Source organism: Micromonospora sp. WMMA1923 (assembly GCF_049179195.1).
Taxonomy (GTDB): Bacteria; Actinomycetota; Actinomycetes; order Mycobacteriales; family Micromonosporaceae; genus Micromonospora; species Micromonospora yangpuensis.
The window spans coordinates 1825275-2054964 of sequence record NZ_JBMHLZ010000001.1; the positions used below are offsets into that span (position 1 = coordinate 1825275).

213 protein-coding genes, 2 tRNA genes and 5 pseudogenes (2 of these 220 only partly in view) are annotated in these 229690 nt (G+C 71.5%); 140 read left to right on the forward strand and 80 right to left on the reverse strand.

Translation table 11 applies throughout. The features are described 5' to 3' along the window. Positions 1–20, forward strand: the final stretch of a protein-coding gene (locus ACN28G_RS08290; RefSeq protein ID WP_229688664.1) for a VOC family protein. It extends 430 nt beyond the left edge of the window; 20 of the gene's 450 nt are visible here — the last part of the coding sequence; the start codon falls outside the window, past its left edge; the stop codon is at positions 18–20. A 222-nt stretch (positions 21–242) separates the two neighbouring features. After that, the gene (locus tag ACN28G_RS08295) at positions 243–1745 is read left to right on the forward strand and encodes a multicopper oxidase family protein (protein ID WP_421478822.1); all 1503 of its coding nucleotides are present in this window, start codon (positions 243–245) and stop codon (positions 1743–1745) included. Here ACN28G_RS08295 and ACN28G_RS08300 read toward each other — a convergent pair whose 3' ends face one another. After that, complete coding sequence (locus tag ACN28G_RS08300; protein ID WP_091436909.1) at positions 1746–2783, reverse strand: medium chain dehydrogenase/reductase family protein; 1038 nt, start codon at positions 2781–2783, stop codon at positions 1746–1748. It lies immediately after the preceding gene. Positions 2784–2799: 16 nt separating this feature from the next. After that, positions 2800–3240 (reverse strand): hypothetical protein, encoded by a 441-nt coding sequence (locus tag ACN28G_RS08305; protein ID WP_139135643.1) that lies wholly within the window; start codon positions 3238–3240, stop codon positions 2800–2802. A gap of 387 nt (positions 3241–3627) precedes the next feature. Here ACN28G_RS08305 and ACN28G_RS08310 point away from each other — a divergent pair, with 387 nt between their 5' ends. Genes ACN28G_RS08310 through ACN28G_RS08320 form a run of 3 tightly spaced genes read left to right on the forward strand, consistent with a single transcriptional unit; the run spans position 3628 to position 7625 of the window. Beyond that, complete coding sequence (locus tag ACN28G_RS08310; protein ID WP_421478823.1) at positions 3628–5430, forward strand: hypothetical protein; 1803 nt, start codon at positions 3628–3630, stop codon at positions 5428–5430. A 49-nt stretch (positions 5431–5479) separates the two neighbouring features. Further along, positions 5480–6433, forward strand: coding sequence for an McrB family protein (locus ACN28G_RS08315; RefSeq protein WP_421480881.1), 954 nt, complete (start codon positions 5480–5482; stop codon positions 6431–6433). Positions 6434–6452: 19 nt separating this feature from the next. Next, positions 6453–7625 (forward strand): McrC family protein, encoded by a 1173-nt coding sequence (locus ACN28G_RS08320; RefSeq protein WP_421478824.1) that lies wholly within the window; start codon positions 6453–6455, stop codon positions 7623–7625. 12 nt (positions 7626–7637) lie between these two features. Here the strand turns inward: ACN28G_RS08320 and ACN28G_RS08325 are convergent. Then, positions 7638–7892 (reverse strand): annotated as a pseudogene (locus tag ACN28G_RS08325) (DUF4291 family protein); the annotation flags it as partial. A 102-nt stretch (positions 7893–7994) separates the two neighbouring features. Here ACN28G_RS08325 and ACN28G_RS08330 point away from each other — a divergent pair. Next, positions 7995–8237, forward strand: coding sequence for a hypothetical protein (locus ACN28G_RS08330; RefSeq protein ID WP_421481000.1), 243 nt, complete (start codon positions 7995–7997; stop codon positions 8235–8237). A 33-nt stretch (positions 8238–8270) separates the two neighbouring features. Here the strand turns inward: ACN28G_RS08330 and ACN28G_RS08335 are convergent, their stop codons facing one another. Next, a complete protein-coding gene (locus ACN28G_RS08335; RefSeq protein ID WP_421478825.1) occupies positions 8271–8876 on the reverse strand; it encodes an AAA family ATPase in 606 nt (201 codons plus the stop codon). Between the two features lie 608 nt (positions 8877–9484). Here ACN28G_RS08335 and ACN28G_RS08340 point away from each other — a divergent pair. After that, positions 9485–10120 carry a class IV adenylate cyclase gene (locus tag ACN28G_RS08340; protein WP_421478826.1) on the forward strand — a complete coding sequence of 212 codons (636 nt, stop codon included), beginning with the start codon at positions 9485–9487 and terminating at the stop codon, positions 10118–10120. A gap of 461 nt (positions 10121–10581) precedes the next feature. Here the strand turns inward: ACN28G_RS08340 and ACN28G_RS08345 are convergent. After that, positions 10582–11492, reverse strand: a protein-coding gene (locus ACN28G_RS08345) for an IS5 family transposase (RefSeq protein ID WP_421480882.1) whose coding sequence is annotated in 2 segments (ribosomal slippage) — positions 10582–11063 and positions 11063–11492 — 912 coding nt in all. Because the reading frame shifts where the segments join, the coding sequence is not laid out codon by codon here. Between the two features lie 222 nt (positions 11493–11714). On the opposite strand from ACN28G_RS08345, the gene ACN28G_RS08350 reads away from it, so the two are divergent. Further along, positions 11715–12630, forward strand: a protein-coding gene (locus ACN28G_RS08350) for an IS5 family transposase (RefSeq protein WP_421478827.1) whose coding sequence is annotated in 2 segments (ribosomal slippage) — positions 11715–11882 and positions 11884–12630 — 915 coding nt in all. Because the reading frame shifts where the segments join, the coding sequence is not laid out codon by codon here. Between the two features lie 108 nt (positions 12631–12738). After that, positions 12739–13654 (forward strand): IS5 family transposase gene (locus ACN28G_RS08355; RefSeq protein ID WP_421478827.1). Its coding sequence is split into 2 segments (ribosomal slippage): positions 12739–12906 and positions 12908–13654, totalling 915 coding nucleotides; the frame shifts between segments, so codons are not numbered across the junction. Here ACN28G_RS08355 and ACN28G_RS08360 read toward each other — a convergent pair. Beyond that, positions 13651–13932: a DUF1877 family protein gene (locus tag ACN28G_RS08360; protein WP_421480883.1), complete on the reverse strand. Its 282-nt coding sequence runs from the start codon at positions 13930–13932 to the stop codon at positions 13651–13653. The two genes, ACN28G_RS08355 and ACN28G_RS08360, sit on opposite strands and share 4 nt — an antisense overlap. Before the next feature lie 81 nt (positions 13933–14013). Between ACN28G_RS08360 and ACN28G_RS08365 the strand changes: the two are divergent. The 21 genes and pseudogenes from ACN28G_RS08365 to ACN28G_RS08465 all read left to right on the forward strand — a co-directional run. After that, positions 14014–14850: pseudogene (locus tag ACN28G_RS08365) on the forward strand (Mu transposase domain-containing protein); the annotation flags it as partial. Between the two features lie 748 nt (positions 14851–15598). Then, the gene (locus ACN28G_RS08370; protein ID WP_421478828.1) at positions 15599–16555 is read left to right on the forward strand and encodes an ABC transporter permease; all 957 of its coding nucleotides are present in this window, start codon (positions 15599–15601) and stop codon (positions 16553–16555) included. Between the two features lie 53 nt (positions 16556–16608). Beyond that, positions 16609–17385, forward strand: coding sequence for an ABC transporter ATP-binding protein (locus ACN28G_RS08375; RefSeq protein WP_421480884.1), 777 nt, complete (start codon positions 16609–16611; stop codon positions 17383–17385). Further along, positions 17382–18203 (forward strand): ABC transporter permease, encoded by an 822-nt coding sequence (locus ACN28G_RS08380; protein WP_091436923.1) that lies wholly within the window; start codon positions 17382–17384, stop codon positions 18201–18203. Before ACN28G_RS08375 ends, ACN28G_RS08380 begins: the two co-directional genes overlap by 4 nt. A 19-nt stretch (positions 18204–18222) precedes the next feature. Then, positions 18223–19401 (forward strand): ABC transporter substrate-binding protein, encoded by a 1179-nt coding sequence (locus ACN28G_RS08385; RefSeq protein ID WP_217628794.1) that lies wholly within the window; start codon positions 18223–18225, stop codon positions 19399–19401. Positions 19402–19513: 112 nt separating this feature from the next. Further along, positions 19514–20305 carry an IclR family transcriptional regulator gene (locus ACN28G_RS08390; RefSeq protein ID WP_175440512.1) on the forward strand — a complete coding sequence of 264 codons (792 nt, stop codon included), beginning with the start codon at positions 19514–19516 and terminating at the stop codon, positions 20303–20305. Positions 20306–20363: 58 nt separating this feature from the next. Continuing rightward, positions 20364–21848 carry an NAD-dependent succinate-semialdehyde dehydrogenase gene (locus ACN28G_RS08395; RefSeq protein ID WP_091436928.1) on the forward strand — a complete coding sequence of 495 codons (1485 nt, stop codon included), beginning with the start codon at positions 20364–20366 and terminating at the stop codon, positions 21846–21848. Beyond that, positions 21842–22711 carry a nitrilase family protein gene (locus tag ACN28G_RS08400; RefSeq protein ID WP_091436930.1) on the forward strand — a complete coding sequence of 290 codons (870 nt, stop codon included), beginning with the start codon at positions 21842–21844 and terminating at the stop codon, positions 22709–22711. The genes ACN28G_RS08395 and ACN28G_RS08400 overlap by 7 nt, the downstream gene beginning before the upstream one ends. 129 nt (positions 22712–22840) lie before the next feature. After that, positions 22841–23404, forward strand: a complete 564-nt coding sequence (locus ACN28G_RS08405; protein WP_421478829.1) for an amino acid synthesis family protein — start codon at positions 22841–22843, stop codon at positions 23402–23404. Positions 23405–23434: 30 nt separating this feature from the next. Continuing rightward, positions 23435–24796 carry an aminotransferase class III-fold pyridoxal phosphate-dependent enzyme gene (locus ACN28G_RS08410; RefSeq protein WP_421478830.1) on the forward strand — a complete coding sequence of 454 codons (1362 nt, stop codon included), beginning with the start codon at positions 23435–23437 and terminating at the stop codon, positions 24794–24796. A 48-nt stretch (positions 24797–24844) separates the two neighbouring features. Further along, the gene (hydA, locus tag ACN28G_RS08415) at positions 24845–26260 is read left to right on the forward strand and encodes a dihydropyrimidinase (protein ID WP_091436934.1); all 1416 of its coding nucleotides are present in this window, start codon (positions 24845–24847) and stop codon (positions 26258–26260) included. 42 nt (positions 26261–26302) lie between these two features. Next, on the forward strand, positions 26303–27310 hold the full coding sequence (locus ACN28G_RS08420; RefSeq protein ID WP_091436936.1) for an LLM class flavin-dependent oxidoreductase: 1008 nt from the start codon (positions 26303–26305) through the stop codon (positions 27308–27310). Positions 27311–27314: 4 nt separating this feature from the next. Continuing rightward, positions 27315–28010, forward strand: coding sequence for an NADPH-dependent F420 reductase (npdG, locus tag ACN28G_RS08425; RefSeq protein WP_091436938.1), 696 nt, complete (start codon positions 27315–27317; stop codon positions 28008–28010). Beyond that, positions 28007–28837: a nitrilase-related carbon-nitrogen hydrolase gene (locus tag ACN28G_RS08430; protein WP_421478831.1), complete on the forward strand. Its 831-nt coding sequence runs from the start codon at positions 28007–28009 to the stop codon at positions 28835–28837. Before npdG ends, ACN28G_RS08430 begins: the two co-directional genes overlap by 4 nt. After that, positions 28834–29532, forward strand: a complete 699-nt coding sequence (gene cofC / locus ACN28G_RS08435; protein WP_421478832.1) for a 2-phospho-L-lactate guanylyltransferase — start codon at positions 28834–28836, stop codon at positions 29530–29532. Before ACN28G_RS08430 ends, cofC begins: the two co-directional genes overlap by 4 nt. A gap of 69 nt (positions 29533–29601) precedes the next feature. Then, on the forward strand, positions 29602–30594 hold the full coding sequence (locus ACN28G_RS08440) for a DMT family transporter (protein ID WP_091436946.1): 993 nt from the start codon (positions 29602–29604) through the stop codon (positions 30592–30594). Positions 30595–30751: 157 nt separating this feature from the next. Then, positions 30752–31036 carry a hypothetical protein gene (locus ACN28G_RS08445; RefSeq protein WP_421478833.1) on the forward strand — a complete coding sequence of 95 codons (285 nt, stop codon included), beginning with the start codon at positions 30752–30754 and terminating at the stop codon, positions 31034–31036. Positions 31037–31184: 148 nt separating this feature from the next. After that, positions 31185–32360, forward strand: a complete 1176-nt coding sequence (locus tag ACN28G_RS08450; RefSeq protein ID WP_421478834.1) for a metallophosphoesterase — start codon at positions 31185–31187, stop codon at positions 32358–32360. Between the two features lie 1005 nt (positions 32361–33365). Continuing rightward, positions 33366–34276, forward strand: a protein-coding gene (locus ACN28G_RS08455; protein WP_421480882.1) for an IS5 family transposase whose coding sequence is annotated in 2 segments (ribosomal slippage) — positions 33366–33795 and positions 33795–34276 — 912 coding nt in all. Because the reading frame shifts where the segments join, the coding sequence is not laid out codon by codon here. Between the two features lie 100 nt (positions 34277–34376). After that, positions 34377–35051, forward strand: a complete 675-nt coding sequence (locus ACN28G_RS08460) for a metallophosphoesterase family protein (protein WP_421478835.1) — start codon at positions 34377–34379, stop codon at positions 35049–35051. Then, the gene (locus tag ACN28G_RS08465; protein ID WP_421478836.1) at positions 34936–37146 is read left to right on the forward strand and encodes an RHS repeat-associated core domain-containing protein; all 2211 of its coding nucleotides are present in this window, start codon (positions 34936–34938) and stop codon (positions 37144–37146) included. Before ACN28G_RS08460 ends, ACN28G_RS08465 begins: the two co-directional genes overlap by 116 nt. 493 nt (positions 37147–37639) lie before the next feature. Here the strand turns inward: ACN28G_RS08465 and ACN28G_RS08470 are convergent, their stop codons facing one another. The 3 genes and pseudogenes from ACN28G_RS08470 to ACN28G_RS08480 all read right to left on the reverse strand — a co-directional run. Beyond that, a complete protein-coding gene (locus tag ACN28G_RS08470; protein ID WP_091436954.1) occupies positions 37640–38599 on the reverse strand; it encodes a tyrosine-type recombinase/integrase in 960 nt (319 codons plus the stop codon). A 114-nt stretch (positions 38600–38713) separates the two neighbouring features. Next, a tRNA-Pro gene (locus tag ACN28G_RS08475) sits at positions 38714–38787 on the reverse strand. A gap of 261 nt (positions 38788–39048) precedes the next feature. Continuing rightward, a pseudogene (locus ACN28G_RS08480) lies at positions 39049–39594 on the reverse strand (ATP-binding protein); the annotation flags it as partial. Here ACN28G_RS08480 and ACN28G_RS08485 point away from each other — a divergent pair. The 15 genes from ACN28G_RS08485 to ACN28G_RS08555 all read left to right on the forward strand — a co-directional run bounded on the left by ACN28G_RS08485 (position 39485) and on the right by ACN28G_RS08555 (position 56936). Then, complete coding sequence (locus ACN28G_RS08485; RefSeq protein WP_139135644.1) at positions 39485–39907, forward strand: hypothetical protein; 423 nt, start codon at positions 39485–39487, stop codon at positions 39905–39907. The pseudogene ACN28G_RS08480 and the gene ACN28G_RS08485 sit on opposite strands and share 110 nt — an antisense overlap. A gap of 414 nt (positions 39908–40321) precedes the next feature. Then, the gene (locus ACN28G_RS08490) at positions 40322–41509 is read left to right on the forward strand and encodes an SfnB family sulfur acquisition oxidoreductase (protein ID WP_421478837.1); all 1188 of its coding nucleotides are present in this window, start codon (positions 40322–40324) and stop codon (positions 41507–41509) included. A 4-nt stretch (positions 41510–41513) separates the two neighbouring features. Beyond that, positions 41514–42683, forward strand: a complete 1170-nt coding sequence (locus ACN28G_RS08495) for an LLM class flavin-dependent oxidoreductase (protein ID WP_421478838.1) — start codon at positions 41514–41516, stop codon at positions 42681–42683. Continuing rightward, positions 42680–43192 (forward strand): NADPH-dependent FMN reductase, encoded by a 513-nt coding sequence (locus ACN28G_RS08500; protein ID WP_421478839.1) that lies wholly within the window; start codon positions 42680–42682, stop codon positions 43190–43192. The genes ACN28G_RS08495 and ACN28G_RS08500 overlap by 4 nt, the downstream gene beginning before the upstream one ends. 290 nt (positions 43193–43482) lie before the next feature. After that, positions 43483–44715 (forward strand): vanadium-dependent haloperoxidase, encoded by a 1233-nt coding sequence (locus tag ACN28G_RS08505; RefSeq protein WP_091436963.1) that lies wholly within the window; start codon positions 43483–43485, stop codon positions 44713–44715. 328 nt (positions 44716–45043) lie between these two features. Further along, positions 45044–45580, forward strand: coding sequence for a flavin reductase family protein (locus tag ACN28G_RS08510; RefSeq protein ID WP_421478840.1), 537 nt, complete (start codon positions 45044–45046; stop codon positions 45578–45580). A gap of 119 nt (positions 45581–45699) precedes the next feature. Beyond that, on the forward strand, positions 45700–46608 hold the full coding sequence (locus ACN28G_RS08515) for a zinc-binding dehydrogenase (RefSeq protein ID WP_421478841.1): 909 nt from the start codon (positions 45700–45702) through the stop codon (positions 46606–46608). A 409-nt stretch (positions 46609–47017) separates the two neighbouring features. Further along, a complete protein-coding gene (locus ACN28G_RS08520; protein WP_421478842.1) occupies positions 47018–48661 on the forward strand; it encodes an ABC transporter substrate-binding protein in 1644 nt (547 codons plus the stop codon). Between the two features lies 1 nt (position 48662). Next, a complete protein-coding gene (locus ACN28G_RS08525; protein ID WP_091436970.1) occupies positions 48663–49598 on the forward strand; it encodes an ABC transporter permease in 936 nt (311 codons plus the stop codon). A 2-nt stretch (positions 49599–49600) separates the two neighbouring features. After that, positions 49601–50491 carry an ABC transporter permease gene (locus tag ACN28G_RS08530; protein ID WP_421478843.1) on the forward strand — a complete coding sequence of 297 codons (891 nt, stop codon included), beginning with the start codon at positions 49601–49603 and terminating at the stop codon, positions 50489–50491. Continuing rightward, a complete protein-coding gene (locus ACN28G_RS08535; protein ID WP_421478844.1) occupies positions 50488–52137 on the forward strand; it encodes a dipeptide ABC transporter ATP-binding protein in 1650 nt (549 codons plus the stop codon). The genes ACN28G_RS08530 and ACN28G_RS08535 overlap by 4 nt, the downstream gene beginning before the upstream one ends. Positions 52138–52149: 12 nt before the next feature. Beyond that, positions 52150–53358 carry an LLM class flavin-dependent oxidoreductase gene (locus ACN28G_RS08540; RefSeq protein ID WP_421478845.1) on the forward strand — a complete coding sequence of 403 codons (1209 nt, stop codon included), beginning with the start codon at positions 52150–52152 and terminating at the stop codon, positions 53356–53358. Positions 53359–53373: 15 nt separating this feature from the next. Continuing rightward, positions 53374–54729: an NtaA/DmoA family FMN-dependent monooxygenase gene (locus ACN28G_RS08545; RefSeq protein ID WP_421478846.1), complete on the forward strand. Its 1356-nt coding sequence runs from the start codon at positions 53374–53376 to the stop codon at positions 54727–54729. Continuing rightward, positions 54726–55790, forward strand: a complete 1065-nt coding sequence (locus tag ACN28G_RS08550; RefSeq protein WP_421478847.1) for an LLM class flavin-dependent oxidoreductase — start codon at positions 54726–54728, stop codon at positions 55788–55790. The genes ACN28G_RS08545 and ACN28G_RS08550 overlap by 4 nt, the downstream gene beginning before the upstream one ends. An 18-nt stretch (positions 55791–55808) precedes the next feature. Then, complete coding sequence (locus tag ACN28G_RS08555) at positions 55809–56936, forward strand: MsnO8 family LLM class oxidoreductase (RefSeq protein WP_421478848.1); 1128 nt, start codon at positions 55809–55811, stop codon at positions 56934–56936. A 4-nt stretch (positions 56937–56940) separates the two neighbouring features. Here ACN28G_RS08555 and ACN28G_RS08560 read toward each other — a convergent pair whose 3' ends face one another. The 6 genes from ACN28G_RS08560 to ACN28G_RS08585 all read right to left on the reverse strand — a co-directional run bounded on the left by ACN28G_RS08560 (position 56941) and on the right by ACN28G_RS08585 (position 61414). Further along, on the reverse strand, positions 56941–57792 hold the full coding sequence (locus ACN28G_RS08560; protein ID WP_091436987.1) for a TauD/TfdA dioxygenase family protein: 852 nt from the start codon (positions 57790–57792) through the stop codon (positions 56941–56943). Continuing rightward, entirely contained in the window at positions 57789–58559 is a 771-nt protein-coding gene (locus ACN28G_RS08565; RefSeq protein ID WP_091436989.1) for an ABC transporter ATP-binding protein, read from the reverse strand. Before ACN28G_RS08565 ends, ACN28G_RS08560 begins: the two co-directional genes overlap by 4 nt. Next, positions 58546–59568 (reverse strand): ABC transporter substrate-binding protein, encoded by a 1023-nt coding sequence (locus tag ACN28G_RS08570; RefSeq protein WP_421478849.1) that lies wholly within the window; start codon positions 59566–59568, stop codon positions 58546–58548. The genes ACN28G_RS08565 and ACN28G_RS08570 overlap by 14 nt, the downstream gene beginning before the upstream one ends. 10 nt (positions 59569–59578) lie before the next feature. Next, positions 59579–60445, reverse strand: coding sequence for an ABC transporter permease (locus tag ACN28G_RS08575; RefSeq protein ID WP_421478850.1), 867 nt, complete (start codon positions 60443–60445; stop codon positions 59579–59581). Positions 60446–60566: 121 nt separating this feature from the next. Further along, positions 60567–60830, reverse strand: coding sequence for a hypothetical protein (locus ACN28G_RS08580; RefSeq protein ID WP_421478851.1), 264 nt, complete (start codon positions 60828–60830; stop codon positions 60567–60569). After that, positions 60827–61414: a TetR/AcrR family transcriptional regulator gene (locus tag ACN28G_RS08585; RefSeq protein WP_091436997.1), complete on the reverse strand. Its 588-nt coding sequence runs from the start codon at positions 61412–61414 to the stop codon at positions 60827–60829. The genes ACN28G_RS08580 and ACN28G_RS08585 overlap by 4 nt, the downstream gene beginning before the upstream one ends. Positions 61415–61541: 127 nt before the next feature. Here ACN28G_RS08585 and ACN28G_RS08590 point away from each other — a divergent pair, with 127 nt between their 5' ends. Next, entirely contained in the window at positions 61542–62561 is a 1020-nt protein-coding gene (locus ACN28G_RS08590) for an aldo/keto reductase (RefSeq protein WP_421478852.1), read from the forward strand. 74 nt (positions 62562–62635) lie between these two features. Here ACN28G_RS08590 and ACN28G_RS08595 read toward each other — a convergent pair whose 3' ends face one another. From ACN28G_RS08595 to ACN28G_RS08610, 4 genes are all read right to left on the reverse strand, one after another. After that, positions 62636–63466 (reverse strand): alpha/beta fold hydrolase, encoded by an 831-nt coding sequence (locus ACN28G_RS08595; protein WP_091437001.1) that lies wholly within the window; start codon positions 63464–63466, stop codon positions 62636–62638. 14 nt (positions 63467–63480) lie between these two features. Then, positions 63481–64692, reverse strand: a complete 1212-nt coding sequence (locus ACN28G_RS08600; RefSeq protein WP_217628797.1) for a cytochrome P450 — start codon at positions 64690–64692, stop codon at positions 63481–63483. Between the two features lie 173 nt (positions 64693–64865). Continuing rightward, entirely contained in the window at positions 64866–65561 is a 696-nt protein-coding gene (locus ACN28G_RS08605) for a TetR-like C-terminal domain-containing protein (protein WP_091437003.1), read from the reverse strand. Between the two features lie 24 nt (positions 65562–65585). Beyond that, positions 65586–67055, reverse strand: a complete 1470-nt coding sequence (locus ACN28G_RS08610; protein WP_229688484.1) for an MFS transporter — start codon at positions 67053–67055, stop codon at positions 65586–65588. 818 nt (positions 67056–67873) lie between these two features. On the opposite strand from ACN28G_RS08610, the gene ACN28G_RS08615 reads away from it, so the two are divergent. After that, positions 67874–68671: an AfsR/SARP family transcriptional regulator gene (locus tag ACN28G_RS08615; RefSeq protein WP_421478853.1), complete on the forward strand. Its 798-nt coding sequence runs from the start codon at positions 67874–67876 to the stop codon at positions 68669–68671. A gap of 101 nt (positions 68672–68772) precedes the next feature. Here the strand turns inward: ACN28G_RS08615 and ACN28G_RS08620 are convergent, their stop codons facing one another. Then, on the reverse strand, positions 68773–68922 hold the full coding sequence (locus ACN28G_RS08620; protein WP_421478854.1) for a hypothetical protein: 150 nt from the start codon (positions 68920–68922) through the stop codon (positions 68773–68775). Between the two features lie 18 nt (positions 68923–68940). Next, a complete protein-coding gene (locus ACN28G_RS08625) occupies positions 68941–69939 on the reverse strand; it encodes a bifunctional lysylphosphatidylglycerol flippase/synthetase MprF (RefSeq protein WP_421478855.1) in 999 nt (332 codons plus the stop codon). 197 nt (positions 69940–70136) lie between these two features. On the opposite strand from ACN28G_RS08625, the gene ACN28G_RS08630 reads away from it, so the two are divergent. From ACN28G_RS08630 to ACN28G_RS08725, 20 genes are all read left to right on the forward strand, one after another. Continuing rightward, a tRNA-OTHER gene (locus ACN28G_RS08630) sits at positions 70137–70224 on the forward strand. Between the two features lie 34 nt (positions 70225–70258). Then, positions 70259–71230, forward strand: a complete 972-nt coding sequence (locus ACN28G_RS08635) for a diacylglycerol/lipid kinase family protein (protein ID WP_091437007.1) — start codon at positions 70259–70261, stop codon at positions 71228–71230. 15 nt (positions 71231–71245) lie between these two features. Then, a complete protein-coding gene (locus ACN28G_RS08640) occupies positions 71246–72796 on the forward strand; it encodes an MmgE/PrpD family protein (protein ID WP_421478856.1) in 1551 nt (516 codons plus the stop codon). Positions 72797–73090: 294 nt separating this feature from the next. Next, on the forward strand, positions 73091–74674 hold the full coding sequence (locus ACN28G_RS08645) for an aldehyde dehydrogenase family protein (RefSeq protein ID WP_229688486.1): 1584 nt from the start codon (positions 73091–73093) through the stop codon (positions 74672–74674). A 66-nt stretch (positions 74675–74740) separates the two neighbouring features. After that, the gene (locus tag ACN28G_RS08650; RefSeq protein ID WP_091437014.1) at positions 74741–75883 is read left to right on the forward strand and encodes an acyl-CoA dehydrogenase family protein; all 1143 of its coding nucleotides are present in this window, start codon (positions 74741–74743) and stop codon (positions 75881–75883) included. A gap of 30 nt (positions 75884–75913) precedes the next feature. Next, positions 75914–77206, forward strand: coding sequence for an aspartate aminotransferase family protein (locus ACN28G_RS08655; RefSeq protein ID WP_091437017.1), 1293 nt, complete (start codon positions 75914–75916; stop codon positions 77204–77206). 1 nt (position 77207) lies between these two features. Next, a complete protein-coding gene (locus tag ACN28G_RS08660; RefSeq protein ID WP_091437019.1) occupies positions 77208–77699 on the forward strand; it encodes a type II toxin-antitoxin system RatA family toxin in 492 nt (163 codons plus the stop codon). 17 nt (positions 77700–77716) lie between these two features. Beyond that, complete coding sequence (locus ACN28G_RS08665) at positions 77717–78220, forward strand: hypothetical protein (protein WP_091437021.1); 504 nt, start codon at positions 77717–77719, stop codon at positions 78218–78220. A 62-nt stretch (positions 78221–78282) separates the two neighbouring features. Continuing rightward, on the forward strand, positions 78283–78864 hold the full coding sequence (locus ACN28G_RS08670) for a flavin reductase family protein (protein WP_175440514.1): 582 nt from the start codon (positions 78283–78285) through the stop codon (positions 78862–78864). 60 nt (positions 78865–78924) lie between these two features. Then, positions 78925–79905: a VlmB-like protein gene (locus ACN28G_RS08675; protein WP_091437026.1), complete on the forward strand. Its 981-nt coding sequence runs from the start codon at positions 78925–78927 to the stop codon at positions 79903–79905. Next, on the forward strand, positions 79902–80921 hold the full coding sequence (locus ACN28G_RS08680) for a beta-ketoacyl-ACP synthase III (protein ID WP_091437029.1): 1020 nt from the start codon (positions 79902–79904) through the stop codon (positions 80919–80921). The genes ACN28G_RS08675 and ACN28G_RS08680 overlap by 4 nt, the downstream gene beginning before the upstream one ends. Before the next feature lie 75 nt (positions 80922–80996). Continuing rightward, positions 80997–81227 carry an acyl carrier protein gene (locus tag ACN28G_RS08685; protein WP_091437031.1) on the forward strand — a complete coding sequence of 77 codons (231 nt, stop codon included), beginning with the start codon at positions 80997–80999 and terminating at the stop codon, positions 81225–81227. Beyond that, the gene (locus ACN28G_RS08690) at positions 81227–82447 is read left to right on the forward strand and encodes a beta-ketoacyl-[acyl-carrier-protein] synthase family protein (protein ID WP_091437033.1); all 1221 of its coding nucleotides are present in this window, start codon (positions 81227–81229) and stop codon (positions 82445–82447) included. Before ACN28G_RS08685 ends, ACN28G_RS08690 begins: the two co-directional genes overlap by 1 nt. 113 nt (positions 82448–82560) lie before the next feature. Continuing rightward, positions 82561–83673: a fatty acid desaturase family protein gene (locus ACN28G_RS08695; protein ID WP_421478857.1), complete on the forward strand. Its 1113-nt coding sequence runs from the start codon at positions 82561–82563 to the stop codon at positions 83671–83673. Between the two features lie 86 nt (positions 83674–83759). Further along, positions 83760–84104, forward strand: a complete 345-nt coding sequence (locus ACN28G_RS08700) for an acyl carrier protein (protein ID WP_091437039.1) — start codon at positions 83760–83762, stop codon at positions 84102–84104. Next, entirely contained in the window at positions 84101–89863 is a 5763-nt protein-coding gene (locus ACN28G_RS08705; RefSeq protein ID WP_421478858.1) for an SDR family NAD(P)-dependent oxidoreductase, read from the forward strand. The genes ACN28G_RS08700 and ACN28G_RS08705 overlap by 4 nt, the downstream gene beginning before the upstream one ends. Positions 89864–89886: 23 nt before the next feature. Beyond that, the gene (locus tag ACN28G_RS08710; protein WP_421478859.1) at positions 89887–91587 is read left to right on the forward strand and encodes a long-chain-fatty-acid--CoA ligase; all 1701 of its coding nucleotides are present in this window, start codon (positions 89887–89889) and stop codon (positions 91585–91587) included. Between the two features lies 1 nt (position 91588). Then, positions 91589–92587, forward strand: coding sequence for an LLM class flavin-dependent oxidoreductase (locus ACN28G_RS08715; RefSeq protein ID WP_421478860.1), 999 nt, complete (start codon positions 91589–91591; stop codon positions 92585–92587). Between the two features lie 20 nt (positions 92588–92607). Continuing rightward, on the forward strand, positions 92608–93396 hold the full coding sequence (locus ACN28G_RS08720; RefSeq protein WP_091437045.1) for a thioesterase II family protein: 789 nt from the start codon (positions 92608–92610) through the stop codon (positions 93394–93396). Positions 93397–93504: 108 nt separating this feature from the next. Beyond that, positions 93505–93933 (forward strand): PaaI family thioesterase, encoded by a 429-nt coding sequence (locus ACN28G_RS08725; protein WP_091437048.1) that lies wholly within the window; start codon positions 93505–93507, stop codon positions 93931–93933. A 19-nt stretch (positions 93934–93952) separates the two neighbouring features. Here the strand turns inward: ACN28G_RS08725 and ACN28G_RS08730 are convergent, their stop codons facing one another. Together ACN28G_RS08730 and ACN28G_RS08735 are read right to left on the reverse strand one after the other, a co-directional pair. Beyond that, entirely contained in the window at positions 93953–95365 is a 1413-nt protein-coding gene (locus ACN28G_RS08730; RefSeq protein ID WP_229688487.1) for an MFS transporter, read from the reverse strand. A 289-nt stretch (positions 95366–95654) separates the two neighbouring features. Continuing rightward, positions 95655–96020, reverse strand: coding sequence for a nuclear transport factor 2 family protein (locus ACN28G_RS08735; RefSeq protein WP_091437053.1), 366 nt, complete (start codon positions 96018–96020; stop codon positions 95655–95657). Positions 96021–96232: 212 nt separating this feature from the next. On the opposite strand from ACN28G_RS08735, the gene fabI reads away from it, so the two are divergent. The 10 genes from fabI to ACN28G_RS08785 all read left to right on the forward strand — a co-directional run bounded on the left by fabI (position 96233) and on the right by ACN28G_RS08785 (position 105264). Beyond that, complete coding sequence (fabI, locus tag ACN28G_RS08740; protein ID WP_091446353.1) at positions 96233–97084, forward strand: enoyl-ACP reductase FabI; 852 nt, start codon at positions 96233–96235, stop codon at positions 97082–97084. Further along, positions 97084–97578: a MaoC family dehydratase gene (locus tag ACN28G_RS08745; protein ID WP_421478861.1), complete on the forward strand. Its 495-nt coding sequence runs from the start codon at positions 97084–97086 to the stop codon at positions 97576–97578. Before fabI ends, ACN28G_RS08745 begins: the two co-directional genes overlap by 1 nt. Then, entirely contained in the window at positions 97578–98429 is an 852-nt protein-coding gene (locus tag ACN28G_RS08750) for a helix-turn-helix transcriptional regulator (RefSeq protein WP_091437057.1), read from the forward strand. The genes ACN28G_RS08745 and ACN28G_RS08750 overlap by 1 nt, the downstream gene beginning before the upstream one ends. Before the next feature lie 155 nt (positions 98430–98584). Further along, on the forward strand, positions 98585–99019 hold the full coding sequence (locus ACN28G_RS08755; protein ID WP_091437059.1) for a hypothetical protein: 435 nt from the start codon (positions 98585–98587) through the stop codon (positions 99017–99019). Between the two features lie 298 nt (positions 99020–99317). Next, a complete protein-coding gene (locus ACN28G_RS08760) occupies positions 99318–100058 on the forward strand; it encodes a class I SAM-dependent methyltransferase (protein WP_091437063.1) in 741 nt (246 codons plus the stop codon). A gap of 139 nt (positions 100059–100197) precedes the next feature. Further along, the gene (locus ACN28G_RS08765; RefSeq protein WP_421478862.1) at positions 100198–100968 is read left to right on the forward strand and encodes a hypothetical protein; all 771 of its coding nucleotides are present in this window, start codon (positions 100198–100200) and stop codon (positions 100966–100968) included. Continuing rightward, complete coding sequence (locus ACN28G_RS08770; RefSeq protein WP_421478863.1) at positions 100955–101971, forward strand: pyridoxal-phosphate dependent enzyme; 1017 nt, start codon at positions 100955–100957, stop codon at positions 101969–101971. The genes ACN28G_RS08765 and ACN28G_RS08770 overlap by 14 nt, the downstream gene beginning before the upstream one ends. A 66-nt stretch (positions 101972–102037) precedes the next feature. Continuing rightward, complete coding sequence (locus ACN28G_RS08775; protein ID WP_091437070.1) at positions 102038–103288, forward strand: ATP-grasp domain-containing protein; 1251 nt, start codon at positions 102038–102040, stop codon at positions 103286–103288. 65 nt (positions 103289–103353) lie between these two features. Beyond that, on the forward strand, positions 103354–104388 hold the full coding sequence (locus ACN28G_RS08780; protein WP_421478864.1) for an enolase C-terminal domain-like protein: 1035 nt from the start codon (positions 103354–103356) through the stop codon (positions 104386–104388). Positions 104389–104499: 111 nt separating this feature from the next. Continuing rightward, positions 104500–105264 carry a class I SAM-dependent DNA methyltransferase gene (locus tag ACN28G_RS08785; protein ID WP_091437075.1) on the forward strand — a complete coding sequence of 255 codons (765 nt, stop codon included), beginning with the start codon at positions 104500–104502 and terminating at the stop codon, positions 105262–105264. Here ACN28G_RS08785 and ACN28G_RS08790 read toward each other — a convergent pair. Then, positions 105224–106474 carry an MFS transporter gene (locus ACN28G_RS08790; protein WP_421478865.1) on the reverse strand — a complete coding sequence of 417 codons (1251 nt, stop codon included), beginning with the start codon at positions 106472–106474 and terminating at the stop codon, positions 105224–105226. The two genes, ACN28G_RS08785 and ACN28G_RS08790, sit on opposite strands and share 41 nt — an antisense overlap. A 279-nt stretch (positions 106475–106753) precedes the next feature. Here ACN28G_RS08790 and ACN28G_RS08795 point away from each other — a divergent pair, with 279 nt between their 5' ends. Together ACN28G_RS08795 and ACN28G_RS08800 are read left to right on the forward strand one after the other, a co-directional pair. Further along, complete coding sequence (locus tag ACN28G_RS08795; RefSeq protein ID WP_421478866.1) at positions 106754–107881, forward strand: FecCD family ABC transporter permease; 1128 nt, start codon at positions 106754–106756, stop codon at positions 107879–107881. Continuing rightward, complete coding sequence (locus ACN28G_RS08800) at positions 107882–108661, forward strand: ABC transporter ATP-binding protein (RefSeq protein ID WP_421478867.1); 780 nt, start codon at positions 107882–107884, stop codon at positions 108659–108661. It begins immediately after the preceding gene. A gap of 54 nt (positions 108662–108715) precedes the next feature. Here ACN28G_RS08800 and ACN28G_RS08805 read toward each other — a convergent pair whose 3' ends face one another. Then, entirely contained in the window at positions 108716–109711 is a 996-nt protein-coding gene (locus ACN28G_RS08805; RefSeq protein ID WP_091437087.1) for an ABC transporter substrate-binding protein, read from the reverse strand. Positions 109712–110169: 458 nt separating this feature from the next. Here ACN28G_RS08805 and ACN28G_RS08810 point away from each other — a divergent pair, with 458 nt between their 5' ends. Then, on the forward strand, positions 110170–110424 hold the full coding sequence (locus ACN28G_RS08810; protein WP_091437095.1) for a DUF418 domain-containing protein: 255 nt from the start codon (positions 110170–110172) through the stop codon (positions 110422–110424). A 175-nt stretch (positions 110425–110599) separates the two neighbouring features. Then, positions 110600–111337: an SDR family NAD(P)-dependent oxidoreductase gene (locus tag ACN28G_RS08815; protein ID WP_229688490.1), complete on the forward strand. Its 738-nt coding sequence runs from the start codon at positions 110600–110602 to the stop codon at positions 111335–111337. Here the strand turns inward: ACN28G_RS08815 and ACN28G_RS08820 are convergent. Then, a complete protein-coding gene (locus tag ACN28G_RS08820; RefSeq protein ID WP_139135645.1) occupies positions 111322–112146 on the reverse strand; it encodes a Crp/Fnr family transcriptional regulator in 825 nt (274 codons plus the stop codon). The genes ACN28G_RS08815 and ACN28G_RS08820 overlap by 16 nt on opposite strands. A gap of 269 nt (positions 112147–112415) precedes the next feature. Between ACN28G_RS08820 and ACN28G_RS08825 the strand changes: the two genes are divergently transcribed. The 6 genes from ACN28G_RS08825 to ACN28G_RS08850 all read left to right on the forward strand — a co-directional run bounded on the left by ACN28G_RS08825 (position 112416) and on the right by ACN28G_RS08850 (position 117096). Beyond that, the gene (locus ACN28G_RS08825; protein WP_175440516.1) at positions 112416–112808 is read left to right on the forward strand and encodes a nuclear transport factor 2 family protein; all 393 of its coding nucleotides are present in this window, start codon (positions 112416–112418) and stop codon (positions 112806–112808) included. 121 nt (positions 112809–112929) lie between these two features. Continuing rightward, complete coding sequence (locus ACN28G_RS08830; RefSeq protein WP_175440517.1) at positions 112930–113496, forward strand: RNA polymerase sigma factor; 567 nt, start codon at positions 112930–112932, stop codon at positions 113494–113496. After that, the gene (locus tag ACN28G_RS08835; RefSeq protein WP_091437109.1) at positions 113493–114296 is read left to right on the forward strand and encodes a hypothetical protein; all 804 of its coding nucleotides are present in this window, start codon (positions 113493–113495) and stop codon (positions 114294–114296) included. The genes ACN28G_RS08830 and ACN28G_RS08835 overlap by 4 nt, the downstream gene beginning before the upstream one ends. A 78-nt stretch (positions 114297–114374) precedes the next feature. After that, positions 114375–115175 carry an ABC transporter ATP-binding protein gene (locus tag ACN28G_RS08840; protein ID WP_421478868.1) on the forward strand — a complete coding sequence of 267 codons (801 nt, stop codon included), beginning with the start codon at positions 114375–114377 and terminating at the stop codon, positions 115173–115175. Continuing rightward, complete coding sequence (locus ACN28G_RS08845) at positions 115172–116509, forward strand: hypothetical protein (RefSeq protein ID WP_421478869.1); 1338 nt, start codon at positions 115172–115174, stop codon at positions 116507–116509. The genes ACN28G_RS08840 and ACN28G_RS08845 overlap by 4 nt, the downstream gene beginning before the upstream one ends. Next, on the forward strand, positions 116506–117096 hold the full coding sequence (locus tag ACN28G_RS08850) for a hypothetical protein (RefSeq protein WP_421478870.1): 591 nt from the start codon (positions 116506–116508) through the stop codon (positions 117094–117096). Before ACN28G_RS08845 ends, ACN28G_RS08850 begins: the two co-directional genes overlap by 4 nt. Here the strand turns inward: ACN28G_RS08850 and ACN28G_RS08855 are convergent. The 5 genes from ACN28G_RS08855 to ACN28G_RS08875 all read right to left on the reverse strand — a co-directional run bounded on the left by ACN28G_RS08855 (position 117093) and on the right by ACN28G_RS08875 (position 121322). Beyond that, complete coding sequence (locus ACN28G_RS08855) at positions 117093–117500, reverse strand: nitroreductase family deazaflavin-dependent oxidoreductase (RefSeq protein ID WP_421478871.1); 408 nt, start codon at positions 117498–117500, stop codon at positions 117093–117095. The genes ACN28G_RS08850 and ACN28G_RS08855 overlap by 4 nt on opposite strands. A 116-nt stretch (positions 117501–117616) precedes the next feature. Beyond that, a complete protein-coding gene (locus ACN28G_RS08860; RefSeq protein WP_421478872.1) occupies positions 117617–118351 on the reverse strand; it encodes a histidine phosphatase family protein in 735 nt (244 codons plus the stop codon). Next, complete coding sequence (locus ACN28G_RS08865; RefSeq protein WP_421478873.1) at positions 118258–119472, reverse strand: serine hydrolase domain-containing protein; 1215 nt, start codon at positions 119470–119472, stop codon at positions 118258–118260. Before ACN28G_RS08865 ends, ACN28G_RS08860 begins: the two co-directional genes overlap by 94 nt. A gap of 141 nt (positions 119473–119613) precedes the next feature. Continuing rightward, positions 119614–119799 (reverse strand): hypothetical protein, encoded by a 186-nt coding sequence (locus ACN28G_RS08870; protein WP_421478874.1) that lies wholly within the window; start codon positions 119797–119799, stop codon positions 119614–119616. Positions 119800–120377: 578 nt separating this feature from the next. Next, positions 120378–121322, reverse strand: coding sequence for an SDR family oxidoreductase (locus ACN28G_RS08875; protein ID WP_421478875.1), 945 nt, complete (start codon positions 121320–121322; stop codon positions 120378–120380). Positions 121323–121514: 192 nt separating this feature from the next. Between ACN28G_RS08875 and ACN28G_RS08880 the strand changes: the two genes are divergently transcribed. Further along, positions 121515–122354 carry a helix-turn-helix transcriptional regulator gene (locus ACN28G_RS08880; protein WP_421478876.1) on the forward strand — a complete coding sequence of 280 codons (840 nt, stop codon included), beginning with the start codon at positions 121515–121517 and terminating at the stop codon, positions 122352–122354. Positions 122355–122367: 13 nt separating this feature from the next. On the opposite strand, the gene ACN28G_RS08885 is transcribed toward ACN28G_RS08880, so the two are convergent. The 3 genes from ACN28G_RS08885 to ACN28G_RS08895 all read right to left on the reverse strand — a co-directional run bounded on the left by ACN28G_RS08885 (position 122368) and on the right by ACN28G_RS08895 (position 124519). Next, positions 122368–122943, reverse strand: a complete 576-nt coding sequence (locus tag ACN28G_RS08885) for an MOSC domain-containing protein (RefSeq protein WP_421478877.1) — start codon at positions 122941–122943, stop codon at positions 122368–122370. A 98-nt stretch (positions 122944–123041) separates the two neighbouring features. Then, positions 123042–123644, reverse strand: coding sequence for a hypothetical protein (locus ACN28G_RS08890; protein WP_421478878.1), 603 nt, complete (start codon positions 123642–123644; stop codon positions 123042–123044). Next, positions 123644–124519: an ABC transporter ATP-binding protein gene (locus tag ACN28G_RS08895; RefSeq protein ID WP_421478879.1), complete on the reverse strand. Its 876-nt coding sequence runs from the start codon at positions 124517–124519 to the stop codon at positions 123644–123646. The genes ACN28G_RS08890 and ACN28G_RS08895 overlap by 1 nt, the downstream gene beginning before the upstream one ends. Before the next feature lie 310 nt (positions 124520–124829). Here ACN28G_RS08895 and ACN28G_RS08900 point away from each other — a divergent pair, with 310 nt between their 5' ends. Further along, on the forward strand, positions 124830–125297 hold the full coding sequence (locus tag ACN28G_RS08900; RefSeq protein WP_091437135.1) for a MarR family winged helix-turn-helix transcriptional regulator: 468 nt from the start codon (positions 124830–124832) through the stop codon (positions 125295–125297). Between the two features lie 108 nt (positions 125298–125405). Further along, the gene (locus ACN28G_RS08905; RefSeq protein ID WP_091446356.1) at positions 125406–125714 is read left to right on the forward strand and encodes a GNAT family N-acetyltransferase; all 309 of its coding nucleotides are present in this window, start codon (positions 125406–125408) and stop codon (positions 125712–125714) included. A gap of 62 nt (positions 125715–125776) precedes the next feature. On the opposite strand, the gene ACN28G_RS08910 is transcribed toward ACN28G_RS08905, so the two are convergent. The 4 genes from ACN28G_RS08910 to ACN28G_RS08925 are packed head-to-tail and all read right to left on the reverse strand — an operon-like array spanning position 125777 to position 128563. Then, a complete protein-coding gene (locus ACN28G_RS08910; RefSeq protein ID WP_091437137.1) occupies positions 125777–126205 on the reverse strand; it encodes a Rid family hydrolase in 429 nt (142 codons plus the stop codon). Between the two features lie 44 nt (positions 126206–126249). Then, complete coding sequence (locus ACN28G_RS08915) at positions 126250–126939, reverse strand: GOLPH3/VPS74 family protein (RefSeq protein ID WP_421478880.1); 690 nt, start codon at positions 126937–126939, stop codon at positions 126250–126252. Further along, positions 126936–127655, reverse strand: a complete 720-nt coding sequence (locus ACN28G_RS08920) for an ABC transporter permease (protein ID WP_421478881.1) — start codon at positions 127653–127655, stop codon at positions 126936–126938. Before ACN28G_RS08920 ends, ACN28G_RS08915 begins: the two co-directional genes overlap by 4 nt. Positions 127656–127681: 26 nt before the next feature. After that, positions 127682–128563: an ABC transporter ATP-binding protein gene (locus ACN28G_RS08925; RefSeq protein WP_421478882.1), complete on the reverse strand. Its 882-nt coding sequence runs from the start codon at positions 128561–128563 to the stop codon at positions 127682–127684. A 107-nt stretch (positions 128564–128670) separates the two neighbouring features. Between ACN28G_RS08925 and ACN28G_RS08930 the strand changes: the two genes are divergently transcribed. Both ACN28G_RS08930 and ACN28G_RS08935 read left to right on the forward strand, forming a co-directional pair. After that, positions 128671–129825 (forward strand): sensor histidine kinase, encoded by a 1155-nt coding sequence (locus ACN28G_RS08930; protein WP_421478883.1) that lies wholly within the window; start codon positions 128671–128673, stop codon positions 129823–129825. After that, positions 129822–130424, forward strand: a complete 603-nt coding sequence (locus ACN28G_RS08935; RefSeq protein ID WP_091437148.1) for a response regulator transcription factor — start codon at positions 129822–129824, stop codon at positions 130422–130424. Before ACN28G_RS08930 ends, ACN28G_RS08935 begins: the two co-directional genes overlap by 4 nt. 60 nt (positions 130425–130484) lie before the next feature. On the opposite strand, the gene ACN28G_RS08940 is transcribed toward ACN28G_RS08935, so the two are convergent. Further along, positions 130485–131021 carry a TetR/AcrR family transcriptional regulator gene (locus tag ACN28G_RS08940; protein ID WP_091437150.1) on the reverse strand — a complete coding sequence of 179 codons (537 nt, stop codon included), beginning with the start codon at positions 131019–131021 and terminating at the stop codon, positions 130485–130487. A gap of 86 nt (positions 131022–131107) precedes the next feature. On the opposite strand from ACN28G_RS08940, the gene ACN28G_RS08945 reads away from it, so the two are divergent. Together ACN28G_RS08945 and ACN28G_RS08950 are read left to right on the forward strand one after the other, a co-directional pair. Next, positions 131108–131998: an NmrA/HSCARG family protein gene (locus ACN28G_RS08945; RefSeq protein ID WP_421478884.1), complete on the forward strand. Its 891-nt coding sequence runs from the start codon at positions 131108–131110 to the stop codon at positions 131996–131998. Positions 131999–132216: 218 nt separating this feature from the next. Next, positions 132217–132939, forward strand: a complete 723-nt coding sequence (locus ACN28G_RS08950) for a flavodoxin family protein (protein ID WP_421478885.1) — start codon at positions 132217–132219, stop codon at positions 132937–132939. On the opposite strand, the gene ACN28G_RS08955 is transcribed toward ACN28G_RS08950, so the two are convergent. The 7 genes and pseudogenes from ACN28G_RS08955 to ACN28G_RS08985 form a co-directional block, all read right to left on the reverse strand. Then, positions 132882–133415, reverse strand: coding sequence for a hypothetical protein (locus ACN28G_RS08955; protein WP_091437157.1), 534 nt, complete (start codon positions 133413–133415; stop codon positions 132882–132884). The genes ACN28G_RS08950 and ACN28G_RS08955 overlap by 58 nt on opposite strands. Beyond that, a complete protein-coding gene (locus tag ACN28G_RS08960) occupies positions 133405–133797 on the reverse strand; it encodes a carboxymuconolactone decarboxylase family protein (RefSeq protein ID WP_421478886.1) in 393 nt (130 codons plus the stop codon). Before ACN28G_RS08960 ends, ACN28G_RS08955 begins: the two co-directional genes overlap by 11 nt. Positions 133798–133835: 38 nt before the next feature. Next, the gene (locus ACN28G_RS08965) at positions 133836–134348 is read right to left on the reverse strand and encodes an aromatic-ring-hydroxylating dioxygenase subunit beta (RefSeq protein WP_091437161.1); all 513 of its coding nucleotides are present in this window, start codon (positions 134346–134348) and stop codon (positions 133836–133838) included. Next, a complete protein-coding gene (locus ACN28G_RS08970) occupies positions 134345–135664 on the reverse strand; it encodes an aromatic ring-hydroxylating oxygenase subunit alpha (RefSeq protein ID WP_229688491.1) in 1320 nt (439 codons plus the stop codon). The genes ACN28G_RS08965 and ACN28G_RS08970 overlap by 4 nt, the downstream gene beginning before the upstream one ends. Next, a complete protein-coding gene (locus ACN28G_RS08975; RefSeq protein ID WP_421478887.1) occupies positions 135661–136827 on the reverse strand; it encodes a glycosyltransferase in 1167 nt (388 codons plus the stop codon). The genes ACN28G_RS08970 and ACN28G_RS08975 overlap by 4 nt, the downstream gene beginning before the upstream one ends. Positions 136828–137199: 372 nt before the next feature. Next, on the reverse strand, positions 137200–138975 hold the full coding sequence (locus ACN28G_RS08980; protein WP_421481001.1) for a hypothetical protein: 1776 nt from the start codon (positions 138973–138975) through the stop codon (positions 137200–137202). 120 nt (positions 138976–139095) lie between these two features. Then, a pseudogene (locus tag ACN28G_RS08985) lies at positions 139096–140037 on the reverse strand (BTAD domain-containing putative transcriptional regulator); the annotation flags it as partial. Between the two features lie 593 nt (positions 140038–140630). On the opposite strand from ACN28G_RS08985, the gene ACN28G_RS08990 reads away from it, so the two are divergent. The 8 genes from ACN28G_RS08990 (at position 140631) to ACN28G_RS09025 (ending at position 146935) form a co-directional block, all read left to right on the forward strand. Further along, on the forward strand, positions 140631–140819 hold the full coding sequence (locus ACN28G_RS08990; protein ID WP_421478888.1) for a hypothetical protein: 189 nt from the start codon (positions 140631–140633) through the stop codon (positions 140817–140819). A gap of 261 nt (positions 140820–141080) precedes the next feature. Beyond that, positions 141081–141308 (forward strand): hypothetical protein, encoded by a 228-nt coding sequence (locus ACN28G_RS08995; protein WP_421478889.1) that lies wholly within the window; start codon positions 141081–141083, stop codon positions 141306–141308. 1638 nt (positions 141309–142946) lie between these two features. After that, positions 142947–143150: a hypothetical protein gene (locus ACN28G_RS09000; RefSeq protein WP_421478890.1), complete on the forward strand. Its 204-nt coding sequence runs from the start codon at positions 142947–142949 to the stop codon at positions 143148–143150. A gap of 12 nt (positions 143151–143162) precedes the next feature. Beyond that, positions 143163–143387, forward strand: a complete 225-nt coding sequence (locus tag ACN28G_RS09005; protein ID WP_421478891.1) for a hypothetical protein — start codon at positions 143163–143165, stop codon at positions 143385–143387. A gap of 428 nt (positions 143388–143815) precedes the next feature. After that, positions 143816–144256: a pantetheine-phosphate adenylyltransferase gene (gene coaD / locus ACN28G_RS09010; protein WP_421478892.1), complete on the forward strand. Its 441-nt coding sequence runs from the start codon at positions 143816–143818 to the stop codon at positions 144254–144256. Between the two features lie 101 nt (positions 144257–144357). Beyond that, complete coding sequence (locus ACN28G_RS09015; protein WP_091437176.1) at positions 144358–145068, forward strand: ThuA domain-containing protein; 711 nt, start codon at positions 144358–144360, stop codon at positions 145066–145068. Beyond that, positions 145038–146165: a Gfo/Idh/MocA family protein gene (locus ACN28G_RS09020; protein WP_421478893.1), complete on the forward strand. Its 1128-nt coding sequence runs from the start codon at positions 145038–145040 to the stop codon at positions 146163–146165. The genes ACN28G_RS09015 and ACN28G_RS09020 overlap by 31 nt, the downstream gene beginning before the upstream one ends. Before the next feature lie 14 nt (positions 146166–146179). Then, a complete protein-coding gene (locus ACN28G_RS09025) occupies positions 146180–146935 on the forward strand; it encodes a thioesterase II family protein (RefSeq protein WP_091437183.1) in 756 nt (251 codons plus the stop codon). On the opposite strand, the gene ACN28G_RS09030 is transcribed toward ACN28G_RS09025, so the two are convergent. The 5 genes from ACN28G_RS09030 to ACN28G_RS09050 are packed head-to-tail and all read right to left on the reverse strand — an operon-like array spanning position 146923 to position 153896. Continuing rightward, positions 146923–148170 (reverse strand): cytochrome P450, encoded by a 1248-nt coding sequence (locus ACN28G_RS09030; RefSeq protein ID WP_091437186.1) that lies wholly within the window; start codon positions 148168–148170, stop codon positions 146923–146925. The two genes, ACN28G_RS09025 and ACN28G_RS09030, sit on opposite strands and share 13 nt — an antisense overlap. Next, positions 148167–150548 (reverse strand): SDR family NAD(P)-dependent oxidoreductase, encoded by a 2382-nt coding sequence (locus tag ACN28G_RS09035; protein WP_091437189.1) that lies wholly within the window; start codon positions 150546–150548, stop codon positions 148167–148169. Before ACN28G_RS09035 ends, ACN28G_RS09030 begins: the two co-directional genes overlap by 4 nt. Positions 150549–150573: 25 nt before the next feature. Next, positions 150574–152844 carry a beta-ketoacyl synthase N-terminal-like domain-containing protein gene (locus tag ACN28G_RS09040; RefSeq protein WP_091437191.1) on the reverse strand — a complete coding sequence of 757 codons (2271 nt, stop codon included), beginning with the start codon at positions 152842–152844 and terminating at the stop codon, positions 150574–150576. A 3-nt stretch (positions 152845–152847) separates the two neighbouring features. Further along, positions 152848–153108 carry an acyl carrier protein gene (locus tag ACN28G_RS09045; protein WP_091437193.1) on the reverse strand — a complete coding sequence of 87 codons (261 nt, stop codon included), beginning with the start codon at positions 153106–153108 and terminating at the stop codon, positions 152848–152850. A gap of 2 nt (positions 153109–153110) precedes the next feature. Continuing rightward, complete coding sequence (locus ACN28G_RS09050) at positions 153111–153896, reverse strand: ACP S-malonyltransferase (RefSeq protein ID WP_175440520.1); 786 nt, start codon at positions 153894–153896, stop codon at positions 153111–153113. 627 nt (positions 153897–154523) lie between these two features. On the opposite strand from ACN28G_RS09050, the gene ACN28G_RS09055 reads away from it, so the two are divergent. The 4 genes from ACN28G_RS09055 to ACN28G_RS09070 all read left to right on the forward strand — a co-directional run bounded on the left by ACN28G_RS09055 (position 154524) and on the right by ACN28G_RS09070 (position 159566). Further along, positions 154524–155072, forward strand: coding sequence for a dihydrofolate reductase family protein (locus tag ACN28G_RS09055; RefSeq protein ID WP_091437197.1), 549 nt, complete (start codon positions 154524–154526; stop codon positions 155070–155072). 269 nt (positions 155073–155341) lie between these two features. Continuing rightward, on the forward strand, positions 155342–156589 hold the full coding sequence (locus tag ACN28G_RS09060) for a cellulose-binding domain-containing protein (RefSeq protein ID WP_421478894.1): 1248 nt from the start codon (positions 155342–155344) through the stop codon (positions 156587–156589). A 166-nt stretch (positions 156590–156755) separates the two neighbouring features. Next, complete coding sequence (locus ACN28G_RS09065; protein ID WP_091437201.1) at positions 156756–157811, forward strand: SMP-30/gluconolactonase/LRE family protein; 1056 nt, start codon at positions 156756–156758, stop codon at positions 157809–157811. A 30-nt stretch (positions 157812–157841) separates the two neighbouring features. Continuing rightward, the gene (locus ACN28G_RS09070; RefSeq protein ID WP_421478895.1) at positions 157842–159566 is read left to right on the forward strand and encodes a PQQ-dependent sugar dehydrogenase; all 1725 of its coding nucleotides are present in this window, start codon (positions 157842–157844) and stop codon (positions 159564–159566) included. Between the two features lie 15 nt (positions 159567–159581). On the opposite strand, the gene ACN28G_RS09075 is transcribed toward ACN28G_RS09070, so the two are convergent. Continuing rightward, complete coding sequence (locus ACN28G_RS09075; protein ID WP_421478896.1) at positions 159582–160457, reverse strand: alpha/beta fold hydrolase; 876 nt, start codon at positions 160455–160457, stop codon at positions 159582–159584. 124 nt (positions 160458–160581) lie between these two features. Between ACN28G_RS09075 and ACN28G_RS09080 the strand changes: the two genes are divergently transcribed. Then, positions 160582–161601, forward strand: coding sequence for a methyltransferase (locus tag ACN28G_RS09080; protein WP_421480885.1), 1020 nt, complete (start codon positions 160582–160584; stop codon positions 161599–161601). 147 nt (positions 161602–161748) lie between these two features. On the opposite strand, the gene ACN28G_RS09085 is transcribed toward ACN28G_RS09080, so the two are convergent. The 3 genes from ACN28G_RS09085 to ACN28G_RS09095 form a co-directional block, all read right to left on the reverse strand. Then, on the reverse strand, positions 161749–162945 hold the full coding sequence (locus ACN28G_RS09085) for a cellulose binding domain-containing protein (RefSeq protein WP_091437209.1): 1197 nt from the start codon (positions 162943–162945) through the stop codon (positions 161749–161751). A 224-nt stretch (positions 162946–163169) separates the two neighbouring features. Beyond that, a complete protein-coding gene (locus ACN28G_RS09090; RefSeq protein ID WP_091437211.1) occupies positions 163170–163775 on the reverse strand; it encodes a YdeI/OmpD-associated family protein in 606 nt (201 codons plus the stop codon). A 34-nt stretch (positions 163776–163809) separates the two neighbouring features. Then, positions 163810–165774: an ABC transporter ATP-binding protein gene (locus ACN28G_RS09095; RefSeq protein WP_421478897.1), complete on the reverse strand. Its 1965-nt coding sequence runs from the start codon at positions 165772–165774 to the stop codon at positions 163810–163812. A 307-nt stretch (positions 165775–166081) separates the two neighbouring features. Here ACN28G_RS09095 and ACN28G_RS09100 point away from each other — a divergent pair, with 307 nt between their 5' ends. Then, the gene (locus ACN28G_RS09100; RefSeq protein ID WP_139135648.1) at positions 166082–166960 is read left to right on the forward strand and encodes a hypothetical protein; all 879 of its coding nucleotides are present in this window, start codon (positions 166082–166084) and stop codon (positions 166958–166960) included. On the opposite strand, the gene ACN28G_RS09105 is transcribed toward ACN28G_RS09100, so the two are convergent. Then, positions 166953–167627, reverse strand: a complete 675-nt coding sequence (locus tag ACN28G_RS09105; protein WP_091437217.1) for a response regulator — start codon at positions 167625–167627, stop codon at positions 166953–166955. The two genes, ACN28G_RS09100 and ACN28G_RS09105, sit on opposite strands and share 8 nt — an antisense overlap. Before the next feature lie 186 nt (positions 167628–167813). On the opposite strand from ACN28G_RS09105, the gene ACN28G_RS09110 reads away from it, so the two are divergent. The 14 genes from ACN28G_RS09110 (at position 167814) to ACN28G_RS09175 (ending at position 184076) form a co-directional block, all read left to right on the forward strand. Then, the gene (locus tag ACN28G_RS09110; protein WP_421478898.1) at positions 167814–168047 is read left to right on the forward strand and encodes a hypothetical protein; all 234 of its coding nucleotides are present in this window, start codon (positions 167814–167816) and stop codon (positions 168045–168047) included. 56 nt (positions 168048–168103) lie between these two features. Beyond that, on the forward strand, positions 168104–169570 hold the full coding sequence (locus ACN28G_RS09115; RefSeq protein WP_217628803.1) for a glycoside hydrolase family 5 protein: 1467 nt from the start codon (positions 168104–168106) through the stop codon (positions 169568–169570). Between the two features lie 34 nt (positions 169571–169604). Continuing rightward, positions 169605–171941, forward strand: a complete 2337-nt coding sequence (locus ACN28G_RS09120) for a 3-dehydroquinate synthase family protein (protein WP_421478899.1) — start codon at positions 169605–169607, stop codon at positions 171939–171941. 25 nt (positions 171942–171966) lie between these two features. Further along, entirely contained in the window at positions 171967–174147 is a 2181-nt protein-coding gene (locus ACN28G_RS09125; protein WP_421478900.1) for an ROK family protein, read from the forward strand. After that, entirely contained in the window at positions 174144–175631 is a 1488-nt protein-coding gene (locus ACN28G_RS09130) for a hypothetical protein (RefSeq protein ID WP_421478901.1), read from the forward strand. Before ACN28G_RS09125 ends, ACN28G_RS09130 begins: the two co-directional genes overlap by 4 nt. 1 nt (position 175632) lies before the next feature. Continuing rightward, complete coding sequence (locus ACN28G_RS09135) at positions 175633–176277, forward strand: HAD family hydrolase (protein ID WP_421478902.1); 645 nt, start codon at positions 175633–175635, stop codon at positions 176275–176277. Next, entirely contained in the window at positions 176270–177037 is a 768-nt protein-coding gene (locus ACN28G_RS09140; RefSeq protein ID WP_421478903.1) for an ABC transporter ATP-binding protein, read from the forward strand. The genes ACN28G_RS09135 and ACN28G_RS09140 overlap by 8 nt, the downstream gene beginning before the upstream one ends. After that, positions 177034–177852: an ABC transporter permease gene (locus tag ACN28G_RS09145; RefSeq protein WP_175440522.1), complete on the forward strand. Its 819-nt coding sequence runs from the start codon at positions 177034–177036 to the stop codon at positions 177850–177852. The genes ACN28G_RS09140 and ACN28G_RS09145 overlap by 4 nt, the downstream gene beginning before the upstream one ends. A gap of 7 nt (positions 177853–177859) precedes the next feature. After that, complete coding sequence (locus ACN28G_RS09150; protein WP_421478904.1) at positions 177860–179245, forward strand: hypothetical protein; 1386 nt, start codon at positions 177860–177862, stop codon at positions 179243–179245. Between the two features lie 12 nt (positions 179246–179257). After that, positions 179258–180298, forward strand: coding sequence for a Gfo/Idh/MocA family protein (locus ACN28G_RS09155; protein ID WP_139135651.1), 1041 nt, complete (start codon positions 179258–179260; stop codon positions 180296–180298). Beyond that, positions 180295–181200: a sugar phosphate isomerase/epimerase family protein gene (locus ACN28G_RS09160; RefSeq protein WP_091437236.1), complete on the forward strand. Its 906-nt coding sequence runs from the start codon at positions 180295–180297 to the stop codon at positions 181198–181200. Before ACN28G_RS09155 ends, ACN28G_RS09160 begins: the two co-directional genes overlap by 4 nt. Before the next feature lie 8 nt (positions 181201–181208). After that, the gene (locus ACN28G_RS09165) at positions 181209–182099 is read left to right on the forward strand and encodes a hypothetical protein (protein WP_421478905.1); all 891 of its coding nucleotides are present in this window, start codon (positions 181209–181211) and stop codon (positions 182097–182099) included. Positions 182100–182163: 64 nt separating this feature from the next. Beyond that, positions 182164–183753, forward strand: coding sequence for a potassium transporter Kup (locus tag ACN28G_RS09170; RefSeq protein ID WP_421478906.1), 1590 nt, complete (start codon positions 182164–182166; stop codon positions 183751–183753). 8 nt (positions 183754–183761) lie between these two features. After that, entirely contained in the window at positions 183762–184076 is a 315-nt protein-coding gene (locus ACN28G_RS09175; RefSeq protein ID WP_217628806.1) for a KUP/HAK/KT family potassium transporter, read from the forward strand. Between the two features lie 92 nt (positions 184077–184168). Here the strand turns inward: ACN28G_RS09175 and ACN28G_RS09180 are convergent, their stop codons facing one another. Beyond that, on the reverse strand, positions 184169–184621 hold the full coding sequence (locus ACN28G_RS09180; protein ID WP_421478907.1) for a hypothetical protein: 453 nt from the start codon (positions 184619–184621) through the stop codon (positions 184169–184171). Positions 184622–185282: 661 nt separating this feature from the next. Between ACN28G_RS09180 and ACN28G_RS09185 the strand changes: the two genes are divergently transcribed. The 6 genes from ACN28G_RS09185 (at position 185283) to ACN28G_RS09210 (ending at position 196726) form a co-directional block, all read left to right on the forward strand. After that, complete coding sequence (locus ACN28G_RS09185; RefSeq protein ID WP_139135653.1) at positions 185283–187070, forward strand: hypothetical protein; 1788 nt, start codon at positions 185283–185285, stop codon at positions 187068–187070. Next, on the forward strand, positions 187067–190507 hold the full coding sequence (locus ACN28G_RS09190) for an AMP-binding protein (RefSeq protein ID WP_421478908.1): 3441 nt from the start codon (positions 187067–187069) through the stop codon (positions 190505–190507). Before ACN28G_RS09185 ends, ACN28G_RS09190 begins: the two co-directional genes overlap by 4 nt. Before the next feature lie 30 nt (positions 190508–190537). Further along, the gene (locus ACN28G_RS09195; protein WP_421478909.1) at positions 190538–191512 is read left to right on the forward strand and encodes a hypothetical protein; all 975 of its coding nucleotides are present in this window, start codon (positions 190538–190540) and stop codon (positions 191510–191512) included. 5 nt (positions 191513–191517) lie between these two features. Then, on the forward strand, positions 191518–193437 hold the full coding sequence (locus ACN28G_RS09200) for an ABC transporter ATP-binding protein (protein WP_421478910.1): 1920 nt from the start codon (positions 191518–191520) through the stop codon (positions 193435–193437). Between the two features lie 4 nt (positions 193438–193441). After that, the gene (locus ACN28G_RS09205; RefSeq protein ID WP_091446366.1) at positions 193442–195217 is read left to right on the forward strand and encodes an ABC transporter ATP-binding protein; all 1776 of its coding nucleotides are present in this window, start codon (positions 193442–193444) and stop codon (positions 195215–195217) included. A gap of 201 nt (positions 195218–195418) precedes the next feature. After that, complete coding sequence (locus ACN28G_RS09210; protein ID WP_091437247.1) at positions 195419–196726, forward strand: hemolysin family protein; 1308 nt, start codon at positions 195419–195421, stop codon at positions 196724–196726. A gap of 40 nt (positions 196727–196766) precedes the next feature. On the opposite strand, the gene ACN28G_RS09215 is transcribed toward ACN28G_RS09210, so the two are convergent. From ACN28G_RS09215 to ACN28G_RS09225, 3 genes and pseudogenes are all read right to left on the reverse strand, one after another. Next, on the reverse strand, positions 196767–197543 hold the full coding sequence (locus ACN28G_RS09215; RefSeq protein ID WP_091437250.1) for a hypothetical protein: 777 nt from the start codon (positions 197541–197543) through the stop codon (positions 196767–196769). A gap of 103 nt (positions 197544–197646) precedes the next feature. After that, a pseudogene (locus tag ACN28G_RS09220) lies at positions 197647–197904 on the reverse strand (hypothetical protein); the annotation flags it as partial. A gap of 151 nt (positions 197905–198055) precedes the next feature. Further along, positions 198056–198235 (reverse strand): hypothetical protein, encoded by a 180-nt coding sequence (locus ACN28G_RS09225; RefSeq protein ID WP_091437253.1) that lies wholly within the window; start codon positions 198233–198235, stop codon positions 198056–198058. Positions 198236–198410: 175 nt separating this feature from the next. Here ACN28G_RS09225 and ACN28G_RS09230 point away from each other — a divergent pair, with 175 nt between their 5' ends. The 3 genes from ACN28G_RS09230 (at position 198411) to ACN28G_RS09240 (ending at position 199790) form a co-directional block, all read left to right on the forward strand. Further along, positions 198411–199286 (forward strand): helix-turn-helix domain-containing protein, encoded by an 876-nt coding sequence (locus tag ACN28G_RS09230; protein WP_229688495.1) that lies wholly within the window; start codon positions 198411–198413, stop codon positions 199284–199286. An 11-nt stretch (positions 199287–199297) separates the two neighbouring features. Next, a complete protein-coding gene (locus ACN28G_RS09235) occupies positions 199298–199489 on the forward strand; it encodes a DUF397 domain-containing protein (RefSeq protein ID WP_091437257.1) in 192 nt (63 codons plus the stop codon). Positions 199490–199601: 112 nt separating this feature from the next. After that, positions 199602–199790 (forward strand): DUF397 domain-containing protein, encoded by a 189-nt coding sequence (locus tag ACN28G_RS09240; RefSeq protein ID WP_091437259.1) that lies wholly within the window; start codon positions 199602–199604, stop codon positions 199788–199790. Between the two features lie 70 nt (positions 199791–199860). Here ACN28G_RS09240 and ACN28G_RS09245 read toward each other — a convergent pair whose 3' ends face one another. The 7 genes from ACN28G_RS09245 to ACN28G_RS09275 all read right to left on the reverse strand — a co-directional run bounded on the left by ACN28G_RS09245 (position 199861) and on the right by ACN28G_RS09275 (position 206589). Beyond that, complete coding sequence (locus tag ACN28G_RS09245) at positions 199861–200628, reverse strand: sulfite exporter TauE/SafE family protein (RefSeq protein WP_373868378.1); 768 nt, start codon at positions 200626–200628, stop codon at positions 199861–199863. Positions 200629–200691: 63 nt separating this feature from the next. Next, positions 200692–202263, reverse strand: coding sequence for a hypothetical protein (locus tag ACN28G_RS09250; RefSeq protein WP_091437261.1), 1572 nt, complete (start codon positions 202261–202263; stop codon positions 200692–200694). Beyond that, positions 202263–202562, reverse strand: a complete 300-nt coding sequence (locus tag ACN28G_RS09255) for a YciI family protein (RefSeq protein ID WP_091437263.1) — start codon at positions 202560–202562, stop codon at positions 202263–202265. Before ACN28G_RS09255 ends, ACN28G_RS09250 begins: the two co-directional genes overlap by 1 nt. Next, positions 202559–203878, reverse strand: coding sequence for a hypothetical protein (locus tag ACN28G_RS09260; protein WP_091437267.1), 1320 nt, complete (start codon positions 203876–203878; stop codon positions 202559–202561). Before ACN28G_RS09260 ends, ACN28G_RS09255 begins: the two co-directional genes overlap by 4 nt. A gap of 44 nt (positions 203879–203922) precedes the next feature. Next, on the reverse strand, positions 203923–204684 hold the full coding sequence (locus tag ACN28G_RS09265) for an SDR family oxidoreductase (protein WP_091437269.1): 762 nt from the start codon (positions 204682–204684) through the stop codon (positions 203923–203925). Further along, the gene (locus ACN28G_RS09270) at positions 204681–205661 is read right to left on the reverse strand and encodes an alpha-ketoacid dehydrogenase subunit beta (RefSeq protein ID WP_217628807.1); all 981 of its coding nucleotides are present in this window, start codon (positions 205659–205661) and stop codon (positions 204681–204683) included. Before ACN28G_RS09270 ends, ACN28G_RS09265 begins: the two co-directional genes overlap by 4 nt. Beyond that, the gene (locus ACN28G_RS09275; protein ID WP_217628930.1) at positions 205654–206589 is read right to left on the reverse strand and encodes a thiamine pyrophosphate-dependent dehydrogenase E1 component subunit alpha; all 936 of its coding nucleotides are present in this window, start codon (positions 206587–206589) and stop codon (positions 205654–205656) included. Before ACN28G_RS09275 ends, ACN28G_RS09270 begins: the two co-directional genes overlap by 8 nt. Positions 206590–206719: 130 nt before the next feature. Here ACN28G_RS09275 and ACN28G_RS09280 point away from each other — a divergent pair, with 130 nt between their 5' ends. Then, a complete protein-coding gene (locus tag ACN28G_RS09280) occupies positions 206720–207850 on the forward strand; it encodes a mandelate racemase/muconate lactonizing enzyme family protein (protein WP_421478911.1) in 1131 nt (376 codons plus the stop codon). A 106-nt stretch (positions 207851–207956) separates the two neighbouring features. Here ACN28G_RS09280 and ACN28G_RS09285 read toward each other — a convergent pair whose 3' ends face one another. From ACN28G_RS09285 to ACN28G_RS09310, 6 genes are all read right to left on the reverse strand, one after another. Next, positions 207957–208385 (reverse strand): L-rhamnose mutarotase, encoded by a 429-nt coding sequence (locus ACN28G_RS09285; RefSeq protein ID WP_421478912.1) that lies wholly within the window; start codon positions 208383–208385, stop codon positions 207957–207959. Further along, positions 208382–209215: a carbohydrate ABC transporter permease gene (locus tag ACN28G_RS09290; protein WP_091437274.1), complete on the reverse strand. Its 834-nt coding sequence runs from the start codon at positions 209213–209215 to the stop codon at positions 208382–208384. The genes ACN28G_RS09285 and ACN28G_RS09290 overlap by 4 nt, the downstream gene beginning before the upstream one ends. After that, complete coding sequence (locus ACN28G_RS09295; protein ID WP_421478913.1) at positions 209212–210168, reverse strand: carbohydrate ABC transporter permease; 957 nt, start codon at positions 210166–210168, stop codon at positions 209212–209214. The genes ACN28G_RS09290 and ACN28G_RS09295 overlap by 4 nt, the downstream gene beginning before the upstream one ends. 64 nt (positions 210169–210232) lie before the next feature. Then, on the reverse strand, positions 210233–211531 hold the full coding sequence (locus ACN28G_RS09300) for an ABC transporter substrate-binding protein (protein WP_421478914.1): 1299 nt from the start codon (positions 211529–211531) through the stop codon (positions 210233–210235). A 15-nt stretch (positions 211532–211546) separates the two neighbouring features. Beyond that, on the reverse strand, positions 211547–212551 hold the full coding sequence (locus ACN28G_RS09305) for a Gfo/Idh/MocA family protein (protein ID WP_421478915.1): 1005 nt from the start codon (positions 212549–212551) through the stop codon (positions 211547–211549). Then, entirely contained in the window at positions 212548–213924 is a 1377-nt protein-coding gene (locus tag ACN28G_RS09310) for a M20 metallopeptidase family protein (RefSeq protein WP_421478916.1), read from the reverse strand. Before ACN28G_RS09310 ends, ACN28G_RS09305 begins: the two co-directional genes overlap by 4 nt. 113 nt (positions 213925–214037) lie before the next feature. On the opposite strand from ACN28G_RS09310, the gene ACN28G_RS09315 reads away from it, so the two are divergent. Continuing rightward, entirely contained in the window at positions 214038–214865 is an 828-nt protein-coding gene (locus ACN28G_RS09315; RefSeq protein WP_421478917.1) for an amidohydrolase family protein, read from the forward strand. Positions 214866–214925: 60 nt separating this feature from the next. Here the strand turns inward: ACN28G_RS09315 and ACN28G_RS09320 are convergent, their stop codons facing one another. The 3 genes from ACN28G_RS09320 to ACN28G_RS09330 form a co-directional block, all read right to left on the reverse strand. After that, complete coding sequence (locus tag ACN28G_RS09320) at positions 214926–215483, reverse strand: hypothetical protein (protein WP_421478918.1); 558 nt, start codon at positions 215481–215483, stop codon at positions 214926–214928. Positions 215484–215552: 69 nt separating this feature from the next. Beyond that, a complete protein-coding gene (locus ACN28G_RS09325; RefSeq protein WP_421478919.1) occupies positions 215553–216317 on the reverse strand; it encodes an ABC transporter permease in 765 nt (254 codons plus the stop codon). Continuing rightward, positions 216314–217045 carry an ABC transporter ATP-binding protein gene (locus tag ACN28G_RS09330; protein WP_421478920.1) on the reverse strand — a complete coding sequence of 244 codons (732 nt, stop codon included), beginning with the start codon at positions 217043–217045 and terminating at the stop codon, positions 216314–216316. Before ACN28G_RS09330 ends, ACN28G_RS09325 begins: the two co-directional genes overlap by 4 nt. Before the next feature lie 112 nt (positions 217046–217157). Between ACN28G_RS09330 and ACN28G_RS09335 the strand changes: the two genes are divergently transcribed. Next, positions 217158–218267: a sensor histidine kinase gene (locus ACN28G_RS09335; protein WP_421478921.1), complete on the forward strand. Its 1110-nt coding sequence runs from the start codon at positions 217158–217160 to the stop codon at positions 218265–218267. Further along, a complete protein-coding gene (locus ACN28G_RS09340; RefSeq protein WP_091437290.1) occupies positions 218264–218908 on the forward strand; it encodes a response regulator in 645 nt (214 codons plus the stop codon). Before ACN28G_RS09335 ends, ACN28G_RS09340 begins: the two co-directional genes overlap by 4 nt. Here the strand turns inward: ACN28G_RS09340 and ACN28G_RS09345 are convergent. From ACN28G_RS09345 to ACN28G_RS09360, 4 genes are all read right to left on the reverse strand, one after another. Next, a complete protein-coding gene (locus ACN28G_RS09345; protein WP_421478922.1) occupies positions 218841–220100 on the reverse strand; it encodes a GlxA family transcriptional regulator in 1260 nt (419 codons plus the stop codon). The two genes, ACN28G_RS09340 and ACN28G_RS09345, sit on opposite strands and share 68 nt — an antisense overlap. A gap of 58 nt (positions 220101–220158) precedes the next feature. Beyond that, positions 220159–221649, reverse strand: a complete 1491-nt coding sequence (locus tag ACN28G_RS09350) for a CoA-acylating methylmalonate-semialdehyde dehydrogenase (RefSeq protein ID WP_091437297.1) — start codon at positions 221647–221649, stop codon at positions 220159–220161. A gap of 110 nt (positions 221650–221759) precedes the next feature. After that, on the reverse strand, positions 221760–222209 hold the full coding sequence (locus ACN28G_RS09355) for a dimethylsulfonioproprionate lyase family protein (protein ID WP_091437299.1): 450 nt from the start codon (positions 222207–222209) through the stop codon (positions 221760–221762). Further along, on the reverse strand, positions 222206–222994 hold the full coding sequence (locus ACN28G_RS09360; RefSeq protein WP_175440525.1) for a cupin domain-containing protein: 789 nt from the start codon (positions 222992–222994) through the stop codon (positions 222206–222208). Before ACN28G_RS09360 ends, ACN28G_RS09355 begins: the two co-directional genes overlap by 4 nt. A gap of 369 nt (positions 222995–223363) precedes the next feature. Here ACN28G_RS09360 and ACN28G_RS09365 point away from each other — a divergent pair, with 369 nt between their 5' ends. The 5 genes from ACN28G_RS09365 to eutM all read left to right on the forward strand — a co-directional run. Next, a complete protein-coding gene (locus ACN28G_RS09365; RefSeq protein WP_421478923.1) occupies positions 223364–223630 on the forward strand; it encodes a hypothetical protein in 267 nt (88 codons plus the stop codon). Between the two features lie 145 nt (positions 223631–223775). Next, on the forward strand, positions 223776–225389 hold the full coding sequence (locus tag ACN28G_RS09370) for an ABC transporter substrate-binding protein (protein ID WP_175440526.1): 1614 nt from the start codon (positions 223776–223778) through the stop codon (positions 225387–225389). Between the two features lie 35 nt (positions 225390–225424). After that, positions 225425–227485 carry a hydantoinase/oxoprolinase family protein gene (locus tag ACN28G_RS09375; RefSeq protein ID WP_217628809.1) on the forward strand — a complete coding sequence of 687 codons (2061 nt, stop codon included), beginning with the start codon at positions 225425–225427 and terminating at the stop codon, positions 227483–227485. Beyond that, a complete protein-coding gene (locus ACN28G_RS09380) occupies positions 227482–229509 on the forward strand; it encodes a hydantoinase B/oxoprolinase family protein (protein WP_091437314.1) in 2028 nt (675 codons plus the stop codon). The genes ACN28G_RS09375 and ACN28G_RS09380 overlap by 4 nt, the downstream gene beginning before the upstream one ends. A 90-nt stretch (positions 229510–229599) precedes the next feature. After that, positions 229600–229690 carry the beginning of an ethanolamine utilization microcompartment protein EutM gene (eutM, locus tag ACN28G_RS09385; protein ID WP_217628932.1) on the forward strand. 209 nt of this gene lie beyond the right edge of the window, so only the first 91 of its 300 coding nucleotides appear in the window; the start codon lies at positions 229600–229602; its stop codon lies beyond the right edge, outside the window.

Consider the following 229690-nt stretch of genomic DNA (forward strand, 5'->3'; position numbering starts at 1 on the left):
TGTTCGAGCTGCCCTCGTAGCCGCGTCGGCCCTCCGGGCGTCAGCCGACGGACGGGCAGGCGGCCGACCGCCTGCCCGTCCGTCGCCCCGCGATCCCGGTGAGCACCCGGCCGAGAAGCAGGCCATCGTCGACCGGCACGGTCCGTCATCGACGGCCAGGGCGACGGCCGCGCGGGGCCGCACCCGCGGCTACGCAGTTGTCGCCGATGCGACGACACCACCCACCACGAAACGGTTGTCCCATGAGGCGTCGTGCGGTGCTGAAGGCATTCGGGTGGGGAATCGGGGGCGCGGTCGCCCTGGGTGGCGGAGGCTTCGGCGCCTACTACCTGAGCGCGAAGCGGGACACCGTCGGGAAGATCGCCTTCGACACGGCACTGTCGATTCCCGCCCTGGCCGAGTCGAGGACGGACGCCTCGGGGACCCGTGTCTTCACCCTCGACATCCAGCCGGGCGAGACCCGGTTCAAGGCCGGGAAGGCCACCCGCACCTGGGGTGTGAACGGCACCTACCTGGGCCCGACGATCCGGGCTCGACGCGGCGAGCGGATCGAGTTCGCGGTGCACAACGGCCTCGACGAGGAGACCTCGCTGCACTGGCACGGCATGCACCTGCCGGCGGTGATGGACGGTGGCCCGCACCAGACGATCGCGGCCGGGGCGACCTGGGAACCGCGATGGACGATCGACCAGGCCGCCGCGACGCTCTGGTACCACCCGCACGTGCACGGTGCGACCGCCGACCACATGTACCGGGGCCTGGCGGGCCTGTTCATCGTCGACGACGACCGGGTCGAGGCGCTGAACCTGCCGTCGGACTACGGTGTCGACGACGTCCCGATGATCGTCCAGGACCGCGCGTTCGACGGAGACCAGCAGTTCGAGCAGCGGGAACCACTGGCGGGCTCGCTCGGGGTGATCGGCGACGAGATCCTCGTCAACGGCACGATCGGGCCGTACTTCGACGTCACCACCCGGCTCGTGCGGCTGCGGCTGCTGAACGGTTCCCACGCGCGCCTGTACCACTTCGGATTCTCCGACGACCGGCGTTTCTCGCTCGTCGCCACGGACGGTGGCCTGCTCGCCGCGCCGTGGGAGACCGACCGGCTGTACCTCTCGCCGGGGGAACGCGCGGAGATCGTGGTGGCCTTCGAGCCGGGAGAGCGGGTCGAGCTGCGTTCCTATCCGGCGGAGCACGGCGGGGTGCTGGGACGGCTCGACGGCTTCGACGACCGCTTCGACATCTGCCAGTTCCGGGCCGCGGATTCGCTGTCCGGCGACGCCGCCGTGCCCGCCGTGCTCGGCGTCGCCCCGGACCTCGCCGCCCGGCCGGTCGCCCAGGAGCGTTCCTTCGTGCTCGCGTCGAACCGGATCAACGGACGGTCGATGGCCATGGACCGCATCGACTTCGGGGTCCGGGAGGGCACCGTGGAGGTGTGGGAGGTCACCAACGACAACGGGTATCTGCACAACTTCCACGTCCACGACGTCCAGTTCCAGGTGCTGACGGTCGACGGCAGGGCGCCGGAACCACCGCTGCGCGGCTGGAAGGACACCGTCCTGCTCGTCCAGGGGAAGCGGTACCGGCTGGCGCTGCGCTTCCGGGACCACACCGACCCGAACATGCCGTACATGTACCACTGCCACCTGCTCGCCCACGAGGACGACGGCATGATGGGCCAGTTCGTCGTCCTGGGCGAGGGCGAGCAGGTCGGCGTCCCACCGGGCCACCACCGGCACCCGTGATCAGGGCACCAGGATAACTTTGCCGGCGACGGTGCGGGACTCGGCGAGCATCAGCGCCGACGCGGCCTCGGCCAGCGGGATCTCCGCGGCGATCTGCGGGTGGAGGACGCCGTCGGCGAGCAACCGGAACACCTGGGTCAGGTCCTCGGCCAGGTTCCGCCGGAAGGTCGCCAGATCGCGGTGGCCCGCCCAGAAGTTGTAGAAGTAGGCGCTGCGGTGGTTGGGCAGGGTGTGCCAGAGCTTCAGCTGCGCGAACAGCTTCAGCACGGGCAGCCGCGAGTTGCCCGTCTCGTCCTTCGTCGCCGCCGTGCCGTAGGACACCAGCGTGCCGCCCTTGCGGAGCAACTGCCAGGACCGTTCCACGCCGGGGCCGCCCACGTGGTCGAACACCGCGTCCACCCCGTCCGGCGCCAACGCCCTGATCCGCTCGTACATGCCCGGGTCGCGGTAGTCGACGGGGGTGGCGCCCAGCGCGCGTACCGCGTCGTGGTGTCGCGTCGACGCGGTGCCGATCACGCGGATGCCGGCGTGCCGGGCCAGCTGGACGAGCGTGGAGCCGACCCCGCCGTTGGCCCCCAGCACGACGATGACGCCCCCGGCGCGGACCGTGGCCAGCCGGTGCAGCATCTGCCAGGCGGTGATGCCGTTGACGACCACGGTCTCCGCGGCGGCGGGGGACACCCCGTCCGGCACCGGGACCAGGTCGGCGGCCTCGATGAGCACATGGGTGGCCCACGCGCCGATCTTGGTGACGGCGGCGAACCGGCGTCCGGTCAGGCTCGCGTCCACGCCGGGCCCGCCGGCGGTGACGGTGCCGACCAGGTCGTACCCGGGTACGAAGGGGAACGGCGGCTGGTCGTAGTACTTGCCCCGGCGCATCTGCTGTTCGGCGAACGACACACCGGTCGCCGCCATCCGCAGGACGACCTGTCCCGCAGCCGGCGCAGGCAGCTCGCGGGTGCGCACCTCCAGCCCGGTCGGGTCGACCACGCCCGGTAGGACTATCTCGGTCGTGCTCGTGGTGACGGCGTTGGTCATGACGGCATTCCTCCGGTCAGCGGTTGTCGTTGGGTCCCAGCGCCCCGCGGTGCCAGGTGTGCCAGCCACGGCACAGCAGGTAGCCGGCGATGGTGGTCGTCGAGACGAGCCCGTCGGCGATCAGGGTCAGGAGTGCGTTCGGGACGTCGAGGATGAAGGCGGCCTGGATGGTGACCGCGATCTTGTGGATGAGCAGGAGTTCCCACATGCCGCGTTGCTTTCGGGGTGCGAGGGCCAGCATGGCCCACATTCCGGCGAAGACGATGTAGGCGCAGGTGCGCCAGTACTCGGTCAGGATCAGGTCGTCGGAGAGGCCGCCGAGGCGGTAGACGCCGTCGACGAACGGCACCAGGGTGGCGGCTGCCGTGATCGCCATCAGGATGCGGCCGGTCCGATCCTGCCAGCGAGGCGGCGCCGCGGCCGGCGCTTCTACGGCGACCTCAGTGTGGGCTGTCATGAAACTCTCCCGTTTGCTCGATCATCTGTGGGCAGACAGGGAGACCATCCGTCACCGGCGTTCGGCCTCGCGTCGGTGGGAATTGCGTAGCCGCCCGCGTGGTCCGGGGCGCTCCGGGTATGACCTCCGGACGTCAGGGGCGTAGTTCGAGCGGGTTCACACTCTCTGAAGCGGCCATCGCGTCCTCATCTCCTTCTCTGACTTGGTCGTCTTGACGGATCGACGCGATGGCCGTCTCTCATCTACGCAACACGCCCAACACGGGCAAGTCGTACACCACTCCCGTGGACGCAACCGTTTCGTCTGTTAGCTGGCGGAACGATCGTGGGATGCTCTCGTGTGCCGTGGTTGCGGCATGGAGCCGATGACAAGGACGAGTGAACTTTGGTGATCCATCCCGACGACCTGCCCCGGTGGCGGCGCAAGCTCGATCAGATCGAGGCGGCCGTGGACCTCGACGAGGAAGTGAAGCAGCGCTGGGCCAAGGCGGATGCGCTGCGGCCCACCCGAGATGCCGAGGCCCGCTATCTGGTTTCGGAGCTCATCGCCAGCCGGGATTTCGCGGCGTTCCGGGCAGGCTCGGATAAGTGGTCGCGCCAGGAGGGTCCGTACAACGCCTTCTCGGGTTTCGGTCAGATGTGGCTCAACCAGGTCGCCAACAACCTGCCCGATGACCCCGAGGCGCTGAACGTGCTGGTCCGCGCCTTCACCACGCCGGCCACCGTGGATGAGGCGCGCTCCCGGTTCGCCGAGGTCGAGCGGGTGACCCGAGACCTGGCGAGCAAGGGGCAACCGGCCGTCGGGCGAATCCCGTACGTCTTGTCGGTCTTCTGGTCGACGGACGATGTGCAGCCGGGCTGGCCGGTGATGTGGAAGAGCGCGCCGGAGCGGATGTGGGCGCTGGGTTGGCTGCGGACGTGGGAGAACGCCGACCGCTACCTAGCGGTGGTTGAAGCGGCACGCACGTTCTATCCCGACGATGTCCACCGGTTCGAGCGATTGATGTGGTTCCTATCCGAGCGCCAGGGGTTCGTGGGAGTCAACCCCGCCGTGCGGGCGATGTGCGACGAGGCTGCCGGCATCATGGCCACCTACGAGGTGGGCGCGCGCTATCCGGACGAGGAACGTTCGAGTCGGGCAGCCGCTCTCGCCGCCCAACTCAAGGGTGAGCTGCACATCGCCGCCAAGGGGCTTCTGGCGGACTTACGGGCCGCCACGGGACTCGAGCTGGAGACCTCGCAACCGCAGGACCGGATCGCCTCGGACAAGGGGGCTGCGTATCGCGCAGACGCCTACGCCACCTGGTCGCTGCCCGGGGCGGTGTCTGCGGCCGGCCTACGGCTGTGGGCCACGCGGTCGGGGCTTGCGGTCGGCCTGTATGACTGGCGGAACCCGGGCGCCGGTGCAGCGCTTGCCACGGGTCCGCTCCCCTCCGGTCACCGGTTCTTCGAGATCCGGCTCCACCTCACCGGAGACCGGCTCGTTCCGGTCGACGCCGATCCGGGTGGAAGCACGTTCGTGGGGAAGTGGTGGCCCTGGTCCGAGGTTCCCCGGGGCGGTGACCTGAGGGACGCGATACTCGAGGAGGTGGGTCGGCTCAAGCCTCTGGTGAGGCTGGTCGCCGGCCAGGGAGAGGCCGTGCCGGCGACGACCCCCGAGGGGGAGGATCTGGCGGCGGCGCTTGCCAGATTCAAGGCTGAGCGCCCTTACCCGAACGACAAGGACGAGTGGCATGCCGAACAGCGACAGCAGTTCGCTGAGGCCCTCTCACCCGAGAACCTGACCATCTTTGACTTGGACCAGTTCCGGCTACTCGTCAACGGCAAGCGCTACGGCAACCCGGGTCCCCAGTCGGTACTCAACGCAAGCCTTTCGGGCATGGACTCGGTCGCCCTCGACGCCTTCGCCAACAAACTGCGTGAGATCCTCTTCGGTGACGGGGAGGTCGCCACCCCGCATCGACCGAGGCCTGGATTGGAAAGACCTCGGCACGAAAGGGCTGGGCGAGAGCGTGCTGCTGAAGCTGTTCGCCGTCACCGATCCCCGGCGCTTCCTGCCGATCTTCCCGCTGACGGGTCCAATGGGAAAGATCGCCATGCTTCGCCGGTTCGGGCTTACGGAGCCGGACGGCGCGCTGAGCCGCGGTCAGCAGCACGTCGAGGCGAACGATCGGCTGCGGGCAACCCTTGAGCAGTTGCTGCCCGGCGATCCCTGGGGGCAGGGCCAGTTCGCCTACTGGATGCTCAACCACGACGCCGTGGAGCCGGTCGAGGAGGAGGACCACATCGCCCGGACCGCGCAGGATCTCCTCTTGCCTGAACCGTTCCTGCGCGAGCTTGCTGAACTGCTCCACGAGAAGGGACAACTCATTTTCTACGGCCCTCCGGGCACCGGCAAGACCTACCTGGCGGACCGGCTCGCCGGCGCCTTGCAGCAGGACCCGGAAAGGCGGATGCTCGTCCAATTCCATCCGTCCACCTCGTACGAGGACTTCTTCGAGGGCTACCGGCCACGCACCGATGAACGGGGGCAGCTGACCTACGAGCTTCGCTCCGGGCCGCTTGCGCTGATGGCAGAGAAGGCCGAGAGCAACCCCGGCGTGCCGCACTACCTGATCATTGACGAGATTAATCGGGCCAACCTGCCGCGTGTCTTCGGCGAACTGCTGTTCCTGCTGGAATACCGGAACAAGGCCGTACGTACCGCCTATCGGCCCGACGAACCATTCGAGCTGCCGCGCAATCTCTTCTTCATCGGCACCATGAACACCGCTGACAGGTCGATCGCGATGGTGGATGCGGCCCTGCGTCGACGGTTCCATTTCATCCCGTTCATGCCGCACGAGGGAGCGATGCGGTCGCTGCTCGCCGACTGGTTGAAGAAGAACGGGGAGCCGGTGTGGGTCGCCGGACTGGTGGATCAGGTAAACGAGCGGCTCCGGGTCCTCCTGAAAGGGCCGCACCTGCAGATCGGTCACAGCCACTTCATGAGACAGGGCCTCACCGGCGAGCGACTCGCACGCATCTGGGATTACGACGTCTACCCCTTCATCGAGGACCAGTTGTACGGTCGGCCCGACCAGCTGGAGCAGTTCGCCTGGGCGAAGGTGCACGCCGCGTACGGGCCGTCCTCCGCTTCGGGGAGCGCGGCCGTGGATGCCGCCTCGGACGATTCCGATGAGTCTCCCTTCTGAATCCCGGGCCGCTGGCGTAGTGAGGCTTCGCGAGTACGAGACCTTGCCGCGGCCCGTAGCTCTCAACGTCGCGGAGGTGTCCCTGCTCCGCGGCCTCCCCGGCGGCCGCCTCGAACTCACCCCGTCGGACGAGCCCGGTTCGTACTTCCTCCAGGCCACCTCCTGGGTGGGCGCCGTAGTTCTACCTCGGCTGACCATTCAGATCCTGCCCAAGGTGCGTGACCTGCGGACCGTTCTGACCATGTTCACCTCCGGCGTAGGCCTGGTCGAGTGGGGAACCGACGCGGCGGCGTACGACCGAAGTGACTTCGTCGAAGGCGTCGCGGAACTGGTACTACGGGCGATCAACGGGGCGACCCTCCGTGGTCTCGTCCACGGCTACCGTGCTGTCGACCAGCGACTCCCAGTGATCCGTGGACGCCTGGACGTCCAGCAGTTGGCCGCACGGCCGTGGGACTCCTGGCCAGTGCCGTGCCGCTTCGACGACTTCACCGCGGATATCCCCGAGAACCGGATCCTGCTGGCGGCCGTTCGGCATGTCGTGCGGTGGCCAGTAGGCCCCGTCCTTCGTCGCATGGGGGGTGAGCTGCTCCAGCGCCTTGAAGGAGTGGGTGACTCACCGGTCGCGCTGACCGAGTGTGACCTGATCCGGCGCACACCGCTCAATGAGCACTACCAACCGGCTCTTGCCCTTGCTCGGCTGGTCCTTGAGAGCTTCGGCCTCACCCAGGGCGTGGGTGGACTGACAGCGCAGAGCTTCCTGGTCGACATGAACAAGCTATTCGAGAAGTGGATCGGGGACGAGTTACGCGCAAGGCTCTACCCCACGATCGAGGTCCTTGAGCAGTTGCCCGTTCCCCTGAGCGTCTCGCCACGCGTCACCATGAACCCCGACCTGCTCTTCCTACGAGGCGCGGAGGTCGTTTTCGTTGCGGACGTCAAGTACAAGCTGACCGGGGGAGGTCTAGCGCGTACCAGCGACTATTACCAGCTGCTGGCCTACACCACGGCCCTGCGACTACCGCACGGCATGCTCATTTACTGCCGTGCCGACCTCGCTCCGGACCGAGTCATCACAGTGGTCGGAGGCAACCAGCGCCTGCACACCCATCCCATGGATCTGAGTGGGTCGCCTGAAATGGTGGCCGAGGCGCTTGACGTGGTCGCGGAGTCGATCAGAAAGCTGGCCTGACGGCCTACACGGAAGCGCCCACTCGAAGCCGTCCCGGGTGATCTCGACGGCCAGGACGTGTTCCTGTCCGGGTTTGGTGGCCCAGCCGCAGCGGTACATCAACCACAGGAACGACGGCTTGATCCAGGTCATCCGTTCCCGCTTGAACGGGGCCACGAACCGCCCGGTCGCCACCGCCGGCACCGCGATCTGCGGCGGGTACGCCTGGTAGACGGTGATGGAGTCGGCCGAGTAGCGGGCGCGGACCTGACGCACGGGAACAGACACGACCCGATCCTCACCGACCAACGCCGGGCCGATCCACTGAGATTCGGCGTCGAAGGCCGGCCTGCGGATCGGGGACTGGGTGTACGCGACCAAGGCGGCGTCGTGGGTGAACTCGCGCTGCTCGTGCCGTGGCTGATCGATGGCGGCCATACCCCGCGGCAGGCGGAGGACTGGTTGGCCGGGTTCTCCGCCTGGTCCGCGACCGACGCCGATGTGCTGGACGGTTTCGCGTCGAGGAACGCCTCGAAGTGGTCAGTCCGGTCGAAGCGGAGCACCGAGCCATGGATACATGATCTTGCGGTCTGGAGTGGCCGGTGGGCTGTCTTCCGGGCGTGCCGGCGGTGAGCAGGCCGCGCGGACGGGACCGGTGGGTTGGTCTCAGGGTGCGGTGGTGCTGTCCGCCCGGTCGGGTGCGGTGCAGTGTCGGCAGCGTCGTGGACAGGGTGTGTGGGCGGGGGTGGTGGTGAGGCCGCTGGTGTGCAGGATCGTGGTGACGGTCTGGTCGAGGGTGTGGTGTTCGGGGATGGTGATCTCGTCGGGGGTGCCGAGGAGGTCGAGGTGGGTGTACCAGTGGCGCATCTGGTCGGGGGTGACGGGGATGGGTTCGGTGCGGGTGGCGTGTCGGCGGAGGGTTTCGTCGTACGGGACGTCGAGGTAGTAGACGGCGGTGGGGCCCGGGTGGCGGTCGATGAGGTGGTGGAGGGCTGGTGCGTAGCGTTCGGTGTGCAGGATGCCTTCGAGGATGACGTGGTAGCCGAGGTCGAGGGCGGTGCGGGCGGTCGTGGTGATGAAGGTGGGGGCGACCGGGTCGATGTGGGTGCTGTCGTGTTCCCGCAGGATGATCCGGCGGAGGTAGTCCTGTTCGAGGAGGGCGGCGCCCCGGCCGTAGCGGCGGCGTACCTCGCGTGCGGTGGTGGTCTTCCCGCTTCCTGAGTTACCCCGGATGATCACCAACGTCGGTGCGGTGGAGTCGGGTGGTTCCATGTCGATCCTTATGCGATATTGGCGCAGCTGAGCGCGACGGCTCGTCCGGAACGTGGCCGCGAGCTCGGGACTCTACGAATAGTGGCGTTAGTCAGTGCCTGCATCCGCAAGGCCGTCCGCGACGGTGCCGACATTGTCCACCCGCTGGCTGCGTTGCGGGGTCACCGGCCGCCAGCTCGACATGGGTTTCTGGTCGGGTCTTCGTGAAGGCGGCTTCCCGCGACATGGGCGTCCGGTCGTTGCGCTACGAGGTGGCGGCGACGAGGGCTGTCGGCGGATGTGCGCCTACGGTGCTGTGGGATTCCGACTGGTCCGCGACCGACGTCGATGTGCTGGACGGTTTCGCGTCGAGGAACGCCGCGAAGTGGTCCACCAGGTCGAAGCGTAGCGTCGAGCGCTGGGTGCATGATCTTGCGGCCTGGGTCAGCGGGTGGGCGGTCGACCGGGCACGGCGGCGGTGAGCGGGAAGCGTGAGATGGTTTCCGCTCCGCAACGCGGAGCGCGAGATGACGGAGGCATCTGCCGCGAGATTGGGATGGCTCCTTGGCGCGCGGCTGTCGGCGCGGCAACAACCTGCCCAGTGGATCTCGGGCGTAGGGTGCGACGACGTGACGGGCATCGACACACTCCTGACGGCGGACATTCCCGAGCCACCCGCGTGCGAGGTGGAGGTCAAGTACCGGATCGGTGACCTACCCGCGGTGGAGGCGGCTCTCGGGGCGTGTGGTGCCGTCCTGTCGCCGCCGGTGGTGCAGGACGATCAGGCCTACGCTCGGGTCGGGTGGGTGTACGGCCAGTCGAAGATCGGGGTTCCGTTCGCCCGGCTGCGCACCGAGCGGGGGCGGCATCTGTTGACGGTCAAGACGCCGGTCGCCAACGAGCTGTCGTGTGTCGAGCATGAGACCGAGGTGGCCGACCGGCAGCAGATGGACGCCGCGCTCCGGCAGATGGGCTTCTATCCGACGGTACGCATCCGCAAGTCCCGCCGTACGGCGGCGCTCGGACCGATGTCGTTGTGCCTCGACGAAGTGGACGACCTCGGGGCGTTCCTGGAGATCGAGCAGATCGTCGCCGCCGGTGAGCAGGGCGAGCGGGTCCAAGCCGACCTCGACCGGTTCGCCGCCACGCTGGGCGTGTCCCTGGAACGCATCACCGATACCTACGATTCGCTGATCAGGGCTGGACGAGCCGGGCCCGGTGAACTTCGTGGTCAACCCGTTAGACCGCCTCAAGTCGTCCGGTAGCTCGGCCGTAGAGCGCAGGTGTGCTCGTTGGCCTCGTCGTGGGAGACATCGAGGAGATCCCGGCTCCTCGTACACCAGGAGATCTGGCCCTGGCTGCTGGTCCACTCCGCGATGAGCGTGCTGACCACCCGCGCAGCCAAAGCCGACATCGGCCGGGTCCGGACCGGACCAAGTTCACCACAACCCTGCGCATCGTGCGTCGTACCGCCACCGGTACGGGGACCATTCCCCCGACGGACTGGACTGACGCCCTACCCGCCATCCACGCCCAGATCCCGAGCAAACTCACCGCCACCAACCCCGCAGCGCGGGGGCATGACCAGCGACTACGACCCGCGAGCCTTAGTGGATCATGAAGCGGATGTCCTGTTGGAATGCTTGGCCGCAGCCAGCTGGTACAGCCACTTCAGGATCGCCTCGGTCGTTTCCTCCGGGGGCCCTAGGCCCTGTGTCGAAGTTGGTCACAGCCACTCGTTGATCGCGGCGATGTGCACGGTGGCCTCGTAGCGCACGGCGAGCTTGTCGAAGCGGGTCGCCACAGCGCGGTTGCGCTTGAGTCTGTTGATGCCGCACTCGACTGCGTGGCGCTGCTTGTACCGCTGCGGGTCGAAGGCCGGTGGCCGGCCGCCCTTCGACCCCTTCTTACGTCGGTTGGCGTCCTGGTCGGCCTTGCTCGGGATGGTCGCGGCGATCCCGCGTCGGCGCAGGTAGGCCCGGTTCGCTTTCGAGGTGTAGGCCCTGTCGGCCAGGACCCGGTCCGGGCGGGTCCTGGGTCGGCCGGTCACCAGGCGGGGAACGCGGATGGCGGCCAGGACGGGGATGAACTGCGGGCTGTCGCCGCGCTGCCCGGCAGTCAGCACCATGGCGAGGGGCTTCTGCCCTTGCTCGCAGCCCAGGTGCAGCTTCGTGGTCAGCCCACCGCGGGAGCGGCCGAGCGCGTGGTCGGCCGGTTCGACGGTGACGCCGCCGGGTGGTTCGGCCTGCAGATCCCCCTTTTCCTCGCCCCGGCCGCGTGCTGGTGAGCGCGGGCGCTGGTCGAGTCCACGGACACGTCCCAGGTGATCCTGCCGGCCGCGTCGGCGAGGGCCTGCAACGCCGTCAGGACCTGCTGCCAGGTGCCATCGCGCTGCCAGCGGCGGAACAGGGCATACACCGCCGACCAGGACCCGTACTGCGGCGGCACGTCCCGCCACGGGGCACCCACCCGGATCCGCCACCGGATCCCATCGATCAACTGCCGCCTACTCCATGACGACGGTCGACCTGGCCGCTTACCCGCAGGCAGCAACGGCTCCAGCACCGCCCACTGCACGTCGGTCAGGTCGAACCGCCTCGTCACCGCTAGGGTGTCCACGAGGTCTCCGGTTTTCAGGTTCTGCTTGGTCGCTGAACCATCTACCGGAGGCCTCACTCTTTTTCGATCTCCGACACGCGAAGATCCTCAAACCAGCTCAAGCCCTGGCACCGACTTCGACACAGGCCCTAGGTCGTGTTTCGTAGGGCGGCGTTGTTGGGGCGTGGCGGTGGTCGCTAATGGGAGAGGTCTCCGGTAGTTGGTTCAGCGACCAAGCTGGAACTTCACACCGGAGACCTCGTGCCGAGCGTAGCGGCAGCGAGGCGACATGACCTGACCGACGTGCAGTGGGCGGTCCTCGAGCCGTTGCTGCCTGCGGGAACGGGTCATGCTCGGCCGCGCAGATGGACCATGAGAGTGATCATCGACGGGATCCGGTGGCGGGTCCGGACCGGATCACCATGGCGGTGTCGTGCCCGCGTCCTACCCGCCGTGGCAGACCTTGTACCGGTGGTTCCGGCGCTGGCAGCGCGACGGCGTCTGGGCGCAGATTCTCACCTCGTTGCAGGCCCTGGCGGACGCGGCGGGGTTGATCGGCTGGACGGTGAGCGTGGACTCGACCATCAGCCGCGCCCACCAGCACGCCGCTGGGGCCCGCCGTGACGGGCAGGCGCAGAAGGAGCCGCCCGGTGGTGTGCAGACCGAGCCGGCAGATCACGGCCTCGGCCGGTCAAGGGGCGGCTGGACCACCAAGACCCATCTGGCCTGCGAGCAGGGCCGCAAACTGATGGCCATGGTGGTGACCGCCGGACAACACGGCGACAGCCCACAGTTCATCCCCGTACTGGCCAAACTACGTGTCCCCCGCGCCGGTGGCGGCCGGCCCCGGACCCGCCCCGACATGGTGCTGGCCGACAAGGCGTACACGTCCAAAGCCAACCGAGCCCACCTGCGATCCCGGGGCATCCGAGCGTGCATCCCGAGCAAGGCCGACCAGGACGCGCACCGCAAGGCCAAAGGGTCCAAAGGCGGACGTCCACCCGTCTTCGACCCCGAGGTCTACCGCCTGCGTCACGCCGTGGAGTGCGGCATCAACCAGCTCAAACAACACCGCGCCATGGCCACCAGATACGACAAACTCGCCGTGCGCTACGAAGCCACCCTCACCATCGCCGCCATCAACCAATGGCTCCGCGCACTACGAAACACGGCCTAGGTCGTGTTTCGTAGGGCGGCGTTGTTGGGGCGTGGCGGTGGTCGCTAATGGGAGAGGTCTCCGGTAGTTGGTTCAGCGACCAAGCTGGAACTTCACACCGGAGACCTCGTGCCGAGCGTAGCGGCAGCGAGGCGACATGACCTGACCGACGTGCAGTGGGCGGTCCTCGAGCCGTTGCTGCCTGCGGGAACGGGTCATGCTCGGCCGCGCAGATGGACCATGAGAGTGATCATCGACGGGATCCGGTGGCGGGTCCGGACCGGATCACCATGGCGGTGTCGTGCCCGCGTCCTACCCGCCGTGGCAGACCTTGTACCGGTGGTTCCGGCGCTGGCAGCGCGACGGCGTCTGGGCGCAGATTCTCACCTCGTTGCAGGCCCTGGCGGACGCGGCGGGGTTGATCGGCTGGACGGTGAGCGTGGACTCGACCATCAGCCGCGCCCACCAGCACGCCGCTGGGGCCCGCCGTGACGGGCAGGCGCAGAAGGAGCCGCCCGGTGGTGTGCAGACCGAGCCGGCAGATCACGGCCTCGGCCGGTCAAGGGGCGGCTGGACCACCAAGACCCATCTGGCCTGCGAGCAGGGCCGCAAACTGATGGCCATGGTGGTGACCGCCGGACAACACGGCGACAGCCCACAGTTCATCCCCGTACTGGCCAAACTACGTGTCCCCCGCGCCGGTGGCGGCCGGCCCCGGACCCGCCCCGACATGGTGCTGGCCGACAAGGCGTACACGTCCAAAGCCAACCGAGCCCACCTGCGATCCCGGGGCATCCGAGCGTGCATCCCGAGCAAGGCCGACCAGGACGCGCACCGCAAGGCCAAAGGGTCCAAAGGCGGACGTCCACCCGTCTTCGACCCCGAGGTCTACCGCCTGCGTCACGCCGTGGAGTGCGGCATCAACCAGCTCAAACAACACCGCGCCATGGCCACCAGATACGACAAACTCGCCGTGCGCTACGAAGCCACCCTCACCATCGCCGCCATCAACCAATGGCTCCGCGCACTACGAAACACGGCCTAGCCCCAGTCGTCGTCCAGGTTGTCCAGGAAGTCGAACATCTCGTCGCTGTCGGGTTCGACATCTGGCAGTTCCACGAACTCCTCCGCTCCCAGGACCAGCGGGATGTCGACGCCAAGCCGGTCGAGCAGGAAGTCGAGTCCGTTCCATGCCTTGTCGGTGGCGCTCCAGCGGTCGGAGTCGTCGTCCCGATGCGTCATGGCCAACCCGTACGCCCAGGCGAGGTCAGCTCTGGCCTGCTCCAGCTCGGCCGGGGTAACACGCAGCCAGTTGCCGTTCATGCTCACGCCGCCAGCCTAAGGATCGACTACGACAGTTCCCTGCCAGGACGCGTCGACCGTGGCGAGCCGTCGGCGGCATCCGGACCTGCCGCAACGCCAGTGATCAAGAACCCGTGGGCGGTCGGTAGGTCGGTGATGGTGTCGGGGTATTCGCGGTGGTTGTCGGCGGTGATGATCCCGTCGCGGCGGTCGACGGATCTGCTGGGCGGGCACTGGACGTTGATCTCCGGCTGGGGGCGGGTGCCGAAGGCGTTGGTGTGGGACAACGAGTCCGCGGTCGGGCAGTGGCGGGCCGGCAGGCCGCAGTTGACGGAGGCGATGAACGCCTTCCGCGGCACTCTCGGCATCAAGGTGATCCGGTGCCGGCCGGCGGATCCGGAATCGAAGGGCCTGGTGGAGCGGGCCAACGGCTATCTGGAGACGTCGTTCCTGCCCGGACGCCGTTTCGCCTCACCTCAGGACTTCAACGCCCAGCTCACCGACTGGCTGGTGCGGGCGAACCACCGCCAACACCGGATGCGGGGCTGCCGCCCGCTGGACCGGTGGGACGCCGACCGGGCCGCGATGCTGTCGCTGCCGCCGGTCGCGCCGGTGGTTGGCTGGCGGCAGACCACCCGCCTGCCTCGGGATCATTACGTCCGGTTGGACAGCAACGACTACTCGGTGCACCCGGCGGCGGTGGGCCGACGAGTCACCATCGTCGCCGACGCCGACCGGGTGCAGGTGTTCTGCGAGGACCGCCAAGTCGCCTGGCATGACCGGTGCTGGGCGAAGCATCAGAGCATCACCGATCCCGCTCACCGCCAAGCCGCCGCCGATCTGCGGACAGCGGCCCGGCAGGCGCCAGCGCCGGCAGTCACGACCGAGGTGGAGCACCGCCAGCTGGCCGATTACGACCGCCTGTTCGGCCTGGATGTCGAGGTGGCCGTCGGCGATCCATCGGGTGACGACTGCGGGGTCTGCGCCGGTGTCGAGGGCTGCGCGGTAGCGGTCGAGTCGGTTGGTGCGGGTGGTGAGGTTCTCCCGGGCTGCGGGGATGCGCTGCTCACCGCCTGGGGTCGGGCCTGGCTGCCGTTCCAGATGCTGGCCGCCGCCCACACGTACGGGCTGCTGTTGAACCTCTGGTTCTGGCCGCCCTGGTTCTGGCCGCCGGCCGGGCCGCGTTCGATGCCCCGGTGACCTTCGCCGCGCCGGTCGGCGGTCGGGCCGGTACGCCCGGCGGCGGGCACGGTGTCGGGCCCGACGCGGTGCGGACCGCCCCGCCGGGAGGAACCGGGGACGGGGGGCGCCACCCGAACGATGGGCCGGGGTGCCCGGACGGCGTACGGGTCTGCCCGGGCGCGGTCCGGGGCCGACGTCACGGTGCCCGCAGCGTCAATGACCTCCCGGCGTCCGGCGTCGGAGAGGCCGTCTGCGCGCGTGGTGCAGGAGGCGTCACGGAGCGTGGCGGCGGTGGGTGGGCGAGGGCCCGGATTGCGGTATCCGCAGGTGAGCGTGGGTTGCGAGGTCACAAATCGTGATCCGAGGTCGGCTCAGAACCGTTGACGTGGCCTGGCTCACGCTCCTAGGGTGAACCACCAGTTCACTGAGTGATCCGATCCGGGTGATGGAAGCCCGGGGGATCCCACGCCAGACGACGCTTCCGAGGGATTCGGAGAGTGCCTGCATGACCGCGACAAGAACGACCACCGCCGCGGTGGCCGCCCAGGGCGGACCCACCGGTCGGGTGGACCCACCGACACCACGCCGCCGAAACGCCCGACTGGCCGCCGTGGGCAGACGCGGTCGCGACGGCGTCGGAGCCGTCCTCGTGGTGACAGCGCTCGCCGGCCTGTGGGAGGGCTACAAGGCGGTGGGCCGAGCCGTCGGCGACGTCGTGCCCGGCACTGGGATCGCCTTCCCCGTCGCCACCGACGACCTGTCGATGCCGCACGTGTGGACGATCCTCGGCGCACTCGTCGAACCGGCCCGGCGCGGCGACGCGGCCACACTCGGCGTCTATCTGCTCGGCGAGACCAGCGTGACGCTGCGCGAGGCGTTCTACGGCCTGGTGGCCGGCGCGTCGCTCGGTCTGCTGCTCGCCGTCCTCTTCCTGAACGTGGTGCCGCTGAGCAAGGGGCTGATGCCCTGGCTGGTGGCGTCGCAGACGGTCCCCCTGGTGGCCATCGCACCGATGATCGTGATCTGGGGCGGCCAGGCCGGCGCACCCCCCTGGGTGGCGGTCACCGGCATCGCCGCCTACCTCGCGTTCTTCCCGGTCACCATCAACACCCTGCGCGGGCTGAAGTCGCCGCCGAAGGTCCAACTGGAGTTCATGCGCAGCGTCGGTGCCGGCCGTTGGCAGGTACTCGGGTGGCTGCGGATGCCCGCGGCGCTGCCCTTCGTCTTCGCCGGCCTGCGCCTCGCGGCGACCGCGAGCGTGGTGGGCGCGATCGTCGGTGAGCTTTCCGCAGGCACCGGCCGGGGCATCGGCCGGGCCATCCTCACCTTCGCCTACTACTACTCCAACGGCCCCGAGAAGTTGTACGCGGCCGTCCTGGTCGCGGCGGCGGCCGGCATCGTCTTCGTGCAGTCCCTGGCACTCATCGAGCGCATCGCGCTCCGGAACCGGCAGACCCGGTGACCACCCCTTCCGCCTCCACAAGACCTGGAGAGACGCTGATGTCCGAGGCCGCGATCATTTCCGTGCGAGGAGTCACCAAGCAGTTCACCGGCGGAGACCGCACGGTGACGGCGCTTGAGGACATCGACCTGGCGATCGAGCGGGGTGAGTTCGTGTCCCTGCTGGGTCCCAGCGGCTGCGGCAAGAGCACGCTGCTGCGGATCCTGGCGGACCTCACCGAGCCGACCAGCGGCACGGTGTCGCTCAACGGCAAGACGCCGGCCGCGTCCCGGTTGGACCGGGACTACGGGATGGTCTTCCAGCAGGCCGGACTCTTCGAGTGGCGGACCGTGCAGCGCAACGTCGAACTGCCGTTGCAGGTGGCCGGAGTGGACAGGTCGACCCGGCGGGCCAAGGCCCACGAGATGCTGGAGCTGGTCCGGCTCACCGACTTCTCCCGCCACTTCCCCTGGCAGCTCTCCGGTGGCATGCAGCAGCGGGTGGCGATCGCCCGCGCGCTGTCGGCGGACCCGGAGATCCTGTTCATGGACGAGCCGCTGGGCGCGCTCGACGAGATGAACCGCGAACGCCTCCAGGGCGAGCTGCTCCGGATCTGGTCGGACACCCGGACCACCGTCGTCTTCGTGACGCACAGCATCTCCGAGGCGGTCTTCCTGTCCTCGCGGATCGTCGTGATGTCCGCCCGGCCCGGCCGCATCGCCGCCAGCATCGACGTCGACCTGCCGTACCCACGGACCGCCGCGACCCGGACCACCGAGGCGTTCTTCGCCAAGGTCACCGAGGTACGCGCGGCGCTGCACGGCGCCCCGGCCGAGCAGGCGGCCCGATGAGCACCACGCCTCTCGCGCGGCGGACCCCGGCCGCCGCCGGGCTCCGGACGGCCGTCGGCCGGTTCCTGCCGGTCGTGCTCACCGCGGTGCTGATCCTCGGCTCGTGGCAACTGGTCGTCACGATCTTCGACGTCCCGTCGTTCATCGTGCCGGCGCCGGTGGAGATCTCGTCCGCGTTCCGCTCCGAGTTCGGCACGATCATGTCGGCCTCGGTGGTCACCGTGCGGGCGGTGCTCCTCGGCCTCTTCCTCGGCGCGGTCGCCGGGGTCACGGTGTCGCTGGCGCTCAGCCGCTTCCCGGGTGTGTCCGGCCCGGTGCTGACCGCCGCCGTCATCATCAACTGCGCCCCGATCGTGGCTCTCGCGCCGATCTTCAACAACTGGTTCGGGGTCACCAACCCGATGTCCAAGGCGGGCGTGGCTGCGGTGATGGTCTTCTTTCCGGTCCTGGTCAACACCACCAGGGGCCTCCTCCAGGTCTCACCCCTGCACCTGGAGATCATGCAGTCGCTCGCGGCACAGCCCCGACAGGTGGCGCTCATGCTGCGGCTGCCCAACGCGTTGCCGTACCTGTTCAACGCGCTCAAACTCGGCAGCACGCTCGCCGTGATCGGCGTGATCGTGACCGAGTACTTCGGTGGACCGAGCAACGCGCTCGGGGTGTACATCGCCTACCAGGCGGCCCTGCCCCGCTTCGAGTTCGCCTGGGCGGGGATCGCCGTGGCCAGTGCCCTCGGTCTGCTGCTGTTCGGTGCCACGTCCCTGCTGGAACGCCTCCTGATGCCCTGGCACGAGTCCCTGCACGACAGCGACTCCTGAGAGCCCGGATCCCCACGAAATGTTGGAGTCAGACATGGCCCTGCACCTACGGCGGACCTCGCGGAGGAACCGCCCGATCACGATCGCCGCCACCCTCACCGCCGTCCTGCTCGCCGCCTCGGCCTGCGGTGGCATGTCCGACGGCCCGAGCGAGTCCGCGGCCGAGGCCGCCAAGAACTGCGAGACGACCACCAAGGTCCGGGTGGTGCTCCAGTGGGTCGCCCAGGCCCAGTTCGCCGGCTACTACGCGGCCAAGGAGAAGGGGTACTACGCCGAGGAGTGCCTCGACGTCACCATCCAGGAGGGCGGCGTCAACATCGTCCCCCAGCAGGTGCTCTCCGCCGGCAACGCCGAGTTCGCGGTCAGCCACGTCACCAAGACGATGGTCACCCGGGAACAGGGCGCGGACCTGGTCAACATCGGCCAGGTGTTCCAGCGCGGCGCGTACCTCCAGGTCGCCTGGGCCGACTCCGGCATCAAGGAGCTGACCGACCTGAAGGGCAAGAAGGTCGGCAGCTGGGGCTACGGCAACGAGCTGGTGCTGTTCGCCGCGATGAAGGACGCCGGTGTCGACCCGACCAAGGACGCCGAGATCATCCAGCAGCCCTTCGACATGTCGCTGCTGCTGCGCAAGGAGGTCGACGCCGCCCAGGCCAAGACCTACAACGAGTACGCCCAGTTGCTGGAGACCAAGAACCCGGACACCGGCCAGCTCTACCAGCCGTCGGACTTCTCCGTGATCAACCTCCAGGACGCCGGCTACACCAGCCTGGAGGACGGCGTCTACGCCCGGGGCGACTGGCTCAACGAGCAGGTCAACCAGGACACGGCGGTGAAGTTCCTCAAGGCGTCCTACCGGGGCTGGGGCTTCTGCCGCGACGAACTGGACGGCTGCGTGGACATCGTGCTCAACGCCGGCAGTGCCCTGGGCAAGGGCCACCAGACCTGGATGCTCAACGAGATCAACAAGCTGATCTGGCCGGCCGCCAACGGCGTGGGAATGATGGACCAGGCGGCCTGGGATCAGACCATCAAGATCGCGATGGGTGGCGGGGTGCTCAAGGGCGTGCCGGACTCCGACGCGTTCCGCACCGACCTGTCGAAGCGCGCCAACGACGAACTCGGCGCCGACGGCTTCGACGCCAACGGGAACTCCTACACACCGGAGACCGTGACGATCACGGAAGGCGGCAGCTAGGCGGGCGGCCGGGTGCCGGCGGCTCCCGCCGTTCGGCACCCGGCCGCAGCCGGTGGCTTCTGCCAAGATGTGGGCCGTATCCCACGGCTGACGGCGATTGATGGAGGTAGCGATGGCGCCCAGTGAGGCGGGCCTGGTGCGACGTACGATCTGGCTCCTGCGGGCCGTGGCGGCGCACCCGGAGGGTGTCGGGCTCAGCGAGGTCGCCCGCGAGGCGGGTATTCCCAAGGCCACCTGCTACCGCGTGCTCACGGTGCTGGAGCGGGAGAGCTGGCTCACCCTGGATCCGATCACCCGCCGCTACCGGGTGTCCCTCGGTCTGCTCTCGATCGTGGGGGGACTGCTCGACGGCGGTGGCGCCTACAGCCACATGCGGGAGGTGCTGCGCAACCTCGCCGAGGAGACCCGGGAGACCGCTGGCTTCGACGTGCTGCTGCCGCCGCAGGTGATGGTCGTGGCGCAGGTGCCGGGTCCGTCGCTGATCGGGCAGACGCTCAAACCGGTACCCCGTACCCAGCCGGTCTGGGCCACCTCCACCGGCAAGGTGCTCCTGGCGGCGCTGAGCGCGGAGTCGGTGTGGGAGGACTTCACCGAGGAGTTCGCCGAGCACGCCCCGCCGGAGGTGGGCGACCTGGAGTCCTTCGTGGCCTCGTTGGACGCGGTCCGGGAGCGCGGGTTCGCCTTCGCGTACGACGAACTGGAGGTCGGGGCGGCGTCGGTCGCGGCGCCGGTGCGGCTGCGCGGCAACACGCCGTACGCGGTCTGGATCGGCGGGCCGACGTACCGGATCACCCGCGAGCGCATCGACACCATGGCGGAGTCGGTGATCAAGGCGGCCCGGCAGCTCACCGAACTGCTCAGTAACGCAGACATCGACATTCCGAGTGCCTTCGCCAGACGCTAGGGCACCCGCCGACCGCACCGGCTCGTCCACGGCGAGGTGTGCGGTGAAGGAGGAGACAATGGCCGTACCAGCCGAGGTGTTGGCGGCGGCACTGACGGTGGTCGACAGGACCCCCAAGGGACTGTACGTCGACGGCGAGTGGCGCGCGGGTCGGGACGGTGCCGTCCTGCCCGTGGAGGATCCGGCGACCGGAACGACCGTCGCCGAGGTGGCGGACGCCTCGGTCGAGGACGGGCGGGACGCGTTGGCCGCCGCCGCCCGGGCCCAGGCCGGGTGGGCCGCGACCGCGCCCCGGGAGCGGGGCGAGGTGCTGCGCCGGGCGTTCGACCTGATCATCGAGCGCCGTGACGACCTGGCCCGGATGATGACCCTGGAGATGGGCAAGGCGTTCGCCGAGTCCCAGGCCGAGGTGAGCTACGCCGCCGAGTTCCTGCGCTGGTTCGCCGAGGAGGCGGTCCGCATCGACGGTGGCTACCTGCCGGCGCCGGGCGGCAACTCGCGGGTCGTGGTGATGCGCCAACCGGTCGGCCCCTGCCTGCTGGTGACCCCGTGGAACTTTCCGATGGCGATGGGCACCCGCAAGATCGGTCCCGCCCTGGCAGCCGGGTGCACCGTCGTGGTCAAGCCGGCCAAGCAGACCCCGCTGTCCATGCTGGCGCTGGTGGGGATCCTGGAGGAGGCCGGCCTGCCCCGGGGCGTGGTCAACGTGATCACCACCTCGCAGTCCGGGCGGGTCACCTCGGCCCTGCTCACCGACGAGCGGCTGCGCAAGCTGTCGTTCACCGGTTCGACTCCGGTCGGCCGGACCCTGCTGGCCCAGTCCGCCGACCGGGTGCTGCGGACCTCGATGGAACTGGGCGGGAACGCGCCGTTCCTGGTCTTCGCCGACGCCGACCTCGATCTGGCCGTCGAGGGGGCGGTCCAGGCCAAGATGCGTAACGTGGGTGAGGCGTGCACCGCCGCGAACCGGTTCTACGTGCACCGCTCGGTGGCGCCGCACTTCGTCGAGGCGCTCGCCGAGCGGCTGGGTGGGCTGCGGGTCGGGCACGGGCTGGACCCGTCGACCGACGTGGGGCCGCTGATCGACGGCGTCGCGGTGACCTCGGTCGCCGAGCTGGTCACCGACGCCACACAGGCCGGTGCGGCGGTCGTCACCGGTGGCGGGCCGGTCGGGGGAGCGGGACACTTCTTCGCGCCTACCGTGCTCTCCGGTGTGCCGGACGATGCCCGGTGCGTCCGTGAGGAGATCTTCGGCCCGGTCGCCCCGGTGGTGGCCTTCGACGACGAGGACGAGGCGGTCGGCCTCGCCAACGCCTCCGAGTACGGCCTGGCCGCGTACGTCTTCACCGAGAACCTGGGCCGTGGTCTGCGGGTGACCGAGCGGCTGGAGAGCGGGATGGTGGGGCTCAACCAGGGCGTCATCTCCAACCCGGCGGCCCCGTTCGGCGGCGTCAAGCAGTCCGGTCTGGGACGTGAGGGCGGGACGGTCGGCATCGACGAGTACCTCACCGTCAAGTACGCGGCGGTGCGGGCGCCATGGTGACCCGCTTCCTGCTCGCCGGGGTGCAGATGGCCCCGGTCTTCGGTGACGTCGCGGCGAACGTCGCCAGCACGTCGGCCTGGATCCGGGCGGCGGCCGACCGGGGTGCCCGACTCGTGGTGCTGCCCGAGGCGGCCTCGGCGGGGTACGTCTTCGCCGACCGGGCGGAGGCCGCCCGGTACGCCCAGCCGGTGTCGGACGGGCCGACGGTCACCGCGTGGGCGCGGCTCGCCGCCGAACTGGACGTGTGGATCGTGGGTGGGGTGACCGAGCGGGACGGCGACGCGGTCTTCAACTCGGCGGTGCTGCTCGGTCCGACCGGCCTTCTCGGCACGTTCCGCAAGGCCCACCTCTGGAACGACGAGAAGGAGATCTACGACCGCAACGACGACGGCTTCCCGGTGTTCGACACGCCACTGGGTCGGATCGGCATCGGGATCTGTTACGACGCCTGGTTCCCCGAGACGTTCCGCAGCGCCGCGCTGCAGGGCGCCGACCTGGTGGTGCTGCCGTCGAACTGGGTGCCGGTGCCGGGGCAGCCGACCGGGACGCCGGCGATGGCGAACCTGATGTGCATGACCGGGGCGCACTCCAACCAGTGCTACGTGGCCGGGATCAGCCGGATCGGGGCGGAACGCGGCCAACCCTTCGTCGGCCGGTCCGTCCTGGTCGGACCGGACGGCTGGCCGATCGCCGGCCCGGCCAGCGGGGACCGCGAGGAACTGGTGCTGGCCGAGGTGGACCTGATCGGTACGCGGGCGCACCGGCGGCACAACCCGTTCAACCAACCGCTCGCCGACCGGCGGACCGATCTGTACGTGACCGACGGACCGGCCGTGCCCACAGCGTTCTCGTCGCGGCCCTGACCTGGGCGGACGGCGAGAGATGAACCTCGCCGGATAGCCGGATACGTCCCTCGGAGCTATTGACTCGCACCCGCAGCAACGCCAGTATATGAACCAATGGTTCATCCAGTGAACCACTAAGGAGTGATCGTGAGCATCCGGGTTCGCAAGCTGATCCGTCACCTCGAAGAGACGCGGCTGGAGAACGGCAGAGCGGTGCAGCCGGTGCACCGGGTCGCCTTCGCCGGCGTGGTCATCGAGAACCCCTACCCCGGCGAGTACGTGCAGGACCTGGTTACCCTGGCCGACGAGATCGGCCAGGAGATCGGCGAACTGGTCGGCCCCGCCTGCGTGGAACTGCTCGGCACCGAGGTCGAGGCGTTCGGCAAGGCCGCGCTCGTCGGCATCGACGGCGAGGTCGAGCACGGCTCGGCGCTGATCCACAACCTGCGCTTCGGCAACGTCTTCCGCACCGCGGCCGGCGGCACCGAACTGCTGCCCGCCGCCGAGAAGGTCGGCGTGCCCGGCAGCCCGATCGACATTCCGCTCAAGCACAAGCTGGACTCCAAGACCCGGTCCCACCACCAGACGGTGACCCTCCAGGTGGCCGACGTGCCCCGGCCCCGGGAGATCCTCGTGGTCTGCGCCGCGTCGAACACCGGACGCCCGCTGGCCCGCCTCGCCGCCTTCGGCGCCGAGCTCAAGAGCAACTGACCTGAGCGCGCGACGGGACGGAGCCAGCCGATGACCATCACCGACACCGACACCACCACCTGGACCAGCCAGCGGCTCAAGGAGACCGACAAGGAGTACGTCATCCACTCCTGGTCGGTGCAGGGCAAGCTCGACCCCATCCCCGTGGCCGGCGGATCCGGTTCGTGGTTCTGGGACTACGACGGCCACCGGTACCTCGACTTCCAGTCCCAACTGGTCAACCTGAACCTGGGTCACCAGCACCCCCGACTGGTCGAGGCGATCCGCGCCCAGGCCGAACAGCTCTGCTACATCGGACCCGGCTTCGCCGAGCGGTCCCGGGCGGAACTGGCCGAGATGATGGCCGGGATCACCCCCGGTGACCTCAAGATGACCTTCTTCACCACCGGCGGCGCGGCGGCCAACGAGAACGCCGTCCGACTGGCCCGGCACGTCACCGGCCGACAGAAGGTCATCGCCCGGTACCGCTCGTACCACGGCGCCACGGCGGGCGCGATGTCGCTGACCGGCGACCCGCGCCGGTGGGCGGCCGAGCCGGGGATGAGCGGCGTGGTGCGGATGCTCGACCCGTACACCTACCGCTGCCCGGCCGGGCACCCCGACCCGTGCCCGGTCTGCTCCGGCGGCCCGCACCTGGAGGAGATCCTCCGCTACGAGAACCCGGAGACCGTCGCCGCCGTGATCGTCGAGCCGGTCACCGGCACGAACGGGCTGCTCTACCCGCCGGACGGCTACCTGCGCTCGCTGCGGGAGGTCTGCGACAAGTACGGCATCCTGCTCATCTTCGACGAGGTGATGGCGGGATTCGGGCGTACCGGGGAGTGGTTCGCCTGCGACCACTGGGACGTCGTGCCGGACATCCTCACCACCGCCAAGGGCCTGAACTCCGGGTACGTGCCGCTCGGCGCGATGACCGTCTCCACCCGGATCTCCGAGTGGCTGCGCGACAACATGTTCTGGGGCGGCCTGACGTACGCCGGGCACCCGCTCGCCTGCGCCTCCGGCGTGGCGTCGCTGCGGATCATGCAGGACGAGGGCGTGGTGGAGAACGCCCGGACGATGGGGGAGCGGCTCGGCGCCGGTCTGGCCACGCTGGCCCAGAGACACCCGAGCATCGGCGAGATCCGGGGCCGGGGGCTGTTCTACGGCGTGGAGCTGGTCCGCGACCGCGACACCCGGGAACCGCTCGTGCCCTTCAACGCCAAGGGTCCGGCCGCCGCACCGGTCGGCCGGCTGCTCAAGGCCGCGATGCAGCGGGGCGTCTACCTGACCGCCAACTTCAACGTCCTGCGGCTGACCCCACCACTGGTCATCACCGCCGACGAGATCGACCTGGCGCTCGGCGTCCTCGACGAGGTGCTCGACCTCGCCGACGAGCACTACCAGAACTGAGCGACGGCGCGGCGGGTGACGGACCCGCCGGGGGAGAGGAGAGGCACGATGCCGACGACGCTGATCACCAACGGCACGGTCGTCAACGCCGACGCCGCGGTCCGCGCCGACGTGCTGGTACGCGACGGCCGGATCGTCGCCCTCGGCACCGGGACGGACTGGACCGCCGACGACGTGGTGGACGCGACGGGCAAGCTGGTCCTGCCCGGTGGCATCGACGCGCACACCCACCTGGAGTACCCGGTCGACGGCTTCAGCACCCACACCGCCGACGACTTCCACAGCGGGACGGTCGCGGCGGCGTGCGGCGGCACCACCACGGTCATCGACTTCGTCAAGAAGGAACCCGACCGGACGCTGTACGACACGTACCTGCGGCGGCGGGACACGGCGGCGGCCAAGGCCGTGGTGGACGTCGGTCTGCACGCCATCGTCCCGCCCCGCGCCGCCCAGCCGGACGTCCTCGCCGACCTGCGCCGGCTGGTCGGCGAGGGCGCCACGAGCTGGAAGTTCTTCATGGCCTACCCGGGCCAGATGGTCGCCGACGACGAGCTGCTCGACGGCTTCGAGCTGGCCCGCGACCTCGACGTGCTGCCGATGGTGCACGCCGAGAACGGACACATGGTGGCCCGTGAGGTGCGGCGTCTGGTGGACAGCGGCCGGACCGCCGAGAGCTTCCACCTGCGGGCGCACGGGCACGACTCCGAGGCCGAGGCGGTGCACCGCGCGGTCGTGCTCGCCGACACCATCGGCACACCGCTGTACGTGGTGCACGTCTCCAGCGCGGAGGCGGCCGACGAGATCAGTCGGGCCCGCGCCGCCGGGTCCCGGGTCTACGGCGAGACCTGCCCGCAGTACCTGGTGGTGGCCTACGAGGACTACGCCGACCTGGGGGAGCGGGCCGCCGCGTACGTCTGCTCCCCGCCGATCCGGGAACGCAGCAACCAGGACGGTCTGTGGCGGATGCTCGCCACCGGCGCCCTGTCCACCGTCGCCACCGACCACGCCGGCTTCTGCCTGCACCAACCCGACGACCTGCCGCCGCAGAAGCTGCGCAGCCCCGGCTACTTCCCGAAGGTGCCCAACGGTGTCCCCGGCGTCGAGGACCGGCTGATGGTCCTCTGGCAGTCCGGCGTGGTGAGCGGGGTGATCGACCCGTGCCGCTTCGTGGACCTGGTCGCCGCCCGCCCGGCCAAGCTGTTCGGTCTCTTCCCCCGCAAGGGCGTCGTCGCGGTCGGGGCGGACGCCGACCTGGTGGTCTGGGACCCGGCCGCCGACCACGTGATCACGGCGGCGGGGTCGCACACGCGCACCGACTACAACATCTACGAGGGCATGCGCGTGACCGGTCGACCGGTGCACGTCTTCTCCCGGGGCGAACACCTGGTCGACGCCGACGGCCTGCGGACCGACACCCCCGGCCGGGGCGCCTTCCTGACCCGCGACGCGCCGCGTCTCCTCTGACCCACCGAATCCCCTGCACCACGTACGAGCGGAGCTGGACAGATGACACTTCCCCTGGGTATCCACGTCGGTGAGCGACTCAGCCTGGAACAGACCTACGGGCAGGCCGAGTTCGCCGACCAGAACGGGTTCGAGTCCGTGTGGGTCGCCGAGGGACGACTCGCCCGCGACGGCATCGTCCCGGCGGCGATCATCGCGAGCCGGACCCGGAACGTGAAGATCGGCACCGGTGTGGTCAACAACAAGAGCCGCAACGCGGCCCTGATGGCCGTCACCTTCAAGACGCTGGACGAGGTGGCACCGGGCCGGGCGATCCTGGGCATCGGCGCCTGGTGGGAGCCGCTGGCGACCAAGGTCGGCCAGCCGCTGTCCAAGCCGCTCAAGTCGATGCGCGAGTACATCACCGTCCTCCAGACGTTCTTCCGCAACGAGGTCGTCAACTTCGACGGCGAGTTCGTGCAGATGCAGGACGTGCGCTTCGACAGCATGTACCGGGAGAACAAGCCGGTCGACATCCCGATCTACATCGGCGCGGTCGGTCCCCGGATGCTCGAACTCGCCGGTGAGATCAGCGACGGCGTGCACATGGACTTCCTGCTGCCACCGTCGTACATGGTGGGTGCCCGGCAGGCGATCGACCGTGGCGTGGCCAAGCGGACCGACGGCCGCGACGGCATCGACCTGACCCAGATCGTCTCGTGCAGCGTCAACGACGCCGACCCGCAGGAGGCCATCGACGCCTGCAAGGCGTTCCTCACCCTCTACCTGTGCCAGCAGCCGCACATCGCCGAGCACTGCGGGGTGGAACGGGAACTCGTCGACCGGTTGCAGGAGATCGCCGGCTGGCCCGCCACCCCGGAGGACATCAAGCGGGCGATGCACCTGGTCCCCAACAGTCTGGTGCAGAACGTCACCGCCTGCGGCACCACCGATGACGCCTTCCAGAAGCTCCAGGCGTACCAGGAGGCCGGGGTGCGCTGCCCGATCATCTCCACGCTCGGGGACAAGGAGCAGACGCTCACCCGGCTGGCCCAGGCCGCGAAGGCGTGACCCGATGACCGCCCATCCCTCCTGTCGCATCGCCGTGGTCGGCGGCACCGGCCCGCAGGGCCGTGGCCTCGGCTACCGCCTGGCCCGCGCCGGACACCTGGTCGTTCTCGGCTCCCGCGACGCCGGACGCGCCGAGGCCGCCGCCGAGGAGCTGTCCCGCCAGGTCGGTGCCGCCCGCGTCACCGGCGCCACGAACCTGGCAGCGGCGACCGACGCCGACGTGGTCCTGCTCGCCGTGCCGTACGACGGGCACGCCGACCTGGTCACCGGTCTCGCCCCGGCCCTGGCCGACTCGCTCGTGGTGAGCTGCGTCAACCCGCTCGGCTTCGACCGCCACGGCCCGTACGGCGTCGCCGTGCCGGCCGGCAGCGCCGCCGAGGAGGCCGCCGAGCTGGTCCCCTCGGCCACCGTGGTGGGCGCGTTCCACCATCTGGCCGCTCCCCTCCTGCTCGACCCGGACGCGGACCTCAGCCACGAGGACGTCCTGGTCTGCGGTGACGACGTCGTCGCCAAGGAGCGGGTGATGGCCCTCGCGGTGGACGTGACCGGTGGCCGCGCCCTCGATGCCGGCCGGTTGCGACTGGCCCGCCAACTGGAACCCCTGACCGCAGTCCTGATCAGCGTCAACAAGCGGTACAAGACCCGCTCGGGGCTGGCTCTGACCGGCCTCGCCCCGGCGGTCGGAAAGGTCCCCGCGTGAAACTCGCCGCCCTGCAACTCCGCGCCACCGACGACCGGACCGAGACGATCGGCCGCGCCGCCGACCTGATCGACGCCGCCGCCGACCAGGGCACCCGGATCCTGCTGCTGCCGGAACTGTTCGCGGTGCCGTTCGTCCAACCCGAACCCGACCTGGACTACTTCCGGTACGCCGAGGGCCTCGACGGTCCGTCGAACCGGATGGCGGCCGAGCGGTCGAAGCGGCACCGGATGACGGTCGTCTCCTCGATCTTCGAGGCGGGCCAGGTCCCCGGCGTCTACCACAACACCGCCTGCACCTACGTCGACGGTGAACTGAAGTCGGTGTACCGCAAGTCGCATCTGCCGTTCTCCAACGGCTTCCCGGAGAAGTTCTACTTCCAGCCGGGCGGCACCGAGCCCGACGTGGTGCAGACCGGGGAGACCGGGGTCGGCACCATCATCTGCTACGAGCGGCACTTCCCCGAACTCAGCCGCGTGGTGGCCCTGCGCGGCGGCTCGGTGCTCTGCGTACCGGTCGCCTCGGCGAGCGCGCCGATGCGCGAGGTGTTCCAGTTGGAACTGCGGGCCCACGCGGTGTTCAACGGGCTCTTCGTCATCTGCGCGAACCGGGTAGGCACCGAGGGGACCAAGGAGTACTTCGGCCTCAGCGCGGTCTACGGCCCCGACGGTGACGTGCTCGCCCAGGCCGCCGACGACCGGGACGACATCGCGGTGGCCGAGGTGGACCTGGACCTGGTCGACCGGTCCCGCCGTCGCCGCCCGTTCCTGCGCGACCGCCGGCCCGAGTTGTACGGCCGGTTGACCCGGATGGAGCCGGAGACGTGACATCCGGCCCGTGGGTGGTGGTCGTCCCCGCCAAGTCCTTCGCGGCCGCCAAGACCAGGTGCGTGGGCCTGGCCGCCGCCGACCGTGCCGCGCTGGCCCGGGCGATGCTGACCGACGTGGTCGGTGGGCTGACCCGGGCCCGTCGGGTCCACGCCGTGGTCGTCGCCACCACCGACCCGCAGGTCACCGGTACGGCGTTGGCCTGCGGCGCCGTGGTCGCCGGCCGCGTCGGCCCGCCGGACCTGAACGAGGAGGTCCACGCGGCGCTCCGGCTCGCCGGCGAGGCGTACGGCGACGCGCGCCTGGCCGTGGTGATGGCCGATCTCGCCGCGGCCCGGCCGGCGGAGTTCGATGCGGCGCTGGCGGCGGCGGGACCGTACCCACGGGCGGTCGTGGCGGACGCCGACGGCACCGGCACCACTCTGCTGGCACTCACCGAGGCCGCCGACTTCCGTCCCTACCTCGGGCCCGGCTCGCGCCGTCGCTTCCTCGCCGACGGCTACCACGACCTGCCGGTGCTCGCGCCGGGACTGCGCCGGGACGTGGACACCGTGGCCCACCTGCTGGACCTGCGAGTCGGTGACCTCGGGGCCGGCACCCGCGCGTGGGCCGCGACACCGTCGCCCGCCGGCCCACCCGGCGTCACCCGGCCCGATCGTCGGGCCCACCCGCAGCGCACCCGGCATCCGGCCTGAGGCCGTCTCGGCCCGGACCGTCGAGAATGATCCACTGATCACGAGGTCGGCACCCACCGGAGGAACACGATGAGCCCGCCCACCAGCCGGGCCACCGGCGATCGCACCTGGCTGGTCGCCGTGGCCGCCAGCCTCTGGGGCTTCTCCAGCCTGCTGCGGGAACCGCTGGCCCGGGAACTCCCCGCGTTGAGCGTGGTGCTGGCCGAACACGTCGTGCTGGTGCTGTTGGTGTCACCCTGGGTGGTCCCGGCCCTCCGCGCGCTGGCCCGGTGCTCGGTGCGGACGAAGTTGGCCGTGCTGGTGATCGGCGCCGGTTCCTCGGCGCTGGCCACCACGCTCTTCACCGCCGCGTTCCGGCTGGGCGACCCGATCACCCCGCAGGTGTTGCAGAAACTCCAACCGGTGCTCGCCCTGGTCCTGGCCGCGCTGCTGCTGGGGGAGCGGGTCGGTCCCCGGTTCCCGCTGTTCGCGGTGCCCGCGCTCGTCGGCGCCTGGCTGCTGGCCTTCCCCGACCCGCTGTCGGCGCAGCCGCGCGGCCTGGCCGCAGCCGCACTCGCCCTCGGCGCGGCGGCGCTCTGGGCGGCCGGGACCGTCCTCGGCCGGATGGTCAGCGCCGAACTCTCCTTCCTGCACGTCACCACGCTGCGGTTCAGCGTCGGCCTGGTCACGCTGGCCACCTTCGTGGCGGCCACCGGCACCCCGGTCGGCGTGCCGATCGAGCTGGTGCCCCGGCTGGTGCTGCTCGCCGCGGTTCCCGGCCTGCTCGCCCTGACGCTGTACTACCACGCCCTGCGTCGTACGCCCGCGTCCAACGCGACCCTCGCCGAACTGGCCTTCCCGCTGACCGCCGCCCTGGTCGGGCTCACCCTGCTCGACGGGCGGCTCGGTGCCAGCCAGTGGGTCGGCCTGGCGCTGGTGCTGGCCTCGGTGGTCCTGCTCGCGCTGCACGAGAACCGCAGCTCCCGGCCGGCGGTGCGGCACCCGGAGCAGCGGGTGCCGCAGGCCGTCGGCACCTTCGGCAGCACCGCCGGGAGGTCCCGTCCGGGCGCAGCCGGCCGGTGAGGTCGACCGCCTCGCGGCTGTTCCCGCACTCGCCCACCACCGGTAGTCGGATTGTGGACCGACGAACAGTGCTCCTCCCCGGCTTAGCATGTACCGCAACGTTTCATCGACGGACGCCCACGGTCGAACGTTGGGCCTGGGGCGTGGGAGGAGCCTGATGCGCAAAAAATCCCTGCGGCAGCGACTGGCCCAGACCATGGTGGTGGTCACCTTGGTGGCCAGTGGCCTGGGCATGACGGTCGGGGCTGCCCAAGCCGCCCCGGTGCCCGCCGTCAACGCGGCTTCGAGTGTGGTTCCCGTCACGATGGCGGCGGGTGGGTGGGGGCTTCAGGGTGTCTTTCCCGACCCGATCACCTGCCACATCGCCGGAATCGCTTCCGGGCGGGAGTACGTCTGCGTCTGGTACGTCCTGGCCTGGGCACTGAACGTCTGGCAGGACTAGGTCAAACGGCTCTTCACGGTCGTACCCGGGTCGTGGTGCTCCCGGGTCGCGGATCGATCTCCTACGGGCCCAGTCCGTTCCGGTTCTCGGGCGTGGTCGATGCGGTCCGGTTCGTGTCATGCTGCACGGACCCGACGGGAGGACGGCGATGGCTGCTGGCGATGCCGTACAGGTGCGACCGACGCGGGGGTTGCTGCGGCCGTTGGTGTTCGGGGTGACGCTGGTCGGGGTCCTGGCGTTGCTGTTCGGGTTGCCATGGTGGACGTTGACGGTGGCGGCGCGGTGGCCGGCGCCGGTGGTGGCTGCCGGTACGGGCGTGTTCGTCGTCGCGTTGGTCGCGTTTCCCGTTCTGATGTTTCTCGGGCATGGCCGGCGGCGGTTGGACGCGGCGGCCCGTGCGGGGGACACGCTGCTTGGGCTGGTGTGGATCCTGTTCGTCTGGGCGTTGATCGGTAATGTGGCTCGGCTTCCGCTGGCCGCGGTGGGGGTCGCCGAGCCGGTGCGGTCGCGGTACGTGGCTGCCGGCGCGGTGGTCGTCTCGGTCGTCCTGGCTGTCTGGGGTTACGCCGAGGCGATGCGGGTGCCCCGGGTTCGGCGGGTAGACGTCACCATCGGCCGGTTGGGAGCCGGTCTCGACGGGGTTCGGGTGGTGTTGCTGACCGATACCCACTACGGCCCGATCGACCGGGCCCGCTGGTCCGCCCGCACGATCGAGGTGGTCAACGGCTTGGCTGCCGACATCGTCTGCCACACCGGCGACATCGCTGACGGTACGGTCGACCAGCGGCGGGCGCAGGCAGCGCCGCTGGGTGTCGTCCGGGCCGGGCTGGCCCGGGTGTACGTGACGGGCAACCACGAGTACTACGGCCAGGCGCAGGGCTGGGTGGACCACATGCGGACCCTCGGCTGGGAGCCCCTGCACAACCGGCACCTGGTGGTGGAGCGGGACGGTGCCCGGCTCGTGGTCGCCGGGGTGGACGACGTGACCGCCGCCTCGTCCGGTGTCGCCGGTCACCGCGCCGACCACGCCGCGGCGCTTGCCGGCGCCGATCCGCGGCTGCCGGTGCTGCTGCTGGCGCACCAGCCGAAGCAGATCGACGACGCGGTCGCGGCCGGTGTGGATCTGCAGCTGTCCGGGCACACCCACGGCGGCCAGATGTGGCCATTCCACTACCTGGTCCGGCTCGACCAGCCGGTCGTGCAGGGCCTCAGCCGGCACGGCAGGACCCAGCTCTACACGAGCCGCGGCACCGGCTTCTGGGGTCCACCATTCCGGATCTTCGCGCCGAGCGAGATCACCCTGCTCACCCTCCGGGCAGGGTAGCCCGGACGATGAGCGACGAGCCACCGCCGGGAACCGCTCGCCGAGATGACCGTTGCGATCCCTCCAGGGACGATGAGCGACCTGCCGCACCCCCTGGGGATGGGACCCGGAGCACACGTTGCGATCCCTCCAGGGACGATGAGCGACGTACGCAGCAGCCGATCGGGGCCACGAAGCTCTACGTGTTGCGATCCCTCCAGGGACGATGAGCGACCCTCGACCTGGACGGGGCCGACCCCTCCTACGATTTGTTGCGATCCCTCCAGGGACGATGAGCGACTCGACGCGGTGCCCGCCCACGGCCAGCTCTGGGCCACGTTGCGATCCCTCCAGGGACGATGAGCGACTCGACGCGGTGCCCGCCCACGGCCAGCTCTGGGCCACGTTGCGATCCCTCCAGGGACGATGAGCGACGTCGAGAATCTGGCGAGCGCCCTGGTCTCCGACATGTTGCGATCCCTCCAGGGACGATGAGCGACCCGAACCTTAAGTTGCAGGTCAGGGTAGGTGTCGATGCGCCTGCTGGTGCCATTTTTGCAGCGGACCGGCGGTTGTGCATCTGTGCTGGTGAGAGCGCTGACCAAGGTGAGTCCGGTCAGGTGGAACCCCAAGCCGTCCGGGGCGCCGCCGGCCAACCTCCGCCCAATTGGACCTTCACTGCCGACGCCGAGGGTGGCAGAACAGCGATGGACTGATGACGATGCGGCATTGGTGATCACCGGGAAGTGGCCGTACCCGATCTTCTCTGCTCGGTGAGCGTCGAAACGTGGGCGCTCGGGTTGGCTCTCGTCGTGCGCTCGTGAACTGCCGGCCGGTAGGTGGCGACCTGCATCGCCCCCTCACGAAGCTGGATCATGCCGGCTGGATCAACACCGCAGCAGCCTCTGTCGACTAGGGCCTGTGTCGAAGTCGGTGCCAGGGCTTGAGCTGGTTTGAGGATCTTCGCGTGTCGGAGATCGAAAAAGAGTGAGGCCTCCGGTAGATGGTTCAGCGACCAAGCAGAACCTGAAAACCGGAGACCTCGTGGACACCCTAGCGGTGACGAGGCGGTTCGACCTGACCGACGTGCAGTGGGCGGTGCTGGAGCCGTTGCTGCCTGCGGGTAAGCGGCCAGGTCGACCGTCGTCATGGAGTAGGCGGCAGTTGATCGATGGGATCCGGTGGCGGATCCGGGTGGGTGCCCCGTGGCGGGACGTGCCGCCGCAGTACGGGTCCTGGTCGGCGGTGTATGCCCTGTTCCGCCGCTGGCAGCGCGATGGCACCTGGCAGCAGGTCCTGACGGCGTTGCAGGCCCTCGCCGACGCGGCCGGCAGGATCACCTGGGACGTGTCCGTGGACTCGACCAGCGCCCGCGCTCACCAGCACGCGGCCGGGGCGAGGAAAAGGGGGATCTGCAGGCCGAACCACCCGGCGGCGTCACCGTCGAACCGGCCGACCACGCGCTCGGCCGCTCCCGCGGTGGGCTGACCACGAAGCTGCACCTGGGCTGCGAGCAAGGGCAGAAGCCCCTCGCCATGGTGCTGACTGCCGGGCAGCGCGGCGACAGCCCGCAGTTCATCCCCGTCCTGGCCGCCATCCGCGTTCCCCGCCTGGTGACCGGCCGACCCAGGACCCGCCCGGACCGGGTCCTGGCCGACAGGGCCTACACCTCGAAAGCGAACCGGGCCTACCTGCGCCGACGCGGGATCGCCGCGACCATCCCGAGCAAGGCCGACCAGGACGCCAACCGACGTAAGAAGGGGTCGAAGGGCGGCCGGCCACCGGCCTTCGACCCGCAGCGGTACAAGCAGCGCCACGCAGTCGAGTGCGGCATCAACAGACTCAAGCGCAACCGCGCTGTGGCGACCCGCTTCGACAAGCTCGCCGTGCGCTACGAGGCCACCGTGCACATCGCCGCGATCAACGAGTGGCTGTGACCAACTTCGACACAGGGCCTAACCGACAACCCGTCGCGCTGCTGGCGAGGTGAACCGGTGGGCTTGCTACGTTTTCCTGGCGCGGGATACCAGAACCGTCGTGTTCGGACTGCCCGGACACGCTCGATTTTCGGACGGGACTGTGGTCGGCTGGGTTGATGTGCGGCGGTCGATGGGTGTCCTAGCGTCACCGCTCGTGCGTTTCCTTCACACCTCGGACTGGCATCTGGGTCGTCAGCTGCACGGCCTCAGCCTGCACGATGCCCATCAGGCGTTCGTCGATCACCTGGTGGACGTCGCCCGCAGTGAACGGGTCGATGCGGTGCTTATCGCCGGTGACCTCTACGACCGGGCGGTGCCACCGCCTGACGCTGTCGGTCTGTGGGACCAGGCGCAGACCCGGCTGGTGGTGGAAGCGGGGACCTCGGTGGTGGTCATCGCGGGGAACCATGATTCGCCGGCCCGGCTGGGGGTTGGCTCCCGGTTGTTGGAACGCGCCGGGGTCCACGTGCGGGTGGGCACGGCGGCGGTGGGTACGCCGGTGCTGTTGGAGGACGACGAGACCAGGGTCGCGTGTTACCCGATGCCGTTCCTTGAGCCCGCGTCGGCGGTGACCGAATGGGCGGTGGAGGAGCGCAGCCACCCGGGAAACGAAGGGCATGCAGATCGACGGCTACCCCGACGCCGACGTACGGGTCACCAAGACCAGTTACCAGGCCGCTCATGGAGGGGTGTCCGGTTGGACGTTGAAGAAGGCCACCAGTCGGACGGTTGACGCCGTCACCGGCGGCGAGAACCTCACCTCCCACACCGTCCACGATGCTGCGGGGCGGGTAATCAAGCTGCTGGAGGTCGGCTCAACGGGAAGCGATGCGAAGACACGGGAGACCATCTACTACACGGCAGGGGCGAACGGGTCGGACAGCGCCTGCGGCAACCGGCCGGAGTGGGCTGGGCAGCCATGCCTTACGCGTGCAGCAGGGGCGGTCACCGGACATGATCCGGCAAGGATGGCCACCCATTTGCCGGTCCGGCGGGTTACCGCCTACAACCGTTACGCCAACGAAGCCGTCGTGACCGAAACTGCGGCCGGCAAAACCCGAACCACCACCACGGCCTACGACACGGCGGGACGGACGACCAGCAACGCGATCGTCTCCGACGAAGGGGCGGCAGTCGGCACGATCACGACCACCTACCACCCGGAGAACGGACAAGTCGCCACCACGATGGGAACCGGCACCATCAGTCAGCAGTACGACAACCTCGGCCGGCTGGTGTCGTACACCGATGCCGACGGGGCGACGACCGTGACGGAGTTCGACCGTTTCGGCAACCAGGTGAAGGTGTCGGACCCTGCCGGGCACAAGACATACGCCTACGACAGGACGGCCGAGCCGCGCGGCCTGCTGACCAACGTGACCGATAGTGTTGCCGGAGCCTTCGCCGCCAAGTACTCACCCGACGGACATCTGACTGAGATGACCTACCCCGGCGGACTGACCCGCACGGACCGCTTGGACGCGAACCTGCAGCCGGTGGAGCGGACCTACACCCGCGACTCCGACGGCGAAGTCATCTACTCTGAATCGGTGGTGGAGAACACTACGAGCCAGTGGGTGAACCATACGTACACCGGTGGTAGCAAGCAGCATCGGTACGACCGGCTGGGTCGCCTGACGCGCACGCAACACGACACCGCCCTGACCGAGGGTTGCGTCACCCGAACTTACCGCTACGACGACCGCTACAACCGGCGCGACGTATGGGCCTACTCCCCAGGCGAGGGCGGCGAGTGCCAACAGGACACCGGCGCCGAGTACGAGCAGGCTGGCTACGATACTGCCGACCGCCTGACCAACGCTGGATACGTCTACGATGCATTTGGCCGTACAAGCGAAATTCCAGGCGGGTTGAGTAACTCCTACTTTGCCAACGACTTGGTGCAGCGGCAGCAACTCGGTGACTCGCGCCAGACCTGGTTTCTGGACCCTGCGCTTCGTTTCCGGTCGTCAACCACGGAAACGCTGGTGGATGAGGAGTGGGGTGACGCAATAGCCAAGGTGAACCACTACGGTGACGACTCCGACGAGGTGGCGTGGGTTGGCGATGGCTCGACCGGCAGCGTCGCTCGTAACGTGTGCGGCCCGGACGGTGACCTCGCAGCAACGACATTTGCGGCCGGTGATGTGGTCCTCCAGTTGACAAACCTGCACGGCGATGTCGCGGTAGCCATCGATGTCACCATGACTGAACCGGAGTTGTTCGATTACGACGAGTTCGGCATGCCGATGGCGGCACAATCCAATCAGCGTTACGGATGGCTGGGTGGTAAGCAGCGTTCCAGCGAGGCGCTGGGCGACAGCATTCTCATGGGTGTGCGTCTATACAGCCCGGCGCTGGGGCGATTCCTTCAGATCGACCCGATCTATGGTGGAAGCTGCAACGCATACGAGTACACCTGCGCCGATCCCGTCAACGCGACCGACCTGGACGGCAAGCGGAGATGCTCGAGATGGGCCAGGTGGGCTTGCCGGACCTACAATAAGGCGCAACGCGCGGGACGTGCCACTCGAAATGCCGCACGCTTCTCGAGTCGCAATTACCGAGCGAATCGGTCCTGCTGGTCTGGAACGTCGGGCAGCAACTGCGGACGCAACAGTTACCATGCCAGGGTCGGTCGCTCCATGAACCGTAGCGTCAAACGTGCCTGCCGGGTCTACACCAGTGGCCCGTCTCTGGGTTGGGCAGGTGGCGCCATGGGTTATGGAGCGGCTGCGGCAAAGTGGGGGTGGCGAGGGGCGCGTCTAGCCGGAAGGGCGGGTTGGGCCGGTTGGGCGATCGAGGGCGTATGTTTCCTGCACAGGTAACGAGGGCGTGAAAGTGACGAGAATCGGCTGGATCTTATTGGGTGTAGGATTTTCGCTCTGGGCGCTTTCGCCTTTACTTTGGGTCGGAGGGATATTTGATCGGGATGTCAGTTTCTTCCTCGGTTCTACCGCGTTGCTGCCCTGGGCGACGTATCTAATAATAAAGCGCCCCGGTGAGCGTAAAGGTCAATAACTCGACGGTCTTGACTGGCCGTTTTCAGGGTCGTAGCTTCATCTGACGTGGCAGCCACCCCGCAGTCCCTTCTAGGGCTGCGGGGTGGCTGATCGCGGTCACCCCTTCGCTTGTCGGGTCATCCTGTTCCCGGCCAGGGATTCCCTCTTCCTCACGGTTGGCCTACCAGATGCTGAGGCTGGACCCGGACGGGGTTTTCACGTTTTGCATGAATGAGAGGTCGAACTCGTCTCGAATCCTTGATCCGCGGCCCGTCAGTCGACCACGCAATCGCCCTGGGTGCCGCGCCAGTCGCCGGGCTTACACCCGCTCGCCGATGCCCAGCCGTGCCTGCGTCTCCTGGGCCCGTTCGGCCGCCGCGCTGGCACCGTAGTGGCGGGGCATGTCCTCGGAGGTCCAGCCCAGCAGGAGCATCAGGTCCCCGGTGTCGCCCCCGGCGCGCTTCCACTCGTGGGCGAAGTTGTGCCGCCACCGGTGGGCGTGTACGTCCGGCACCCCGGCGGCCTTGCCCAACCGCTTGAGCAAGATCTTGATGCCGTTTGGCGTCAACGGTGCCTGTCCCCGTGCGGCGAGCCACAGGTTTGGCAGGTCAGCGCCCTTGTGTTTGTCCCGGGCCCGTAGATACCGCGACAGCGCCCGGGCGGTCTTGGGCCCGAACCTCACCCGCCGGTCCTTGGCGCCCTTGCCGTGGAAGCGTACCGACTCGGTGTTCAGGTCCAGGTCGGCGACCAGGAGGTTGCCAACCTCTGACAGGCGGGCGCCGGTGTTGCAGTACAACCGGATCAGCGCTTCGTCGCGCAGGTTGGTGAAGCCCTTGCCCTTGCAGGCGTTCAGGAGCTTGCTGGTGTCTTCGTCGCCCATGACCGGGATCAGCTTGCGCGGGGTCTTGGGCTGCCGGACCCGGTCCATCGGCGTCCGGTCGATGGCCTGTTCGTCGATGAGCAGCCATTTGAAGAACTGCTGCAGGCCCTTGTGCTTGTTCAACGCGGTCGATGCCGACCGGGTCTGGATCATCCAGGCCTGGAAGGCCTCCACGTGTCCCCGAGTCACCGCGCACGGGTCTTCGGCGGCCTCCTCGGCGTCCGGGTCCGGCGAGTGTTCCGCGAGGTACCGGCCGAGCTGCGCGGCGGCCAGGAGGTAGTTGTAGCGGGTGGTCTGGGGGTAGTTCCCGGCCCGTAGCGACCGGTCCCAGTCCCGCAGGTACCCGGACCAGGTCCGGGACAGCCCGACGGAGAGCTTGGAAAGATCGAGAAGCGGCATTCGGCACCTGCCCGAGTCAAGGGGTCCAACAGCGGCGTGCTAGACCAGGCATCCATGCCGAGCAATGAAAAGAGGGTCTCCGCAAGTCTGTGACCTGCGGAAACCCTCTCGCCGTCGGGACGGCCGGATTCGAACCGACGACCCCTTGACCCCCAGTCAAGTGCGCTACCAAGCTGCGCCACGTCCCGATGCGCCGCGTGGGCTTCCCCCTGCGACAGCCGGTACAGCTTAGCGCAGGATCCTCTCGGGGGTGCCGCAGCCCCCCGGCAGCCGCTGGGGTTAGAGCTGAGTAGCCCGGTCGCACTCCGGGAACCTACGTGCCGGCTTTGACTTGCCGTGTCCAGAGGTCCCTGATCCGCGAAGAGCCACCCGTGGTGATCGGCGAGCCGCGTCGCAGGTAGGCGCACCGTGAAGCGGGGGCCCTGGGCTGGATGGCCCTCGGCCGCGATCGTGCTGTGGTGGCTCGTGACGACCTCCTGGAGCAGGGCCGGTCCCAGGCCGAACCGGCGGTCTCCGGAGGCTGCGCCGCGGTGGAACCGGTCGAAGATCCGTCGGGCATCCGTCTGGTCGAAACCCTCGCCGGTGTCGGTGATCACGAGTTCGGCGCAGGTGTCGACGGCCCGGGGCGTCACGGTGATGCGGCCTCCTGCGGGGGTGTGGGCCAGTGCAACGCCGGACGGCTGCGTGTGCTGGTGGCGCAGGCGCTGGGGGAGTCGTCGGCCCCGCAGGCGATCCAGTCGATCGACCGGGTTCTGGTGGGGCCGAGCGGAAAGCCGGACAAACGCGCCCTGCCTGCAGTGGATCGAAGTTAATAGATTGGCAACAGTGGCCGATTGCCGTCTGGGCAGGGTGTGACGGCCGATCACGGTGTGGTGTGGAGGATGCGTGAAGACTCTGGTGTCCCGCTCGGCGTGGGATGTGCGCAAGGAGCAGTACCGCCGGTATGCCGGTCTCCTCGCCAGTCTCGTGCTTGCGATCTCCGCGTTGGTGATCATCCCCGCATCTCCGGCAATGGCAGGCTGCGCCCGCACGTTCCTGTTCGGCGGTGCGCAGGTGCAGATCGACAACTGCCCCGGTAACGGCGCGGCGAGTTGGGGCTGGGTGTACGGCAGTCCGGACTACAGCTGGACCGATGTCTACGTCAGGTTTCCGAGTGGCACCGAGCTGACGCTGACTGCCGGCTCCGGCACCGCCAACACTGCCAACTGGTACGAGGACGTCAGTACGGTGGCGATCTGCAACACCAAGTTCTTCTCCTGGCTCCCGCCCGCCCCGATCATCCACTGCTCGGAGCGCGTGCCGGTCTGACCTCCTCGGCCGCGCTGACTGGTCCTCGCGAGATCGGCGCTGGGGTCGCCGGCGGCACGACCAGCGCCGACGCCACCTTGCTTCACCCTCCGGCCACTGCTGGTGCACCGTCGATCCGCCGCCTGCGTACGGGGCGCAGAACAGCTGCACGGCGGCCATCGGGTGGACGCTTCCTCGGAGCTCACCGTCGCGCTGGTCGACCGGTCGGCGCTGAGCTGCCCAGACGCCATCCCGCACCTCCCATTTCTCCTATAGGTTCAGTAGACTTCGCCTCATGTGTGGGTCTGGATGGCGCAGCAACTGCTCAAGGAACCGTTCGGCGCGCTGGACGCGCTCAAGGAACGACCGGATCGTCGTCCGGGAGGACAGCCGGTGCCCCCGGCGGGTTCGCACCGTCGTCCGGTGGGGGCGGGTATGACGAACGTTGCCGTCCTTTCCTCGGCCGAGGCGGTCGCCCTCGCCGCCGAGTTCGCCGCCGGGTTCGCCCGGGACGCGGCCGACCGCGACGCGCGGCGCGTCCTGCCGCTGACCGAGGTCGACCAGATCAGCGCGGCCGGGCTGCTGGCGATCACCGTCCCGGCCCGGCACGGCGGGGCCGACCTGCCGACGGAGACGGTCGCGGAGGTGTTCCGGCTGCTGTCCGCCGGTGACCCCAACATCGGCCAGATTCCGCACAGCCACTTCGTCTATGTCAACCAGCTGCGTCTGCGGGGCACCGACGGCCAACAGAAGCTTCTCTTCGGTGAGGTGCTGGCCGGCCGCCGCTTCGGCAACGCGCAGTCCGAGGCCGGCACCCTACACGTACGCGAGATCAAGACCACGCTGACCGCCGACGGCCCGGGGTGGTGGCGACTCAACGGCCGCAAGTTCTACGCCACCGGCGCCCTGCTGGCACACCGGATCCCCGTGCTCGCCCACCTCGGGCCGGACGGGCCGCTGCACGTCGCCTGGGTCGACCGGCACGCCGGGGGCGTCGACGTCGTCGACGACTGGAACGGGCTGGGCCAGCGCACCACCGCCAGCGGGTCGGTCGTCCTGCAGGACGTGCCGGTGCCCGACGAGCTCATCACCCCGTACGCGGTGACCTTCGATCAGCCGCAGACCTACGGCGCGTTCGCGCAGGTGCTGCATGCCGCGATCGACGCCGGCATCGCACGGGCGGCCCTGACCGACGCGGCGTGGTTCGTCCGCCACCGGAGCCGACCCTACCCGGACGCGAACGTCGATCGGGCGGCCGACGATCCCCTCGTGGTGCACGCCTTCGGGGAGATGGAACTGGCCGTACGCGCAAGCGAGGCCCTGCTGGCCGAGGCTGCCCGGGCCATCGACCGGGCCAGCGCCGACCTGACCGCCCGGTCCGCGACGGACGCGTCGCTGGCTGTCGCCGCGGCGCGGGCCGCCACCACCCACGCGGCCCTGCAGGCGAGCAGCCGGCTCTTCGAGGTGGCCGGCACCCGGTCCGCCAGCGCCACGCACCACCTCGACCGGCACTGGCGTAACGCGCGCACCCACACGTTGCACGATCCGGCGGCGTGGAAGCTCCAGCACCTCGGCCGCTGGGTCGTCGACGGCACCCCGCCCCCCAGCCACGGACAGGTGTGAGCCGATGACCGCTCTGCAGTTCCACTGGTTCCTGCCTACCAACGGCGGCGACGGCCGGCAGATCGTCGGCGGCGGCCACGGCACCCCGGCCGACGTGGGCGCCCGGGCTGCCTCCGTGGCCTACCTCGGGCAGATCGCCCGCTCGGCCGAGCAACTGGGCTTCGAGGCCGCCCTGACCCCCACCGGTGCGTGGTGCGAGGACGCCTGGATCACCACCGCGATGCTGAGCAGCCTGTCGGCACGGCTGAAGTTCCTCGTCGCGTTCCGCCCCGGTCTCACCTCGCCGTTCCTCGCCGCCCAGATGGCCGCCACCTTCCAGAACCTCTCCGGCGGCCGGTTGCTGCTCAACGTGGTCACCGGCGGCGAGAGCCACGAACAACGGATGTACGGCGACTTCCTCGACAAGGACGCCCGTTACCAGCGGACCGGGGAGTTCCTGGAGATCGTCCGCGCGCTCTGGACGGGGCAACCCGTCGACGTGCGCGGACGGCACTTCCAGCTCGCCGAGGCGGTCCTGACCCAGCTTCCCGACCCCGTGCCGCGGATCTACTTCGGTGGATCGTCGCCGGCGGCCCTGGAGGTGGCCGCCCGACACGTCGACGTCTACCTGACCTGGGGTGAACCGCCGGCCGCGGTCGCCGAGAAGGTACGCCGGGTTCGTGAACTCGCCGATCGGCAGGGCCGGGCCCTCTCCTTCGGCCTGCGGGTGCACACCATCGCCCGGGACACCGCGCAGGAGGCCTGGGCGGAGGCTGACCGTCTGCTGGCCGGCATCTCCGCGGAGCAGATCCGCCAGGTCCAGGCGGGCCTGCGGCGTAGTGAGTCCGAGGGGCAGCGCCGGATGCTCGCCCTCAACGGCGGCACCAAGGACGGGCTGGAGATCCATCCCCACCTGTGGGCCGGTGTGGGGCTGGTGCGTGGCGGCGCCGGCACCGCGCTCGTCGGCGACCACCGGCAGGTCGCCGACCTCATCGAACAGTACGTCGAGGTGGGTGTCACCGAGTTCGTGCTCTCCGGTTACCCGCACCTGGAGGAGGCGTACCGCTTCGGTGAGGGTGTGCTGCCCGAGCTGTCCCGTCGCGGTCTCTGGCAGCACCCGGCGCCCGTGCGACACGCGGCGCCGGTCGTACCCTTCGCTGCGGCACCGGTGGCCGAGAGGTCGGTGGCGGGGTGAGCGCCCGGGTCGCCGTCGTGGTCGGCAACCCCCGGCCGGCCAGCCGCACCCTCGCCGCGGCGCACTACGTCGCCCGGCAGCTCACCGGCCGCGAGCCGGAGCTGACCGTCGATCTCGCGACCCTGGGCCCGGCGCTGCTGGACTGGGACGACCCCGGCGTGGCCGCCCTGGTGGCCGAGATCGGTGCGGCTGACCTCGTGGTGGTGGCGAGCCCCACCTACAAGGGCACCTACACGGGGCTGCTCAAGCTCTTCCTCGATCGGTTCGCCACCGGGACGGGGCTGCGCGGGATCGCTGTTCCGCTGCTGGTCGGGGCCGCGCCGCAGCATCACCTGGCCGCGGAACTCACCCTGCGCCCGGTGCTCACCGAGATCGGTGCGACCGTGGCCGGACGCGGCCTGTTCGTGATCGACCGTCGGTACGACGATCCTGCGGCCTACGCGGAGTGGCTCGCCGCGACGACCCCGGTCGTGGCGGCTCTTCTGCGGAGCCGGCCGGCGTCCCATTGACTGAAATCCCTATTTAGTCTGTAGGTTTTGCCGGTTAGGCTACCGATATGGCCAGCCAGGCAACCCCGCTCGACGCCACCGCGGTCGCGGTGTCGCGGGGTTGCTGTCGTGGCTGGACCAGTGCGCGCGGCTGCTGCCGCTGAGCGCCCACCTCTGATCCGTTCCCGCCCCGCGCCGCCGACTCGACGACGACCGGCGGCGTCCCGGTACCGGTGTCACCTTCCATGTCGTGCCCCGCCCACACCTGCCCGGCGCGTGCTCGCCCCCTCTCCGAAAGGTGCAACCACGTCATGACCCTGCTGACCGTAGGATCCCGGCACCGTGGCCTGGCCGGGATCGTCGCCGCCGCGCTGCTCGCCGGCGTATCCGCCACCGCACCGGCTGCCGCCGCCGCGAAGGTCGACACCGCCCTGCAGTGGTACGACGTCACCGCGGCCGCCATCGCCACCAGTACCCGCCCCCAGGTCACCAACAGCCGGGCCTGGGCGATCAGCTGGCTCGCCGCCACCCGCGCCGTGCGTACCGCGCCGGTCGGCACCGCGCGCCACTACCAGGACGCCGCGCTCGCGTCCGCGGTCCACACCGCGCTGAGCAACCTGACACCCGAGGCTGCCCCGACGCTCGACGCCGCACTCCAGGCCACGTTGCGCCGGATCCCCGACGGACGGGCCGAGGAGCGGGGCATCGCCGCCGGCCAGGCGCAGGCGCGATCGTTGCTGGCCCAGCGCACCGGTGACGGTCTCGATCCCGCCTCGGTCAACCCCGCCTATCCCACGCCCGAACCACGGCCCGGGATCTGGCAACCCACCCCGCCGAGCTTCGGCACCGCCCAGCAGGCCGGCAACCGCCTCGCCACGCCGTTCCTGCTCGACCGGGTGGACCGCTACCGGCCCGGTCCACCGCCGGCCCTGACCTCGAAGCGATACCGGACGGACCTGGCCGAGGTCCGCGCGTACGGCGCCGCCGACAGCGTGGTACGGACACCGCAACAGACCGACACGGCCACCTTCTGGCTCGGTTCCTCGCTGACGCTCTACACCGGGATCCTGCGCGCCGCGCTCGCGCAGTCCACCCATCCGGTCGCCCGGCGGGCAGGCCTCGTGGCCATCTTCCACGTCGCCCTCGTCGACACCCAGATCGCGACCTCCGACGCCAAGTACGCCTACCTGCGCTGGCGACCGGTCACCGCCCTGCGGGCCGACACCGATCCCGACTGGACGCCACTGCACACCACGCCCGCCCACCCGGACTACCCGAGCGGACACAACACCTACTCCGGCGCCGCGGAGCAGGTGCTCACCGCACTGGTGGGGCCACGGGCCCGACAGCCGTACACGATCGACAGCCCCAGCCAGCCAGGTGCCACCCGGACCTACCATGACTGGCGGGGTCCGACCCTGGACAACGTCGACGCCCGCGTCTGGTCGGGGATCCACACCCGTACCGCCGACGAGGTCGGGGTCGAACTCGGCCGTGACGTCGCCGAGCACGCCGTCCGCCACGCACCACGGCTGCTCCGCTGATGAGCGCCGAATTCCTCTGGTACATCCCGAACCAGGTAGAGCCCGGGCACCGTGGCGACGACATCGTCGACGACCACAACAGCCTCGACACCCTCACCAGGCAGGCGCAGGCGGTGGAGGAACACGGGTGGGGCGGCGCGCTCATCGGCACCGGCTGGGGCCGGCCCGACACCTTCACGGGCGGCGGCACTGCGCGGGTACCAGTCGCTCGGCGTCACCCACTTCGTGCTCTCCGACACGCCCTACCTACGGGAGGTCACGCGCCAGGGCGACCAACTGCTGCCCCTGCTGCGCGCTGACGGCCCGGTTGCCCTCGGAAAGGAAGACCATGCCCCAGTCCGCTGACAGCCCCACGTTGGTCGACGCCGACGCGCAGGCCCTGCGCGGGTTGCTGCGCCATCAGGCCAGCACCGTCACCGTGGTCACCGCATCCGGCGATCCGGCGGTCGGCTTCACCGCCACGTCGTTCACCTCGGTGTCCCTGGATCCACCGGTCGTCTCGTTCTGCCTCGACCTTCGGTCGTCGAGCTGGCCGACCGTGTCCCGCAGCCGGCACGTGGGGGTTCACCTGCTCGGCCACCACCAGCAGGATCTGGCGCGGACGTTCGCGACCAGCGGGGTCGATCGGTTCGCCGCGCCGACCCGCTGGCGGGTCGGTCCCGAGGGGGTACCGCTGATCGAGGACACGCTGGCCTGGCTGTTGTGCCGGGTGGTGGAACGGGTGACCGTCGGCGACCACGCCATCGTCCTCGCCGAGCCGGAACTGCTGCAGCAGGCCGTCGTCGGCTCGCCGTTGCTCTACCACCGCGGCCGGTACGCGGGCCTGGCCGAGTACCTCGAACCGCCTGCTCGCCGCGCGGCCTGACCAGTCGCGGCGGGCCGGTGTCGCCGCCGGTGGCCGGTTTCGCTGTGCGGGTCGGCGGCGCAGGCCCCGCTCGCGGCGGCGATCAGCGACCGCCGTTCCGGATCGTCTGTAGGAGTTTCATGCGTGCGATCATCGCCACCCCTGACGCAGGCCCCGGCTATCGGCCGGACGAGGTTCCCGATCCGGTCGCGGGCCCCAGCCAGGTCCTGATCGCCGTTGAACACGTGTCGGTCAACCACGGCGAGGTCCGCTATGCCCGCGCGTTTCCGGCCGGGACCGTGCTCGGGCATGACGCTGTCGGGCGCGTGCTACGAGCCGCCACCACGGGTACCGGCCCGCGCGTCGGTGCGTGGGTGATCGCCCTCGGTGCCGGTGCCTGGGCACACCGGATGGCCGTCGATGTCGGCGCCGTCGCCGAGATCCCCTGCGGGATGGACGTCGCCGAGTTGGCTGTCCTGCCGACCGTCGGGGTGACCGCCCTCCGTGCGCTGCGCTCCACCGGGCCACTTCGCGGGCGGCGCGTGCTGGTGACCGGCGCGTCCGGGGGAGTGGGCCGCATCGCCGTGCAACTGGCAAGCAGCCAGGGTGCCGAGGTGATCGCGGTGGTCGGATCCGCCAGTCGGGCGGATGGTCTGGCGTCGCTCGGCGCGAAGGAGGTCGTGGTCGGCATCGATGCCATCGCGGGCGAGGTTGACGTGGTCGTCGAGACGGTGGGTGGGGTCGTACTGCCGGCCGCCTGGCGGCTGTTGTCTCCGGGCGGCGTGCTGCACAGCATCGGGTGGGCCTCCGGGGAGCCCGCGACCTTCCCGGTGAACTCCACCTTCGCTCCCGGGGCGGCGCGGTCCCTGCGGTCCTTCGGTGATGTCGCCTCGCCCGGTGCGGACCTGGCGTGCCTGCTGGGCCTCGTGCGTGACGGTGCGCTCCGGGTGCCGGTGGGCTGGCGCGGCTCCTGGCGGCACCTCGACGAGGCCGCGGCGGCGTTGCTCGGGCGCCGGGTGGCCGGCAAGGTGCTGCTCGACGTGGACTGACCGTGGCTCGCGAAGGGGAGCGGCGGGTGGCTTGTACCCGGGGTCCACGAGCCGCGCTTAAACCCATAAACCCTATATGAAAAGTAGTTTATTGGTCAACGGATCGGTGGCCACGCGTGCGAAAGACGACATCCGTGGATGCTTTCGTTGACATCTCCACCGCTGCGCAGTGAACTCATCTCATGTCCAGTGAGCTGCGGTTGACCACCCGCGGTCACATCGACTTCGGTCGAGTGTGGTCCAGCTCCTGTCTGCGCTGACCGGCACCCACTCCCACGGGTCTGCCCCGGCCCACCGAGGTGGGGCTCACCGTCGAGCCGACCGCCCCTTTCCTGCACCCTGACCCGCGCCACCGGCGCGAGGGGCCTCGCCGTACCCGCTTCCGCCTGCCTGGACAGGAGACTCCCGCATGCTCGCGCCCCGCCTGCGTACCCTGACCGCCGTCGCCCTCGCCACCCTGCTCGCCGGCGCCGCCGGTTGCTCCACAGGCCCCGCGCCCGCCTCCGAACCGGCCGGCCTACCACGCTCCGGCGGCACCCTCACCTGGGCCGTGGAAACCGAACCGATCACCCTCAACCCGCACCTGTACGCCCAGGCGAAAGCCCGCCTGCTGGTCTGGAACACCTTCGAGTCCCTGCTCGGCTACGACCAACAGGGCAAACTGGCGCCCTGGCTGGCCACCGGCTGGCAGACCACACCGGACGGTCGCTCCTACACCTTCACCCTGCGCGACGGGGTCACGTTCTCCGACGGCACCCCGTTCGACGCCACCGCCGTCAAGGCCAACATCGACAAGCTCCGGGAACCCGGGTACACCCCGGCCGTCGCCGCCGTGCAGCTACGCCATCTCGACACCGTCGAGGTGGTGGACCCGCGCACGGTGCGCTTCACCCTCACCGAACCGGACGTGCTCATCCTCGACTTCCTCGCGTCTCCGCAGGGCGCGCAGGTTTCCCCGAGATCACTGCGGGAGGCGAAGAACCTCAAGGCCGGCGGTGTGGACCTCGCCGGCACCGGCCCGTTCGTGCTGGACCGGTACGTGCCCGGTCAGGAACTGCACTACACCCGCAACCCCGACTACGACCGGGCGCCGCCCGGGGCCACCCACACCGGCCCCGCGCACCTGGACGGCATCACCTACCGGTTCCTCAAGGAGTCCGCCGTCCGGATCGGCGCCCTCACCTCCGGTCAGGTCCAGCTCGTCGAAGGTGTGCCCGCCACCGACCAGCCGTTGATCACCGCCAACCCGAGGCTGCGCCTGATCCGGCAGCTCAACTCCGGATCGGCCTACTCCTACTACTTCAACACCTCCCGGGCACCCTTCGACGACCTGCGGGTACGTCAGGCCTTCCAGGAAGCCGTCGAGGTCGACACCGTGCTCAGGTCCGTCTACCGCGACACCGCCGTCCGGGCGTGGAGCGTCGTCAGCCCGTCGGGTCCGCTGTACGACAAGCGACTCGAAGGCGGCTACGGCGGCGACGCGGCCACCGCCAACGCCCTACTGGACCAGGCCGGCTGGACCCGGCGCGACGCCGACGGCTACCGGGTCAAGGACGGCGGGCGGCTCACCGTCCGGCTGGTGCAGGCCGCCCCGTACGTCCGGGACCGCCGCGACGTCCTGGCCCAGGCCATCCAGGCCGCCGTCAAGGCCAGCGCCGGCATCGACCTCAAGGTCTCCCTGGTCGACCAGGGCACCGCCCAGGAGGCCTTCGACAGCAACCAGTACGAGGTCTTCGACAACTCCCGCGCCGACACCGACGCGGGCGTCGCACTGAACCTTCTGCTGCACAGCCAGGGCGGCGTCAACCGGACCAGGGTCGACGATCGGCGCATAGACCAGCTGCTGGAAGCCGGTCAGGCCACCGCCGACCCCGCCGGACGCGCCTCGATCTACGCCGACCTGCAGCAACGCGTCGTCACCGAGCAGGCGCTGCTGCTGCCCCTCTACGCACCGGCCGACCAGATCGCCGCCAGCACCACCGTCGGCGGGGTCCGGTTCGAACCCACCGCGGGCGTTCCGGCCAGCGCCTACGACCTGTGGATCGGCAACTGACATGCGCCAGCCACACCTGCGTGCCGTGACCCGCCGGCTCGGTACCGGCCTCGTCGTCCTCTGGGCCGCCAGCAGCGCCGCCTACCTCGCGCTGCTGGCCGCGCCCGGGGACACCGTCGACGCCATCGTCGGCGACGGCGCCGACACTCCACAGATCCGCGCCGAGATCATCAGCGAATGGGCCCTGGACCGGCCGGCGGCCGTCCAGTACCTCGACTACCTGCACCGTCTCGCCGGCGGTGACCTGGGCCGGTCCTACCTCCTGCAACGTCCCGTCGCGGAGGTGATCGGCGAGCAGCTCGCCGCCACCGTCACCCTCGCGGGGACCGCTGCCGGCCTCGGCGTGCTGCTGGCCCTCGTCCTCGCCACCACCACCGCCGGCAGTCGTCGGCCCTGGTTGCGGCGCGCCAGCTCCGGGCTGGAACTGGTGCTGGTCTCCACCCCGACGTTCCTCATCGGCATCGTGCTGCTGACCGTCTTCTCGTTCCGGCTGGGTCTCTTCCCGGTGGCTGGCGACCAGGGTTTCGCCGCCCTGGTGCTCCCCGCCGTCACCCTCGCCCTGCCCATCGCGGGCCTGCTCGCCCAGATCCTGCGGGACGCGCTCGACCGCGCACTGGACGAACCGTTCGTCCTGACCGCCCGCGCCAGGGGAACGCGGGAGAGCGCGGTGCTGCTGCGGCACGCCCTGCGGCACGCGCTGCTGCCCACGATTACGCTGGCCGGCTGGCTGTTCGGGATCCTGCTCGGCGGGGCCGTCATCGTCGAACAGGTCTTCGGCCGTCCCGGACTCGGCCAGGTCACCCTCGCCGCGGTCCTCGGCAAGGACATGCCGGTCGTGCTCGCTGTGGTGACCCTCTCCGCCGCCGTCTACGTGGTGCTCAACACCGCCGCCGACCTCGCGTACCTGCTCGTCGACCCGCGCCTGCGGAGGAGCTGACGATGACCGCGACCCTGACCGGCGTGCCCGCCGGCCCCACCACCGCCCGCGACGGCGATTCCGGCCATCCGGCCGGGCGCCGGTGGCGGCTCCGACCGGGCCCGCTGGCCGCCGGCGGGTTTCTGCTCCTGCTGCTGGTAGCCGCGGTCCGGCCGAGTCTGCTCGCCCCCGGCGACCCCCTCGCCGCCGACCCGCTCACGGTGATCGCCCCACCCGGCGCGGCACACTGGCTCGGCACCGACCACCTCGGCCGCGACGTGTGGACCCGGGTGGTGCACGGCGCCGGGCACTCACTGACCATCGGCGTCGCCGCCACCGCCACCGCGGTCACCGCCGGAGTGCTGCTCGGCCTGCTCGCCGGCCTCGCACCACGGATCGCCGACGAGGGACTCAGCCGCTCCTTCGACGCGCTCTCCGCGTTCCCGATGCTGCTGCTGGCGTTGCTGCTCATCGCCATCGTCGGTCCCGGCACCACCAGCCTCGTCGTCGCCATCGGCATCGCCACCCTGCCCCACCACGCTCGGGTGGTCCGCGCGCAGACGCTGCTCGTACGCCGCGCCGGCTACGTCGAGCAGGCCGTGACCTTCGGCCTGTCCCGGACCCGGCTGGTGGCACGCCATGTCCTGCCCAACGTCCTCGGCCCCGTCCCGGTGCTGGCCGTGATCGGACTCGGCGAGGCGGTCCTCGCCGCCGCCGGCCTGAGCTTCCTCGGCATGGGACCGCAACCACCCGCACCGGAATGGGGCGCGATGCTCTCCGAGGGCCGCAACTACCTGCAGGTGGGCTGGTGGATCAGCATTCCGCCGGGTGTCGCGGTCACCCTGACCGTGCTGGCGTCGACCGTCCTCGGTCGGCAGTGGCAGTCCCGCTTCGACGGGCGGCAGAGCCGATGAGTCCGCTGGTCGCTGTCGAGGACCTGCACGTCGCCTTCCCCACCTCCGGCGGCGAGGTGCGGGCCGTACGGGGGGTCGACCTCACCGTCGAACGCGGCGAGTGCGTCGCGATCGTCGGTGAGTCCGGCTCCGGCAAGAGCGTCACCGTCCGTACCCTCGTGGGGCTGCCCGGTCCCGGCGCCCGCGTCACGGCCGCCCGCCTCGAACTGGCCGGCCAGGACGTACGCGGCCACCGCCCCCGCGACTGGCGGCGCATCCGTGGCCGGCTCGCCGGCCTCGTACTCCAGGACGCGCTGGTCTCCCTGGACCCGCTGCGCACGGTGGGCGCGGAGATCGCCGAGGTCCTCGCCACCCATCACGTCGTCCACCGTCGGCAACGCGCCGGCCGCACCATCGACCTGCTCGACCAGGTCCACGTGCCGGAACCGCGACGCCGGTCCCACCAGTACCCCCACCAACTCTCCGGCGGACTACGCCAACGCGCCCTGATCGCCTCGGCGATAGCCGGGGAACCGGCCCTGCTGATCGCCGACGAGCCCACCACCGCCCTCGACGTCACCGTGCAGGCACAGATCCTGGGTCTGCTCGCCGAACGCCGGGCCGCCGGCCTGAGCCTCCTGCTGGTCAGCCACGACCTGGCCGTCGTCGGCCAGATCGCCGACCGGATCCTGGTCATGCGCGACGGTCAGGTCGTCGAAGAGGGACCGGCCGGCCGGGTACTGCACACCCCGTCCCACCCGTACACCCGGCAGCTACTCGACGCGGTGCCATCGGCCTCCTCACGTGGCCGTCGGCTGAGCACGCCCGCCCACGGCGCTCCGTCCCGCACCGTCCCGGTGCGTGCCCAGGCCCCACTGCCGGCCCGCGAACCGGTCCGCGCCGACGACACCGTGCTCACCGCGGCCGGCCTGACCAAGCGGTACGGCGGACACACCGTCGTCCGGAACGTCTCGTTCACCATCTCCCGCGGCGAGACCCTCGGTCTGGTGGGGGAGTCCGGCTCCGGCAAGAGCACCCTCGCCCGGATCGTCGCCGGTCTGCTGCCCCCCGACACCGGCGAGGTCACCTTCGAACGAACCCCGTGGTCCGCTGCGGTGGAACGGCACCGGCGTCCGCTCCGACGCCGGCTCCAGGTGATCTCGCAGGACCCGACGAGCTCCTTCGACCCCCGCTACGACGTCGGGCAGGTGATCGCCGAGAACCTGGATCCCGGACTGACCCGCGCCGCGCGCGCCGACCACGTCGTGGACCTGCTGCGCCGCGTCGGCCTCGGACCGCAGCTACGCGACCGGCACCCCCGGTCACTCTCCGGCGGCCAGCGCCAACGCGTCGCCATCGCCCGCGCTGTCGCCCCCCGACCCAGCCTGATCGTCTGCGACGAACCGGTCTCCGCCCTCGACGTCTCCGTCCAGGCACAGGTTCTCGACCTGCTGGCCGAGCTGCGTGCCGCCGACGGCACCGCGCTGCTGTTCATCTCCCACGACCTGGGCGTCGTGCATCACCTCGCCGACCGGGTGCTGGTCATGAACGACGGCGACATCGTCGAAGCCGGCCCGGTCGGTGACGTCTTCACCTACCCGCGCCACGACTACACCCGGTCGTTGCTCGACGCGCTGCCCGACCTCGTCACCGCCGGCCGACCGTAGGAGGAACAACCGATGCCCGACCCCACTGTCCAGCTGGCCGTGGCCCTCGACGGACTGGGCTGGCACCCGGCCGCCTGGCGGCTCTCACCCGCCGACCCCACCGCGGCGCTGTCGCCCCAGTGGTGGGCGGCGCTGGCCGCAGAGGCCGAACGCGCCGCGCTGGACCTGCTCACCCTGGAGGACGGCAGCCCCCTGCCACCAGGTGCGGCCGACGGACCGGACGGCCGCACCGACCAGCTGCGCGGGCGGCTGGATCCGCTGCTCGTCGCCGCGCGGATCGCCCCGCTGACCCAGCACATCGGACTGATCCCGACCATCGGTGTCACGCACACCGAACCGTTCCACGTCTCCACCGCGGTGGCCACCCTCGACCACGTCAGTGGTGGCAGGGCCGGCTGGCGGCCCCGGGTCTCCGTACGCCGGTCGGAGGCTCGCCACGTCGGCCGCCGTGACCTGCCCGACCTGGATCCGGCCCAGCTCGACGATCCGGCGACGGTACGGATCCTCGGCGACCTGTTCGCCGAGGCGGGCGACGCGGTGGAGGTCGTCCGGCGACTCTGGGACAGCTGGCAGGACGACGCCGAGATCCGGGACGTCGCCAGCGGCCGGTTCGTCGACCGGGACCGACTGCACTACATCGACTTCACCGGCCGGTGGTTCTCCGTGAAGGGACCGTCCATCGTTCCCCGCCCACCACAGGGCCAGCCGGTGGTGGCCGTCCTCGCCCACTCCTCGCTGCCGTACGCCTTCGCCGCCCGGCACGCCGACGTCGTCTTCGTCACCCCCGCCGACGCCGCCCACGCCGCGGCCATCGTCGCCGAGATCCGGGCCGCCGAGGAGATCGTCGGCCGCGTCGGGCCACCGCTGCGCATCCTCGCCGACCTGCTCGTCCTACTCGACCAGACACCGGCCCTGGCCCGTCAGCGCCGGGCGCGCCTGGACAGCCTGGCCACCACTGACGGGCGCTCCGACGCGACCGCGTTCACCGGCACCCCCGGGCAGCTCGCCGACCTGATCGAGCAGTGGCACCGGACCGGTCTGGCCGGATTCCGGCTGCGCCCCGCCGTGCTTCCCGACGACCTCACCGCGATCACCCGGGCGCTGGTCCCCGCCCTACGCGAGCGGAACCTGTTCCGCGCCGGCTACCCCGGTGGGACGCTGCGCGACCTGCTGGGCCTGCCCCGCCCGGCCAACCGGTACGCCGCCGAGACGCCCGCCTGACCACTGGAGGTCTCCGTGCCCAAGCAGATCATCCTCGCCGCGCACTTTCCCGGCGTGAACAACACGACGGTGTGGAGCGACCCCGACTCCGGCAGTCAGATCGACTTCGCCTCCTTCGTCCACCTGGCCCGTACCGCCGAGCGGGGGCTGTTCGACTTCTTCTTCCTCGCCGAAGGGCTGAGGCTGCGCGAGCAGCGTGGCCGCATCCACGAGCTGGACGTGGTGGGTCGCCCCGACACGTTGACCGTGCTGGCTGCCCTGGCCGCCGTCACCACCCATCTCGGGCTCGCCGGCACCCTCAACACGACCTTCCGGGAGCCGTACGAGTTGGCCCGGCAACTCGCCACCCTGGACCATCTCTCCGCGGGCCGGGCCGCCTGGAACGTGGTCACCACCTCCGACGCCTTCACCGGGGAGAACTTCCGCCGCGACGGCTACCTGGACAGATCCCTGCGGTACGTGCGGGCCGCGGAGTTCGTCCGCACCGCCCGCCTGCTCTGGGAGTCCTGGCCGGCCGATGCCGTGGCCGGTGACCGTGCCGGTGGGCGGTACCTGAACACGGCAGATCCGGGGGCCTTCCGCCACCGCGGTGACCAGTTCGACATCGCGGGCCACTTCACCGTGCCGCGCAGCCCGCAGCTGCATCCGGTGATCCTGCAGGCCGGGGACTCTCCCGACGGGCGGGAGTTCGCCGCCTCCAGCGCCGACGCGATCTTCACCCGGCACGGCACGCTGGACGCCGGGCAGGAGTTCTACCGCGACGTCAAGGCCCGGCTGGCCCGCCACGGTCGCGAGCCGGACGATCTGAAGATCATTCCCGGGGTGTCGGTCGTCCTCGGCGACACCGACGCCGAAGCCCAGGAGAAGGCCCACCACATCCGCCGTCAGCAGTTCAGCCCCCAGACGGCCCTGTTGCTGCTGGAGCAGGTGTGGAACCGCGACCTGTCCGGATACGACCCCGACGGGCCGTTGCCCACCACCGATCCGGACGTCTCCGCCGCGGCGATCAGCCGGGGACGGACCAGCGGGTACGGCGACCCGGTCGCCACCGCGCGCCAGTGGCGGACCCTCGCCACGGAGAAGCACCTGGGCATCCGCGATCTGATCATCGAGGTCGCCGGCCGGCAGTCCTTCGTCGGCACCCCGCAGCGGGTCGCCGAGCGGATGAACCACTTCGTGCAGGCCGACGCCGCCGACGGTTTCATCCTGGTGCCGCACCTGACCCCGGGTGGCCTCGACGAGTTCGTCGACCGGGTCGTGCCACTGCTGCAGGAGAAGGGGGTCTTCCGCACCCGCTACACCGGCACCACCCTGCGCGAGCACCTCGGTCTGGGCGCCGCACGTCGCCACCTGCGGAGGGCGGCGGTGTGAAGTTCCTCCTCATCACCCTCATCACCCACCTGCCCGACCCGGTCACCGGGCGGTCCAGGAGCACCACCGAACGGTTCCGTCAGGTGGTCGATCACGCGGTACTCGCCGAGGAGCTGGGGTTCGACGGGTACGGCGTCGGTGAACGCCACGAACGGCCCTTCATCTCCTCGTCACCGCCGGCGGTGCTCAGCCACATCGCCGCCCGCACGTCCACCATCCGCCTGTTCACCGCGGTCACCACGCTCAGCCTGCTGGACCCGGTACGGGCCTACGAGGACTACGCCACCCTGGACCACCTGTCCGGAGGCCGGCTGGACCTGATCATCGGCAAGGGCAACGGTGCCGCCCAGGCCCAGTTGTTCCACGTCACGGCGGAAGACCAGTGGGAGCGCAACCGGGAAGGCTACGAGCTGTTCCGACGGCTGTGGCGGGAGGAAAGGGTCACCTGGTCCGGCCGGTTTCGGCCGCCGCTGGTCGACGCCGAGACCTGGCCCCGGCCTCTGCAACAACCCATCCGGATCTGGCACGGTAGTGCCACCAGCCGGGAGTCCGTGGACCTGGCGGCACGCCACGGCGACCCGCTCTTCTCCGCCAACGTCACCAACCCGATCGAGCCGTACGCGCAACTGATCCGGCACTACCGCGAGCGCTGGGCGTACTACGGTCACGACCCGGCCGACGCCCTGGTGGGTGCCGGCAGCGCCGGCTACTACGCGGCGCGCACCTCGCAGGAGGCGATCGAGACCTACCGGCCGATCTTCGACGCCCGGAACGCGGCGTGGCGCAGGACCGGCCTGCGACCGGTCTTCGAGACCCTCGAGGACGCCGTCGAACGCAGTTCGATCCTGGTCGGCAGCCCCGCACAGATCATCGACAAGGTGCTGCGCTACCACGAGCGGTTCGGCCACGAGGTGATCCATCTGCCGGCCGACTCCGACGGGCTCACCGACAGGCAGCACCGGCAGACCCTCGAACTGTTCCAGACCGAGATCGCTCCGGCGCTGCGTCGGGCGATCCCCAGCCGTCCCCTGCACCGACCGTCGTCCGTCGCCACCGCCTGAGCCGAATCGGGGAACACCATGTCATCGACCCCACTGTCCGTGCTCGACCTGTCCCCGGTGCCCGCCGGCGGCACCGTCGGCGAGGCCCTGCGCAACACCATCGACCTCGCCCGCCGCGCCGAGCAGTTCGGATACCGACGGTACTGGTTCGCCGAACACCATTTCGCCCCCGGAGTGGCCAGCGCCGCCCCGACGGTGCTGATCGGGCAGGTCGCCGCCGCCACCCGCCACATCCGGGTCGGCTCGGGAGCGGTCCAACTCGGCCACCAGACCGCGCTGACGGTGGTGGAGCAGTTCGGCACGCTCGACGCCCTGTACCCGGGCCGGATCGACCTCGGCCTCGGCCGTTCCGGTCAGCGCCGTGCCGAGGCCGCCCGGGAACTCGCCGCCGACGCCCCGCCCACCGCCGTCGAGGCACGGGTGGTCGACGGACTACTCATCCCGCCGCCGTTCTCGTTCGCGAAGATCCTGGCCACACCCCGGGCCGCGCTGCAGGCGGCGCTGCTGCAACAACCGGGTGCCCAGCCACCGGCCTTCGCCGAGCAGGTCGGGGACCTGCTCGCCCTGTTGCGTGGCGACTACCGCGACGCCGACGGACTCGACGCGCACGCGACACCCGGCGAGGGCGCCGACGTGCAGGTGTGGTTGCTGGGCAGCAGCGGGGGAGAGAGCGCCCGCCTCGCCGGTGGACTCGGCCTGCCGTTCGCCGCCAACTACCACGTCAGCCCGGCCACCGTGCTCGACGCGGTGCGGGCGTACCGGACGGCGTTCCGGCCTTCGGCGACGCTGGCCGAGCCGTACGTCGTCGTCTCCGCCGACGTGGTCGTCGCATCCGACGACGCCACCGCACGCCACCTCGCCACGCCCTACGGCCTCTGGGTGCACAGCATCCGCAGCGGACGTGGCGCGATCCCGTTCCCCAGCCCCGAGCAGGCCGCCGCGCACACCTGGACGCAGGAGGACGCCGACCTGGTGGCCGACCGGGTCGACACCCAGTTCACCGGCTCGCCCCGCACCGTGACGCGTCAGCTGCGGACGCTGCGCGACGTCACCGGCGCGGACGAGCTGCTCATCACCACCATCACCCACGCACACGCCGACCGGGTCGACTCCTACGAGCTGTTGGCCAAGGAGTGGCACGGGTGACCGGTTACCGCTGTGGCCCGCGGGGAATGTCGCCGCGCAGGGTGATGCGGTGCATGACCCGCCGAGCGGATCCGTAGTCGCGGTTGGCGTAGTGGGCGGTGCTGCGGTTGTCCCACAGTGCCACGTCTCCCAGACGCCAGCGGTGTCGCACGATGTGCTCCGGCTTGGTGAGGTGGGCGTAGAGCAGGTCCAGGAGGGCCCGGCTCTCGGCGTCGGACACGCCGACGATGTGCGAGGTGAACCCCGGGTTCACGAAGATCCCTCGACGGCCGGTCTCGGGATGGACCCGGACGACCGGGTGCTCGACCGGGTCCAGCCGTGACACCCGCTGGCCCTCCCACACGTTGCCGCCGCGTTGGGCCAGGTAGTAACCGAACTCGCGGGTGCCGTCGTGTACGGCGGTGAGCTGGTCGACAAGCCGCCGTACCGGTTCGCTGAGCGACTCGTACGCCAGTTGCGCGTCGGCCCAGTTGGTGTCGCCGCCGGTCGGCGGAAGGATGACGGGGCGCAGGATCGACCCGAGCGGCGGTCGCCTCATGAAGGTGACGTCGGTGTGCCACACGTCGGCGAAACCGTTGTCGGTGCTGTCCAGGGCGTAGATCTCGGGGTGCGCGTCGTCGACACCACCGACGACCGGGTGCGACGCGGTCAGTTCCCCGATCCGGCGACCCAGGCGCACCTGACCGTCGTCGTCGAGGCGCTGACCGCGCAGGAAGAGCACCTTGCGGTCGACCAGGGCGGCGCGCAACGCGACGATCTCCTCGTCGCTGGCGCCGGCCAGGTCCAGGCCGAGGACCAGGGCGCCGAAGTGCGGTCCGAGTGGTTCGAGGTCGAGGTGGGTGTCTACCGTGGTCATGCGGATGCTCCCTCACTTCGGACAGCGTGTCCGATCTCGGCTCGCAGGGCGGCGTACTCGGGCAGTCCCCGTAGGTCGTCCGGGGTGATGCCGGTGCGGGGCAGCGGGATGGGCAGGTCCAGGACGATCCGGCCGGGGCGGGGGCTGAGCACCACCACCCGGCTGCCGAGAAAGACCGCCTCGTCCACGCTGTGCGTGACGAAGATCGAGGTACGACCGGTCGCGGTGCTGACCGAGCGCAGGTCCTCCTGGAGGCGCTCGCGGGTGAGCGCGTCGAGCGCGGCGAACGGCTCGTCGAGCAGCAGCAGTGGACGGTCGGCGGCGAGGGCCCGGGCGATGGCGACGCGCTGCTGCTGGCCGCCGGAGATCTGCCAGGTGCGGCGCTTGGCCACGTCCTGCAGCCCGACCCGGTGCAGCAACGCGTCGGCGCCGTCGGTGGGCCGCCCGGCGTAGCGTAGGGCCAGCTCGATGTTGCCGCCGACGGTCTTCCACGGAAAGAGCCGGGGTTGCTGGAAGACCAGGCCGGCGCCGCGTCCTGGGATCGGTGGCACGCCGCCGGTCAGGACCGTACCGGTGGTGGGTCGTTCGAAGCCGGCGATCAGCCGCAGCAACGTGCTCTTGCCGCATCCGGACGCGCCGACCAGGACGAGGAACTCGCCAGGCGGCACCGTCAGGTCGAGGGGGCCGAGGGCGACGACGTCGCCGTACCGGTGCGCGACGTCGGCGACGGCGACCGCCGGGGTGCCGGCGGACTCAGCCGAGGGCATCGGGTAGCCCGTCGGTGTAGATCGCGGCCTGCACGGTCGCCAGGTCCGGCACGGCGTCGATCTTCTGCTGGTCCTTGAGGAACTGCGCCGCGCTGACCAGGTTGTCGGCGAGCTTGCCCTTGGCCGCTGAGGTGCCCAGCCACGCGGGGCCGGCCAGCTCCGCGGGCCTGAGGAAGACCCCCTGCGAGAGCTGCCGCTGCGCCTCCTCCGGACTCAGGTTGAGCTCGGCGCCCACCGACTTCGCCGCCGCGGCGGGGTCGTCGTGGATCAGGTTCAGCGCCTGGGACTGGGCCTTGCGCCAGGCGTCCACCGCCGCCGGGTGGGCCCGGACGAACTCCGTGGCGACGACGCCGAGGTCCAGCGTGGGCTTGCCGGCGGTGGCCAGCTCACGACTGGTGACCAGCACGGTACCGGTCTTGCGGAGTTCGTCCAGCGACGGCAGCCAGGAGTAGGCCGCGTCCAGGTCGCCCCGGGTCCAGGCCGCCAGGATGTCCTGGGGTTCCAGGTCGACGAGGGTGACCTCCGATTCCTTGACGCCGGCCCGGTCCAGCGCGGCCAGCAGGCTGTAGTGGGCGGTGGAGGCGAAGGGCGTCGCGACCTTCTTGCCGCGCAGGCCGGCCACGTCGGTGACGCCCGAGCCGGTGCGGGCCACCAGTGCCTCGTTGTCGCCGGCGACGTCGAGAACGAAGGCGACCTGGTACGGAATGTTCAGTGGCGCGGAGAGACCGCGCGCGACCGGACTCGACCCGATCGCCGCGATGTCGACGCTGCCGGCGACGAAGGCGGTGTTGATGCTCGCGCCGGAGTCGAACCTGGTCCAGGTGATCCGGTAGTCGGGAAGAGCGTCCTCCAGCAGTGCCCGGTTCTTCACGATGAGGTCACCGCTCGGGAATGCCTGGTAGGCGATCCTGATGGTCTTGCGGGCCGGGTCGCCGCCGCTGGCGGCGCCGTCTCCGCAGGCGGTCAGTAGCAGGGACACGGCCGCCAGCAGGCCGACCAGCTTGCGCATCTGTCGTCTCCTAGATCTGGCCCCGCCACGGGATGAGCCGCTTCTCGGCGCTCCGCAGCAGGGCATCGATGATGAGGCCGGACAGGCCGATGGCGAAGAGACCGAGGATGACGACGTCGGTCTGGGAGTACCGCTGGGCGTCGCGGACCATGCCCCCGATGCCGGGCACACCGTTGATCGTCTCCGCGGCGACCACCGAGGAGTACGCCACCCCGACGGCGATCCGGACGCCGGTGAAGATCTCCGGTAGCGCGTGGGGTAGCACCACGTCGCGGATCACCCGAGCACGGCCTGCGCCGAGCGCCCGCGCGGCCTCCACCAGGCCGGTCGGTGCGGAGTGGACGGCGGCCGCCGTCGCGACCGCCACCGGCGGCAACGCCGCGATGGAGAGCAGCCAGAGCTTCGGTGTCTCGTCGATGCCGAACCAGATGATGAAGAGGCTGAAGTAGGCAAGTGGCGGTAGGGCCCGGACGAAGGTGACGACCGGTTCGACCACCACCCGGATCCCACTGACGGTTCCCATCACGACACCGAGGAGCACCCCGCCGGCGACGCCGATCACCGATCCGATCAGGATGCGCCGCAGGCTGACACCGAGGTGCTCGATGAGCAGGTGGCCGCTGTAGCCGCGGATTCCGTCGTGGGTGGTCGACGTCTGGACCAGCTGGTGCCACACCGCTCCGGGCGGCGGAATGAAGGTCGGATTGCCGGTGACCCGGGCGGCGACCTCCCAGAGCCCGTAGAGCACGACGAGGGCGAATAGTCGGAGCAGGAGTCGGCGACGGCGTCCGCCCCGGGGTGCCGGAGTCCGCCGGGCAGCGGTCGGCACCCCGATCGAGTTCGCCGCGGCGGGCGGTGCGGGGACTGTCGATGTCACCCACTTTTCCTATAGTGCAAGTAGGTATTATGGCAAGGGGAGATCGAAGTACGGGACAACGGCTCGCGCATCGACCTGGATCAGAGCCGTCCTCGGTGGACGGTGTGCGGTTCGGCCTGGCCTACTGACTGGCGGCCACGATGCGTGGCTCGACCACCGCGAGTCGGATGCCGACGGAGATCACTCCCCCCGAGTATCCGACCGGGCCGCCGATCTCGGGCAGCGCCAGGAGAGCGTCCAGGGCGGCCCGCCACTCCGGGACCGTCCTGTCGGCCAGCGGGAGGACGAGGGCGTCGATGATGTCGTCGCTGACCTTCTCGCCGGCCGCCATGGCCCGGCGCTGGTCGGCGCATCGGGCTGCCCGGCCGGCGGTCTCGGTCTTCACCGAAGTCGTAGTCCGGCGATGAGGAGGCCGACCATGCGGCGGGCGTCGTAGTGGGGCATGCGGCCCGCGCCGGCGCAGAGGTTGCCGACGGCGAAGAGCAGCTCCTGGGCGTCCGGGTCGGGGTGGATCTCGCCCGCCGCGGCGGCGGCGTCGAGCAGGTGGGCGCAGGCGGGGACGAGGCGGTCGAGGAAGTACCCGTGCAGGGTCTCGAAGGCGGCCGCATCGGATTGCAGTGCCTCGGCCAGGCCGTGCTTGGTGACCAGGAAGTCGACGAACAGGTTGATCCAGGTGGCCAGGGCGGCGTAGGGCGTACCGCTGGTGGCGAGCAGGGTCGGCGCGGCCTCGGCGCACGCCTCGACCTGGTGTCGGTAGACGGCGACGATGAGGTCGGCCCGGGTCGGGAAGTGGCGGTAGATCGTGCCGACGCCGACGCCGGCCCGCGCGGCGATGTCGCGGACGGGCGCGTCGACTCCGACGGTACGGAAGGCCGCAGCGGCGGCCTCCAGCAGCGTCGCCTCGTTGCGGCGGGCGTCGGCCCGCTTGCGTGGGGTCGGCGACGCCGAGTCACCGTCACGGTCGATCATCGCGCCGTCATCTCCGATCACCCTTGGCAAACGGAACCGAGTTCCGTATAGTTCTTAGCGGAACTGAGTTCCGTTTGGTTCATGATGCCAGACCCCGGCCGCCGCCGTCACCCTGTGGAGGAACACCATGCAGTACCGCACCCTCGGCCGCACCGGCGTGCAGGTCAGCACCCTCGTGCTCGGCGCGATGAACTTCGGCGCCCTCGCCCGGACCAGCCAGGACGAGGCCACCGCGATCGTCGACGCCGCCCTGGACGCCGGAGTCAACCTGATCGACACCGCCGACCGGTACAGCCAGGGCGAGTCGGAGGAGCTGGTCGGTCGGGCCATCGCCGGTCGCCGCGACGACATCGTGCTGGCCACCAAGGCGACCCTGCCGATGGACGACACGCGCAACCACCGGGGCAGCTCACGTCGCTGGCTGTACACCGCGCTGGACAACAGCCTGCGCCGCCTCGGCGTCGACCACGTCGACCTCTACCAGATCCACCGGTGGGACCCGACGACCAGCGACGAGGAGACGCTGTCCGCGCTGACCGACCTCCAGCGGGCCGGCAAGATCCGCTACTTCGGCTGCTCGACCTTTCCCGCGTACCGGATCGTGCAGGCCGAATGGGCCGCCCGGGAACACCGGCTGAGCCGGTACGTCACCGAACAGCCCAGCTACTCGATCCTGCAACGCGGCATCGAGACCCACGTCCTGCCCGTAACCGAGCAGTACGGGCTCGGCGTGCTCGCCTGGAGCCCGCTCGCCTCGGGCTGGCTGTCGGGCGCGGTCCGCGCCGGCCGGGAGATCACCACCCACCGCGCCGACGTCCTGCCGCAGCGCTTCGACCTCACCGTCGAGGCCAACCGGGCCCGACTCGACGCCGTCGAGCAGTTGGCCAAGGTCGCCGACGAGGCCGGACTGACGCTGATCCAACTCGCGCTCGGGTTCGTCACCGCGCATCCCGCCGTGACCAGCGCGATCATCGGTCCCCGGACGACGGACCACCTGCGTAGCCAGCTCGCGGCCGCCGACACCGTGCTTCCCGCCGACGTCCTCGACGCCATCGACGCCATCGTCAGCCCCGGCGTCGACCTCGCCCCGGACGAGAAGAACGACACGCCGCCGGCCCTGCTCGACCCGGCACTGCGCCGACGCTGAACACCGCCCCCGCAGCTGCCGGTCGCCCCGCCCCCGGGACCGGGGGGCGGGACGACCGGCAGCTGCGGGGGCGGTCAGTCGGTGGTGAAGGCGAGCAGGTCGGCGGTGAGCCGGGCGGAGTGGGTGACGGCCAGGCCGTGCGCGGCGCCCGGGTATACCAGGAGCTTGCTGTCCGGGATGTCCCGGGCGGTCCGCTCGCCGCAGAGTGCCAACGGCGCGGCCAGGTCACGGTCGCCGTGGACGACCAGGGTCGGCACCGTCACCGCCCGCACGTCCTCGCTCAGATCGGTGGTGTACAGGGTGCGGTACACCTCGACGTTGGCGTGCAGGGAACACTCCAGGGAGAGCTGACAGATCCACTGGACCATCTCGGGGGAGAGGGGAAGATCCGTCGCCGTCCCCGGCGCGCCGACGAGGAAGGGCGCGGCCGTCTCGGCCAGCAGGCGCGGCCGGTCCGCCTGCAACGCGGCCAGCAGGCCCTCGACCACTTCCGGGGGCACGCCGTCCGGGTTGCCGGGCGACTGCAGCAGTACCGGTGTCGTCGAGGCGACCAGCATCAGTCGGCGTACCCGCTGGGCACCGTGCCGGGTCAGGTAGCGGACCGCCTCACCGCCACCCATCGCGTACCCCACGAGGGTGACGTCGCGCAGGTCGAGATGCTCGATGAGCTGGTGCAGGTCGTCGGCGAGGGTGTCGTAGTCGTAACCCCGCCACGGCCAGTCCGAGCGGCCGTGGCCGCGCCGGTCGTAGCGCACGCAGCGCCGGCCCCGGGCCACGAGCCCCGGTACGTGGGCGTCCCACCACCGGATTCCCATGCTGGCGCTGGAGAGGAAGACGACAGGGTGTTCCCCGTCGGTGTCGGCGTAGAAAAGGGCGGTGCCGTCGCTGGCGGACACGTAGGGCATCTCGGCTCCTCCCGTCACCACGTCACGGGTAGGGACACGACGCCGTGGAAGACGGTGCCCCGGCGGAACAGGTCTCCCGGGTCGTCGGTGGCCAGCCGGAGCGTGGGGAACTGCCGGAAGAGGAACGTCAACGCGGTGGTCATCTCCTGGCGGGCCAGGGGAGCCCCCAGACAGTAGTGCGGACCCTTGCCCCACTGGAGGTGCTCGCCGGTGTCGCGGTGCACGTCGATCCGGTCGGGGGCGGGGAAGACCGCCGGGTCGTGGTTGCCCGCCGGGATGGAGATCACCACGGCGTCCCCGGCGTGCATCTGCCGCCCGCCCAGCTCCAGATCCTCCAGCACCAGCCGGACGATCGCGTCCTGGGAGATCGACCAGAACCGCATCGACTCCTCGAGGAACTGCGGGATCAGTCGGCCGTCGTCGGCGAGCACGGTGTCCCGGAGCCGGTCGTCACAGAGCAGGCTGAGGATGTTGAGTGCGATCTGGTTGGTGGTGGTCTCGTGCCCGGCCACCAGGACCAGTCGGGCGATCCCGACCAGCTCGTCCCGGGTGATCTCGCCGGTGGCCAGGTTCTCCACCGCGAGTTGACTGATCAGGTCGTCCTGCGGCTCCCGCAGTCGGCGGTCGGCGAGTTCGCCGAGGTAGGCGGTCATCTCCTGGTACGCCGCGAACGCCGCGGCGAGGTCGTCCTGGGAGATGGTCACCCGGGTCTTCTCCACGAAGAAGGCCGAGTCGGCGTCCGGTACCCCGAGCAGCCGGGCGATGACCAGCGTGGGCAGCTTCCGGGAGAAGGCGTCGTGCAGGTCGGCGGGGCGGTCGCGGGTGGCCAGGTCGGCCAGGAGCGTGGTGGTGAGTTCCTCGATCGCCGGGCGGAGCGCGCGCGCCCGCCGCGCGGTGAACTGGGAGGTGATGAGGCCACGGAGCTTGGCGTGCTCCGCCCCGTCCATGCGCAGGAAGGACGAGGGACGCTCGCCCGGCGGGATCTGGATGCGGACCGGGGCACCCGGCAGGAGTTCGTCGGCGCTCAGCCGGGGGTCCATCAGGGCCTGCTGGACGTCGGGGTGCCGGGTGACGAGCCAGCCACGTCGTCCCTCGGCGGCACCCGCCGGCAGCATCACCGCGCACGGCGGTGCTTCGCGGAGCTTCGCGAGGATCGGCGGTACGGTGCCGTCCTGCGGTCGCGGGAACGGCCAGTCCAGTACGTCTGGTTCGGATGCCAGAGTCACGGGCTCTCCTCTGCGTCTCAATCTGACGACGGTGGCAGAGCCAAATCTCGCATATCGTACTGACGCATCCCTGACAGTTACACAACGCAATTATCGCCCGGTTGAGCGAAAATGCGAGCAGGCGGCATCGCCCGGGGTCCGATGCTATTCCGACCCCGGGCCCGGATATCATCTCAATCGGCCGGTAAACCGACGAATCTTCCCATTGAAGTAGCCGCGTAGTCGAAGAACTCGTCCGGTTCCTCCGCGAATCCCTGGACGTGGCCGTACACGGCGAAACTCACCATCCCGAGGAACTGGGTCCACGCCACCAGCATTCGAGCGATGACCGGTTGTGGCAACCCGGCAAGCAGGCCGTTGCCCAGGTTCTCCACGTTGCGCAGCATGCCTACCGAGAGTTGCGGGTCGTCGTCCCGCCGCTCGGTGAGCCGGCCGGCCTCCTGGGCCCGGCGGAGCAGGTTGATCAGGATCACCGCGGTGCGGGCCCCGACCAGCATGGTCTCCGGCGGTGCGCTGTAGCCGGGCCGGGGCGGACCCCAGATGAGCGCGTACTTCTCGGGGTTGGCCTGGGCCCAGATCCGGACCTGCCGGCAGGTGGACACCCACTGTTCCAGCAGCCCACGCTGCTCGGCCCGGGCCTGCTCCGCACCGCCCTCGGCGTGCGCGCCCATCTCCTGGTACGCCTCGATCACCAGGGCGGTGAAGAGCGTGGACTCGTCCGGGTGCAGGCTGGTGACCTCTTCGGCCGGTACCCCCGCCGCCGCGGCGAGGTCCTGCGGTCGCAGCACCTCGGGGCCGACCAGGGCGAGCCTGGCGTACGCCTGCTGTCTGATCAGGTCCGGTACCGACTGGGATTGGATGCCGTTCATGCGGTTGGTTTCGCCTTTCTCGGGTCAGACGTGCACAGGACGACGTCGGGGCAGCAACTGGATCAGGAGACCGATCGCCACCGTGAACGCGACCAGCCAGACCAGGCCCTCCAGGAACGCCGGCGGGTACGCGCCCGGGTCGGTCCGCGAACCGAGGGCGTTGTAGAAGACGACACCCACGATCGCCACCCCCACCGCGCCGCCCACCTGCTGCGACGTTGCCAGGACACCGGCCGCCGCACCGGCGTACTCGGGGTTGATGTTGGTCAGCACCGTGTTGGTGAGCGGTGCCAGCACCAGCCCCATACCGGCGCCGGCCAGGGCGAAGGCCGGGATGAGCACGCCCGCGCCGTCGACGACGCCGATCCGGTCCACCATGAGGTAGGTCAGGCCCAGCCCGACCAGCATCACCACCGCGCCGATGGTGAGCACGTGGCGACCGATCCGGGCGGCGATCGGCTCGGCCAGCAGCGAGGCGACGAAGTACCCCACGCCGATCGGGGTGAAGATCAGGCCGGACTCCAGCGCGCTCATGCCCCGCCCGGCCTGCAGGTAGATGGCCAGGAAGAGGAAGAACGACCCCATCAGCATGTTGAACAGCACCGTGACGACCAGCCCGACACTGAAGGCGCGCTCCCGGAACAGCCGCATGTCGATCAGCGGCCCTCCGTCGCGTGCGCCGAGCCGGCTCTGGTGTCGGGCGAAGGTGATCAACAGGGGTACCGCCGCCGCCAGCGTGATCCAGGTCCACAGCGGCCAACCCCGCTCACGTCCCTCGACCAGCGGCAGCACCAGCGCGACGAGCCCGGCGGCGATCAGCACCGTGCCGACGAAGTCCAGCCGGGTACGGGTCGTGGCCCGGGACTCCGGCACGTAGCGCAGTGCGAGCGCGATGGTCAGCAACCCGATCGGGACGTTCACCAGGTAGCAGTTCCGCCAGCTCAGACCCAGGATGTCGGCCTCGATCAGCAGACCGCCGACGAGCTGGCCGCTGACCGAGGCGAGCCCCAACGTCACCGCGTAGGCGGTGAACGCGCGGGCCCGGGCGGCCCCGGTGTACACCACACCGAGGATGGCCAGCCCCTGCGGCATCATCAGCGAGGCCGACAGGCCCTGGACGATCCGGGCGCCGACCAGGAACTCGGCCGAGGGGGCGAGGCCGCAGGCCGCCGACGCGGCGGTGAAGCAGGCCAGACCCACCAGGAAGATCCGCTTGCGGCCGTACAGGTCCCCGAGTCTGCCGCAGATGATCAGGCCGGTGGCCAGGGACAGCCAGTATCCGGCGATGATGAACTGAATCGCCGCCGGACTCGCCCCCAGTTCCCGTTGGGTCGAGGGAATGGCGACGTTCACGATGAAGAAGTCGAGCGCCACCATGAAGGTGGCCGCGAGAATCACCGGCATGACGATCCACCGGGGTTTACCACCCGGTTGGGCGGAGGGCGCGGAGACGTCCCGCTCGACCGCTGTCGGCGGCGTGATGGTCTCGGACAACGAGTCCCTCCCGGTCGGCTCAGGGCGGTCTCGACCGCCCTCGATGATGGCGTCCGGCGACGCACGTCGGGTTGGTCGCCCGAGCCCGTCGGCGGGCCGTTGGCGGAACTGCCGAGGTCGGCAGCCCGTGCCGAGCCCGGTCCGTGGCACGGACGGCTGGCTCCTCACCATGGTCAAGTGCCACCCGGGGTCCTGTCGATTACGTCGCAGGTAAGACGGTGCGTCCGGCGCGCGGCTCGGGGTCGGGTCGGTGGGTGGACGGAGTCGCCGGCGGGCCCCGGCGCGAACGGAGGGCTCCCCTTCTGCTACTGAGGGTGGCGGAAGGTCGGTCGCGGGCCGGCTCGTCCGGGGGTGTCGTCGCCCCCCGGGGGCCGTCGCCACTGACCCGTCAAAACGGCATGGACCGTCGGCTATGCCGTGCCCAAGCCGGACTACGTGACCTTTTTCGATCACCCGAGATGTTGTCGCCGGATCGTCGTGGCAGTTATTGCTAAGCGTAGTTCAAACGCGATCCGGGCCTGCTCGTTCTGGTAGTGATTGGGTGAACTAGCGTCCAAAGCAAGGCGGCTGGCATTGACGCTTGGAACTTCCACTTGTTACTGTTCCCATCGTCCTCAGTTGCACATCGTGGCGATTTCGCCTGCTAAAGCCTGCGCCTACCTGCGTGGTGAGGCAACGAGTCGCATACCTGCGTGGCACCGGTGTCGGGTGCGTTCCGGCATCGGTCCCACGCCCACGTAAATACTTCGCACCTCCTCGATGCGTGTCCCGATCCGAACCGTTGAGCTGGCACGATGTCTGAGCTGTCGGGAGTGGTCATGAATTTCTGGATCTTGGGGAGAGTCGCCGCAGGCTCGGACGACCGCTTGGTGCACTTCCGCGGCGGGATGCAGGGCGCGTTGCTGATGGCCCTCCTCGCCGCGGAGGGGCAGATCCTGTCGACCGGCACCCTCATCACCGAACTCTGGGGGGACAACCCGCCGGACTCGGTGGAGAACGCCCTGCAGGCGCACGTGAGTCGGCTCCGTCGAAAGCTGCAGTCGATCGAGCCGGATCGTCCCACGTCGCGCCTCGTGGCGCAGGCCAGTGGTTACCGGCTGCTGCTCGACGGAGCGGGTGTCGACGCGAAGGTCTTCACCGACGCGCTCGCCGCCGCCCGCGCCGCCGTGGGCGTCCGCCCCACCGAGGTGGCGTACCGGCTCCGGGAGGCGTTGGCCCTCTGGCAGGGGCCGGCCTTCGGTGGTACCGCCGCCGGTATGACCGCCGAGGCAGCCGCGGTACGCCTGGAGGAGTCCCGCATCGCCGCGCTCGAACTCCTCTTCGACGTCGAGCTGAAGCTGGGCTGCCACACCGACATCGTGCCCGAGCTGACCGCCCTGGTCCGGGTCGAGGCACCGAACGAGCGGCTCTGTGAGCAGCTGATGGTGGCCCTCTACCGGTGTGGCCGGCAGAGTGAGGCGCTCAACGTCTACCAGTGGATGCGCAACCGGATGGCCGAGGAACTCGGTATCGACCCGTCACCGATGTTGCGCAACCACGAACGCGCCATCCTCGCCCATGATCGGGAGCTGCGGATCCGGGAGGACCACCTACTGCTCCGGCAGCCCGTCGGCTGACCGTGCCGGCACCGGTCCCACCCGCGCGCCGGGGTGGGACGGCGTACGTCGCTCCGTGCTCCCCGGCCGGCTCCGGCCGGCGGGGAGGCAGGGCCGTGCGGTCAGGCGGTGAGCAGCCGGTTGAGTTCGGCCAGGGCGCTGTCCGCCTCCCTGGCCAGGTCGAGGTCGTCCGGCGAGGCGCAGATCGCACCGAAGAGTTCGACGATCCGGTGCAGGGCCACCCCGACCTGTGCTTCCCGGTCCTCCGACATGACAGACCCTCCTTCTGGTCAGAACGCGTTCGAGGCGCGGAAGATGTGGGCGAAACCGGCGATGCTCGCGCCACCCCGGAAGGCCACGTACTCGGGCAGCACCAGGTCCGGCGCCCACTTCTGCTTGTAGGCGAGCTGCGTCTGTGCCGGGTACACGGCCTCGCCGTGCAGCCACAACAGCTCCATGAACTGACGGAACCCCGGATCGAAGCCGGGCAACTCGTACTCGGGGCGCAGGCCGGTGAACGGGGTGAAACCGAAGTGCAGCCACGGCACGCCCTCGGACCGGAAGGTCTCGATGGCGTGCACGTTGATCGCCTCCATGATGCCCGGGATGCGGCTGGGCTGTCGCCGGCTCAGGTCGTGCATCCAGCCCGGCCGCCCGCCGTAGACGGGGGAGTAGGAGATGTAGCCCACCGGCTGCCCGTCGATGAGCCCGACGAACATGCGCCGGTGCGGCTGCATCGCGTCACCGTACTGACCGACCAGGAACTCCAACTGCCGGGCGTGCTCGCCCTTGCTGCGCAGCCACACCTGGTCGATCTCACGCAACGCCGGGAAGAGCGAGTCGTCGGTCGCCTCGACCACCGTCAACCCGGCCCGCAACGACCGGGACACCTTGTTGCGCAACTGCATGAACCGGGTGCCGCGCAGGGAGAACGCGGCCAGGTCGCAGGCGTACGAGGCGCCGATCTGGTTGACGGTGAAGCCGGACTCGGCGTACACCTCGGCATCGGCCTGCTGGAGCTGGACGGCGACCAGCTCCAGTTCCTGCTCGTCGGCCATCCGGACCAGACCCGCCAGCAGGTCCCGGTACGAACCGGCCGGCGCGAACGGGCCGCCGAACTGCACCAGGAACCGTCCGGTCCGCCGGTAGACCACGAGACCGGGCCGGTCGGGTAGTTGGAGATAGGAGTTGCCCTCGCTGACGGCGAGGAACGAACTCGGATTGTCGGCGCTGGTGAACGCGCGTACGGCGGCGAGCGCCGGATGTGTCGCGGTTAGTGTCGCAGTCACCTGAAAATCCCCTTTCTGCTTTGCCTTGTGTCGATGTGGCAGCTCTCCCTTGAGAGCCATTCTAGGGGAGTTTGACGAGGTGAAACACGAACCTTTCGGCCTGTCAGTTGCCTGTCAGTGGCCTGTCAGCGCGGGTGTGCAGAATCATGTTTGTCGAAAGCGGAAGGAACCAACCGGAACCCGAAGCGATCGGCACGGGAGAGGTACCCGAAGTGGCCTATTGGGGGCCGAGGTCAGCCTCGGTCGGGCTCACGCCCACGCAGCGTTCGAATCCTGCCCTCTCCGCTGGTCGCCGTGTCACCTGACGAAAGAGTCGCCGATGTCACTGGAGACCATTCGTGGACTACCGGGACTGGTCATCGCCAATCCCACCGCCGGTACGATGCGCGCCGATCTGGTCACGGAGTTGACCGCGCTGGCCACACGCTTCCTGCCCGACGTCCAGGTGCACTGGACCACCGGCCGGGGCGACGCCGAGACCGTTGCCCGTACCGCCGCCACCCGCACCACCGGTCGTCCCGGCCTGATCATGGCCGTCGGCGGTGACGGCACCGTACGCGAGGTCGTCGCGGGCCTGGCCGCGGCCGCCGGCGAGGCCGACCGCGCCGCCGAGGGCGGCCCCGCGCTGCTGGTCGTCCCGGCCGGCACCGGAAACTCCAACCACCTGGCCCAGTGGGGCGACCTGCCCTGGACCGAGGCGGTACCGGCAGCCCTGACCCCCGGCGGCGACGTCGCGCTGCGCATGTTCGACCTGGCCAGACTGGTCGAGACCGACGAGCTCGTCCTGCTGGGGGCATGTTCCGGACTGATCGCCGAGGCGTTGACCTACGCCCGCGACGTGCCGACGACGGGGCGGGCGCGGTATCAGGTCGCCCTTGCCCGGGCCGCCCGCGACCACCACCCCTACCCGGGCCGGGTCGAGGTCGACGGCGTACGCGTGCACGAGGGACCGACCGTGCTGGCCAACGTGGGCGGGGGCCGCCACCGGGGCGGGCAGTACCAGGTGCTGCCGCACTCCGTCCTCGACGACGGGCTGCTCGACGTCTGCGTCATCGGAGCCGAGACCGCCCCGCCGGACGTCCCGGAACTGACCCGCCGGGCGGCCCACCTGGACCAGCCCGGGGTCGTCTACGCCCGCGGCCGGCGCATCACCGTCAGCCGGCTGGACGGCGAACCGCTGTGGTTCGAACACGACGGTGAACTCCTGCCCCGCAGCCGCTCCACCGTCACCCTCCAGGTGCTGCCCCGGGTGCTGCCGGTGCTGTGCCGGGCCAGCCGGCGCGCCGGCTGACGGCCGGGTCACCCGATGGCCGTGTCGCGGGAACCCGCCGCCGACCCGCCCCACGGCGAGCCGTCGGACCCACCGCTGATCACCACGCTGGCCCGCTGGGCCGCCGGGCTGCGCTTCGAGCAGATCCCACCCCGGATCGTCGAACTGGCCACCAGCCAGGTACTCGCCCAACTCGCGGCGATCCGCGCCGGGCTGCGCCACTCGGCCGGTTCGGCGCTGGTGGCGGCCTTCGGGCCACCCCGCCAGCCGGACCCGCGCTGCGCCGCGGCGGTCCTCGGTGTGCTCGGTTCCTGGCTGAACCTCGACGACACCGCCTACGCCGGGCATCTCGCCCCCTCCACGGTCGCGGTGCCGCTGGCGTACGCCCGGTCGGGCGGGCTGGACGGGCGGGCGCTGCTGACCGCGGTGGTCGCCGCGAACGAGTGCGCGGCCCGGATCACCGCGGCCGCCACCCTCGGGCCGCTACGCGGGCAGAGTGCCCTGCACACGCACCTGGCCGGTGCGGTGGCCGGGCGGCTGAGCAGCGAAGGCGCCCCCGGCGACCGGTGGGTGGCCGCGCTCAGCCTCGCCTTCGCCGCCCCACCGTGGCCGATGATGCACGCCTTCCTCGGTGGCGACGCCAAACTGCTGCACGTGCTGCCGTCGATCCGGACGGCGATGGACGCCTGCGACGCGGCCGCCGCGGGGCTGACCGGCGTCCCGGACATCCTGGAACATCCCCGGGGCTTCCTGGGCCGGTTCGCGACCGTGCCCCTGCCCGAGGTGGTCACCGACGAACTGGGCAGGCGTTGGCACACCGACACCCTCTCGTTCAAGTTGCGGCCCGGGGGACCCGGGGTGGACGCGGCGGTGGACTGCGCCATCGAACTGCACCGACGCATCGGTGGCACACCCATCGACTCGGTCGAGGTGGCGGCGTCGGCATACACGCTCTACGCCGGTCAGCAGGCCGGACCGTACCTGGCCGGCCCGGACACCCCGCTCAGCGCGTTGCTGCTCGACACCGCGTACCCGGTGGCCACCGCCCTGCTCACCGGTGACCTCACCGTCGCCGACTTCGACACACCGGCGGTGCGGGACCCGGCCCGGTGGGCGCTGGCCGCCCGGATCCGTCAGCTGCACGACCCGGCGATGAGCCGGGAGCTGTTCTGCTCCGTGGCGCCCTTCGGCGGTGCGGTGCGCCGGGCGGGGGAGCGGGGGGTGGCCTGGCTGCGCGAGTTCGTCGGCCCGGAACTGGCCGCCCTCGCCGAACCGGACCGCCCCGCCGGTGGCGGTCGCTCGACCGCGCACGACGGGGTGCCGCCGGAGGGGCAACGGTTCGAGGAATCCGGCAAGGCGACCCCGGCCCGGGTCACCGTCGGGCTGGCCGACGGTAGGTCGTTGAGCGAGACCCGCAGCGTGCCCCTCGGCGCGGCCGGCCCGCAGACCCGCCGGCAGCACCGGGAGCTGGTCCGGGGAAAGTTCCTCGCCCAGGGCGGCAGTGGCCCGGTCGCCGATGCCCTCGGCGGGTTGGCCGGCGTCGCGGCGGACCGACTGCCGCACCTGATCGACGCGGCGCTGCGCTGATTACGCGGCGACCACGTTGATTCCCGCGACCAGTTCCGGACCGTTTACGGACCGCCGGTGGTGACCATCCTCGGCCCGGGTGCCGTCACATTCTCTTCGGGTCGGGTCAGAACTTGGTCAGTCGGCTGTCAGGCGACACTGACACGCTGGGCGCGTCACATTGGCGTGGGGTGCGGTGAATGACCCCGACACATGGCGCGAGGAGCTTGTCGCGTGGCTATTGCCAGTGAAGTGAACGTCTCGCGTGCAGCGACGGAAACTGCACACGCGGCCGAGGTTTCCATTGCGGGTCCGGTGCGCAGCTACGACTCGTACATCGCCGACCGTGATGTCGGCGGCGTCGGTTGGGTGTACACGGTCAGCGCCCGGTCACTGCTGGAGGACGTGTTCACGAGTGTCAGTGTCAAACGGACCCTCGAACAGAATCCCGATTCCACGGCCGCGCTGCATCCGTACGTGGTGGGCCGGTGCGCGGTCGCTTCCGGCGCCGACATCGACGCGGCGGTGGACGCGGCGGCCGCCGCGGGACCGCTCTGGGCGGCGGTGCCGTTGACCGACCGGATGCGCCTCGGCGAGATGTTCCGGGCCCGGCTCCGGGAACACCGGCAGACCTTCCTCGACCTGCTGATGGCCGAGGCGCACCCGCGCATGTTGGCTGAGTGGGAGCTCTCCTGCCTGGAGCAGGTCTACAGCGAGGAGAGCTGCAGCTGGTACCAGCAGCAGATGCACGCGGAGTTCCAGCACGGTCCACGCCGGCTCGTCGTACGGCGCAGCCCCGACGGGGTGGTCTGCATCAACCCGCCGCAGAACGCCCCGGCCCCCAGCGCCGCCCTCGCCGTGCTGGTGCTGATGGCCGGCAACGCGGTGGTCGTCCGCGCCCCGCGCAGCATCGCGCTGAGCACGATGTACGTCGTACGGGAACTGATCGCCCCGCTGCTGCGGGAACTCGGTGCGCCCCCCGGCACGCTCAACGTGGTCTGCGGCAAACCGCAGCAGACCATCGACAGGTGGCTGGCCCACCCGGACGTCGACGACATCCTCTACTTCGGCGGCAGCGACGAGGGGCTGCGGTTCGAGCAGGAGTGCGTGGCCCGGGGCAAGAAGCCGATCCTGGAACTGGCCGGCAACGACGGCCTGGTGGTCTGGCGCGACGCCGACCTGGACATGGCCGCCGAGGCGATCACCGAGTGCTTCTACGGCTCCGGGCAGATCTGCATGGTCCCGAACTACGTCCTGGCCCACCCCGACATCGCCGAGGACCTGCTGGCCCGGGTCCGGCAGCAGGTGACCCGGGTGCGGCCCGGCTACCCCGAGGACGAGGACGTACTGCTCTCCCCGGTACGGCGCAGCGAGAAGTTCTTCCGGCTGCTGCACCAGGCACTCGACGCCGGCGCGGAGCTGGTCTGCGGCGGCGGACGGATGGAACTGGACGGCACCCGCTCGGACACCGGCGTCTTCCTCGAACCCACCGTGGTGCGGGTCGAGGGCCTGGCCGGGGCCCGCCGACTGGACATCGTCAAGCACGAGACGTTCTTCCCGCTGATCCCGTTCGTGGTGCCCGAGAACGGCCCGGACGAGCTGCTGCTGGACCAGTTCGTCGACTTCCTCAACACCAACATCTACGGCCTGCGCAACTCCCTGTGGACCACCTCGACGTCGGTCATCGACCGTTTCGTCGACCGGGTGCACAACGGGGGGCTGTTCAAGGTCAACGACTCTCACATCGGATTCCTGCCGTACCTGCCCAGCCACGGCGGGACCGGGTTGACCGGGGGCACCTTCGGCGAGGCGAACTACCCGATCCTCAAGACCTCGCACCTGCAGGGCATCAGCGTCTGTTCCGGCATCCGCCCGCGTACCGCGGTCTTCGGCGAGTAACGGCACCGCGTCCCACCCGGTCCACCCCCTCCGCCGCGGACGGCGACACTCGAAAGGTAGCTTCCCATGCGGTCACTCGACGTCGCGCGCACCACCTGCGAGCGGTACCACCCGGGCCTGTGCGCGGCCCTGGCCACGACCCCGCTGGCCGTCCACGAATCGACCAAGAGCAACTCCATCCGGACCTACCGGGAGCACGACGGGGCCGGGCTGCTCGTACCCACCGCACACGGCGGGGCCGGGGCCGGGCCGCTCGACGCGGTCCGGGTCATCCGGGCCGTCTCCTCGTACGCCCCGTCGCTCGGGGCGGCGGTCACCATGCACCACTTCACCGCGGCGATGCTGTTCACCCTCGCCGAGTCGACCGGTCGCCTGACCCCGCAGCAGGTGGCGCTGCTGGGCCGGGTCGCCCCCGAGGGGCTGCTGATGGCCTCCGGCTGGGCGGAGGGCCGGCCCAACGCCAACATCCTCACCCCCGCCGTCACGGCCCGTCCGGCGCCGGACGGCGGCTACCTGGTCAGCGGCACCAAGAAGCCGTGCAGCCTCTCCGGCTCGATGGACCTGCTGACCGCGAGCATCGCCGTGCCGGACGCCGACGGCGGGTCCAACCTCGCGGTGCTGCTCATCCCGGCCGACTCACCCGGCATCGAGGTGACCCCGTTCTGGTCCACCTTCGTGCTGCCGGCAGCCGAGAGCGACGAGATCCGGCTGACCGACGTGCACGTCCCGGAGGAACTGGTCATCCGGACCGTACCGGAGGATCCACAGCGCCTGGACGACCTGCAGACCGCGGGGTTCGTCTGGTTCGAGATGATGATCACCTCGGTGTACCTGGGAGCGGCGAGTGCCCTGGTCGCCCGGGTCGTGGACGGCCGGCGCGGCAGCGTGACCGACCGGGCCGCGGCCGCCATCGACCTGGAGTCGGCGATCGCCGGGGTCGAGGGGGTCGCCCGGGCGGTGGCCGACGGCGTCGACGGCGACGAGGCCGTGGCGATGGTCCTCAACGCCCGCTACGCCGCGCAGCAGGCCATCGGCCGGGCGGTCGACCTGGCGGTCGAACTCCTCGGCGGACTGGCCTTCATCACCTCCCACGACGTGGCCTACCTGGCCGCCGCGTCCCGGCCGTTGGCCTTCCACCCGCCGTCGCGCACCAGCGCGGCGCAACCGCTGCTCGACTACTACACCGGCCAGCCGCTGGTGCTGGCCTGACATCACCCGACGACGAGGAGGTGAGCAGAGATGACCATGATTGACATGGCGCCCACCGGGTTCGGCCACGACGAAGCCGAGACGCTGGCGCTCTACCGCAAGCACCTGAGCAAGGGCCGCGCCACCCTGGCCGAACTGTTCGGCAGCCACATGGAGGTGGAGTCCAGCGGGGCCTGGCTGCACACCAGCGACGGGGAACGGTTCCTCAACTGCGGCGGGTACGGGGTGTTCATCATGGGCGCCCGGCATCCGACGGTGCTGGCAGCCGTCGCCGAACAGTTGCACCGGCATCCCATCGCCACCCGCATCCTGTTGGAACCGACGGTGGCCCGGGCGGCCGAGGCGATCACGTCGGTGGCACCGGCCGGGTTGGACCGTGTGCACTTCGCGCTCTCCGGGGCCGAGGCGGTGGAGACCGGCCTGAAGTTGGCCCGCGCCCACGGCAAACGCCGGATCGTCTCCACCCACCAGGGTTACCACGGCAAGACCTTCGGGGCGCTCTCCGCCAGCGGCAAGGAGGTCTACCGGAGTCCGTTCGAGCCGCTGCTGCCCGACGTGACCCGGATCCCGTACGGCGACGCCGACGCCCTGGAGCAGGTCCTCGCGGCCCACCCCGGACAGTGCTGCTTCATCGTCGAGCCGGTGCAGGGCGAGGGTGGCGTGATCATTCCGCCGCCGGACTACCTGCGCCAGGTCGCCGTGTTGTGCCAGCGCTACGACGCCTTCTTCGTCCTCGACGAGGTGCAGACCGGGATGGGGCGGCTCGGCCACTGGTGGGGTGCGGACCTGGCCGGAGTGGTGCCGGACGTGCTGTTGATCGGCAAGGCGCTCGGCGGCGGGGTGCTCCCGGTATCCGCGGCGCTGGCCGGCCGCCGCGTCTTCGCGCCCTTCGACAAGGATCCCTACCTGCACACCGGCACCTTCTCCGGCGCGCCGGTGCTGATGGCCGCGGTGCAGGGAGCGGTGCAGGCCATCACGGAGGAGCGGCTGGTCACCCGGGCGATGGACCTCGGGACCCGACTGCTGCCCGAGATCGAGCGCATCGTGCTGAGGAACATCCCGGACCTGGTGGTGGAGGTACGCGGCGAGGGGCTGCTGATCGGCGTCGAACTGATCGAGGGTGGCCTCGCCGGTGAGCTGCTGATCGAACTCTTCAACCACGGGGTGGTCGGCAACCACTCGATGAACGGCAGCTCGGTCGTCCGGTTCACGCCCCCGGCGATCCTGACCGACTCCGACGTCAACTTCCTGCTCGAATCGATCGACGCCGCCACCCGTGACCTGGTGGACAAACGCGCCCGGATGCCGGAAGGCAGGTACTGACATGCGCCGTGTGGAACTGCGGGCCACCATCGGAGCCAGCACCCCCGAGGTGGTCTTCGACAACATCATCCGGTTCGACCGGTACGCCGACCTCGCACCCCACGTGCAGTCGGCCACCGTGCACCGCACCCTGCCCGAGCCGACCGGCCTGTCGAGCTGGGAGCTGCACTTCCGCAGTGGTCTGCTGCGCTGGCAGGAGCAGGAGCGTTTCCTGCGCGACGACCTTCGGATCGAGTTCGAACAGACCGACGGCGACTTCGACAGCTTCACCGGGCGCTGGCAGTTGAGCGCCGAAGCCGACGGGTGCCACCTGCATTTCGTCGCCGACTTCGACTTCGGCATCCCCAGCCTGGAGGGGATTCTCGACCCGATCGCCGAGCGGGTGATCAGGGAGACGGTGGCCTGGGTGGTGGTCGGCCTCTTCACGGACGTCACGCTCGCCGACGGCGTCACCCTGAACAGCCCCACACCCGTGTCCGCCCCGTCCGCCTGAGCCTGCGAGGACCTGCCATGGACCAGAAGAACCCCTTCGAGACACCGACGACCTTCCGTCTGCACCGGGCCGAGTACCTCGTCGGATTCGCGGTCAGCACCGTCCTGATCGTCATGCACTGGAGCGACATCCGGTGGTGGCCGGCGGTGGCACTCTTCCTCTACATCGACCTGATCGGCTACATCCCCGGGGCGATCGCCTTCCACCGCAGCAAGACGAAACAGATCTCCAAGGTCTACTACGTCCTCTACAACATCATGCACAGCCTGGTGACCCAGGCGGTCGTGGTCGGCCTCTGGATGTGGCTGATCGGCCCGGAGTGGGCACTGCTGATGATCCCCTTCCACCTCTTCGGTGACCGCGCCCTGTTCGGCAACTTCCTCAAGCCCTTCGCGCTGCCGTTCGAACCGGTCGCCCACCCGATGTACCAGCAGCTGCTCAGCGCGATCGGCTGGACGGGCCGGACTCGGCAGTCGACCCCGCCGGAGGTGGTCGCGGTCCCGTCCGGAGCCGCCCGATGAGCATCCCCCAGGCCATCACGGGCGCCCCGGCCAGATCCGGGGAACCGCGTCCGGACGGACCGGTGGCGGTCCCCCCGGCCGACCTGCGGGTCGTCGATCCCGCCACCGACCCCGCCGCCGCCCACCGGGCGGCGGTCCGGCTGATCGCCTCGGGGGTCGCGGTGCTCACCCTGACCGTCGGCGGCGAGATGCACGGCGTCACGGTCAGCTCGTTGACCGCGGTCAGCCGGGACCCGCTGCTGGTGGGTATCTGTCTCAACCACCGCTCGGCCTTCCTCGGGCTGGTCAAGTCCCGCCGCCTCTTCGCGGTGAGCGTGTTGGACGCGACCCAGGCCGACGCCGCCCGGTGGTTCGCCGACCCCCGCCGGCCCCGGGGCCGTGCCCAGTTCGACCAGATCGACTGGGAGGGTGACCGGACCAGCGGTGCCCCGCTGATCGGCGGGGCGATGGCCTGGATGAGCTGCCGGCTGGTCACCGGCGTCGACGCCGGTGACCACGAACTCCTCCTCGCCGAGGTGCTCCAGGGCAGCGCCCGGGAGGGCCGTCCGCTGCTCAGCTTCCAGGGCGGACTGCACCGGGTGTTGACCACCAGCCCCACCCCACGGGGACCCGCACCGGCGGGCCGCTCCGCCCCGCCCGACTGATCGACCGCCAGTACCCCCCCCGACAGGTCGCGCAACCCGACAGCCAGAAGGAGAACGTCGATGACCGGCACCGTTCCGCGCGAGGCGGACTGGGACCAGGCGCCTACCCTGCTCGACGGCGCGATGAACCTCAACCTGACCGCGCAGCAGTGCCACCTCGGTTACTGGTTCGCCGCGGTGGCGCAGGGCACCCTGCGTGGCCGGGCCGAGACCGGCCACGCGCCGCAGGCCGTCACGCCGGAGCACATGCGCCGACCCGGGCCGCTGCGCGACGCCCTGATGATGGAGCTGGGTTACCGCTCCGTCGCCGAGGAGAAGGCGACCCGCATCCTGGCGCACTACGTCGCCCAGGCCCCCGACATCCCCGAGCTGGAGTTCTACACCACCCAACTCGTCGACGAGGCCCGGCACTCGATGGTCTTCCGCAACCACCTGGTGGAGCTGGGGGTGCCGCAGGACGAACTGACCAAGACCATCGCCGAGATGTCGCACGACTACACCCGGGAGATCCTCGAACCGGTGGAGGAGTTCGCCGTCCGGACCGTCCGGGACGAGGGCGACTTCATCGGCGGGGTCGCCATCTTCACCATCGTCATCGAGGGCGTCCTGGCTCCCGCCGCCGAGCTCAGCGAACGCAAGTGGCAGGTCCTCGACCCGGCGGCGAGCGAGATCGCCCGGGGAGCGTCGATCGACGAGATCCGTCACCTCAGCGTGGGCAGCTCGATCCTCAAGGACCACCTGGCCCGGCACCCGGAGTACCGGCCCCGGCTGCTGGAGATCCTGCGTCTCGGCCGACAGTTGTGGGAGCAGCTTCCCGAGGAGGCGTACATCATGCGGCGGGAGGAGCTGTTCCAGGAGGGCCTGGCCCAGCACGCGGACCTGGTCGGCGACTACGAGGTCTGGCCGGGCCGCCGGCTGCTGGACACCACCGGAGCCGAGCGGTACGCCACCGCCGAGAAGTGGACCGACGAGATGGCGGTGGTCCGCCTGCGCTACATGGGGGTGCCCGAGGCGCTCCCCGTCCTGGGGCTGGCCGGATGACCGGCCGGCCGCGAACCGACCGGGCCGCGGTGATCACCGGGCTGGGCGGTTGGTTGCCGCCCCGGGTGGTCACCAACGACGACCTGGCCGCCCACCTGGACACCTCCGACGAGTGGATCCGCAGCCGGACCGGGATCGCCCGCCGGCACGTGGTCGACCCGGGCACCGGCACCGCGACGCTTGCCGTCGAGGCGGGCGCGGCGGCGCTGAAGTCCGCCGGGGGTGGCGACGTCGACTCGGTCATCGTGGCGACCACCACCCCGGACCGGCCGTGCCCGGCCACGGCACCGCAGGTCGCGGCGCGACTGGGCCTGGGTGCGGTGGCGGCGCACGACGTGTCGGCGGTCTGCACCGGTTTCGTCTACGGGCTGGCCACGGCGGTCGGTCAGATCGCCGCCGGGATCGCCGACCGGGTACTGGTCATCGGGGCGGAGGCGTTCTCCACGATCGTCAACCCGCGGGACCGGCACACCGCAGTGATCTTCGCCGACGGGGCGGGCGCCGTGGTGGTCCGCGCCGGCGCGCCCGACGAGCCCGGTGCCGTCGGTCCGTGTGTGCTCGGCAGCGACGGCGACCTCGCCGACCTGATCACCGTCCCGGCCGGTGGGTCGGCGCAGCGCTCCACCGGGCGACCGGCACCGCCGGAGGACCACTACTTCCAGATGCGCGGCCGGGACGTCTACCGGCACGCGGTGGAACGGACCACGGCCGCGGCCCAGACCGCCCTGGACCGGGCCGGCTGGCGGGCGGCCGACGTCGACCGGCTCATGCCGCACCAGGCCAACGCCCGGATCTGCGCCGCGGTGGCCGAGCGGCTGGGGATCGGCCCGGACCGGCAGGCGTCCAACATCGAGCGGGTCGGCAACACGGCGGCGGCGTCCATCCCGCTGCTGATGGTCGATGCCGCCGCGGAGGGCTCCCTCGCCCCCGGCGACCGGGTCCTGCTCGCGGCCTTCGGCGGCGGAGCGACCTGGGGCGCCACCACCCTCACCTGGCCCGTGCTGCCCGCCGTCTGAGGCGACGGCCGGGTCCGCGCACACCAGTCAGCATCCCTCGCCGGGTGACCGGCGCGGCAACCGGAGGTGTCAACCATGTACGAGCAGCTGAAGGCGATCATGGTCAGCAAGTTCCAGCTCGATCCGGCCGAGGTCGTCCCGGGGGTAACCCTCAAGGATCTCGAACTGGACTCCCTGGACATGGTGGAACTCAGCCTCGTGGTGGAGAAGGAGCTGGGCGTCTCCGTCTCCGACGACGAGCTGATCGAGGCGGCCGACGTCGCCGCCGTCGTCGCACTCATCGAGGCGCGACGGGTGCGGGTCTGATGCGGTCGGCGGAGATCGTGGTCACCGGCCTCGGTCTGGTGACCCCGGCCGGTATCGGGGTCGACGCCACCTGGGACCGGGTCTGCGCCGGGACGCCGACCGCCGCCCCCGACGCGGCACTGGCCGGGGGCCCGGTGGACTTCTCCTGCCGGGTGCCGGACTCGCCCGCCGCGCCCCTGCTGCCGCCGCGCCGGGCCCGGCGGATGGACCGCTTCGTGCAGTTCGCGGTCGTGGCCGCGCACGAGGCGGTCGCCGACGCCGGGCTCGACCCGAGCCGGTGGGACGGCGCCCGGGTGGGGATCGTGCTGGGCTGCGCCGACGGCGGGCCGGCCACGGTGGAACAGCAGCACCGGGTGCTGCTGGCCGAGGGCCCCGGTCAGGTGTCGTCGCTGCTGCTGCCGATGCAACTGCCGAACATGGTCGCCGGCCAGCTTGCCATCGAGCTGGGCGCGACCGGGCCGAACCTCGTCGTGGCGACCGCCTGTGCCTCCGGTGCCACCGCGATCGGTCTGGCCCGGGACCTGCTCCTGCTGGACCGGTGCGACATCGTCCTCACCGGTGGCACCGAAGCCATGATCACTCCGCTGGTGATGGCCGGATTCGCGCAGATGGGGGCGTTGTCGCGGCGGCGCGAGGACCCGGCGGCCGCGGCCCGCCCGTTCGACGTGGCCCGGGACGGCTTCGTGGCCGGTGAGGGAGCCGGCGTGCTGGTCCTGGAGCGCCGGCCCGACGCCGTGGCGCGCCGGGTGCGGGTCCGGGCCCGGATCGCCGGGGCCGGCAGCAGCGCGGACGCCCACCACGTCACCGCCCCCGACCCGCAGGGCCGGGGCGCGGAGGCGGCCATCCGGGCGGCGCTCGTGCAGGCCGGCGTGACCGGGGCCGAGGTGGACCACGTCAACGCACACGGCACCGGAACCCCGCTCAACGACCTCGTCGAGTCCCAGGTGGTGCACCGGGTGATCGGCCGGCACACCCTGGTCACCTCGACCAAGGCCGTCACCGGTCACCTCTTCGGCGCGGCCGGTGCGGTCGAGACCGCCCTGGCGGTGCTCACCGTCGAGCAGGGCATGGTTCCCCCGACCGCCAACCTGGACGACCCCGACCCCCGGATCGAGGTGGAGGTGGCGCAGAAGCCCACCCCCCGGCGGGTCGACCTGGCCGTGAGCACCTCGCTGGGCTTCGGTGGGCAGAACGCCGCGGTGCTGGTGGGCCGGGCGTGACGTCGTCGGCACCCACCGGCGCGGCCCGACCCGTCAGCGGGTGGTCAGGGAGGGATCAGCACCAGGGCGCAGTCTTTTCCGTGCAGACACGTTTCCGCGAAGGAGGCCGATCAATGCAGGCCAAAGAGGCGTCGACCGGGACCGCCACGACGGCGCCACGCAGCGGACTGGTCGGCGTGGACCCGGCCAGGGCTTCCGCCAAGGAGGTGGGCAACCACTTCGCCGCCCTCGCCCGGCAGGTGCGTGCGGCCGGGCTGCTGGAGCTCTCCCCGGCGCGCTACTACGGCCGGCTGGCCTTCAACGCCGCGCTCTTCCTCGCCGGGCTGGTCGCGTTCTTCCTGATCGGCGACTCGTGGTGGCAGTTGGCCGTCGCCGCCTGGATGGGGATCAGCTCGGCGCAGAGCGCCTTCATGTGGCACGACGCCGGGCACAAGGCCATGTTCCGTGGGCGGTGGGCCACGGTCATGGGCATGGTGCATGCCAACCTGCTCAACGGCGTCAGCTTCGGCTGGTGGGTCAACCACCACAACCGGCACCACAGCTTCCCGAACAACCTCGACCTCGACCCCGACATCGGTCGCCGGACGGCGATCTTCGACATGGGCCAGTACCCGAGTCGCAACCGATGGGGCCGGTTCGTGGTCCGCCACCAACGGACGCTCTTCTTCGTGCTGCTGGTGCTGGAGGGCTACAAGATGCGGCGGACCTCCCTGGTCGCGCTCTTCCGTAGCAACCTGCGCCAGCCGGTCCTGGAGGGGTTGATCATCGTGGCCAACATGGCGATCTACCTGACCGCCGTCTTCCTGGTGCTCTCGCCGCTCAAGGCGATCGCGTTCCTCGCGGTGCAGCACGCCGTGCTCGGTGTCTACTTCGGACTCATCTTCGCCCCCAACCACAAGGGCATGGAGGTCCGCTCCGGTGAGGAGTCGCTGGACTGGCTGGAGCGTCAGGTGCTGACCTCGCGCAACATCCGACCCTCCGGCCTCGTCGACTGGCTCTACGGAGGGCTGAACTACCAGGTGGAACACCATCTCTTCCCCACCATGCCCCGGATGAACCTGGGCCGGTGCCGCCCGCTGGTCCAGGAGTACTGCGCCCGCCAGGGCATCCCGTACCGGGAGGTCGGACTGCTCGAGTCGTACCGGGAGGTCGCGACCTTCCTGCACGAGGTGAGCGAGCCCGCCCGGCGCGGCGTGCCGGTGACCACCGGACCCACCGCCTCCTGACCGTGACCGCGACGCGGCCGGGGCCTCCCGGCCGCGGCCGCGCCGGTGACCGCGCCCCCGGCACGAACGAACGACGAGGTGTCCCCATGACCGAAGCCCTGCCCGATGTCGCGCACCTGCACGACCTGCCGGCCTCCGAGCGCCGGGAGGCGCTGGAGAACCTGGTCCTCGCGCAGTTCAAGACCGCCCTGCTGATGGACGACGACGAGGACCTGCCGCTGGAGAGCGGCTTCTTCGACCTCGGCCTGACCTCCCTGCGCCTGATCGAGCTGCGGCAGCGACTCGAACGGCAGCTCGGCCTCGGCATCGACGCGACGGTGCTGTTCAACCGGCCGACCATCGACCAGCTGGTCGACCACCTGGTACGGGAGTTCGACCCGACCCGGCCCGCCGAGCCCGTCGTCGCGGCCCCGGTGGAGGCCGTGTCATGACCGACGCGGCACCGCGGTCGGTCCCGACGGTGGAGGAACTGCTGGCCGAGCGGTACGAGCCGATCGCGATCGTCGGCGTCGGACTGCGCTTCCCCGGTGGCTGCAACTCGGTGGAGGACTTCGACGTCTTCCTGCGCGAGGGCCGCTCGGGCATCGTCGACCTGCCCGGGGGCCGCTGGGACGTGGCCGCCTTCACCCCGCGTGAGCCGGGCGAACGCGGCAAGATCCAGACCACCGGCGGGGGGTTCCTGGACCGGATCGACCAGTTCGACGCCGGCTTCTTCAACATCTCCCCGAAGGAGGCGCAGTACATCGACCCGCAGCAGCGGATGCTGCTGGAGACCGCGTGGCAGGCGTTGGAACACGCCAACATCGACCCGGCTCCGCTGCGCCGGGGCAACGGCGGCGTGTACGTCGGCGCCAGCTCCATCGACTACGCCCTGGAGATCAGCGAACTGCCCTACGCCGATCTCGACGGACACCTCGCCTCCGGCATCACCATGTTCCCGCTCTCCGGCCGGCTGTCGTACTTCCTGGGCTGGCGGGGGCCGAGCGTGAGCGTCGACACCGCCTGCTCCTCCTCGCTGACCGCGCTGCACCTGGCGGTGCAGGCACTGCGCGCGGGGGAGTGCGACCTCGCGCTCTGCGGTGGCGTGAACGCGCTGCACCACCCGAGGATCCCGGTGATCTTCTCGCACGGGCAGATGCTCGCCCCCGACGGGCTGTGCAAGACCTTCGACGAGTCCGCCGACGGCTACGTCCGGGCCGAGGGCTGCGGCGTGGTGGTACTCAAGCGCCTCTCCCGCGCCCACGCCGACGGTGACCGGGTGCTGGCGGTGATCCGTGGCACGGCGGTCGGCCAGGACGGCGACAGCGCCGGACTCACCGTGCCCAACGGCGCCGCCCAGGAGGTGGTCATCCGCAACGCGCTGGCCGCCGCCCGGCTCACCCCGGCCGACATCCAGTACGTCGAGGCGCACGGCACCGGCACCCCGCTGGGCGACCCGATCGAGCTGGGCGCGATCAACGACGTCTTCGCCGAGTCGCACCGCGACGGCAACCCCCTGCTGGTCGGCTCGGTCAAGACCAACCTCGGGCACATGGAACCCGCCTCCGGCATCGTCGGACTGATCAAGACGATGCTCCAACTCCGCTCGGCGACCATCTACCCGCACCTGAACCTGCGCACCCCGTCCCGGCGCATCCCCTGGGCCAGCTACCCCGTCGAGGTGCCCACCGAGTGTCGCCCGTGGCCGGCGTCGACCCGCCGGGCCGTGGTGAACAGCTTCGGTTTCGCCGGCACCATCGCCGCCGTGGTGCTGGAGCAGGCCCCGCCGGAGCCGGCGCCCGCGTCGACCGGCCCGGACCTCCGGCCGGCCGGGCACGTCTTCACCCTCTCCGCCAAGGGCGCGGTCGCGCTGCGGGCGCAGGCCGAGGCGTACCGGCAGCACCTGGCCGAACGGGCCGACGTCGACCTGGACCGGCTCTGCTACACCGGCAACGTCGGCCGGACCCACCACAGCCACCGCCGCGCCGGGATCGTCGCCGACCCCGGGCAGCTCGACGCGCTGCTGGCGGCGATCGCCGCCGACGAGGACCCGCCCGCGCCCGCCGGCATCCGCAAGGTCGCGTTCATGTTCAGCGGCCAGGGCTCCCAGTACGCGGGCATGGGCGCCGACCTCTACCACCGTTTCCCGGTCTTCCGGCGGTGTGTCGACGAGTGCGACGACCTCTTCGCCGCCCCCCTGGGCCGCTCGGTGCGGGCCCTGCTCCTCGGCGACCTCACCGACCCCACCGAGATCGACCAGACCTGGCTCACCCAGCCGGCCCTGTTCACCCTCGAACTGGCCCTGGCGCGGCTCTGGACCTCGTGGGGGATCCGCCCCAACGTGCTGCTCGGGCACAGCATCGGCGAGGTGGTCGCCGCCACCGTGGCGGGCCTGTTCACCGTCGAGGACGCGGTGACCCTGGTCAGCGCGCGCGGACGACTCATGCAGTCGGTCACCGCCCCGGGCGGCATGGCCGCGGTGCACGCCGACGTCGAACAGGTGGAGCCGATGCTGGCCAGCCGGGTGCAGCTGGCCGTGGCGGCGGTCAACAGCCCGGGGCAGTGCGTGGTCTCCGGGGCGTCGGCGGAGCTGGACAGCTTCCTGGCCGACCTGCGCGGGCAGGGGATCCGGGTCGACCGGCTCACCGTCTCGCACGCCTTCCACTCCCCGTTGATGGCCGAGGTCTTCGACGAGTTCCGGGCCGCGTTGGCCGGGATCACCTTCCACGAGCCGACCGTCACGCTGGTCTCCAACCTCACCGGCGCGGTCGCCCGGTACGCCGAGGTCGCCGACCCGGAGTACTGGGTACGGCACATCGGCGAGCCGGTGCGTTTCCTGGCCGGGGTGCGGGCGATCGCCAGGCGTGGCCGGCACGCGATCATCGAGCTCGGGCCGTCCGGCACGTTGACCGCGCAGGCCCGCCAGTGTGTGCCGGCCGACTCGCAGCGGTGGTTCGTCAGCCTCAGCCGGCGTGAGCGTACCGCCGAGGTGACCCTGCGCTCGCTCGCCGACCTCTACACCGCCGGGCTGCCGGTCTCCTGGACCGGCGTGCACCAGGACCGGCCGAAGCACACAGTGGACCTGCCCACCTACCGCTTCCAGCGTCGGCGGTACTGGCTACCGGCGGCCAGCGGGCAGGCCGAGGCGGCCACCGCGACCGCTCCCGGCGAGCACCCGCTGCTCGGCCGGGAGGTCCCCGGCGCGCAGCCCCGCGAGTTCACCGCCCGGTACCGGGCCACCGGCCCCGCCCCCCTCGGCGACCACGTCGTCGACGGCACGGTCGTGGTGCCGCTGTCGGCGGTGGTCGAACTGCTCCTCGCCGTCCAGGACGAGGTCTTCGGCCAGCACGGTGGCGCCCTGCGTGAGGTGACGCTGCACGCGCCGCTGACGCTCACCGACGAGCCCACCGTGGTCCGTACCCGGTTGACCCCCCGGGGCGACGACGCGGTGGAGGTGCGGGTGTCCAGTGGCGGCGGCGCCGACGAGACCCTGCACGCCAGCGCGGTCGTGACCGAGTCGGCGGAACCGGCCGGCCCCGCCGGCGACCCGGGTACCCCCGACGGGGTGGTCGACGACGAGCGCGACGGTGACACCGGCTACCTCGACCTGGCCTCGGTCGGCCGGACACCGGGGCCCCGACTGCGGCTGCTGACCCGGGCGGTACGGCACGGCGAGGTGATCACCGGTGCGCTTACCAACCGGCAGGCGCTGCCCGGCGAGCACCTACCGGTCGACGTGCTGGAGTGCGCGTTGCAGGCGATCTCCGTACTGCACCCGGCCGGCCCCGGACAGCTGCCGACGGCGGCCGGATCGGTCCGGCTCTTCCGGCGGCCCCGGGGCGAGCGGGTGCTGGTCAGGGCCCGGCTGCGGCCCCCGACCGACACGGATCCGACGGGGCAGGCCGACGTGCTGCTCCTGGACGGGGACCGACCGGTCGCCGAGTTGCTCGGGGTGCGGTTGGCCGCCACCGACCCGGCCCGGCCGCGCAGCTTCACCCATCGGGTCGACTGGCTGCGGGAGAGCCGTATCGCCGTCGCGGGTCCGGCCCGCCACGTCGTGCTGGCCCACGCCGATCCGGACACCCGGGCCGCGTTGACCGGCCTCGACCCCGCCGCCGGGATCACCGTGACGCCGGTGCCGGGACCGGACGAGCTGGCCGCCGCGCTTGGCGATCCGACCGTCACCGACGTGGCCTGGTTCTGGCGGGGCGGGGCAGGCCCGATGTCGGCCGGGCGGCTCACCGCCGAGTCCGAGGAGAACTACCGGGACCTGCTGCGCACGGTGGCCGCCGTCGACCGTGCCGGCGCCGAACGGCCGCCGCGGATCTGGCTGGTCACTCAGGGGGCGCAGACCCTGCCCGGCGATGCGTCCGGGACCGGCGGGACCCTCTGCGCCGCGTCCGTCTGGGGCTTCGGCCCGGTGCTGCTCACCGAGTACCCGCAGTACCGGGCGACCATGGTGGACCTGGGCGGGCCGGCGGATCTCGCCGCGCTCGTCGACGAGTGGCGGGCCAGCCGTCCGGACGAGGTGCAGCTCGCCTTCCGCGCCGGCCGGAGGTACGCGCGACGGCTGCTGCCCGGTGAGCACACCCCGCCGTGGCCGGGCGGGTTCACCGTAGGGACCCGTGACGACGGTCAGGTGGAGTTGGCGCCCGCCCCGGTGACCCCGCCCGCAGCCGGTGAGCTGCGGGTCCGGCTGGACCGGGTCGCACCGCTGCCCGACGGGCGGGTGGTCGGCGCGGGCACCGTGCGGCAGGTCGGTGCCGAGGGCGGGTTCACCCCCGGCGGCACGGTCGTGGTCGCGTACAGGGGTGCGGTGGCCCGGTCGGTGACCCTGCCGGTGGCCGGCGCGCTGGCGCTGCCCGACCCGGCCCGGTCGACCGCCGCGGTGGCGGTGGCCGCCGCGGCACTGGCCGACGGCACCGACCTGGCAGCCCTGCCGGACGCGGCCCGGATGGCCATCGCGCTGGCCGACTGCACCGGCCTGCCGGAGATCACCCAGTACCCGCTCGACGAGGCCGCCGAGGCGTTGCGGGTGGCCGGGCGGGAACCGCAGCCGGGCCGGGTGCTGTTGCGCCTGGAACCCGGACCGACCGACGCGGCTCCGTCGACCGACGGCGGGGCGGGCGCGCGGATCCGGCCGGACCGGACGTACGTGGTCACCGGTGGTCTCGGTGGGCTCGGCCTGGTCACCGCTCGGAAGCTGGTCGACCTCGGTGCGCGGCATCTGACCCTGGTCAGCCGCTCCGGCCGGGCCACGCCGGAGGCCGCCGCGGTCCTCACCGAGCTGCGCAAGCGGGCCGAGGTGCTGTTGGTCGCGGCCGATGTCGGTCGCCCCGGCGACGTGGACCGGCTGACCGACCAGCTGCGGGCGCTCGACCGGCCGGTCGGCGGGTTCGTGCACGCGGCCGGCGCGATCGGCAAGGAGTTGATCGCCAAGCTCGACTGGCCGGCGGTCGACGAGCAGTTCGGACCCAAGGTGTACGGCGGCTGGCTGCTGCACGAGGCGAGCCGTCGGTTCCCGGAGCACGAGTTCTTCGTGGTCTACTCCTCGGTCGCGGCGATCGTCGGTGGTGCGACCCAGGCCCACTACGCGGCGGCCAGCGCGTTCCTCGACGCCCTGGCCGTCTGGCGGGCGGCACAGGGGCTGCCCGCGTTGAGCATCAACTGGGGTGCCTGGGCGCAGGTGGGCATGTCGGCCCGCCTGGACGAGCAGTTCGTCCGGGAGATCGACCGCAGCGGCATCCGCTTCTTCTCTCCGGCACGGGCGCTGGCCACCCTGACCGAGCTGTGGCAGCGACCGGTGGCGCACCGGGTGGTCGGTGAGTACGACTGGGCGCGGATCGCCGGCGCCAACCCGTCCGGCAACGCCCTCTACTCGCGGGTGGTCGACCCGGACGCCGGTGCGGGTGAGGGCTCGGACCTGCACGGGCGGCTGCTGCGCCCGGAGGCAGACCGGGCCGCCCTGATCGGCGCGCTGGTCCGGGAGCAGGTCGCCCGGGCGTTGCACCTGGACAGCGCCGCGGACCTCGACCAGAGCGTGGAGTTCGTCGCGCTCGGGCTGGACTCGCTGATGGCGGTCGAGCTCAAGACCGGACTGGAGCGGGAACTGCGGCTGGCGTTGCCCGCCTCGCTCACCTTCGACCACCCCTCGCCGCGGCAGCTCGTGGAGTTCCTCGACCGCCGCTTCGCCGCGGAGCACGTCCGCTGACCACACACATCCGTGGAGGAGCTGTGGATCTCCCCGACGACTGGACCCTGGCCGCGACGTCGGCGGCGCACGCGCACCACCGTGGCGCACACGTGGCCATCTGGTGCCAGGACCGCGCCACCACCTACGCCGAGCTGCACCGGTGCAGCAACCGCACCGCGCACGCCCTGCGGGTGGCCGGGATCGGCCCCGGAGCCCGGGTGGCCTTCCTGGGCCGGGAATCGGAGTACTACTACTCGACCGTGCTGGCCTGCGCCAAGATCGGCGCGGTGCTGGTCCCGGTGAACTGGCGGCTGACCGCCGGCGAGGTGGACCACATCGTCCGGGACTCCACCGCGGAGCTGATCCTCGTCGAGCGGGAGTTCCGGACGGTCGTGGAACAGGTCCGCGCCGGACTGCCGGCGCTGCGCCGGGTCGTCGAGCTCGACGGCGACGACCCGGGGGACCCGGGGGCGGGGCTACGCGCCTGGCGGGCCGACGCCCCGGACACCGTCCCGGAGCACCGTTGCGGGCCGCACGACCCGGTGGTGCAGATCTACACGAGCGGGACCACCGGCCGCCCGAAGGGGGTGGTCCTCGCCCACCGCAGCTTCTTCACCCTGCCCGCCGCGTCCCGCGAAGCCGGCGTCGACTGGATCGACTGGCGGGCCGACGACGTGGCCCTGATCTCGCTGCCCGGGCTCGGCATCGCCGGCATCGGTTGGTTCATGCACACCTTCAACGCCGGCGGCACCAACGTGGTGCTGCGGATGTACCTGCCCTCCGAGGCGGTCCGGCTGATCCCGAAGCACCGGGTCACCACGACCTTCGTCGCCCCGGCGATGCTGGCGATGATGCTCCAGGAGCGCGGTGTCGGCCCGGACACCTTCGCCTCACTGCGCAAGGTCGCCTACGGCGCGGCCCCGATCTCCACCGGGCTGCTGCAACGCTGCCTGGAGGTCTTCGGCTGCGAGTTCGCCCAGATCTACGCCAGTACCGAGACCGGCACGGTGGCGGTCTGCCTGCCGCCGACCGACCACGTGCCGGGCAGCGGGCTGCTGCGGGCGGCGGGACGGGCCTGTCCGGGCACCGAGATCAAGATCGTCGACCGGGAGGGCCGGCCGGTGCCGCCCGGCGTGATGGGGCAGGTGTGCGTCCGTACCCCGGCGCGGATGCTCGGCTACTGGAACCTGCCCGAGGCGACGGCGGCCACCCTGGTCGGCGAATGGCTGCACATGGGCGACGCCGGCCGGCTCGACGCCGACGGCTATCTCTTCCTCGGCGACCGGATCAACGACACCATCATCGTGGCCGGGCAGAACATCTACCCGGCCGAGGTGGAGAAGGAGCTGGCCGAGCATCCGGCCGTCGCCGACGTGGCCGTGGTGGGCGTGGCCCACCCGAGCTGGGGCGACGCGGTACACGCGGTCGTCGTGCCGCGCCCCGGCCGGCGGGCCACCGGCCGGGAACTGTCGGCCTTCCTGCGGGGCCGGATCGCCGACTACAAGATCCCGGTCGGGTACCACGTCGCGGACGCGCTGCCGCGCAACCCGTCCGGAAAGGTGCTGCGCCGCATCGTCCGGGAACGACTCCAACAGGAGGCCGGGGCGGCGGAACCGACCGCGGTGCCGACGCCCACACCGACCGCCGTGCCCACGCCCACCCCGACCGCCGTGCCGACGCCCACACCGGTCGCCGTATCGACGCCCACATCGGTCGCCGCGTCGGCGACGAAGGGAGACTGACGTGCCCACCGACGACCGTCCACGGATCGGAGTGCTGCTGCCCACCCGGGAGCAGGCCATCACCGGCGACACCGGCATGCCCGCGTTGCTGGACTTCGCCCGCGAGGTCGAACTGCTCGGGTTCGACTCCGTCTGGACGGGCGACTCGCTCGTCGCCCGACCACGACTGGACCCGCTGGTCGTGCTCGCCGCCGTCGGTACGGCCACCACCCGGGTCACGGTCGGCACGGCCGCGATGACCCCGGCGCTGCGCCACCCGGTGCTCGGTGCGAGCATGCTCGCCAGCCTGGACCACGCCTGCGGCGGCCGGTTGACGCTGGGGCTCGGCTCGGGCTTCCCCATTCCGGAGACGGAGGACGAGTTCGACCTGGTCGGGGCCTCCTTCGCCGGGCGGGCCGGCCGCCTCGACGAGATCGTCGACCTGTGGCGGACCGCGTGGCACGGCCGGGATCCGCAGGCCCCGGCCGACTTCACCGGGCGGCACTGGTCGGCCACCGGGCTGGACCGGCTGTCGCCGCCGTACCGGCCCGGCGGGCCGCCGCTCTGGCTGGCCAGCAGCGACACCCCCCGGGTCCTGCGCCGGGTCGCCCGCCGTTACGACGGTTGGCTGCCGTTCCTGCCCTCCGCGCAGAGCTACGCCGCCGCCCGGGAGACCATCGTGCGGCTCTGCGTCGAGGCGGGACGCCCCGCCGACGCGGTCACCCCGGGTCTGTACGCCACGCTCACCGTCGACGACGACCGGGACCGGGCCCACGCCGAGCTGGAGCGGTACGTCCAGCGCTACTACGGCCGGTCACTGGAGACGATGAGCCAGATCCAGGCGTACGGCTGGGGCAGCGCCCGGGAGTGCGCCGACTGGCTGGTCGGCTACCTGCGGGCCGGTGCCCGGCACATCGTCATCCGGATCGGGTCGTTGGACCCGCGGCCGCAGCTCGAGCAGATCGGGGAGGTGCTGCTGCCCGCCGTCCGGGCCGCGGCCCTCACCACCACCACCGCCTGACAGTTGAGGGGAGTACGTCCATGAGCGACCAGTTCGCCGCGACCTCCGGGGCCGGACAGTGGCTCCACCCGGTGGAGCCGTCCCCGGACGCCGCGATCCGGCTGTTCCTGTTCCCGCACGCCGGCAGCGGCGCGATCATCTACCGGGAGTGGGCTGACCTGCTGCCCCGGGACGTCGGGGCGCAGGCGGTCACCCTGCCCGGACGGCACAACCGGCGGGAGGAGGCGTCCCACGAGGACTGGGAACCCCTGATGGACGCCCTGCACGAGGCGATCACCGCCGAGCTGGACGACCGGCCGTACGCGTTCTTCGGGCACTGCATGGGTGCGCAGTTGGCGTACCAGCTCACCGAGCGGATCGAGGCCGGCGGCGAGCGGGGCCCGGTCCTGCTCGGCATGTCCGGCTGGGCGCCGCAGGGGTTCTTCATCCCCACCGAGGAGCAGAGCCGGATGCCCGAGTCCGAGATGGTGGAGTGGATCAAGAAGCTGGGATCGTTCCCCGCCGAGATCTACGACAACCCGCAGATGCTCGCCCTGGTGGTGCCCGCGCTCCGGGCCGACCTGGCGGTCTGCGCCCAGTACGTCGACGACGGCGCCCGGGTGAACTGCCCGATCGCCTCCTACGGTGGGCGGTCCGATCCGCTGATGGAACGGCCTGACGCGATGGACTCGTGGCGGGACCGGAGCCCGCAGTACCTGGGTAACAGCGAGTTCCCGGGTGGACACTTCTACATCGACACGCACGCCCTGGCCGTGACCACCGACTTCGTCCGGCACCTGTACCGGTTCGCGGCGCTGGTCGGCAGCTGACCGGGCACCACGTCTTGGGAGTTCCGGTCGTCGTCCCCGCGGGGTCCACCGTCGTCCGACGGTGGACCCCGCGGTGCGTCACGGCCGGTCGGCAGAGCGGAGAACGAGATGTCCGAGGCCCTGACCGCCGAGCGCCTGCGGGAGCTGATGCCTTTCGCCGCCACGCTCGGGGTGCGCTTCGACCGGCTCGACGCCACCGAGGTCAGCGCCGAGCTGGACTGGTCGCCGGCGCTGTGCACCGTCGGCCAGGTGATGCACGGCGGCGCGCTGGTGTCGCTGGCCGACTCCGTCGGGGGCGTGTGCGCGTTCCTGAACCTCCCGGCCGGGGCGGTCACCACGACCATCGAGGTGAAGTGCAACTTCTTCCTGGCGGTGCGGCGCGGTGTGGTCCGGGCGGTGGCCCGGCCGATGCACGTGGGTCGCAGTGTGATCGTGGTGGCGACCGATCTGCACCAGCTGTCCGGCGGTGACGCGCCGGCCGGCAGCGGGGCCACCCGGGTCGCGCACGCCGTCCAGTCCCAGCTGGTGCTGCGCTGAGCGGCGTGCGCGGTCCCGATCAGTGACGCCCGGCCGGAGTGGGTTGTTGCGCAGGGGGTGCGGGCAGGTCGACCGAGGTCCCGGTCGTCCGGCCGCCGAGCGCCAGCACGGTGGCGATCATGACGGCCACGCAGCCGGCGATCACGGTGAAGAGCCAGCCCGCGCCGGCCCCGGTCAGCACCGGCAGCAGGACGAAGGGGAGCAGGGCGGCACTGAGCCGGGAGAGCGAGTACGCCGCGCCGGCGGCCGTGGTGCGGAAGCCGGTGGGGTACTGCTCGGCCAGATAGACGTGTGAGGCGGTGGAGAAGACGTTGCTCAGCAACGTGTAACCGAAACCGAAGACCACGACCATGGTCACGTTCGTGGCCAGTCCGAAACCGATACCGCTGGCGGCCATCAGCGCCGCCGACACGCAGATCACCGTCCGCCGCTCGAAGCGGTCCAGCACGGGCACGGCCAGCAGCGAGCCGACCGGGTAGCCGAGGAAGGACAGCGCGGTGTAGCCCAGGCCCTGCACCACGTCGAACCCCTTGACCGCGAGCACCTGCGGGGCGAGGGTGCCGAAACCGTAGTACGCCGTGACCGACAGCAGGCAGAACGTCCAGAGCATGATGGTCCGCCGCCGGTACGGTGCGCTGAACAGCACCCGGTAGCCCGGGGTGGGCGACCGGCGGACCGGCACGTCGGACACCGGTGCCGTCGTGGTCGGCAGCCCGGCCTCGGCCTCCATCCGGCGGACGATGGCGTCGGCCTCGGCGACGCGACCCTGTTCGGCCAGCCAGCGGGGGGACTCGACCAGTCGGCGGCGCAACACCCAGATCAGTGCCGTGCCGAGCGCGCCGAGGATGAACACCCAGCGCCAGCCGGCGAGCCCGAGGATCGTGCGGGGTGCGAGCCAGAGCGCGGCGAAGCCCACCGCGGGCACCCCGCAGAAGGCGAGACTGTACGCCCAGGCGATGAAGCGTCCCCGGCGTTTGGCCGGCAGCATCTCGGCGAGGTAGCAGTCGGCGAGGGTCTGCTCCGCGCCGATGCCGACACCGGCGAGGAACCGGGTGACGATCAGCCAGGTGGCGTTGGGGGAGAAGGCACCCAGCAGGGTGAAGCTGGAGTAGAGCAGGAGATTGATCATGAAAGCCCGGCGGCGGCCGACCAGATCGGAGAGTCGACCGAGCAGGATCGACCCGAAGAACTGGCCGATGAAACCGGAGGCGAGAAAGAGCTTCAGCGATGTGCCGCCGACGCCGAACTCCAGTTGCAGAACCTTCGAGACGGTGCCGGAGAGATTGCTGTCGAAGTAGTCGAAGAAAAGCCCGACCCCGATGAGCATCGTCATCGTACGGTGCGAGCTGACGATCGGCATCCGGTCGAGCCGGGTGCCGATGGAGCCGGTGTCGGCGGCCGGTCGGTGCACGGGTGTGCTGTTCTTGGGCACGGCTTTCTCCATCGTCGGAAGTGCCCGCCGTACGGAGGCGACCGACCTCGGCGCACCATCCGGTGCCGGACGGTTCCGACGACCGTGGGGAGCTCGGCCCGGGGCGGCGCACGACAGCGGGGTGACAGCAGCACGAAGCTCGCTTTCAACTGCGGGAGGAACCGGTCGGGAACCGTACGGCCAGATCTGGCCAAAGTCCACGCAAGGAGGACCTTGGCCAGATCTGTCGGTGGCCGCCGCGGCGTGGCGGCGGCCGGGGGATGGACGGGGACGCGCCCCGTCGGGCGGGTCAGCCGGGCAGCTTGTCCAGGAACCCGTAGACCGCCTCGAGGCGCCCGTCGGGACCGGCCTTCGCCACGTCGAAGCCGATCGCCAGCGGCTCGCTCGCCCCCTCGGGCGCCAGGCCCCAGCGGAAACGCGCCACGTCGTGGTGGGCGTCCACCGTGTCCAGGAGGCTGAACACCATCCCGGGGAACTGGTCACGGGCGGCACCGATCAGTGCGTTGATGCCGTCGTGCCCACTCACGCTCGCCATCGGGTCGATGTAGGTGGCGTTCTCCGTCCACACCTCCCGGATCTTCTCCAGACGCACCTGCGGGTCCGCCTCGTTCCAGATCTCCAGGTACCGCTCGGCGGTCTTGGCCAGGTCAGACATGATTCACCAACTCCGTTTCCCAGCATGGTCATGACCGTCGGAAGTGACCGGCCGGGTCGAAACATGTCACGCGGCGGTGGGTGGCGTCGATTACGTACCAGGTAATACCGGCTCGGCCGATTGATCAGTGCGGTGTCACCGGATTGTCAGCGGCGCGGCGAAGAATCGTCGCCACGGCGTGGCTCGCCGACGTCAGCGACGAGGAGGTCGTCATGCTGCTGGCCGGAAAGCGGATTCTGGTCACCGGGGTACTGAACGAACGGTCGATCGCGTTCGCCGCCGCCCGGCTCGCGCAGGAACAGGGCGCGGAGGTCGTGTTGACCGGCTTCGGCCGGGCCCTGCGGATCACCCGACGCGTCGCGGAGCGGCTGCCACAGCCCTGCGACGTCCTCGAACTGGACGTCACGGTGCCGGAGCACATCAGCGCGGTCGCCGTCGAGCTGGAGCGACGCTGGGGGCGACTGGACGGTCTGCTGCACGCGGTGGCCTTCGCCCCGGCCTCGGCGCTCGACGGCGGTTTCCTCGACACCCCCTGGCCGGACGTGGCCCGGGCGGTGGAGGTCTCCACGTACTCGTTCGCGGCGTTGACCCGGGCCTGTGCCCCGTTGCTGGCCGCCGCCGGCGGCGGATCGGTGGTGGGCCTGGACTTCGACGCCCGGCAGGTCTGGCCCGGTTACGACTGGATGGGCGTGGCGAAGGCCGGTCTGGAGAGCTGCTGCCGCTACCTGGCGCACACCCTGGGACCGCAGGGGACCCGGGTCAACCTGGTCGCCGCCGGCCCGCTGCGGACCATCGCGGCGACCGCCATCGAGTCGTTCGAGGTGCTCCAGCAGACCTGGCGGGACAGGTCCCCGCTGGAGTGGGACACCACCGACGCCACCCCGGTCGGGCGGGCGGTCTGTGTCCTGTGGTCGGACTGGCTGCCGGCGGTCACCGGCGAGGTGCTCCACGTCGACGGTGGGGTGCACGCGATGGGTGCCGGCGGGGTCCGCGTGGCCCGGGCGTCGGTCCCGGTCGTCCCGACCCCGGTGGCATCGGGGGCGGCGGCGGGGGCGGTCGGCTGATGCGCCGGCTCGGTCACCCGGCGGACCTGACCGCCCTGGTCGGCACCGAACTCGGCGTCAGCCGTTGGCGCACCGTCGACCAGGACGCGGTGGACCGCTTCGCCGCCCTCACCGGCGACCGGCAGTGGCTCCACGTCGACCCGGAGCGAGCCGCCACCGGGCCCTTCGGGCGGCCGGTGGCGCACGGGTTCCTGGTGATCTCGCTGGTGCCGGCGATGCTCGACGAGGTCATCGAGGTGGCCGGGGTCGACCACACGCTGAACAAGGGCGTCGACCGTATCCGGATCGTCGCGCCGGTGCCGGTGGGGTCCCGGGTGCGCGCCCGGTTCGACCTGCCCTCCGCGCGGGTCCGGCCGCGTGGCTACGTGGAGGCGGTCTTCGAGGCGTCCGTGCAGGTGGAGGGAGTCGCTGATCCTGTGCTGCGGGTGGCGGTGACCTACCTGTACCGGGTGGCGGAGGCGGCGGGTCCCGCGAAACCTCTACCTCTGAGGTAATGGACAGCGCACAGAGGGTGTCGCATCATCGGAGGATGACCATCACCGTGAGCAAGCCCGGCGTAGGTGAGCTGCTACGGGACTGGCGTCGGCGGCGCCGCCTCAGTCAGCTGGAGCTGTCCATCCGTGCCGACATCTCCACCCGGCACCTGAGTTTCCTCGAAACGGGCCGTTCTGTCCCCAGTCGGGAAATGGTCCTCCAACTCGCGGATCATCTCGATCTGATGCTGCGTGACCGGAATCGACTCCTGCTCGCGGCGGGATACGCCCCCGTCTATCCGGAGAGCACCCTGGAGGCACCGGAGTTGGCCGCCGTGCGCTCGGCGGTGCGTCAGGTGCTGCGCGGGCACGAACCGTATCCGGCGGTGGTCATCGACCGGTCGTGGAATCTGGTGGACGCCAACCAGAGCCTCGCGGTCCTGACCGACCTGGTCGACCCGTCCCTGCTCGCGCCGCCGGCCAACGTCCTGCGCGCGAGTCTGCATCCGGACGGGCTCGCCCCGCACATCGTCAACCTCGGCGAGTGGCGCGCGCACCTGCTGCACCGGCTGCGCCGGCAGGCGGAGTTCAGCGGCGACCCGGCCCTGGCCGAGTTGGAGGACGAGCTGCGCGGCTACCCCTGCCGGGACCCTCGGCCGGAGCACGAGCTGCCGCCGGCCAGTGACATCGTGGTCGCCCTGCGGGTCCGCCGACCGGAGGGGGTGCTGAATCTCTTCACCACCGTCGCCACCTTCGGCACGCCCCTCGACGTGACCGTGTCGGAACTGTCCATCGAGTCGTTCTATCCGGCCGACGAGGAGACCGCGCGGATGTTGCGGGGTAGCCGGGAGTTGGTGGGCATCGGCCGCTGAGATCGGCGGTCGTGGGGCAATACCATGTCGTGTCGGCCGACGTTCGGAGTTTTCCGGAATGTCGTTCTCGAAGGTGATTTTCAATCGCGGGATTCCGCCGGAATCTTATCTCCGAGGTAATCGACAGTCGGCCGGGCGGGAGGCATTCTCGAGGTATGACGAATTCAGCTACCGCGGCGAACCGCGGCACTCGCACCGGGGCCAATGCCGGAAAATTCCTGCGGCTCGCGCTCAAGCTCGACGCCGTCGTCACCGCCGTCAACGGCCTGGCCTATCTGGTCGCCGCTCCGGTGCTGAGCGACCTGTTCGACATCTCCGCCACCAGACTGCGCGGTGTGGGAGTCTTCCTCCTGATCTTCGGTGTTCTGGTGTGGCTGGTCGGCACCCGGCCGGCCGTCTCCCGGGGTGCCGTCGGTCTCGTCGTCGCGGTGAACGTCATCTGGGTGGTGGAGAGCCTGGTGGCGGCGGCGACCGGCCTGGGGCTGGGTGACCCCTCGGTCATCGCCCGGGTCTGGATCGTCCTCCAGGCCCTGGTCGTCGGTCTCTTCGCCGTTCTCCAGCTGATGGGGCTGCGGCGGCAACAGTCCTGAGTGCGCCTGGCGCGCCACCCGGGTCGGACGGGATCCTCCGTCCGACCCGGGTCGGCCCTCGTCGCGGGTCGGGGGTCCCCTGCCGGGTAGACCCACCGCGGCACGGACCGACAATTCGTGTAGAACAATCAGATGCATTGACCGGTATGCGCGATGTTCGTCGTGAAGTTGCGCGTATCCGGGAACCGTAGAACTCTCCGGCACGACTATGGACAGTGTCACCGCTACCGACGTCGCACCCGTCAAGGGAGCGCCCGCCGGTCCGCTCGCTGTCACTGTTGCCGGAGGGGAACTGGGCATGAACTGGTACGAGGACGACGAGCTGTGGAGCGGCTTCGCCGAAGTGCTGTTCACCCCGGAACGAGCAGCCCGTGCGGCGGAAGCCGTCGCCACCTCACCGTTACTGCGGTTCGCGCCGGGCACCCACGTCCTGGACCAGTGCTGCGGTACCGGTACCTTCACCGTGCCCATCGCCCGACAGGGCCACCACGTCACCGGGGTGGACCTGAGTCCGGCCATGCTGGCCCGTGCCAGGCGGGCCTGCGACGACGCCGGAGTCGAGGCCGAACTGGTGCGGGCCGACATGCGTGACTACGTGCGGCCGGCACGGTTCGACGTGGTGCTCAACCTGTACACGTCCTTCGGCTACTTCGACACCGACGAGCAGAACCTGCGGGTGCTGCGCAACGCGCACGACTCACTGCGCCCCGGCGGCGTGCTGGTGGTGGACCTGCTGGGCAAGGAATGCTACGCGAGGTGGGCCGGTCAGCCGAAGGTCGTCGATGTCGAAGACGGCCGGGTCTTCATGCACGACACGGTTCTCGACGGCTGGACCCGGTACCGGACCGAGTGGACGCTGGTGCGCGCCGGCGTCGTGCGTCAGGTGAGCCTGACGCAGTGCCTCTACAGCGGCGCCGAGCTGCGTCGGCTCGTCGAGGCGGCCGGCTTCGTCGACGTGCGGTGTTTCGGCGGCTTCGCTGGCCAGCCGTACGACTGCCACGCCACCCGACTCGTCGTCCGCGGCACCCGGGCGGGCTGACATGCTCGTCACCCACCAGGACAGACCAGAGTATCCGCTCGTGCCGGCCCCCACCTGCGTGTCCGGAGTGTGCCACGGCACGCTGGGAGAACTCTTCCAGGGGCCCGTCTCGTACCGTGGGGTGGAGAGCATCGGCATCGTGTCCTTTCCGGTCGACCGCTACACCTGGGCACACTTCGAGCCCGGGAGTGCCGCCGACGCGCTGCCGGCCCTGTCCAAGGCGGCCCGGGCGGTTCGCCTCTTCGTGGACCGCTACGGTCTCGAGCTGCCGGCCGGGCGCTGGAGCAGCCACACGGAGCTGGACGTCGGGGTCGGCATGGCCAGCTCGACCGCCGACATCGTCGCCACGTTGCGGTGCCTGTTCCAGATCTTCAAACTGCCGTACGACGTGCTCGCGGTGACCGAGATCCTCGCCCGGATCGAGCGGGCGGACAGCGTCTTCCTCGACGAGTTCGCCCTCTATCTCAGCGACCGGCACACCGTGGTGCGCGGCTTCGGCACCGCGGTCGGGTTCCACACCTGTTACGTGGTCGAGCCGGCAACGGTCGACACCGCCGCCGTGACGCCCCTGCTGTTGCGGCACTACCGGGCCAACGGTGCCTCCTACCGGGACTGCCTGAACGAGTTGCTGGAGGGGTTTCGCGCCGGCGACAGCGCCGGTGTGGCCCACGCGGCCACCGCCAGCGCCGCCCTGTCGCAGCAGGTGCTGCCCAAGGCGACGTACGACGTGGTGCTGGCCAACCGGGAGCGACTGGGCGCCGACGGGATCTTCGTCGCCCACACCGGCGCGGTGATCGGTTACCTGTTCGCTCGTCGGCTCGCCCGGCAGCGGATGGACGAGGTGTCCGCCTTCTTCCGCGGGCTCGGCCACCAGTGTTCGTTCGCCTGGGGTGGTTATGGCTATCAGTGAGCACATCGCGGAGGCGGTCAAGACCCCGCACCTGGTACGCCTCGGCGAGAACATCGTTCTCGCCCGGTTCGAGACGCTGAAGATCTACTCGGCGCTGGTCGCGGTCCGTACGCTGATCGACCGTGGCGTGGTACGCCGGGGCCAGACCCTGGTGGACAGCTCCAGCGGCATCTACGCCACCTCGCTGGCGATGGCCTGCCACCGGTACGGGATGCGCTGCCACATCATCGCCTCCACGACGGTGGACGTCGCGGTACGCGCCCAGTTGGAGATTCTCGGCGCGACCGTGGAGCAGATGCCCCCGTCGTCCTCGCTGCGACTGGACCAGGAGGCCCGGGTACGCCGGGTTCGCCGGCTGCTGGCCAGGCGTCCCGACGTGTACTGGATGCGGCAGTACCATGACGACATCCACTACCTGGGATACGAGGAGTTCGCCGACCTGGTCGCCGCCGAACTGGGGGTGGGGTCGCTGACGCTCGTCGGTGGGGTCGGCTCGGGGGCCTCCACCGGAGGACTCGTGCGTTACCTTCGTCGTCGGGACGACCGGGTCGAACTGGTCGGACTGCAGCCGTTCGGCAGCGTCACCTTCGGCAGCGCGGAGTTCGACGACCCGGATGCCATCATCGCGGGTATCGGTAGCTCGATACCCTTCGACAACGTGCGCCACGAACTCTACGACGAGGTGCACTGGCTCGATTTCCGGCACGCCATGGCGGGTGCCGTCGCCCTGATGCGCGATCATGCCGTCTTCGCCGGTCTCTCCACCGGGGCCGCCTATTTGGCCGCCCGGTGGCGGGCTGCCCGGCACCCCACCCGGACCCACCTGGTGATCGGTGCCGACACCGGACACCGCTACGTCGACCGGGTCTTCGCCCGGCACCGGGAGGCGTTGGACCCGGCCGGGCTGGCACCACGGGAGATCGGATCCCTCGGCGACCTGACCATGCCATGGTCCACGATGCGGTGGCGGCGACAACCGTATCCACCGTGGTCGCGGGGATGACCGGACAACCGGAGATTCGTCGTTCACGACGGGAACCAGCATGGTTCGACGCTCGACAATGTAAGTGTGACCCTCGCCTGCGTCGAGATGCTCTCGTTCGGTCTCGCCCACCTCGCCCGCGCCGCCGACGAGGCGGGTGAACGGCTGGTGTTGCTGACCGGTGTCGAGCAGCTGTACCTGCACGAGCTCGCCGCGCTGCCACCCGGGGCGATCGACGTCGTGCCGGTCGACACCCACGACCGGGGCGCGGTGGTCGAGCAACTCCGTGCCATCGGCGATCTTCGGGGTGTCATCAGTTCGACCGACACCTGGGGGGTGACCGGAGCCGAGCTCGCCGTCGAGTTCGGACTGCCCGGCATCGATCCCACCGTCATCCGGCGGGTACGCGACAAGGCCCACGTCCGCGACGTGCTGTACCGCGCCGGGTTGAGTCGGTTCGCGTCGTACGCGGTGGACGACGTCGACAACCTGAGCCTGTCCCGGCTGGCTGCGGCCGTCGGGCTGCCCGCCGTGGTGAAGGACACCTCGGGCACCGGCAGCCAGAACGTGTGGCTGGTGCGTGACGCCGAGGATCTCCACCGGCTGCGTCACGGTGCCGGTCGGGCACCCCTGTTCGGGCGGTTGTTCGCCGAGCCCTTCCTGCCCGGTCCGGTCTACAGCGCCGAGACCCTGACCTGGCAGGGGCACACCCACCTGCTGGGGCTGTCGAGCCGGCTCATGTCGCCGCGGCCCTGGTTCCGGGAGGACGTGACGGCCTTCCCCGTGGCGCTGCCCGACGACGACTTCCGAAAGATCGGACAGTGGCTCGGCACGGTGCTGGCCGCCCTCGGGTACACCGACCGGTTCGCGCACATCGAGCTGGCCATGACCGTCGACGGACCGCAGGTGATCGAGGTGAACCCCCGCATCGGCGGGGCGCTTGTCGGTGAGTCGATGTGTCGCGCGCTGGGGTTCAACGTCTACTCCGGACTCGTCGACCTCGCGCTCGGCCGCCGGCCCCGGCTGCTCGACCATCCGCTTCCGGCGCGTGGACCGGCCGTGGCGTTCGTCCTGGCCTATCCGGACCGGGCCGGGGTGTTGGCCGCCGTGCAGGGTCTCGACGAACTCTCCCGCTACCCGGGCAACCCCACCTGGTATCCGACCAAGGCGATCGGCGCGCACATCGCGCACCTCACCGACGCCCGCGGACACGCCGGCATCCTGCTCGCCGAGGGGCCCACCGCGGAGATCGCCACCCACCGGGCGGTGGCCGCGGCCGGTGCCCTGCACGTCGACACGCGTGCCGCAGACGGTACCCACCGCCGCAGCGACCCGTGAACCAGTGGCCCGAACCGACCCACTCGGGCCCTGACGGAGCCGACCCGAACCAGAGAGGCCTGCCGATGCGCCCGCCGTCCGGTGACGTCCAGCTGTCCGTACGCCGGGAACCCTTGCGGTTCATCGAACCGGTGCGAAGCGCCCGCGGCGTGCTCGCCGCCGTCGACACCTGCATCGTCACCATCGCCCACGGCGGCATCGTCGCCCACGGCGAAGGGCAACCGACGGCGTACGGCGGAGTGTCCCTGGACGAGGTCATCGAGACGCTCGGCGCGCAGGGCGCGCAGGTCCTGGGTCGCGACCTCGGCGATCCGGAGGCCGTCCTCGACCGGATCGAGGCCTGGGACGCGCCGGCCGCGGCCCGGATGGCGCTCGACGGCGCGGTGCACGACTGGATCGGTAAGGCCGCCGGCCAACCCACCTGGAAGTTGCTCGGGATGCCTCGGGGGTTCGGGCCGACGGTGTACACCATCAGCATCGCCAGTCCCGAGGAGGCGGTACACGCCGTGCGCAACGCGCCCCCGGTGGGTGCCCTCAAGGTGAAGGTCGGCAGCGCCGAGGATCTCGCGGTCCTGGTGGCCATCCGGAAGGTCACCGACCTGCCGGTACGTGTCGACGCCAACGAGTCCTGGGACCTCGCGACCGCCCGTGATCTCACGCCCCACCTGCGCCGGCTCGACATCCACCTGATCGAGCAGCCATTTCCCACCACCGCGATCGACGACTTCCACCGCTACCGGGAGGTGCCGGGCCGGCTGCCGGTCTACCTCGACGAGGGCTGCACCGACGCGGCCAGCGTCGTCGCGGCGGCGTCGTACGCCGATGGCATGGTCGTCAAACTGAGCAAGGCCGGTGGAATCCGGGGCAGCCGGCGGGCGATGGAGGCCGCCCGGCGCGCCGGCCTCGGGGTCATGGTCAGCTGTCTGTGCGAGTCGGAACTCGGCATCAGCCAGGCCGCCCAGCTCGCGCCGCTGGCGGACCACGTCGACCTCGACGGTCATCTCTACCTCCTGGATCCCCCGTTCCGGGGGCTCGGCCTCGCCGACGGCCGGATCGTGCTGGGGGAGGGCCCCGGCCTGGGAGTGGTCCCCACGGGCTGAAAGCGAGTCGTGCCATCCGGTCCCCGTCCTGACCCGAGCGCCGGCCCCGTTGACCACCGGTGCCGGACTCCGTCCGCAGACCCATCGTCGAGCACTCGGAGGAACCGACCCATGGAGAAGTACGGTCCGGAAACCTACGGCGACCTCAACGCCGACGTCTACGACCAGTGGCGCACCGACCTCGATCCGACCGATGCCGTCGCCTGCCTGGCCGCGTTGGCGCGGCAGGAGCCCGCCGGACCGGTCCTCGAACTGGCCGTGGGCACCGGTCGGGTGACCATTCCGCTGGCCGCCCGGGGCATCGACCTGCACGGCATCGAGATCTCCGAGGCGATGGTGGCACGGATGCGGACCAAACCCGGCGGGGAGGACATCCCGGTGACCATCGGCGACATGGCCGACGTCGACCCGGGCACCGACGAGCGGTACGCCATGGTCTTCGTCGTCTACACCACGTTCTTCTTCCTGCTGACCCAGGAGGAGCAGGTGCGCTGCTTCGCCAACGTCGCGCAACGGTTGCTGCCCGGCGGCCGGTTCGTGCTGGAGTGCTTCGTGCCGGACATGGGCCGTTACCAACCCACCAACCAGAGCGTGCACACCCACCGGGTGGACCGGGACTCCGTGCGGCTCGTCGCGGTCCGGCACGACCCGGTCGACCAGCGCTTCGACGGGCAGCACGTGCTGCTGACCAATGAGGGGATCCGGCTCGCGCCGGTCGCCATGCGCTACGCCTGGCCCACCGAACTCGATCTCATGGCCCGGATGGCCGGACTGGTCCGCCGGGACCGCTGGGGTGGCTGGCGCGGTGAGCCGTACACCGGCGCCGGCAACCACGTCACGGTCTACCAGAAGCCGGCGACGGACCGGTCGCGCTAGCCCGTCGGCGCCACCGGGCGGCTCCGAGCAGCAACAGCGGCAACAACACACACTGGACGGCGACGACCAACCAGAAACCGGACGGTCTGTTCGCCTCCTCGAACCTGCCGTAGACGGCGCCGCCGACGAGCCCGCTGAGCGACGCACCCACCCCGATGGCGAGCCGCTGCTGTCCGAACGTCACCGTGGCGGACCGTTTCGACTCCGCCAGTGCCGCCAGGTCGTTCCTGAGGAACAACAGGGCGCTGCTGAGGCTGATCACGGCAACCCCGGCGGCGATGGTGACGGGATGGCCGTCGGCGAGTGCGACCATGCCGACGGTGTAACCGGCGAAGCCGACCGCCAGGACGACGGGGTAGCGGGCCCGGCCGACCCGGTTGGCGAGCAGCGGCTGCACGGCGACCTGGATGAGGGCGTAACCCATCATCACCGCGCCGTAGAACGCCGCCGCCATCCGGCCCTCCGCGTACACGGCCAGGTACTGGTAGAAGTGCATGTTGAGATAGAACGTCAGCGCGGTGAGGGCGAAGGGCAGCACGGCCATGCCGTGCAGCATCCGCCGGAACGGCTCGACGGCGGGCGTCTGTTCGCCCACGGGCTCCCGGCGGAGGAAGAGGTGGCTGACCGCCACGACCAGGTAGAGCGCGGTGACCACGGCGAAGGTGCCGCCCGAGTTGTGCACGAACAGGGCACCCACCACCGGGCCGACCGCGATACCGAGGCTGCCGGCCGCGTTGCCCGCCGAGACCAGGCGCGGACGCTGCCCGGCGTCGGCGCCGCAGAGCAGGTAGCTGCGGTACGCCGGTGAGTAGAGCGATCCCGCCGCGGAGATCAGCAGGATGCCCGCGACGGTGAACCCGACCCGGTGGCCGCCGGCGAGGAAGGCCGTCCCGCCGAGGCTGTACAGCAGTAGGGCCCCGATCAGGGAACGCCGCAGGCCGAGCCGTTCGGCCAGGGCGGCGGTGACCGTGGCGCTGCCGTACTGGACCATCGTCCCCAGGCCCAGGATGAGGCCTACCTGTTCCATCCCGACGCCCATCCGGTCCCGCAGCAGGACGGCCAGGTACGGGTAGAGCGCGAAGCTTCCGACGTTGACCAGGAAGCCGCCCACCAGCACGGTGAGTTGCGCCCCGGTGCAGGGGTGACCGGGTCTGCCGTGCGGCCGGCGGCGGTTGCGGGTACCGGCCCGCGGCGATGTGGGCGCGACCATCAGACCAGCTCGCGTCGGGCCACGCAGGCGGCGGGGTCGGTGCCGGGCATCCTCCTGGTGGGACGGTCGGTGCTGTCGATGGACCGAGCCCGCATACGGGGCAGCGTCTCACAGATCTCACGGTCGTCGTCGTGCCGTCCGGTCGGAACCTGTCGATAGTTGCGCCGGTCTGCGATTTCGGTCCCGGTGGGAACCAGTCGTGCCGAGGGCGCGACCAATCCCGCAGCACCGGTCTCCGATCGGGGTCAACTTCCGGTCCGTTGAGCGAGAGGTCCGTCGATGACAGCCGAGCAGAGGGCCGGCCCCGGTCGCACCACCGGTACTGACGGCGTCGGGCCGGTGCGGACGGCCAGGGGGTCCGCGTCCACCCCGGCGGGCCGGGCCCTCGCCCCGGTGCTCGTGGCGCTGGCCCTGCTCCTGGTCGCCTCGGTCGTGGTCGGGATCGCGCTGGGGCCGACGACGGTGCCGCTGGACGACACGGTCCGCTACCTGCACGCCGCCGTCACCGGTGCCTCGATCGGCAGCGACGAGGTGACGGCGTACTCGATCGTGTGGCAGGTCCGCACCCCCCGGGTCCTGCTGGCGGTGGTGGTCGGCGCCGGTCTGAGCGTGGTCGGGACCGCCTCGCAGGCGATGGTCCGCAACCCGTTGGCCGACCCGTACGTCCTGGGCATCTCCTCCGGAGCCTCGGTGGGTGCCTGTCTGGTGGCCGTCTTCGGGTTGTTCGCCGCTCTGGGGATCTACGCCCTGTCGGTGGCCGCGTTCGCCGGTGCCCTCGTCGCCTCGACCCTGGTCTTCCTGGCCGCCCGCAGCTCCGCCGGCCTCACGCCGCTGCGGCTGGTGCTGACCGGCGTCGCCATGGCCTACGCCTTCCAGGCCGTCACGAGCCTGCTGGTGTTCCTCTCCCCGCGCGGGGACGCCGCCCGGACGATCCTGTTCTGGACCCTGGGCGGCCTGGGTACCGCCAACTGGACGACGCTGCCGGTGGCCACGGCGGTGGTCACCGCCGGTCTGGTGCTGCTCTGGCGTGGCAGCCGGTCCCTGGACGTGCTGTCGATGGGCGACGAGACCTCGGCGAGTCTCGGCGTCGACGCCACCCGGTTCCGCCGGAGGCTGTTCCTGCTCACCGCCGGGATCACCGGCGTCCTGGTGGCGGCCAGCGGGGCGATCGGCTTCGTCGGCCTGATCATGCCGCACATCGTGCGGATGCTCGTCGGCTCCAGCCACCGCCGGGTGCTGGCCGTCGCGCCGCTCGTCGGCGGCTGCTTCCTCGTCTGGGTGGACCTGCTCTGCCGGGTGGTCGTCGCACCGCTGGAACTGCCGATCGGGGTGGTCACCTCACTGATCGGTGTACCGGTGTTCATCGCGCTGATGCGCCGCCGTGGCTACCTGTTCGGAGGACGGTAGATGGACCTGCTGCTGGACAGCCTCACGGTGGCCGTCGACGGCCAGCGGCTCGTCGACGCCCTGGAACTGAAGGTCGGCCACGAGGAGGTCGTGGGTCTGCTCGGCCCGAACGGCAGCGGCAAGTCGACCACCCTGCGGTGTGTGTACCGCGCGCTCGCGCCCACCGCCGGGCGGATCCTGCTCGACGGCGAGGACATCGCCATAATGGACCGACGTGCCTGCGCCCGGCGGTTGGCCGCCATGACGCAGGAGCAGCAGGTGGCGCTCGACTTCAGTGTCGCCGAGGTGGTGGCGATGGGGCGGGCACCGCACCGCCGCGACCACGAACGCCTGACCGGCGCCGACCAGGAGTTGTGCCATCAGGCGCTGGCCATGCTCGACGTCGCGCACCTGGCGCACCGCAGTGTGCTGACGCTCTCCGGCGGTGAGCGTCAGCGGGTGCTCATCGCCCGCGCCCTGGTCCAGCAACCACAGGTCCTGGTGCTGGACGAGCCGACCAACCACCTCGACATCCATCACCAGCTGGCCCTGCTCGGCCTGCTGCGTCGGGCCGGGCTCACCACGTTGGTGGCGCTGCACGACCTGAACCTGGCCGCCGCCGCCTGCGACCGGATCGCGCTGCTGCGCGAGGGACGCCTGGTCACCGTCGGTCCGCCCGCGGAGGTGCTGACCCCCGAACTGGTACGGGCGGTGTTCGACGTGGACGCCGTGGTGGTCACCCACCCCAGGACGGGCACGCCGCAGCTGCTCTTCGACGCACCCGCGGGGCCCCTCGGGTAGGGCGGTGCCCCGGTCCCGGGCCCGTCGGGCGGATCCGGGACCGGCCTGGCGGGGCTACCTGCCGATCGAGCGCAGGTACGTGGCCAGCTCCTCGGCCGCTGTCCCGACCCGGGGGCCGGCCATCGCCGCGGCGAAGTCGATCGGGTAGATCTGTCCCTTCCGTACGGCCGTCACGTTCTTCATCTGGGGCGCGTTCATCAGCAGGGCCTTCTTCTGCGCGAAGGGGATCTCGTAGTCGGTGACCACGATGACCTCGGGGTCGGCGGCGACCACGGTCTCCCAACCGACGCTTGCCCAGGTGTTCTGCACGTCGCTGGTGACGCTGCGACCGCCGGCCTTCTCCACGATCGTCGTCGAGATGCTCGCCCGGCCCGCCACGTACGGCTTGTCCTCGTAGACGTCGGTCACCAGCACGCGCGCCGGGGTGGCCGGCTTTCCCGCCCCCGCGGCGTCGAACCGCCGTTGCGTGTCGGCGACGATCTCCTCCGCCCGGTCGGAGACCCGGAAGATCCGGCCGAGGTTGCGCAGGTCGGTGTAGAGGGCCTCGACCGGTGGGACGACGGCGGTGGGGTTCTCGTCCGCCTTGGCACACGTCTCGGTGAGGAGGTAACTGGCGATGCCGTTCTTGGCCAGGATGGCCGGGGTGATCCCCCGGGACTCCACGAAACCGTGGTTGTGCCCCGCGAACACCCAGTCGGCCTTGGCGTTGAGCACGATCTCCAGGTTGATCCGGCTGTCGCCGAGCCGTTCGACCTTGGCGAAGTCGGCCCGGTACGGCGAGTCGTCGATGCCGCCGTAGATCTTGTTGATGACCCAGCCGCGCATGTGTGGCGCGAGGCCGAGCGAGAACATCATCTCGGTCATCCCGATGTCGTAGACCACCGCCCGCTCGGGCACCCTGTCGTAGGTGACCTGCTTGCCGCAGTTGGTCACGGTGACCGGTTCGGCGGTCGAGGCCTCCGGTTCGACGGTGGCACCACAGCCCGTGCCCGCCAACAGTGCCACGGTGCCGAGCGCCACGAGCCGGTACACCGGTGATCTGCGGATCATGAGTTTCCTTCCAGAGCTACCATTGATCCTCCTGATTGCTGCCGAGGGTGCCCGGCGCGGTTCGGAACCCGCGGGTGAGCACTGTGGTACTGGTCGGTTGGTCGCCGGCGCTGGTTCCCATGGGCACCCGCCGTGCGGTGCCGGGGTCGTGCTGCTCGCCGCGGTGGCGGTCTGGATCACCACCGCGCCGCAGCCGCCGGCGGCGTCCGGTTTCGTCCCGGACCCGGCGACCATGGACACCGCGCTGCGGGGATCGTTCGCCGAGGGTGCCGCCGCCCGCCTGGCGGCCCTGCCGGACGTCCTGATCACGCTCGGCGTTCTCCAGTGGGCGCTGGCGCTGTCGATGTTCCTGCTCGGTCTGGTCGCTGGCCGTCGCCGCGTCCTGACCCGGCCGCAGGAGCACGCCCGGTTGTGGCGTCGGCTCCTGGTCCTCGGCGTGGTCGTCGGGCTCCCCGGCGATCTTCTGCGGCTGGGGCCTCGGGCTCTTCGGTCAGCTGTCGACCTTCTCCGCCGCCCTGGTCTCGGTCGGTGCCTGGCTGGCCCTCACCGTGTTCGCCACGTTCTGGCTGTCCCGGTACCGCTGCGGGCCGTTCGAGTGGCTGCTGCGGGCCTGGTCGTACCGCAGCTGGCCGGCGCTGCGCCTCCCACCGGCCGCGGCCGGGGAGCAGGCCGACGCGCCGCGGCCCGACGCGCCGGCCCGTGTCGGTTCGTGAAGGTGACGTGACCGCCCGTCCGGTCGTCGGCCGCGGGCCCGGGGACGCCCCACCGCGGGCGACCGGGCCCGCGCTGTTCATCGACGTCGATCGGGACGGACCGAAGTCACTGTCGCCGGCAGGTGTGGGCGCTAGCGTCCGAGCGATGACGGGAAGACTTGCAGGCAAGGTAGCGATGATCACGGGGACCGGTGGCGGTCAGGGCCGGGCGGCGGCTCTGCTGTTCGCCCGGGAGGGCGCCACAGTCGCCGGCTGTGACCTCAAGACCGAGGGAGCGCAGGAGACCGTCGAGATGGTGCGGGCCGCCGGTGGCGTCATGACGTCGACGCATCCACTCGACCTCGCCGACCGGGACGCGGTCGGCGACTGGGTGTCGGCGGTGGTGGCCGAGCACGGCGGTGTCGACATCCTCTACAACAACGCCTCCGCGCCGCGGTTCGCGGCTGTCGCGCAGATGTCGGTCGACGACTGGCGGTTCACCCTCCGCAACGAGCTGGACGTCGTCTTCCACGTGACCTCGCTGGCCTGGCCCCACCTCGTCGCCCGGGGTGGCGGTGCCGTCGTGAACGTCGCGTCGATGCAGGGCATCAGTGCGATCCGCTCCGCCCCCGGCGGTTTCGCCCACGCGGCGACCAAGCACGGGGTCATCGGCATGACCCGGGAGTTGGCCAACGAGGGTGGGCCGCACGGCATCCGGGTCAACGCCGTCAGCCCTGGCCTGATCATGTCGCCGGCCACCAGCGCCATGGCCGATGTGCCGGGGGTGCTGGACTCCTTCATCGAGCGCCAGGTCATCAAGCGTCTCGGTGAGCCGGAGGACGTCGCCCAGGCGGCCCTCTTCCTGGCCTCCGACGAGGCCGGCTTCATCACCGGGGCGAACCTGGTGGTCGACGGTGGTTACACGGTCGTCTGACCGTCGCTCCCGTCGATCGCGGCGGCGTGCAGCCGGGCCGGGTCGGTCAGGACCAGGCGACGCCGGCGACGTTCGACGAGGCCCTCGGCGCGGAACCGAACCATCGTGCGGGACACCACCTCCCGTACGGACCCGATCGCGTCCGCGATCTCCTGGTGACTCGCGTGGACGATCAGGTCCGGGCCCTCCCGGATCGCCAGGCTGATCAAATGGCGGGCCACCCGCTCCCGGATCGGGCGGAACACGTTCGCCGCGATCAGCTCCCGGTCACGCATGGACTGGACGGCGACCTCCCGGGCCAGCGCCCCGGACAGGGCCGCGTCCTGCCGGGCGGCCGCGGCCACCACGGCCGCCGGGAGGGTCAGGATCCGGCTGGCCTGCACCGCCTCGCCGTTGACCGCCGCGTCCCACAGTGGCGAACGCGCGGTGGGGACCAGACCCATGGCCAACCGCCGTACGCCGATGAGCTGGCCGTGGCCGGCGTAGCGCAGCGTCATGGCTCGTCCGTCCCGGGAGGTGAGGTAGAAGCGGAGCAGGCCGTCGACGACGACGGCGCACAGTGGCGTCTCGGCGTGCAGCGCTCCGGGGTGGAACATCTCACGGGGCGTGAGTGAGACCTCCACGGCCCGTTCCAGCAGGCTTGCCGTCACCTGTGGGGACAGGGCGGCGAACAGCGTGGATTCCCAGGCCCTCCGGGCGGCGGGGGAGAGGCGGTCAACCGGGTGGGTCGCCCCAGGAGACGGGGAGGGCCGGCGGCCCGGCGCGGTGGATACCGTCGTCGGTGGGGCGGCGGCGATGTCCTGGGACAAGAGTCCTCCTCCGTCGGGGTGGAGCCGGGCGGCCCCGCTTGGGCGAAGCAGGACCGGTGGCGCAGCGCGGAACCCGCACCAGACCTGGCGCGGACCATGATCGACGATACGGACGTTTCTGCTGCTTGTCGCCGGTCCACCGACCCGCGACAGCGTCGCCGGAGCGTCTGCGTGGCACCGCTTCGTGACCATGGTCACTGTTCATCGTGGCGCCGTCGGCGAGGCTCGGTCCGTCCCTGATGAGCCGTTCCCTTCGAAGGAGATGTCGGATGACCGTAACGACGCCTGCCCGCCGACTGGTCGAGGAGTACTACGCGCTGATCGACGGCGGTAACCTGCCCGCTGCCTGCGAACTCATGACCGAGGACGTCAAGCTCACCTTCGCCAACGCCGAACCCGTCCACGGCAGGGCGGCCGCCGAAGCGTCCATCAAGTACGTCCTGGACCACTGCGACAGGATCACGCACCGGGTGGTGACCTTCTTCGAGACGGGTGACGCCGACGGCGCCCGCACCGCGTTCTACGAGATCCGGATCACGTACGTCCTGAAGAACGGCAAGGTGCTGGACAATCCCGGTGCGGTCGTGGCGACCGTCGACGCGCAGGGCAGGTTCACCGAGCAGCGCCTGTACGGCGACCTCAACGAGGTCTTCGTACCGTGACGTGACGTGACGTGACGTGACGCGGGCCGGGTCGTCCCGGTCCCGCTCCACCCGAGGAAAGTGTGATGGCGGTCACGCGAAAGCCGCACCCGATCCGGTCCCGCCCATCGTCTTACCGGGTGTGAGAACAGGCAGGGACCAGGCGGACGAGGGTGAACTCGTGCGCCGGATCGCCCGGGGTGACCGGCGGGCGTTCGACGAGTTCTACCGGCGTACCGCGCCGTGGTTGCAGGTGCGCCTGCGGCGCCGCTGCGCCGACCCCGACCTGGTCGCCGAGGTGCTGCAGGAGACCTACCTCGCGGTGTGGCGGGCGGCCGGCGGCTTCGCCGGTGCCCGGCCCGGCGGCGGGGCGGCGCAGGGCAGTGCCGTGGGCTGGCTGTGGACCATCGCCGCCCACCGCCTGGTCGACGCCTTCCGTCGTCGGGCGCGCACCGACCAGGTAACCCGGGTGCAGCTGACTCCAGGCACGGCCCCCGCCGCCGAGGACGAGGTGATGGCCGCCCGGATCGGCCAGGACCTGGAGCGGGCCCTGCTCGTCCTGCCACCCGAGGTCCGGGCCGCCCTACGGGCGACGGTCCTCGACGGGCTCTCGACCCGCGAGGCCTCGGTGCTGCTCGGCGTACCGGAGAACACCGTGAAGTCCCGCGTCCGCCGGGCCCGGGTCGCCCTGCGGGAGGCCCTGTCGTGACCGACCACCCCAGCCTGACCCAGCTCGACAGGTACGCCGCCGGGGCCCCCGATCTCGACGAGCCCGCCGTCTGGGCCATCGAGGTGCACCTGGAGGACTGCGCCGACTGTCGGGCCCGCCTGGCCGGCAGCACCACCGTGGACAGCCGGGCCGTGCTCGACCGGGTCGCCCTGGCCCTGGAGCGCGAGATCGCGGCGGCACCGCCGCCCGCCCGCCGTAGCCGGTCCTGGTCGGTGCTGCGCCACCGCTGGTTCGTCGGCACCCTCCTGCCGTGGCTGGCGATGACCGGCACCGTGCTCGCCTGTGCTGCCCTGCTCGGCGCGCTGCGGGTCGGGCTGCCCGCCCTGGTGCTGCTGGTCGCACCGCTGGCCCCGCTTCCCGGCGTGGCGGTCGCCTGGCACCGGCGGGCCGACCCGGCCTGGGAGCTGATCGCCACCACCCCCGCCGCCGGCCTGACCACGCTGCTGCGGCGTACGGCCGCGGTGTTGGCGTGTGTCGTTCCCCCGCTCGCCCTGGTCGGTGCCGGCACCGGGATGTCACTGGCCCTGATGCTGCTGCCCTGCCTGGCGTTCACCGCCGCCACGCTGCTGCTGGGAAGCCTCGTCGGGGTACACCGCGCCGCGATCGGCCTGATCACGGCCTGGACGCTGGTGGTGGTCACCCCCAGCGTCGCCGCCGCCCGGCTGCCGGTGCTGCTGTCGGCGGAGAGCACCCGCAGCTGGCTGCTGGCCACGACCGTCCTGACCGTGGTGGCCCTGCTCCGGCTCGACTCGACCCGGCGCCTCTCCCACCACGACTAGACCCCGCCTGCCAGGTACGGCCATCTGCGGCCGTGCCGCCACCGTGCCCTGCGACCACCACTGAAGGAGCTGACCACGATGCGTGCCGTGCGCGCGGTCGAGACGACCGCCACCGTCCATCCCTGGGCGATCCACGCCGAGGGCCTGCAGGTCCGGGCCGGACGCCACCTGGCCGTCGACGGCCTCGACCTGGCCCTGACCACCGGCGTGCACGGGCTGCTCGGCCCGAACGGCGCGGGGAAGACCACGCTGATGCGCGCCCTGGCGACCGTCCTGGCCCCGGCCGGCGGACGGTTGACGCTGCTCGGGCAGCTGGTCGACGGTCGCGTCGACCTGCGGCCGGTGCGCCGCGCCCTGGGCTACCTGCCGCAGCACTTCGGCTACTACCCGCGGTTCACAGTCCGCGAGTTCGTCGGATACCTGGCCTGGCTCAAGGAGATGCCGAAGGCGGACATCCCGGACGCGGTGCAGCGGGCCATCGACCGGGTCGGACTCACCATCAAGGCCGACGCCCGACTGAAGACGCTCTCCGGTGGCATGCTGCGCCGGGCCGGCATCGCGCAGGCCATCGTCAACGACCCGCGGCTGCTGCTGCTCGACGAACCGACCGTCGGCCTCGACCCGGAACAGCGACTCGACTTCCGGGAGCTGATCCGTGACCTCGGCACCGACAGCTGCGTACTGGTCTCCACCCACCTGGTCGAGGACGTGGCGGTGGCCTGCACCGACGTCGTACTGGTCAACGAGGGCCGCCTGGTGTGGCAGGGCACGCCCGACGCGCTGACCGCCCAGGGCGACCGGGGCCACGCCGGGGACAGCCCGGCCGAGCGGGGCTACTCCGCGCTGCTGCGCCGCCACCGCGCGGAGGTCGCCCGATGAACGTGCTCGGCATCGAACTGCGCCGCTCCGCCGCGCCCGGCGCCGCACTGGTCACCGTGGTGGTCGGGGTCGGCGCGCTCTACCTGGCGACCGGCCGGTGGTCCGTTGGCTGGATGGCGCTGGCCATGGTCACCCGGGAGTACCTGCTCCTGATGTGGCCCCTGGCCCTGGCCGCCGGAGCCTGGCAGGGCCGCCGGGAGCACCGCAGCGGGGTGGGGGAGCTGTTCGCCAGCACCGCCCGGCCGCCCGCCCGGCGGATGCTGCCGGTCCTCGCCGCGATGGCCCTCACCCTCACGGTCGCCTACCTGCTGGTGACGGCGGCGGGCGTCGCCTGGATCAGCGACACCGCCCGGTACCGTCCCGTACTGCCGTTCGCCGTCGTCACCGGCGTCGGTGTGCTGGCGCTGATCGGCGCGGCCTGGCTCGGCCTGGGCATCGGGCGGATGCTTCCCGCCCTGGTGACCGCACCGGCCCTGGGCGTGTCCGGGGTGCTGCTGGCCTTCGTCAGCGCCGTCGTGCCCCCCGACTGGCTGGCCGCGGCGATCTCCCCGATCCACGGCACCGGCCGGTTCCACGACTACCAGACGATCGACAACCGGGTGAGCGGTGCGCTGGCTATCTGGCTGGCCGCGCTCGCCGTCGCCGGGCTGCTGTTGTTCGTCGGCGGCGGCTGGCGGACCCGGACCGCGACGGTGGTGCCGGTGGTGCTCGGGCTGGTGGCGGCCACCGCGGTCGTGCCCCGGGATCCCGACGTGCTCACCTGGCCGGTCGACCCGGTCGCGCGGGAACTGGTGTGCACCGACGACACCCCGACGGTCTGCGTCAGCCGGGTGCACGCCACCGTGCTCGACCCGGTGACCCCGTTGGCCCGGGAAGGCCTGGCGGCGCTGGCGAAACTGCCGGCCGCGCCGACCGCCGTGCACGAGGACACCCGGACGATCGGGGACGAGGAGTCCTGGCCGGCCCCCCGCGAGGGCGTCGTCACGATCGAGATCCGGATCGACCGCAGTGGCCGGCTCGCCCACCCGGTCTCCGTCGTCCCCGGGGTCGTCAGAGGGCTGGGCGTGCCGTACGACGGGCAGTGCCGCAACCGCAACGTGGTGGTGGAACGGGCGGCGGCCTACTGGCTGCTGGGCCGTGCGCCGCAGTCCGACGTCGACGTGGTGCCCGGAACGATCTCCGAGGATCCCGAGGCCAACGCCGCGGCGGTCACCCTCTGGCAGGAACTGCGTGAGCTGCCCGAGGAGGAGGCCCTGGCCCGGGTCACCGCGGTCCGCGACGCCCTGACGGCCTGCCTGGATCCCGCCGGCCTGCTCTCCAGGAGCACCAGGTGACCTGGACGTTGCTCTACCTGCGGTCGCGACGCGTGCCCCTGGCCCTGGCCGTCGCCCTCGGCGGCGCGGCGGTGGTCTGGGCGCTGTCCCTGGCCTTCGCCAAGGACCGGGACGTCACCCCGATGGTGGTCGTGCTGACCGTCCTGTTGATGGTCGCGGCCCTCGCGCCCACCCTCGCCGGCCCGGACGAGAACCTCGACCGGACCGCGTCGATGCGCTGGCCCTGGCGACGCGCGGGGCATCTGCTCGCCGGCCTGGTGGTCGTCCTGGCGGTCCTGCTCGCCACCCGGCACACCGGAGCCCGGTTCGGGCCGGCCGCCCTGGTGGTCCGCGATGCCGCCGGTCTGCTCGGCCTGACGGCGGCGTGCGCGACGGTCCTCGGTGCCGGCCGGTCGTGGTTCCTGCCATTGGCCTGGACCATCATCGCGGCCCTGTACCCGCAGGACGGCACCTGGGCGGCGATGGCGACGTGGCAGGGCCAACCGCCCGACAGTCGGGCCGCCACGGTGACCGCGGCGGTGCTGGCCGTCGGTGGGCTGATCGGCTACTCGGTCGCCGGCCCGGCCCGCACCGATCCGGCGGACTAGGACGCCGGCTCCAGGACGACGACCGGGATCTGGCGGTCGGTGTTGCGCTCGTAGTCGGCGAAGCCGGGATACGCGGCCTTTTGCGCGCTCCAGATCCGTTCCCGCTCGTCCCCGGCGGCGACCCGGGCGACCAGGTCGACGGTCTCCGTGCCGATCTCGGCCCGGACCTGCGGGTGGGCGAGCAGGTTGTGGTACCAGTCGGGATTGGTGGGTGCGCCGGCCTTGGACGCGAACACGGCGTACCCACCCTCCACCTGCTGGTACATCATCGGGTTCACCCGGAGCTGACCACTTCGGGCGCCGACGGTGTGCAACAGCAGCAGCGGGGCGCCGGCGAACTGGCCGCCCACCTTGCCACCGTTGGCACGGAACTCAGCGATGATCTTCTCGTTCCAGTCGCTCACGACTCTGCTCCTCGCCCCGCGTCCTCGGCTTCGTGGCCCAATCCTGACAGCTCGCGGCCGGGGCGCAACACCGCGACACGACCCGGCCCCGCCGGCCCGGTCCCTACTGGATCGGGTCACGCCAGGTGGTCGGTGTCGTTGAGGTGGACGATCCAGCGGTTGTGGAAGCGGTCGTCCTCGCGCAGGTGGGTGATGCTGCCGGGGGAGAAGCGGACGCCGACCAGGCCCGCCGCGTCGAGGGGCATGCCGATCCAGGCCGCGAGCAGGAACGTGGCCGTCCCGCCGTGGGTCACCACGACCTGCTGCTCCACCGTCGACCGCAGGATCCGCTCCAGCGCCGCGTAGGCCCGCACCGCCTGCTCCCACTTCGTCTCCGCCCCGGGTACGCCCTCGTCGTGGCGCATCCGCTCACCGGTGGCCGGCGGTGGCACGAACCGTTCGTCCAGCCACGCCTGCGGACGCCCGCCCGCCTCGCCGTACGACTTCTCCCGCAGGTCGGCGTCGCACACCACGTCCACCCCGAGCCGCTCGCCGAGGATCTCCGCCGTCCGCCGATCTCCTTCGGTCGCGACGCCGGAACGGTGAGCTCGCGCAGCGCGGACACCGGACCACCGTGGCCGTGCACCAGCTGCCGCACCCGCACCTGCTCGTGGAGATCCAGGCGGTGGGCCGGCGCCGGTCCTGACCGGCCGGCCGGCGCCGTGGTCCCCGCCGGCTACAGGGGACCACGGCGGATCACTGCCGGGGTACGGGCACCTCAGGGCATCGCGATCTCGCCCGGCAGCCGGGTGAGGCCGGGCAGCGGCGGCGCTGCCTCCGCCGAGCGGCTCTCCGCCGCACCGGCCGGGCACATCGCGGTGAGCAGGAAGGTGTTCCAGGCGACGTCAACCGGGTGCGCGTCGGGCAGGCCGGCCTGGTAATGGCTGAAGTTGATCCCGGTGGAGACCTGGCGGGCACCGTCGCGGCTGTGCATCGAGGCCGTCAGGTGACCGAGGACCACACCGTCGTGGCCCCAGAACTCGCCGCACGGGGTGGACACGGCGCGGACGCCGAGACCGTAGCGGCCGGCCGCCGGCTGCCCCGGCTGCATCGGCACGCCGTCGAGCATCTCGTCGAGGGTGGCGGGGCTGAGCAGGTCACCGCCGAGCAGCGCCCGGAAGAAGGTGTTCAGGTCCGCCGCGGTGGAGATCATCTCGCCGGCCGTCCACGCCCAGCTCATGTTGAACTCGCTGAGGTCACGGGCGCCGAACGGGGCGAAGTAGGCGCCGCTGTGCGGGCCCCGGATCGTCGGGTCGGCGCCGGGCAGGGACGTGCCGGTGAGCCGCAGGGGCCGCAGGATGCGCCGCTGAATCTCGGCCGCCGCGTCGTTGCCGGTGACCGCCTCGATCACCAGTCCGGCCAGGACGTAGTTGGTGTTGGAGTAGTTGAACGCGGCACCGGGGGCGTTGGTCGGCGGCATGGCCAGTCCCGTGGCGGCCAGCTCCGTCGGGGCGTACGTGGTGACCTGCATCGTGTTGATCGCCGCGTACGAGTCGATCATTTCGTTGGTGTAGTTGCCGATGCCGCTGGTGTGGTTCAGCAGCATCCGGACGGTGACCTGGCGGCCGAGTTCTGCGGGCACGACGTCGGGCAGCCACCGCCCGATCGGATCGTCGAGACCCACCCGGTCCTCGTCGACGAGTTGCAGCACGGTGGTGGCGACGAACGTCTTGGTGACGCTGCCGATGCGGTGCCGCAGTTCGGGCCGCATCGGTCGAGGACTGGTCAGGTACGCCTGACCGGCGGCGTCGCGCCAGTCCTGCCGGCCGTCGCGCACGGCGGCCAGCGCGCCCGGGACGCCGGCCTCGGGCACCGCGGCGAGCGCGGCGCGCAACCCGGCACGGTCCAGCCCGTCGGCGTCCGGTCCGGCCCGCTCGGCGGCGGCGGCGGGTACGACAGCGATGGTGGCCACCAGCGTCACGCCGGCGGCCACCGCCTTCAGTGTCCGAACAGTACAAAACATATCGAATATTCTCGTTGGCTTTCGAGAGGTCGCATCCTGCGCAGGTGCGAGATTCGACTCCCACCACGGGCTGAGTCGGGATCGGCCTTCGGGGCGGGGTGGCGGGTGCCCTCACTTGCGCCAGGCGGGGGCCATCCGTTCCGACATCTCCCGCCAGAAGGTCCGCAGGTCGTCCCGGTTGACCGCCTGCCACGTCGCCGGGGCGGGGGAGCGGAACCAGGACCCGACGAGATCGACCTGGTGGGCGCAGAACACCTCGTCCATCCGGTAGGGCAGTTCGTCTCCCTTCGGCGGCAACGGACACAACCGGAAGGGGCAGTCGTCGATGCAGGTGGGTTCCGCAGCACGTTGCGGCGGTACCAGCGGCGGACCGGGGCGTAGCGCCAGAAGAAGACGGCCAGGCCGAGGGCCACCAACAGGGGGCCCTTGACGAAGCCCTCCACCTCCCCGCAGTAGTACGCCCGTGGTTGGCTCCCGGCGCACCACCGGGAGATCGGGAGAAAACCCGGCTCGTTGTCGGCGATCGTCACCACCAGCGAGAACAGCGTCCACGCGACCAGCAGGCCGGCAGCGGTCAGGATTGCCCACTGCACCCCGCGGTGGTACCGCCACCCCGGTCGGCGGTCGGCCCGCTCGTCCGTGCGCCGGCGCAGGCTCCGCTCGGCGTGCCGCTCCCGTCGGGTACGCCAGCCGCGCCGGCGCTGCTGGAGCCACAACTGCGCCGCCCAGACGGGACCACGTCTCGGCCCGCGCATGGACACCCCCACGATCGGTTCGGCCGGCCACCCGGGCGCCGCCTGTCCTTAACTGACCACGCTATTGCCTGTTTCCGCAGGCAGCGCCGGTTCGGCGAATCCGGCGGCACCGGGTCGTGATCAGACCGGGGCGAACGTGGTCCCGGTGAGCTGCTCCGAGACCGCCCAGACGCGTCCGGCCTCCTCGACGCTGCGCAGCGGCGGGTACATCCGCTGCTCGGCGGGCGGGCCACCGAGGTTGCCGGGCCCACGCGGCCCGTAGAGGGCACCCGGCCGGGCGGTGGGGTCGGTGGCCGCCATCAGCGCGGGCAGCTTCGCGGTCTCGACGGTGCCCAGCAGGACGCCGCGGGCCGACAGCGCCCGGATCACGCGGACCTGGGGAGTGTCCCGGCTGCGGCCGAGCTCGGGACGGGCCGCCAGGAGGCTGGTGGGGGCCACCCCGGGGTGGGAGAGGTTGCTGGTGATACCCCAGCCGTGCGTCCTGCTGCGCCGGTCCAGCTCCAGTCCGAACAGGCCGAACGCGATCTTCGACTGGCGGTAGGCCCGCATCGCGTCGTACGACCGCTCGCTGTTCAGGTCGTCCCAGTCGATGCGTCCCCGCCGTGCGGCGATGCTGACCTGCGAGGTCACCCGGGCCCGGCCGGCGATCAGCAGCGGAAGCAGCCGGCCGACCAGCGCGACGTGGCCGAGGTGGTTGGTGCCGAACTGCAGCTCGAACCCGTCGGCCGTGGTCTGCCGGTTCGGCGGCGTCATCACGCCCGCGTTGTTGATCAGGAGGTGGATCGGCCGGTCCTCGGAGCGCAGGGTGTCGCCCAGGGCGGCGACCGACTCCAGCGACGACAGGTCGAGGCTGCGCAGCGAGACGTCGGCACCGGGCGCGGCCTGCCGGATCGTGGCGATCGCGGCCTCGCCCTTGCGCGGGTTGCGCACCGGCAGGACCACCTCGGCACCGGCCGAGGCGAGCCGGGTGGCGATGCCCAGACCCATCCCGTCGCTGGCGCCGGTGACGACGGCACGCTTGCCGGACAGGTCGGGGACGGTGATGTCGATAGGTGTGCGTGGCATGGTTTCTGCTCCCTGGTCGATGCGTTCCTCGGGTACGCCATCGATCCTGGGCCGGGTTCCCGGAAGTAACCACGGCCTTCCGATCCCAGGCTCGCGGGTCCCCCGGGGCGGCGGATGGGGGGATCGACGGGCCGTGGCTACCCGTGCCGGCAGGCGGTAGAAACGGGGCCAGCACTCGAAGGGGGAAGCGTCGTGATCGATCGCACCGGGCTGGCGGAGTTCCTGCGGAACCGCCGGCAGGCACTGCAACCGGAGGACGTCGGCCTGCCGCGCGGGCAGCGGCGCCGGACCAACGGCCTGCGCCGCGAGGAGGTCGCGTCGTTGTGCCACATGTCGGTCGACTACTACTCCCGGCTGGAGCGGGAACGGGGACCGCAGCCGTCGCGGTCGATGATCGCCTCGATCGCGCAGGGCCTGCACCTGTCGGTCGACGAGCGCGACCACCTGTTCCGCCTCGCCGGTCACACCCCACCACCGCGCGGTACGCCCACCGACCACATCAGCCCCGGCCTGCTGCGGGTGCTCGACCGGCTGGCCGACACCCCCGCCGAGATCGTCACCGAACTCGGCGAGACGCTGCGGCAGTCCCCGCTGGGCGTCGCGCTCACCGGGGACACCACCCGCTACGTCGGGCCGGCCCGCAGCGCGGGGTACCGCTGGTTCACCGACCCCGCCGCCCGGCGGCTCTACGCACCCGAGCAGCACCCGTTCCTGACCCGGATGTGGGCCTCGGGCCTGCGTGAGCTGGTCACCCTCCGGGGGCCCGGTTCCCGGGCCGCCCGCCTGGCCGAGTTGCTGCTGGCCGGCAGCGAGGAGTTCCGGCGGGTGTGGGACGACCACGAGATCGGGGTACGCCCCCACCAGGTCAAGCACTTCGTCCACCCCGAGGTCGGCGCGCTGGAGCTGAACTGCCAGCAGCTCGTCGACCCGGGACAGGCGCACGCGCTGCTGGTCTACACCGCCGTGCCGGGCACCGAGAGCCACGAGAAGCTGCGGATGCTCTCCGTCATCGGCGCGCAGTCGCTGAGCTGAGCCCCGATGCCGCTCAGGCGAGTTGCCGGACGGGGTCGCCCGGGGAGATGGTGGCGCCGACCACCACGCGGGCGTTCAGGCCGCGCAACCGCAGGCACTTGCCCTCCTCGGTCCAGACGATCTTGTGGGCGTCACGTCCGAACCGGGCGGCGAACTTGGCACAGCCGGTGTGCGGCTGGTCGGTCACCTCGATGACGGCCCGGTCACCGATGGCCAGCCGGGTGCCGGCCGGCAGGGCGTCGACGCTCAGGTCGAGATCGAGGTAGAGCTGGTCACCGGCGAGCGCCCAGGCGTCCCGGTCGGGGCCGGCGATCAACTCGACGAAGCGGGCGTTGATCACGTTCAGCTGCATGTCGGGGTGCGGTGACCGGTCGGTGGTCCGGGAGCTCGGTCGTTGCCCCCAGCTGTCGCCGATCAGCCCGGCATCCGGGTCCAGCTCGGCCAGCTCCAGCACCTCCCGGGCGCCGACGGCCGGCCGGCGTACGGCCAGCGCCAGGGTGCCCACACCCCGCGGGGACTGCCGCACGACGTGCAGGCCGGCGGTGATCTCGTCCATGGAGCGATGGCGTACCGTTACGGGCTTCTCCATGGGATTGACTGTGCTCGGCCCGCACCCGCGTGTCCACGCGATTCTCGCCACCCGAGACCGGCACGAGCACCGCTGTACCGCCCACTGCTGGTCCTAACTCAGTCACTCGTCAGGTCGCGGCCCACAGCGACTCCGGCGGCGACGGATGCCACGGCGGCCCAACCCGAGGCGAGCAGGAGTCCACCGACGTCACCCGAGCCGGCACTGATGAACGCGGTGAACGGTAGCGGCGCCTGCAGCCTGCCGACCAGGCCCTCAACAAAGACGAACCAGCCCGCGCATCCGAGGAAGAACCAGGTAGGCCGGCGTACCACTGCCGCACCGGCCGCCCCGAACACCGCCATCAACGGCACGACGGTAAGCAGGTTCAGGTACCTGTCAGCGGCACCTTTGACGAGGAGCGTCAAGCCGCTGACCGCCACGAAACCGCTGGCGACAATCATCGCCGCGATCAGTTGGCCGACGAGTACCGCGATCCGTCTCGGCACGGTGAGATAGAGCAGAACAGCCGTCCGGTGCTGGTAGTGCTGGGCCACCATTGTCGCGGCGAGTCCGAAGGCGACCATACCCGCCAACAGCCCCCAGGCGTCGATGTTCACCGAACCAATGAGGGTGCCCAGTGCGACAGAGACGATCAGCGAGATGCGGCTGGAACGGATAGTGGCCGTCCGGTGCAGATCGCTGCGTACGATCTTGAGCATCAGGCAGCCGTCAGGTCGAGGAAGATCTGTTCGAGGTCCGGAGTCTCGACGGTCAGCTCGTACAACGGCACGCGAGCCTGGAAGGCGATCTCACCCGCGCTCTCGGGCGTAAGTCCCGTCACCTGCAGAGCGTCGCCGCTTCTCGTGACCCGTCCGCCGGCTCCCTGTAGAGCCTGCCACAGTCGACGCTGGTCACGACTGCGGATCCGCAGCCGTCCCGCCGAGGCGCCGTACAGACTGGCGAGCGGTGCCTCACAGGTCACCCGCCCCTTCACGATGATCACCACATCATCGATGAACTGCGCCAACTCGGCCAGCAGGTGACTCGAGACGAGGACGGCCCCGCCCCGGCCGCAGTGGTCGCGCAGCAGCCGGCGAAGCCAGGCGACCCCCTCGGGGTCGAGGCCGTTCGCCGGCTCGTCGAGGACCAACGTCGGTGGGTCACCGAGAAGGGCGGTGGCCACCGCCAGGCGCTGCCGCATGCCCAGCGAGTAGGCACCACTTCGCTGACCCGCCGCATGGGCCAGCCCGACGTCGTCGAGCAGCTCCTCGACTCGCGACCGCCTGACGCCGGCCAGGATCGCCTGGGACGTCAGGTGGGCCCGGCCGGACTGGCCGGGATGGCTGATCCCCTGCTCGAGAACGGCACCGACCTCTCTCGCCGGATGTGGCAGGTCACGGAACCGGCGACCGTTGATCCGGGCCTCTCCGGCCGTCGCGCGACTCAGTCCGAGCAGCATCCGCAGAGTGGTCGTCTTTCCCGAGCCGTTGAGCCCGAGAAAGCCGGTCACCCTCCCGGGGTAGGCGGTAAAGCTTGCATCCTGCACCGCTTGCACCCGTCCGTAGTGCTTTGTCAGTCCGAGCGCCTCAATCACCGTGGGTCGACACTTCCACGAACGTGCGACGGGTCTATCGGCTCGACTTCCACACCATGTGCTCCCATGCTTGGCGGCGTCGGCGGCACAGGATGCCCTCCCGTTCACTGCGGCGCGGCGTTGCGGTGGTCGATGACCCGTTCTACACGACGTGGCGGAGTGCGATGGCGAGAGGGTGGTCTCGCGAGTTGCCCGACCGCTGACACCCCACCGGCAGGGAAGCGGCTCACCGGCGCCGGCGGCCGAACATCGACAGTAAGCCATGTCAGCGGAGCAGGTGAGCTGTCCACGGCCTCGTTACACTCCCCGCATGACGGCAACGCCGCGCTGGCTGAACTCCGAGCAGAAGGCCGCCTGGGACAGTTTCATCCGGATGCAGGAGACGCTGCTCGGGCGACTGTCCCGCCGGGTCCGTACCGACTCCGGCATGTCCGCCTCCGACTACATCGTGCTGGCCAATCTCACCGAGACCGGCGGCGGGCGGATGCGGTTCCTGGACCTGGCCAAGCTGGTGGAGTGGGAGAAGAGCCGGATGTCCCACCAGGTCGGGCGGATGGCGAAGCGGGGTCTGGTGACCCGGGAGGAGTGTCCCGAGGACGGCCGCGGCGCGTTCATCGTCGTCACCCCGGCGGGTTACCGGGCGATCGAGGAGGCCGCGCCGATGCACGTCGAGCAGGTCCGCCGGCTGTTCGTCGACGCCCTCGACCAGGAGGATCTCGACACGCTCGCCCGGATCTGCGACCGCGTCCTGGCGCACATGGCGAAGCAGCCCGACTGAGGTCGGCCACGTGCCGGTCCGGTGGACACGTGACCAAAAGGTTGATGTATCAACCGTCTCGTGGTTAGGGTGGACGCGGACCCACCCCGATGATCTATGGAGGACCCCATGGCGGTTGACGTGATCGACGTGCCCGAGGCGAAGCGGTACGAGGCCCGGGTCGACGGGAAGGACGAGATCGCGGGCGTCGCCGAGTACATCCGTACCGCGGAGCTCGTCGCGTTCGTGCACACCGAGGTCGGGCCGGCGTACGAGGGCAGGGGCGTCGGGTCCGCGCTGGCCCGCACCGCCCTGGACGAGGCGCGGGCCGCGAAGCTGCGGGTGCTGGCGACCTGCCCCTTCTTCGCGATGTGGATCGCCCGGCACCCCGAGTACGAGGACCTGCTGTACCAGTCCCGCAGCCGGGTCAGCGACTGAGACAGCCGGATTCCGACGGCTGCCGGGCCGGAGGGAGACCGGCCCGGCACCCGCATCCCGCGTCAGCTCGGTCCGGCCTGACCGACGACGGCGGTCACCCGGATCTCGACGCGCATCCCCGGCGCGGCCAGAGCCGCGACGCCGATCATCGTCCACACCGGCGAACGGTCACCCATCCGCTTACGGAACTGCTCGACCATGAACCGGCCGTGCGCCTCGTCGATGACGCCGGGGGCGTCGGCGACGTGGAAGGAGTCCACGGACACGACGTCCCGCAGGGTGGCGCCGGCCGTGGCCAGGGCGCGCTCGACATTGTCGAAGGTGCGGGCGATCTCGTCCTCGAGCGCCTCGGGGAAGGTGATCTCGTCGTCCCAGCCGCCCTGACCCGAGATGTCGACCCGGTCACCGATCCGCACCGCCTGGTGGTAGTGCCGGTTCTCCAGCATCCATTCACCGATGCCGGCAGTGGTGAAGAACTGTGGCTCGGTCATGTTGATCTCCTTGTCGTGGTGGGTCCGGCCCGTGCCGGGCCGGGTTACTGGTTCCGCGGCAGCACGGTGATGGCCACGATGGCGCTGTTGACGACGGTGGCCGTCACGGTGCGGGTCACGGCCTGCGCCGCGGCGTCGGCGCCCCAGTCGCCGCGTTCGAGTTCCTTGGCCCGGGTGATCACCGGTGACGTCCAGGGGATCTCGGGGTCGAACTGCGGGAGCGTCCCGCTGGCCGAGAGCAGCGCGCCGAGCGCCGCGGCGCGGGTGGACGGTTCGGCGCCGTCCACGAGGACCTGCCGGACCTCGGCGAGCAGCCGCGCCCGGCGTCCGGTCCGGCCGTCCGACAGCGCCGTGGTGCGGAACAGGCCGAGCACCTTGCGGGGTGCCTGGTCGATGTCGCCGCGTGCGGTGAGCCGGTCCAGCACCGGTGCGCGCAGGGCGGGGCCGATCGCCGCGAGCACCGTCTGCACCCCGCGCGGCTTCTCGGCGAGGTAGTCCCAGGCCGGGCGGAGCAGGTCGGCGGCGGGCGGGCGGTCCCCGGTGCTGCTGATCCGGCCCCGCTTCTCCGTGGTCAGCCGATCAGCGAGGGCCAAATCGGCGAGGACGGCCCCGGCGAGGACGTAGAAGAGCGTGTTCTCGCCGGCGATGGTCCCGGAGGCGGGTTGGAAGAGCAGCAGCAGGAGATCCTCGGCCAGCGTCGGGGTGTCGGGGCGGTCGAGGTCGTCGGTGGTCATCGGCGGGGCTCCCAGCGGAAGAGTCGGTTGGCCAGGGCGACGGCGACGACGACCCAGCCCAGGGTGGGTCCGAGCAGCAGCAGGGAGTCGGTCACGGCGACACCGCCGTTCCAGGCGTTCATGGTCAGCTCGGTGGCCGATCCGCCCGGCAGCAGCCGCTTGAGCCAGGCCAGCTCCGCGGTGCCGGTGATGCCCACCCAGCTGGCCACGGCGATCACCCCGAGGGTGACCGGCAGGGTGGTGACCTGGGCGTGCTCGGGGGAGTTCGTCAGTCCCGCGGTGGCCAGGGCCAGGGCGACCATCATGGCCAGGGTGGCGATGGTCGCCACCACGAGCAGGACGACGTCGGACGGCCCCCCGGCGACGACGGCCAGCGCGATCAGGATCGCGGTCACCTGCACCACGGCGAGGACGACGACGGGCAGCAGCAGGCCGGTGAGGATGCTCACGTCGCTGGCGGCGGTGGACCGCAGCCGCTTGAGGAAGAGGTTCTGCCGTCGGGAGGCCAGGGTGGTGACCGCGGTGGCGTAGAGGCCGAACGCGGTCACGGTGAACAGCACGATCGCCGCGATGTAGCCGAGGCTGCCGATGGCGGCGAAGGTCTCGTGCTGGCGGACGAACAACACGCAGACCGCGACCGGGACGATGAGGCTGGTGATCAGCACCAGCCGGTTGCGGAAGATCTGGATCAGCTCGCTGGACGCGATGGACAACATGGTGGCACTTCTTTCCAGGAGATGGGTCAACTGCCGATGGCGCGGAACACGTCGTCGAGCCGGGTCGGTCCGGCCTGCAGGTCCCGCAGCTCCACAGCGTTCTCCTGAGCCCACCGCAGCAGCAGGTGCAGGTCCTGTTGCAGGGTGAAGGTCTCGACCACGACCCTGCCGTCGGCGTCGACGTCGCCCGACAGCGGCAGCGTCGGCGCCGCCGTGGGCAGGGAGAAACGGATGACCGCGGGCAGGGTACGGGTCAGCTCGGCCACGGTGCCCTCCCGGTGGAGGGTGCCCTGGTGCATCAGCCCGATGCGGTCGGCGCGCTGCTGCGCCTCCTCCAGGTAGTGCGTGGTGAGCACGATGGTCGCGCCGTTCTCCCGCATCCGGTCCACCGTCGCCCAGACCGCGTCGCGGGAGGAGATGTCCAGGCCGGTGGTCGGCTCGTCCAGGAAGATCAGCTCCGGGGTGCCGTAGATGGCGGTGGCGAAGTCCAGCCGGCGCTTCTCCCCGCCGGAGAGCTGCGACACCTGCCGGCCGGCCCGGTCGGTGAGGTCGACGAGGTCGAGCACCCGGTCGACGTCGTCGGTGCGTCGGGTGAGCCGGCCGATCAGACCCACGGACTCGCGGACGGTCAGATCGGGGGATAAGCCGCTCTCCTGGAGCATGACGCCCATCCGGGGACGTACTACGCGCCGGTTGCGGGGGTCGTTCCCGAAGACGCGTACGGTGCCGGAGGTCGGGTTCCGATGCCCCTCGACCACCTCCAGGGTCGAGGTCTTGCCGGCCCCGTTGGTGCCCAGCAACGCGTAGAGCTCCCCGGGCCGGACCTCGAAGGTGAGGTCTCTGACGGCGTGGAAGTCGCCGTAGGTGAGGTTCAGCCGGTCGACGGCGATGACGGGTGTGGTGGACATGTGTCCATGACAGCGCCGGCAGGGCCGCAACGTCAGTGGCGTGGTGTCACGATCACGTGTGACGTGGCGTCACTGTTCGCGGCCGGTGGCCGCCGGATACTGGGGGGATGACCGGAGGATCGCGGCGCTTCACCGAGTCGACGCAGGGCAGACTGCGCCGGCTCAACCTGGTGACGTCACTGCCGCCGGTGGTGTTCGCCGCCGTTGCCCTGGTCTATCTCGACGCGCGGGTCTGGTGGCACGTGGTCGTGTTGGTGCCGGGTGCCGTGGCGGCGGTGGTGGCCTTCGAGCGGTGGACCGCCAACGACCTGGCCCGGTTCGCCCTGCCCTGCGTGGTCGTCGCGGCGGCGGTGTGGCCGTTGGGGGCCCTGGTGACCGGCAGCCCCAACGCGTACTGGGGGATCTGCGCGGTGGGTTCCCTGGTCCTGCGTGAGGTGCCGCGGTGGTGGCGGCAGGCGGCGGCCGGGTTGTTCGCCTATGTCGCCCTCGTCGGCGCGGCGCGACTGCTGGTGCCGCACGACGGCGTACGTCAGACTCTGGTGAACTACGTTCTCATTCCGACCCTGCTCACGGTCCTGGTGACGGTGGCGACCGTGCTCGGCGAACGGTTCTTCGACCTCATCCGTGAGCTCGAACAGACCCGGGAGAGCGAGGCGGAGCTGGCAGTGGTCCGGGAACGCGTCCGGTTCGCCGGCGACCTGCACGACATCCAGGGCCACACCCTGCACGTGGTGAAGTTGAAGATCGCGCTGGCCCGGAAGCTGCTGGACAGCGACACCGCGCGCGCGGACAAGGAGCTGCGGGAGACGTACGCCCTGGTCAGCGGCACCATCGCGGAGACCAAGGAACTCGCCCACGCGCAACGACGGTTGAACCTGACCGCGGAGATCGAGAACGCGAAGAACCTGTTCGAGGCCGCCGGCATCCGGGTCCGGGTGAGCCGGGAGGCCGAGGTCGACGCCCGCGCCGGCGAACTGCTCGGACAGGTGCTGCGGGAGACGACCACCAACATCCTGCGGCACGCGCAGGCCACCCAGGTGCGGATCACGCTCGGCGAGTCGGGTATCACCATCGTCAACGACGGCGTGACCACCGCCGTGCTGCCCGAGCTTCGCGGGCTGGCGGCGCTGCGGCAACGGGTGGCGGACGACGGAGGTGAGCTGACCGTGGAACAGCGCGACGGGCGGTTCTGGACGGCTGCGGTGTTGCCGCCGTCGCGCGACGGCGGGGTCGGGTCGACGTCGGGGGAGGGTGTCCGGTGACGACCATCGTGCTCGCCGACGACGAGGCGTTGCTGCGCACCGCCCTGGCGGCGCTGTTGCCGATGGAGGGTGACATCACCGTGCTCGCCGAGGCGGGCGACGGCCGGGCGGCCGTCGAGGCCACCCTGCGGCACCGGCCCGACGTGCTGGTCGTCGACCTGGAGATGCCCGGCCTGGACGGCCTCGACGCGGTCACGGAGATCCGTCGGGTGCGGCCGGAGCAGGTGATCCTCATGCTGACCCGGCACGCCCGTCCGGGTGTGCTGCGCAAGGCGTTGAAGCTCGGCGTCCAGGGTTTCGTCAGCAAGTCCGCCGAGCCGGCCCACATCACCTCGGTCATCGCCACCCTGCACGCGGGCAAACGCTGGATCGACCCGGACGTCTCCGCACTCGCGGTCACCGAGGACTGCCCCCTGACCGACCGGGAGGTCGACGTGCTGCGGGTCACCGGCGAGGGCTACTCGGTCGCCGACATCGCCGCGCGCCTGCACCTCGCCCCGGGCACCGTGCGCAACTACCTGTCCAACGCCATGCGCAAGACCCAGACCAGGACCCGCCACGAGGCGGCCCGCTACGCCCGCGAACACGACTGGCTGTGACCGTCGCCTCGTCCGGTGCCAGCCGGCGACTCCCGCCCGGTGCCCGCGTGTCTCGACGGGTCACCGCCGGGGCGGGCTGATTCCCCGCAGGGCGAGGCGGACCAGCCGTTCGGCCTCGGTCGCGCTGGCCGACTCCACGGCCAGCGCGACCGCGTTGACCAGCGTCACCAGATCGGCCATCGCGACGTCCGGGCTTACGGACCCCTCGTCGGCGGCCCGTCGGCGAAGCGGTTCGCCCGCTGCCACGAGCATCGCCGAGCAGGAGTTGCTGTGCTGCGGTGCCTTGAGCAGCGAGGTGACCAGGCCGCGGGTCGTGGCGCTGTACACGGCCAGCTCGCACAACCACGTCGTCAGCGCCTCGCGGGCGTCCGGTTCGGCCGCCAACTCCCCGGCCCGGGCACACAGCGCTTCGATCCGGTCGTGGAAGACCGCCTCCAACAGTGCCCATCGGGACGGGAAGTGCCGGTGCAGGGTCGCCGAGCCCACGCCGGCGGCGCGGGCGATCTCCTCCAGGGAGGCGTACGCGCCATCCCGGGCGATCGCCGCGCTGGCTGCCTTGACTAGCAGCGCGCGGTTGCGTTGTGCGTCAGCTCTCATCGTCTGCCGGTTGGATAAACGGGGTGGTCCCCCATATCGTAACCGGGGAGAAGTGGGGTGCCACCCCACTTATTCGAGGAGGAAACATGGTCGTCCTTGTCATCGGTGCCACCGGCAAGCAGGGCGGGGCCACCGCCCGAGCCCTGCTCGACCGGGGCGTCGCGGTCCGCGCCCTGGTCCGCGACCCCGGCGCCGACGCCGCGCTGGCCCTGGGGGAACGGGGAGCCGAACTGGTCCGAGGCGACCTGGACGACCCGGCCACCCTGCTTGCCGCCGCCGAGGGAGCCGACGGCGTCTTCTCCATCCCGTGGCCCGACCTCACCGACCTGCAGGGGGACGCCGAGCTGCGCCGGGGCCGCAACGTCGTCGAGGCCGCCCGCGCGGCCGGGGTGTCGCACCTGGTGCACAGCAGCGTCTCCGGCGCCGGTGACTTCCACCGCAACCAGCCCGGCTGGGCCGAGGGGCGCTGGGACCGGCACTACTGGGAGAGCAAGGCGGGCGTCGACGAGTTGGTCCGTTCCGGTGGTTTCGCCCACTGGACCATCCTGCTGCCCGGCACCTTCATGGAGAACCTGCTCGAAAGGTCCTACCTGTTCGGCGACTGGTCCAGCGGCACCATCGTCACCGGCTTCGCCGAGGACACCCGAATTCCCTGGATCGCCGTCGACGACATCGGCCAGGCCGCAGCGACCGCCTTCACCGACCCGGGCCGACTCGACGGCATGGACGTGGAGCTCGCCGGTGACCTGCGCACGATGACCGAGGTCGCCATGATCCTCAGTGAGGTCACCGGTCGGACCATCACCGCTCCGGTCCGGACCCCGCAGGAAGCCATCGAGCACGGTCTGCTGCCATTCATGGTCAACGTGGTCGAGCGGATCAACGAGAACGGCTCGCCGGCCCGCCCGGAGATTCCCCAGGCCCTCGGCCTGCCCACCACGGACTTCCGCACCTGGGCCCGACGAACCTTCTCCTGACCCGTCCGGCTGCCGGGCCGGCCGGACCCCGCGTCGGCCCGGCGACACCGGGTGTCGGAGCCGGTTCGCGTCACCGTGCGGCTGACCGGCTCGGATCCGTCCAATGTTGACAGACTCGACCCCATTGAGGATCGTAAGTGGGCCCCGCTGCTCGGCCCCGGGGCTTCGTCGGGCGGCCGGATCCGGGGGCCGGCGAGCGGGCAGGGGAGGCTCACCGGGTGAAGATCGTCGCGTTGTCCTGCACCCAGCGGCGTCTGCCGTCGCTCACCGACGCGCTGCTCGACGCGGCGGTCAGCGGCCTCGTCCGTGAGCTCGGTGACGCGCGGGTCCAGCGGATCCGGTTGATCGACCACCGCATCGCGATGTGCGAGGGCGAGGACACCTGCCTCGATCCCGCGGTGGGCCGCTGCACGCTCGACGACGACTTCGAACACGTCGTCGGGCTCGCCGAGGGCGCGCAGGCGATGCTGCTCGCCATGCCGGTGTACGCGGGCAACGTACCCGCGGTGTTGAAGATCTTCCAGGAGCGCCTGAAGAGCTTCATGAACGCCGACCGGCGACCCTTCGGCAACCTGCTGGTCGGCACCATCGTGCACTCGCGCACGATGCTGACCGAACCCGCCCTGGCCGCGCTCTTCCCGTGGTACCTGCGGCTGAAGAACCGGAACGTGGCGTCGGCGTGCTTCACCCAGCACGGCCACCAGGACCTGACCCGCACCGCGGCGACGGACCTGTGCGTGGCCGTGGGTCGGCAGCTCGGCATGACGCTCGACGCCGTCCGATCGCCGACCGAGGACCGCTCGGCACCGCCGGTGGTCCAGTCGCCGGGCCGCACCGCACTGCCGGTGGTCCAGTCGCCGGGCCGCACCGCACTGCCGGTGGTTCAGTCGGCGGCCCGGCCGCGCTGTGGCGATGCGGCCGGAGCGTCTGCCGAGGCCTGAGCAGACACCCGCCAGGTGCAGCCGTCGCCCGCCTGCTCGCACGAGACCGTGACCTCCGGTTCGAGGTAGCGGGCGGCGATGGCGGTGTTGAGCTGCTGGCAGTACCCACACGGTGAGGAGAACGTCAGGACGACACCGGCGCGGGCGGCCCGTCTGCGGTACCGCAGGATCCCGCAGTCGGCGTTGCGCAGCACGGTGCCCGAGGGCTGGGGCTCGCTGGTCACCGCCGAGTCGTACAGCATCAGTTGCCGCTGCAGCCGGGTCACGTAGTGGTCGGTGGTGGACATCCCGGCGGGTCGTTGCGCCCGTAACAGGTCGGCGGTGATGCGGGAGTTCGCGCGGATCCAGGCGGCCAGGCCCTCGTCGCCGTGCTCGCCCAGGACGAACTCCTCGGCGGCGGCCTGGGCCTCGAAGAACCGCTGCCGCCACAGGTCGACCTTCTCGTCCGGGTCGAGGGACGACGGTTCACCGGTCATGGCCGGCCTTCCCTCCGGTGGCGCCGTCCAGCTCGGCGAAGACCTCCTGGGCGACCCGCAGCCCGTTGTTGGCCACCGGCCAGCCACCGTAGTAGGCGAGTTGGATGATGATCTCGACGATCTTCTCCCGCGACATCCCGAGGTGCAGGGCGGCACCGATGTGGCCCCGCAACTCCCAGTCGGTGCGGGCCAGCGTGACCGCGGTCAGGGCCACCAGTTCCCGTTCCTCGACGCTCAGATGCGGACGGGTCCAGATCTCACCGAACAGGTGGTCGACGGTGATCCGCAGGAACTCCGGGTACGAGCCCGGACGCGGTTCACGGCCGAAGACCTGCTGGAACACGGCCTCGCCCCGTTGCTGGCGGGCAGTCGGCTGATCCATCGATCGACTCCTTCGGGTCGAGGGCCGGCACCGTACGGTCAGAGGATGATGCTGAGCTTGGCGTGCTCGTACAACGTCTCGTGGTCGAGCACCACGACCCGCCGGCGGATCCGGAACGCCCCGCCCTCGACGGCGAGCTGGAACCGGTACTTCCCGACGTAGGTGTCGGAGCGCCCGTGCCCGAACCGGTACACCACGACGTTCGCCGCCACGTCGAGGTGGCTGCCCCGGTCGGTCAGGATCTCCACGTTGCTGATCATCCGGTTCGTCCGGGACCGGGGGTTCTCACACCACACCTCGCCGTTGAGCAGTTGGACGATCCGCTGGCGTAACCGCGCGGCGTCGTCGTCGATCAGTCCGAGCGCGTCGGGTGACTCGCCGCGCACGTCGGTGGCGGGCACGGTGTAGCGGACGTCGGCGGTCAACATCTCGTCGTACCACTCGTGCAGGCGCCACTCGTCGAGCAGCCGCGCCTCCCGGAACAGGAACTGGCTCACCCGGTGCCACAACCGCACCCGGGCCGCCTCGTCGACAGTCAGCTCGATGGTCACCGCGGATCCGCCCCCTGCAGCTCGGCCCGGTGCGCGAGGTCGAGGTGACCGTCGTCGCCGTGCATCAGCCGGTCCCACTGCCGCCAGAACTCGCGGGCCGGCAGCTCGTCGGTCGTCTCCGGGACCTCCTTGTCCATGCCCCGGGACAGGTCCGAGTAGCGGACCGCGCGGTTGAGGTAGCCCCGTTGGCACGACTCCACGATCTCGATGTCGTCGGGAGTGGCGAAGCCGGCGGGACCGAGGAAGGTCAGGTAGTGGCTCTTGCGGAGTTCCCGGATCTCCGGATCCTCGTCCCGGGGGGCCAGGGCGACCGAGGTGATGGCCATCTGCCCGGCGCCGACCGGGTCGATCTTGCGGATGGTGATGGCGATCGCGTCGATGATCATCAGGTTGGGGAAGATCAGCAACGCCCGGTTGGTGTGCGTGATCCGTTCGGCGCGTGCGGCGCCGAACCGGTCGACGAACCGGGCGGCCGTCGCCTCGATCCGGGGCCGGACCGACTCGCCGAACATCGGCGTCCAGTACGCCAGCGGGCGGGCCGCCGCCGGCGGCAGCTCGTTGGCGCCGTGCCCCAGCCCGAGGGCCCGGCCGAAGCCACCCCGGCGCCGTGGTGGCACCGATCCCAGCGACTCCATGTAGCCGACGTACCGCTTGTGCAGCGCCCGGAAGTGGTAGATGTCGACGCTGTTCTCCATCATGAGCTTCCAGTTCGCCCGGGCCCCGTGCAGTTGCGCGCCCTGGATCACCTCCATCCCGACCTCGGACTGGTCGTCGATCAGGTCGAGGTACTCCGTGGCGCCCGCCAGGTACCCGGTCAGGCTGCGCGGCTGCCGCGGATCGAAGGTGACGAACACGAAACCCCGGTAGCTGTCGCTGCGGTGCTGCGCCAGGCCGAAGTCGGCCTTGCGGAAGCCCGGCCCGTAACCGTCGGGAATCGGGACCCCGACCAGGTCACCCCGGTTGGAGAAGGTCCAGTCGTGGTACGGGCACCGGAACGACCGGGCCTGCCCGGCCGGCTGGGTGCAGATCAGCGCCCCGCGGTGCGGACAGCTGTTGGCGAAGACCCGGATCACCCCGTCGGACCCCCGCGCCATGACCACCGGCCGCCCGCCGACGTCGCGGGCCACGTAGGAGCCCGCGACCGGCACCTCCGACTCGTGTCCGACGTACAACCAGCAGCGGTCGAAGATCCTGGCCATCTCCGCTGCGGCCAGGTCGTCGTCGGTGTAGGCGCGGCGATCCACCCGGAACGACAGGCGTTCCCGATCGTCGAGCACGACCGGGTCGCCCACCGGCCGTCGCGGTTGGATCGTCACTGCTGCCCCTTCCGCGGTAGCGTCCCGACGGTGCCGACGACCAGCTCGGCGGTGCGCGCGGCGGAGTCGCCGCACTCCGGCCGCGCGGCGCGCAGCCGGGCGAGGTGGTCGCCGGCGGGATCGAGCAGATCGGTGAGCGCGTCGGCGACCGTCTGCTCGGTGACCCCGGTCGGCTCCAGGGCCGTCCCGAAACCCGCCCGCTCCACGAAGTACGCCTGGACGGGCTGGTCCACCGCCAGCGGGAGCACCAGCATCGGGGTGGCCGCCCGGATGGACTCCGCCACGGAGTTGTACCCGCCGTGGGTGACGAAGACGTCGGCGCGTTCGAGCACCGCACGCTGTGGCAGGTACGGCGCGGTGAGCACCTCGTCGGGCAGGGCCAGCTCCTCGGCCAGGTCCCCCACCGCGGCGATCACCTGCGCCCCGGTCTTCACCGCCCCGGCGATCACGGTGCGCAGCAGGTCCGGTCGCCGGTAGAAGATCGTGCCGAAGGAGACGTACACCACCGGCCGGTCCGGGTCGAGCCGCGCCAGGTCCCCGAAGGCGACCTCGTCGCCGCGTTCCCCGGCCGCACCCGGCAGCCCGACCAGCTGCACACCGTCGTCGGTGACCGCGTCGTGGCCGACGAGAGCCGGAATCGTGGGCATCAGATTGAGAATCGACGAACGCGCCGAATGGGTCCGGGTCGACCACGCCACTCCGTGCCCGGTCAGGTAGTCGCCTACCTGCTCGTCGTACGCCCAGCGGCCCCGGCGGTGCTCCCTCGGGCACACCCCGCCGAGGTTGGCCCAGATCATCCCGTACGGCACGCCGGACGCGTGTGCGCCGACCATCGCCGAGGCCGTGACCGGCAACGAGTCGACGAGCACGAAGTCCGGCGCGATCGCCCGGAGTGTGTCGGTGGTCTGGTCCGCCACCGGTGACGACCGGAGCATCGGGCCGATCCTCGCCGGGTCACCGCTCCACGGTGCCATCTCGACCTGGCCGACCAGGTGGACCGGTGCCCCGCCCAGGGCGCGGCGTCGCTGCTCGTCGAGCGCGCCGCCGTCGGCGGACAACAGCAGCAGCGTGACCTCGCCACCGGCCCGCCGGAGCGCGTTGACCACCGGGACGTACGGGTTCAGGTGACCGTGTTGGGTCGTGGTGAGCAGCGCGACGCGCATCAACTCTCCGATCCATCGAAAGAGGACGACCGGGCGATCGAGGAGCTGCTCCGGTCGCACTACCGCGGCATGCCCGAACATGACCTGCCGCTTTCGAAACAGCGCAGGTGAAAAGGGCAGTCGAAATTCAGCTAAAGCTACGAGGTCTACGCATTCCCCCACCAGGGGTGGCGGACAGCCGGATCGACGCTGATCGGAACAACCCCGAAACAATCGGGTTCACCGGCTGTCTCAGGAGTTTCACTAAGCCTGCCGGCAGGTGCAATCAATGTCAATGCCTGGTGTTGTCGAATGCCACTTCTCGATGGACGCAAACGTCTGCGAAACAGCTGTCATTCGACCGTTTCAGGCGAGGCTGAGTCAAATCGGAAATCACGTTTGTCGACGAGTGATGAGCACAAGCTCGTCGAGGAGCCGTTCGGCCCGGCGGGCGTGCAGGAACGCCTCCCGCTCGGCGGACACCGCCCGCGCGTGCTCGGCGGCAGCGGCCACCACCTCGACCGGTTCGCCACGGGCCTGCAGGAACCGGGCCCGCAGCAGGAGCAGCAACCCCTCCGGGTGGCGCTGCCCGCACGAGTCCAGATAGAAGTCGGCCTCATCGAGGGCGGTCGCGGCCGCATCCAGGGCCCCACCGGCGATCAGCATCTCACCGAGGAGACCGTGCCAGGCGGCGACGTCCGAACGCGGAGGGTCGAGCAGGTGCATGGCGATGATCTGCCGGGCCCGCTCCGCGTTGCCGATCGGGTCCTGGCCGGTCACCGCCAGCGCCCAGCAGCGGGCCAGCCGTTGGTAGGTGCCGAGGAAGACGAAGGAGAAACCGGGATCGACCGCGATGCCCCGCCCGGACGCGCGCAGTGCCAGCACCGGATCGCCGGCGATCACCGAGATGCGGGCGGCGGCGCACGCCCACACCGTGACCATGTACGGGTCCTCGCCGGCCAGGTCCTCGATCTCGTCGAGCAGGGCCCGCCCGTCCGCCACGTCACCGTGCAACGTGGCGACCTCGGCCAGCATCGCGGCCATCAACAACTGGAGGTCGTGCCGGACGGGGTCCTCGTCCCGTCGCGGGATGTCGAAGATCATCGGCCGGGAACGGTCGAGGTAGCGGATGGCCTCGCCGATCTGGCCGTAGTCCCACTGTTGCAGGCCCCAGGCGTGCAGGCCGCACGCGAGCACCCACGGGTCGCCGGAGGCCTCCCCCCGTTTGAGCAGCCGGCGGGCCAGCGGGGCACTGCGATCGAGCTCGATGGCCTGGACCAGGGCGACCCACCGGGAGTACAGGAAGCTGGCCGCCTCCCGCTGCAGGCCCAGGCCGCGAGCCAGGTGCTCGGCCCGTTCCAGCAGGTCGGTGACCGAGAAGCCGTACATCGATCGCATGCCGAGCACCGCGGTGAGCTGGGCCAGGGCGGACAGCTCCAGCTCCGCGAGACCGGCGCCGCGCGCCACCTGCACCGCCGACCGTAGGCTCCGCTCGGCGACGTCGAGCGCCGACTTGCCGGCCGCGTGCCGGCCCGCCTGGATCAGCGCCCGGGCCGTCGGGGCCGGCGCGGCGAGCGGGCCGGCGGACCACAGGTGGTGGGCGAGGCGTTCGGCCACCGTCTCGGCATCCGACCCGACCTGCCGCAACGCGTCCGCGATCCGCAGATGCAGCTGGCCGACATGTGCCGGTCGCGTCGTCGCGGCCACCGCCTCGCGTACCAGATCGTGCGTGAACCGCAGCGCGAACGGGTCGTGCGGCCTGGTCTCCAGCATGCCGAGTGCCTCCACCGGTTCCAGCCGTTCCAGGCAGCTGTCGAGGTCGAGACCGGCCGCGCGGGCGAGCAGTCCCAGGTCGACGTCCCGGCCGATCAACGCGGCGATCCGGAGCAGGTCCCGGGCGTCGTCGTCCAGCCCGGCCATCCGGTCGATGACCACGTCCCGCACGGTGGCCGGCACCCCGTCCCGCCCCCGCGGCCGATCGGTGAGCAGCCGGGACAGTTCACGGACGAAGAACGGGTTCCCGGCGGTACGGGTGAGGATGCCGCGGGTCGCGTCGGGGGTGGGAGCCGTACCGGTCTCGCGGCGGATGAGCTCGGCCACCTCGGCTTCGTCCAGGTTGCCCAGGCGGATCCGCTGGTGGCCGGGCACCCGACTGACCGCGGCGAGCATCCGGGACAGCTCGGAGCCGGGCGCCGGGGCCCGGTCGCGCAGTGCCCCGATCACCGTGGTGCGCTGCGGCAGCCGGGCCGTCAGATGGCTGATCAGCCGCAGTGACGCGCTGTCGCCCCACTGCAGGTCGTCGAGCGCGAGCACCACCGGCCGACCCGCCGAGGCCGCTGCGACGATCGCGACGACCTGTTCGAAGAGCCGGCACTGGAAGCCGTTGTCGGGCAGCACCGGCGCCGCGAGGACGTCCCGGCGCGGCTCCAGGAGGCTGCCCAGCTCCCGGCCGACCGACTTCTCCCGAACCTCGGCGGGCAGCCCGTCGAGGACGGCGCGGATGGCCTGCACCCACAGCCACATCGAGGGGCTGCCGCCGTCGTCGAGGCAGTGCCCCCAGACGACGAGGGCACCACGTTGCTCCGCCTCGACGGTGGCCTCGCGGAGCAACCGGGTCTTGCCGATGCCGGGCTCGCCCTGGACGAGCACGAGGGCGGTGCCGCCGGCGAAGGCAACCGCGGTCGCCTGACGGAGGGTCGCGAGTTCGCCGGTCCGGCCGACCAGGCCGCCGCCGGCGAGGGGTTGCGGTACCGGCGGCACGGGCGGTGCCGGCGGTGTCCCGGCCCGCTCGAGCGCGCGACGGTGCGCGGTCCGCAGGGCCGGCCCGGGGTCGACCCCCAGGTGCTCGGCGAGGTCGGCGCGGACGGCCCGGAACACCGTCAGCGCCTGGGCCTGCTGGCCGGCGGCGGAGAGCGCGGTGACCAACTGCGCCTGCACCGGTTCGTGCAGGGGTGCCATCGTGGCCGCCAGGCGCAGGGCCGGCAGGACACGTTGCGGCTGGCCCAACGGGACGGCCAGCTCGGCCGCGGCGACCCCGGCATCGAGGAACTCCCCGTCCAGGGCGGCGAAGAGCGCGACGGCAGCCGGAGCGGGCGCGTACCCGTCCCCGGCCGGACCGCGCCAGAGCGCCAGCGCCCGGACGTACGCGTCGAGGGCGGCCTGGTGCCCACCCTTGGCGAGGTGGGTCCTGGCCGCCGCGACCTGCTCCCGGAAGGTCGACAGATCGAGCATTCCCGCCGAGGTGGTCACCCGATAACCGGTGCCGTGCCGATGCAGGTAGGAGCCCTCCGCGCGGGGCGCCGGGCTCGGGCAGCCCACCGTCCGGTGTGGACGTCAGGTACTCGTCGCCGTAGAGCAGGTAGAAGCACCGGTCGGAGCCGCGCTGCCCGGCCAACACCGGCTGCCACTCCTTGCTGGTGGCGGTGGCGGGCAGCAGCTGCACCGGTCGGCCCTCCACACCGTCCGGGCCGGCGACCCCCAGCTCGGCCTCCGAGCCGGCGGGCGCCGGGACGGGCAGGATGTCCCGCCGTAGTTCGAGGTCGGTCGAGGAGGAGAGGAACCACCGCTGGTACGGCGAGTCGGTCGCGTCCCGGGCCGCCAGCAGGAAGTCGCCGGGCAAGGCCGTGAGCGCCTGGCCGGTCACATAGTTGAGCAGGGTGTACGTGCCGTCACCGTGGTTCACCGGCCGCCACAGCTGGGTCAGCGACGGTGACCAGCCCAGCGCCGCGCGGGCGTCCGGGGCGGCGTCGGCCAGGCCCAGGTAACGGTCGTCGGCCGAGTTGCCCTCCCGCACCCGTTGCAGGCGCAGGTGACCGGGGACCTCGTTGTCCCAGTCCAGCCGCCACTGCTGGGCCCGCGACGGGTCGTACGGGGTGTCCACGACCAGCGGCCCGCCGCCCGGCTCGGCGTCGGCCACGGAGGTGGTGGCGGCGTTGCGCAGCAACGCCTGGCCGGGCCTGGTGGGCGTGGCCAGCGGCGGCACCTGCGCGGCGGCACGCAACTCGAAGCTGTAGGTCACCGGATAGTGGTCGGAGTTGGTGATCGTGATCTCCGTGTGGGCCCGGAAGAGCGTCGGCGCGCCGTTGCCGAAGTCGGTGACCGCGTAGTCCAGCGTGCGTACCGGGCCCAGAGTCGGGTGGGTGTTGCCGTCCGGGGCCATCACGGCGAACTGTTGGGCCGGCAGCGCGGCACGCAGGTTTGCCGGCTCGCGGTTGAAGTCGCCGAGCACGACCCACTCGTACGGGCCGTTCGGACCGGGATTGTTCAGGATCCACGTGCGGATTCTCGCCAACGTGGTCGGCGCGTCGCTGCCGGGGGCGTTGCCGGACCGGGCGTGCACGGTGAAGAAGAACGTCTCGCCGATGCGTACGCCGAGCGCCGGCCGGGCGTTGGCGCCACCGTCCACCACGACCCACTGGTCGGCCCGCTGCTGGGTTGCGATCGCCAGGTTGACGCGGTTCGGGCCATTGGTCGAGGTGTCCGTGTTCAACCAGTACAGGTGATGGGTGGGTTCATCGAGCAGGGCTCCCAGGTAGTACTCGTAGACCGGCGGGAAGACGCCGTTGTTCAGGTACACCTGCTGGCTGTAATGCCCGCGCTCGTGCGCGCTGCCGGCCGGCGGCGACCCGGCCTCCTGGAGCGCCACCGCCAGCGTCCCCTGGGCCAGCATCCCCATCACGGTCGGGTATTTGTTCTCGTAGATCCCCTCCGCGCCGGAACCCGCGCCCTGCATGTTCCAGGTGGCGACGTTCTGCCGGTTGCCGTCGCGCGGTTCGAGCTGGCCGACGTCGCGCAGGAACAGCGACGGCCACCGCTGGCCGGTCCGCACCGCCACACCCTGGCCGGCGTAGTCCGCGGTCTCCCGGCCGGACCAGTCCTTGATCGGCGCACCGCCCTGACCCAGCGGCGCGAACGCGCGCGGATCGGCCTGGTCGGAGCCGAACTGGTAGATCGCCTCCGCGTCGCCGCCCTCGCCCGAATACGGCTCGTAGGGCAGGTAGGGCCCGCCGGCGACGGACTGTTTGATCATCGTGTTGCGGTGGAAGACGTTCTGCGGGCCGGACGCGCCGGACCACTTGATGGCCTTGGCCGCCGCCGCCCACCAGATCGGGAACCAGGTGCCGTCCTCCAACTCGCCGCCCTCACCGCCGCAGTTGGCGGTGCAACTGCCGGAGCGGTGCTCGTACGGGATTCGGACCGTGTTGCCCTCGAACAGGTTGTACCGCTCCCAACCGCCGTGCAGGTTGAGGTCGGAGTCGAGGTCGTTGCCGAACGCCACGTTGCCGCTGGCCGACCACTGGAAGGTGAAGTGCCGCAGGTTCCGGCTGGTGTTGTACGCCCACAGCGAGTCCCAGACCCGGCTGCCGCGCAGGTACCCGTTGCCGCCCTTGCCCTTGTTCCACGCCCCGTCGAACGTGTTGTGTTCGATCTGCAGGTTACGGGCCACCTCGGTGACGATCGGATGCGAGCCGGTCATCGAGCCGGCCAGCCCCCGAGCCCAGCTGTTCGCCGCCCACTTGAAGGCGATGCCGTGCATGGCGTACTCGGGGGCCAGGTTGCCGTAGTTGTGCACCGCGTCGACCGGGCTCGGCTGGTAGACCCCGCCGAGCAGCTTCGGCAGGCCGGACATCTCCTGGGAGAAGGCGAAGTTCTCGAAGCCGACCCCCTCCACCGCCCGCAGCGGCGTTATCTTGCTGACGTAGACGTTGCCGGCGATCGGCGCGGACCCGTCCGAGGTGGAGTCGACCGGCACGTCGTACTCCAGCGGGCGGTCCAGGGTGACCGTCTTCGCGGTCTTGTTCACCGCGGTCGCCCGGAACATCTGCTGGCGCATGTGCAGGTTCTCGCGGGTGCCCGGATCGTCCGGGGAGAGCCCCTGCTGCTCGTAGAAGCGCAGGCTGTTGGCGACGCCGACCCAGACGTAACCGCCGGCGCGGAAGCCGTCCATCTTGGCCTTGGCGTCCAGCCGGATCACGTGCTGCCCGGCGCGGGCCGAGAAACCCGGATCGGTGCCGGCCGCGGCCAGCTTCTGGCCGGAGGCCCAGTGCTGGTTGACGGAGCCCTCGAACAGGTCCTTGCGGTTGGCGGGGGCCGCGGACCACTCGTCGAGGTACCGCTCGGCGACCTCCCGGGTCTGCACCTTGAACAGCGCCCGACCGGGCCAGATCCAACCACCGGTGCCGGTGTCCGGCGCCGAACCGAACGTCATGGTGTCCTGGTTCCACCGGCTGCCGTCGGCGGTCAGCGTGTCGTACCGGGTGTTGACGTCCGGCCGGAAGACGACCCGGGTGCCGCCGCTGCCGGCGCCCTGGCCCCGCAGCACCAGGAAGTTCGCGTCGACGTAGATCTGCCGGGAGATGTCGATCCGCCCGGCCGGCAACGCGATCAGCGACAGCCGGCGGGCGTTGCCCGACGGCGAACAGTCGGCCTTGATCCGGTCGATGGCCGACTGCAGGCCCACGCTGTCGTCCACCGCGTCGTCGGCGCGGACCCCGAACTCGCTGGCCAACCGGGCCGGGGTGACGGTGCAGGCGCCACCGGCCAGGTCGCCGTCGGAGGGCAGCTCCTGGCCGCCGAGGTAGCCGACCCGGGACCAGTCGGGCATCCCGGCGACGGGGCCGACCCGGTTGCCGGCGGTCAGGTCGGCGTCGCCGGCGACGCCCGCCGGCAGCGACGCCGTCTCGGCCGACGCGGAAGGCGCCGCCCCGGCCGGTGCCGGCGGAGGAACTGCGACGGCCGGTACGAGTAGTAGTAATCCCAGCGCAGCGCGGATGGCGCGGACCATGGAACCTCTCTCCGCTTCGGTGTGTAGGTGCCGGCTGCCGGCGGTCCCGTCGATCCGGTACGACCTCGCCGAGGGCACGCCTGGGAGGCTAGGTCGACCCAGTTGACAACCACTGACTTCCGGCCTCCCGACCCACGCCACCGGTTCACTCGTGCCGTCCGGTTCGGCGGGGCAACTGGATGTCCGGGGGCGGCGGAGCCGGCGGCCGACACCTACAGTCGGGCCATGCCCGAACCAGCGACGGGGCCGGCGCGCACTCCCGTGCGCGCGGTCTACCCCGGCAGCTTCGATCCGTTCACCCCCGGGCACCTGCACGTGGTGGACCGGGCCCGCGAACTCTTCGACGAGGTGGTCGTGCTGGTCGCGGTCAACGGCGGCAAGCAACCCGGCACCGACGCGCAGCAGCGGGCCGCCGCCGTCCGGGCCGTGCTGCCGGCCGGGTGGACCTCGGTCACCGTGGCGGCCTGGCACGGGTTGACCGCCGACTACTGCCGTGCGCACGAGGTGGCGGTGATCGTCCGCGGCGTCCGTAACCCCACCGACCTGGAGGCCGAGTACCGGCTGGCCGCGATCAACCAGTCGCTGGGGGTCCGCACGGTGCTGCTGCCCGCCCGGCCCGAACTGGTCGCGGTCTCCTCGACCGCGGTACGCCTGCGGGACACCTGAGGACGTACCCCTGGCCGTCCCGGGTGGACAACTTTGGATGGATGGGGTCAGATGGCGGGAACGAAGAGCCCGGTGACGACGTACCGGGGAAGGGGGCGACGGTGGCGCGACGCAGGGCGTTGGTGGTCCGCGGCGGGTGGGCGGGGCACCAGCCGGTCAAGGCGACGGAGCTGTTCATCCCGTTCCTCGAAGCCCACGACTACGCGGTACGCGTCGAGGAGTCCACGGAGGTCTACGCCGACGCCGCCGCGATGGCCGACACCGATCTCGTCGTGCAGTGCGTGACGATGTCGCAGATCACCGCCGAACAGGTGGCGGGGCTGAGCGCCGCGGTCGTCGCCGGGACGGGTCTCACCGGCTGGCACGGCGGCATCGTGGACTCGTTCCGCGCCTCGGCGGAGTACCTGCACCTGGTGGGCGGCCAGTTCGCGACCCACCCGGGCAAGGAGCCGTGCGAGCGTCGCGGTGGGGAGGAGGACAACTTCCTGCCGCACCGGGTGCACGTCACCGACCTGGGACGCGACCATCCGATCACGGCGGGGATCGGGGACCTGGACCTGGTCACCGAGCAGTACTGGGTGCTGCACGACGACCTGATCGACGTGCTGGCCACCACCAGCCACCCCACCGCGTCCTGGCAGCCGTGGCACCGGCCGGTCACCTCGCCGGCGATCTGGACCCGCCGGTGGGGTGCCGGGCGGGTAGTGGTGACCACCCCCGGCCACAGCCTCGACGTGCTGGAGCACCCGGGTGTGCGTACCGTCATCGAGAGGGGGATGGTGTGGGCGACCCGCACCTCGTCGGCGTCGTAGGCCTCGGGGTCATCTCCCGGGCGTACCTGGACACGCTCGTCGGTCACCCCGCGGTGCGCGTCGTGGCGGTGGCCGACCTGGACGCCACCCGGTCGGCGGCGACCGCCGCCGCCGTTCCCGGCGCCGAGGCGTCGACCGTCGAGGAGCTGCTCGACCGCCCCGACGTGGAGACCGTGCTCAACCTCACCACGCCCGCCGCACACGCCGGGATCTCCCTCGCCGCGATCGACGCGGGCAAGAACGTGTACGTCGAGAAGCCGCTCGCCGCCGCGTTCCCGGACGGCCGTGCGGTGATCGAGCGGGCCGCGTCGGCCGGCGTCCGGGTCGGGTGCGCGCCGGACACCGTGCTGGGCACCGGTACGCAGACGGCCCGCGCGGCGATCGACGACGGGCTCATCGGGCGTCCGCTCTCCGCCTCGGCGGTCATGGTCACCGCCGGGCACGAGCGGTGGCATCCCGACCCCGACTTCTACTACGCCCCGGGCGGCGGCCCGCTGCTGGACATGGGGCCGTACTACGTCTCCGCACTCGTCCACCTGCTCGGGCCGGTCCGGGCGGTCAACGGAGCCGCCAGCCGGCTGCGCGGCGAGCGCGTGATCGGCTCGGGCCCGCGCCTCGGTCACCGGATCGCGGTGCAGGTGGACACCCACGTGACCGGGGTGCTGGAACACGTCGACGGTGCCCTCTCCACCCTCACGACCAGCTTCGACGGCGTCGCGACCACGGCCGCGCCGATCGAGGTGCACGGGGTGGACGGGTCGCTGGCCGTACCCGACCCGAACCACTTCGACGGCGCGGTCCGGCTGTTCACCCTCGGCGGCACCGGCTGGCACGTTCTCGAACCCCGGGCCGGCTACGTCGAGGCGTCAAGGGGCATCGGCCTGCTCGACGCCGTCACCGCCGACGGTCGGCGTCCGCCCCGGGCCGGCGGCGACGTCGGTCTGCACGTGCTCGACACGATGACCACGCTGCTGCGGGCGGCGGCCGAAGGACGACGGATCGAGCTGACCACGACGGCGGACCGGCCCCTGCCGGTCCCGCTCACCCCGGCCGAGCAGTGGCGGGCGTCGCGCGCCCATCGCACCCGGGCACGCTGACCACGGAGAATGTGATGAACAGGGACGACAGTCGGTGGCTGCGCAACTACCGCCCCGGTCCGCCCCGGACGGCTCAGCTGGTCTGCTTCCCACACGCGAGCGGATCGGCCAGTTTCTTCCTGCCGATGTCCCGTGCCCTCAGCGACGACCTCCAAGTGCTCGCGGTCCAGTACCCCGGTCGGGCGGACCGCCGTGGCGAACCGACGGTACCCACCATCGGGGCGCTCGCCGACGCGGTGGCCGAGGAACTGGCCGGGCGGCTGGCACGGCCCACCGCGCTCTTCGGCCACAGCATGGGAGGACTTGTCGCCTTCGAGGTTGCCCGACGGCTGGAGGCACAGGGCCACCGCCTGCTTCGGCTGTTCGTCTCGGGGTGTCGCGCGCCGTCGCGTCGTCGCCCACGTGCCGTCGAGCTGCGTGACGAGGCAGACGTGCTCGCCGAGCTGGAACGGCTGGGCGGCACGGATCCGCGACTGCTGGACGACCGCCAGGCGCTGCGCGCCGTTCTGCCCACCATGCGCAACGACTACCGGGCCATCGACGCCTACCGTCTCGCGCCCGACGCCGTGCCGTTGCGCACCCCGATCCACGCCCACGTCGGAGACAGCGACCCGGAGGTCCTGCCGGAGGAGGCCGAGGCGTGGCGGGGGCACACCACCGGCCCCTTCGACCTGCGCACGTACCCGGGCGGCCACTTCTACCTCAGCTCACCCGGCTGTGACCTGGCGTCGGTGCTGCGCGCGGAGCTGTCCACCGGTCAGCGTGCGTGACCCGCCCCGGGCGCCGGGGTCACCTGGACCTCAAGCCTGCGGAACCGGCGCACCACCGTGCGGTTCTGCCGCTGCGGCGGGCTGACCGAGGCCAACGCGTCGACCCTGCGGGCGAGGTGAGCGAAGGCGGTCTCGGCGGTGACCAGGGCCAGTTCGGCTCCGGCGCAGCGGTGTGTCCCCAGGCCGAACGACAGGACGTCCCGGGGATCCGCGCCGGGCCCGACGAACCTGTCGGCGAGGAAGTCGTCCGGATTCGCGAATCGCCGGGCGTCCCGGCCGATCGCGCCCAGACACACGAGGATCAGGCTGCCCCGGGCGATGGGTAGTCCACCCAGTTCGGTGTCGGTGGCCGCGACCCTGGCGCCGTACTGGATCGGCGGATCGTGGCGAAGGGTCTCCAGCACGAACGACCTCAACAGGACGTCGTCGGCACGCAACCGGCCGAGCAGGTCATTGTCCCGGGCGAGCTGGAACAGCCCGCTGCCGAGCAGCGAACCCGTGGTCACGGTTCCCGCGCTGAGCACGAAGATCAGGTTGCTGACGACGTCCTGCTCGTCCAGGGAGTCCTCCGCGGCCAGCAGTCCGGCCAGGCTGGCGTCGTCGGCCGAGCGGCCCGAGCAGGTCTTCCGGACGTAGGAGACCAGCTGGACGGCCGCGTCGTCGGCGGACGCAAGCCGCCGGTCCGGCGGATGCATCTCGTTGCGCTCCAGGAACATGTCGAGCCACGCCATCACCTGGTCGACGTCGTCCTGCGGGAGGCCGAGCAGCTCGACCATCACGGAGTTCGGGACGGTGGTGAACGACCGGGTCGCGTCGACGGGGCCGTCCCCGGCGACCAGCGCGGCGACCTGCGCGGCGACGTGCCGTTCGATCATCGGACGCAGCAGCCGCACCCGTCTGGGATTGACGAACCGGGACACCAGGCGACGTGCCGGTTGGTTGTCCGGCGGGTTGCGGAACAGCAGGCTGTGGTACAGCAGGGTGGTCGACGGATGGTTCCGCCAGCCCGGCCAGGAGCGGTCGGCGTAGCCAGGATCGGGCACCGGGAACAGCTGGGTGTCCAGCAGAACGTCGGAACCCTCCTGGAACCCCAGGACTATCACGCGGTCGCCGCCGACGGGCAGGACGGGCGTCTGCTCCACCAGGTCGCGGTAGAGCGGATAGGGGTTCGCCCGTCCCTCCGGGCTGAACAGTCGCAGCAGCGCGTCCCGGGGGCCGCTCGCGGACGGGGTCACCGCACCGGCTCCCGTCCGCTGACCACGCCGCCCTCCATCGTGAGGAGCGCCTCACCACTTCCCGACCTGAGGGCGACACCGTCCGCGGTGCCGTCGCGGTGGTCGACGCGCAGCTGGACATCGTGCCCGGTCTGAGCCAACGCGAGGTCGTTTTCCGTGGTGTGCAGCGTCAGTTCCCGGATCACGTGCGGTGTCGCGTACCGGCCGGGGGTGCCGGTCAGACAGGCCGTCTGCAACAGGGCGTCGACAAGCAGCCACGGGATCCGGTGCCGGGCGAAGAACTCGTCGTCGCCGGTGGCGAGGGGGGGCTCCCACCTCGCCGAGGTGAGCCGTGGCTCGAGGCGTACGTCCCGGAGCTGGTCGAAGATCCCGGACATCGCCATCGTGGCAGCGGCCCGTCTTGTGCTCACCGGCCGTAGGCGGGAGAGCTGATCGGAGGGGTCGGCGGCACCGATCGGGACCACGACCTCGAAGTGCGGGACCCGCCGGTCGTGGCCAGCGCCGGGAACCCGCGAGTGGATACCGGCCCGCAGCACGCCGCGGTCGACTCCCCCCGGGTGGTACGAGGCGGTGAACACGTACCTGACCACCTGCGGGTCCACCGCGATGGGTGCCTGGAAGCGGATGTCGCGGAAGGTGCGCACCGCCGCCGACCCGGTCAGGTGGGTGGCGGCCTCCGCCGCGAGTTCCAGGGCCAGGGCTCCGGGAACGAGTGCCCGTGCCTGGCGGACGTGCCCGTACAGGTGTGGGTACCGGTCCAGGTCGAGTTCCCAGACGAGGTCCTGGCCGTCCATCGACGACGGTTCACCGAGGTAGGGGCTGCGGGGCACGGCGTCCACCAGCGCGGGGAACCGGGTACGCAGCATCGCCAGTTCCGCCTCGCCCAACGGTGTGGAAACGGGTGGCCGGTGCGGTCGGTGGGCCTCCACTTCGGCGTTGAAGAGGCGTTGGCCCTCGGCGTCGCCGATCAGGCCGAGTTGTCCCGCCGTGGCGGTGTACTCGGTGAAGCCGGTCCGGGGCCCGAGCCCCGACTCGCCCCACAGGCTCCAGCAGATGGCGAACTCGGCGGTTCCGGAGTATGCGCTCTGGTAGCGCGCCGCGGAGTTCAGGAAGTCGTTCGCCGGGCCGTAGTCACTCTCCCCGGCCAGGCCGAAGGCTCCGGCGACGGAGCTGAAGTTGCACCACAGACTGGGTTCGAGGGCGCCGAACGCTGCCTGGAGATGGTGGTAACCGGCCACTTTCGTGTCCCGTACCCGTCGGAAGGTGGCCAGGTCCTTGGCCGCCAACCGGCGTGCGCCGCTGATGCCCGCGCCGTTGATGACTAGGTCGAGGCGGGGGGTCGTGTGGCGGATCGTCTCCGCCGCGCGACGGACGGCGGTCGCGTCGGTGACGTCACAACCCAGATAGCGGACCCGGGCGGCGCCGAAGCGCTGCCGCAGGACGGCGAGCTGCGACAGGGACTCCCGGGACCTGCGACACCGGTCGTAGTAGGCGCGCACCTGGGCCAGGTGGACCTCGGGATCGGCCGCCCGGCGTCGGCGCACGTACTCGGCGCTGCTGCTGTCACCGATCTCGCGTGCCTGCGCCACCATCGTCTCCGGATCGGTGCTGCCGAGCAGCCACAGCGCCGATGGTGCGGTGCGCAGGCCTTCGAGACATCGGGCGGTGATGCCGCGGGACCCGCCCACCGCGAGCACGACCGGTCCCTCGCCCGTCGACCCGGGAGCAACGTCCGCGTCGACGCTGATGGTGCGGACGGGCAACAGCCGCTCCTCCAGGCGCGTGCCGGACGTCGATCGCCCTCGGTAGTAGGCCACGGGTAGGCCACGCACGCAGCCGGACTCACGACGCAGCTGCCGCAGTGCCGTCGACAGGGTGGCCGCGTCCGTCACCACGGCGTACGCCCGAGTGTGCGGTAGCTCCCAGGCGATGGCCTTCACCAGGCCGGTGATCAGCGCCGCGTGTGGGTGCGGGATACCGCCCCGCAGGGGATCCAGGACGACAGCGGCCACCGAGGAGTCCGGCAGGTCGGCGTGGGCCATCCGTCTGGCGGCCAGGAAGGCCGCTTCCTGCAGGGCGAGCAACCGTGGCTCGGGTGCCGCCGGCCAGCCGGCCGCGTGCAGCGAGGTGATGACGCGCAGGTGACCGGGGACGCCGTCGGAGACGGTGACGAGCCGGACGAGCGCCTGCTCGTTCCAGCCGGCCGCCTCGGGTGGTACGACCACGGTGGTGACAACCGGTTCTGCCTGCTGGGACAGCTGCCGGGCGACAGCCGCGTCATCGGTGAGTACCAGCGAGTCCGCGGGCAGCGGGTCGCACTCCGCCGACCCCGGCACCGCCGGACGGGCAACGATCTGGAGCGAGTACGACCGGTTCATCGCGGGCCTCCCGGGACAGGTCGCCTCATGACGGGGGGAGCACGGTGACGGTCGGACCGGCCGGGCCGGAGAAACGTCGGGGCAGAGTGCCGTCGGAGACGGACCGCAGCACACCGACGAACGCGTCGGCGGCGAGATAACTCGGCTGCTCCCTCGCGTCGGCCGCCTGGGGATCCGCGCGCAGGTCGGTCCGCACCCGGGCGAGCACCTGCCAGCCCCGCGCCCGGGCCGTCTCGGGACGCGCGAGCGCGACCGCGTACGCGCCCTCGGCGACCTCCTGCGGGCCGAGCCCGAGCGACTGCGCGTTCAGCTCCACCGGGCCGGCGTTCCACGCCAGCACCAGGGCGAGGTCGATGTCGCCCCGGCGCAGGTAGCAGCCCGCCGCGTGCAGGGCCGCCAACCCGGAGGACGGACCAGAATCCATCATCATGGTGGGCCCGTGCAGGTCCCGACGGTTCGCCACCCAGCCGAGCGCCGTGGACGACATCCGCCCGACCAGGCTGTAGGGACCGATCGCCGCGGTACCGGATCGATGTTTCCGCAGGTAGTCGGCTGCGGCGCGGGCCTGCGCGCCGTCCAGCGACCGGGCCAGCCCGCCGCCCAGGCACCGGAGCGTGGAGTCGACTGCGGACTGGGTGAGACCGTAGTGCGCGCCGAAGACGCCGGTGCGTTCGCCCAGGCCGTCCCAGAGCAGGCCCCGGTCGGTGTCGGCGGCCCCGAGCCGGTCGACCAGCTCCACCACCAGCAGTTGGCTCGGGTCCAGCTGGGCGGCCACCTTCGGCGGGATCATCGTCGTGGCGAACGGCGGGATCGGGTAGGGACGCTCCAGGCGCAGCGCCTCGGCGGGTGCCTCTCCCGTGGACAGCCGCGTGGCGATCGCCTCGTCGTCCGGCCGTCCCGGCAGCAGGGCGCTCCAGCGGACGAGCACCAGCTCGTCACCGAGCGACGGTGCCGACGACCGTACCGGGTGCTCCCGTGCGTCGGGGGCGGTCAACAGCTGGTATCCGTTGATGCCCCCCAGTCCGCAGGCGAAGACCCCCACGTACGGCGGCTGCCCGTCCGTCGCCGAGCTGTCCAGCTCCACCGGCGTCGAGGGGACCCGCACCGGCAGCGAGCGGGCGTAGTCGGGCAGCGCCGTGTGGTGGGGCTGACGAGGGATCGTCGACCGGTGCAGGCCAAGTGCCGCCTGGACGAGGGAGACCGCTCCGCACGCCATTCCGGTGTGGCCGAGCGTGGGCTTGTTGCCGGTCACCCACGGCGTGCCACCGGCGTGCGCCGTGGCGATGGAGCGCAGCTCGGTGGCGTCACCGGCGAGGGTGGCAGTGCCGTGTCCCACCACCCACGCCACCTGACCGCCGGGCACGTCGTTGACCTCCCGCGCCCGGCTCATCGCCCGAACCTGGCCCTCCTGGCTGGGCGCGAAGATCGCCTTACTCTTGCCGTCGGAGGCGGCACCGAAGCCGGCGAGCACCGCCAGGATCGTGTCCTGGTCGCGGCGGGCGTCGCTCAGGCGTTTGAGGGTGACGAGTGCGGCGCCCTCCGAGAAGAGGGTGCCGTCGGCCGCCGAGTCGAAGGCGCGTACCTCGTCGGACGGCGAGAGCGTGCCCATCTCCGAGAAGTAGACCTGCCGGAGCGGTCCGTGTGAGCTCACCCCGCCGCAGAAGGCGACGTCCACCGCGCCGTCGAGCAGGTGTCTGACCCCGAGGTCCACCGCGTACAGCGAGGATGGACAGATGTTGTCGACGACCAGTATGGGGGTGTCCGGCGGCAGGAGGCCGTCGATCGCCCGCCGGGCCTGGGCGTACGGGAGCAGCTCACCATGGGCCACGCCGGCACAGGGGTCGGCCCGCGCCAGTCGGCGTCTGATCCGTTCGCTGACCCGGGCGTCGTCCGGATCCACCGACAGGTGTCTCGCCGTGCCGGCGGCGAGCAGGTCCGCGGTGAGCGCCAAATCGATCTCGTAGCTGGTGTCCGTGGACGCGGCTACGAAGAGTCCGGGTCGTGTCGGCTGCCTGGACGTGCCGGCCAGGCACTGCCGTAGGGCGTGCCGCAGCCAACCAGCCTGCAGGTCTCCGGCCGTCTCCCCGGAGTCCGCACCCACCGCACCGAAGCGGAGGTCGTACGCCTGACCGGTCTCGGCCTCGGCCTCGGCGGTCAACGCCTCGTGCCCCCGGAACCGGTCCGGTGTCGCCAGCCGGAAGGGGCCGTCCTGGGCTCGTTGCCAGAGCTCCTCGACCGTATCGCAACCGGGGACCACCACGCCTGCCCCCACCAGGCAGACCTGCTCGGCGGGCACCGCTCAGCCCTTTGTTGTGGAGCCGAGGTGCTGCAGCAGGTCGGCCACCGAACGGACGGTGAGCGTCGCCGGCGACTCGGCCCCTGCGGTGTCCACCGCCCACATCTCACCGGCGCGTGCGAGCACGATCCGGTGCTGGAGGGAGTCCAGACCCAGCTCCGCTTCCAGGTCCACGTCTGGCGTGACCACGTCTTCGGGAAGTTCCAGCACAGTGGCGTACATCTTCTGGAGGTTCTGCAGGACGGCGTCGTTCTCGGGCAGCATGGCTACTCCTCACGGTACTGCTGGATGGTGGCTTCGGTCGGACGTGTCCGGAACGGCGTGACGACGCGGGCGTCGTTGCCCACGATTTCGGCGACGAACCGGGACAGGCCGTCCCGGAGGCCGCATTCCACGAACCGGTCCACCCCGGCCTCCCGCAGGTCACGCACGGCCTGTGGGAAGTTCAGCGGACGGACCAACTGCGCCCCGACCACCGTGAGCAGATCGTCGTCCGGGGTGATCCGTCGCCCCAGGATCGTCGAGTGCACGGGTGTGCGTGGCACCCCCGGCTGGATGCCGTGTATCGCTTCCCGGTAGTGCCGCAGGGCGGCAGCGAGCAGGGGATGATGCTGCGGGTACGGGCCGGTGCGCAGCCTCGTCGCCACGATGCCTCGCAAGTCGGCGGTCCGCAGCAGTCGCTGCACCTGCGCGGCGGGCCCGGAGAGAATCACCTGGGTCGGGCTGTTCGCCGCGGCGACGACGACATCGGCTTCCTGCTGGGCAAGCTCCTCCGCCGCGTCGGGGGAGAGCATGAACGCCGCGGTCGCCGCGGTCGGTTCCGCGTGGGCCTGGAGAGCGCGAGCCCGCTCACCCAGCAGGCGTGCCCCGTCCTCGACAGTGAATCCCCCCGCCGCGACCAGGGAGGTGATCTCCCCAAGGCTGTGCCCGACCAGGACGTCGGCCCGGAGTCCGAGTTCGTCCTGGATGATTCGCCAGCAACAGAGCTGGAGGTGGTAGGTGCGCAGCTCCGTCGACGGGTCCCAGGTGTCCGGAGCCGGATCGGAGAGCACGGACGGCCAGCCCTGCGCGACACTGACGGCATCGATTCGTTCGGCGAAGTCCGCCGCTATGCGTCGGCCCGGTGAATAGTGCGCGAAGGGAGTCGAGAAATAGGATCCGGCACCGGGAAACATAAAGGCGGTAACCATGGATCTGCGGCTCCAATCCGACCGGAGTCGCGGCTGCCTGTCTGCCGCACAGGAAATCGGCTGCGGAGGGTGACAAAAGTGGACTACGGCTTGGCTGTGTCAGGGGCGCGACGTTTGCCCAAGGTATCCCAAGGTTACAGCCTCGGCAAGGTGCTATTTCCACAGTTCTGTTAGGAACCTAATCAGTCATCGACTCATTGGGCACGGTTCGACACCCGGCGCTTACTGTCAGTCGCCATGGTCGATAGTGGCCGCTTGGAGTGAGGAGCCGCAATTACTCCCTTGTGGTCGGTCGGTGGCGTCGGGCAGATGTTCTGCTTCGCCGGAATGCTGATCGGCCACGTCGGCGGCCAACCGTGGTCGATCCCGCCCGGCACCCCTTGCGGAGCACCCGCCCGCCGGGGCCGGGACGGTTCTGCGGCCCATCAGGGGTCAGCTGCTGGTATGTCGGTGGCCGGGCTCGGCACCCGGCGCGGTTATCCTGACGGAATGCGACCGCTCAGGTACTCCATAAACGTCACGCTGGACGGGTGCTGCGACCACCGCGGGCCAGTGCCGGACGAGGAGCTGCACCGGCACCATGCCGAGAACCTCAGTCGGGCCGACGCGCTGCTGCTGGGTCGGGTGACCTACCAGATGATGGAGTCGGCGTGGCGGCTGCCGATGGCCCCGGGGGTGATGCCCGACTGGACCGAACCCTTTGCCCGGACGATCGACGCGGCCAAGAAGTACGTCGTGTCGAGCACCCTGGACCGGGTCGACTGGAACGCCGAACTCGTGCGCGGGGATCTGGAAACGGCCGTGCGGCGGCTCAAGGAGGAGCCGGGTGACGGGCTGTTCGTGGGCGGTGTGCAGCTCCCGCAGGCGCTGGCGGAGCTGGGCCTGATCGACGAGTACGAGTTCGTGGTGCACCCGCGGCTGGCCGGCCACGGGCCGACGCTGTTCGCGGGGCTGTCGACGCCCGTCGACCTGAAGCTCGTGGGTCGCAAGGAGTTCGACTCGGGTGCGGTGGCGATGCGGTACCAGTCGAAGGGCTGACCGTCGGGTCCGGGCGGTCGGTCGGGTGGTGGGCCGAGGCTTGCATCGATAGTTGTCGGTCAATAGATTGATGGTGGGCGCCGCCGGGGTCCGGGTGACCGGGCCGTCGGCGGCTGGCAGGTCACCCCGGGCCGGGGCACGTCGGTGACACGTACCGACCAGTCGTTGTGGCGCACCGCCGCGCCGCACCCCGGGCGGGTCGTCGCGCCGCTTCGGCCAGGACGCGCGCCGCCGCAGCCCCACCCGACCGATCGCAGAAGGACCCTCCCATGACGATGCTTCGTGCTCGCCCCACCCCGCTGCTGGCGGTGGTTGTCGCCCTGACCGCCACCGTGTCCGCCACCGGCGCGGCCCTGCTCGCCAGTCCCGCCGCGGCCGCGGCGGGCTGCCGGGTCGACTACACGCCCAACCAGTGGCCCGGCGGGTTCACCGCCGCCGTCCGGGTGTCTCCCGGCACCACCGCCGTGTCCAGTTGGACCGTCACCTGGACCTACGCCGGGGACGAGCGCGTCACGAACGGCTGGAACGCCACCGTCAGCCAGACCGGTGCCACGGTGACCGCCCGCAGCCTGTCCTACAACGGCAGCATTCCGGCTGGCGGCTCCACCGAGTTCGGCGTGCAGGGCACCTTCGGTGCCAGCGGCGGCGCGCCGACCGGGTTCAGCGTGAACGGCGTGGCGTGCGACGGCACCGGCCCCACCCCGACCACCCCACCACCGGTCACGACCCCGCCGACCACGCCACCCCCGTCGACCACCGCCCCGCCCACCACGCCGCCGCCGACGACCCCGCCACCCACCACGCCTCCACCCACGACGCCTCCGCCGGCCGGGTGTGCCGGTGCGGTGCTCTGTGACGGCTTCGAGAACCAGGCCGGTGCGACGCCGTCGGGCGACTGGGCCGTGGTGAGCCCGGACTGCTCCGGCACCGGCACGGCCACCATCGACCCGACCACCGCGCACAGCGGCAGCCGGTCGGTGCGGATCAACGGCACGGCCGGGTACTGCAACCACGTGTTCGTCAGGTCCACCAGGAACCTCAGCGGCCTGGGTAGTGTCCGGTACGGCCGGATCTGGGTACGCCACACCACCGCCCAGCCCACCGAGCACACCACGATGGTGGCGATGGCCGACGCCGCCGACGGCAACCGGGACCTGCGGCTGGGTGGCCAGAACGGTGCCCTGCAGTGGAACCGTGCCTCCGACGACGCGACCCTGCCCGAGCAGAGTCCGGCCGGGGTGGCGCAGAGCCTGCCGCTGCCCACCAACCGGTGGGTCTGTGTGGAGTTCATGGTCGACGGCTCGGCCGGTCAGCTGCGTACCTGGGTGGACGGCACCGCCGTCGCCGGGCTGGCCGCGGACGGCACGCCGACGCACGACATCGACGGTCAGTGGTACAACCGGACCTGGCGACCGCAGCTCACCGACCTGAAGCTGGGCTGGGAGAGCTACGGCGGCGGGGCCGACACCCTCTGGTACGACGACGTGGCGCTCGGCTCCACCCGGATCGGCTGCTGAGCCGTCCCGCCCCCGGGCCGCCCTGGGCGTGAGCCGCGCCCGACACCCGTGCGGTTCGGCGGCTCCTCGCATATGCTGCCCGTGTCTAATCGATGCAAATGAATGTGTGGTCGGGTGGTGCCGGTGCTCGTCGCCGGCGCGGCCCCACCGCCGATCGGAGCCCGCGATGGTCCTGCGCCCCGCTGCCGCCGCGCTGGCCAGCCTCTGCCTGGCCCTACCCGCCGCCGTCCCGGCCGACGCCGCCGTCGCAGCACCCCGAGCGGTCGGTGCCGACGCGTACGTCCCGGCCGCCGACCTCCCACCCGGTGCCCCGCCCGGGGTCTGTGAGCCCGGCACCGGGTACGGGCCGCCGTTGCCGACGTCGGCGATGTCGGCCACCCGGATCCGCGGCGGGTTCTCCTTCCTCGAAGGGCCGGTCTGGCTGGCCGACCGGGGTCAGCTGCTCTTCTCCGACATGGGCGCGGCCACCGGGCCGGAGAACGTCCAGCCCTCGACGATCCGCCGGTTCACCCCGCCGTCGACCTTCGACACGTTCCTCGCCGGTGCGGGCAGCAACGGGCTCGCGCTCAGCCCCGACGCGCAGAGCCTGGTCGCCGCCACGCACGACCGGCGCAGCGTCTCGTCGTACCGGATCGCCGACCTGACCCGCGGCGTGGTCGCCGCCACCTACCAGGGCCGGGCGTTCAACTCGCCGAACGACGTGGCGGTGCGCGCCGACGGCGTCGTCTACTTCACCGACCCCACCTTCCAGCGTGGCGCGCGCGGCGACCAGATGAACGGGCGGACCGGGGTCTTCCGCGTCTCCGGCGGCCAGGTGGCGCTGGTCGACGACACCCTGCGCCAGCCCAACGGCATCGCGCTCTCCCCGGACGGCAGCACGCTCTACGTGGGCGCCTACGGCGAGAACCGGATCTACCGGTACGCCGTGCGACCCGACGGCAGCACCGGTGACCGCAGCGTGTTCGTCACCTACGTCGGCGGCCCGGACGGCGCCACCGTCGACTGCGCCGGGAACGTGTACTGGGCCTCGGGCACCGACGGACTGGTCCACGTCTACGCGCCGACGGGCAACCAGCTCGGCACGGTCCGCTCCGGCTCGACGGGCACCACCAACGTGGCGTTCGGCGGGGCCGACCGGCGGACCCTCTACGTCACCTCGGGGCCGCGCAACGACTCCGGGCTGTACCAGGTACGCCTCGACGTGCCCGGCTACCCGTACTGACAGCAGGCCCGACCCGAAGGGACGTCCCGCGTGCCCACCAACCCCCGTCGCCGTGGTTCCCTGGCCACCCTCGCCCTGTTGACCGGTGTCTGCACCGTGCTGGCCAGCGCGCCCACCGCAGCGGCCGGCGCAGCAGCCACCGGCGGCGCACTCGGCGCAGCAGCTCCCGGCGCCTCGGCCGCCGACACGCGGCCGCCCACCCCACCGACCAACCTGCGCAGCACCCGGCTCACCTGCCAGTCCGTCACGCTTGCCTGGTCGGCGTCCCGGGACGACGTCGGCGTCACGGCCTACGACATCTACCACGACGGTCAGCTGGTCACCTCGGTCGCCGGCGGCACGCTGACCGCCACCCTCACCGTCGCGCAGGGCGTCACCTGGGGCTGGTACGTCAACGCCCGGGACGCCGCCGGCAACGTGTCGCAGGCCAGCGCCACGCTCACCGTGACGCCGCCGTTCTGCCAGTCCGACACCCAGCGGCCCAGCACGCCCACCAACCTCGCCGCCACCGCCAACGGCACCGACGTCCGGCTGACCTGGTCGGCGTCCACCGACAACGTGGCGGTCACCCGGTACGACATCCTGCGCGACGGCCGTACGGTCGGCTCGGTCACCGGCACCGCCGGCAGCCCGCCGGTGACCTCGTTCACCGACACCGGGCTGACCGTCGACACCACCTTCCGCTACACCGTCACCGCCCGCGACGCGCAGGGCAACGCCTCGCCGGCCAGCGCCGCGGTCAGCGTACGCACCGGGTCGGCCTGCACCAGCGCGGTCTGCGCCACGACGGTGGTCACCACCGAGCGGGACCTGCCGTGGGGTCTGGTGCAACTGCCCGACGGCACCGTCCTGTACGGGCGACGCGACCTGTTCGACATCGTGGCCATGCGGCCCGACGGCACCGGCAAGACCAGCGTCGGCACGGTGCCCGGCGTCGCCGGCACCAACGGCGAGGGCGGCGTCCTCGGGCTGGCCGTGGCACCGACCTTCAACACCGACCGGTGGCTGTACGTCTACCACACCACCAGCACCGACAACCGGATCGTGCGGATGAGGTACACCGACACCCTGCAGACCTCCAGCGCGCAGGTGCTGGTCAGCGGCATCCCGCGCAACAAGTACCACAACGGTGGGCGGCTGCGCTTCGGCCCGGACGGGATGCTCTACGCCGCCACCGGTGACGGGCAGACCCCGGACCGCGCCCAGGACGTCACCGACCTCGCCGGCAAGGTGTTGCGGATCCGCCCCGACGGCGGCGTACCGGCCGACAACCCGTTCGGCAACCCGGTGTGGAGCTACGGCCACCGCAACCCGCAGGGGCTGGCCTTCGACTCCCGGGGCCGGCTCTTCGCCCAGGAGTTCGGCAACAACGCCATGGACGAGACCAACATCATCGTCCGGGGCGGCAACTACGGCTGGCCGGCCTGCGAGGGCACGGTGGGCGACTGCGCCAACCCGAACTTCACCGCCCCGGTACGCACGTACCCGGTCGCCGACGCCTCGTGCAGCGGCATCGCCATCGTCCGTGACGCGCTCTACCTCGCCTGCCTGCGGGGCAACCGGATGTACCGGTTCCAGATCAGCGGCGACACGCTCACCGGTGGGCAGCAGTTCTTCGTCGGCACGTACAGCCGGCTGCGTACCGTCGAGCCGACCCTCGACGGGAACCTGTGGTTGACCACCAGCACCGGCGGCGACAAGGACAGCGTGCCGAACAACAGCAACGAGCGCATCCTCAAGGTGACCCTCGGCTGAGCCTGCGGCACCGGCTCAGGTGTTGTCGAGCACGAAGGCCCGGATGAGTTCGGCGCACTCGGTCGGGTGGGTCTCCAGCAGCAGGTGTCCGCCGTCGTAGAGGTGGGCGTCCAGGCGTTCGAGGGCGCGGTGGTAGGCGAGGACCTCGGCGATGTCGAAGTAGGCGTCGTGCCGTCCCCACAGCAGGAGCGCCGGTGGTTGGTGGCGCCGGTGGTAGGCGGCGATCTCGTCGAACCGGGCGACGTGGCTGGCGTAGTCGGTGAAGAGCGCGAACTGCGCCTCGACGTTGCCGGGGCGGCTCATCCGCGCCCAGTCGAGGTGCCACGACTCGGGCGCCTGCAGCGCGCGCAGGCGTGCCGGCAGCCCGGCGAGGTACTGGTCCCGGGTGCCGGCGAAGGTCAACCAGTCGGGCAGTCCGGCGCGGGTGGCGTCGGTCGGGTCGGCCCAGTACGCCCGGGCGCTGTCCCACTGCGCGCCGAGCCCTGCCGGGTGCGCGTTGCCGTTCTGGACGACCAGGCCCCGCACCCGGGCCGGGGCGCGGGTGGCCAGGTGGTACCCCACCGGTGCGCCGAAGTCGTGCAGGTAGACGAAGAAGCGTTCGACCCCGAGCTGGCCGAGCACACTCTCGATCGTCCGGGCGAGGTTGGCGAAGGTGTAGTCGTAGTCCTCGACGGTGGGCGATGACGACATCCCGAAACCGGGCAGGTCGGGTGCGACCACGTGGGCGACCTCGGCGAGCGCCGGCATGATCTGGCGGAAGGTGTGCGAGGAACTCGGGAAGCCGTGCAGCAGCAGCACCGTCGGCTGGTCGGGGTGCCCGGCCTCCCGGACGAACACCGCCAGGCCGTCGACGGTCACCTGTCGGTGGCGGACCTTCTGGACGGTCTGCATCGTCTCCTCCCTCCCGGGCCCGGCGGCCCGCTCATCGCACCTGTCAACCCATCCTCCTAGGACGGCGTACGGGAGGTGGCAGGATCGACCCGTGTCTGTATCCAACGACGAAGGAGCCGCCGCGGTGACCGTCACCCTCTCGCCCCGGGCGCTGATGAGCCTGCTCGTCAACGGGCCCAAGGCCATGGACGTGTTGCGCACGGCGCTCGACCTGGGCCTGCTCGACGCGCTGGAGCCGGGGCCGGTACGCCTCGACGCGCTCGCCGCCCGGTTCGGGCTGCTGCCGCTGCGGTTGTACAAGTTCCTCGACTGCCTGGAGAGCCTCGGCTTCCTGGTCCGCGACGAGCCCGGCGACGACATCGGCACGACCAGCTACCGCGCCGTGCCGGGACTACGCGACGCGGTCCACGCGGTGGTCGGTCCGGGCGCCACCGAGCGGGACCGGGACGGCTATCCGTGGCGGCGGTTGCACGGCCGGCTGGCCGAGAGCCTGCGCGGGGAGGTCAGCATCGACGACGGGTTCGCCTGGCCGCCGAAGACGGCCGCGCAGACCGCGGAGTTCGAGAGCAGCATGGCCCTTGGCCTGGGCCCGGCCATCGAGACGGTACGCCGACACACCGACCGGCTCTGGTCGGACCGGCGTCGGCTGCTGGACGTCGGCGGCGGTGACGGAACGCTCGCCGCCGACATCCTCGACTGTGCCCCGGCGCTGCGGGCCGACGTGTACAACCTGCCGGCGGTGGCCCCGCTGGTGGAGGCCACCCGGGTCGGTCGGGGCCATCGGGACCGGATGGGTTTCGTCGGCGGCGACTTCTTCGCCGAGCCGCTGCCGCGCGGGTACGACGCGATGTCGTTCGTCCGGGTGCTGCACGACTGGCCCAACCCGGTGGCCCGGCAACTGGTGGAGCAGGCGTACGCGGCGCTGGAGCCGGGTGGGCTGCTGCTGGTCTGTGAGGAGTTCCGCACGCCGGACCGGCTGGCCATGCAGTTCTTCTGGAGCTACTTCCTGATCGGGGTGGACAGCGCCGTCAGCCGGCTCCGCGAGGTGGACTTCTACACCTCCCTGCTCACCGAGGTCGGCTTCGAGCGGGTGGCGGTGCTTCCCGGTACCTGGGAGCTGGTCACCGCGTACAAGCCGGGCTAGCGGGAGCGCGAAGGTCCGGAAACCCGATTCGGTCGAGGTCGGTAGACGGGGCGGGATGTCGGAGTGATCGGGGGTAGACGCGACGGCCGTGGGGCTGCGGCCGACCGTCTCCGGCCGGCCGCTGCCCCACGCCGTCGCTGCCAGGCCTCAGCCTCCCGCGCAGGTGGTGGTGGTTCCGCTGCCACTTCCGGTGCCCTGGAATCCGAAACTGGTCGTCTGGCCTGCGGCCAGTCGCCCGTTGTAGCTCTGGTTTGCGACGGTGACGGTGCCACTGGTGCCGGTGGCGACGCCGTTCCAGAGTGAGCTGACCGAGGTCCCGCCCGGCAGGTTCAGGGTCACCCGCCAACCGGTGAGGGCGGCGGTTCCCGCGGTGACGGTGACGGTGGCGACGAACCCGCCGTTCCACTGGTCCTGCACGGAGTAGACCGCCGTGCAGGCGGGGGTTCCGCCCGGTGGCGTGGTCGGGGCGGTGGTGGGCGGCGTGGTGGGCGGCGGATCGCCGTCGAGCGTCAGGTTCTTCTGCTGGACATTCCACTGGCTGCGGCACAGTCCACAGTTGGCACCGACAAAGTTGGTGCCGGCGCTGGTGTCACCCTTCAGTCGCCACTTGAGGTAGAGCACCGCCACTCGGCCGAACTCGCCGCCGTTGGGTTGGTCGTAGGTGCCGCCGTGCCCGACGTTCAGGTTGCCCATGAAGGCGGGCAGCCCGGCCGGCAGCTTGCCCCAGTCGTCGATGGCGTTGGGGTAGGCGATGTCGCTGGGCCCACCGACGAAGTAGGCGATCGGCTTGGTGAGTCTCCTGAGCTGGTAGTCGTCGGCGTCGTTCAACAGTCCGCTGCTGAAGATGCCGGTCGTGGTGACGCGCGGATCGTGGGAGACGGCGTAGGCCTCCAGACCTCCGCAGGAGAAGCCCGCGACGGCGATCTTGGTGGTGTCGATTCTGTTGTGGTATTTGCTGCCCTGCCGGGAGTTCTCCGCGACGGCCCAGTCGATGGACTGGGTGAGCATCTGGGCGGTGGTGGAGCCGGAACCGTTCGGTGCGCCGTTGGCGATGGCGAGGAAACCGTGGGAGGCGATCTCGCGGAGGAAGTTGCCCTGGGAGAGGCCGTTGGCCGAGCAGCCGCCGTTGCCCCAGACGACGATGGGGAGGCGCTCGGTGGGCAGCGTCTGCGGCCGGAAGATGGTGTGGTTCGCCAGACTCGCCGAGGTCTCGTAGTCGGCGGGGTAGGGGCCGGAACCACCGACGGCGGCACTGGCCGGTGCCGCGCCGATCGCCATGATCACGGCTGCGGCCGGGACGATGACGGCGGCCAGTCCGGCGTAGACCCTCGATCTCCTTCGCACTGATCCTCCAACGGATGTCGCGGCGGCACTCGTGGTCGGTCGTCCGCCACCCGCCCGTGGTGGTCGGTGCCGGCCACGGGGCGGCTCGACGGGCGGGTTGGACCGGACGGGAGCGCGGTGCCCACAGGCGGTCCGGTGGGAGCGGTGTGCAGCCACTATCACCATTGCAGTGAAGTATGTCAATGTCAGGCCCGGCTCGGGCCGGGGCCGTCCGGCCGGTGCGATCAGGCGGATGTTGGTGGCCGGGCCTTCTGCGGATGGGGCGTCTCGTGGCGGGCCAGCATCGCGACGAACCCGTCGATCCGGCGTCTGCGGGTCTCGGCCCGCTTGGCGTCGTTCACGCGGTGGATGAGGGCGAACCGGTTGGTCCTGGTGAGAACGTCGAACATGGCCTGGGCGTCGGGGTCGGCGGCGATGGCGGCGAGCAGGTCGGCGGGCACCTCGGCCTCCGACGGAGGGGCGTACGCGGCTGCCCACCGCCCGTCGGCCTGCGCGGCCTCCACCGCGGCCCGGCCGGCGGGCTGCATCCGCCCCTGCGCCTCCAGCCGGGCCACGTGCGCGACGTTGCGTTGGGACCAGGAGCTGCGGGGCCGGCGCGGGGTGAAGCGGATCCAGGAGGACTCCTGGTCCCGCTTGCGGGCCTGCCCGTCGATCCAGCCGAAACACAGGCCCTCGTCGACCGCCTGTTGCCAGGTCAACGTGGTGACGGTGCCGCCCTTCCTGGTCAGGGCGAGCCAGACGCCGGGTGACGAGTCGTGGTGGGCGGCCAGCCAGCTGCGCAGCGCGTCGGCGTCGGAGACGATCAACTCGGCCAACTCCGCGCCCCCCATGACGGCAGGTTAGCCGCTGTCGACCCGCCGGTCCTCAGGCGGTGGTGGGTTGGCGGGGTTGGGGGGTGGTGGGCGTGGGGTCGTAGCCGGCCGCCTGGAGGGTGAACAGCTCGGCGTACCGGCCGCCGGTGCTCATCAGGTGGTCGTGGGTGCCGGCCTCGACGAGGCGGCCGTGGTGCAGGACGTAGATCCGGTCGGCGTGGCGGACGTTGGCCAGCCGATGGGTGATCAGGATGGTGATCCGCTCACCCTGCCGGTCGCGGATGGCCTGGAAGAGGGCGTCCTCGGCACGTGGGTCGAGGGCGGAGGAGGGCTCGTCCATGATGAGCAGGTCGGCGTCGCGCAGGAAGCCCCGGGCGGCGGTGATGCGTTGCCACTGGCCCCCGGAGAGGTCCTGTCCGCCGGCGAAGGTGCGGTCGAGCAGGGTGTCGTACCCGTGCGGCAGGTCTTTGATCATGTCGTGGGCGACGGCGCGGGCGGCGGCGGTCTCGATGAGCTGGGAACTCGGTGCGGTGGTGATGTCGCCGATGGCGATGTTCGTGGCGGCGGTGAAGGGCCACTTGTGGTACTCCTGCGTGACCACGCCGATGCGGGCCCGCAGCGCGTCGGGGTCCCAGCCGGCGGCAGGGCGACCGTCGTAGCCGACGGTGCCGGACGTGGGGGTGCGCAGGGTGGCGATCAGGGTGGCGAGGGTGGACTTGCCGGAGCCGTTCTCGCCGACGAACGCCACCGTCTGCCCGGCGGTGATGGTCAGGCTGACCTGGTCGACGGCGGGGGTGTCCCGGTCGGGGTAGTGCAGGCTGACGTTGTCGACGTGGATGGTGTGCAGCGGCTGCGTGGTGCTCGTCGTGGTGGCGGCCGGGGGTGTGGGCAGGTACTCGGCGGCCCGGGTCATGAAGCCGGTGTAGTCGCGGAAGTGCTGGCCCTCGGTGTAGACGCGGTCGATCTGGAAGGTGACCACCGCGAGGGAGCGTTGCGCGGACTGGACGGCGATGACGCAGGTCGCGGCGGCGGCGAGGGGGATCTGTCCGTCGACGAGCAGCAGACCGAGCAGGACGTAGACGACGGCGGTGGCGATCCCGCCGACCGCCGCGCCGACCGTGGTGGTCGTGGTGACCCGGCGGGCCAGGGCGAGTTGGATGCCGGTCTCCACACCCATCACCCGGTCGTACTGGTCGAGCAGGAACCCGCGCAGGCCGTAGGAGCGCAGCTCGGGAGCGGAGTCCCGCTCGGCCATCAGCCGGTGCAGCAGCCACAGCCGGCGACGGCGTACCGATCCGGCGGCATAGGTCTGGTAGCGCAGGTGCCCGGCGCGCAGCGACGCCCACCCGTTGGGCACGGTCGCCACCAGCAGGGCGAGCAGCAGCAGCGGGTGGACCACCACGACGGCGACCGCGACGGCGAGCACCCCGGCCAGGCCGGCGAGCAGGTTCATCGACGCCTGCACCAGGCCGGTGGTGGAGTCGGCGCCCCGGGAGGCGCGTTCCATGTCGTCGGCGAACGCGTCGGCGTCGAACGCCTCCAGCCGTACCGCCGTGGTCACCTCGAACAGGCCGCGTTCGACCTCCCGGTCAACCTTCGGGCTCAGGCCGTTCTGGGCGTACCCCATCGCGGTGGCCATCCCGGCGCGCAGCGCGGTCACCGCCGCCAGCGCGGCCAGGGCGGGCAGGGCGGCGATCACCTTGTCGGCGGTCGGTCCGCCGGCGAACAGTTCCACCAGCACCCGCTGGGTGGCCAGCAGCCCGAAGGCCGCCATCACCCCCGCGCCGACGGTGGTGGCCGCCACGACCGAGGTGCGGATCCGGTCGGCCCGCCAGCTGACCACGACCGCCGACCAGACCAGGCGGGGCAGCTCGGAGAAGACGGCGAAGAGCCCGGCCTGCGCCCGGGCCCGCACGCCGGTCTCCCACCACATCTCCCGCAACTCCGGCAGCACCGGGTCCCGCTGCGCCGGATCGGTGGGGCCGGGCGTGGGGTCGGGGGGACCGGTTCTGGGCATGGGGTTACCTCCCGAGGACGAGAAGGAGCCGGCGCGACTCACGGCACCGCATGCAGAGACGGTAGGACGCCGACGGGCCGACACGCCCGTAACGCCGCGCGCCGCCGGCCGGGTGGCGCTGGCCGTGTCGCCCGGCGCCGACGGTGGTGTCCGCGCCGACGGGCGGACAGCGTCCCTGGTCCTGCCCGGGTGGCAGGTCGCCGTACGACCTAGTGCGTATTACCGGCTGCGCCGATCCGCTACCTGAGATGTGCCTCTTCGCTCTGGTATTTTGATGCCGGCGGTCAAGAGATGAGGTGTTCCGAAAATGGCTCCTCGGCGCGGGGTTTACTTCCTGGCGAACGATTACGTGCTGGACCGGGCCATCGCCTTCCTGAACAGCTTCCGGGCCCACCACGAGGCGCTGCCGATCTGTCTGATCCCGTTCGGTGACGACATCGACGGTCTGCGGCGGCTCCAGTCGTACTTCGACTTCACGATCTGGTCCGGTGACCCTGCCCTCCTGGCGGCTTGCGACGACCTCAGCCGGGGATTTCACGGCGAGGTCAAGGGGCACTACCGCAAACTGGTCGCCTGGGAGGGGGAGTTCGACGAGTTCGTCTACGTGGACACCGATACGATCGTGTTACGCGATCTGAGCTTTGTCTACGATTTTCTCGACACGTACGATTTCGTCACCACGGTCTCGGACGTCCCCGACCACTTCAAGTGGGTGTGGCGCGAGTCCGTGCACGGTGCCGGCGTGCTGACGCCCGACCAGATCGCCTTCGCCGCCGGCACACAGTTCATCGCGTCGCGCCGAGAGTGTCTGCGGTTCGCCGAGGTGCGGCCCCGCCTCGACGCCGCGCTGGCGCTCGCCGGGCACATGGCGTTGGTGACCCTGGAGATGCCGCTGCTGAACTACCTGATGGTGACCTCGGGCCGGCCGTACACCAGCCTGCGGAGGCTGGCCGGCGCGGTGGGCGCGGGCGGGCCGCCGCCGGGCGACATCCCACAGGAGCGGTGGGCCGGCGATCCGATCGGGGCCGTACGCGACGGTCACCTGCTGACCCCCTGGTCACCGCCGATCTTCCTGGTGCACTGGGCGGGTATGTGGTGGGAGCTGGAGCGCGGTGACCGGGCCGAGTTGCCGCACGGTGACCTGTGGAGCCACTACCGTCGCCTGGGCGGTCTCGACGTCACTTGATGGGCTTGCCCTGATCACCCTCGATGAGGTGGGCGGCTGTCGCCTTGCGTACCGCGTCGACCCGGGAGACGGCGTCGAGCTTGCCGTAGATGTTCGTCAGGTGGCGCTTGACGGTCGCTTCGGTGATGCGTAGGCGGGTGGCGATCTGCGCGTTGCTGAGCGCCTGTGCGGTCAGGCGCAGCACCTCCAGCTCCCGTTCGGTCAGGGTGCCCTCGCACGTCGGACGCCGCTGTTTGACCAGGCGCTCGACCGTGCGTCGGGACACCGACAGCCGGACGGTCGCCGACTCGCCGGCAGCGGCGATCACCGCCGCGATCAGCTCGGCCCGATGGATGGTCTTGATCAGGTAGGCGACGGCTCCGCACTCGATCGCCTCGTGCACGATGTCGGCGTCGTCATGCATGGTCAGCACGACCGTGCGGGTGTGCGGGCACAGCCGGCGAAGTTGCAACAGCACCGCGGCGGTCCCCGGACCGGGCATCTCCACGTCGAGCAGGAGCACGTCGGGCTGCCGTTCGACGCAGAGCGCGATGGCGGCCTCGCCGTGCGCCGCCTCTCCGACGACCCGCAGACCCGGGTTGGTGGCGAGGATCTCGCGGACCCCGTCGCGAAAGAGGGTCTGGTCGTCGGCGAGCGCCACGGTGACCGCGGCGTCACCGCGGTTCATGGCCGTTGCCCGAGGGTCGGCGGGTGGACATTGTGTCCCCCGACCGGCTGGCGCCGGCATTCTGCCCGAACTCGCAGGTCCGACAATGGCGGGCCGCCATCACGCATGGCGGCCCCGCGGGGCATCCAGCACCTTTCGGGCATTTCCCGGCATCCATGGCCTCCTGGCGGAAAGCTGTGCGACTTGGTGGAAGTGCTGGAAGCGCTTCCAGAGAACATACCCAACAAGTGCCCGGAGGTGAACGCCCAAATCGCCCATTGGGTGGACGGGCATTACGGTGGCCCGGCTGGCCTGGTCGCCGCCCGGTGTCGCCGAGGTGCGATCCGTGCGCTGGGTACGCAGGGTGACGGGCTGCCCGGGTACCCCTTTGGTCGTAGCGGCGACTACGACTTTGGTTTCATTGGCGGCCGCATCCGCTGATCGCTATTGTTCTGGCCAGTCCCGCAGCGAGGGGCATAAATGGCGGAGGTGTTCGGGTGTCCACCAACAATGCGTCGTTTCTTCGGGTAAGTGGCTCGGATCTGGTCGACTCCAATGGCACTCCGGTGACGTTGTTCGGCATCGGCGTTGCTGGCTGGCTCAACATGGAGAACTGGATTACCGGATTTCCGGGATACGAGGAGGGGCAGCGGGCGGCGGTCGGGCGGGTGCTCGGGCCGGGATTGCGGGACTTCTTCTTCGACCGTTTTCTCGAACATTTCTTCACCGCCGACGACGCGGCGTACCTCGCCTCTCTCGGTATCAACATGATCCGCCTGCCGTTCAGCTACAAGTACCTGGAGAGCGACGACGCGCCCTTCGAGATCAACGAGAGCGGCTTCCGTTACCTCGACCGGGTGATCGACCTGTGCGGCGCGCAGGGCATCCGTACGGTGCTCGACCTGCACTCCGTGCCCGGTTGGCAGCACCAGGACTGGCACTGCGACAACCCCACGCACACCTCGCAGTTCTGGGTGCACCGGACGTTCCAGGACCGGGTGGTGCACCTGTGGCGGGCGATCGCCGACCGGTACAAGGACAACCCGTGGGTCGCCGGTTACAACCCGATCAACGAGCCGGCGGACCCCAGCGCCGAGAAGGTGGGCCCCTTCTACGAGCGCCTGGTGGAGGCGATCCGGGAGGTCGACCAGAACCACGTCCTGTTCCTCGACGGCAACCGGTACGCGCTCGACTTCGAGTTCTTCGGCGAGCCGTGGCCGAACACCGTCTACTGCCCGCACGACTACCCCGCGCCGGGGTACACCCCGGGCAGCCGCTACCCCGGCCGCCACCGGCCGATCCACGTGCTCAACGCCGGGGGCGGCCAGGCGGCCGAGCCGGAGGGCGAGGCGTACTGGGACAAGGCCGAGGTGGAGCGGAGCTTCCTGTACCGCACCAGCTACATGCGGGAGACGAACACCCCCATCGTGGTGGGCGAGTTCAACGCGGTGTGGCCGGAGTCGGAGCAGGAGCGGTTGCGGCTGCTCGGCGACCAGCTCGACGTGTTCCGCAAGTACAACGCGAGCTGGACCTACTGGTCGTACAAGGACGTCGGCTTCGCGGCACCGCTGCGGCTGGCCCCCAACGGTGCGTACCTGGAGCGCATCCGGCCGATCCTGGACAAGAAGGCCCGCCTGGCGGTCGACCTCTGGGGCGGTGACCGCCGCAAGATGGCCCACGTGCTCGGCCCGATCCACCAGGCCCTCGCCGAGGAGTGCCCGGACTGGAACCCCTACCCGTGGGGCAGCGAGTTCATGGTCTGCCGGGTGATCCTGCAGATCCTCTTCTCCGAGGCGCTGCTGCCGCAGTTCGGCGAGCTGTTCCGTGGCATGGGCGAGGACGACATCGACCAGATGATGCAGTCGTTCCGGTTGGAGAACTGCCAGCCCTGGCAGCCCCTGGTCGACCTGCTGCGAAACGACATCACGGCACGTCGTCGGCACGCCACCGTCGCCGCCGTCTGAGCGGCACCACGGACGCGAGGAAGCGGGCCGTGCGATGCCTGAGGTGGTGACGACCCCGCCCGCGCCGGCGCCGGCGGCACTGCGGGCCACGATGACCGCCGGTTTCCGGTTGGACCTGGTCCGGGACCTCTTCGCGCCGGACAATCCGGTGCTGGCCGATGCCTGGGGACCGGCTCGGCGGTTGCTCGTGGTGCACGACGAGGTCGCCGCGCCCGGCGGCGACCCGCTGATCGGATATCTGCGCGTGGCGCAGGACCGCGGTGAGTTGGACGATTTCCACGTCGTGGACGCGCAGGCCGGCGCGGCGGACGTCGGGCACCGGCGGGCCGGGGTGGACGCCTGCGGCTACGTCGTCGAGGCAGCCGTCAAGGCCCAGCTCGGGCGGCGCGACGCGGTGGTCGCGTTCGGTGGTGAGCGGACCGGGCGGCTCGTCGCGGTGGCGGCGGCGTCGTTCCGGCGGCACACCGCGGCGGTCCGCGTCCATCGCGACCTGGCCGCCGTGGTGGGTTGCCTGCGCGACGGCCTGCGCGCAACCCTGCCCGAGGAGGGAATCACCGCCCTGGCCCGCCGCACCCACGTCATCGTCGACGAGGATGGCGTGCTGACCCACCCGGTGGAGCCGGCCGCGTTGCTGGCGTTGGCCGCGCTCGACCGGCGGTTGCTCGACCGGTTGGGCCGGGCCGATCCGGACACCTGCCAGCGCGACGCGCTCACCGCGGTGCTGCGGCTGTGCCGCCGGTTCCGCCCCGGCCACCCGGCGTGGCGGATCGGCGAGGCGTTGCTGCCACTGGCCCCTGCCGCGTTGACCGGACCACAGCGGCGGGCCTGGTCGGTGCTGACCGCCGCCCGGGTCGCCCACCGGCTCGGCCGGCTGCCGGCAGCGGCGGTCCACGCGCTCGACGGGGTGGCCGAGAAGCTGGCGGTGCAGCGGGCCGAAGCGGTGGTGGACGCCTCGACCGCCCGTCGCTGGGTCGCCAACGCGCCGTCGGGTGACGGGCCGGTCACGCTGATGTTGCCCACCCCGGACGGTGGCGGCGAGCCGGTGACGGTGGACCGGGCCGTGCTGGCCCGGGTGCTCAGCGCCGGGCCGGACCGGCCCGGCCCGCCGGGTCCGCCGACCGGCCCGCCGGGTCCGCCGACCGGCCCGCCGGGTCCGCCGACCGGCCCGGCCCGCCGACGGGTGGCCCGGGCCGACGGGCCGACGACACCGACGCCCCGCCGGGGTGCCGGGACGGTGCGGGGTACCCAGCTCCGGGTCGACGTGCCGGCCACGTTCCCGGTGCGTCTGGTCGACGACGTGCTCGCTCCGGCCACCGCCGCCCTCACCGACCTGCTGCCCGAACGCTGCCAGGTGTTGGCGGTCGTCGACCCGTACGCGCCGGACCAGGTGGACCGGGTGCAGCGGCTGCTGGCCGGTTACCGGGACCGGGGCTACCTGGCCCGGTTCACCGTCCTGCCGGTGGTCGCCACCGAGCACACCAAGAACCTCACCCAGGTGACCACCGTGCTGCGGGTGGCCGAAGGGCTCGGGCTGGGCGCGGACGACCGGGTGCTCGTGGTCGGTGGCGGCACCCTGATGGACGTCGTCGGGTACGCCGCCTACCTCTACCGCGGCCAGACCCCGTACATCCGGATACCCACCACCCTGGTCGGCATGGTCGACGCCGGTGTCGGCCTCAAGGTGGGCGTCAACCTCAACGGCCACAAGAACCTGCTCGGGGCGTACCATCCGCCGCTGGCCTGCCTGTGTGACCCGGCCTTCCTGCGCACCCTGGCCCCGGCGGAGCTGCGCTGCGGCCTGGCCGAGGTGATCAAGATGGCGGTGGTCTGTGACGCCGAGCTGTTCGATCTGGTGGAGCGGCACCACGGCGACGTGCTGGCGGCTCACGACACTCCGCAGGTACGCGAGATCATCGACCGCGCCACCCGGGCGATGCTGCGCGAACTCTCCGCCAACCCGGTCGAGGAGGACCTACGGCGGTTGCCCGACTTCGGCCACGAGTTCGGGCACGCCCTGGAGTCCATGTCCGGCTACCGGCTCCGCCACGGCGAGGCGGTCGCGATCGGCATGGCTCTCTCGTCCCACCTGGCCCTGCGGACCGGACACCTGGGCCGCGTCGACCTCGACCGGCTGCTGACGCTGCTGCGCCGGACCGGCCTGGCGTTGTGGAACCCGGTGTGCGACCCGGCCGTGCTCTGGGACCGGCTGCACGGCGAGGTGATGCCGCACAAGGCCGGTCGGCTGCACCTGGTGGTGCCGCGCCGCATCGGCGTCGGCGACTTCATCGACTCGATCGACGAGATCAGCGCCCACCTGGTCGCCGAGGCCTGCGCGGAACTCGCGGCCCTGGCGAGACCGCCGGTGCGGTGACGGGACCTGGATGAAGGAGGCAGACGTGACGGCGCTTACCGACACCACGTCGATCTGTGTGGACATGGGCGGCACCACCACCCGGATCGGCGTCTGCGCCGAGGGACGACTGCTGCCCGGCACGGTGCGGTTCGCCACGCCGAAGCCGGTCGCGGGCAGCTCGATCCGCGACGCGCACCTGGACCGGATAGCCGAGGCCGTGTCGCGGGTGCGCTCCGCGACGCCGGTGCCCACCCGGGCGGTGGGGCTCGCGGTGGGTGCCACCGTCGCCGCCACCGGCCGGATCCGCAACGCCGCCATGCTGTGGCACGAGCCGAGCGAGGGCTTCGACCTCGCCGCGGCGGTGGCGGCGCGGCTGCCGTGGGCCGACATCACCGTGGCCAACGACATCGCCGCCGCTACCTGGCGCTACCGTGCGCTGGGCCGGTTCGGTCTGGTCACGGTCAGCACCGGGGTCGCGGTCAAGGTCTTCGACGACGCGCTGCCCTTCGACCGCAAACTGCTCGTCGACGACCAGGGGCTGGGTGGCGAGGTCGGCCACGTCCGGGTCGACCCACCGGCCGAGCTGGCCGGCGTCGGCACCCCGTGGTGCGAGTGCGGCAACACCGGTGACCTCTGCTCGTACGCCTCGGGTCCGGCCACCATGCGGCTCGTGGCGCTGCTCGCCACGGCGTGGCCCCGACGCTGGCGCGACTCGAAACTCGCGGTGCTCGCCGAGGGCGTACCGGAGCGCCTGACCAGCCGGGACCTCGCCCAGGTCGCCGGTGCCGGCGACGAGTTCGCCGCCGCGGTCCTGCGGGTCTCCACCCGTCCGTTGGCCACCCAACTGCTGCACACCTCGGCCCTGCTGGGGTTGCGGCGTTTCGTGGTGATGGGCGGGTTCGCCAACGGCGTCGGCATGCCGTGGTACACCGCGTTGCGCGCCAACCTGGGCGAACTGCTGCCACAGGGTGGTTGGTTCACCGGCTGGACCGCCGAGGACCTGGACGCGCTGGTGCGACCGTCGGTCGACGGCGACGACAGCCTGCTGGGTATGGCGGCGTTTCAGGCCGCCCGCCGCGACCAGTACCGCGAGCTGCACAAGCCGGTGGGCGAGGGGCGGACCGTGGTGCGCTTGCGGGACCGGCCGCGCTGCGGCCGGGAGCAGTTCGTGGCCCGCGTCGCCTTCGCCGGCATCTGCGGCACCGACCTGCAGATGGTACGCGGCGAACGCGGGTGTGAGCCCGGCGTGCTCGGCCACGAGTGCGTCGCCCAGGTCGTCGAGGTGGGCGACGGCGTGTCCGCCGTCGCCCCCGGTGAGGTGATCGGGGTCAATCCGAACCACCCGCACGACGACCACGACAAGATCGGCCACAACCAGCCCGGGGTCCTGCGCGAGGTCGCGGTCTGGGACGGGGCCCTCGCCGATCGGGGCCAGGCGGTGCGGCTACCCGCCGAGGGCCGGGCCGAGTGGGTCCTGCTGGAGCCGCTCGCGTGCGCGGTGCGCTCCCTGCGGATGGCCCGGGACGCCGGCCGTGGTGGGCGGATCCTGGTGCTCGGCGGCGGCATCTCCGGCCTGCTGCACGTGCTGCTGGCCCGCCGGTGGGGAGCCCGGCAGGTGCTGCTGGCCAACCGGGGCGGCGACCGGCTGCGGCTGGCGGTGGAACGCGGTGTGGTGGCCGCCGAGGACACCCTGCCCGTCGACGCCGGCCTGGCCTCGGCCGTGCGGGACGCCACCGGTGGTGCCGGCGTCGACGCGGTCGTGGTCTGCGTCTCCGGAGCCGGGCCGGACCTCCTGACGGGCCTGTGGCCGGCGTTGGCCGACGGTGCCACGGTCCACCTGTTCGGTGGCTTCCTGGCCGGTGACACCATCCGGGTACCCGGCGGGGACGTGGTGGCGGCCCACCCGATCCGGTGCGGCCAGCGGCGTACGGTACGGCTGCCGGACGGCGGCAGTGGCGTGCTGCTCGGTTCGCGGGGAGCCTCGGCCGAGGAGTACCGGGAGGCGCTGGAGCTCTGCGCCGGCCCCGACGGGCTGCGGCTGGGCCCACTGATCAGCCACGTGGTGTCGCTGGACGCCGTACCGGCCGTCCTCGACGACCTGGCCGCCACCGGTCGGGTCGGCGGCGAACCCACGCTGCGCGTGGTGGTCGACCTGAGGTTGCCGGGCCACGCGGTGCACGCCGTCGACGGCACCATGCTTCCCCAGCTGGCGTCGCCGCGATGACCGGGTGTCCGGAAACGGTCGGGCCGGCCCGCGGCGACCTCGCCGGGCTCGACGCCGACGCCCTGTGGTCCGCGGTGCTCGCCGCGGCGGCGGGCTCCCGCACGGGCGTGCCGGGCGTGGTGGCCGAGCGCTGCACGGCGGCGGGTGCGGTGCGGCTGGGCTGGGTCTCGCCTCCGGCGTGGCACGTGGTGCGCGAGGGGGTCGCCGCCGTCCGCACCGCCCTCGTACCGCCGACGCGGGCGCGGGTGGTGGTGCTGGGCACCGGCGGCTGGTGTTTCGCCGCCCAGGCGCTTACCGAGACCACCGGCGGGCGGGCCGCGCTGACCGTCCTGGACAGCCTCGACCCCACCGCGATCGCCCAGGCGCTGGCCGACGAACCCGGCACCCCACGAGGAGTTCTGGCGGTCTCCGCCTCCGGTGCCACCCGGGAGACCCGGCTGCTGGTGGCGGCGGTGCCGCCACGCGACGGCGGCCGGCTGGTGTGGCTGCGCGACGAGGCGGATCCGCCGGAGGCCTTCGCGCTGTCGCCCGGCGGTGGAGCCGACCAGGTGGCGATGCTCGGCGCCCCGCTGTCCACCGCGTTCCTGGCGGTGGCCGGCATCGCCGACGGGGCGGCGCTGGCCGCCGCCTACCCACGGTTCGTCTCCCGGAGCCACCGGATCGGCGTCGCCGCGGCCCGACGCGCCGGTACGGTGCCGGTGGCAGGTGCCGTGCGCATCCGGTTCGTGCCGCCGCGGTGGGCGGGACCGGGACTGCGGCGCTGGCTGCTGCAGCTCGGCCGGCAGGTGCTCGGTGGCAAACCCGGCCGGTGGCGACCCACGGTGGAGCTGGCCTGCGGGGCCGAGGGCACGCCCGCCGTCGGCGGGACCGGTCGACCCGAGGTCGTGTTCGATCTCGGCGGCCTACGGCGTGACCTGCCGGCGCTGCTCGACGGGCTGTACGCCGCCGGGGTGTTCGTGGCCTGCGTCGGGCTGCGGGCGGGCCTCGACGTCGCCGAGCACCCGAACGTGCGCGTGTACAAGGAGCACCTGGCCCACGCCGACCCCGACGAGGCGGGTCACCGGTCGGTCGCCGTCGCCGTCGCCGACCTGCCCGGCACCGCCGCGAGGTGGCTCACCCACCGCCCGGAAGTGACGCGACTGCACGTCGTCGGGTACTGGTCGGCGGCCGAGCGGGACCTGCCGTCCGCCGCCCGGTTCACCGGGGCCACCGGACGTCCGTGCGAGGTGCACGAGGGCAGCGCCTGGAACCACCACTCCTTCCAGGCCGGCTACCCCGATCCGACAGTCGCGGTGCTGATCGTCACGCGCGGCGTCGAGGCCGGCACCGACCCCACCGCCGCCCCGCCGGTGCGCGCCGCCGCCCGGGCCCTGCGTCGGATCGCCGTGGCCACCCACCGGTCGCTGCCGGAGCGCAGTCTGCTGGTGTCGTCGCCGGCGGTCGACCGGGCCGAGGTCTCCGGGCGGGCCAGGGGAGGTGGCTGAGGTGCGCGCTCCGGCAGCCGTGCTGTTCGACGTCGACGGCGTACTGCTCGACACCGGTGACCTGTTCCGGCAGGTGTGGCGCGGTTGGGCGCTCGGCCACGGGCTGGACCCGGACCTCGTGCTGGCCCGCACAGCCGGTCGGCGCACCGCCGACGTGCTGGGCGAGGTCGCCCCGCACCTCGATCCGGCGGTGGAACGGCGGGCCCTGGACGCGCTGACCCGGCAACGGATGGCCGGGGTGCGCCCGGTCGCCGGTGCCGGCGCGCTGGTGCGGGCCTGCCAGCGTGTCCCCTGGGCCATCGTCACCTCGGGCAGCCGGTGGTTCGTGGGCGAGTGCTTCCGGTCGACCGGGCTGCCGCTGCCCACGGTGGCGGTGTACGACGAGGACGTCCGGCACGGCAAACCCGCCCCGGAGGGCTACCTCGCCGCGACCCGCCGGCTGGGTACACCCCCGGACCGCTGTGTCGTGGTGGAGGACGCACCCGACGGCGTACGGGCGGCCAAGGCCGCCGGATGCGTGGTGCTCGCGGTCACCACGACGCACCCGCCGGCGCGGCTTGCCCAGGCCGACGTGTGTCTTCCGAACCTCGCGGCGGTACGCGACCTGTTGTGGACGGCATGGGAGGGGAAGCCGACGGATGACTGACGACACGGTGTTGCGGGTGCGTGGCCTGCGCAAACGGTACCGACAGGTGACCGCGGTCGACGGGGTGGACCTGACCGTCGCCGCCGGCGAGCGGGTCGCCCTGGTCGGTCCCAACGGGGCGGGCAAGACCACCACCCTGATGAGCTGCCTCGGCGCGGTCCAGCCCGAGGAGGGCACGGTCGAACTGCTGGGGCAACGCGGGCGCCGGGCCCGCCGCGCGGTGCTGGCCCGGGTCGGGTTCGCCTCCGGCTACCTGCCGCTGCCGCCGCACCTGCGGGTCAGGGAGTTCCTGACGCTGTACGCCCGCCTGTACGGTGCCCCGAACCCGCAGGAGCAGGCTCGGGCGGGTCTGCGGCAGTTCGACGTGGAGGGTCTCGCCGACCGCTGGGGAAGCGACCTGTCCAGCGGGCAGCGCACGGTGGTCGGTGTGGTCAAGGCGACCATGCACGCGCCGGCGTTGCTGGTGCTCGACGAGCCGACCGCCTCGCTCGACCCGGATGTGGCCCTGCGGGTCCGTGGCGGCCTGCTCGACCTGTGTCGACGGCGGGGGACCGCGCTGCTGGTCACCAGCCACAACATGGTCGAGGTGGAGCGGCTCGCGCAGCGGGTGATCTTCCTGGCCGGCGGTCGGGTCCTGGTCGACGGGCCGGTCGAGACGATCACCGCGCAACTGGGTCAGACCAGCCTGGAGGACGTCTACCTGCGGCTGCGCGAGAGCGCCGCCGACGGTCGGCAGGCCAGTACGGGGGCGTCGTCGTGAGCACCGACGCGGTGGCCGGCGACGGCGCGCTGCGGCGGATCGCCGCCGTGGCGGTACGGCACTGGTTCGTGACCCGCCGCAGTCCGCACCGGTTCCTCGACATCGCGGTCTGGCCGGTCTTCGACATGCTCCTGTACGGCTCGATCGCGATGTACGTCCGGCAGGCCGGCGGCGACGCCGCGACCCGTACCGCACTCTCCGTGGTGGCCGGCATCGTGATGTGGCACGTCGTCTACCAGTCCCAGATCGCCGTGTCGTCCAGCTTCTTCGAGGAGATCTACGCGCGCCAGTTGCCGAGCCTGCTCACCACGCCGCTGCGTCCGGTCGAGTGGGTGGCCGGCGCGGCCGTGCAGGGGCTGGTCCGGGTGGGCGTGGGCATCGCCGCGGTGACGGCCGCGGCGGCTGTCCTGTTCGGCTTCGACCTGACCGGCACGGGCGGTGCCATCGTGCCGGTGATGGCGTTGCTGCTGCTGACCGGCTGGGCGATCGCGCTGATCGTGATGGGTGTGGTGATGTTCCTCGGCACCGGCACCGAGACGCTCGCCTTCACGTTGCTGTTCATCATGCTGCCGCTGTCCGGCGCGTTCTACCCGGTCTCGGTGCTGCCGGCGTGGATCCAACCGGTCTCGGCGGTACTGCCGACGACGTACACCTTCAGCGCGGCCCGGGCGGTGGCCACCGGTGACCCGGCGCCCTGGGGTGAGATCGGCGTGGCCGCGCTGGCCACGGCGGCCTTGATGGCCGCGGCGTTCGGGTTCGCCGCGTTCGCGTTGCGGGTGTTCCAGCGGCGCGGCTTCGTCAGCCGCTACCAGTGAGGACGGGATGACGACGATGCCGGCGACCACCGCGACACCGATCGCCATCCCGGTGCGGCCGACCGCGTCGGGATACCTGGCCCGCTTCGCGCCGGGTGGCACGGTCCCGCCGCCACCGTCGGGCGGCGGGGACGCCCTGCCGTCCGGCGTGACGGTGCTCGTCCCCACCTACAGCCCGCCCGAGGGCGGACGCACCGACAGCCTGTGGCTGGGTCTGTCCACCGTGGCCGCCGCCGCGCCGACGGCCACCCTGCTGGTGGTGGACAACGGGTTGTCGGCCTCGGACGCCCGGGTGGTCGGGGAGTTGCTGCGCCGCACCGGCCGGGAACACCACGTCGTCGTCGCGCCCCGGGCACCCGGCCGGCGGTACACCGCCGCGCAGGCCCGCAACGCCGGACTGGCGTTCCTGGCCCGGCCGGAGGGGGCGGCCCTGCGCCGACGCTCGCTGCTCCTGCTCGACGACGACACCGCGCTGGCCCCCGGTGCGCTGGCCCGGCTCCAGGCCACCCTGGACACCCATCCGCGCGCCGTCGCGGCGTGCCCCCGGGTGGTCGCCGTGCCGGACCTCGCCGGCTGGTACGACCGGCTGGCGGCCACGACGGAGGCCGGTCCGGCGACCCGGCGGCTGCCCGGCGCGCTCCACGGCGACGGGTACGACCTGCTGTCGGTCACCTCGCACGGCAGCCTGGTCACCGGCCGCACCGTGGGCCTGCTGGTCCGGCAGGACCCGGTGCTGTGGTGGACGCGCCACCACGGGCCGTTGTTCTACGAGGGCACCCCCTACGGCAGCACCGAGGACATGCTCGCGATGGCTCTGCTGTCCCGCCTCGGCGAACTGTGGTCGGTACCGGCAGCCGAGGCCGTCGACGAGGCCCGCAAGACCCCCGGCACGACCCGGGCCCAGCAGTTCGCCTGGGGATACGACCACGCCTGGCTGGCTCGTGCCCTGGCCGAGGCCGGCGCGATCCGTCCCGGGGTCACGGCGCTGACCTGGCGGCGTTCCGGTTGGCAGGAGCAGCGCGTCGGCGACTGGGGGCCCTACGCCGGCTTCCTGATCAACCCGACCGAGCTGCGTCTGGGGTACCGGATGCTGCGCGCGATCACGGCGGACCAGGCGGCGGTCGAGGCGATGTTCGGCGCGGACGCCGCCCGCGTCCGTGCCGGCACGCACGCGTTCGGCCGGGTGTTGCGGCGCTGGCGGGCCGGCACCGCGACGGTGCCGGCCCGGCCACGCCCGGACCTGCCGCCGCTGGGCGGCCGGGGCTGGGCCGGGCTGCGCGACGGTCTCGACGCGTTGATCGGCCACCTGGCCGGCAACGTGGTGGGCAGCCTCGACCACGGGCCGTTCTTCCTCTACGGCGCCCGGCAGCCGGCGGTCGCCCCACCCTCCTGATTGGAGTACGCCATGACCTACCGTGTCGGCATCGTCGGAGCCGGGTTCCTCACCCGGCACTCCCTGATCCCGGCCCTGCGCGGGATGCCCGACGGCCGTCTCGCCGCGGTGCTCGACCCGGACCCGCAGGCCCTCGCCCTGACCAGCCCGGCCTGGCCGGAGGCCCGGTACACCAGCGACGAGGACGCCTTCTTCGCCACCGAGATGGACGCCGTGCACGTGGCCACCCCCAACCACCTGCACGAGCACTTCACCCTCCGGGCCCTGGAACGCGGCCTCGCCGTGGTGGTGGACAAACCACTGGCCCACACCGTCGCGTCCGGACGGGCCATCGTGGCCGCCGGTGCCGCCGCCGGGGTGCCGGCCATCGTCGGGTACATGTCGAAGCACAACGTCTACAACCGGGAGGCCCGCCGGCTGGTCGCCGAGGGTGCCATCGGGACGCCCCAGGCGATGGTCGCGGCCCGGCTGGGCTGGCGCAAGGACGACTGGCGCAGCAGGCCGGCCGAGAGTGGCCTGGGCTGCCTCGCCGACCTCGGCATCTACCCGGTGCTCACCGCGATCGACATCTTCGGTGCCGATCCGGTGCGCTGCGAGGCCACCGCCTGGCCGGTGCACGACCCGACCCGCACGGACCTCTATGCCCAGGCCACCCTCTGGTTCGACGACCGTCGGTACCTGCATTTCGAGACCGCGGCCACCTTCCACGAGCAACCCGCCTCGGCCGAGGTGGCCAGCTACACCGTGATCGGTGACGCCGGCATCATCCAGGTAAGCGGGGCGTGGCAGATGGACGGCACCGGCGCGTTGGAGCTCTGCGACGCCTCGGGGTGGCGTCCCGCCGCCCGGTTGACGCCGGTCGACCCGTACCGCAGCCAGTACGAGCTGCTCGCCCGCGCCGCGGCCGGCGAGCCGGTACCCGACGAGGTGAGCCTGGCCCGAGGGCTGCGCGACCTGGAGATCCTGTACGCGGTGGCGGACACCGCCGCCGCCCGGGCCGGTGCCGCCGCCGTCCGGCTGTCCGGTGGCGCGTCACTGGCCGAGGCCCGGTGAGCGGGGTGCGTCCGGTCCTGCACAGCTACGCGTTGCGTGACTACCCGGTGGGGCACGTGCTGCGGGTCGCCGCCGCCGACGCCTGGCCGGCGATCGAGCTGTCCTCCTGGCACTTCGACACGGAGTTCGACGCCGAGAACGTGCACGGAGGCATCACCGACGCCGTGCGGACCGCCGGGCGGTACGGCGTCGAGGTGTTCTGCGCCGACTACTGGGCGGTCTTCACCGCCGCCGACGAGGCCGAGCGGGCGATGTGGGTGGAGAAGGCCCGTACCGTCGTCGACGCCTGCGCGGCCAACGGCATCACGCTGGTCAACGGTGCCGGCGGGTGGCTGGTGCGCGAGGGGCGGGACTGGGACCTGGACTGGACGGCCAACGGCAGCGCCCTGGCCTCCGAGGCCCACCTGAGCCGGGCCGCCGACTGCTACCGCCAGTTGGCCGGGTACGCCGCGTCGCGCGGGGTCCGGGTGGCGGTGGAGGTGCACCCCAACACGGTCCACGACACGGTGGCGGCCACCGCCCGCCTGCTCGACCTCGCCGACCATGACAACCTGTTCGTCACCCTCGACCCGGCCAACGCCGCCCCGCTGGGCCTTGCTGACCGCGACCCGGCGGTGATCGACCCGGTGGCCGACCGGGTGGTGTACTTCCACCTGAAGAACTGCCTGGTCCGGGGTGGTGCCGGCGACTTCACCGTAGACGCCGCGGCCGGGGTGGTGGACAACTACCGGTGGCTGGAACGGCTGACCCGGATGCCGGCGGTCACCGAGGTCGCGGTGGAGTACTGCGGCGACGGCGACCCACACCCCCGGCTGGCCGCCGGCCGCCGGTACCTGGCGGACACCCTGCGGTTGGTGACCGTCGGTCCGGGCCGAGGCCGACCCCAGGGACCCGTGACATGATGGCGGCCATGGCACAGCAGCAGGACGTCGGCGGGCCCGACCGTCACCGAGGGGCAGCCGACACCGCGCAGCAGGGGAGCAGCCCCGAAGCCCGGCTCGCCCTCGCCCTCGATCCCGCCACACCCCACCTGACGCTCATCGAACTGGCCGCCGACGGCTCGCCCGAGGTCCGCAAGGCGGTCGCCGGCCGGGTCGACGCACCCGCGCAGGCCCTGCGACCGCTGGCCCGCGACCACGACCGGCACGTCCGGGAGGCGGTGGCGAGGAACCCCTCCACCTCGGCCGGCAACCTGCTCCGGCTGCTCAAGGACGCCGACCGGTGGGTCCGCTGGGCGGTCGGCGGCAACCCGGCGGGTGACGAGTCGGTGCGCCGGGCGATGGCCCAGGCCCCGGACAAGGAGCTTCGTGGCCTGCTGGCGGAGCGCCGGGACACCGAGCCCGAACTGGCCGCCCAACTGGTCGACGACGTCTCACCCGAGGTGCGCGAACGCCTCGCCACCCACACCCACCACCCGGACGTGATCGCCGCACTGATGGCCGATCGCACCGCCCGGGTCCGCAAGGGGCTCGCCCGCAACCCCCGGACCACGGCCGAGCAGCGCCGCGTCCTGGCCCGGGACCCGGTGGTCGACGTCCGGGTCGCGCTGGTGCGCGCGGCCGAGTTGGACGAGACGGTGTGGGCGGGGCTCGTCGACGACCGTTCGGCCCAGGTCCGACTCGCGATGGCGACCTCCGAGGTCGTACCGCCGCACATCCGGCAGGCCCTGCGCGACGATCCCGACGAGCTGGTCGCCGCGGCCGCGCGTGACGTCCGCCCGGCGTCCGGTGGCTCCCCGGTCGTCCGGCCCCCGCGGGTGGGTCACCGGCGGGCCGACACCGGCCCGGCGGACCGGGGCTGACCAGGAGCGACCCAGTTCCCGGTTCCGGGGTGGGCTGCGGTGGTCGGGTTGGTATGCCTGTGGGGTGGCAGAGCAGGCGCACCACGAGCGGCCCGCACCGGGTGGGCGTCCCGGGCTGGGACTGCTGCTCGTGCTGGGGGTGGTCTACGGCGACATCGGCACCAGCCCGCTGTACGCGCTGAGGACGGTCTTCACCCTGGACCGTCACCTCGTACCGGACACTCCCGACGTGTTCGGCGTGGTCTCGCTGGTTTTCTGGTCGATCACCCTGATCCTGTCGATCAAGTACGTGCTGTTCATCCTGCGCGCCGACAACGACGGCGAGGGCGGGGTGATGGCCCTGGCCGCGCTGGCCCGCAAGGCGCTGCCCCCGCAGCACCCACGGCGTACCGGTGCGGTGCTGGCGCTCGGGGCGCTCGGCACCGCCCTGTTCTACGGCGACAGCGTGATCACCCCGGCGATCTCGGTGCTGTCGGCCGTGGAGGGGCTGGAGGTCGTCTCCGCGCGCTGGGCGGCGCTGGTACTGCCGGTGTCGGCGGTGATCCTCACCCTGCTCTTCGCCGTCCAGCGCTGGGGGACCGGGCGGGTGGGGGCGGTGTTCGGGCCGGTCATGGTGCTCTGGTTCGCCTGCCTGGGCGTGGCCGGTGCGGCCGAGGTGATCCGTCAGCCGGGCGTGCTGGCCGGGTTGTCGCCGACGTACGCGGTCCGGTTCGTGACGGCCCATCCGGTCGTCGCGTTCGTCGCGATGGGCGCGGTGGTGCTGGCGATCACCGGTGCCGAGGCGCTCTACGCCGACGTCGGGCACTTCGGCCGGACCCCGATCCGCCGGGCCTGGTTCGCGTTGGTGTTTCCCGCGTTGACGCTCAACTACCTCGGCCAGGCGGCGTTGATCCTGCGGTCGCCGCAGAGCCGGCAGAAACCGTTCTTCCTGCTGCTGCCGGGCTGGGCGCAGCTGCCCATGGTCGTGCTGGCCACCGTGGCGACCGTGATCGCCTCCCAGGCGGTGATCTCCGGGGCCTTCTCGGTGTCGCGGCAGGCGATGCGGTTGGGTTTCCTGCCGCGCCTGCGGATCCGGCAGACCTCCCGTCGGGAGTACGGGCAGATCTACGCGCCCGGGGTCAACTGGACCCTCTTCGTGGCGGTCCTGCTGGTGACCTTCGCGTTCGGCTCGGCCACCAGACTCGGCGCCGCCTACGGGGTCGCGGTCACCGGCACGTTCCTGATCACCACGATTCTCTTCCTGGTCGTGGCCCGGACCTCGTGGCGCTGGTCCCGGTGGCGGGTGACGGTGTTCGCGGTGGTCTTCGGTGGCCTCGAGCTGGTCTTCTTCGCCGCGAACCTGGCGAAGGTCAGCCACGGTGGCTGGCTGACGCTGCTCGTCGCGGGCGCGGTCTTCACGGTCCTGTCGACCTGGCGGCGCGGCGGGGAACTGGTCGCCGCCCGGCGTACCGAGCGGGAGGGTCCGCTGCGGGACGTGGTCGTGGCCCTGCGCGACCCGACCCTCCGGCGGATGCCGGGGACCGCGGTGTACCCCCACCCCAACTGCGAGACGGCGCCGCTGGCGCTGCGCGACGAGGTGGTAGGCCGCCACGCCCGGTACGAGCGGGTCGTGATCGTCACCGGGCACACCGCGAACGTGCCGCACATCCCCTGAAACGGCGGTTGACCATCGACGATCTCGGCGACCCGCACGACGGGGTCCTGCACATCTCGGTCGTCTTCGGCTTCCAGGACCTCACCGACATTCCGGCGGTCCTGCGCCGGGCCACCACCGACCCGAGGGCCGCCGGCATCGATTCCGACCAGGTCCGCTACTTCGTCTCGCGGATCACCCTGCGCCGCACCGACGCCCCGGGCCTGGCCGGTTGGCGCAAACGGCTGTTCGTGCTGCTCGCCCACCGGGCCGCCGGCCACGTCGAGTTTCTGCGCCTGCCGGCGGAACGCACCACCGTCCGCAGTGCCGAGGTGCCACTCTGAGTCCGGGCCACCGAACCGTTGCGGGCACCTGTCACAACCGGGGTGGCTGTCCGGTCCTAGCGCCGACCGCCCCCGCATCGACTGCGACCACTTCAACACGTGGCGGCGGCCCCGAGGTTGCGGTGGACCCAGCGGGTGACCTGGCGGCGGCCGCGTAGCCGGACCACCACGATCTCTGCGCCTCGTTCCGCCAGCAGCGCGGTCACCCGTCGGGTCGGGCCACCCTGGGTGCGCCATGCCCAGCGGACGACGTGCTCCGGGTCGGTGAAGACCGTCCAGAGCGGTGGTTCGATGTTGCCGTTCCACAGTCGTTCGCGCCGGACGCGCCGGGTGAGCGTGCGCCCGACGACCTGCCGCATCACGAGGTGACGCGGATGGTCCAGCCACAGCACGCAGTCCGCCCGGCGGTGCAGGATGTCACCGAGTTTGGCGGTGTACTGCCACTCGGTGACCCAGCGTGGTCGTGCGGCGAAGGCCTCGACGTTGGCGACGAACGTTGGACGCGGCTGCCAGTCCGGACCGTGGTGCAGGGCGTCGAGCTCCACCCGGGGCAGCGCCCGCGCCGCTGCTGCTCGGGTGTCCGGGACAGGTACGGGCCGAAGGTGCGCACCAGGTCGAGATAGCGCTCCTTGTCCAGGGGCAGGTTGCGGCGGAACACCTCCTTGCGTACGTCGGTCCACCGCCCGTGGTCCACGACGTCCTGGTGGAACCAGTCCACGGGCCGCTCCCGTACCGTCGGGTCGACGGCGTGCAGCGCCGCCGCCACCGCCGTCCGTTGCTCCGCGACTGCATAGTCGTAGCGGTGCCCGAAGACGGCGAGGGTGCCGCCAGGCGCGAGTGCCCGCCGGGCGTGCCGGTGGCGGGTGGCCGGGTCCAGCCAGTGCCAGGCCATGGCGCAGGCCAGCAGGTCGAACCCACCGGCCGGTGGGGTCCACCGTTCGAAGGGGTTTTGGATGCCTGCCGGGCCACCGACCGCCCATCGTGGATGATCATAGTTAACGATATTGACGCATCCTCCGAAGATCCGTAATACTTCGCTGGCGGGAGCGCTCCCACATTGCGGTGGACGGTGACTCCTCGGCCACTCCACCCACCAGGTCGGCTACCGGTCGCTGCGCGCACCCGCACGACCACCGCGCAGCGGTGGACGTCGGGCGAGCCGCCTGCCGGGCACGCCGTGGCCTGCCGGTCGCGAAAGGCGGGAACGTGCGACGTACGAAGTCCGACCAGTGGAGCCAGGAACTGCGCGAGGTACGTGACCCCGCGGCACTGTTCGGCGGCAGCGCCCAGACGGCGGTGCTGCGGCTGCTCACCATGGCGGGCAAGGTGCCCTTCCGGTCCGCCTTCGACAGCCTGACCCTGCGCGAGAGGGCGATCGTCGGGCACCTGCTCGGTCGGCAGGAGCTGCGGCTGACCGCACCCGGTGCCGACCCGTCACCGGCGGGGTTCGTGCTCGCCCACTCTTCACTGGGCAAGCTGACCGTCCACGAGCCGGCGCGGGGCGACCTGCCCACCGGTGAGGTCGTGGCCGAGCTCGCGTTGCCCGGGTGGCTGGTCGAGATGATCGACGAGGAGTGCCTGCCGGCCCAGGCCGAGGAGGAGCACCAGCGTCACGAGCTCGACCAGATGCTGCACACCTGGCACGCCGACGGCAGCCTGCCCGCGCGGCTGGAGGAGGTGGTCGACTGGGTCGAGCGGGTCGAGACCGTCCTGATCTACGTGGAGCGGCGGGTGTTCTCCCGTTCCGACTCCGGCTCCAGCACCCTCATCCGCGACGGTGTGCTGCCGGCGTTGCGCGGTCGCGCCCCGGCGGACTGGAGCCCGCAGGAGCGGCTCTTCGTGGCCGCCGTCCAGTTGTTGTTCCGCACCGGTCGGGCGGTGCGGTTCGAGGAGTTCAACGGTCGTCAGCTCAGCGCCGTCAGCCTGCGCAGGACGCTGACCACCCGTTGCGCGACGTACCTGCGGGCGCTCGACGAGCCGGTCACCGGGCAACTGGGCACGGCGACCCTGGCCGAGTTGGCCGCGCTCGCCGGTGACCTGGTCGAGCGCGTCGACGGCGGCGGCGACCTGCGCTACCGGCGGGTCAACGGACTGACGTACGCCAAGGACGAGTACCTGCTGCCGTGGGAGCCGGACCGGCGCAGCCAGGCCGTGCTGCCCCGTACCCTGCACGCGCTCACCGACGCCTGCCCCGAACCGGCCGACGGCGAGGACGCCGCCGCCTGGGTACGCCGGGCCACCGCCGCCGCCCTGCGCACCGCGCACGACAGCGGTGACGAGGGCGACCTGAACCGGATCCTGGAGGGCATCGTGCTCGGCGCCGTCGTCGACGGCCGCGCCGACTACGGCATGTCCAGCGGCGTGCGGGACCTGTCCCGGCTGAACGGTCTGGCCGGCGAGTACGGCGAGGAGGTGGCCGGGCTGAAGAAGCCGGACTTCTTCTGCTGCGTGCTGCCCAGCCCCGAGATGGCCGCCGACCTGCCCGCCGCCGCCGTCACCGACATCCTGTGGCAGGTCGCCCAGCGGATGATGTACAACCGCTGGCACTTCGTGCCCGGCAACTTCGACCGGGTGGCGGTGCCCCGCCAGCGGCACTACTTCTTCCCGCCGCTGGTGCCCGACATCGGCGAGTGGGGCGACCTGCGCCACGGCGGTCACAGCACCGCCCGGGTCCGCTACACCCTGCGCGCGCCCGGCGCGGCGATGTGGAAGCAGCCGTTCACCGTCGGCGGCCGGCAGTACCGGGGCGCGTACGACATCCGGCTGGTCCGGATGGACGGCCCGCCGTTCACCCTGGACGACCTGCGGGTGGCCTGTCGGTACTCGGCGTTGGTGGACGTGTTCTGGCGGGAGATCGCCAGCTACGCCGACGCACACGGCGGCTGGAGCCCGACCATCGGCTCGTTCGGTGGCGACTGGTACGCCTCGCAGGCCTGGCGCGCCCCGGTCGACCGGCTGGCCGTGGTCGGGGAACCGGTCGGGGGACTGGTGTGAGCGTGCACCACGTCGTGGTCAACGGCGAGGAGCAGTACTCGCTGTGGCCGGCGGACCGGGAGCTGCCCGGTGGTTGGACGACGGTCTTCACCGGCCCGGTCGAGGCCTGCGTGGAGCAGGTCGCCGCCCGCTGGACCGACCTGCGGCCCGCCTCGCTGCGCCACGCCGGCCCTGCCGGGCCTGCGCCGGCCACGGCGGATGCCGCACCGGTCGCCGTCGGTGCCGCACCGGCCACCGTGGACCGCGCCCGGTCGGTCGCCGTCGGGCCGCGTCGGGAGGTCGAGCAGACGCCGCTGCACGTCCTGGTCGACCGGGCGTTGGCGGCCGACCCCGGACGCGTCGCGCTGCGCTGCGCCGGCGTCGAGGTCACCGCGGGACAGCTGCGGGCCCGGGTCCGGCACACCGCGCGGGTGCTGCGCGCGTACGGTGCGGGGCCGGAGACACCGGTCGCGGTGCTGCTGCCCCGTTCGGTGGACGCGGTGGTGGCGATCCTCGCGGTGCTGGCGGCCGGCTCGGCGTACCTGCCGCTGGCGGTGCAGGACCCGGCGCACCGGCGGGAGCGGATCCTGGCCGACGCGGGTGACCCGGTGCTGCTGACCGGGCCGGGGCAGCGGGGGCTCGTCCCCGAGGGCTACCCGGCGGCGGTGCTCGACGTGACCGACCTGCCTGACACCCTCGGCGACGACGGTGACGGCGGCTGCCGGGTGGAGAACCTGGCGTTCGTGATGTACACCTCCGGCACCAGCGGTGCGCCCAAGGGTGTGCTCGGCACCCACCGGCAGTTGGTCAACTACGTGCGTTGGTGTGCCGGTGAGTTCGCCTTCCAGCCGGGGGAGCGGGCGGTGCTGCACGCCCCGCTGTACTTCGTCGGCTCGGTGATGACGCTGTTCACCGCGCTGGTCGCGGACTGGGAGCTGGAGGTCGCGCCGGAGCCGGTCGCCTTCGACGACCTGATCGCGCTGACCGCCGCCGCGCCGTGCGGCTTCCTGAAGCTCACCCCGTCGCACGTACGGGCGATGACCGCCCTCGGTGGCGTCGACGACGTCGCCCGCCAGGTCATGATCGGCAGTGAGCCGCTGTACCTGACCCCCGAGTTCGACTCGTGGATCACCGGCAGCCCGAAGTCCGGCTTCGGCAACCACTACGGCATGAGCGAGACCGTCGGCGCGACCTGGTACTGGATCGGCACCGACCGTTGCGTCGGGCGACGGCTGCCGGTCGGCGCGCCCATCCACCACGCCGAGGTGCACATCCTCGACGAGCGGGGCCGGCCGGTGCCGATGGGCCGGACCGGCGAGATCTGCCTCGGCGGGGCGGTGATCGGTCGGGGCTACCACGGCCAGCCGGTGCTGACCGCCCAGCGGTGGATCCCGCATCCGGCGGGTGGGGGAGCACGGCTGCTGCGTACCGGGGACCTGGGCCGGCTGGACGCCGACGGGGTGCTGGACGTGCTCGGCCGGGCCGACCGGCAGGTGAAGATCCGGGGCCAGCGGGTCGAGCCACCGGCGGTCGAGGACGCGTTGCGCCGCTGCCCGGGGATCGCCGAGGCGGTGGTGATCGCCGAACCCGACGGCCACGACCTGCACCTGGTCGCCTACCTGCGCGGCGAGCAGGAGCCGCGCCCCACCGAGGCCCAGTTGCGCGCCCACGCCGCCGGGCTGTTGCCGGAGGCCTCCGTGCCGAGCCGGTTCCGGTACGTGGCGCAGTATCCGCTCACCCCGAACGGCAAGGTCGACACCCGCCGGCTGCCCGCCACCCCGACGGTGCGGCCCGCGCTGAGCACCGCGTACGCCGCACCCGACGGTGACCTGGAGACCGCGGTGGCGGCCGTGGTCGCCGAGGTGCTGCGGGTGGACCGGCTCGGCGTCGACGACGACTTCTTCGAACTCGGCGGCGACTCCCTGCAGGTCGTCGAGGTGGTCACCCGGCTGGACGAGGAGCTGGGCCTGCCGGTGGGCATCACCGACGTGTTCGACCACCGCACGGTCCGGGCCCTGACCGCCGCCACGCGCGGCACCGGGTCGCCGACCGCCGCCACGAGCGGCCCGGGGACACCGACCGCCGTCACGAGTGGCTCCGGAACACCGACCGCCGGCCCGGACGACTCCGGGACGTCCGTCGGCTCCGCGCCGCTGACCTGGGGCCAGGCGGCCATGTACCGGCCGATGCGGTGGTTCGGTGAGGCCAGCCGGGACTTCAACATCACCCGGGTGCTGCGGTTGACCGGCCCGGTGCCCGTCGAGCGGGTCACCACGGCCTGGTCGGCGTTGGTGCTGCGGCACCAGGTGCTGCGGACCCTGCTGACCGACGGCCCGGACGGCCCCCACCAGCGGGTCTTCGCCGACGGGGCGTACCCGCCGGTGGTGCGCGACACCACCGCCGCGGCGCTGCCGCAGGAGGCGGAGGCGGTCGCCGCCGAGCTGGCCGCCAGCGCGTTCCAGCTGGACCGGGAGTGGCCGCTGCGGTGGGCGCTGCTGCGCGTCGACGGCCGGGTCGAGGCGGTCGCCGTGGCCGCCTCGCACGTGTCGTTGGACGGTTGGTCGCTGGAGCTGCTCCTGGCGGAGCTGCGGACCCTCGTCGACGGCGAGCGGACCCTGCCCGCGCCGGGCTGGCAGCCGTTGGACCAGGCCGGCTACGAGGCCTCGCCCGCCGGGCAGCGCCGGGCCCGGCAGGCCCTGACGTACTGGCGGGAACGGCTGCCCGTGGTGCCGCACCGGATCTTCGACGGCCCGGACCACGACGGCGGCCCGCTGCCGGTGGTGACCTGGCGGATGGAGTCCACCGCCGTGGCCGCTGCCGCCGCCGTGCTGGCCGAGCGCACCGAGACCTCGTCGTCCACTGTGGTGCTGACCGCCGCGCTGCTGGTGCAGGCGGCGCTGACCGGCCGGGACCGGGCGGTGGTGAAGCTCATCGCGGGCAACCGGAACACGCCCCGCCAACGGCAGTTGGTCACCGGCATCGCCCAGAACGCGTTGCTGGTCTTCGACGTCGGCGCCGGTGACGTCGACGACGCGGTCCGCCGCTGCTACCGCGACTCCACCGAGTCCTACTTCCACGCCACCTACCCGCCGGAGGCGCTGGACGAGCTGATCGCGGCCGAGGGCGCCCACGCCGACCTGTCGGTGTACTTCAACGACTCCCGGATGGGCCGCGACTTCGACCCCCCGACGGTCATCCCCGACCGGGCCGCGCTCACCGAGTTGGCCGCGCGCACGACGGTACGGCAGATCGCCGCCGTGGCCCGCCACGACATGACCTTCTTCCTGGCCATGCCGCACCTGGCCGGCGGCTGCGCGCTGCACCTGTTGGCCGACACCCGGCGGGTCCCCGCCACCGTCTGCGGGCGGGCGCTGCGCGGCGTCGAGACCCTACTGTGCGAGGCGGCGCTGCGTCCGGTGCCCGTCGCGGACGTCGCCGCCCTGCTCGACCTGGGCTGACCCTCCCACCCCGACCGCCAGGAGCACCCGATGACCGACCCGTACCCGCTGCTGCACCGGCTGGCCGCCGCCGACGACGCCGCGCTCACCGGCGTGGCGCTGCCACCCGACGGCCGCTACCAGACCGTCACCACCACCGTCGACGACGTCACCGCCCAGATCGTGGATACCCTGCGGGACGGCTTCGCCGGGCGCGGGCCGGCCGACTACCCGCTGCTGGTGCTCGGCTGGGGTCGCTGCCGGGTCGGTTCGACGGCCGTGACCAACCTGTTCGGCATGGCTGGTGCCGCCGCCTACTACCAGCCGGTGAAGACCATCGGCCGGTTCGCGTTGACCGGTGGCGGGGGCGCGCCGTGGAAGCTGCCCGACGGCGAGCCGGTGCTGTTCGCCAAGGAGATGGCTGGGCCGTACGTGCCGTTCGAGGCGCTGTTCAACCCGGCCCGTTGTCTCGTCGAGGCCGGTTGGCCGGTCGACCGGCTGCGCCTGCTGGTGCTGGACCGCCAGCCCCGGGCCTGTCTCGACTCGTGGATGGCGAAGTGGGCGGGCAAGATCGGCCGGGACCGGGTGGTGCAGAACTTCCGGCTCAGTACGCTCAGCTACGCGCGGATGCGCGGCTGGGCCGCCGCCGAGGGCCTGGCGGTGACGCACTTCCCGTACGAGTGCAGCCGGGCGCCACAGGAGACGGTGTCGCGGCTGTTCGACCGCCTCGGCATCGGCGAGCTGTACCGACCGGGGATGCTCACCGGCTGGGGTTCGGCCGGTGACCTCAACTCCGACGAGTCGAAGATCCACCACCCGGTCGAGCCGGAGCCCTACGTCGTGCCCGGCCTGCACGGCAACGCCGACGAGTACCGCTTCCGCGACCGGCCGGTGACGGTCCTGAACGCCGACGAACTGGCGGTGGCCGACAGCGCCGAGGTGGTCGACTCCTACCGGGTCTCGGTGCGCTCCTGCGGCCAGGAGCTGGACCTGCCCGAGCCCCTGCGGGACGAGATCTTCGGCTGACCCCGATGACCGCGTCCACCACCCGGGTCGGGCAGCTGCGTGCGGCCGCCGCCGCCCGGCTGCGTATCGCCCGGCTGTGGCCGGCGGCCGGTGCCGGTTGGAGCGCCGTCGCGCTGCTGCTCGGTGTGGGCCGGGGCGTGCTGCCGGTCGGCTTCGCGATCGCCGTCAGCGTCGCCGTCGGCCGGATCGCCCCGGTGTTGCGGGGCACCGCCGACCAGTCGCGGGTGTGGTGGCCGCTGGCCGCCGCCGGCGCGGCCCTGATCGGGCTGCAACTGGCCGAGGCGGCGCAGAAGGCCGTCGGCGAGCAGCTCAGTCGACGTGTGGACGGGCACATGTACCGGCGGCTGATCGCCGCGTCGTTGTCCACCCGGGAGATCACCCCGTTGGAGGACCCGGCGGTCCTGGACGAGCTGGGCGAGGCCGGGCACGAGCTGCGCTTCGCCTTCCGTACCCCCGGCGCGGCCTACGCCGGGCTGATCGCGCTGGTCGGGCCGTACACGCAGGTCGTCGGTTTCACGGTGGTGGTCGCGGTGGTGCTCGGGCCGGCGGCGGCGCTGGCGATGCTGGCGGTCGTGCTGCTGTTCCGGCACGGCCAGCGCGGTGGGCTGCGCCGCTACGCCCGGGTCATCCGGGACGTCGCGGCCCTGCGCCGGGAGAGCCGCTACCTACGTGGACTGGCGATGGGGCCGGCGGCGGCCAAGGAGCTGCGCGTCTTCGGCCTGACCGGCTGGCTGACCGACCGCTACCGGCAGGTCTACCTGCGGACCCTGGCCCCGGTCTGGGCCGAGCGCCGCCGTATCTACCTCCGGCCCTACCTGGCGTACACGGTCGTCGGACTGGTCGGGGTCGGTGCGGTGCTGGCGCTGACCGGGCGGCGCGCCGCCGACGCGGCGATCGACCTGGCCGCGCTGGCGCTGGTGCTGCAGGCGGTCATGGCGCTGATCCGGCTGGGGGAGTTCTATCCGGACTCCGACACCCAGACCCAGTACGGCATGAACGCCGAGACCGCGGTCACCGCCTTCGAACAGGCCATGAGCAGGTACGCCGAGCCCGCCGACACCGGTAGCACCGCACCACCGGGCAGCACCGCACCGGCGATCGACTTCACCGGGGTACGGTTCGGCTACCCCGGCGCGACCCGGCCGGTCCTCGACGGCCTGGACCTGCACATCGCCGCCGGCCGCTGCACCGCCCTGGTCGGGGTGAACGGTGCCGGCAAGACCACCCTGGTGAAGCTGCTGGCCCGGCTCTACTCGCCGGACGCCGGTGCGGTCCGCGTCGACGGCGTCGACGTGGCCGACCTGTCCGCGCGGGACTGGCAGCGCCGCATCGCCGTGGTCTTCCAGGACTTCGTCCGCTACGAGCTGTCGGTGGCGGCCAACATCGGCTTCGGCGCGGTCGAGCACCTCGACGACCGGGCCGGGATCCGGCGCGCCGCACGGGCGGCGGGACTGCTCGACACCCTGGAGGCGTTGCCCGACGGGCTGGACACGGTCCTGTCGCGGGCCTACGCCGGTGGCGTGGACCTCTCCGGCGGGCAGTGGCAGCGCATCGCCATCGCCCGCGCCCTGTTCGCGCTCTACCACGGCAGCACCGTGCTGGTGCTTGACGAGCCGACCGCGGCGCTTGACGTACGGGCCGAGGCGGAGTTCTTCGCCCGGTTCGCCGAGCTGACCCGGGGCCGTACCACCATCCTCATCTCGCACCGGCTCTCCAGCGTCCGGCTGGCCGACCGGATCGTCCTGCTCGACCGGGGCCGGGTCGTCGAGCAGGGCAGCCACGACGAGCTGATGGCCACCGGTGGCCGGTACGCGACGATGTTCACCCTGCAGGCGCAACGCTTCACCGACGACGAGGCTGACAGCGACGCCGGTGCCGACACCAGCGGTGACGCCGCCGACGCGCGGACGCAGAGGACGGGGTGAGGCGATGCTGAGGGCGATCACCGGGTTGCTGCGGCTGTCCTGGCGGCAGGACCGGCGCAAGATGGCCGTGGCGTTGGCGTTGATGGCCGGCAACGCCCTGGCGGTGCCGGCGGGCGCGGTCGCGATCCGGCAGCTGACCAACGCGGCGGTGGCCGGTGACGCCGGCCCGGCGGCCTGGTCCGGCCTGGCCGTCGCGGTGGCCGCAATCGCGGCGCTTACCTGCGCGCACTTCGCGCACATCGGCTACTTCGAGGTGTCCGAACTGAACGTGCTCAGCACCGACGAGCAGCTCATCGGGATCAGCAACGGCACCCCGTACCTCGACCACCACGAGCGGCCCGAGCACGCCGACCGGATGGCCCTGGCCCAGGACGAGCTGCAACGCATCGGCGAGGGCCTGCAGGCGCTGCTGACCGGCGGTGCGCTGGCAGTCAGTCTGCTGCTGACCACCGTGCTGCTCACCTGGGCCCACCCGGCGCTGCTGGCGCTGCCCCTGCTGGCGGCGCTGCCGCTGCTGGCCGGCCGCCGGGCCCAGGCCGCCGCCGACGCCGCCCGTGAGGAGAGCAGCGTCGACACCCGGCAGGCCCGGCACCTGTTCGAGCTGACCACCGACGCGGCCTCGGCCAAGGAACTGCGCCTGCTGGGCCTGGTCGACCATCTGCAGCAGCGCTACGCCGGCCACTGGCGGCGCGCCTCCGGCCGGATCTGGCGCGGCGAGCTGACCGCCGGCCTGTGGCGGGCCGCCGGGCAGAGCGTGTTCGCCCTCGGGTACGTCGCCGCGCTGGTCCTGGTCGTCGGCGACGCGGTACGCGGCCGGGCCGACGTCGGCGACGTGGTGCTGGTGATCATGGTCGCCTCGCAGCTCAACCAGCAGGTGGCCGCCGCGGTGACGATCACCCAACAGCTCCTGCGCAGCGGCCGGTCGCTGCGCCGGCTGGAGGAGGTACGCGCCCTGGTCGCCCGCCCGCCCGACGGGGCCGGGGTGAGTCCGCCCCAGCGGCTGCTGGAGGGCATCCGCCTGCGGCAGGTCACCTTCACCTACCCCGGTGCGGCCGGGCCGGCGCTGCGCGACGTCGACCTGCTGCTGCCCGCCGGCCGCACGGTGGCGATCGTGGGCGAGAACGGCGCGGGCAAGACCACCCTGGTCAAGCTGCTCAACCGGTTCTACGAGCCGGACCACGGCACGATCCTCGTCGACGGGGTCGACCTGCGGGACCTCGACCTGACCGCCTGGCGGGCCCGCACCACCGCCGCGTTCCAGGACTACGCCCGCCCGGAGTTGACCGCCCGACTGGCCGTCGGCATCGGTGACCTGCCCCGGGCCACCGACGACGACGCGGTACGCGCCGGCCTGGCCCGCGCGCACAGCGGCGTCGCCGAGCAGCTGCCGTACGGCCTGGACACCCGGCTGGGCCGCAGCCACGCCGACGGTGGGGTGGAGGCCTCCGGTGGGCAGTGGCAACAGCTCGCGCTCGGCCGGGCGATGATGCGCGACGCCCCGCTGCTGATGGTGCTGGACGAGCCGGCGTCGGCCCTGGACGCCGAGGCCGAGCACCGGCTCTTCGAGCGGTACGCCGACGGCGCGGCTCGGGTCGCCGCGGACAGCGGCGGGGTGACCGTCTTCGTGTCGCACCGGTTCTCGACCGTCCGCACCGCCGACCTGATCATCGTGGTCGGCGACGGGGGAGTCCGCGAGGTGGGCACCCACGACGAGTTGATCCGCCTCGACGGCAGCTACGCCAGCCTCTACGGCACCCAGGCGGCGGCGTACCGGAGCTAGTCAGGCACTCGCTGCTGTCATTGACAACGTTCGTCTCCGCCCGTGGTCAAGAGATGTAGATCGATGAAGCTGTCGCCGGGGTGCCCGTGGTCGTCCTGACCGCCGACCCGGGCGTGCCCGGGTCGGCGGATGCCGGCGGGTGCGGGGCGACTACGGTTGGTGTCCCCGGAGGTGCCGGGTCGAGGAGGCGTCGAACAGCCCGTGGGTGGCTATGGCGTGCAGGTCACGTTGGTGTTGGTCCTGGTGTTGGTGAACGCGGTCTTCGCGGGCAGCGAGATGGCCCTGGTGTCGCTGCGGGAGAGCCAGTTGCAGCGGCTGGAGCGGACGTCGCGGGCCGGAGGGGTGCTGGCGAAGCTGGCCCGGGATCCGAACCGGTTCCTGGCCACGATCCAGATCGGCATCACGCTCGCCGGGTTCCTCGCCTCGGCGGCCGCGGCGGTGTCGCTGGCCGCGCCGCTGGTGCGGCCCCTGGGATTCCTCGGTACGGCGGCGGAGCCCGTGTCGATCGTGCTGGTCACCGTCGTGCTGACCTTCGTCACCCTGGTCTTCGGCGAGCTGGCACCGAAGCGGATCGCGATGCAGCGGGCGGAGGGCTGGGCGCTGCTGGTCGCCCGTCCCCTGGACGCGTTGTCGGCGTTCACCCGGCCGGTGGTGTGGCTGCTGGGCAAGGCCAGTGACGCCGTGGTGCGGTTGACCGGCGGTGACCCGCGGGCCCGCCGGGAGGAGGTCACCACCGAGGAGCTGCGGGACATGGTCGCCGGGCAGCGCAGCCTCACCCCCGAGCACCGGATGATCATCTCGGGGGCGTTCGAGGTGGCCGAGCGGATCCTGCGGGAGATCCTCGTCCCGCGCCGGGAGGTGGTCACCCTCTCCGCGTCGCTGTCGGCGCCACAGGCGCTGCGGGAACTCGGCGCGTCGGGGCAGACCCGCGCGCCGGTGGTGGGCCGCGGCGGCCTGGACGACACGGTCGGCGTGGTGCACATGCGGGACCTGCTCGACCGGGAGGGCCCGGTCACCGACCAGGTGAGCCCGGCGATGTACCTGCCGGAGACGCTGAAGGTGACCGACGCGATCCGGGAGATGCGGTCACAGCGTCAACAGTTCGCCCTCGTGGTCGACGAACGGGGCGCGATCGACGGCATCGTGACGATGGAGGACCTGGTCGAGGAGATCGTCGGGGAGATCTACGACGAGACCGACCGGGACGTGCAGGCGGTCGTCCGGGCACCGGACGGCTCTCTGCTGATGCCGGGTGGTTTCCCCCTGCACGACCTGCCGGACGTGGGCGTGGACCTCAGCGAGGACGACCTGGAGGCCGGTGACTACACGACGGTGGCCGGCCTGGTGCTGGCCCGTCTCGGTCACATCCCCAAGGCGGCCGGCGAGGTCGTCGAGCTGCCGGGGCTGACCGCCGAGGTGGCGGAGGTGACCGGGCGGGCGATCACCCGGGTACGCCTGCGCGTCACCTCGCCCGGCGGTGTCGGGCCGGGGGACGACCCGGGTCGCTGACCCGCGCCGCCCCTGACCCGCGCCGCCCGCCCGGCGTCGGTCAGCAGCCGAGGCGCGTGCTGGACAGGGCGATGTCGTCGATCCACAGGTCGAACTCCGCCGGGGTGGTGCCGCCCTGGTAGAGCTGCCAGCCGATCTTCACCGTGTCGACAGTGGGCAGGACGAAGGGTACGTCGTTGCCGCCGTGGTCGTGGGTGGAGGCGGTCAGCTCCGGGTTGGCCACCCCGTCGATCCACACCGCCACCCGGTTGTCCGCCCGGTCGAGTTTCCACTCCACGCACTGCCAGGTGTCCTCGACCACCGGGGCGGACTCCCGCCAGTTGGTCCAGTCGCCGGTCGGCCCACCGTCGGCGCCCACTCCCCAGAAGACGCCGGGGACGGTGGGGGCGTACTGACCGCCGATCGGCCGGACCACCTCCGCGCTGCCGGTGCCGGTCGCCTCCACCAGGGTGAAGTGCGCCCAGTCGGGGGCGGTCGGGAAGGCGTCCACGCGCAGCCGCATACGCCCGTAGAAGCGGTTGCCCGGCGCGGCGAAGTCGTCGACCCGCAGGAACGCCCGTCCGTTGTCGACGGTGCGTACGTGCAGCACCTGGTTGCCGCGCTTGGCGCGTTCGACGGTGAGCGTGCCGTTGCGGGTGTCGATGCCCCAGTTCAGGCTGCTGGCACCGCCGGTTGGCAACCGCTCGAAGTCCTCGCAGAACAGCAGACGGTCGGTGCAGGAACCGCGGTGGGCGGCGTTGGCGGCGTCGGACGGGACGCTGCCGGCGGTGGCACCGAGCAACAGGGTGGCGGCCACCGCGGCGATCAGGTTACGCATGTTCTCCTCCAGGGGTCGGTGCCGTCCGACGCGGGGCCGGCCGGATGGGGTTGGGAGCGTTCCCATGTATAGCAGAACGTGAATTTCTGCGTGGGGGAGTCGGTGCGGCTCGCCGACCGGCGGGCCGAGGCGGGCTGTGGACGGTCATGGGCCGGAGGCCGTCCCGTCGGACGAAGATCTCCCGCCGCCTCGTGGCGTCGCCGGTCGCGTCCAGCTCGTAACCGTCGAGCCAGACCCAGCCGTGGTAGGTGATCAGGTCTTCGCGGACCCGGATCACCCGGAACATGATCGGCTTGAGGAACTGCACGCTGGCGGCTCGGGTGACGTGCAGGAGGTCGCCGGCCTTGAGGTCGGGCGTCACCGGCTGAACCGTCGCCAGGCCGCTATCCGGGTCCGGGCCGTCGCCACCCTCGGGCACCAGCCGCCGAGGTGGCAGGCAGGGCACCGGTGGTGTCGGTGCTGGTCGAGTACCCGCCAGGCCGCCCGGATCAACACCGGCAACCGACGGCCGGTCACGGTTGCGGCCAGTTCTCGCGGCGGATCGGGATCGGGCGACGCCCGCCGCAGGGGAGGTCCCGCCCGCATCGGCAGGTGGTCCGCTTCAGGATGTGGTTCCACGCCGGGGCGTGTGTCCGGGCCAGGCTCAGGGCGACGGCCGCCAGGTATTCGTCGTAGGTGATCCGTTCACCCATCGCGCCCTCCCTCCACTGAGGGGGCGTGGCGGCCGGGCCACGCACGGTCATCCGACCACCACACCCTGCAACACCGTCTCACGCAAGCAGGTAATCCGCAATATGCGAACCGCTGCTTTGCGTAAGGCCCTTATGTGAAACGAAGTTAGGTTTTCCGCATGGCAAGATGACGGCTATGCCTCCCCGTCAGAGCCCTACGGTCAGACGCCGACGCCTGGCGCTTACCCTGCGACAGCTCCGCGACAGAGCAGGGATTACGTCAGCGGAAGCGGCGAGGCGTGTCGACCACGACGCGAGCTGGCTCAGCCGAATCGAGACGGCCGAGGTTCGGCCACACCCAAACGACGTGCGAGCCCTGCTGTCGCTGTACGGCGTGGAGGGTGCCCAGGCCGAAGCGGTAATCGCGGTAGCCCGTCAGGCGAAACAGCGTGGTTGGTGGCAGCGGTACACCGACGTCCTGCCGGACTGGTTCGCCGAGTACGTCGGGATGGAGTCCGAGGCCTCCGTCATTCGCACCTACGAGTGTCAGATGGTCCCCGGCCTGTTGCAGACCGAGCAGTACGCGCGGGCAGCCTTCGAGGGTGCGCCGGTTCCGATGCGAGGCGACGAGGTCGAGCGCCAGGTCGCATTGCGGTTGGAGCGGCAAGCCATCTTGACGGGGGAGGACCCGCCGATGCTGCGGGTGGTCATCGATGAGGGCGCGGCCCGTCGGGTGGTGGGCGGTCCGGAGGTACTGCAACAGCAGCTCGAACGACTGGTGGAGGAGTCGACGCGGAGCAACGTCCACGTTCAGTTGCTGCCCTACTCGGCCGGCGTTGGGTTCGATGGAAGCTTCGTGATTCTCGATTTTCCGCCGATGCCCGAGCCCTACCCGGACGCCGCCGAGGAACGCATGGTCTACGTGGACACTTTGACCGGGGCGCTGTACCTGGAGCGGCCAGGGGAGATCACCGCCTACGCTGCGGCGCACGAACAACTACAAGCCCTTGCGCTGGCACCCAAACCCACGCGAGATACGCTGCGTTCGATCGCGGCAGACCTGACGGGCTAGGAGGACACAGCATGGACCTGTCTCGCGTCACCTGGCGTAAGAGCACCAGGTCCGGCTCCAGCGGAAACTGCGTCGAGGTCGCCACGCTGTCCCCGACCGTTCTGGTCCGGGACAGCAAGGACCAGCATGGGCCGGTTCTATTGGTTGCCTCAGGACAGTGGACCGGCTTCGTCAAGGGGATCAAGGCCGGCACCTTCGGGTAGCAGGATCAGCGCAGGTCGCCGCCTATGGCGAGGCGTGGGCCATCATGGAGCGGTCTGCGCTTACCGAAGCGCAGTCCCGGAAGCTCATGGCGTCGATCGCAGAGGAACAGTCATGACCACGCTCACCTGGAAGAAGAGCACGCGTAGTAACGCCGGTGGGGACTGCGTCGAGGTTGCCACACCACCCCAGCTCGTCCTGGTCCGGGACAGCAAGGACCAGCAGGGGCCGGTGCTGTCGTTCACCTCCGGACAGTGGACCGGCTTCGTCCGAGGGATCAAGGTCGGCACCTTCGACGCGTGAACAACGGCCCCGGGTGTGGGCGGAAGTCCACACCCGGGCCAGCCGTCGCCCACGACGCCACGTACCCCGCTCAGCCCTGATAGTGGTGGTCGACCAGCAGGTAGAGGCCGACGGCCGTGCCGACGACGACGATCACGGCCCGCAGCAGGGTCGCCGGTAGGCGGCGCGCCCACCGGGCACCGACGTACCCGCCGGCGATGGCGGCCGGGGCGAGCAGCGCGGCGGCGGCCCAGTTCACCGGCCCGAACAGCCCGAAGACGCCGATGGTGGTCACCCCCATCATCCCGGACAGGAGGTTCTTCAGCGCGTTGATCCGGGCCAGCGTGGTGTCCAGGGCCAGGGTCAGCCCGGAGATCAGCATCAGCCCGAGCGCCTGGGCGAAGTAGCCGCAGTAGACCGAGGTGACTCCGACCACGGCGTGCAGGGTCCAGGCCCGACGGCGCGGCCCGAGGTCGCGGGGATGACCGACCAGCCGCCACAGTGGACCCTGCAGGGCCAGCATCGCGGTCGCCCCCAGCACCAGGAACGGTACGACCGTCTCGAAGACCCGGGCCGGCGTGCCCAGCAGGATCAGACAGCCGGCCAGGGTGCCGACGACGGTGGTGGGCAGCAGGAGCGCCCACTGGCGTACCTGAGGCAGGTCGCTGCGGGTGGCCACGGCGGCGGTCAGGTTGCCGGTGCAGAGGGCGACCGTGTTGGTGACGGTCGCCGCCACCGGCGGGATTCCGACCGCGATCAACGCCGGGAAGCTGAGCAGTCCGCCGCCTCCGGCCATCGCCCCGATGGCCCCGGCGGCGAAACCGGCGGCCAGCATCAGCACCACCTCGACCGGATCCACGCCTGGGACCCTAGGCGTCCGCGCTGGCGGACGTTGTCCCGCCCACCGGCGCGTGAGCCTCGGTCAGTCGGCGCTGTGGGCGTGCCGGGCGGCCCGTTCGGCCAGCCACAGCCAGCGGCGCTGCACCTCGCCACCGGTGGCGGCGACCATCGCCAGGGCGTCACCGCGTACGGCGGTCAGCGCCTTGGCGTCGGCGGCCGGGTCCTCCACCAGGGCCGCGCCGTCGCGGAACGCCTCGGCCTCGGCCGACCCGCCGAACCGGGGGGCCACCTCGTCGCGCCAGAAGTCGGCCCAGGTCAGCTCGGGATTCCAGGAGAACCGGGCGTACGCCAGGTAGCTGACCTCGTTGGTCGGGTGGTACGCGGAGGCCTCGGCGAAGATGGTCAGCCCGCGCATGCCGGCGGCGGCGGTCCGGGTGGCCATGTCGGTGTACATCTCCGGCACCCAGGAGTGCCGCTGCCGGTTCCACTGTGATCCGGCGTGGGTGCGCAGCACGTTGGTGGTGTGCGGCAACGCCGAGACGTGTTCGGCAGTGAGCCGGTCACGGTTGTCGTACCAGAAGCCCCGGTTGACGCAGTACTGGTAGGCCACGTCGTCGGGTAGGTCGGCCAGCGGGCGTTGGGCGTCGAGGTCGAAGATGTTGTCCCAGTAGACCTCGACCAGGTGGCGCAGGGGCACCCCGGCCGGTCCGGGCCGTCGGGCGGTGTCCAGCAGCGTCGGATACACCGACCGCATCGCCTCGTACGACCAGGAGGTCCGTTCCCCGCCGGTGCGCTCGACGCACCGCGCGCAGGCGCAGCTGCCGTAGTCGCCGGTCTCGAAGTTGATCCCACCCACCGGCAGGGTGTCCAGCAGCCAGTCGATGGCGTCGCGGTGCCAGGCCAGGTTGTCCGGCTGGGACGGGCAGGCGGCCATCATGTACTCGCTGGCCGGGAAGTGCAGGTCACCGAACTCGTCGATGTCGAAGCCGACCTTCTTCGGCAGTTCGGCGGCCAGGTCGGGGCGCTGCCGCAGCCAGGTGGCGAGGTTGTAGCGGTGCCGGCCGTCGAAGTAGATGCCGCCGTAGGCGTTGATCCCCACCCCGGCGATGATCCGCACCCCCCGGGCGTTGGCGTACTCGCACAGCTCGCGGGCCGCCTCGACGCCGCCGTGGGCGTCGCGCAGCAGCCCGTAGACCACGATGCCGCCGATCCGCTCCCGGCTGCAGAAGTCGACAAGCCGCCGGTAGTCGGCCCCGAAGGCGTCGACCCCCTTGGCGTACGGGTTCAGGGCGCCGATCTCCTGCTGGCCGAGCTGCCGCAGGTCCCAGTTGGTGGAGTGGTCCCAGGTCCACAGGGTCCGCAGGGCCAACCCCGGCGCGCTCTCGACGGTGCCGACGGGCAGGCCGGCCGGGGTGGTCCGGGCCAGCAGGTCGCGTACGGCGTGGACCAGGCCGGCGAACGGGTCACCGACGATGCGGATCTCCCCGGTCTCGCCGACCTCGACCCGGAACGCGCCCTCGGCAAGGGTCGGGTCGGCGGTGAACGAGACCGGTGTGTCGCCGGTGCCGAGGGCGTCGGTCAGCAGCCCGGCGGCGTACGGCGCGTGGTCGGCGCCGGTGACCCGGACTCCGGTGACCTGGCGGTGTGTCGACATCAAGACCTCCCGAGGGACGGCGGGGTGGCGGCGAGGAATTCGACCACCTCGATGGCCGTCCACACCCGGTGTTGCCAGTACGGATCGTGTTCGAGCAGGGTGCGGGCCGCCGTCGCGTCGGCCGCCCGCAGCACCAGCACCGAGGCGCGCAGGTCGGCCCGGGCCCCGGCGACCAGCGCGGTGCCGCTGGCCAGCAGCGCGCCGACGTGGTCCAGGTGGGCGGCCCGGTACGGCTCGCGGCGGCGGGCCGCGTCGGCGGCGAAGGTGGCGGTGACCAGCCAGGTGGTTTCGAACCTCACGAGTCGGCCCCGATCGCGCCCACCAGTCGTTGCAGGGCCACCCGGTAGACCGTCTGTGGGCGGCCCGCCCCGGTGCTGACGTGCACCCCGACCTCCTCGGCGAAGCCGGCCGCCCGCAGCGACTTGAGCAGCCGGCGGGCCGAGCGGGTCTCCACCCCGTACGCGTCGGCCAGCCCGCGCGCGGTGACCTGGTGCGGGTCCATCTGGTGCAGCGCCTCCAGCAGCCGTCGGGTGGACAGCGGGCCGAGTCGCAGCTGTTCGGAGACCCGCAGCACCCCGGGGGTGGTCTCGCGCAGCCGCTGCTTGACCGCGCTGGAGCGGGTGGAGTAGATGTCGCCGTCGGGGAAGACCACGTGGGTGTCGCCGGCCCGGCCCAGCGCCAGGGCCTGGCGGGCGTTGGCCTCGGCGGCGGCGATGGTGGTGCCCGCGCCGAAGCCGACGGTGTGTTCGCCGTCGACGCCGCGCAGGGTGAGCAGCGAGGCGTGTCCGGCCCGGTGCCGGGCGATGGCGCTCTCCACGGTGCCCCGGGTGGTGGTGATCAGCAGGGTCCGGTCGTCGATGGCCGCCAGCCGGCCGCGCATCCGCTCGGCGTGCTCCAGCAGCGCCTCGCGCAGCCGGAGCCGCTGCCGTTCGACCTGGTACGGGTCGAGCTGCCGGTGGGTCGGGTCGCTCACCTCGACCAGCATCACCGCGATCTGGGTGGCGCGGGACTGGCGTACCTCGGCGGCCTGCCAGGCCCGGCGCAGCGCGTCGCGCACCGAGGCCCGGGTGTGCTCGACCCGCCACACCGGCACCCCGTGCTCGCGCAGCTCCTGGTGTACCGCGCCGAGGCAGGTCAGGCAGGCCTCGACCGCCCCGGCGGCGTAGCGTTCCCGGTGGTACGCGGCGATGTCGGCCAGCCCGGAGAAGAGCAGCCCGGAGGAGTCGGCGATGGGCAGGATCTCGGTGGGCGGGGTCAGCTCGATGTCGTGGTACGTCTCCCGGACGGTGTCGGCCTCGATGGTGTCCACACTGACCGTGGGCAGCCGCCCGCCGCCGGCCAGCAGCATCCGCGACAGGGTCCGGTACAGGTCGATGCCGGCGTGCCGGATGTAGTCGATCTCGGCGCGCAGCCCACCGGTGGCGGCGGCGAAGGCGTACGGAATGCGGCCGGTGAAGAGCAGCACCTGGCACAGGTCGTCCAGCTCCCGGGCCAGCTCGGCGGCCTGCTCGGGGTTGGTGTAGACGCGGACGGTCACCTCGTCGGCACGTCCCTCGCCGGCGGCCACCTCCTGCACGAGCCGGATCGAGTCCTCCGGGCCGATGATCCCGATCACGATGCTGCCTCCACGTCGTCGCCCTGGCCGTACGGTCGGGCTGCTCAGCCGGTGTAGACGGTGCCGGCGATGCCGGCGGCGACCGGCGCGGCCAGCAGCGTCAGCACCGACGCCACGTCCTCGGGGCGACCCAGGGCCGCCTCGATCCGGGTGACCTGACCGCTGTCGGTGCCGTTGGCCCGCGCCTCGTCCAGCGACCGTCGCATCAGCGGCGTGTCGATGTCGCCCGGACAGAGCGTGTGCACCCGGATCCCGCGTGGACCGAGCTGGCGGGCCAGCGTCAGCGCCAGGCCGTGCAGTCCTCCCTTGCTCGCGCCGTAGGGTACCGACCCGCTGCCGGCGAGCACGCCCGCCTTGGAGCCGACCAGCACGAGCACCCCGTCGCCGCCGCCCAGGTGCCGTACGGCGTGCTTGGCGACCAGGAACGGCCCGGTGAGGTTGACCGCGACGACCCGTTGCCACAGCTCCAGCGGCAGGTCGGCGACGTCGGTGCCCTGCCCGCGCATCACGCCCGCGACGTGCAGCACCGCGTCGAGGCCGCCGAGGTCGGCGGCGGCGGCGTCCAGCGCGGCGGCTACCTGCGGCTCGGCGGTGACGTCGACGGTGTGCGCGTAGGCGTCCGCCCCGGCCGCCCGGGCCTGCGCGGCGGCCTCGGCGGCACCGTCGGCGTCGGCGTCGAGCACCGCCACGGCCGCGCCAGCCGCGGCGGCGGCCCGGACGGTGGCCAGGCCGATGCCGGATGCGCCTCCGACGACGACCACCCGGCGGCCGACCAGCAGGCCGGCCGCCGGGTTGTCGCCGGTCACCGCTGGACCGTCCGGCGGACCGCCGCCACGATGTGCTCGGCCTCGGGGACCACGGCCTTCTGCAGGGCCGGCGCGGCCGGCATCGGCACGTCCGGTGCGGCCACCCGGGCCACCGGGGCGCGCAGGTCGGCGAAGCACTCCGACGCCGCGCGGGCGGCGATCTCCGCGCCGAAGCCACCGGTCAGGTTCGCCTCGTGGGCGACGACCAACCGGCCGGTGCGCGACACCGACGCCCCCACCGTGTCGAAGTCCAGCGGGTTCAGCCAGCGCAGGTCGACCACCTCGGTCTCGATGCCCTCGGCGGCGAGGGTGCCGGCGGCGGCCAGCGCCGCCGGGACCATCCGGGACCAGGCCACCACGGTCGCGTCGGCGCCCTCGCGGACCACCCGGGCCCCGCCGACCGGCTCCACCGGCGCGTCGGTGCGGACCGGCCCCTTGCTCGGGTAGAGCATCCGGGCCTCCGCGACCACCACCGGGTCGTCGCTGGTCACCGCGGTGCGCAACATCTGGTACGCGTCGTCCGGGGTGGCCGGCAACGCCACCCGCAGCCCCGGGGTGTGCGCCAGGTACGCCTCGATCGAGTGGGAGTGCTGGGCGCACGCCCCCGGCGAGTAGCCCTGCTGCATCCGGATCACCAGCGGGGCCCGCCACCGGCCGGCGCTTGCGTAGTGGATGTTGGCGATCTGGTTGACCAGCTGGTCCATCGCCACGAACGTGAAGTCGGCGTACATGATCTCGGCGATCGGCCGCAGGCCGGTCATCGCCGCGCCGAGGGCCATGCCCAGGAACCCGGTCTCGGAGATCGGGGTGTCGAAGATCCGCTCCGAGCCGAACCGCTTGTGCAGACCCTTGGTCGCCCCGAACGGCCCGCCGGGCAGGGCGACGTCCTCACCGAAGTAGACGGTGTCGGTCCGGCTGTCCAACGCCCAGGTCAGGGCGGCGTTGACGGCCTGGATGTAGCGCAGCGACTCAGACATAGACGTGCTCCTTGGCGGTCGCCGGGTCCGGGTACGGCACCTCGCGGGCGGCGGTCACGGCGGCCTCCACCTCGGCGGCCACCTCGGCGTCGACGGCGTCGAGCCGGGCGGTCAGCTCGGCGTCGGCGGCGGCCCGGATCCGGGCCAGCGGCTCCCGCTCGCGGGCGGCGGCGATCTCGCCGGCCGGCCGGTAGTGCTGCACGTCCCCGCTGTAGTGGCCGACCAGCCGTTCGGTCATCGCCTCCACGATCGACGGTCCGGCGCCCTCCCGGGCCCGGGTGACCGCCTCGGCGACGGCCTCGGCGACCGTGTCGGGGTCGTTGCCGTCCACGACCCGGCCGGGGATGCCGTATCCGGCGGCCCGTTCGGCGAGCTGCCGGACCCGGACCATGTCGGAGATCCGGGACATCTCCGAGTAGACGTTGTTCTCCACCACCAGCACCAGCGGCAGGTCCAGCACGGCGGCCAGGTTGATCGCCTCGTGCACGTTGCCCTGGTTCATCGCGCCGTCACCGATGCTGACCACGCTCACCGCGCCGCTGCCCGTGCGCTGGGCGGTCAGCGCCGCCCCGGTGGCGATCGGCACGCCGGCGCCGACGATGGAGTTCTCCCCGACGAACCAGCGGCCCGGGTCGGAGAGGTACGGCGAGGCCGACCGGCCGCCGTTGACGCTGGAGTCGCGCCCCATCATCTCGGCGAACAGTCCGGTCATGTCCACGCCCCGGGCCAGCGCCCAACCGTGGCCCCGGTAGGTCGCGGTGACGTGGTCGCCGTCGCGCAGCGCGCGGGCCGCGCCGACCGGGATCGCCTCCTGACCGTTGCACAGGTGGATCGAACCCGGGATCTCGCCGTCGTCCTTGAGGGCGGCCAGCCGCTCCTCGAACCGGCGGATCCGGGCCATCGCCCGGTAGTCGTCCGGCAGACCCATCACACCCCCAGTGAAGAATTAGAGCCCTATTCTGGCTCGTTCGGATTGGAGCCTAGACCAGGCACGTCATGCTATGGAAGAGTGCGGGAGCAAGTTTGTGGCCGTTATAGGGCTCTAATTTGGGGGCAGCATGGAGATCACCGCCGTCGAGTCGGTGGTGCGGGGCGACGCGCACTTCGTCGCGGTGCACACCTCGGCCGGACTGGTCGGCGTCGGCCAGTCCGCCTGCTGGGGCTATCCCGACGCGGTGCACGCCGTCGTGCGGACCTTCCGGCCGCACCTGCTCGGCGCGGACCCGGACCGCATCGAGCACCACTGGCACCACCTCTACCGGATGGGACCGTTCCGCGGCTCGGTGCTCACCGCCGCGGTCTCCGCGATCGACCTGGCCCTGTGGGACCTGCTCGGCAAGCGCCTGCAGGTGCCGGTCTGGCAACTGCTCGGCGGGCGGGTCCGCGACCGGATCCGGCTGCACCTGCTGCTGCCCGGCACCGGCGCCGACGCCCTCGCCGCTCAGGCCGCCGCCGCGGTCGCCGACGGCTTCACCGCGGTCAAGTTCGACCCGCTGCCGGCGAACTACGGCGACCTGTCGCTGGCCCGGCTGGTCACCGAGACCGCGGCGACCACCGCCGCCGTGCGCGACACCGTCGGACCCGACGTCGACCTGCTCATCGAGCTGCACCGCAAACTCACCCCGTTGCAGGCCGAGGTGGTCGTGCCGGCGGTGGGCCGGCTGCTGCCCCTGATGGTCGAGGACCCCGTGCAGATCGACAGCGTCAGCAGTCAGGCCGAGGTCGCCCGGCGGGCCCTCGGGGTGCCGATGGCCAACGGGGAACGGCTGCACACCATCTGGGAGTTCAAGGAGCTGCTCGCCCAGGGTGGCGCCCAGTACGTGCGCCCCGACCTCGGCCTGGCCGGCGGGATCAGCCACGCCCGTAAGATCGCCGCGCTGGCCGAGTCGTACCACGCCGCCGTGGTCAGCCACAACTGCCTCGGCCCCCTGCTCACCATGGCCTCGGTGCAGCTGGACACCGCCATCCCCAACTTCGTCACCCAGGAGTACTCACCCCTGGACGACACCCTCGCCGACGGCCCGGCCCGGCCCTGCGTGCGCCGCGAGGGCGGCTACCTGCCGGTGCCCACCGAACCCGGTCTCGGCGTCACCCTCGACCTCACCGACGAGACCCCCCTCGACCTCACCGGCCGCCCCCTCACCCGCATCCCGCTGCGCGCCGACGGCTCCGTCGCCTACGCCGTCTAGGTGCAAGGAAGGGCCCCCTGTTAACGCTTTCTGATGTACAGGGGGCCCCTGCAAACACCTGGCGGCGCGCACCCACGTCGCGTGCCGGGAACAGCCGGGCCGGCAGTCAGGACGGGCGGCCGGCGTGGTGGAAGACCGGGTACGCCCACAGTGGCGCACCGTCGGCGTCGGCGATCTCGGCGAAGAGGTGCGCCAGCGACGCCGTCCACCGGGCCTGTACCTCGGCGTCGCCGGTGACCCGGCTGGCGTGGTCGAAGCCCCACCGGGTCCGCAGCACGCAGATCAGCAGCAGGCCGTGCCGGTAGATGGTGTAGTCGTACAGGCCGGCGTCGTCCAGCAGGGCGAGCAGCTCCGGCCAGACCTCGGCGTGCCGGCGCTCGTACTCGGCCTCGGCCCCGGGGCGCAGCCGGTACAGGTAGCACAGCTGCCGTCCCGGCCCCCGGGCCGGTGCCGCCGACGACCCGGTGCCGGGATCGTCGACGGCACCGGGGTCCACGCCCCGTGCGGTGCCGGGCCGGTCGGCCGGTGTGCTCACTTGCCGGAACCGGCCAGCGCGCCGGAGACCAGTTGCCGCTGGAACACCAGGTAGATGATGAGCACCGGGAGCAGGGCCACGATCAGGCCGGCGCTGACCAGCGGCACCGAGACGTCGTACTGGCCGCTGAGCATGGAGACCCCGACCATCAGCGTCTTGGAGTCCGAGCCGCCCATGATGACCAGCGGCAGCAGCAGGTCGTTCCACATCCAGACGAAGTTGAAGATGGCCAGCGCGGCCAGCGCCGGGGTGGCGATCGGGGCGAGCAGCCGGAACAGGATGGTGAAGTGTCCCGCCCCGTCGACCCGGGCCGCCTCGATCAGCTCGTCGGGCACCTGCTGGAAGTAGCCGGCCAGCTGGTAGGTCCCCAGCGGCAGGCCGAACGCCGCGTACGCCAGGATCAGCCCCTGGTACTGCCCGGACATGCCGAGGTCCAGTACCGTCTGGTACAGCGGGTAGATGATCGCCTGGCTGGGGATGGTCAGGGTGATGATGATCAGCAGGAAGACCACCTTGCCGCCGCGGAACCGCAACTTCGTCACCGTGTACGCGACGAGCATCGCGGCCAGCACCGACAGCACCAGACCGCCGACCGTGGTGACGATGGAGTTGAGCAGCAGCCGGGGCATGTCCATCCGGCGGAACGCCTCGACGTAGTTGTCGAAGGTGATCCCGGCCGGCAGCCCGAGCGGGTCCTGGGCGAAGCCGGTCTGCGTCTTCAGCGAGCTGACCACGGTGAACAGCAGCGGGTAGACCGCGGCCACCGCGACCACCACCAGCGCGAAGGTCAACAGGTAGCGCCCGATCTGGGCGGAGTGTCGCCGGTTCATTTCGGCTTCCTGGTCCCCTCTTTGAACATGTGCCGGACGCTGAAGATCGACAGCAGGGCGACGAAGACGAACAGGGCGATACCGATGGCCGAGCCGTATCCGCGGTCCAGGAACTGGAAGGTGGTCAGGAAGACCAGGTACTCCGGCAGCATGGTGGCGTTGCCGGGGCCGCCCTGGGTCAGCGCGTAGATCAGTGGGAAGAGCCAGATCAACACCCCGGAGGCGCAGAGCACACTCCAGTACGCCACGGTCGGGCGCAGCATCGGCACCACCACCGAGACCAGCCGCCGCCAGAATCCGGCTCCGTCGAGGTACGCGGCCTCCAGCACCTCGTCGGGAATGGTGGCCAGCCCGGCCAGGTAGGTCATCACGCCCAGCCCGAAGAAGCTCCACAGGGCGACCGCGACCAGGCTGAACAGGGCGCTGTTCTGCCCGTTGAGCCACTCGATGGCCAGCGGCGCCAACCCGACCGCGCGTAGCAGGGCGTTGATCGGGCCGTCCGGGGAGAGGATCTGGCGGAACATGATGCCGACCACGATCGGCGCGATGGTGTACGGGATGAAGTAGACCGCCCGGAAGAACTGCCAACCGGGTGCCCGCTGGTGGATCAGCACCGCCAGGACCAGTGGGAACACCACCCAGACCGGCAGGGTGGCCACCACCAGCAGCGCGTTGCGGAAGCTGGCCAGCACCACCGGGTCGTCGAACATCCGGGTGTAGTTGTCCGCGCCGGCGAACGTGCTGTCGCCGAACCCGCCGGAGGACTCGAAACTGGTGATCACGCCCCGGGCCAGCGGCACCAGCTTGAAGGTGACCGCCAGCACCACCGCCGGCAGCACCATCAGGGCCCCGAGCCACCACTCCCGGGCGTGGGCGTTGCGCCGGGTACGGCGTACCGGCGGTGGGGTTGTCGCGACGGCCGGCTCGGCGGCGGGCGCGGTGGAGATGCTCATCGGTTGTTGTCCTCCCCAGGGCGCACCGGGTGGGACGGCGCCGGCCGTCCCACCCGGGTTGCGGCTAGTTGCCCTGCTTCTTGGTGGGGCTGCGCTCCAGCGCCTGCTGCATCTGCTCGGCCCACTTGTCCACGGTGAGCTGGCCGAGGGTGACCTGCTGCCAGCCGCGGGCCAGCGCGTCGGCCTCCGGGCCGGAGAGCATCACACCGGCGTGCAGGGTCGGGTCGGCGACCAGCTCCTGGATCTTCTTGAAGGCCGGCGACGACGGCAGCAGCGCCGGGTCGACGTTCCGGTTCAGCGGCTGCCCCTTGGCGTGCTTGACCCACAGCTCGCCGTTCTCCTTGCCGGCCAGCCAGGTGATGAACTCCAGGCCGGCGTCCTTCTTCTCGCTCCACTTGGTCACGCCGTAGACGGCGCCCTCGATGCCGGAGAACTTCTGCGCCAACGGCGCGGACTGGTTGATCACCGGCCACCGGGTGACGCCGAGCTTGTCGTCACCGAGGGCCTTGCCGAAGGCCTCCCAGTTCACCGCGTCGGAGATGATGGTGCCGGCGAAGGCGGCGTCACCGCGCTGGAAGATGTCCGCGCCGTCGGGCAGCATGGTGATCGACGGGGCGTTGCGGTTCGTCCAGCCCTTGGTGGTGATCTCGGCCAGCTTCTCCAGGGTCTGGACCAGCTTCGGGTCCTTCCAGGACAGGGTGCCGGCGAGCAGGCCCCGGATGTCGTCCTCGCTCAGGAAGTTGCGGGCGATCTCCGGGAAGTCCCAGTACGCCGGGAAGGTGCCGGACAGCCCCAGCGCCAGGCAGGTCTTGCCGGCCTTCTTCACCGCCTCACAGGCGGCCCCGAACTCGTCCCAGGTGGCCGGCGGCTTTTCCGGGTCCAGCCCGGCGGCGGTCAGCACGTCCTTGTTGTAGTAGAGGACGTTGCCCTGGTACGAGAAGGGGACGCCGAAGCACTCCTTGCTGGTGTCGAAGCCCTCGCAGGCCCCGCTGTAGGTGACCAGGTCCTTGTTGATCTCAGCGGCCCGCTCGCCCAGCGGCACGTACGCGCCCCGCCTGTCGAACAGCTCCAGTCCGGCGTTGTTGGCCATCACGTCCGGCCCGGACTGCGAGGTGATGTAGGGCCCCTGCACCTCGGGGTACTTGTCGAAGGGGACGGCCTGCATCTCCAGCTTGATGTCCGGGTGGCTGGCCTCGAAGGTCGACTTGACCTGCTGCCAGTACTCGGTGCCACCCGGCTCCCAGGTGAGCACCTTCAGGGTGACCGGGCCGTCGGCGGCGCTGTCGCCACCGCCGCACCCGGCCAGCGCCACGGCGGCGGCCACACCGGCGGCGAGGACGCCGGCCAATCTACGTCGAAACATCGGCGGAAGCTCCTGTCAGGAGAGGGGATCGGGGGATATCCGGCGGGTAGCGCCACCGGCGGCGGCGCTGTCGGTGACGGCGGCGGCGACCTGCACCACGTGCAGTCCGTCGGCGAGCGGGACGACCGCCGTGGACTCGGTGCCGGTCACCTGGGCGACGAAGTGGCGCAGCTGTGCGGCGAGCGCGCCGCCACCGTCGGGCGGCGACAGCAACCAGTCCGGTGCCTCGGTCGTCTCGCCCTGCACCAGCAGGGTGGGGTGGCCGAGGTCGACGTGCGCGACACCGTCGGTGCCGTACACCTCGACCAGGTCGCTCGTGTGGTTGGCGGTGTGTTCGGGCAGCAGGTAGCTGTTGCGGATCGACGACACGACGTCGTTGGCGTGCCGAAGCTCCGCCCAGACCAGGACCGGCGCGGCCGGTCCGGGTCGGGTCCGGGTCGCCGCGCGCACCTCGACCACCGGGGACTGGGCGTACCAGATCGCCAGGTCGATGTCGTGCACGGCGGTGAGCAGGGCGGGGTGCTCGTCGGGGAAGAGCCGGCTGAGGGCGCGGGGCCGGTCCCGGCGGGAGGAGACCGCCAGCACCTGCCCGAGCCGACCGGCGCGTACCGCCTCGTACAGTGCCCGGTGCGGGGCGCTGTGCCGCAGGATGTGCCCCGGCTGGCAGAGCACCCCGTGGGTGTGCGCGGCGCGCACGATCGCGGCGGCGTCGGCCACCGTCGCGGCGAGCGGCTTCTCCACCAGCACCGGTACGCCGGCGGCGAGCAACGCCACCGCGACCGCCCGGTGCGCCGGACCGGGTACGCAGACCGAGGCCGCCTGCGGCGCCGCGTCGGCGAGCAACTCCTCGACGGTGGCGAAGGTCCGGGACACCCCGTGTGCGGCGGCCACCCGGGCCCGGGTGACCGGGTCGGGGTCGACCAGCGCGGTCACCGGCACCCCCAGCGACCGGTACGCGGCCACGTGCCGCTGCCCGAACGCGCCGGCCCCGATCACCGCGACCTCGGGCGGGGTGATCATGACGGCACCGCCGCGACGGTCGGGTCCGTACCCGGGGCAGCCGAGCCGTTCGCGTCGGCCGACCCCGTTCGCTGCGCCGCCGGTGTGTCGGCCGAGCCTGTGCGCTGCGCCGCCGGTGCGTCGGCCGAGCCTGTTCGCTGCGCCGCCGGTGCGCCGGCCGTCGACGGCCCTCCCGTCGGGGCGTCGGTCGACCGGGGCGCTGCGGACGGGGTGAGCCGGCCGTCGAGCACGGCGCGGGTGAGCCGGTCGAGGGCGGTCACCCCGACGGCCAGGCAGCGTTCGTCGACGTCGAAGGTGCCGGAGTGCAGGGGGGCGCCGCCGCGTTCGCCGGTCACCCCGAGCTTGACGTACAGGCTGGGGCCGAGCGCGCCGAGCAGGGCGAAGTCGTCGGTGGTCAGCGGCGGCACGGCCAGGTCGACCACCTCGACCAGGTCGGACAGCTCGGTGTGGGCCAACGCGACCAGTTCGGCGGCGTTGCGTACCGGGGGCATCTCGTTGGCCCAGGTGAACCGCACCCCGAGGTCGAGGGCGGCGGCCTGTTGCCGGGCGAGGCGCTCGATGACGGTCTTGAGCCGCTCGCGGACCGCCTCGTCGTGGGTGCGCAGGGTGCCGGTCGCCTCGGCGTACCCGGCCACCTGGCTCTGGCTGGCGCCCCCGGCGATGGTGCCGATGTTGAACGCGACCAGCTCGTCGGCGTTGCGGGAGCGGGCCACCGCCGCGTGCAGCAGGTTGACCATGCCGCTGAGGCCGAGGATGGCGTCGCGGCCCAGTGCCGGGGTGGCGGCGTGGGCGGTCCGGCCGAGCACCTCGACCCGGAAGGCGTCCTTGGCCGCCATCGCGGTGGTCCGGTCCACGCCGAGCGTGCCGACCGGCAGGTCCGGCCAGCAGTGCAGGCCGAGGACGGCGTCGAAGCGCCGCCCGCGCAGGGCGTCGTCGCGCAGCACGGCCGCGGCGCCGGAGGCCTCGCCGAAGGGGATCTCCTCGGCGGGCTGGAAGAGCACGGCCACCGACCCCCTCGCCGGTGGGTCGGCGGCGAGCCGGGCGGCCACCCCGTACGCGACGGTCATGTGCACGTCGTGTCCGCAGGCGTGGCAGACCCCGGCGTTCGTCGAGGCGTACGGCTCGGTCTTGACGTCCTGGACCGGATAGGCATCCATATCGGCCCGAAGGAGCACGGCGGGTCCGGGGAGGGGGCCGTCAACCTCCAGGAGGAGGCCGGTGCCGGCAAGTCCGGTACGGACCCGGCCGAACGGCTGAAGCATCCCGGCCAGCAACCCGGCCGTCGCGTGCTCGGTAAACCGCAGCTCGGGATGGTGATGGAGCTGACGACGCAGCCGTACCAGCTCGTCAACCTCGTCGCTTGCCAGCGTCACCCGCTTCACCCCTCGCTCGCGGCCTGCAATCCGGACCTAATTGAGACAAGAACCTAAGTCAGGGGGGTGGCCACGTCAATAACCAGGAGAAAACTGGGTTATGGTCCGTGACCATGGACCGCGCTGACGCCCACCTGCACCTCTTCGCCGACGGGTACCCGGGCCGCTACGGCCGCTCGCCCGCCGGGGGACCGGAGGTCGCGCTGTACGAGGACCTCCGCCGCGAACACCGCATCGGCCGGGCGCTGGTCGTCGGGTACGAGGGCGAGCCGCGCTTCGCCGGGAACAACGACTACCTGGCCGGACTGGCCCGCACCCACGACTGGATCGCCCCGGTCGGCTACGTCCCCGCCGACGCGCCGCCCACCGACGACACGCTGCGACGGTGGTGGTCGGCGGGCTTCGTCGGAGTGGCCGGCTACCTGGCCGACGCCGCGCGGGCCGAGCGGTTCGCCGACTGGCTGACCGCCGCCGCCCCGGCGCTGACCCGGGCCGGCGCGGTGGTCAGCCTCAACGCCACCCCCGCCGTGACCGCCCGGATGGGCCCCGCGCTCGCCGCGCTGGACGGCTGCCCGGTGCTCTTCAGCCACCTCGGGCTGCCCGGCAGCCGACCCACCCCGCCGGCCGCGCGGGACGCCGCCGAGGCCCTCGCCCCGCTGCGCGCCCTGGCCCGGCTACCGCACGTCGGGGTCAAGATCTCCGGCCTGTACGCGGTAAGCGAGCCCAGCCACGCCTGGCCGCACCCGGCCGCCCGCCCCTTCGTCGACGTGCTGCTGGACAGCTTCGGCACCCGACGGCTCTACTGGGGCTCGGACTTCCCGCCCAGCCTGGACCACGTCTCGTTCGCGCAGACCCTCGACCCGGTCGGGCTGGACGACCTCAGCCCGACCGAACGCGCCGACATCCTCGGCGCCAACCTGCACCGCGCCCTGCAGACCTGAGGCCGGCGCGGGCACCGCTGCTCCGGCGTCGTCACCGACGGCGTCGCGCCGCCCCCGGGTTCACCGCTGCGGCTCGGCGGCGTCGTCCCCGCGACGGCGCTCGTCCCGGCGTCGCGCCGCCCGGCCAGCAACCCGGGCCACGACCACCGGCAGCACGTGCACCACGGTGACGATCACGGCCACCAGGATCAGGACCTGACCGACGCCGAGCCCGTGCCAGGCCAGCACCAACGCGGCACACCCGCCGGTGACCACGGAGTGCAACGCCACCCGCAACGCGGTCGTGCGCAGCGACGTGTCCTCGTCGGGGCCCTCGGAGATCCTGCCGCGCCGCACCAGCGCGGTGATCATCGTGCCCACCGCGACCAGCACGGCGATCTGCGCCGCCCACCCGGCGGTCGCCCCGATGCCGGCCCGGTCGGTCACCGCCGGCGCCACCAGGGTGGCACCGGCGAGGACCAGGAAGATCGGCGGCCAGCTGAGCACCATCGCGGTGGTCACGGCCATGGTCATCAACCGGGCCACCCCGACCGGGGGTTCCTCGACCTGGACGCGTACGGCCTCGGGAGCCCAGACGAGCTTGCGGGGCGACGGGCTGTCCGGTGCGGGCTGCGACATGCCGAACAACCTATCGGTCGGCCACCACCCGCCGATGCGGGTGGCCGCCGACCGGGGCACCGGACCGGGTCACTGCCAGCGGAACAGCGCGGCGGCCACGACCGGGCCCAGCACCGCCGTGACCACCAGGGCGGCCAGGTTCGTGGGGTCGACCGGCAGCCCCGCCCAGGCGGCGGAGAGCGCCTCGACCGTGGCGCCGAAGGGCAGCAACCCGCCGACCTGCCGGACCGGCTCCGGCAGGGCGTCGGTGCCGCCGAACAGCCCGCCGACCGCGCCGAGGGCGAAGAAGCCGACCAGCCCGATCGCCACGGCGGAGTTCGGGGTGGGTGCCACGGCGGCGACCAGCAGACCCAGGCCGTACATCGCGGCGACGCCGAGCCCGACGACACCGAGGGCGACCCCGAGGTGCGCGGGCGGACGGGCACCGAGGGCGGTGACCGCGACCGCGTACGCCACGGCGATGCCGACCACGGCCTGCCCCAGGCTCACCACCACCTGTGCGCCGAGCACCATCGCCGGTGAGGCGGGGGTGACCGCGAACCGGCGGAGGATCCCGCTGCGGCGGTAGTAGGCCAGGAAGCTCGGCATGTTGATGATGCCGACCGAGGCGATGACGATGGTGAAGACCAGCGGCAGGACGTGGACGTCCAGGGCCGAGCGGCCGTTGACGACCTCCTGCCGCCCGGCCGACGACGCGTTCATCACCATGATCAGCAGAGGCAGGCCGATCGGCACCACCAGCCCGGCGGTGTCCCGGGCCACCATCTTCGCCTCGCACCGGATCAGCGTCAGCCAGGCCCGTGGCCCCGGTCGCCGGGCCGTCGTGGCGGTCATGCCGCAGCCTCCCGCCCGAGGTCGCGACCGGTGAGGGCGACGAACGCCTCCTCCAGGTCGGCCGTGCCGGTCCGGGCCACCAGCTCGGCCGGGGTGCCCAGGGCGACGATCCGGCCGCCGTCGAGCACGGCGACCCGGTCGCAGAGCCGCTCGACCTCGTCCATCGCGTGGCTGACCAGCACCACCGTCTCGTCGCGCAGCGCCTCCACGCCGGCCCACACCCGGCGCCGGGCGTGCGGATCCAGGCCGGTGGTGAGTTCGTCGAGGATCACCACGCGCGGCCGGCCGACCAGCGCGAGGGCGATGGAGAGCCGCTGCTGCTGGCCGCCGGAGAGCTTCTCGAACCGGGTACGCCGCCGGTCGACCAGCCCGACCAGGTCGAGCAGCTCGGCGGCCGGGCGTGGATCGGGATAGAAACTGCGGTAGAGCCCGACCAGTTCGGCGACGGTCAACGCGTGGTGCAGCTGGGCCTGTTGCAGCTGCACACCGAGCACCTGCCGCAGCGCCGCCCGGTCCCGGCGCGGATCCAGACCGGCGACGGTGACCCGGCCCCGGTCCGGGGTGCGCAGACCGGCGATCAGCTCGACAGTGGTGGTCTTGCCGGCGCCGTTGGCCCCGAGCAGGCCCAGCACCTCGCCGGCGGCGACCCGCAGACTCACGTCGTCGACCGCCACGACGTCGCCGTACCGCTTCGACAGGTGTTCGGCACAGATGACTGGTTCGTTCATACCTGCCATGGTGGGTGCGCCACCCGGGCCCGCGCCTGTGCCGTCGGTCAGGCGTACCGACCATGACTTTCGGCACCGTCGGCGGGCCGTACCCGGTCGGTAGGTTGGACCGATGCGGCGGATGGGGCTGGACGAGTGGTCGGGCCTGGCCATGCTCCTGGTCTGCGTGGGCGCGGCGTCCCCGGTCGTGGTCGGCGTCGTCGACCCGGACGTGCCGGTGCCGGTCTGGGTCGGGTTGTTCCTGACGACGATGATGGCGGCGCTGACCGCCGTGGCGGGCACGACGGTCCGGCCGGTCCGGCGCCGGGTGGCCTACGGCACGGCGGTGCTGGCCGGCTGGGCCGTGGTGGTGACCGCACCGCAGGCCGGCCTGCTGCCGATCCTGCTGGTCGTGCTCGCCGCGTTCGGCCCGGAGGTCGTCCGCCTCCCGGCCAACCTGGTGGTGGTCGCGCTGAACACCGTCGTCATCGGCGTGGCCATGGGCCGGATCAACGACGTGGGTCTCCAGCTCGGCATGGCCGCGGCCTTCTACGGGCTGATCCAACTCGCCACGGTGTTCAGCGTGACCGCGGTCCGTCGGGAGAAGCAGCTGCGCCGCGAGCTGGCGAGGGCCCACGTCGACCTGCAGGCCGCGAGCGTGCTGCTGGCCGGGTCCGCACGCACGGCGGAGCGGCTACGGATCTCCCGGGAACTGCACGACCTGATCGGTCACCAGCTCACCGTCCTCACCCTGGAGCTGGAGGCCGCCCGGCACCGCCCGGCCGACGCCGCCGGCGCCCACGTCGAGCGGGCCAACCGGGTGGCCCGCGACGTCCTCGCCGACGTCCGCAGCACCGTCGGTACGCTGCGCGCCGGCCCCGCCACCGACCTGGCCGAGGCGCTGCGCGCGGTCGGCCGGGACGTGCCGGGGCTGGCCGTCACGGTCGAGGTGGGTGACGACGTGCTGGCCGACGAGGAACAGACCGCCGCCCTGGTGCGTACCGTGCAGGAGATCGTGACGAACACCCTGCGGCACGCCGGGGCCCGCCGGTTGCGGGTGGAGGTCGCGGTCGACGGTGCCACGATCAGGTTGACCGCGACCGACGACGGGCAGGGCGCGACCGAGGTGGTCGAGGGCAACGGGCTGCGCGGCATCGCCGAACGGTTCGCCGCCCTCGGCGGTGCCGTCGAGTACGACGGCGGTGCGGGGTTCCGGGTCGTCGGTCGGGTGCCGCGGCGATGACCCGGGTGGTGGTGGTCGACGACCAGACCCTGGTCCGGCAGGGCATCCGGACCCTGCTCGAACTGGCCGGCTGCACGGTGGTGGGCGAGGCCGGTGACGGTGCGGCGGCGCTGGAGGTGATCGCCGCCAGCACGCCCGACGTGGTCCTGCTCGACCTGCGGATGCCGCACCGCGACGGCCTCTGGACCCTACGGCAGCTGCGGGAGCGGGCCGTGGACGTGCCGGTGCTGGTGCTCACCACCTTCGACGACGACACCCTCGTGCTCGACGCGTTGCGCGCCGGGGCGCGCGGCTACCTGCTCAAGGACGTCACGCTGGCCCAGCTGACCCGGGCCGTGGAGACCCTCGCGGCCGGCGGGACCCTGATCGCGGTGTCGATCACCGACCGGTTGCTGCGGGCCATCCGGGACACCCCGGGGCCGGTCGGGGTGGAGACACCACCGCCGCAGGAGCTGACCGAACGGGAGGTGGAGGTGCTGCGGCTGGTGGCCGGCGGGTACACCAACCGGGAGATCGCCGGGATCCTGTTCCTGGCCGAGGGCACGGTGAAGAACCACGTGTCGACGATCCTGCTCAAACTGGGGGCCCGGGACCGCACCAACGCGGTCCTGCGGGCCCTGCACGAGGGCATCCTGGGCTGAGCCGCCGTCCGGGTCGGCCCGGTGCGCACCGGACCGGCACCCCAGGATTCCGGACCGGGCACCCGGTCCCGCTCGATGGGGTCGACCGGGGGGCGGCATCGTCGGGGCATGACAACCTCCACAGTGCCATCCCGGTCGGGCGGCGTACCCCGGTGGTCGACGCTGCCCCACCGCTGGCCGAGCCTGCTCGGCCTGGCCGCCGCCGTGACCGTCCTGGCCACCGGCGCGAACCGGGTTCGGCACCCTTGCGGTCGGTTCGCTGTACCTCGCGCCGACCGTCGGGCTCGTGCTCAGCGGCCTGGTGCTGGCCGGGCACGGCGTCTGGGACCTGTGGCACTACCGGCGCGACCGGGTGGTGCCCCGGTCGTTGGCCGAGTTCTGCATGCTGCTGGACGTGCCGCTGGGGGTCGGGTTTCTCGTGCTCGCGGCGCTCGGCTGAACCGTGACCCGGTAGCTGGCCCGGTAACGCCGCCCGGGCGGCCAACGCGGTGAGGCTGAGGTCGGCGGCCGGCGCGTCGTTGATCATCGCGACCAGCCGCCGGACCAGGGCGTCGCTCGGTGCCGGTGCGGTCAGGAACATGCTCATCTGCGCCTGGTTGCCCGGCCGGTGCAGGTAGGTCACCAGCCCCTGGGCCACCCGCCGGGCCACCTCCCCGCCGTGGTCCTCGGCCACGAACGCCAGGGCGAGGTCGAGGGCGCTGGTGACCCCGGCGGCGGTGCTCACCTGACCGTCGCGGACGTAGAGCGGCGTCGGATCGACCCGTACGGCGGGATAGGTGGCCGCGAGCTGGTCGGCGAACATCCAGTGGGTGGTGGCCCGGCGGCCGTCGAGCAGCCCGGCGGCGGCCAGCACGGAGGCGCCGGTGCAGACCGACGCCACCCGGCGGGTCTCCCGCGCCAGCCGACGTACGTGCCCGACCAGACGGGCGTCGCCGGCGGCGGCCAGGTGGCCCTCGCCGCCGGCGACGATCAGCGTGTCGATCGGCCCGCGCAGCCGTTCGAGGCTCGTCTGCGCCGCCAGCGTCAACCCGGACTGGCAGCTGATCGGCCGGCCACCGGGGGAGGCCACCCCGACCGTGTAGCGCGGGTCCCGCCCGGCCCGGTTGGCGTAGTCGAAGGTCGTGGTCAGGCAGGCGATGTCCAGCAGCTCGGCCGCCGGGTAGCCGACGACGACCACGCGTACCCCGCCCATCGTCCGACCCTACCGCCGGGCCGGGCCGCCGACGCCCCCGTGGGCCGGGCGGGGCCGGTCAGGAGGCGGTGGGGAAGTGGAAGTCGGAGCGGGACGCCTCGGCGCGCCCCGGCCACCGGCTGGTGACCACCTTGCCCCGGGTGTAGAACGCCACCCCCTCCGGGCCGTGCACGTGGGTGTCGCCGAAGAGGGAGGCCTTCCAACCACCGAAGGAGTGGTAGGCCATCGGCACCGGCAGGGGGACGTTGACGCCGATCATGCCGACCGTGACGCCGCGCACGAAACGGCGGGCCGCCGCCCCGCCCGAGGTGAACAGCGCGGTCCCGTTGCCGTACGGGTTGGCGTTGATGATCCCGATGGCCTCGTCGAGGGTCTGCGCCCGCAGCACGACCAGCACCGGACCGAAGATCTCCTCCTGGTAGGCCGACATCTGCGGGGTCACCTGGTCCAGCAGACACGGGCCGACGAAGTACCCACCGTCGTGGCCCGCCACCCTCAACTCCCGACCGTCGACGACCACGGTGGCCCCGGCCTGCTGCGCCGCGCCGACGGCGGCGATCACCCGGTCCCGTGCCTCGCTGGTCACCAACGGCCCCATCTGGGCGTGCTCCTGGTCGCCGGGGCCCACCACGACCGTCGCGGCCTCCCGGCCCAGCAGCTGGACCAACTCGTCACCGGTCGACCCGACGGCCACCACGGCGGAGATCGCCATGCAGCGCTGCCCGGCGGAGCCGTACGCCGCGGCGGTGATCTGCCGGGCCGCGTCGGCCAGGTCGGCGTCGGGCAGCACCACGGCGTGGTTCTTCGCCCCGCCGAGGGCCTGGACCCGTTTGCCGTTCGCCGAGGCGCGTCCGTGCACGTACCGGGCGACCGGCGTGGAACCGACGAACGACACCGCCTGTACGTCCCGGTGGTCGAGCAACGCGTCGACCGCCGCCCGGCCGCCGTGCACCACGTTGAACACGCCGTCGGGCAGTCCCGCGTCGGCGTAGAGCTGCGCGACGAGGTTCGACGCGGACGGGTCGCGTTCGCTGGGCTTGAGCACGAAGGTGTTGCCGCAGGCGATGGCGACCGGGTGCATCCACATCGGCACCATGACCGGGAAGTTGAACGGGGTGACACCGGCGCAGACCCCCAGCGGGGCGCGCAGCGAGTACGAGTCCACGCCGGTGGACACCTGGTCGGAGTAGGCCCCCTTGAGCAGCTGCGGGATCCCGCAGGCGAACTCGATGACCTCCCGGCCACGGATCACCTCGCCGCGGGCGTCCTCGACGGTCTTGCCGTGTTCGGCGGTGACGAGTCGGGCCAGGTCGTCCTCGTGCCGCTCCACCAGGTCCCGCATCCGGAACAGGACCTTCGTCCGGCGGGACAGCGACATCTCGCCCCACGACTCCTGCGCCCGGACCGCCGCCGCGACGGCCAGGTCGACCTCCGCCGGCCCGCCGACCGCGACCCGGGCCTGGGGCTGACCGGTGGCGGGCTGGTGCACCGTGGCGTACTCGGTGCCGGTGACGGACGCGCCGCCGATCCAGTGCTCGATGCTGCGCACCGTATTCTCCTTCGTCGACCGACGCGAGGTGCGCCGGATGTTGCTACGGGGGTGTGCCGATCCGCCGGCCCAGGAGCACCGGGGGTGCGCCGGGCCGGCTCAGCCGGCGGTCACAGCCAGCGGGTGCCGATGCCCTGGAGGTCCGGGGTGCTGAAGGCGTACAGCAGCTCCATGCCGTCCGCGTCGCCGGTCTCGATCGCGTGCGCGACACCGGCGGGGATGTACATCGCCGTCCCCGGGCCCGCCTCGAACTGCTCGTCGGCCAGCCGGAACAGCGCCGTTCCGGACAGCACGTAGTAGAACTCGGCGGACGCGGCGTGCAGGTGCGGCGGGTGCCTCATCCCGGGCTCCATCCGGTAGACCCCGGTGAGGAACTCGCAGTCCGGATCCCCGGTCACCTGCCGGTCGACCAGGCGGTGCACCAGTCCCTCGTCGTCCGGGTTGTGGTTGAGCGCGGAGATCAGCTCGTACGCCAGGTCGGCGCGGTGCAGGACGAAGCCCGCGCGCGTACCCCCGCCGGAGGCGATCCGCCGACCGCCGGTGGGCGGCAGCGCCGTCACCGCTCGGCGTCCACGCTGGTCGCCCCGAGCGGAATCTGCGGGCTGGTGAGTGGGCCGTGGTGTTTGGACAGGCAGATGGCCTCCCAGCCGGTGACCACGCCGTGGATGACGCCGGGCTCCCAGCACAGGTACTCGCCGGCGCGGTAGACGTGCTCGGGGTCGGTGGCGCACCAGCCGTCGAGGAAGAAGATCTCCTCCGTGCTGTGGTGGAACTCCAGCGCCGTCTTGGCGAAGCGGCGCGGCAGGACGAACAGAATGGTGTCCTTGCCGGTCTCCTCGACCCGGCGCAGCCGGATGCACTGGGTGGGCACCTCGATGTCGCCGTGACTGCTCGTGTCGGTGACGCCCGCGAACGCCTCCTGGACGGGGAGCCAGTTCGTCTGGTCGAAGATGTCGACGGTCTCGCCGAGCGGCTTCGACGGCGTGGGCCGCTCGTCCGTGCGGACCTCGAACGGCGCGTCCGTCCAGAAGATCAGGGTGGCGCCCTCGGTCGAGGAGATCGGGCCGAGTTCGGTGCCGGCGGGCAGAAAGAGGTAGTGCCCGCGCCGGCACCGACGTCCGGCGATCGTCAGGTCACCGTCGCGGACCAGTAGTTCCAGGTCGGCGCTGTTCCAGTGGGCGGGCATCTGCCAACCGGGCGGGACGTCGACGACGAGCGTCTGCGCGCCGGTCTCCGGGTCGTCGTTGATGTGCCGGGTGCGTAGTCCGAAGGGCAGGTGCGGTGCCCGCCAGACCCGCTGGGGCACCTGGTCGAGGACGACCCGTCGCTTGCCGGAGTGGGCCACGTTGCCTCCTTCAGTCGGAGGCCAGATTGTATGTAATCTGCTTGGCATCGTCTAGGGCTCCGCTCCTCCTGTGCTGCTGCGAGCAGGTAGGGGCGGCTTGTCTCCTCGCTCTACCGAAGGTCTTGGTGATGGTTGTATGCAATAAGCGGCAATGGGGTGTTCCGACGGGGGTGTGCGGGCCGTCACCGGGCCGGGCCGGGGGAGTCCGGTCGGGGTGGCGTCTGGTTCTTGTGCCTCAGCCGCAGGGTTGTATACGATCTGGCGCTTAGCCTGTTCTGTCGGTCGCGTTTCCTCACCTGTTCTGATCGGGGAGAAATGCCGCGAAGATGTGGTCTGGTCGGCGGAGCGGTGGTCGCCGAGGACTGCATCATGGTGTCTGACGTGCTGACCTATTCGAGGCGCATCGAGTGCGTGGGTCCGGTCCGGCAGTCGGCCGACATCGAGAAGATCGACCTCCGGGGCAAGGTCTTCCGTGCTGAAGGTGTCGATGTGCATACACATATGGATGCCCCGTCCGGGCGGTGGTACGTGCCCGGCCAGGTCGACGCGTTTTGCCTCGGCGGCGCGCTGCCCCGTGGCGGGTGGTCCGTCGTGCGCCGGGGCGCCGGTCGGTTCGTGGCCCGTCGCGCGGCGTGAGTACCCGCCGGGTCGGCCGCCGGGATTCGGCTGGTCAGAGCCTTGACAGGCCGGTATTTGTATACAAGCATCGCTCGTGTTATCCGCTTTACCGGGTTCGCAGCACTAGATGGAACAAGCTTGCACACAATGTGGAGGTGTCGGCATGGGAAGACGTTCCGTTCGGGTGCGGGCCGTGGCAGTGCTCGCCGTGGCGGGCCTGGCTCTCGCGGCCTGCGGTGGCGGCGGCGAGCGGGAAGAGTCGGACGCCTCCGGGCGGACGCTGACCATCGCCGCCCCGGGAGTCCTGTCGAGTCTCGACTCCGAGCGCTACCAGGGTTACATCTCGATCGATCTGCTACCGAACACCGCCGGCACCCTGGTGCGCTTCGTGAAGCCCGAGGCCGGCGCGACGAAACTACAGACACCGGACCAGCTCGAAGCCGAACTCGCCGAGTCCTGGACGTTGACCGACGGCGGCAAGAAGATGTCCTTTACGCTCCGCGACGCCAAGAGTCAGTTCGGCAACCCGATCACCGCCGAGGACGTCAAGTGGTCGGTCGACCGGATGGTCAACAGCACAGGCGTGCCTATCGCCAAGATCCTGATGGGGATCGGCGGCTGGGACGTCACCAACCCGATCACCGTCGTCGACGACAAGACCTTCACGATCAACGTCGCCCAGCCCAACGCGGTGAGTCTCTCCATCCTGACCACGTTCTTCATGACGATCTACGACTCGGTGGAGGCCAAGAAGCACGCCACCGCGGACGACCCGTACGCCTACAAGTGGCTGGGGGAGAACACGGCGACCTTCGGGCCGTACCAGGTGCGGTCGTTCGACCCGGGCAAGGAGGTCCGGCTCACCGCCAACGAGAACTACTTCCGAGGTACGCCCAAGGTCAGGGACGTGGTGGTGCGGGCGGTCGCCGACACCTCCAACCGGCTGCAACTGGCCCAGAGCGGGCAGGTCGACGTCGCCACCGCGATGACCTTCGACCAGCTCTCCTCGCTGCAGAACAGCGGTGACGCCCGGCTGGAACGGGTGCTCTACCCGAACATCGACGTGCTGGTGCCCAACCTCAAGGCGGAGCCCTTCGACGACAAGCGGGTCCGCGAGGCCATCTCGTACGCGGTCGACCGGCAGGCCATCGTCGACTCGGCGTACCAGGGCTTCTCGGCACCCTCGACCGACTTCATGCACGACGACTTCGGCGCCCCCGCGGCGAGCCGGCCGCTGGCCCACGACCTGGACCGGGCCAAGCAGTTGCTGGCCGAGGCAGGACTGCCGAACGGCTTCCCGATGGAGCTGGCCTACAACGCGGCGAACGTGGGTGCGCACAGTGAGCAGGTGGCCGTGCTGCTGCGGTCGCAGCTGGCCAAGGTCGGTATCGAGGTGAAACTGAACAACGTCGCCTCCGGCGCCGACTTCGACACCGCCAAGCGCGAGGGCAAGCTGCAGACCTGGCTGGCCACCAGCACACCGTTGGTCCCCGACCCCGCCTACTACCTGCAGGTCTTCTACTCCACCGGTGGCCTGACCAACCTGCAGAACTACAGCTCGCCCACCCTCGACGGGCTGTCCCGCCAGATCCTGGAGACCCAGCCGGGACCCGAGCGCGACGCGCTGGTCAAGCAGGTCAACGACTTCCTGGTCGGTGACATGCCGGCGATCCCGCTTGTCGACTCCCAGAAGTACTACGTCTTCAAGAAGGGCGTCGACGGCTTCGTCAGCTACTCGCAGGGCCACGTCAACTACTACGACATCAGCGTCTCCTAGGCGAGTCGGAACTCGAGAAAGCGGGATGTGCACTGATGTACCGACTAGGGGTTGATGTCGGTGGCACCTTCACGGACGTGCTGCTGATCGAGGAGGCGACCGGGCGGACCCGCCGGACCAAGGTGCCCTCGACACCCCAGGACCAGTCCGTGGGAGTCGTCGAGGGGGTCACCCGGGTCCTCGCCGACGCCCGGGCCAGCGCGGCGGACATCCGCCAGTTCCTGCACGGCACGACGGTGGCCACCAACGCCGTCCTGGAGCGCCGTGGCGCCCGGGTCGGCCTGGTGGTGACCGTCGGCTACCGGCAGGTCCTGCACATCGCCAGGTCGTTCGTGCCCGGCGGACTCGGCGGCTGGATCGTCTGGGACCGACCGGCCGAGCTTGTCGCGCTGGCCGACGTCCGCGAGGTAGGCGGCCGGCTCGACGCCCGGGGCGAGGAGGTCGAGCCGTTGGACGAGGCGGCGGTCCGGGCCGCCGTGCGGCACCTGGTCGACCGGGGCGTCGACGCCCTGGCCATCGGCTTCGTCAACTCCTACGCCAACCCCGCGCACGAACAGCGGGCCGCCGAGATCGCCGCCGCCGAGGCGCCCGGCGTGCCGGTCTCCACCTCCGCCGGGGTGCTGCCGGAACTCGGCGAGTACGAGCGGACGTTGACCACCGTGGCCAACGCCTACGTACGCCCCGGAGTCGGCTCCTACCTGCGTAACCTCAGCGCGAAACTGGTCGACCAGGGGCTGGTGGGCGAGCGCCGGGTGCTCCGCTCCGACGGTGGTCTGATGACCTTCGAACGGGCCGAGGACATCCCGGTCAGCCTGCTGATGAGCGGCCCCGCCGGTGGGGTCGCCGCGGCGGTCGCCCTGGGACCGGCCGCCGGTCACCCGGACCTGCTCACCCTGGACATGGGCGGCACATCCACCGACGTCGCGCTGATCGAGAACGGCAGCCCGGTCATCCGCCGCGAGACGACCGTGGCCGACCTGGCCGTCCGGGCCCCGTCGATCGACGTGCAGACGGTGGGCGCCGGTGGCGGCTCCATCGCGCACGTACCCGAGCTGACCGGTGCGTTGCGGGTCGGACCGGCCAGCGCGGGAGCCCTGCCCGGACCGGCGACGTACGGCCGGGGCGGGGAACTGCCGACCGTCACCGACGCCAACGTGGTCCTGGGCTACCTGCCGCACGCCCTGTTGGGCGGCGCGATGCCGCTGGACGTGGAGAAGGCCCGGACCGCGGTTGGGACCGTCGCGACCCGGCTCGGGGTGTCGGTGGAGGCGGCCGCCGCCGCGATCATCGACATCGTCAACGAGAACATGCTCGGTGCGTTGCGGCTGGTCTCGGTGCAGCGCGGCTACGATCCGAGGCGCTTCGCGCTGTTCGGGTTCGGCGGGGCCGGGCCGCTGCACGTCAACGCCCTGGCCAGGCTCCTGGGCTCCTGGCCGGTGGTGATCCCCCAGTCGCCGGGGGTGTTGTGTGCCTACGGCGACGCCTCGACCGGAGTCCGGGCGGAGGCGAACAGGTCGCTGGTCCGTCCGCTCGACGAGGTCGGCGAGGAGCTGCTGCGCCGGGAGTTCACCGAGCTGGCCGGGCAGATCGACACGGAGTTCGACCGGGCCCGGGTGCCCGCCGAGGCACGGTCGGTGCGGTACGAGGCGGACGTGCGCTACCACGGCCAGGGCTTCGAGGTCTCGGTCGAGGTCGACGCGGCCCGGCGCACGGATCTGCTCGGCGCACTGCGGGGCGGTTTCGACGAGGCGCACCGACGCCTGTTCGGGTTCTCCCTCGACGAGCGGCACGAGGTGGTCAACATCCGGGCGGTGGGGCTCTCCGACGCCGAGCGGATCGTTCCCGTCGAGATCGAGTCCGGTGACCGGGATGCCGCGCAGGCGGTCATCGGCCGGCAGCAGGTCTACGTCGACGGCGGCTGGCAGGAGGCGGCGCTCTACGACCGCACCGCCCTGCGGGCCGGCAACGAGCTGGCCGGGCCGGCGATCGTGGTCGAGATGGACTCCACCAGCCTGGTCCTGCCGGGCTGCGTCGCGCGCGTCGACAGGCTGGGCAACCTGCTCATCCTGCCCGCTGACCAGGGAGGGACCCGATGAGTGCGGTCATCGTCGAGACAGCCCGGCAGGCCCGCCCGGTCGAGGTCGAGACCGCGGTGCTCGACATCGTCGAGAACGCCCTGCGCAACGCCCGCTTCGAGATGGACGCCGTGGTGCTGCGTACCGCGATGTCACCGGGCATCCGCGAGCAGCACGACGCGTTCCCGCTGATCGCCGACCGGCGGGGCCGGATGGTCGCCGGGCAGTTCGGCTCCTTCATCGACGGCTTCCTCTCCGGCTACGACGGTACGGTCGAGGAGGGGGACGTCTTCTTCACCTCCGACCCCTACGCCTGCGACGGCGCCATCAGCCACGCCAACGACTGGCTGGTGCTGTTGCCGATCTACTTCGAGCGGGCCCTGGTCGGCTGGGCGGCGATGTTCGGTCACATGAGCGACGTCGGCGGGAAGGTCCCGGGAAGCCTGCCCACCGACGCGGTGTCGATCCACGAGGAGGGTGTGATCGTCCCGCCGGTGAAGCTGTTCCGGGCCGGGACCCTCGACCAGCAACTCCTGGACACCGTGCTCAACCAGGTACGCCTGCCCAGCTGGAACCGGGCCGACCTGAACGCGGTGCTGGCCTCCTGCCGGACCGCCGAGGTGCGGGTACGTGAACTCTGCGAACGGTTCGGCGTCGACGCCTACCTGTCCACCCTGGAGCTGCTGCTGGAGCGCAACCGGCAGGCGATGGCGAAGCTGTTCCGCCAGGTCGTGCCCGAGCAGCCGGTCACCTTCGAGGACTTCGTCGACGACGACGGGCGCGGCGAGGGACCGTTCCGCATCCGCTGCTCGCTGTGGCGCGACGGCGACCAGGTGGTGCTGGACTTCACCGGGACCAGCGACCAGGCCGAGGGATCGATCAACTTCCTGTTGAACGAGAACATCCTGCGGATGTTCTTCGGGGTCTACACCATCATGGCGGTCGACCCGATGATCCTGTTCAACGACGGGTTCTATCCGCTGGTCGACGTCCGGATCCCCGAGGGCAGCCTGCTCAAGCCCCGGCGGCCGGCGGCCGTCTCGTGCCGTACCCACGCCCTGGGGCGGCTGTTCGACGTGCTCGCCGGGTTGCTCGGGCAGTGCCAGCCGGACTTCCTGGCCGCCGCCGGGTTCTCCTCCAGCCCGCACCTGATGTTCTCCGGCCTGGACCGGCAGGGTAAGTGGTTCCAGCTGTACCAGATCGGCTTCGGCGGCGTCCCGGCCCGCCCGGTCGGCGACGGCTTCGACGGCCACTCGATGTGGCCCTCGTTCACCAACGTGCCGAACGAGTACCTGGAGGCCTACTACCCGCTGCGGATCGAGTCCTACGAGTCGGTCCCGGACTCCGGGGGCGCGGGCCGGCACCGGGGCGGCAACGGCATCCGGGTCGGTTACCGCTTCCTCGAACCGGGCGAGGTGTCGATCCACGACGACCGGTGGTTCACCAAGCCCTGGGGGGTGCTCGGCGGCGAGCCGGGTGAGCGCGGCACGAAGATCCTGGCCCGGGCCGACGGGTCACGGCAGGTGGTGCCGGCCAAGTGTGACCACGTCGCGGTCCGACCCGGTGACCTCCTGCACTTCGTCACCTGGGGCGGTGGCGGCTGGGGCGACCCGCTGGAGCGCGACCCGGAGCAGGTACGCCACGACGTCGAGCGGGGGCTGGTCACCGTCGAGGGCGCCCGCCGGTACGGGGTGGTCCTGACCGGCGGCCGGATCGACGCCGAAGGGACCCGGGCGTTGCGGGCGAAGCTGGCCGTCGAACGGCCGGCGGAACCGTTGCGGTTCAACCGGGGCGGCACCCTCGACGAACTGCGGGCGCGCTGCCGCGCCGAGACCGGCCTGGAACCGCCGCGTGCACCGGCGGGCGCCCGAGATGCACCGGAGCCGGCAACCCCCGCGCCGGGCTCCTCCGGTGCGCCCCGGGCCCGCCCGCGCGGCACCGTGGCCGCAGCGGGCGGCGAACGGCCGACCCGGACACCGCGACCCGCGCGGGCGCCGTTGGAGGCGCTCGTGCACCACATCGCCCGTCAGGTGACCGGGCGATGAGTCCACCCCACTTCCAGACCACCACGGTTCTGGGCGACGACGGGCATCCGCCCGCCGACACACTGGTAGAGGAGAACTGTCATGGCTGACCTGCAGATGTCCGCGCTCGGCATGATCGAGACCCGGGGCCTGGTCGCGGCGGTCGAGGCCGCCGACGCGATGGTCAAGGCCGCCACCGTCG

Coding starts and splice junctions, on each gene's coding strand:
- ACN28G_RS08295 (WP_421478822.1), top strand. CDS start 243: ATGAGGCGTCGTGCGGTGCTGAAGGCATTCGGGTGGGGAATCGGGGGC.
- ACN28G_RS08300 (WP_091436909.1), bottom strand. CDS start 2,783: ATGACCAACGCCGTCACCACGAGCACGACCGAGATAGTCCTACCGGGC.
- ACN28G_RS08305 (WP_139135643.1), bottom strand. CDS start 3,240: ATGACAGCCCACACTGAGGTCGCCGTAGAAGCGCCGGCCGCGGCGCCG.
- ACN28G_RS08315 (WP_421480881.1), top strand. CDS start 5,480: ATGCTCAACCACGACGCCGTGGAGCCGGTCGAGGAGGAGGACCACATC.
- ACN28G_RS08335 (WP_421478825.1), bottom strand. CDS start 8,876: ATGGAACCACCCGACTCCACCGCACCGACGTTGGTGATCATCCGGGGT.
- ACN28G_RS08360 (WP_421480883.1), bottom strand. CDS start 13,932: ATGAACGGCAACTGGCTGCGTGTTACCCCGGCCGAGCTGGAGCAGGCC.
- ACN28G_RS08370 (WP_421478828.1), top strand. CDS start 15,599: ATGACCGCGACAAGAACGACCACCGCCGCGGTGGCCGCCCAGGGCGGA.
- ACN28G_RS08380 (WP_091436923.1), top strand. CDS start 17,382: ATGAGCACCACGCCTCTCGCGCGGCGGACCCCGGCCGCCGCCGGGCTC.
- ACN28G_RS08385 (WP_217628794.1), top strand. CDS start 18,223: ATGTTGGAGTCAGACATGGCCCTGCACCTACGGCGGACCTCGCGGAGG.
- ACN28G_RS08390 (WP_175440512.1), top strand. CDS start 19,514: ATGGCGCCCAGTGAGGCGGGCCTGGTGCGACGTACGATCTGGCTCCTG.
- ACN28G_RS08395 (WP_091436928.1), top strand. CDS start 20,364: ATGGCCGTACCAGCCGAGGTGTTGGCGGCGGCACTGACGGTGGTCGAC.
- ACN28G_RS08400 (WP_091436930.1), top strand. CDS start 21,842: ATGGTGACCCGCTTCCTGCTCGCCGGGGTGCAGATGGCCCCGGTCTTC.
- ACN28G_RS08410 (WP_421478830.1), top strand. CDS start 23,435: ATGACCATCACCGACACCGACACCACCACCTGGACCAGCCAGCGGCTC.
- hydA (WP_091436934.1), top strand. CDS start 24,845: ATGCCGACGACGCTGATCACCAACGGCACGGTCGTCAACGCCGACGCC.
- ACN28G_RS08420 (WP_091436936.1), top strand. CDS start 26,303: ATGACACTTCCCCTGGGTATCCACGTCGGTGAGCGACTCAGCCTGGAA.
- npdG (WP_091436938.1), top strand. CDS start 27,315: ATGACCGCCCATCCCTCCTGTCGCATCGCCGTGGTCGGCGGCACCGGC.
- ACN28G_RS08440 (WP_091436946.1), top strand. CDS start 29,602: ATGAGCCCGCCCACCAGCCGGGCCACCGGCGATCGCACCTGGCTGGTC.
- ACN28G_RS08445 (WP_421478833.1), top strand. CDS start 30,752: ATGCGCAAAAAATCCCTGCGGCAGCGACTGGCCCAGACCATGGTGGTG.
- ACN28G_RS08450 (WP_421478834.1), top strand. CDS start 31,185: ATGGCTGCTGGCGATGCCGTACAGGTGCGACCGACGCGGGGGTTGCTG.
- ACN28G_RS08465 (WP_421478836.1), top strand. CDS start 34,936: ATGCAGATCGACGGCTACCCCGACGCCGACGTACGGGTCACCAAGACC.
- ACN28G_RS08470 (WP_091436954.1), bottom strand. CDS start 38,599: ATGCCGCTTCTCGATCTTTCCAAGCTCTCCGTCGGGCTGTCCCGGACC.
- ACN28G_RS08490 (WP_421478837.1), top strand. CDS start 40,322: ATGACGAACGTTGCCGTCCTTTCCTCGGCCGAGGCGGTCGCCCTCGCC.
- ACN28G_RS08495 (WP_421478838.1), top strand. CDS start 41,514: ATGACCGCTCTGCAGTTCCACTGGTTCCTGCCTACCAACGGCGGCGAC.
- ACN28G_RS08505 (WP_091436963.1), top strand. CDS start 43,483: ATGACCCTGCTGACCGTAGGATCCCGGCACCGTGGCCTGGCCGGGATC.
- ACN28G_RS08510 (WP_421478840.1), top strand. CDS start 45,044: ATGCCCCAGTCCGCTGACAGCCCCACGTTGGTCGACGCCGACGCGCAG.
- ACN28G_RS08515 (WP_421478841.1), top strand. CDS start 45,700: ATGCGTGCGATCATCGCCACCCCTGACGCAGGCCCCGGCTATCGGCCG.
- ACN28G_RS08520 (WP_421478842.1), top strand. CDS start 47,018: ATGCTCGCGCCCCGCCTGCGTACCCTGACCGCCGTCGCCCTCGCCACC.
- ACN28G_RS08525 (WP_091436970.1), top strand. CDS start 48,663: ATGCGCCAGCCACACCTGCGTGCCGTGACCCGCCGGCTCGGTACCGGC.
- ACN28G_RS08530 (WP_421478843.1), top strand. CDS start 49,601: ATGACCGCGACCCTGACCGGCGTGCCCGCCGGCCCCACCACCGCCCGC.
- ACN28G_RS08535 (WP_421478844.1), top strand. CDS start 50,488: ATGAGTCCGCTGGTCGCTGTCGAGGACCTGCACGTCGCCTTCCCCACC.
- ACN28G_RS08540 (WP_421478845.1), top strand. CDS start 52,150: ATGCCCGACCCCACTGTCCAGCTGGCCGTGGCCCTCGACGGACTGGGC.
- ACN28G_RS08555 (WP_421478848.1), top strand. CDS start 55,809: ATGTCATCGACCCCACTGTCCGTGCTCGACCTGTCCCCGGTGCCCGCC.
- ACN28G_RS08560 (WP_091436987.1), bottom strand. CDS start 57,792: ATGACCACGGTAGACACCCACCTCGACCTCGAACCACTCGGACCGCAC.
- ACN28G_RS08565 (WP_091436989.1), bottom strand. CDS start 58,559: ATGCCCTCGGCTGAGTCCGCCGGCACCCCGGCGGTCGCCGTCGCCGAC.
- ACN28G_RS08570 (WP_421478849.1), bottom strand. CDS start 59,568: ATGCGCAAGCTGGTCGGCCTGCTGGCGGCCGTGTCCCTGCTACTGACC.
- ACN28G_RS08585 (WP_091436997.1), bottom strand. CDS start 61,414: ATGATCGACCGTGACGGTGACTCGGCGTCGCCGACCCCACGCAAGCGG.
- ACN28G_RS08590 (WP_421478852.1), top strand. CDS start 61,542: ATGCAGTACCGCACCCTCGGCCGCACCGGCGTGCAGGTCAGCACCCTC.
- ACN28G_RS08595 (WP_091437001.1), bottom strand. CDS start 63,466: ATGCCCTACGTGTCCGCCAGCGACGGCACCGCCCTTTTCTACGCCGAC.
- ACN28G_RS08605 (WP_091437003.1), bottom strand. CDS start 65,561: ATGAACGGCATCCAATCCCAGTCGGTACCGGACCTGATCAGACAGCAG.
- ACN28G_RS08615 (WP_421478853.1), top strand. CDS start 67,874: ATGAATTTCTGGATCTTGGGGAGAGTCGCCGCAGGCTCGGACGACCGC.
- ACN28G_RS08620 (WP_421478854.1), bottom strand. CDS start 68,922: ATGTCGGAGGACCGGGAAGCACAGGTCGGGGTGGCCCTGCACCGGATC.
- ACN28G_RS08635 (WP_091437007.1), top strand. CDS start 70,259: ATGTCACTGGAGACCATTCGTGGACTACCGGGACTGGTCATCGCCAAT.
- ACN28G_RS08640 (WP_421478856.1), top strand. CDS start 71,246: ATGGCCGTGTCGCGGGAACCCGCCGCCGACCCGCCCCACGGCGAGCCG.
- ACN28G_RS08650 (WP_091437014.1), top strand. CDS start 74,741: ATGCGGTCACTCGACGTCGCGCGCACCACCTGCGAGCGGTACCACCCG.
- ACN28G_RS08655 (WP_091437017.1), top strand. CDS start 75,914: ATGACCATGATTGACATGGCGCCCACCGGGTTCGGCCACGACGAAGCC.
- ACN28G_RS08660 (WP_091437019.1), top strand. CDS start 77,208: ATGCGCCGTGTGGAACTGCGGGCCACCATCGGAGCCAGCACCCCCGAG.
- ACN28G_RS08665 (WP_091437021.1), top strand. CDS start 77,717: ATGGACCAGAAGAACCCCTTCGAGACACCGACGACCTTCCGTCTGCAC.
- ACN28G_RS08675 (WP_091437026.1), top strand. CDS start 78,925: ATGACCGGCACCGTTCCGCGCGAGGCGGACTGGGACCAGGCGCCTACC.
- ACN28G_RS08680 (WP_091437029.1), top strand. CDS start 79,902: ATGACCGGCCGGCCGCGAACCGACCGGGCCGCGGTGATCACCGGGCTG.
- ACN28G_RS08685 (WP_091437031.1), top strand. CDS start 80,997: ATGTACGAGCAGCTGAAGGCGATCATGGTCAGCAAGTTCCAGCTCGAT.
- ACN28G_RS08690 (WP_091437033.1), top strand. CDS start 81,227: ATGCGGTCGGCGGAGATCGTGGTCACCGGCCTCGGTCTGGTGACCCCG.
- ACN28G_RS08695 (WP_421478857.1), top strand. CDS start 82,561: ATGCAGGCCAAAGAGGCGTCGACCGGGACCGCCACGACGGCGCCACGC.
- ACN28G_RS08700 (WP_091437039.1), top strand. CDS start 83,760: ATGACCGAAGCCCTGCCCGATGTCGCGCACCTGCACGACCTGCCGGCC.
- ACN28G_RS08705 (WP_421478858.1), top strand. CDS start 84,101: ATGACCGACGCGGCACCGCGGTCGGTCCCGACGGTGGAGGAACTGCTG.
- ACN28G_RS08720 (WP_091437045.1), top strand. CDS start 92,608: ATGAGCGACCAGTTCGCCGCGACCTCCGGGGCCGGACAGTGGCTCCAC.
- ACN28G_RS08725 (WP_091437048.1), top strand. CDS start 93,505: ATGTCCGAGGCCCTGACCGCCGAGCGCCTGCGGGAGCTGATGCCTTTC.
- ACN28G_RS08735 (WP_091437053.1), bottom strand. CDS start 96,020: ATGTCTGACCTGGCCAAGACCGCCGAGCGGTACCTGGAGATCTGGAAC.
- fabI (WP_091446353.1), top strand. CDS start 96,233: ATGCTGCTGGCCGGAAAGCGGATTCTGGTCACCGGGGTACTGAACGAA.
- ACN28G_RS08745 (WP_421478861.1), top strand. CDS start 97,084: ATGCGCCGGCTCGGTCACCCGGCGGACCTGACCGCCCTGGTCGGCACC.
- ACN28G_RS08750 (WP_091437057.1), top strand. CDS start 97,578: ATGGACAGCGCACAGAGGGTGTCGCATCATCGGAGGATGACCATCACC.
- ACN28G_RS08755 (WP_091437059.1), top strand. CDS start 98,585: ATGACGAATTCAGCTACCGCGGCGAACCGCGGCACTCGCACCGGGGCC.
- ACN28G_RS08760 (WP_091437063.1), top strand. CDS start 99,318: ATGAACTGGTACGAGGACGACGAGCTGTGGAGCGGCTTCGCCGAAGTG.
- ACN28G_RS08770 (WP_421478863.1), top strand. CDS start 100,955: ATGGCTATCAGTGAGCACATCGCGGAGGCGGTCAAGACCCCGCACCTG.
- ACN28G_RS08780 (WP_421478864.1), top strand. CDS start 103,354: ATGCGCCCGCCGTCCGGTGACGTCCAGCTGTCCGTACGCCGGGAACCC.
- ACN28G_RS08785 (WP_091437075.1), top strand. CDS start 104,500: ATGGAGAAGTACGGTCCGGAAACCTACGGCGACCTCAACGCCGACGTC.
- ACN28G_RS08790 (WP_421478865.1), bottom strand. CDS start 106,474: ATGGTCGCGCCCACATCGCCGCGGGCCGGTACCCGCAACCGCCGCCGG.
- ACN28G_RS08795 (WP_421478866.1), top strand. CDS start 106,754: ATGACAGCCGAGCAGAGGGCCGGCCCCGGTCGCACCACCGGTACTGAC.
- ACN28G_RS08800 (WP_421478867.1), top strand. CDS start 107,882: ATGGACCTGCTGCTGGACAGCCTCACGGTGGCCGTCGACGGCCAGCGG.
- ACN28G_RS08805 (WP_091437087.1), bottom strand. CDS start 109,711: ATGATCCGCAGATCACCGGTGTACCGGCTCGTGGCGCTCGGCACCGTG.
- ACN28G_RS08815 (WP_229688490.1), top strand. CDS start 110,600: ATGATCACGGGGACCGGTGGCGGTCAGGGCCGGGCGGCGGCTCTGCTG.
- ACN28G_RS08825 (WP_175440516.1), top strand. CDS start 112,416: ATGACCGTAACGACGCCTGCCCGCCGACTGGTCGAGGAGTACTACGCG.
- ACN28G_RS08840 (WP_421478868.1), top strand. CDS start 114,375: ATGCGTGCCGTGCGCGCGGTCGAGACGACCGCCACCGTCCATCCCTGG.
- ACN28G_RS08845 (WP_421478869.1), top strand. CDS start 115,172: ATGAACGTGCTCGGCATCGAACTGCGCCGCTCCGCCGCGCCCGGCGCC.
- ACN28G_RS08875 (WP_421478875.1), bottom strand. CDS start 121,322: ATGCCACGCACACCTATCGACATCACCGTCCCCGACCTGTCCGGCAAG.
- ACN28G_RS08885 (WP_421478877.1), bottom strand. CDS start 122,943: ATGGAGAAGCCCGTAACGGTACGCCATCGCTCCATGGACGAGATCACC.
- ACN28G_RS08890 (WP_421478878.1), bottom strand. CDS start 123,644: ATGCTCAAGATCGTACGCAGCGATCTGCACCGGACGGCCACTATCCGT.
- ACN28G_RS08900 (WP_091437135.1), top strand. CDS start 124,830: ATGACGGCAACGCCGCGCTGGCTGAACTCCGAGCAGAAGGCCGCCTGG.
- ACN28G_RS08905 (WP_091446356.1), top strand. CDS start 125,406: ATGGCGGTTGACGTGATCGACGTGCCCGAGGCGAAGCGGTACGAGGCC.
- ACN28G_RS08910 (WP_091437137.1), bottom strand. CDS start 126,205: ATGACCGAGCCACAGTTCTTCACCACTGCCGGCATCGGTGAATGGATG.
- ACN28G_RS08915 (WP_421478880.1), bottom strand. CDS start 126,939: ATGACCACCGACGACCTCGACCGCCCCGACACCCCGACGCTGGCCGAG.
- ACN28G_RS08920 (WP_421478881.1), bottom strand. CDS start 127,655: ATGTTGTCCATCGCGTCCAGCGAGCTGATCCAGATCTTCCGCAACCGG.
- ACN28G_RS08925 (WP_421478882.1), bottom strand. CDS start 128,563: ATGTCCACCACACCCGTCATCGCCGTCGACCGGCTGAACCTCACCTAC.
- ACN28G_RS08930 (WP_421478883.1), top strand. CDS start 128,671: ATGACCGGAGGATCGCGGCGCTTCACCGAGTCGACGCAGGGCAGACTG.
- ACN28G_RS08940 (WP_091437150.1), bottom strand. CDS start 131,021: ATGAGAGCTGACGCACAACGCAACCGCGCGCTGCTAGTCAAGGCAGCC.
- ACN28G_RS08945 (WP_421478884.1), top strand. CDS start 131,108: ATGGTCGTCCTTGTCATCGGTGCCACCGGCAAGCAGGGCGGGGCCACC.
- ACN28G_RS08955 (WP_091437157.1), bottom strand. CDS start 133,415: ATGACCGGTGAACCGTCGTCCCTCGACCCGGACGAGAAGGTCGACCTG.
- ACN28G_RS08960 (WP_421478886.1), bottom strand. CDS start 133,797: ATGGATCAGCCGACTGCCCGCCAGCAACGGGGCGAGGCCGTGTTCCAG.
- ACN28G_RS08975 (WP_421478887.1), bottom strand. CDS start 136,827: ATGCGCGTCGCGCTGCTCACCACGACCCAACACGGTCACCTGAACCCG.
- ACN28G_RS08980 (WP_421481001.1), bottom strand. CDS start 138,975: ATGCTCGCCGCGGTCAGTCGGGTGCCCGGCCACCAGCGGATCCGCCTG.
- ACN28G_RS09005 (WP_421478891.1), top strand. CDS start 143,163: ATGTCGATCCGCCCGGCCGGCAACGCGATCAGCGACAGCCGGCGGGCG.
- coaD (WP_421478892.1), top strand. CDS start 143,816: ATGCCCGAACCAGCGACGGGGCCGGCGCGCACTCCCGTGCGCGCGGTC.
- ACN28G_RS09025 (WP_091437183.1), top strand. CDS start 146,180: ATGAACAGGGACGACAGTCGGTGGCTGCGCAACTACCGCCCCGGTCCG.
- ACN28G_RS09035 (WP_091437189.1), bottom strand. CDS start 150,548: ATGAACCGGTCGTACTCGCTCCAGATCGTTGCCCGTCCGGCGGTGCCG.
- ACN28G_RS09045 (WP_091437193.1), bottom strand. CDS start 153,108: ATGCTGCCCGAGAACGACGCCGTCCTGCAGAACCTCCAGAAGATGTAC.
- ACN28G_RS09055 (WP_091437197.1), top strand. CDS start 154,524: ATGCGACCGCTCAGGTACTCCATAAACGTCACGCTGGACGGGTGCTGC.
- ACN28G_RS09060 (WP_421478894.1), top strand. CDS start 155,342: ATGACGATGCTTCGTGCTCGCCCCACCCCGCTGCTGGCGGTGGTTGTC.
- ACN28G_RS09065 (WP_091437201.1), top strand. CDS start 156,756: ATGGTCCTGCGCCCCGCTGCCGCCGCGCTGGCCAGCCTCTGCCTGGCC.
- ACN28G_RS09075 (WP_421478896.1), bottom strand. CDS start 160,457: ATGCAGACCGTCCAGAAGGTCCGCCACCGACAGGTGACCGTCGACGGC.
- ACN28G_RS09090 (WP_091437211.1), bottom strand. CDS start 163,775: ATGGGGGGCGCGGAGTTGGCCGAGTTGATCGTCTCCGACGCCGACGCG.
- ACN28G_RS09095 (WP_421478897.1), bottom strand. CDS start 165,774: ATGCCCAGAACCGGTCCCCCCGACCCCACGCCCGGCCCCACCGATCCG.
- ACN28G_RS09100 (WP_139135648.1), top strand. CDS start 166,082: ATGGCTCCTCGGCGCGGGGTTTACTTCCTGGCGAACGATTACGTGCTG.
- ACN28G_RS09105 (WP_091437217.1), bottom strand. CDS start 167,627: ATGAACCGCGGTGACGCCGCGGTCACCGTGGCGCTCGCCGACGACCAG.
- ACN28G_RS09120 (WP_421478899.1), top strand. CDS start 169,605: ATGCCTGAGGTGGTGACGACCCCGCCCGCGCCGGCGCCGGCGGCACTG.
- ACN28G_RS09130 (WP_421478901.1), top strand. CDS start 174,144: ATGACCGGGTGTCCGGAAACGGTCGGGCCGGCCCGCGGCGACCTCGCC.
- ACN28G_RS09140 (WP_421478903.1), top strand. CDS start 176,270: ATGACTGACGACACGGTGTTGCGGGTGCGTGGCCTGCGCAAACGGTAC.
- ACN28G_RS09150 (WP_421478904.1), top strand. CDS start 177,860: ATGACGACGATGCCGGCGACCACCGCGACACCGATCGCCATCCCGGTG.
- ACN28G_RS09155 (WP_139135651.1), top strand. CDS start 179,258: ATGACCTACCGTGTCGGCATCGTCGGAGCCGGGTTCCTCACCCGGCAC.
- ACN28G_RS09165 (WP_421478905.1), top strand. CDS start 181,209: ATGGCACAGCAGCAGGACGTCGGCGGGCCCGACCGTCACCGAGGGGCA.
- ACN28G_RS09195 (WP_421478909.1), top strand. CDS start 190,538: ATGACCGACCCGTACCCGCTGCTGCACCGGCTGGCCGCCGCCGACGAC.
- ACN28G_RS09200 (WP_421478910.1), top strand. CDS start 191,518: ATGACCGCGTCCACCACCCGGGTCGGGCAGCTGCGTGCGGCCGCCGCC.
- ACN28G_RS09205 (WP_091446366.1), top strand. CDS start 193,442: ATGCTGAGGGCGATCACCGGGTTGCTGCGGCTGTCCTGGCGGCAGGAC.
- ACN28G_RS09215 (WP_091437250.1), bottom strand. CDS start 197,543: ATGCGTAACCTGATCGCCGCGGTGGCCGCCACCCTGTTGCTCGGTGCC.
- ACN28G_RS09225 (WP_091437253.1), bottom strand. CDS start 198,235: ATGGGTGAACGGATCACCTACGACGAATACCTGGCGGCCGTCGCCCTG.
- ACN28G_RS09230 (WP_229688495.1), top strand. CDS start 198,411: ATGCCTCCCCGTCAGAGCCCTACGGTCAGACGCCGACGCCTGGCGCTT.
- ACN28G_RS09235 (WP_091437257.1), top strand. CDS start 199,298: ATGGACCTGTCTCGCGTCACCTGGCGTAAGAGCACCAGGTCCGGCTCC.
- ACN28G_RS09240 (WP_091437259.1), top strand. CDS start 199,602: ATGACCACGCTCACCTGGAAGAAGAGCACGCGTAGTAACGCCGGTGGG.
- ACN28G_RS09250 (WP_091437261.1), bottom strand. CDS start 202,263: ATGTCGACACACCGCCAGGTCACCGGAGTCCGGGTCACCGGCGCCGAC.
- ACN28G_RS09270 (WP_217628807.1), bottom strand. CDS start 205,661: ATGTCTGAGTCGCTGCGCTACATCCAGGCCGTCAACGCCGCCCTGACC.
- ACN28G_RS09275 (WP_217628930.1), bottom strand. CDS start 206,589: ATGGGTCTGCCGGACGACTACCGGGCGATGGCCCGGATCCGCCGGTTC.
- ACN28G_RS09280 (WP_421478911.1), top strand. CDS start 206,720: ATGGAGATCACCGCCGTCGAGTCGGTGGTGCGGGGCGACGCGCACTTC.
- ACN28G_RS09290 (WP_091437274.1), bottom strand. CDS start 209,215: ATGAACCGGCGACACTCCGCCCAGATCGGGCGCTACCTGTTGACCTTC.
- ACN28G_RS09295 (WP_421478913.1), bottom strand. CDS start 210,168: ATGAGCATCTCCACCGCGCCCGCCGCCGAGCCGGCCGTCGCGACAACC.
- ACN28G_RS09300 (WP_421478914.1), bottom strand. CDS start 211,531: ATGTTTCGACGTAGATTGGCCGGCGTCCTCGCCGCCGGTGTGGCCGCC.
- ACN28G_RS09305 (WP_421478915.1), bottom strand. CDS start 212,551: ATGATCACCCCGCCCGAGGTCGCGGTGATCGGGGCCGGCGCGTTCGGG.
- ACN28G_RS09315 (WP_421478917.1), top strand. CDS start 214,038: ATGGACCGCGCTGACGCCCACCTGCACCTCTTCGCCGACGGGTACCCG.
- ACN28G_RS09320 (WP_421478918.1), bottom strand. CDS start 215,483: ATGTCGCAGCCCGCACCGGACAGCCCGTCGCCCCGCAAGCTCGTCTGG.
- ACN28G_RS09325 (WP_421478919.1), bottom strand. CDS start 216,317: ATGACCGCCACGACGGCCCGGCGACCGGGGCCACGGGCCTGGCTGACG.
- ACN28G_RS09330 (WP_421478920.1), bottom strand. CDS start 217,045: ATGAACGAACCAGTCATCTGTGCCGAACACCTGTCGAAGCGGTACGGC.
- ACN28G_RS09335 (WP_421478921.1), top strand. CDS start 217,158: ATGCGGCGGATGGGGCTGGACGAGTGGTCGGGCCTGGCCATGCTCCTG.
- ACN28G_RS09340 (WP_091437290.1), top strand. CDS start 218,264: ATGACCCGGGTGGTGGTGGTCGACGACCAGACCCTGGTCCGGCAGGGC.
- ACN28G_RS09345 (WP_421478922.1), bottom strand. CDS start 220,100: ATGGGCGGGGTACGCGTGGTCGTCGTCGGCTACCCGGCGGCCGAGCTG.
- ACN28G_RS09365 (WP_421478923.1), top strand. CDS start 223,364: ATGGTGTCTGACGTGCTGACCTATTCGAGGCGCATCGAGTGCGTGGGT.
- ACN28G_RS09370 (WP_175440526.1), top strand. CDS start 223,776: ATGGGAAGACGTTCCGTTCGGGTGCGGGCCGTGGCAGTGCTCGCCGTG.
- ACN28G_RS09375 (WP_217628809.1), top strand. CDS start 225,425: ATGTACCGACTAGGGGTTGATGTCGGTGGCACCTTCACGGACGTGCTG.
- ACN28G_RS09380 (WP_091437314.1), top strand. CDS start 227,482: ATGAGTGCGGTCATCGTCGAGACAGCCCGGCAGGCCCGCCCGGTCGAG.